Source organism: Pseudomonas sp. MBLB4123 (assembly GCF_051904775.1).
In the GTDB taxonomy this organism is placed as follows: Bacteria; Pseudomonadota; Gammaproteobacteria; order Pseudomonadales; family Pseudomonadaceae; genus Aquipseudomonas; species Aquipseudomonas benzenivorans_B.
Genome location: NZ_CP196711.1, coordinates 550,149 through 768,735 on the forward strand (window position 1 = coordinate 550,149; position 218,587 = coordinate 768,735).

Here is a 218,587-nt window from a genome sequence, read left to right on the forward strand (position 1 = left end):
GGCCCATGGGCCCGGCCTACCTGTCCGACGTGGTCGGCATCGACACCGGCCATCACGGCCGCGACGTGATGGCCGAAGGCTTCCCGGATCGCATGGCGGTCGAAGGCCGTACCGCGGTCGACGTGATGTACGAAGCCAACCGTCTGGGCCAGAAGAACGGCAAGGGCTTCTATGCCTACGAAACCGACAAGCGCGGCAAGCCGAAGAAGGTCGTCGACCCGCAGGCTTACGAGTTGCTCAAGTCCATCGTGCGCGAGCAGCGTGAACTGAGCGACGAGGACATCATCAACTTCATGATGATCCCGCTGTGCATGGAAACTGTCCGCTGCCTGGAAGACGGCATCGTCGAGACCGCCGCCGAGGCCGATATGGGCCTGATCTACGGCATCGGCTTCCCGCCCTTCCGTGGGGGCGCGCTGCGCTACATCGACAGCATCGGTGTGGCCGAGTTCGTCGCCCTGGCCGACAAGTACGCCGATCTGGGCGCGCTGTACCACCCGACCGCCAAGCTTCGCGAAATGGCCGCCAATGGCCAGAAGTTCTTCGGTTAATCGCGGACAGACTAGAGCGAGAGTGAATTTATGAGCCTGAATCCTAGAGATGCAGTGATCGTCGACTTCGGCCGTACCCCCATGGGGCGTTCCAAGGGCGGCATGCACCGCAATACCCGTGCCGAGACCATGTCGGCGCAGTTGATCAGTGGCGTCCTGGCGCGCAACACCAAGCTGGACCCGGCGGAAGTCGAAGACGTGATCTGGGGCTGTGTCAACCAGACCCTGGAGCAGGGCTGGAACATCGCGCGCATGGCGTCGCTGATGACCCAGATCCCCCACACCAGCGCCGGCCAGACCGTCAGCCGCCTGTGCGGTTCCTCCATGAGCGCCCTGCACACCGCCGTGCAGGCGATCCAGACCGGCAACGGCGACGTCTTCGTGGTCGGCGGCGTGGAGCACATGGGCCACGTCGGCATGATGCACGGCGTCGACCCGAACCCGCACCTGTCGCTGTATGCCGCCAAGGCCTCGGGCATGATGGGCCTCACCGCCGAGATGCTGGGCAAGATGCACGGCATCAACCGCGAGCAGCAGGACGCCTTCGGTGAGCGTTCGCATCGTCTGGCGCACAAGGCCACCGTCGAGGGCAAGTTCAAGGATGAGATCATCCCGATGCAGGGCTACGACGAGAACGGTTTCCTGAAGGTCTTCGACTACGACGAAACCATTCGTCCGGAGACCACCCTGGAAAGCCTGGCCGCCCTCAAGCCGGCGTTCAACCCGAAAGGCGGCACCGTGACCGCGGGTACTTCCTCGCAGATCACCGACGGCGCCTCCTGCATGATCGTCATGAGTGCCCAGCGTGCCCAGGACCTGGGTATCCAGCCGATGGCCGTGGTGCGTGCCATGGCCGTGGCCGGTGTCGACCCGGCGATCATGGGTTACGGCCCGGTGCCGTCCACCCAGAAGGCCCTCAAGCGTGCCGGCCTGAGCATGGCCGACATCGATTTCGTCGAGCTCAACGAAGCCTTCGCCGCCCAGGCCCTGCCGGTGCTGAAGGACCTCAAGCTGCTCGACAAGATGGAGGAGAAGGTCAACCTGCATGGCGGTGCCATTGCACTGGGCCACCCCTTCGGTTGTTCCGGCGCCCGTATCTCCGGTACCCTGCTGAACGTGATGAAGCAGAACGGTGGTACCTTCGGCGTGTCCACCATGTGCGTGGGCCTCGGCCAGGGCATCACCACCGTCTTCGAACGCGTCTAAGCGTTGGTGGACACAAGACCGGGGCCCAGTGCCCCGGTTTTTGTTTGTCGGCGCTAAGTTTTTTCAAGGAATTCTGCGATGCAGCTACAGGCGGGTCTTTATCGTCATTACAAGGGGCCCGAGTACCGGGTGTTGGGGGTGGCTCGTCATTCCGAGACCGAGCAGCAGCTGGTGGTCTACCAGGCGCTGTACGGCGATTTCGGCTTGTGGGTGCGGCCGCTTTCGATGTTCTGCGAGGAGGTCGAGGTCGATGGCCGGCGTGTGCCGCGCTTTGCCCTGATTCGGGCGGAAGCACCGGTTTTCAGCGGCCCCTGAGCCGACATCGGGGCATGGCCGCGCTTGACCTCGACTTTAGCGCCACTATATATAGCGGTGCCGCGTGAGGCGCCTCCCGCCTTTCATTCTTTCGAATTCAGGAATTTTCTGATCCATGGGTAAATCGCTGGTCATCGTGGAATCCCCGGCCAAGGCCAAGACCATCAACAAGTATCTGGGCAGCCAGTACGTGGTGAAGTCGAGCATCGGCCATATCCGTGACCTGCCCACCAGTGGCTCGGCGAGCGCGGCGAAGGAGCCGGCCAAGCGCGGCAAGGCCGCGCCAGGCGAAGCGCCGGCGCTGTCACCCAAGGAAAAGGCCAAGCGCCAGCTGTTCGCCCGCATGGGTGTCGACCCGGAACAGGGCTGGAAGGCCAAGTACGAGATCCTGCCCGGCAAGGAGAAGGTGGTCGATGAGCTGCGGCGCCTGGCCAAGGAAGCCGACACCATCTATCTGGCGACCGACTTGGATCGCGAGGGGGAGGCCATCGCCTGGCACCTGCGCGAGTCCATCGGTGGCGACGACAGCCGCTACAAGCGCGTGGTGTTCAACGAGATCACCAAGAAGGCGATCCAGGAGGCCTTCGCCGAGCCGGGCGAGCTGGATATCAACCGGGTCAATGCCCAGCAGGCGCGGCGCTTTCTCGACCGCGTGGTGGGCTATATGGTTTCGCCGCTGCTGTGGGCGAAGATCGCCCGCGGCCTGTCCGCCGGCCGCGTGCAGTCGGTGGCGGTGAAGCTGGTGGTCGAGCGGGAGAAGGAGATCCGCGCCTTCGTCCCGGAAGAGTACTGGGAAGTGCACGCCGACCTGGGCACGGCCAAGGGCGACAGCGTGCGTTTCGAGGTGGCCCGGGAGAACGGCGCCGCCTTCAAGCCGTTGAACGAAGCCCAGGCCATGGCGGCCCTGGCCACGCTTAAGGCATCCAGCTACAGCGTCGCCAAGCGCGAGGACAAGCCGACCAGCAGCAAGCCGTCGGCGCCCTTCATCACCTCGACCCTGCAACAGGCGGCGAGCAATCGCCTGGGCTTCGGCGTGAAGAAGACCATGATGATGGCCCAGCGCCTCTACGAGGCCGGCTACATCACCTATATGCGTACTGACTCGACCAACCTCTCGGCCGATGCCGTGAGCATGGTGCGTGACTTTATCGAGAACGAGTTCGGCAAGCAGTACCTGCCGGCCAAGCCCAACCTCTACAGCAGCAAGGAGGGCGCCCAGGAGGCGCACGAGGCGATTCGCCCGTCCGACGTCAACCTCAAGCCGACCCAGCTGTCCGGTATGGAGCGCGATGCCGAGCGTCTCTACGAGCTGATCTGGCGCCAGTTCGTCGCCTGTCAGATGCCGCCGGCCGAGTACCTGTCGACCACGGTCACCGTGACCGCGGCGCAGTTCGAGCTGCGGGCCAAGGGACGCATCCTCAAGTTCGACGGTTACACCCGGGCCATGCCGCAGCAGAGCAAGCCGGGCGAGGACGGCGTGTTGCCGGAGATGAACCAGGGCGAGTCGCTCGGGCTGCTCAAGCTCGATCCCAGCCAGCACTTCACCAAACCGCCGGCACGTTATTCCGAGGCCAGCCTGGTCAAGGAGATGGAGAAGCGCGGCATCGGCCGGCCTTCGACCTACGCGGCGATCATCTCGACCATCCAGGACCGCGGCTACGTTGCCCTGCACAACCGCCGCTTCTACTCGGAGAAGATGGGCGAGATCGTCACCGAGCGCCTGTCCGAGAGTTTCGCCAACCTGATGGACTACGGCTTCACCGCCGGCATGGAGGAGCACCTGGACGATGTCGCCCAGGGCGAGCGCGAGTGGAAGCATCTGCTCGACGAATTCTATGGCGATTTCAAGGGCAAGCTGGAGGTGGCCGAGGCCAGCGACAGCGGCATGCGCGCCAACCTGCCGACCCCGACCGACATCGCCTGCCGCGAGTGTGGCCGACCGATGATGATTCGCACCGCCTCGACCGGCGTGTTCCTCGGCTGCTCGGGTTACAGCCTGCCGCCGAAGGAGCGTTGCAAGTCGACCATCAACCTGATCCCGGGCGATGAGATCGCCGCGGACGACGAGGGCGAGTCCGAATCCCGGGTGCTGCTCGGCAAGCATCGTTGCCAGAAGTGCGGCACCGCCATGGATGCCTACCTGATCGACGAGACCCGCAAGCTGCATGTCTGCGGCAATAACCCGGACTGCTCGGGCTATGAGATCGAGCAGGGCCAGTACCGCATCAAGGGCTACGAAGGGCCGAGCCTGGAGTGCGACAAGTGCGGCAGCCAGATGCAGCTCAAGACCGGGCGCTTCGGCAAGTTCTTCGGTTGCACCAACAGCGAATGCAAGAACACCCGCAAGCTGCTCAAGAGCGGCGAACCGGCGCCGCCCAAGATGGATGCGGTGAAGATGCCGGAGCTCAAGTGCGAGAAGGTCAACGACACCTACGTGCTGCGGGACGGGGCGTCGGGTTTGTTCCTCGCCGCCAGCCAGTTTCCGAAGAACCGCGAGACCCGCGCGCCGCTGGTGCTGGAGCTGATTCCGCACAAGGACGAGATCGACCCGAAGTACCACTTCCTGCTCGAGGCACCGAAGAAAGACCCGGAAGGTCGCCCCGCGGTGATTCGTTACAGCCGCAAGACCAAGGAGCAGTACGTGCAGTCCGAGGTCGAGGGCAAACCCACGGGCTGGCGTGCCTTCTATGACGGCGGCAAGTGGAAAGTCGAAGACAAGCGCTGATCATTCTGCGCGCGCCGGCGAGCTGCGGGCGCGCGTATAGTGATCGGGTAAGTCGTGGAGGGCGTCTCGATGGCCAATGAACTCTATACCCGTACCAACCAGAAGATCTTTTACGCCGGCCTGTCGCTGGAATCCTGGCGCCAGGCGGAAGAGGGGCGGGCGCTGAACGCTCAGGCACTGATTCAGGCCGAGCGTGAGGCGGCCCTGTTTCACCTGTATGGAGCGCTGCTGGGGCTGTGTCACGAAATCGCCGGCTATTACCGCTTGCCGGAGCGCACCGCGCCGCGTGCCGAGCAGTTGCTCAGCCGCGCGGTACTGGAGGCGGCGCCGAGCCCCGAACTGGCCGAGTTGGTCGAGTTGGCGCAGCAGCCGGAGACCTGGCTGGCGCAGCTGTTGCGGGCCTACGCCGGGCTGTTCCAGCCCCCCCAGGGCGAACAGAAGGCCAAGGTCGATCCGGCTGCGCCGCTGATCGAGGCGGTCAGCCTGGACCGCGAAGAGCCGCCGTTGGCGAGGGAGGCACTCGAGGCCTGGCGTCAGCAGCTCAAGGCGCTGGCACAGCGCTTTCGCGAGTCGCTCACCGAGTGGTGAGGCGGCTCTGGATGGGCGGGCTAGGGTGAAGCCTGGCCGGCTGCTACAATGCCGGCCTTACGTGGAGAGTCGAACCAATGCCTACATCCTTTCTGGAAATTGTCGAATTGCCCGATGGGCGTATAGCCCTGCGTCGAGCGGAGGATGAGGAGGCGCTGGTGGTGCTGGATTTCTCTTCCGATGCCAAGGCCTTTCTACAGGGGCAGCATGTCGAGGTGGCCAAGGCCATGCTGAACGTGGGCGTGCAGATGGCCGGCCGCTTGGCCGAGGGCGACTTCCAGCATGAGCAAGAGGCGCGCGTGCTGCACTGAGGTGTCTCGGGGCGCATTGTTCTCGGCATGGCTGCCGACCATGCTCCCGCATTCAATCGCGTGCTTGCCGCTTCCTGGCCAGGACTGTTCTCTAGCTCGGCTCCGTCGCTTTTCGCTACTTTTCTCTAGCCCAGGCTGATATTCAGGCTCTGTGCCCGGCCTTGCCGAGCGGCCTGTTCGAGCCGCCGCCGGGCCTGCCGCTCCAGCGGATGCAACCAGCTGACCACCGTATGGCTGCGCCCCAGCGCCAAGGCTTCCTCGGCCAGTTGCAGGGCGCTGCGCCTGTCACCCGGCTGCAAAATCAGGATACGTTCGCGGTTCAGGCCCGCATCGCGCAGCCAGCCTTGTGTCAGGGAACGGGGTGGGGCGATCAGCGTCAGCCAGCGTGCATCATGGTTCTCGCTCAGTTCCCGCAGGATGGGGGCGAGCAGGCTCAGGCAGTGTCCGGCGGCGCCGCGCAGCGATAGTTCGCTGAACGCCTCGGGTTCCGTCTCGGCCAGCAGTGCCGAGGCCGGCGCGGCGAGAAAGGCATCGAACAGGGGAAGTTGGCTTCGGTTCAGCGGCTGCGGGGACTGCATAGGTGCTCCTCTAGCGGCGAATGACGCCGACACTCAGGCCTTCGATGACCAGCTCCTGCTCTTCCAGATTCACCTCGATCGGGGCGAATTCGGGATTCTCGGCGAGCAGCCAAACTTTGTTGCCATCGCGCTTGAAGCGCTTGACCGTGACCTCGTCATCGAGGCGGGCCACTACCACTTGGCCGTTTCGGGCCTCGCGGGTGGTGTGCACGGCGAGCAGGTCGCCGTCGAAGATGCCGATGTCCTTCATGCTCATGCCGCGCACGCGCAACAGGTAGTCGGCGCGGGGGTGGAAGAACTCCGGATTGATGCGGCAGGATTCTTCCACATGCTGCTGTGCCAGAATGGGAGCGCCGGCCGCGACCCGGCCGATGACCGGCAGGCCTTCCTCTTCTCCACTCGGTTCGAAGCCGGGTATGCGAATGCCGCGGGAGGCGCCCGGAGTCATTTCGATGGCACCCTTGCGGGCCAGGGCCTTGAGGTGTTCCTCGGCGGCGTTGGGTGATTTGAAACCGAGCGCCTGGGCGATTTCCGCACGGGTCGGCGGATAGCCGTTGTCTTCGAGGCACTGCTTGATGAAGGCGAGAATCTCTGTTTGCCGCGGCGTCAGTTTCAGCATGTCTGGGCTCTGTTTTTTTATACAGTGACTGGGATTATATACAGTGCAGGCGGCTTGGCAATCCACCTTTTTCGCCCCGGTCCGGATTCGGCCTTGCACTTTGTTGAGGACTGCTTGTTACTTGGCTTTCATTCCGTGCGTCTTGTTCTGCTGTCCGGGCTCGCTATCGTGCAGCGTGACTGGTCGGCCGAAAGGCGGCTCGTGCGGCTTGACAAGGAGGCGGGCTGAAACGTATGTTTCAAACAAGTGTTTGTCAGGTGCAAGGTCATGGCTCAGTCGGAAACCGTTGAACGCATTCTCGATGCCGCCGAACAGCTGTTCGCGGAGAAGGGCTTCGCCGAGACCTCGCTGCGGCTGATCACCAGCAAGGCGGGGGTCAACCTGGCGGCCGTCAACTACCATTTCGGCTCGAAGAAGGCCCTTATCCAGGCGGTCTTCTCGCGCTTTCTCGGGCCCTTCTGCGTCAGTCTCGAGCGCGAACTCGATCGACGCCAGGCCAAGCCCGAGGGCAAGGCCAGTCTGGAGGAGCTGCTCGAGCTGCTGGTCGAGCAGGCCCTGGCCGTGAAGCCGCGCAGTGGCAACGACCTGTCGATCTTCATGCGTTTGTTGGGGTTGGCGTTCAGCCAGAGTCAGGGCCATCTGCGCAAGTATCTGGAAGAGGTGTACGGCAAGGTTTTCCGCCGCTACATGCTCCTGGTGCACGAGGCCGCACCGCGTATTCCGCCGCTGGAGCTGTTCTGGCGGGTGCACTTCATGCTCGGCGCGGCGGCATTCAGCATGTCCGGGATCAAGGCCCTGCGGGCCATGGCCGAGACCGATTTCGGGGTGAACACCTCGATCGAGCAGGTGATGCGCCTGATGGTGCCGTTCCTGGCGGCGGGCATGCGCGCTGAAAGTGGGCTGGCCGACGAAGCTCTGGCTACGGCGCAGCACAAACCGCGAGTCAAGGGCACGGCCGCATCCGCCAAGGTTTGATACGCGGCGGGTGGGCGTGGCGGGTGTGATCCGCTAAGCTAGCCGCCCATGCGCGCTCTCGATCTTCTGCATATCTCCCTCGCCGACCAGTGCCTGTACGGCTTTGCCGACGGGCAGCTGTTGCTGCGCCTGCCGGTTTCCACGGCGCTCAACGGTCCCGGCGAGCTCAACGGCTCCGGCTGTACCCCGCGGGGGCTGCACCGGGTCCGAGCGAAGATCGGCGAGGGGCTGCCACTGGGCGCCGTGTTGCGCGGGCGGCGCTGGACGGGGGAGGTCTGGTCGGCCGAGTTGGCCGTGCGCTTCCCCGAGCGCGACTGGATTCTCAGCCGTATCCTCTGGCTCAGTGGCTGCGAGCCGGGGCGCAACAGGCTCGGCGCCGTGGATACCTTCCGCCGCTATATCTACCTGCACGGCACGCCGGACAGCGAGCCGATGGGCGAGCCGCGTTCCCATGGTTGCATACGCCTGCGCAATGCGGACCTGGTCGAACTGTTCCCGCGGGTGCCGTTCGACTGTGCGGTGCGCATCGAGGAGGCGGCTTGTCCGGACTGGGCGGCGGCTCCCCTCAATTAAGGATTTCTAGTGAGTTCAAGCATGCAAGGTTCGCTGATGCTGGATATCGACGGCACCTGGCTGACCGCCGAGGACCGTCACCTGTTGCGCCAGCCCGAGGTGGGCGGGCTGATTCTGTTCGCGCGCAATATCGAACACCCGCGCCAGGTGCGCGAGCTGTGTGCGGCGGTTCGCGCCCTGCGCCCCGATCTGCTGCTGGCGGTGGATCAGGAGGGCGGGCGCGTGCAGCGTCTGCGCCAGGGTTTCGTGCGTCTGCCGGCGATGCGCGCGGTGGCCGACAATCACAATGCCGAGGCGCTGGCCGAGCAGTGCGGCTGGGTCATGGCCACCGAGGTGCTGGCCGCCGGTTTGGATCTGAGCTTCGCCCCGGTGCTGGATCTCGATCACCAGCGTAGCGCGGTGGTCGGCAGCCGCGCCTTCGAGGGCGATGCCCGGCGCGCTGGCATGCTTGCCGGCGCCTTCATCCGTGGCATGGCCGCGGCCGGCATGGCCGCTACCGGCAAGCATTTCCCCGGCCATGGCTGGGCCGAGGCCGACTCCCATGTGGCGATTCCGGTTGACGAGCGCAGCCTGCAGGAAATTCGCGCCAGCGACCTGCAGCCCTTCGCCCGTCTCAGCGGTCAACTGGCCGCGGTAATGCCGGCCCATGTCATCTATTCTCAGGTCGACAGCCAGCCGGCGGGTTTCTCGCGGCGCTGGCTGCAGGACATCCTGCGCGGCGAGCTGAAATTTGCCGGGGTGATCTTCAGCGATGACCTGTCCATGGCCGGCGCCCATGTCGCCGGCGATGCCGCCGGGCGCATCGAGGCGGCGCTGGCGGCGGGCTGCGACATGGGCCTGGTGTGCAATGACCGGGCCTCCGCCGAGCTGGCCCTCGGGGCCCTGCAGCGGCTCAAGGTCAGCGTGCCGGCCGGGCTGGCGGGCATGCGCCGCCGGGCCTTTCCGGGGACCGAGTATCGCCAGGACCCGCGCTGGCTGCAGGCGCTGGCCGCGCTGCGTGCCGCCCAACTTATAGATTGAGAATGATGTGATGACTGTTTACGCCATTATCGGCGGTACCGGCTTGACCCAACTGGAGGGTCTGACCATCAAGTCGGCCCTGAACCTCGATTCGCCCTACGGCCAGCCGTCGGCACCGGTGCTGCGCGGCGAGTACGCCGGGCGCGAGGTGCTGTTCCTGGCCCGCCACGGCCATCCGCATCGCATCCCGCCGCATCAGGTCAACTACCGCGCCAATCTCTGGGCGCTGAAGGAGGCCGGGGCCCAGGCGATCATCGCGGTGAACGCGGTGGGCGGCATCCATCCGGCCATGGGTACCGGGCACTTCTGCGTACCGCACCAGGTCATCGACTACACCAGCGGCCGCGCCCATACCTTCTACGAGGGCGAGCTCGAGCATGTCACCCATGTGGACTTCAGCCACCCCTACGATGCGACCCTGCGCGACAAGCTGTGCGGCGCCCTGGCGGCCGAGGGTTGCGCCTTCAGCGGTCACGGCGTCTACGGCTGCACCCAGGGGCCGCGGCTGGAAACGGTGGCGGAGATCGCCCGCATGGAGCGCGACGGCTGCGATATCGTCGGCATGACCGGGATGCCCGAGGCGGTGCTGGCGCGCGAGTTGTCGCTGCCCTATGCCTGCCTGTCGCTGGTGGTCAACCCGGCGGCCGGCAAGTCCACTGCGCTGATCACCATGGCGGAGATCGAGCGGGCGCTGGACGAGGGGATGGGCCAGGTCAAGGCGGTGCTGGCGCGGGTGCTGGCCGGGTAAACCGGCGACTGGATGAACAAGGGCCGCATCGCGCGGCCCTTTTTCGTGGTGTCGGGCTACAGCGGCTTGACCCGGATCAGCAGGCCGAGGCTGCCGTGGTCCAGGAAGGTCAGCTCGCCGCTCTTCAGGCGGCTGTCCTGCTTGAGGCGCTCGCTGCCGGAAAGCAGCCCGCTGGCGTCGAAGCTGTTGATCCAGAGGTCGGCCTCCACGTCGATGAAGCGGGCCTGCTTGAGGCTCAGGGTGCCTTCCACCGGGAAGTGGCCGAACTGCTCGCTGCCGCTGCTCAGCGCTACCCGGCTGGGGGTGCCGGAGAGGTGCTGCGACCAGGCCCTGTGCAGCAGCACCTGATAGCCGTTGCCGGGGTTGAGTTTGCTGGCCTCGCTGTTCAGCGCGGTGCCGCGTTCGCTGCCGGCGTCGATGGGCTGTGCATCCCGGGCCCAGTCGTCCGGGGCAGGCTGGCTGGCGGGTACCGGCTCGCCGGCCTGACGGAAGACGATGACCTCGACCTGGTACAGGCCTTCGGCGAAGGTCGGGGTGGCGAGCAGCATGAGCAGGGTGAGCGGCAGCAGGGCCAGGGTGCGGAGTGCGCGCATGGTTCAGTCCTTAGGCGGCGGGGATCAGGCGCTCGAAGAGCGCCTCCAGGGTATTGAAACGTTGTTCCGGGCGCTCCATCGGCACCTGGAACCTGAACAGGGTGGCGCCTTCGAACTTGTAGCGGGTCGGCGCGCTCTGGATCAGCTTGATCAGGGTCAGCGGGTCGACGCAGGTGTCCGCAGCGAACTCGACGCGCCCGCCCTGGGGCCCGGCGTCGACCTTCTTGATGCCCAGGGTCTCGGCCCGCAGCTTGAGCAGGGTCAGGCGCACCAGGTTCTTGGTCGGCTCCGGCAGCAGGCCGAAGCGGTCGATCATCTCCACCTGCAGCTCCTTCAGGCCGTCCTCGTCGGCGGCCGAGGCGATGCGCTTGTAGAGGATCAGGCGTGCGTGCACGTCCGGCAGGTAGTCCTCGGGAATCAGCGCCGGCACCCGCAGATTGATCTCCGGGCCACCGCCGAGCGGCTGCTCCAGGTTGGGCTGCTCGCCCTTGCGGATGGCCTTGACGGCTCTTTCCAGCATCTCCATGTAGAGGGTGAAGCCCACCGCCTGGATCTGCCCGCTCTGGCCGTCGCCGAGCAGTTCGCCGGCGCCGCGGATTTCCAGGTCGTGGGTGGCCAGGACGAAGCCGGCGCCCAGGTCCTGGGCATTGGCGATGGCCTCCAGGCGTTTCTGCGCGTCGTCGGTCACCTGCTTGCGCGGCGGGGTGAGCAGGTAGGCGTAGGCCTGGTGGTGGCTGCGGCCGACCCGGCCGCGCAACTGGTGCAGCTGGGCCAGGCCGAACTTGTCGGCGCGCTCGATGATGATGGTGTTGGCGCTGGGCACGTCGATGCCGGTCTCGATGATGGTCGAGGCGATCAGCACGTTGAAGCGCTTGTGGTAGAAGTCGCTCATCACCTGTTCCAGCTCGCGCTCGCGCATCTGTCCGTGGCCGATGCCGATGCGCGCCTCGGGTACCAGCTCGGCCAGGTCGGCGGCGCACTTCTCGATGCTCTTCACGTCGTTGTGCAGGTAGTAGACCTGGCCGCCGCGCAGCAGCTCGCGCAGCAGCGCCTCCTTGATGGTCGGGTTGTTCTGCTCCATGACGAAGGTGCGCACCGACAGGCGGCGCGCCGGCGGGGTGGCGATGATCGACAGGTCGCGCATGCCGGAGACCGCCATGTTCAGCGTTCTCGGAATGGGGGTCGCCGTGAGCGTGAGGATATCCACCTCGCTGCGCAGGGCCTTGAGCTGTTCCTTCTGGCGCACGCCGAAACGGTGCTCCTCGTCGATGATCACCAGGCCCAGGTTGGCGAACTTGACGTCGTCCTGAAGGAGCTTGTGGGTGCCGATGACGATGTCGACCTTACCCTCGGCCAGCTGCGCCATGGCCTCGCCGACTTCCTTGGCGCTCTTGAAGCGGCTCATCACCTCGACCTTCACCGGCCAGTCGGCGAAGCGGTCGCGGAAGCTGTTGTAGTGCTGCTGGGCCAGCAGGGTGGTGGGTACCAGCACCGCGACCTGCTTGCCGCTGTGTACGGCGATAAAGGCGGCGCGCATGGCCACCTCGGTCTTGCCGAAGCCGACGTCGCCGCAGACCAGGCGGTCCATCGGCTTGCCCGCCAGCATGTCTTCGCGCACCGCATCGATGGCGGCCTGCTGGTCCGGGGTTTCCTCGAAGGGGAAGCCGGCGCTGAAGGTGACGTAGTCGAGCTGCGGGTCGCTGAAGGCGAAGCCCTCGCGGGCGGCGCGGCGGGCGTAGATATCCAGCAGCTCGGCGGCGACGTCGCGCACCTGTTCGGCGGCCTTGCGCTTGGCCTTTTGCCAGGTTTCCGAGCCGAGGCGGTGCAGCGGCGCCAGGGCGTCGTCGCTGCCGGTGTAACGGGCGATCAGGTGCAGGCTGGCGACCGGCACGTAGAGCTTGGCCTCCTCGGCGTATTGCAGGGCGAGGAACTCGGCGCTCTGGCCGTCGATTTCCAGGGTGATCAGGCCCTGGTAGCGGCCCACGCCGTGGTCGATATGCACCACCGGCGCGCCTTCGCGCAGCTCGGTGAGGTTCTTGATCACGTTGTCGCCGGCGTCGCGGGTCTTCTCCCGGCGGCGCCGCTGCATCACCCGCTGGCCGAACAGCGGGCTCTCGGCGATCAGCGCCAGGTCGTCGAGCAGCAGGCCCTCGTCCAGCGGGGCGATGCAGATGGCCAGGCGCTCGGCGCTGGCGCCGAACTCGGCCCAGCCCTCGACCGTTCTGGGCTTGAGCTTGAGGCGCGCGAGCAGCTCCAGCAGCACTTCGCGCCGTCCCGCCGATTCCGCGCAGAACAGCACCCGTCCCGGGTGCTCCTCGATGAAGCGGCGCAGCGCCGCCAGGGGTTCGCTGGCCTTGGCCTGGATCGCCAGGTCCGGCAACGGGCGGGCGGCGAAGCGCTGGCGACCGACACCGGGCTCGATGTCGTCCTGGCTGACCACCACCCGCGGCCAGTCCTTGAGGCGGGCGAAGCAGTCCTCCACCGGCAGGAAGATGTCGGCCGGCGGCAGCAGCGGGCGCTCGGGGTCGACCCGGCGCTCCTCGAAGCGGTTGCGGGCATCCTGCCAGAAGTGCTCGGCGGCCTTCTCCACCCCCGGCAGGGAAAACACCTGGGTGTCCTGGGGCAGGTAATCGAACAGGGTCGCGGTCTGCTCGAAGAACAGCGGCAGGTAGTACTCGATGCCGGCCGGGGTGATGCCGGTACTCAGGTCCTGGTAGATCGGGCAGCGGCGGAAGTCGACGTCGAAGCGCTCGCGAAAGCGCCCGCGGAAATCGGTGACGGCCTTCTTCTCCAGGGGGAATTCGCGGGCCGGCAGCAGCTTGATCGACTCGACCTTGTCCACCGAGCGCTGGGTCTCCGGGTCGAAGGTGCGCAGGGTCTCGATCTCGTCGTCGAACAGGTCGATGCGGTAGGGCTGCTCGCTGCCCATGGGGAACAGGTCGAGCAGTGCGCCGCGCACGGCGAACTCGCCGTGCTCGTAGACGGTGTCGACGCAGCGGTAGCCGGCCGCCTCCAGGCGCAGGCGCATCTGCTCGACATCGAGCTTCTGGCCCACATCCAGCACCAGGCTGCTGCCGAGCAGGAAGCCGGTCGGCGCCAGGCGGTGCAGGGCGGTGGTGATGGGCACGACCAGTACGCCGTGCTTGAGCGCCGGCAGGCGGTAGAGCGCGGCGATGCGCTGGGAGATGATGTCCTGGTGCGGCGAGAACAGGTCGTAGGGCAGGGTTTCCCAGTCGGGGAAGTGCAGTACCGGCAGTGTCGGGGCGAAGAAGCTCAGCTCCTGCTCCAGGCGCTCGGCGCTCTGGCTGTCGGCGGTCAGCAGCAGGGTGAAGCGCCGGGCGGCGCTGGCGGCCTCGGCGATGGCCAGGCTCAGGGCGGCGCCGGGCAGGTTGCCCCAATGCTGTTTTCCGGCGGAGGCCGGCAGGGGCGGCAGGCGCAGTACGGACGTGGTCGGTGAAGACACGGGCGGCTCACGGTCGTGGTACAAGGCCGGCGATTGTAGCGGGGCAGGGCGTATCGTGTCAGTCGCGACAGGCGCGCATTGCTCATGCCTGCGTGCGCCGTCATAATGTAGCCCCTTTTTTCAGCCCCTACATGTGGAAGGTACTGCCCGTGACTCAGAAGCCCGACCAGTGTCTTGGTGAGTGGATCGATCGAGAAGCCCTTGCGGAAGCGATGATTCCGATGATTGGCCAGCTCTACCGCAACAACAACGTGGTCACCTCGATCTACGGCCGTAGCCTGATCAATCGTTCCGTCATCCAGATCCTCAAGGCCCACCGTTATGCCCGCCATCGTCTGGATGGCGATGCCGAACTGTCGGTGCATGACACCTTCCCGATGCTCAAGACCATGTGCGAGCTCAAGCTGGGCGCCGCCTCCGTGGACCTGGGCCGGATGATGGCCAAGTACCTGCAGGAAGGTGCCGGTCGCGGCATCGAGCAGTTCGTGCGCGACGAGCTGGGCTCCGTGGCCGGGCAGCAGAATGCCGTGGCGCGCAAGGGCACCGACGTGGTGCTCTATGGTTTCGGTCGCATCGGCCGCCTGCTGGCGCGCATCCTGATCGAGAAGACCGGTGGTGGCGACGGCCTGCGCCTGCGCGCCATCGTCGTGCGCAAGGGTGCCGAGAACGACCTGGTCAAGCGCGCCAGCCTGCTGCGCCGCGACTCGGTGCATGGTCCCTTCGATGGCACCATCACCATCGACGAGGCGAACAACACCCTGACCGCCAACGGCAACCTGATCCAGATCATCTACTCCAACGATCCGGCGTCCATCGACTACACCCAGTACGGCATCCAGGATGCCCTGCTGGTCGACAACACCGGCAAGTGGCGCGATGCCGAGGGCCTGGGCCAGCACCTCAAGTGCCCGGGTATCGACCGCGTGGTGCTGACCGCGCCGGGCAAGGGCGAGCTGAAGAATATCGTGCATGGCATCAACCATGGCGACATCACCGCCGACGACCGCATCGTCTCGGCTGCGTCCTGCACCACCAACGCCATCGTGCCGGTGCTCAAGGCGGTCAACGACAAGTACGGCATCGTCAACGGTCACGTCGAGACCGTGCACTCCTACACCAACGACCAGAACCTGATCGACAACTTCCACAAGGGCAGCCGTCGTGGTCGCAGCGCCGCGCTGAACATGGTGATCACCGAGACCGGTGCGGCCACCGCCGCGGCCAAGGCGCTGCCGGTGCTCAAGGGCAAGCTGACCGGCAACGCGATTCGTGTGCCGACGCCCAATGTGTCCATGGCCATCCTCAACCTCAACCTGGAGAAGGCCGCCAGCCGCGAGGAGATCAACGAGTACCTGCGCTACATGGCGCTGCACTCGGACCTGCACAAGCAGATCGACTTCGTCAATTCCCAGGAGGTGGTGTCGACCGATTTCGTCGGCTCGCGCCATGCCGGTGTGGTGGATGCCGATGCGACCATCGCCAACGACAATCGCGTGGTGTTGTACGTGTGGTACGACAACGAGTTTGGCTACAGCTGCCAGGTCGTGCGCGTGATGGAAGACATGGTGGGCGTTAACCCGCCGGCCTTTCCGGGCTAAGGCTCAGGCCAGCGTGTAAAAAAAAACGGGAGCTTCGGCTCCCGTTTTTCATTTCCGGGCATGGGGTGGTTGCGCAGTGCCTCCGGCGGGGTGTCCGAAGTCGCCCGGGCAGGGGCTGGAGGAGCCTGTGGCGCGCAGTCCGGCTCGTTCCGTGCGGGTGCTCGCTGCCGGTCGGCGGGGCTTCGAGCATGGTTGGAGTGATGCTCCAGTGCGAGCTTGGGCTTCGTTTCTCGGCTGGCTTGCGTCAAGTTGTCGCTGCTGCGCCTACTTGACTGAAAACTCAAAAAAAGCAAGCGCTTGGGTGGTCAGCCAGTGGTCGTCTCTCTATAATTGAGCGGATTTTTTACCCGCGTTCGACACTCCAGTTCTCACCGATTGCTGGCTCGCACTGGTTTTCGATATGAGCCGCTCCAGGTGTCGGTCGTATTCTAAAAAAAGCTTATAAATCAGTGGTTAGGCAAACCTATGATCAAAATTAAACATGGGCTCGACTTGCCCATAACAGGCGCGCCGGCGCAACGCATCGAGGCCGGAAGGCCCGTGCGCAGCGTCGCCGTCATAGGCTTCGATTATCACGGTATGAAGCCTACGATGGAGGTTCAGGTCGGTGATCGGGTCAAGCTCGGTCAGGTGCTGTTTTCCGACAAGAAGACGCCCGGTGTGACCTACACCGCGCCGGGGGCGGGCGTGATCAGCGCCATTCACCGCGGCGAGAAGCGCGTCCTGCAGTCGGTGGTGATCGATCTCGACGGCGACGAGCAGCTGACCTTCGCCCAGTATCCGGCCGCCCAGCTGGACAGTCTGAGCGTCGAGCAGGTGCGTGAGAATCTGCAGCAGTCCGGCCTGTGGACCGCGCTGCGTACCCGTCCGTTCAGCAAGGTGCCGGCCATCGACGCGGTGCCCAGCTCGATCTTCGTCACCGCCATCGACACCCATCCCCTTGCCGCCGACCCGTCCGTGGTGATCGGTGAGTACGCCGGCGACTTCGAGAACGGCCTCAAGGTGCTGAGCCGCCTGGGCAAGGTGTTCCTGTGCAAGGCCGAGGGCGCGAGCCTGCCGGGCGAGCAGCAGGCCAACGTCCAGGCCGAGGCCTTCGCCGGTCCGCACCCGGCCGGTCTGCCCGGTACCCACATCCACTTCCTCGATCCGGTCAGTGCCGGCAAGAGCGTCTGGTCGATCAACTACCAGGACGTGATCGCCGCCGGCAAGCTGTTCACCAGCGGTCAGCTGTGGGTCGAGCGCGTGGTCGCCCTGGCCGGCCCCGTGGTCGAGCAGCCGCGTCTGCTGCGCACCCGTCTGGGCGCCAATCTGGAGGAGCTGACCGCCGGCCAGCTGCAGTCCGGCTACAACCGGGTGATCTCCGGCTCGGTGCTCGGCGGCCGCACGGCCCAGGGCGCCTTCGCCTTCCTCGGCCGCTACCACCTGCAGGTGTCCTGCCTGGCCGAGGGCTCCGAGCGCGAGCTGATGCACTACCTGCGTGCCGGGGTGAACAAGCATTCGGTGTTGAACGTCTTCGTCTCCAAGCTGATGGCGGCGAAGAAGTTCGCCTTCTCCACCACCACCAACGGCAGCCCGCGCGCCATGGTGCCGGTCGGCAACTATGAAGAAATCATGCCGCTGGACATCCTGCCGACCCAGCTGTTGCGCTACCTGATCGTCGGCGACACCGAGATGGCCCAGAAGCTGGGTTGCCTGGAACTCGACGAAGAAGACCTGGCGCTGTGCACCTACGTGTGCGCCGGCAAGTATGAATACGGCCCGATCCTGCGGGACAACCTCGCCCGTATCGAGAAGGAGGGTTAAGCCATGGGGATTCGCGATTTCCTCGACAAGATCGAGCACAACTTCGAGAAGGGCGGCAAGTACGAGAACTGGTATGCCTTGTACGAAGCCATCGACACCTTCTTCTATCGTCCGGGCAGCGTGACCAAGACCACCGCCCACGTGCGCGACGGCATCGACCTCAAGCGCATGATGATCACCGTGTGGCTGTGCACCTTCCCGGCGATGTTCTTCGGCATGTGGAACGCCGGCTATCAGGCCAACCTGATCTTCGCCAACAGCCCCGAGCTGCTGGCGACCCAGGAGGGCTGGCGCTTCGCCCTGATCGGCTCGCTGGCGGGGTTCGACCCGAACAGCCTGTGGGACAACTTCGTCCAGGGCGCCGCCTGGTTCCTGCCGGTCTATGCGGTGACCTTCATCGTCGGCGGTTTCTGGGAAGTGCTGTTCGCTTCGATCCGCAGGCATGAGGTCAACGAAGGCTTCTTCGTCACCTCGGTGCTGTTCGCCCTGATCCTGCCGCCGAGCATTCCGCTGTGGCAGGTGGCCCTGGGCATCAGCTTCGGCGTGGTGATCGGCAAGGAAGTGTTCGGCGGTACCGGCAAGAACTTCCTCAACCCGGCCCTGACCGGTCGCGCCTTCCTGTTCTTCGCCTACCCGGCGCAGATGTCCGGCGATGCGGTGTGGACCACGGTCGACGGCTTCGCCGGCGCCACGGCACTGAGCCTGGCGGCCTCCGGCGGCATCGAGAACGTCATCGGCCAGGGCATCAGCTGGATGGACGCCTTCGTCGGCACCATTCACGGTTCCCTGGGCGAGACCAGCACCCTGGCCATCCTCATCGGCGGCGGCGTGCTGGTGCTGACCAAGATCGCCTCCTGGCGCATCGTCGCCGGCGTAATGCTGGGCATGGTCGGCCTGAGCCTGCTGTTCAACGCCATCGGCTCGGACACCAATCCGATGTTCGCCATGCCCTGGCACTGGCACCTGGTGGTCGGCGGCTTCGCCTTCGGCATGCTGTTCATGGCCACCGACCCGGTGTCGGCGTCCATGACCAATACCGGCAAGTGGATCTTCGGTGCCCTGATCGGTGTGATGGTGGTGCTGATCCGCGTGGTCAACCCGGCCTTCCCGGAAGGCATGATGCTGGCGATTCTGTTCGCCAACCTGTTTGCACCGCTGATCGACCACTTCGTCGTTCAAGCCAATATCAAGCGGAGGCTGGCACGCAATGTCTAGTCAAAAAGAATCCACCGTCCGCACGCTGACGGTGGCCCTGCTGGTGTGCCTGGTGTGCTCGGTGTTCGTCGCCGGCGCGGCCATCGCGCTGAAGCCGACCCAGGTGGACAACCGCCTGCTGGACAAGCAGCGCAGCATCCTGGCGATCGCCGGTCTCGGCGATGCTGCGATGAGCGGCAAGCAGGTTAAGGAACTGTTCGCCAGCACCATCAAGGCCAAGCTGGTCGACCTGGAAACCGGCACCTTCTCCGAGGCCCACGATCCGGTCGTCTTCGACCCGCTCAAGGCCTCCAAGGACCCGCAGCTGTCCAGCGTGCTGCCGGCCAGCGAGGACATCGCCGGCATCAAGCGCCAGGAGCGCTTCAGCACCGTCTACGTGGTGGAGCAGGACGGTCAGGTGCAGACCCTGATCCTGCCGGTGCGCGGCTATGGACTGTGGTCGACCCTGCACGGCTTCATCGCGCTCAAGGGCGACCTGAACACCGTGGTCGGCATGGGCTTCTACCAGCACGGCGAGACGCCGGGTCTGGGCGGCGAAGTCGACAATCCGAAGTGGAAGGGCCAGTGGCCGGGCAAGACCCTGTTCGATGCGAACGGCGAGTTGGCCGTGGCCATCGTCAAGGGCGGCGTCGATCCGCAGAGCCCGCAGGCCGAGCACCAGGTCGACGGCCTGGCCGGCGCCACCCTGACCAGCAACGGGGTGGACAACCTGCTCAAGTTCTGGCTCGGCCAGAACGGCTTCGGTCCGTTTATCGCTAACCTGCGCGCAGGGGAGGCTTGATCATGTCGCAGCCGACTATTAAAGAAGTCCTGCTCAACCCGATCTTCAACAACAACCCCATCGGCCTGCAGATCCTCGGGATCTGTTCGGCCCTGGCGGTGACTTCGAACCTGCAGACCGCCCTGGTGATGTCCGCGGCGCTGACCTTGGTGACCGGGTTCTCCAACCTGTTCATCTCGATGATCCGCAGCCAGATCCCCAGCTCGATCCGCATGATCGTGCAGATGGTGATCATCGCCTCCCTGGTGATCGTGGTGGACCAGGTGCTCAAGGCCTACGCCTTCAGTCTGTCCAAGCAGCTGTCGGTGTTCGTCGGTCTGATCATCACCAACTGCATCGTGATGGGCCGTGCCGAGGCGTTCGCCATGCAGAACCCGCCGGTCCTGTCGTTCTTCGACGGTATCGGTAACGGTCTGGGCTACAGCGCCATGCTGATCGCCCTGGGCATCATTCGCGAGCTGTTCGGCGCGGGCAAGCTGATGGGCTACGAGATCATTCCGGTGGTCAACGACGGCGGCTGGTATCAGCCCAACGGCATGCTGCTGCTGCCGCCTTCGGCCTTCTTCCTGATCGGCCTGTTCATCTGGGCCGTCCGCAGCTGGAAGACCGACCAGGTGGAGAGCAACGCCTACAAGATGGCCCCGCAGGTCTCGAATAAGGAGGCGTACTAATGGAGCACTACATCAGCCTGTTCGTCCGAGCGGTGTTCGTCGAGAACATGGCGCTGGCGTTCTTCCTCGGCATGTGCACCTTCATCGCCATCTCCAAGAAGGTGGAGACGGCGATCGGCCTGGGTATCGCCGTGGTGGTGGTGCTGGGCATCACCATGCCGGTCAACAACCTGATCTACACCAACATCCTCAAGGACGGTGCGCTGGCCTGGGCCGGCCTGCCCGAGGTTGACCTGAGCTTCCTCGGTCTGCTGACCTTCATCGGTGTGATCGCGGCGCTCGTGCAGATCCTCGAGATGACCCTGGATAAGTACGTGCCGGCGCTGTACAACGCCCTCGGCGTGTTCCTGCCGCTGATCACGGTGAACTGCGCCATCATGGGCGGCTCGCTGTTTATGGTCGAGCGCGATTACAACCTGGCCGAGAGCACCGTCTACGGTGTCGGCGCCGGCGTCTCCTGGGCCCTGGCCATCGCCGCGCTGGCGGGTATTCGCGAGAAACTCAAGTACAGCGATGTGCCGGCCGGCCTGCAGGGGCTGGGTATCACCTTCATCACCATCGGCCTGATGTCGCTGGGCTTCATGTCCTTCTCTGGCGTGCAGCTGTAAGGAAAGGATGAGCAGATGATCAATTTCGAGATATTCCTAGCGATCGGCATGTTCACCGCCATTGTGTTGGCGTTGGTGCTGATCATCCTCGCGGCGCGCGCCAAGCTGGTCTCCAGCGGCGACGTGAGCATCGAGATCAACGGCGAGAAGACCATAGTGGTGCCGGCCGGCGGCAAGCTGCTGCAGACCCTGGCCGACAACGACATCTTCCTGTCGTCGGCCTGTGGCGGCGGCGGCACCTGCGCCCAGTGCAAGTGCGTGGTGGAAAGCGGCGGCGGCGAGATGCTGTCGACCGAGGAGTCGCACTTCACCCGGCGCGAAGCCAAGGAAGGCTGGCGTCTGTCCTGCCAGACCGCGGTCAAGCAGGACATGAAGATCGAGGTGCCGGAAGAAGTCTTCGGCGTGAAGAAGTGGGAGTGCACGGTCGAGTCCAACCCGAACGTGGCGACCTTCATCAAGGAGCTGACCCTCAAACTGCCGGAGGGCGAGAACGTCGACTTCCGCGCCGGCGGTTACGTGCAGCTGGAGTGCCCGCCGCACACCGTGTACTACAAGGACTTCGACATCCAGGAGGAGTACCGCGGCGACTGGGACAAGTTCAACCAGTGGAAGTACGTGTCCAAGGTCGACGAGACCGTGATCCGTGCCTATTCCATGGCCAACTACCCGGAAGAGCGCGGTCTGGTGAAGTTCAACATCCGTATCGCCTCGCCGCCACCGGGCAAGGACGATCTGCCGCCGGGCAAGATGTCCTCCTACGTGTTCAGCCTCAAGCCGGGCGACAAGATCACGGTGTACGGACCCTTCGGCGAGTTCTTCGCCAAGGACACCGATGCCGAGATGGTGTTCATCGGTGGCGGTGCCGGCATGGCGCCGATGCGCTCGCACATCTTCGACCAGCTCAAGCGCCTGAAGTCCAAGCGCAAGATCAGCTTCTGGTACGGCGCGCGCTCCATGCGCGAGGCCTTCTACACCGAGGAGTACGATCAGCTGCAGGCGGAGAACGAAAACTTCAAGTGGCATCTGGCGCTGTCCGATCCGCAGCCTGAGGACAACTGGACCGGCCTCAAGGGCTTCATCCACAACGTGCTGTACGAGAACTACCTGAAGGACCACCCGGCGCCGGAGGATTGCGAGTTCTACATGTGCGGTCCACCCATGATGAACGCCGCGGTGATCAAGATGCTGGTCGACCTGGGCGTGGAGCAGGAGAACATTCTGCTCGACGACTTCGGCGGCTAAGAATGGGGCATGCGGTACTCCAGCCCGTTATCGCGGTCGCCTTGGCGGCCGCCTTAACGGGCTGTTGGTTTTCCGAGGGGGTCGAGGAGTTCGGCGGCCCGACCATGGGCAGCACCTACTCGGTCAAGTACGTACGTGCCGAAGGCACGCCGGGCCCCGACCGGCTCAAGGCCGAGACCGAGGCGATCCTCGCCGAGGTCGACCGGCAGATGTCCACCTACCGCGACGACTCGCTGATCTCCCAATTCAACCGCGCCCCGGCCGGCAGTTGCATGGCCATGCCGGATGCGTTGTTGCAGCTGGTGCGCGCCGGGCAGGCGCTGGCGCAGGAGAGCGGCGGGGCCTTCGACCTGACCCTGGAGCCCTTGCTCAACCTCTGGGGCTTCGGCCCCCAGGCACGGGTCGAGCAGGTGCCGACTGCGCAACAGTTGGCCGAGGCGCGCCGGCATACCGGCCATCGGCATCTGCGCATCGAAGGCGCTCAGCTGTGCAAGGATGTCGACCTGCAACTGGATCTCAACAGCATCGCCGCCGGCTACACGGTCGAGCGTATCGTCGCCCGCCTGGGCGAGCTGGGGGTCAGTCGTTACCTGGTGGATGTCACCGGGGAGCTGAAGGCCGCCGGCCGCAAGCCCGGAGGCGAGCCCTGGCGTATCGCCATCGAGGCGCCGCGGGACGATCAGCGGGTGGCCCAGCGCATCCTGCAGCTGGACGGCTACGGCATCTCCACCTCCGGCGACTACCGCAACTATTTCGAGGAGAATGGCACGCGCTATTCCCATACCCTGGACCCGCAAACCGGCGCGCCCATCACTCACAAACTGGCGTCGGTGACCGTGGCCGATCGATCGACCTTAAGGGCCGATGGCTTGTCCACATTGTTGATGGTGCTGGGGCCCGAGCGTGGCCTGGCCTACGCTGAAGGGGCCGGTATCGCGGCCTTTTTCGTGACCCGCGATGGCGAGGGCTTCGTCACACGGACTACCGCGGCATTCGAGCAACTGTTCGCCGCAGGAGAAGAGCAATGATTTTTGTAGTGGTTTTTCTGGCCATGCTGCTGATGGTGGGCCTGATGGCGGTCGGCGTGATCATGGGGCGCAAGCCCATCGCCGGCTCCTGTGGCGGCATCGCCAACCTGGGCATCGAGAAAGAATGCTCGATCTGCGGCGGCAGTCGCGAGAAGTGCGAAGAGGTCAATCGCGCGCCGGAGCAGCCGGCCGCCGACCTGGCATACGACGCGACCAAGCGCTGATGCCCGGCCGCGTTGCGCGGTCAGATTGATTGCCGGCACTCATCCGCAGTGCCGGTCCTGCCGAGGGTGCGCCATAAGCGCTCCGGTGTGATCCGAAGGAGTAAACATGGCGGTCTACAACTACGATGTAGTGGTGCTGGGCTCCGGCCCGGCGGGTGAGGGGGCGGCGATGAATGCCGCGAAGGCCGGGCGCAAGGTGGCGGTGGTCGATACCCGCCGCGAGGTCGGCGGCAACTGCACCCACCTGGGCACCATTCCGTCCAAGGCGCTGCGTCATTCGGTGCGCCAGATCATGCAGTTCAACACCAACCCGATGTTCCGCCAGATCGGCGAACCGCGCTGGTTCTCCTTCCCGGATGTGCTCAAGAGCGCCGAACGGGTGATCGGCAAGCAGGTCACCTCGCGCACCGGCTACTACGCGCGTAACCGCATCGACCTGTTCTACGGCACCGGCAGCTTCGCCGACGAGCAGACCATCGAAGTGGTGTGCCCCAGTGGCGTGGTGGAGACGCTGGTGGCCAAGCAGATCGTCATCGCCACCGGTTCGCGCCCCTATCGTCCGGCCGACGTCGACTTCCGCCACCCGCGGGTCTACGACAGCGACACCATCCTGACTCTGAGCCACACCCCGCGCCGCCTGATCATCTACGGCGCCGGGGTCATCGGCTGCGAGTACGCCTCGATCTTCAGCGGCCTGGGCGTGCTGGTCGACCTGATCGACAACCGCGAGCAGCTGCTCAGCTTCCTCGATGCGGAGATCTCCGACGCCCTCAGCTACCACCTGCGCAACAACAACGTGCTGATCCGGCATAACGAGGAGTACGAGCGTATCGAGGGCCTGGACAACGGGGTGATCCTGCACCTGAAGTCCGGCAAGAAGATCAAGGCCGACGCCCTGCTCTGGTGCAACGGCCGCACCGGCAACACCGACAAGCTGGGCCTGGAGAACATCGGCATCCAGGTCAACAGTCGCGGTCAGGTCGAGGTCGACCAGAACTACCGCACCGAGATATCCACTATCTTCGCCGCGGGCGACGTGATCGGTTGGCCGAGCCTGGCCAGTGCGGCCTACGACCAGGGGCGCTCGGCCTCCGGCAACATAGTCGAGAACGACAGCTGGCGTTTCGTCGACGATGTGCCGACCGGCATCTACACCATTCCTGAGATCAGCTCGATCGGCAAGAACGAGCGCGAGCTGACCCAGGCCAAGATTCCTTACGAAGTCGGCAAGGCCTTCTTCAAGAGCATGGCGCGGGCGCAGATCTCCAGCGAGCCGGTGGGCATGCTGAAGATCCTCTTCCATCGCGAGACCCTGGAGGTGCTCGGCGTGCACTGTTTCGGCTATCAGGCCTCGGAGATCGTGCACATCGGCCAGGCGATCATGAACCAGAAGGGCGAGGCGAACAGCATCAAATACTTCGTCAACACCACCTTCAACTACCCGACCATGGCCGAGGCCTACCGGGTGGCGGCGTTCGATGGGCTCAACCGGCTTTTTTGAGCGGCTCCGACCGGTGGCCTGAGCCGGTCGGGGAGGACCCGTTCAGCGACTCCCCGGCCTGGCGCTGGCCGAATCGGGAGAGTTTCTGACCAGGCGGCATGAAAAAACCGGCGCTGTGGCCGGTTTTTTCATGCCCGGCCGTGGCCGGCCTGGCTGGGTCAGCGCGCCAGGGTTGCCACGGCCAGGCCGGGGAAGTCGGTGATCAGGCTGTTCGCGCCGAAATCGGCGAGGCGGCGCATCAGCGCCGGCTCGTTGACCGTCCACACCGACACATGCAGGCCTGCCTTCTGTGCCCGGACCAGGCGCTCCGGGCTGCACAGCGTCCAGTTCAGGGCCAGCAGTTCACAGCCGTAGTGCCGGGCCACCTTCAAGGGGTCGAGCCAGGCGTGCTCGGCGACCAGGCCGCGGGAGATTTGCGGATGCAGGCGTTGCAGCGCCCGCAGCACTTCCCGCGAGCCGGAGGTCACGGTAATCCGCTCGGTCAGCCCGTGATGCCTGGCCAGCTCGGCAATCGCCTCGACGGTACGTGCAGCCCGGACTCGCGAGGCGCTCTTGACCTCCAGTTGCCAGTGCTCGAAGTCGCACTGCTCGAACAGTTCGCTCAGGCGCGGGATGGGGCAGGGCGTGGGCCATTCCGGTCCGCCCTGGCGCGCGTCATAGCCGGCCAGCTCGGCGGCATCGTGCTCGACCACCTTGCCGCGATGGCCGGTGGTGCGCTTGAGGGTCGGGTCATGGATGACCATCAGCTCGCCGTCGCGCGACAGGTGCAGGTCCAGCTCGCAGCGACGCACGCCGTGGCCAAGACAGGTCTGGAAGCTGGCGAGGGTGTTTTCCGGCGCTTCGCCCTTGGCGCCGCGGTGGCCGTAAATCAGGGTCACGATTGCTCCTTACTCGGGCGTGGCGGTGCGCGGCTGGTGGTGGCGCACGCTGTTGATCACATGGTCGTATTCGAAATACACGCTGAATTCGCGGTAGTCCCAGCGGCTGATGGGCGGCTGGCCGACCGGCGCATGCTCTTCGTCGGCCAGGCCGAAGCGTTCGAGCACCGCGCGTTGCGAGTCGCCGCGCTGCGGCAGCGCAAGGTCTGTGGCGCCTTGCTGGCCGATGGGGATCTGCAGGGTTTCGGCATTGCTCGTCAGTGGCAGAAGCAGGGCGAGCAGTATTGCTAGGTGTGGCATAGGCTTCCCTTCGAGTGGCTCATAGGGCTATTCGCGGGCCTGGCGGCGTTCCCAGGCCTGCTTCTGCAGGATATGCCGAGCGAGCAATTGGCGCTGTGCGTCGGTCAATGCTTCGAACTCGGTGCCGATATCGAACTGGCCGTCGGGGCGCTCGCGGCAGTGCACGACCTTGGCGCGCAGCAGCAGGCCGAGCGCCTGGGGCATGAGCACCATCTTGATCGCCAGATGGCTGTCGACGGCAACGGCCTTGGCGTGATCGAACCTGACCCCGCCCTCGGACAGGCAGACCTGCTTCGGTGCGCCGATATCGCGCAGCAGGCTCTGGGCCACGGCCTGGCCGAGCAGGTCGATGCGCTTGTTGATCACCTTGAGGTAGTTGGCCAGGGTGCGGTCGCGTTCGCTGATATGGCGCAGCAGGTGTTGCGATTCGAAGTCCATCAGGTGCAGGTCGCTGAGCAGGTTGAACAGCGGCGAACTGTCGTGAAGCGCGTCGCTGGCCTGCGCTTCGGCCCCAGACAGCGGGGTGAAATCCAGTGCGATCGTGTCGACGATACGATAGTATTCGCGGCGATCTTCTTCTTGAGACGACATGGCGAACCCATGGCAGCAGTAGTGGTCTGAGTGTAAGGCTGCGCGCCGAGCCCCGCCACAAGGACGTTCCTCTTTCCCCCGAACCAGCCCTCGACATGTTCAGACCCCTGTTCGTATTCATCGGTACGCGCTACACCCGTGCCAAGCGCCGCAATCACTTCGTTTCCTTCATTTCCCTGACCTCTATGCTCGGGCTGGCGCTCGGTGTGCTGGTGATGATCCTGGTGCTGTCGGTGATGAACGGCTTCGATCACGAGATGCGCACCCGGGTCCTGGGCATGGTGCCGCACGCCACGCTCGAGAGCGCCACGCCGCTCGACGATTGGCAGGGCCTGGCCGCCGGTGCGTTGAAGCACCCGCAGGTGCAGGCGGCGGCACCCTTCAGCCAGATGCAGGGGCTGCTCAGCAACGACGGCAAGGTGCAGAAGGTGCTGATCAATGCGATCGACCCGCTGCACGAGGCGCAGGTGTCGATCATCGGCGACTTCTTCCGGCAGGGGCGCCTCGGGGACCTGGCGCCGGGTGAGTTCGGCATGGTCATCGGCGACAAGGCCGCGGCCAAACTGGGCGTTGGGTTGGGCGACAAACTCACCTTCGTCGCCCCCGAGGTCACGGTCACCCCGGCGGGGATGTTCCCGCGTCTCAAGCGTTTCACCGTGGTCGGCATCTTCCATGTCGGCGCCGGCGAAATCGACGGCCACCTGGCCCTGGCCCATGTCCAGGATCTGGCCCGCCTGCAGCGCTGGAAGCCCGGTCAGGTGCAGGGGGTGCGGCTGAAGTTCGCCGACCTGTTCCAGGCGCCGCGCACCGCCTGGGCGCTGGCCCAGACCCTGGGCAAGGGCGATTACCACGCCCGCGACTGGACCCGCACCCACGGCAACCTGTACCAGGCGATCCGCATGGAGAAGGCGATCATCGGCCTGCTGCTGCTGCTCATCGTCGCGGTGGCCGCGTTCAACATCATCTCGACCCTGGTCATGGTGGTCACCGACAAGAAGGGCGATATCGCCATCCTGCGTACCCTGGGCTCGACGCCGCGGCAGATCATGGCGATCTTCATGGTCCAGGGCACGGTGATCGGCGTGTTCGGCACCGCCATAGGCGCGCTGCTGGGGATCTGGGCGGCGTTGAATGTCAGCGCCGGGGTCGCGGCGCTGGAGCGCCTGCTGGGGATCAAGTTCCTCAATGCCGATGTGTACTTCATCGACTACCTGCCATCGCAACTGATGTGGGCGGATGTGCTGCTGGTGTGCGCGGCCGCCCTGGTGCTGAGTTTCCTTGCCACCCTGTACCCGGCCTGGCGCGCGGCGCGTACTCAGCCGGCGGAGGCGCTGCGTTATGAATAATCTATCGATGGGTGATCGCGTCATGCATGATCAGGCCGTGTTGAGCTGCCGCAACCTGGGCAAGCGTTACGAGGAGGGCCCGCAATCGGTGGTGGTGCTCGATGGGCTGGCCCTCGAGCTGCATCCTGGCGAGCGGGTGGCCATCGTCGGCAGCTCGGGCTCCGGTAAGAGCACCCTGCTGAATATGCTCGGCGGCCTGGATACGCCGAGCAGCGGCAGCGTCTGGCTGGCCGGCGAGGAACTGTCGGCACTGGGCGAGAAGGAGCGCGGCCTGCTGCGCAACCGGGCACTGGGCTTCGTCTACCAGTTCCACCACCTATTGCCGGAGTTCACCGCCCTGGAGAACGTGTGCATGCCGCTGCTGATCGGTCGCACGGCCATCGCCGAGGCGCGCCAGCGGGCCACCGCGCTGCTCGAGCGGGTCGGCCTGGGCCATCGCCTGGCGCACAAGCCGGCGGAGCTGTCCGGTGGCGAACGCCAGCGGGTGGCGATCGCCCGCGCCCTGGTCAACCGCCCGGGGCTGGTGTTGCTGGACGAGCCGACCGGCAACCTCGACCATCACACCGCCCAGGGCATCCAGGAGCTGATGAAGGAGCTGAGCAGTTCGTCGCAGACCGCCTTCCTGGTGGTGACCCACGACATGCAGCTGGCCCTGCAGATGGACCGGGTGCTGCGCCTGGAAGACGGCAAGCTGGTGGCCGCCTGATGTTCCGTCCGCTGAGCATCTTCATCGGCAGCCGCTATACCCGGGCCAAGCGGCGCAACCACTTCATCTCCTTCATCTCCCTGACCTCGATGATCGGCCTGGCCCTGGGCGTGCTGGCGATGATAGTGGTGTTGTCGGTGATGAACGGCTTCCAGAAGGAAATGAGCTCGCGCATCCTCGGCATGGTGCCCCACGCCAGCATCGCCAATGAGCAGGCCCTGGACGATTGGCAGGCGGTCGCCGAGGTCGCCGGCCGGCACCCGCAGGTGCTGGCGGCCGCGCCCTTCGCCGAGTTGGAGGGCATGCTGTCGCACCGCGGGGCGATGCAGCCGATTCAGCTGCAGGGCATCGACCCGCGATTCGAGTCGCGGGTCTCCATCCTGCCCCAGCACATGCTCCAGGGCCGTCTGGATGACCTCGAGGCCGGCGAGTTCGGCGTGGTGATCGGCGAGATCACCGCGCGGCGCTTCCAGCTCAAGGTCGGCGACAAGTTGACCCTGATCGTGCCCGAGCTCGGTTCGGTGCCGGGCGGGGTGGTGCCGCGCATGCAGCGGATCAACGTGGTCGGGGTATTCAAGGTCGGCGCCGAGCTGGACAGCTCCCTGGCCTTGATCAACGTGGCCGATGCCGCGCAGATCCAGCGTCTGGCGCCGGGCCAGGTACAGAGCCTGCGGCTGAAGCTGAAGGATCTCTATGAGGCGCCGCAGGTGTCCGCCGAGGTCGCGGCGCAACTGGGCGAGGGCTACCGGGCCAGCGACTGGACCCAGACCCAGGGCAGCCTGTTCAGCGCGATGAAGATGGAGAAGACCATGATCGGCCTGCTGCTGCTGCTGATCGTCGCGGTGGCGGCCTTCAATATCATCGCCACCCTGATCATGGTGGTGGCCGACAAGGGCGCCGATATCGCCATCCTGCGCACCCTCGGCGCGACGCCACGGCAGATCATGGGTATCTTCATGGTGCAGGGCACGGTGATCGGCACCGTGGGTACGCTGATCGGCGGGGTGCTGGGCGTGCTGGCGGCGTTGAACGTCAGCCAGCTGGTCGGCTGGATCGAGCGCATCAGCGGCCAAGAGGTGCTCAGCTCCGATGTCTACTTCATCAGCAACCTGCCGTCGCAGCTGCTGCTGTCCGATGTCGTGTTGATCTGCTCGGCGGCTCTGGTTCTGAGCTTTCTCGCCACCCTGTACCCGTCCTGGCGCGCCGCGCAGGTGCAGCCGGCCGAGGCGTTGCGCTACGAGTGAGCTAAGCTGCGCACAGAAAAAAGCCGTTACCCGGGTAACGGCTTTTTTCGTTTCAGCCCTGGGCTTTGTCCTTGCGCCGTTTCTCCTGGCGCTTGCGCCAGTTATGCCGGACCCACCAGTGCCAGTAGGTGTTGGTGGCCAGATAACCGATCGTGGCGAGCAGCAGGCCCAGCACCAGGGAGCCGAGATACAGCGGCTGCCAATGACTCTGCAGCACCTGGCCGATCCAGCCCAGGGTGACCTCGTCGGGCATGCGCAGGGTCGGGGTGTTGGTCATCCAGGCGCCGAACTTGTAGCTGCAGTAGAACACCGGCGGCATGGTGATCGGGTTGGTCAGCCAGACCAGGCCGAGCGAGATCGGCAGGTTGGCGCGCGCCGGAATCGCCACCACCGCGGCGGCGATCATCTGCATGGGCATCGGGATCATCGCCCAGAACAGGCCGATGGCCATGGCGCGGGAGACCGAGTGGCGGTTGAGGTGCCAGAGGTTGGGGTCGTGGATCAGCGTGCCGAGAAAGCGCAGGGACTTGTTGCCCTTGATGCGATCCGGGTTGGGCATGTAGCGCTTGAAGAAACGACGCGGCATGGAAGCTCTCTGGCGGGCTGAAAAGCGTCGATATTATGCACAGATTCGAAAACGGCTGCTTTTACTCTTTGTGACAGCAAATATGTAGGAGTCCGTCGCCCCGCTGGATTCATGGAAGGATCTGAAGGAGTGCTTGGCTATGCGCCTGGGGATATTCGCGCTGGTCGCGGGATTGCTGGTGCTGCGGTTTCTGCCGTCCCTGCCGGCTGTCTGGCTCTCGGCTCTGCTGGCATTGCTGGGTGTGTCGCTACTGCCGTCCCGCGGCTATCCGCTGGGGTTCTTCCTCATCGGTTTCGCTTGGGCCTGTATCTCGGCCCAGTGGGCACTGGATGACCGCCTGGCGCCTGAGCTGGATGAGCGCACCCTGTGGCTGGAGGGGCGGGTGGCGGGGTTGCCGGAGGTGCGCGAGGGCGTGGTGCGCTTCGAAGTGCACCAGGCGAAGTCGCGGCGCGCCGAGCTGCCGACGCGGATTCGTCTGGCCTGGTACGGCGGGCCGCAGGTGCGAGGTGGCGAGACCTGGCGCCTGGCGGTACGGCTGAAGCGTCCCCATGGCCTGGTCAATCCGCAATCCTTCGACTACGAGGCCTGGCTGCTGGCGCAGCGCATTGGCGCCACCGGCACGGTGAAGAGCGGACGCCGACTGGAGGCGGCCGCGGGAGCGCTGGCCTGGCGCGATGCGCTGCGTCAGCGCTTGCTTGGTAGCGGCGGTCCGCGCACGGGAGCGCTGGCGGCCCTGGTGCTGGGCGACGACTCGGGGCTGACGGCGGCGGATTGGCGGGTGCTGCAGCATACCGGCACCGTGCATCTGCTGGTGATCTCCGGTCAACATATCGCCCTGGTGGCGGGCTTGCTTTACGGCCTGGTGGCAGGGCTGGCGCGCCTGGGGTGGTGGCCGCGGGGCTGGCCCTGGCTGCCCAGTGCCTGCCTCCTGGCCTGCTGCGGGGCACTGGTCTACGGGGTGGCGGCGGGGTTCGAGGTGCCGGTGCGGCGTGCCTGTGTGATGGTTGCGCTGGTGCTGCTCTGGCGTTGGCGCTTTCGCCATCTCGGCGCCTGGTTGCCGTTGCTGGCAGCCCTGGCCCTGGTGCTGTTGATTGAGCCTTTGAGCAGCCTGCAGCCGGGCTTCTGGTTGTCCTTCGGCGCGGTGGCTCTGTTGATTCTGATCTTCGGCGGCCGTCTGGGCGCCTGGTCCTGGTGGCGCAGCCTGGGGCGGGCGCAGTGGGCGATGGCGGTCGGGCTGTTGCCCTTGCTGCTGGCATTGGGGCTGCCGGTCAGTGCCAGCGGCCCGCTGGCCAACCTGGTCGCCGTGCCCTGGGTCGGCATGGCGGTCGTGCCCTTGGCCCTGCTCGGCACCCTGTTGCTGCCGGTGCCGGCAGTAGGTGAGGGATTGCTGTGGCTGGCCGGTGGTGCCCTCGAGTTGCTGTTCCGCCTGTTGGCGTCGATCGCCACCTGGTTGCCGGCCTGGTTGCCCAGTTCCCTGCCGGTCGGCGTCTGGTTGTTGCTGATGCTCGGTGCCTTGTTGCTGTTGTTGCCGTCCGGTATTCCCCTGCGTGGGCTCGGCTGGCTCCTGCTGCTGCCGATGTTCTGCAGTCCGCAGTCGAGGCCGCCCCAGGGGCAGGCCGAGGTCTGGGTGCTGGACGTCGGTCAGGGTCTGGCCGTGCTGCTGCGTACCCGGGAGCATGCGCTGTTGTATGACGCCGGCGCGCGCTTCGGCGAGTTCGATATCGGCGAGCGTGTGGTGCTGCCCTCGCTGCGGGCCCTGGATGTGCGGCGCCTCGATCTGCTGCTGATCAGCCACGCCGACAACGATCATGCCGGTGGCGCCCCGGCCATACGCCAGGGCATGGCGGTCGAGCGGGTGTGGAGCGGCGAGGCCGGCGTCTTGCCGGCGCAGCTGCGGGCCCAGGATTGCCCGTCAGGTCATCGCTGGGAGTGGGACGGGGTGCGTTTCAGCCTCTGGCGTTGGGCTCAGGCGAGCGATGCCAACCAGTCCTCCTGCGTGCTGTTGGTCGAGGCGGCAGGCGAGCGCCTGTGGTTGACCGGCGATATCGACAGTCGCGCCGAGCGGGCCTTGCTCGCCACGGGCCTGGATCTGCGCGCCGACTGGCTGCTGGTGCCCCATCATGGCAGCCGCAGCTCCTCTTCCGCCGCCTTCCTAAAGGCCGTGGCGCCGCGCGCGGCGCTGATCTCCCGGGGTCGCCACAATGGCTTCGGCCACCCCCATCCCACGGTTGTGGCGCGTTATGCGGCGCTGCCCGCGCGGCTCTATGACACGGCCGAGCAGGGCGCCCTGCAGCTGCGCCTGGGCACCTTCGGCGAGGCCCGGGGGCTGCGCACCGAGCGTCGATTCTGGCGAGAAAAATGAGAACGGCGCCGGTCGGCGAGGGGGCGCCCCTATGCTAGAGTGGCGCCACTTTTCCGAAGGGGATTTACCACTGTGTGGGAACTGGTCAAAGCCGGCGGCTGGATGATGCTGCCAATTATCCTGTGTTCCATCGCCGCGGCCGGCATCATCGCCGAGCGCCTGTGGACGTTGCGCGCCAGCCGTATCACCCCGCCCAACCTGCTGGGCGAGGTGTGGCGCTGGATCAAGGACAAGAAGCTGAGCAGCCAGAAACTCAAGGAGCTGCGCGCCAATTCGCCCCTGGGGCAGATTCTCGCGGCCGGCCTGGCCAACTCCAAGCATGGCCGGGAGATCATGAAGGAGTGCATCGAGGAGGCTGCCGCGCGGGTCATCCATGAGCTCGAGCGCTACCTCAACGCCCTCGGCACCATCGCCGGCATCGCCCCTCTGCTCGGCCTGCTCGGCACCGTGCTGGGCATGATCGAGATCTTCAGCTCCTTCATGGGATCGGGCATGGCCAATGCCCCGGTGCTCGCCGGCGGCATCGCCAAGGCGCTGATCACCACGGCGGCCGGCCTGATGGTGGCCATTCCGGCGTTGTTCTTCCACCGCTACCTGCAACGGCGCATCGACGAGCTGGTGGTCGGCATGGAGCAGGAGGCGATCAAGCTGGTGGAGGTGGTGCAGGGCGACCGCGACGTCGACCTGGGTGAGGGCAAGGCGTGAAGTTCCGACGCAAACCGCGGGAGAACGTCGAGATCAACCTGGCCTCGTTGATCGACGTGGTGTTCATCCTGCTGCTGTTCTTCGTGGTCACCACCACCTTCACCCGCGAGACCCAGCTCAAGGTCGACCTGCCCGAGGCCGCCAGCGGCACGCCGCCGGAGCAGACCGAGCTCAAGCAGCTGGAGGTGCTGATCGCCGCCGACGGCAGCTATGCGCTGAACGGTCGGCAGCTGCTCAAGAGCGATCTGGAGGGGCTGAGCGCCGCCCTGATCAAGGAGTCCGAGGGCGACAACAGCCTGCCGCTGACCATCAGCGCCGATGCCAAGACCCCGCACCAGGCGGTGATCACCGCCATGGACGCCGCCGGCAAGCTGGGCTTCGCCCACCTGCGCATCACCACGGTCGAGGCACAGGCCGCACCGTGATGAGCTTCGGTTGATGGGGCTGTCCGATCGCCTGGTCGCCGCCTGGTATGCCGGTCACCCGGCGCTCGGCCTGCTGCGTCCTCTGGAGGCCCTCTATCGTCGGGTGGTGCGGCGCAAGCGCGCCCGTTTCCTCGCGGGCGAGGGCGATATATATCGGGCCCCCGTGCCGGTGCTGGTGGTGGGCAACATCACCGTCGGCGGCACCGGCAAGACCCCGCTGATCCTCTGGCTGATCGAACACTGCCGGGCCCGCGGCCTGCGGGTCGGGGTGGTCAGCCGCGGCTATGGTGCGCAGCCGCCGCAGTTTCCCTGGCGGGTGCGCGCCGAACAGGAGGCCGCCATCGCCGGCGACGAGCCGCTGCTGATCGTCCAGCGCAGCGGGGTGGCGCTGATGATCGACCCCGACCGGGGGCGAGCGGCGCGGGCCCTGCTCGAGCAGGAACGCCTCGACCTGATCCTCAGCGACGACGGCCTGCAGCACTATCGCCTGGCCCGCGACCTGGAACTGGTGCTGATCGATGCGGCGCGGGGGCTGGGCAATCGCCGCTGCCTGCCGGCGGGGCCGCTGCGCGAGCCGGTCGAGCGCCTGCGCAGCGTCGACGCGGTGCTGCACAATGGCGCCGAGGGCGATCCTGCGGGCGGCTACGGCTTCTGTCTGCGTCCACGCGCCCTGGTCAACCTGCGCAGTGGCGAGCGCCGGCCGCTGAGCCACTTTCCACCTGGGCAAGGCGTCCATGCGGTGGCCGGTATCGGCAATCCGCAGCGTTTCTTCGCCACGCTCGAGGCGCTACACTGGCGGCCGATTCCGCATGCCTTCGCCGACCATGCGCAGTACAGCGCCGAGCTGCTGGATTTCAGCCCGCGCCTGCCCGTGCTGATGACCGAGAAGGATGCGGTGAAATGCCGGGCCTTCGCCGTCGATGACTGGTGGTACCTGGCGGTGGATGCCGAGCCCTCGACGGCCTTTGTCACCTGGTTCGACAGCCAACTGGCCCGCTTGCTGCCCTTAGCTCCCTAGTCCTTCGCGGCCGTCTGGGGGCGTCGGCGACCGATGCAGCCCTCTAGCAAGGATTTCCCATGGACCCGAAACTTCTCGATATCTTGGCCTGCCCCCTGTGCAAGGGGCCGTTGCACCTGACCGCCGACAAGGGCGAGTTGATCTGCAAGGCCGACGGCCTGGCCTTTCCGGTGCGCGATGGCATCCCGGTGATGCTGGAAAGCGAAGCCCGTACCCTGAACGTCGACGAGCGCCTGGACAAGTAGATGAGCACAGCCTTCACCGTGGTGATTCCGGCGCGCTACGCCTCCAGCCGCCTGCCAGGCAAGCCGTTGCAGCAGATCGCCGGCAAGCCGATGATCCAGCATGTCTGGGAGCAGGCTTGCAAGAGCGGCGCCCAGCAGGTGGTGGTGGCCACCGACGATGCACGCATCGTCGAGGCCTGCCGGGGGTTCGGCGCGGCGGTGCAGCTGACCCGCCCCGACCACAACTCCGGTACCGACCGCCTGGCCGAGGTCGCCAGCGCTTTGGGGCTGGCTGCCGACGCCATAGTGGTCAACGTGCAGGGTGACGAGCCGCTGATTCCGCCGGCGATCATCGATCAGGTGGCGGCCAACCTGGCGGCCAACCCCCAGGCGGCGATCGCCACCCTGGCCGAGCCGATCGATGAGGTGTCCGCGCTGTTCAATCCCAACGTGGTCAAGGTGGCCAGCGATGCGAGCGGCCTGGCCCTGACCTTCAGCCGCGCGCCACTGCCTTGGGCACGGGATGCCTTTGCCGTCGATCGCCAGCAGCTGCCGGCCGGGGTGCCCTACCGCCGGCATATCGGCATCTACGCCTACCGCGCGCAGTTCCTCCACGACTTCGTCGCCTGGGGCCCCTGCTGGCTGGAAAACACCGAGTGCCTGGAGCAGTTGCGGGCGCTCTGGCACGGCGTGCGCATCCATGTCGCCGACGCCCTGCAGGCCCCGCCGGCCGGGGTCGATACCGCGGACGACCTCGAGCGCGTGCGCCGGCTGCTGGAGGCCTGATGCGCGTCCTGTTCGTTTGCCTGGGCAATATCTGCCGCTCGCCCACCGCCGAGGGGGTGCTGCGCCACAAATTGCGCGAGGCGGGGTTGGCAGCCCGTGTCGAGGTCGATTCGGCCGGCACCGGCGACTGGCATGTCGGCAAGGCACCGGACACGCGGACCGGCCAGGCGGCGTTGCGCCGCGGCTATGACCTGTCGGCTCTGCGGGCGCGCCAGGTGTCTGCCGAGGATTTCGCCCGTTTCGACCTGATCCTGGCCATGGACGCCAGCAATCTGCGCCATCTTGAGCGGTTGCGCCCTTCTGGCGGCGGTGCCGAGCTGGATCTTTTCCTGCGTCGCTACCAGTTGGCGCCGGATGAGGTGCCCGATCCTTACTATGGCGGCGAGGCCGGCTTCGAGCAGGTCCTGGACCTGATCGAGCAGGCCGGCGACGCCCTGGTGCGCGAACTCAGGGAGCGTCTATGACTTTGCAGGTCCGCGAGCATGTCTCGCTCAAGGCCTATAACAGTTTCGCCGTCGAGGCCCGGGCGCGCCGGTTCGCCGAGGCGCACGACGACGGCGAGGTGCGCCAGGCCCTGGCCTACGTTGCCGAGCGAGGGCTGCCGCTGTTGCTGCTCGGTGGCGGCAGCAATCTGCTGCTGACTGCCGATGTCGAGGCTCTGGTGCTGCGCATGGCCAGTCGCGGCATCCGCGTGCTGGACGATGCTGGCGAGCGCGTGCTGATCGAGGCGGAGGCGGGCGAGTCCTGGCATCCCTTCGTGCAATGGACGCTGCAGCAGGGCTACGTCGGCCTGGAGAATCTCAGCCTGATACCCGGCACCGTGGGGGCCGCGCCCATGCAGAACATCGGTGCCTATGGTGTCGAGCTCAAGGACGTGTTTGCCGGCCTGACCGCGCTGGATCGCGAGACGGGTGAGCTGCATGAGTTCGGCCCGGCCGACTGCGCATTCGCCTACCGCGACAGCCGCTTCAAGCGCGAGGCGGGGCGTTGGGTGATATTGCGGGTGCGCTTCGCCCTGAGTCGCTCGGCGGCGCTGCATCTGGACTATGGCCCGGTTCGCCAGCGCCTGGTCGAGCAGGGCATCGAGGTGCCGACGGCGATGGATGTCAGTCGGGCCATCTGCGCCATTCGCAGCGAGAAGTTGCCGGACCCTAAGGTGCTGGGCAATGCCGGCAGCTTCTTCAAGAATCCCCTGGTCACGGCCGAGTTGGCGCAGCGCCTGCGGGCCGAGCATGCCGATCTGGTGGCCTATCCGCAGGCCGATGGCCTGGTGAAGCTGGCGGCCGGCTGGCTGATCGAGCGGGCCGGGTGGAAGGGCTTCCGCGAGGGGGATGCGGGGGTGCATCGCCTGCAGGCGTTGGTGCTGGTCAACTACGGGCAGGCGACCGGGCTGCAGCTGTTGGCCCTGGCGCGGCGCATCCAGGCGGATATCGTCGAGCGCTTCGCGGTGATCCTGGAGATCGAGCCCAACGTGCTCTGACCGTTGTGGCGCCGTGCCAGGATCACGCAAGCCCTTCGTAGGGTCCATAACGCCGCAATAAAAAGGGGATGCCGAAGCATCCCCTTTTTATTGTTGCCGAACAGCGTCAGGCGTGCGGCTTTTCTTTCTCCGCCTGCTCATCTTGCTGCTTTTCGGCGTCTTCAGCCTGATGATCAGGCTGCTCGGCTGCCTTGGCAGGAGCTTCTGCGGCTTCGTCTGCAACCTGTTCGACGGCTTCGACCTTGGTCTCGGCGGTGTCGCTGCTCTCGCTCGTCGGCTCGGCATCGACCGGGGCCGGCTCGGCCTGCGGGGCGGCTGCCGCTTCGGCGGCTTCGCGGGCCAGGCGTTCGGCTTCACGCTGACGACGACGCACTTCGCGCGGATCGTTCGGCGCGCGGCCGCCGGCGCTTGGTGCAGGAGTCGGGGCCGGAGCCGGTTCCGCCTCGGCGGTCGGAGCAGGTTCGGCGACGGGTTCTGCCGCAGCGACCTCCTGGGCGGTTTCGGGCTTCTCCTCGCTCACGCTTGGCGCTTCTTCGGGAGTCGGTGTCGGGGTTTCGGCGGAGGCCGGAGCGGCTTCTTCGATCTGCTCGGCTTCTGCGGCAGGTGCCGGTTGGGTTGCCGGGCGTTCGTCCTGCTCGCTCGGGGTTTCGCTGGCAGCCTGCTCGGCGACTGGCGCTTCACTGCTCGCGGCTTCGCTGGCCACTTCGCTGGCCGCCACTACGGCCGCAGCCGCGCCCGGCGTGGCGGCAGTTTCGTCACCGGTCTCGCTGGCTTCTTCGCCGCCTTCGATCAGGTTGCCGCTGGCATCACGCTGGCGTTCGCGACGATTGCTGCGGCGACGCTGGCCACGGGAGCGACGACGTGGGCGCTCTGCGCCTTCGCTGCCTTCCTGGTCGTCGTCTGCCGTTTGGGCCTCGGTGTTCAGTACTTCCTCTTCGGCCTGGCTCTGCTCTTCGCGGGCTACCCGCTCCTCACGGGGCGGACGTGGCTGGCGCGGTTCGCGTTGCGGGCGCTCGCGCTCGGCGCGGGGCTCTTCGCTGGCGGTGCTTTCCGGTGCGTCGAGAGGGGCGCGCAGTTCACGCGGTTGGCGCTCTTCGCGCGGCTTGCGCTCGCGGCGACCTTCCTGCCCTTCCCGCGGTGGGCGCGACTGCCGCACTTCCTGGGGCTCGCGTACCTCTACGGCGTCACGCGGCTGGCGTTCTTCGCGGGGCTGACGCTCCTCGCGGGGCGCGCGCTCTTCACGGGACTGGCGTTCTTCGCGCGGTGCACGGTCTTCGCGCGGCTTGCGCTCTTCACGCGGTTTGCGCTCCTCGTCGCGACGACCGCCGCGGCTGCGGTTCTGCTGGCGGCCGCTGCGACGCTCTTCGCTGCGGGCCGGGCGTTCGCTGGTCTTCTTCTCGATGATCGCGGGCTTTTCCTCTTCCTTGCCGGCGAACAGGCTGACCAGCGACTTGACCAGGCCCCTGAACAGGCTAGGTTCGCTGGCGGGGGCCGGAGCGGCAACCGGCGCTTCCTCGACCGGAGTCGGGGTCGGTGCGGTGCGGGGCGGGGCGGCCTTGATCGCGGCTTCCTGGCGGACCAGGGTGCGGGTGGCGGCGGCCTGCTTCTCTTCCTCGACTTCCGCCGTGGCCATCTCGTAGCTGGACTGGCTGGTTTGCGCTTCCGGGCTGTCGTCACGCAGGCGCTGCACCTCGAAGTGCGGGGTTTCCAGGTGATCGTTCGGCAGAATGACGATGCGCGCACGGGTGCGCAGCTCGATCTTGGTGATCGAGTTGCGCTTCTCGTTGAGCAGGAAGGCGGCGACCGGGATCGGCACCTGGGCGCGGACCTCGGCGGTGCGGTCCTTCAGGGCCTCTTCCTCGATCAGGCGCAGGATCGCCAGCGACAGCGATTCGACGTCGCGGATGATGCCCTGGCCGTCGCAGCGCGGGCAGACGATGCCGCTGGTCTCGCCGAGCGACGGACGCAGGCGCTGGCGGGACATCTCCAGCAGGCCGAAGCGCGAGATGCGGCCGACCTGGACGCGGGCGCGGTCGGCTTCCAGGCATTCGCGCACCTTCTCCTCGACGGCGCGCTGGTTCTTCGCCGGGGTCATGTCGATGAAGTCGATGACGATCAGGCCGCCGATGTCGCGCAGGCGCAGCTGGCGGGCGATCTCTTCGGCCGCTTCGAGGTTGGTCTGCAGGGCAGTCTCCTCGATGTCGCTGCCCTTGGTGGCGCGTGCCGAGTTGATGTCGATGGACACCAGGGCCTCGGTCGGGTCGATGACGATGGCGCCGCCGGACGGCAGCTTCACTTCGCGCTGGAAGGCGGTCTCGATCTGGCTTTCGATCTGGAAGCGGTTGAACAGCGGGACGCTGTCTTCGTACAGCTTGATCTTGCTGGCGTACTGCGGCATCACCTGGCGGATGAAGGTCAGGGCTTCTTCCTGGGCCTCGACGCTGTCGACCAGCACTTCGCCGATGTCCTGGCGCAGGTAGTCGCGGATGGCGCGGATGATCACGTTGCTCTCCTGGTAGATCAGGAAAGGCGCGGCGCGGTCTAGGGAGGCTTCCTTGATGGCGCTCCACAGCTGCAGCAGGTAGTCGAGGTCCGACTGCATCTCTTCGCTGGAGCGGCCGAGGCCGGCGGTGCGGACGATCAGGCCCATGTCGGCCGGGGCGTTGAGGCCGTTGAGGGCCTCGCGCAGTTCGTTGCGTTCCTCGCCCTCGATGCGTCGGGAGATGCCGCCGGCGCGCGGGTTGTTCGGCATCAGTACCAGGTAGCGGCCGGCCAGGCTGATGAAGGTGGTGAGGGCTGCGCCCTTGTTGCCGCGTTCCTCTTTCTCGACCTGGACTATGACTTCCTGGCCTTCCTTGAGCACGTCCTTGATGTTGACGCGGCCCTCGGGGGCCTTGCTGAAGTATTCGCGGGAGATTTCTTTGAGGGGGAGGAAGCCGTGGCGCTCGGAGCCGAAGTCGACGAAGGCGGCTTCCAGGCTGGGTTCGACGCGGGTGATGCGGCCTTTGTAGATGTTGGCCTTCTTCTGCTGGCGGGCGCCCGATTCGATGTCCAGATCGTACAGGCGTTGGCCGTCGACGAGGGCAACACGCAACTCTTCGGGTTGAGTTGCGTTAATCAGCATTCTTTTCATGTAGTACCGTCGGTTTCCGGTGCTGGCGGAAACGGCGTTCGGCACACACGACTCTCAGGGTCGGTGTCAGGCGCGTCAGAAACGGTCGTAAATCGTTTCATTGTCAAGCGGCAGTCAGCCAGTTGTGCTGGGCCGCGACAGACGTCTCCTGCTTGCTGTTGTGACAGAAAGCACTTGCTCAGGAGGAGGAATCAGCTGCCGGTAGCGGACGAGATGAGGCGTCTTGGTAAAGCTATGTGCTACGCAGGCCGACAGTTGTACATCTCCACCCTACACGTATCGCTGAAAATCGGGTGCCGCTCGCAGAATCTGCAGCGGGTTGGTATTCACCGCAGCCCTCCAAAGGGGAGGGCTGCGCATCTATTACTAAGGCGTTATTTCCGAGTTCTCCGAGGGCCATTGTGGCCTTTCTATCTCTGAAGAACCCGTCGGACGGCCTCGCGTCCTGAATGGGTTGCGTCGGTGTGGGGATGGTAGTTTGGCGCACATCCGCAGACCAGGCCACTTTTGGCGGCGTTCGCGACTATAGCAGCAATGATTAAGTGCTTCAAATCCATGAAAAATTGTTATGATTGCGCGATGACTATTCCTGCCTCTCCAACCTCCGGCGTCCAGCTGCTCGAGGTTGCACCGGAACTCGCCGGCCAGCGTATCGACAACTTCCTGCGCACTCAGCTCAAGGGTGTGCCCAAGACCTTGATTTACCGCATCTTGCGCAAGGGCGAGGTGCGGGTGAACAAGGGGCGGATCAAGCCCGAATACAAGCTGCAGGCCGGCGATGTGGTGCGCGTGCCGCCGCTGCGTCTGGCCGAGCGCGACGAGCCGGTGCCGGTGGCGCAGGGGCTGCTGGAGCGTCTGGAGGCGGCGATCCTCTATGAGGATAAGGGGCTGATCGTGCTGAACAAGCCGGCCGGCATCGCCGTGCACGGTGGCAGCGGCCTGAGCTTCGGGGTGATCGAGGCGTTTCGCCAGTTGCGTCCGGATGCCAAGGAGCTGGAATTGGTGCATCGCCTCGATCGCGATACCTCCGGCCTGCTGATGATCGCCAAGAAGCGCAGCATGTTGCGTCACCTGCACGAGGCCTTGCGCGGCGATGGCGTGGACAAGCGCTATATGGCCCTGGTGCGCGGTCACTGGGCTACGGCGAAGAAGCAGGTCAATGCGCCGCTGCAGAAAAGCAATTTGCGCTCGGGCGAGCGCATGGTCGAGGTCAGCGCGGAGGGCAAGGAGGCGCTGACCCTGTTTCGCGTGCTGCGTCGGTTCGGCGAGTTCGCCACCCTGGTGGAGGCCAAGCCGGTGACCGGTCGTACCCATCAGATTCGTGTGCACGCCCAGCATGCCGGGCACTGCATCGCCGGCGACAGCAAGTATGGCGATGACGATTTCACGCGGGAAATACGCGAGTTGGGCGGCAAGCGCCTGTTCCTGCATGCCTATGCCCTGGTGGTGCCGCTGCCCGATGGCGGCGAGCTGCGCCTCGAGGCGCCGGTCGATGAAATGTGGGCGCATACGCTGGGGCGGCTGAGTGTCTGACTATCGGCTGCTGATCTTCGATTGGGATGGCACTCTGGTCGACTCCATTGGTCGTATCGTCGAGTCGATGCACCGTGCGGCCGATGTCTGTGGGCTGGAGCGCTGCAGCGATCTGCGGGTCAAGGGCATCATCGGTCTTGGGCTGCCCGAGGCGATTCGTTCCCTGTACCCAGAGCTGGACGAGCCAAGCCTCGTTGAGCGTTTCCGGCGTTGTTACAGTGAGCAGTACCTGGCGTTGGAGGCCGAGCCATCGGCGCTGTTCCCGGGGGTGGCCGAGGCGCTTGAGGCGTTTCGTGCCGCAGGCTATGCCCTGGCCGTGGCGACGGGTAAGGGGCGTCATGGCCTGCATCGGGTGCTGGCGCAGCGTGGCTGGCTGAATTATTTCGATACGACGCGCTGCGCGGACGAGGCAGCGAGCAAGCCGGACCCGCTTATGCTGGAGCAGATTCTCGCCCATTGCGGGGTCTCCGCGGCTCGGGCGTTGATGGTCGGGGATTCGGCTTTCGATCTGCTGATGGCGCAGCGCGCCGGCATGGATTCGGTGGCGGTGGGGTATGGTGCGCAGCCTTTATCGGCGTTGCGCCGCTATGCTCCGAAGCTGGCGATTGAGGATTTCACGGCGTTGCGCACCTGGCTCGAGGGTGGTGCAACCGAGCAGAAGGATGAGGTGAGTCATTATGTCGGATGAGTGGAAGGTGTCGGCTGTGGGTGAGGGCGATGCCAAGAGCTGGCAGCTGCTGGAAAAGACCCTGCTGGCTGGTGTGCAGGAGCAGCGTCGGGCCAGGCGTTGGGGGATATTCTTCAAGCTGCTGACCTTCCTTTACCTGTTCGTGGCGTTGGCGTTGTTTGCGCCGCTGCTCGATTGGCAGAAGGGGGCGTCGAAGAGTGGTGCCCATACCGCGCTGATCGAAGTCCGGGGGATGATCGCCGACAAAGAGGTGGCCAGTGCCGACAATATCGTCGGTAGCCTGCGCGCGGCCTTCGAGGATGCCAATACCAAGGGTGTGATACTGCGGATCAATAGTCCGGGCGGCAGTCCGGTGCAGTCCGGTTATATCTATGACGAAATTCGCCGGCTGCGCGCTAAGTATCCGGCGATCAAGCTGTATGCGGTGATCAGTGATCTGGGGGCCTCTGGGGCCTACTACATCGCCAGTGCGGCGGATCAGATCTATGCCGATAAGGCCAGTCTGGTCGGGTCCATCGGTGTGACTGCGGCGGGTTTCGGCTTCGTCGGGGTTATGGAGAAGCTGGGTGTCGATCGTCGGGTGTATGCGTCGGGCGAGCACAAGACCTTTCTCGATCCGTTCCAGCCGCCCAAGGAGGAGGAGGAGCGTTTCTGGCAGGGGGTTCTGGAGACCACTCATCGGCAGTTCATCGACAGCGTCAAGCAGGGGCGGGGTGAGCGCTTGAAGGTGGAGGCTCATCCCGAGCTGTTTTCGGGGTTGGTCTGGTCTGGCGAGCAGGCGCTCGAGCTGGGGTTGGTCGACGCCCTGGGTAATTCCAGCTATGTGGCGCGGGAAGTGGTTGGGGTGGAGGAGGTGGTCGACTTCACTGTTCAGGAAACCCCGTTCGATCGTTTCGCCAAGCGCCTCGGGGCCAGTGTCGCCGAGCATCTGGCCATGTGGATGGGCTTCCAGGGGCCGGTCTTGCGCTAGGTTTTTCGCTGCTGCTGAAGCCCGGCCTTGGCCGGGCTTCTTCGTTCGGCTGTCAGGGAATGTCGATGCCGGCCTCGTGCAGCATGTCCACCAGGCGGATCAGGGGGAGGCCGATCAGGCTGTTGGCGTCGCTGCCTTCGGTGCTGCGAAACAGGCTGATGCCCAGGCCTTCTGCCTTGAAGCTGCCGGCGCAGTCGTAGGGCTGCTCCGCCTCCAGGTAACGCCCTATCTGCTCTTCGTTCAGGGGGCGAAAGTGCACGGTGAAGGGAATGCAGTCGACCTGGCACTGGCCGGTTTCGCTGTTGAGCAAGGCCAGGCCGGTCAGGAAGGTGACGCTGCGGTCGCTGGCGGCGAGTAGCTGGCTGCGCGCGCGCGCGAAGTCATGCGGCTTGCCGAGGATGTCCTGATCCAGGACGGCCGCCTGGTCGGAGCCGATGATCAGGTGGTGTGGGTGGCTGTCGCTCAGGGCGCGGGCTTTCTCCTCGGCCAGGCGGCGAACCAGGCTGCTGGCGTCCTCGTTCGGCAAGCGACTCTCGTCGATGGCCGGTGCGCTCCAGCTGAAGGGCAGGCGCAGGCGGGCCAGTAGTTCGCGGCGGTAGGGGGAGCTGGAAGCGAGCACCAGAGGCAGCATGACGTACTCCTTATATAAGGAGGGCGATTCTAGCGGTCGCTCCGGGTGCTGGACAGGCCGAATTTCCTTTGACAGGGGGTGGGCGCATCCCTAGAATGCGGCGCCTATGTCGAATGGTCCGATTCCACCTCACGTTGATCCGCGCAAATTGGCCGATCGTGGTACCGCTCTCGAGGGAGTGGTGGCGCTGGCCGACTTGCACAGGCTCTGCGACCCGCTTGCCGATAATGCCGGCACGGTAAGCGCGAAGTTTGTCTTCGAGCGCGACGAGCGCAACGCCGTGGTTATGCACAGCGAGCTCGAGGTCGAGGTCAAGATGGTTTGCCAGCGTTGTCTGGAGCTGGTCGCTCTACCGATCCAAAGCGCATGTGATTACGCTGTGGTGAAAGAAGGTGCGAATACCCAGTCTATGCCGAAAGGCTATGACGTGCTGGAGTTGGGTGAAGAGCCATTGGATCTGCTGGCTCTGGTTGAGGATGAGCTGCTGCTCGCCTTGCCCATAGTGCCGGCCCATGATCCTGAAGATTGCCAGCAGCCGGCAGGCCTCGAAGAGCCCTCGCCGAGCGAGGACGAGGTAACGCGGTCCAACCCGTTCAGTGTATTGGCACAGTTAAAGCGTGACCCAAACGTTTAGGAGTTAATTAGTTATGGCTGTTCAGCAGAACAAAAAATCCCGCTCCGCTCGCGACATGCGTCGCTCGCACGATGCCCTCGAGGGCAATGCGCTGTCCGTCGAGAAGAGCACCGGTGAAGTTCACCTGCGTCACCACGTTTCGCCGGAAGGCGTTTACCGTGGTCGCAAAGTGATCGACAAGGGCGCTGACGAGTAATCCTTGTCCGCTCCGATCATCGCGATTGATGCAATGGGTGGGGACTTCGGTCCCCACTGCATTGTTCCAGCCAGCATCGCCTGTCTGGCCGAATACCCCTCGCTGCACCTGGTCCTCGTTGGCCAATCCCCCCTTCTAGAAGAGTTGATCGCCCGGAATCCCAAGGTCGATCGTGCGCGCCTGCGCGTCGAGCATGCCGGCGAAGTGATCGGCATGGATGAGCGGCCGGCCCAGGCTCTGCGCAATAAGCCGGATGCGTCTATGCGCGTCGCCTTGGAGCTGGTGCGCAGCGGCCGTGCCCAGGCCTGCGTCAGTGCCGGCAATACCGGGGCGTTGATGGCCTTGTCGCGTTATGTCTTGAAGACGCTGCCGGGCATCGACCGGCCGGCGATGATGGCGGCCGTGCCGACCCGTGCAGGACATTGTCAGTTGCTCGATCTGGGGGCGAACGTCGATTGCAGTGCCGAGCACCTCTATCAGTTTGCCGTGATGGGTTCGGTGGCTGCCGAGGCGATGGGGATCGTTCGGCCCCGGGTGGCGCTGCTCAATGTCGGCACCGAGGACATCAAGGGGAATCAGCAGGTCAAGCTGGCGGCTAACCTGTTGCAGCAGGCGGCGGGGCTGAACTACAGCGGCTTTGTCGAGGGCGATGGCCTGTATCGCGGCGAGGCCGATGTGGTGGTGTGCGATGGGTTCGTCGGCAATATCCTGCTCAAGTCCAGTGAGGGCTTGGCACAGATGATCTCGGCGCGTATCGAGGCGCTGTTTCGAGAAGGGACGGCGGCGCGCCTGATCGGTGCCCTGGCCATGCCGTTGTTGCGGCGTTTACGCGCCGAGCTGGCTCCCGCTCGGCATAATGGCGCGAGCTTTCTCGGCCTGCAGGGTATCGTGGTCAAGAGCCATGGTGCAGCGGGGCAGGAAGGCTTCAAGAGCGCGATTCGTCGGGCCTTGCAGGAGGTGGAAGAGAACCTGCCGCAGCGCCTGCATGGCCGCCTCGAGGATCTGTTGTTCTAGGATGTGACCGCGGCTGGCGGCCTGTCATCCAACTGTCAGTTTGTTGCGTTTGGCTATGCCTTGTCGCGATTCCCCCGACGCTAAGACCACTAGGGAAACCTATATATGTCTGCATCCCTCGCCTTTGTCTTTCCTGGTCAGGGCTCCCAGTCCCTGGCGATGCTGGCCGAGCATGGCGCTCAGCAGCCGCTGATCATCGACACCTTCGCCGAAGCCTCCGATGCGCTCGGTTACGACCTGTGGGCCTTGACCCAGCAGGGGCCGGAAGAGCAATTGAATCAAACCGACAAGACTCAGCCGGCGATCCTCGCGGCTTCCATCGCCCTGTGGCGTTTGTGGCAGGCGCAGGGCGGTGCACGCCCGGCGTTCGTCGCCGGCCACAGCCTCGGCGAGTATTCGGCTCTGGTGGCTGCCGGCAGCCTGGATTTTGCCGCGGCGGTGAAATTGGTCGAGCACCGTGGCCGGCTGATGCAGCAGGCCGTTCCGGCTGGTCAGGGCGGCATGGCGGCCATCCTCGGCCTGGACGATGCCGACGTGCTGGCGGCGTGCGCCGAAGCGGCGCAGGACGAGGTGGTCAGCGCGGTCAATTTCAATGCGCCGGGCCAGGTGGTGATCGCCGGCGCCGCGCCGGCGGTGGCGCGTGCGGTCGAGGCGTGCAAGGCACGTGGTGCCAAGCGCGCCATGCCCCTGCCGGTCAGCGTGCCGTCGCACTGCGCCTTGATGCGCCCGGCAGCCGAGCGCTTTGCCGAGGCCGTGGCGGCGATCGCCTGGCAGGCGCCGCAGATTCCGTTGGTACAGAACGTCAGTGCGGCTGCAGTGGCCGATCTCGATGCGCTCAAGCGCGACTTGCTGGCCCAGCTCTATAGCCCGGTTCGCTGGGTCGAGTCGATGGTCTGTCTGGCCGATCAGGGCGTGACCGATCTGGTCGAGTGTGGTCCGGGCAAGGTGCTGTCGGGGCTGAACAAGCGCTGTGTCAAAGGCATCAATACCCATAATTTGGATACCCCAGACGCCTTCGCCGCCACCCGCGCGGCCTTGGCCTGATTGAGGAGAGGTTTTATGAGCCTGCAAGGTAAAGTTGCCCTGGTTACCGGCGCGAGCCGTGGTATCGGCCAGGCTGTCGCGCTTGAGCTGGGGCGCCAAGGCGCCGTGGTCATCGGTACCGCGACTTCCGCATCCGGTGCCGAGCGCATCGCCGAAACCCTGAGGGCCAACGGCATCGAAGGGGCCGGCCTGGTGCTGGATGTCAGCAACGATGAGTCGGTGGCCAGCACCCTGGAGCATATTCAGCAGCACCTGGGGCAGCCGTTGATCCTGGTCAACAACGCCGGCATCACGCGCGATAACCTGATGCTGCGCATGAAAGACGACGAGTGGTTCGACGTCATCAATACCAATCTGAACAGCCTCTATCGCCTGTCCAAGGCCGTGTTGCGCGGCATGACCAAGGCGCGTTTCGGTCGCATCATCAATATCGGATCGGTGGTCGGGGCCATGGGCAACGCGGGGCAGGTAAACTACGCCGCTGCCAAGGCTGGGCTGGAGGGTTTCGGTCGTGCGCTGGCCCGGGAAGTCGGCTCGCGGGGAATCACCGTGAATGCGGTGGCGCCCGGTTTCATCGATACCGACATGACCCGAGAGCTGCCGGAAGCGCAGCGTGATGCGCTGCTGACACAGATTCCGCTGGGCCGTCTGGGGCAAGCCGAAGAGATCGCGAAAGTGGTCGCTTTCCTCGCTTCGGATGGCGCAGCCTACGTCACAGGGGCTACTATCCCTGTGAACGGCGGTATGTACATGAGCTGAATGTGACGGATGCCTTCGGAAAACTGTCATAGTCGCTGTCTAGAATCCGGTATAAAGCTGCAACAGGTTTATAGACAGATCGTTGAAGTGTTCCTGGGGGCACCCCGGCATTCAGCTTGAAATGCTAAAAACCCTTTCTATACACTTGGCCGCAGACCAGTGGCCTGGATTTGTCCCATTAGGAGTGAGAACAAGGTATGAGCACCATCGAAGAACGCGTCAAGAAAATCGTTGCCGAGCAACTTGGCGTCAAAGAAGAGGAAGTAACCAACAGCGCTTCCTTCGTCGAAGACCTGGGTGCCGACTCTCTTGATACCGTTGAGCTGGTGATGGCCCTCGAAGAGGAATTCGAGACCGAGATCCCGGACGAGCAAGCTGAGAAGATCACCACCGTTCAGGAAGCCATCGATTACGTGACTGCGCACGCGCAATAAGCGAATCGTCGATTCCCGACTTGGAAAAGCCGCACGCCTTCATCGGGCGTGCGGCTTTTCTTTAAGCGCATCCCAAGCGTTGCAAACCGAAACAAGAGGAGATTGCTGTGTCGCGTAGACGCGTCGTGGTTACCGGTATGGGCATGGTGTCGCCACTGGGTAACGATGTGCCGAGCAGCTGGCAGGGCATTTTGGCCGGGCGCAGCGGCATCGGCCCGATCGAGCACATGGACCTGTCGGCCTATAGCACCCGCTTCGGCGGTTCGGTGAAGGGCTTTGACGTCGAGCAGTACCTGTCGGCCAAGGAGGCGCGCAAGCTCGACCTGTTCATCCAGTACGGCCTGGCGGCGAGTTTCCAGGCGGTGCGTGACTCCGGGCTGGAAGTAACCGATGCCAACCGTGAGCGCATCGGTGTGGCGCTGGGCTCCGGCATCGGCGGCCTGACCAACATCGAGAACAGCTGCAAGTCGCTGCACGAGCAGGGGCCGAGACGCATCTCGCCGTTCTTCGTGCCGGGCTCGATCATCAATATGATTTCCGGCTTCCTGTCGATCCACCTGGGACTGCAGGGGCCTAACTACGCCATCGCCACCGCCTGCACCACCGGCACCCACTGCATCGGCATGGCGGCGCGCAATATCGCCTACGGCGAAGCCGACGTGATGGTCGCCGGTGGCGCCGAGATGGCCGCCTGCGGTCTGGGCATCGGCGGCTTCGCCGCGGCGCGGGCGCTGTCGACCCGCAACGACGAGCCGACCAAGGCCAGCCGTCCGTGGGACAAGGATCGCGACGGTTTCGTCCTGTCCGACGGCGCCGGCACCCTGGTGCTGGAGGAGCTGGAGCATGCCAAGGCCCGCGGCGCGACCATCTACGCCGAGCTGATCGGTTTCGGTATGAGCGGCGATGCCTTCCACATGACCTCGCCGCCGGAAGATGGGGCGGGTGCGGCCCGCTGCATGGCCAATGCCCTGCGCGACGCCGGGCTCGAAGGCAGCCAGGTGCAGTACATCAATGCCCACGGCACCTCGACGTCCGCAGGCGACAAGGCCGAAGTGGCGGCCATCAAGTCGGTGTTCGGCGAGCACGCCTATAAATTGGCTGTCAGCTCGACCAAGTCCATGACCGGCCATCTGCTCGGTGCCGCGGGTGCGGTGGAGGCTATTTTCAGCGTGCTGGCGCTGCGCGAGCAGGTGGCTCCGCCGACCATCAACCTGGATCAGCCGGATGAGGGCTGCGACCTCGACTTCGTGCCGCACCAGGCCAAGGCGATGGACATCGACGTGGTGCTGTCCAACTCCTTCGGTTTCGGCGGCACCAACGGCTCGCTGGTGTTCCGCCGGTTCGCCGGTTGATGCTGAGCTGGGTCGACGGTCGTCCGGCCGAGCTGCTGTCTGTCAGGGATCGCGGCCTGGCCTACGGCGATGGTCTGTTCGAAACCGTCGCCGTGCGTGGCGGCCGGCCAGCGTTGCTGGAGCGCCACCTGGCGCGCCTGGCAGAAGGTTGTGCGCGCCTGGGGTTGCCATACGATGCGATCTTGCTCCGGGACGAACTGCTCGCCTTCAGTCGGCAGATGGGCGAGGGCGTGGCCAAGTTGATCCTCACCCGGGGTGACGGCTTGCGTGGCTATGCGCCGCCGCAGCCGGCGGTAGCGCGACGCCTCTTGCTCGGCGGCGCGAGACCGGCATACCCGGCGGAGCATGCCGAGCAAGGTGTGCGTCTGTTTCCCTGTGCGATGCGCCTGGCGGAGCAGCCACTGCTGGCCGGCTTGAAGCACCTCAATCGCCTGGAGCAGGTGCTGGCGCGCAGCGAGTGGCAGGATGGCGAGCATGCCGAAGGCCTGATGCAGGATGCTTCGGGACGGGTGATCGAGGGGGTCTTCAGCAACCTGTTCCTGCTCAAGGGCGGTGTTTTGCTGACCCCGGACCTTTCGCGTTGCGGCGTGGCCGGTGTGATGCGCGCGGAGTTGCTGGCGCAAGCCGATGCCCTTGGGGTGCCCTGCGAGGTGCGCGACATCGACCTCGCCGAGTTGCTGAGCGCCGACGAGGTCTTTCTGTGCAACAGCCTCTATGGCGTGTGGCCGGTTCGCCGGCTGCAGGGCCGCGACTGGCCGGTAGGCCCGCTCACCCGTAAACTGCAGGCCATAGCCCGCGATCTACTGGACGGCTGATCTGTGATACGCAAGATATTGCTGCTTCTGGAAGCCGGCGTGTTAGTGGCCGGCCTGTTACTGGTTTTCGCCGCCTGGCAGCAACACAAGGCGCTGCACCAGCCTTTGCAACTGACTGAGGAGCGCCTGCTCGAAGTGCCGGCCGGCACGACGCCGGGGGGCGTACTCAACCGCCTGCAGGCCGAAGGGGTTCTGCAGGACGCATTCTGGCTGCGGCTTTACTGGCGCTTCAATCTGCGTGGTCAGCCCCTGCACAGCGGCGAATACCGCCTGGTGCCGGGGCAGACGGTGAACGACATGCTGGTGCAGTGGCGTCGTGGCGAGGTGGTGCAATACAGCCTGACCCTGGTCGAGGGCTGGAACTTCCGTCAGGTGCGCGCGGCGCTGGAGCGTGCCAGCAAGCTCGAGTCGCGCCTGACCGGGCTGAGCGATGCACAGCTGATGGAGAGCCTCGGGCTGCCCGGGGTCAATCCGGAGGGGCGCTTCTTCCCCGATACCTACCGTTACGTGCGCGGCACCACCGACCTGGATCTGCTCAGGCAGGCCTATGCGCGCCTGGAGCGGGTGCTGGCCGAGGAGTGGGCGCAGCGCGCCGAAGGTCTGCCTTACGGCGAGCCCTATGACGCCCTGATCATGGCCTCGATGATCGAGAAGGAGACCGGCGTGCCGGAGGAGCGGGGGGCGATCGCCGGCGTATTCGTCCGTCGCCTGCGCAGCGGCATGCGCCTGCAGACCGACCCGACGGTGATCTACGGCCTGGGCGAGCGCTACAACGGCAAGCTGTCCCGTGCCCACCTGCGCGAACCCACTCCCTACAACACCTATGTCATCGACGGCATGCCGCCGACGCCGATCGCCCTGGTCGGGCGCGAGGCGATCCACGCGGCCTTGCACCCGGTGGCGGGCAAGAGCCTGTATTTCGTGGCCCGGGGCGATGGCAGCCATGCCTTCTCGGACACCCTGGAGGCGCACAATCGGGCGGTGCGTGCCTATCAGCTCAATCGTCGCGCAGGCTACCGCTCCAGTCCCGCCCCACAGTCAAGCCATCAGAAGGACGCCCCGTGAGCGGTCTGTTTATCACCCTGGAAGGCCCGGAAGGGGCCGGCAAGAGCACCAATCGCGAGTACCTGGCCGCGCGCCTGGCGGAACACGGCATCGAGGTGCTGCTGACCCGTGAGCCCGGCGGCACGCCGCTGGCAGAGCGTGTGCGCGAGCTATTGCTGGCGCCGAGCGAGGAGCCGATGGCGGCCGATACCGAGCTGCTGCTGGTGTTCGCGGCGCGGGCCCAGCACTTGGACCGGGTGATTCGCCCGGCCCTGGCGCGCGGTTGTGTGGTGCTCTGCGATCGTTTCACTGATGCCACCTATGCCTACCAGGGCGGCGGTCGCGGTTTGCCGGAGGAGCGCATCGCCGTGCTCGAGGACTATGTGCAGGGCGCTCTGCGTCCGGCGCTGACCCTGGTCTTCGATCTGCCGATCGAGGTCGGCCTGTCTCGCGCCGCGGCCAGGGGACGCCTGGATCGCTTCGAGCAGGAGGGGCGAGCCTTCTTCGATGCCGTGCGTCAGACCTACCTGCGCCGTGCGGCCGCGGAGCCGCAGCGCTATCGGGTCCTGGATGCCTCGCAGTCCCTGAGCGAAGTGCAGCAGGCCCTGGACGCACTGTTGCCGCAGATTCTGGAGCTGTGCCGTGGCTGAGGTCTATCCCTGGCAGGCTGAACTGTGGCGGCAGCTGGCCGGCCGCACTCGGCATGCCCACGCTTACCTGTTGTTGGGGCCTGCCGGCATCGGCAAGCGCGATCTGGCCGAGTCCCTGAGGGCGCTTCTGCTGTGTCAGCAGCCGGCGGGCCTGGAGGCCTGTGGACAGTGCAAGGGCTGTCACCTGCTCGCGGCGGGCAGCCACCCGGACAGTTTCGAACTCAAGCCGAGTGGGGACAAGAAGAGCGTCGGCGTCGACGATGTCCGCGAGCTGATCGGCTTCGTCAACAAGACCGCGCAATTGAGCGGACGCAAGGTCGTGCTGATCGCCGAACCGCCGGCGGAAGACATGACTCTGGCCGCCTCCAATGCCCTGCTCAAGAGCCTGGAGGAGCCCTCCGGCGATACGGTGCTGCTGTTGCTCAGCCATCAGCCGAGCCGGCTGTTGCCGACCATCAAGAGTCGCTGCGTGCAGCAGGCCTGTCCGCTGCCGGACCCGGCGACCAGTCTGGCCTGGCTGACCCGGACCTTGCCGGAGTGCGGCGAAGTGGAGTGCCGGGAGCTGCTGAGCCTGGCGGGCGGCTCGCCGCTGACCGCGCGCAGCCTGCAGCAACAGGGCGTGCGCGAGCAGCGCGCCTTGGTGGTGGACGGGGTGAAGAAGCTGCTCAAGCAGCAGATCGCCGCCAGCCAGCTGGCCGAGGCCTGGAAGAACCTGCCAATGCCTATGCTGTTCGACTGGTTCTGCGACTGGGCGCAGTCGATGCTGCGTTACCAGCTGACCCGCGACGAGCAGGGACTGGGGCTCGAGGACATGCGCAAGGTGGTGCAGTACCTGGCCGACAAGGCGCCGCAGGCCAGGGTGCTGGAGACCCAGGACTGGCTGTTGCAGCAGCGGCAGAAAGTGCTGGGCAAGGCCAACCTGAACAGTGTGTTGCTTCTCGAAGCGCTCTTGGTGCGGTGGGCAAGCCTGCCCGGACCGGGCTAGAATCGGCCATTGAGTAATGACGCTAGGAATGCCGCATGAGCTTGCCACCTAACTTGGGTCCGCGTAATGGAATCTTGTCCCTGACCATCAAGGACAAGTCCGTGCTCTATGCCGCCTACATGCCCTTTATCAAGAATGGCGGGCTGTTCATTCCGACCAACAAGAGCTACAAGCTCGGCGATGAGGTGTTCATGCTGCTCAACCTGATGGATGAGCCGGAGAAGATTCCGGTCGCCGGCAAGGTGGTATGGATCACCCCCAAGGGCGCCCAGGGCAACCGTGCCGCGGGCGTGGGCGTGCAGTTCAACGAGGGCGACAACACCGCCCGCAACAAGATCGAAACCTACCTGGCGGGTGCGCTGAAGTCGGACCGTCCGACCCATACCATGTAGGTCGCTACTTTTTCACCAGGACGTCCGGGCCCGCGATGCCGCTAGCGGCATCGATTCTCAAGTGATTGCTATCCATGCTGGTTGATTCCCACTGCCACCTCGACCGCCTCGATCTGGCCGCGTATCAGGGCTCGCTCGATGCGGCGCTGGATGCCGCGCGCGCACGCGGCGTCGGACACTTTCTCTGCATCGGCGTCAGCGCCGACAACGCCGCGGCGGTCAAGGCGCTGACCGAGCGCTATGCCGACGTCGACTGCTCGGTGGGGGTGCACCCGCTGGATCTTGAGCCCGGCGCGGCGCCTGCCCTGGACTGGTTGCTGGCCGAGTTGAGCCACCCGCACGTGGTGGCCATCGGTGAAACCGGGCTGGACTACCATTACGAGCCGCAAGCTGCACAGGCCCAGCAAGAGGCCTTTCGCCTGCACCTGCACGCCGCCCAGCTCACCGGCAAACCGGTGATCGTGCACACCCGCGAGGCGCGGGCCGACACGCTGGCGCTGCTGCGCGAGGCGGCGTTGCCGCAGGCCGGTGTGCTGCACTGTTTCACCGAGGATTGGGCGATGGCCAGGGCGGCGCTGGATCTGGGGTTCTACATCTCGCTGTCCGGCATCGTCACCTTCCGCAATGCCGAGGCGTTGCGCGAAGTCGCCCGCCAGGTGCCGGCCGATCGGCTGCTGGTGGAGACTGACTCGCCTTATCTGGCGCCGGTACCCTATCGCGGCAAGCCCAACCTGCCGGAATATGTGCGCGAAGTGGCCGAGTACCTGGCGCAGTTGCGCGGGGTGGGTTTCGAAACCCTGGCCGAGCAGACCAGTGCCAACTTCAAGCGCCTGTTCCCGCTGGCGCGGGTCGACTAGGGCGAGGTCGCTCCGATGGCTGCGTTGCGGATCTCGGGGCAAAAAAAACCCGGGTTCTGGGGGATGAATCCGGGTTAAGACCATTAGGAGTAAATCAAGGTACGCGGTCCACGGTACCTTGCCTGGCGGGGCACTTGGGGGGAGATGCCGCGCACCAGTACCCCTAAGTATTGGCGAAGATTCCCGATCGTCCACCACGGTTCGGCGCCTTTTTAAACGGTTTTGGAATACCGCGGCTGCTGTTGAGTCCTCATCCTGCTGCCAGCTGGTGCAGCAAGCGTAGGGTTTCCTCTATTACTCGCCCTTCACTGTAGAAGTGTGGCGACAGGCGGATGCCACCGCCACGCTGGGCGCAGATCACCTGTTCGCTCCTCAGACGCTCGTACAGCAGCCGATTGTCCCAGCCCGCCAGGCTGAAGGTAACGATCCCGGCGCGCCTCGCCGGACTGCGTGGGCTGTGCAGGCTGAGGCCGGGCATCGTACCGAGGTCGTCGAGCAGCCATTGCACGCGTTCCTGCACCGCACGCCCCACCTCTTGCATGCCGACCTCCTCGAGCAGGGACAGGCTGGCCTCCAGGGCCATGGCGCCGAGCAGGTTCGGGCTGCCACATTCGAATCGCCGAGCCGTCTTGGCCACCTGCCACTCCTTGCGCTGGTAGTCGCCGGGGTGCTCGAGCATGTGCCAGCCGTATTCATGCAGCTTCAGTTGTTCGCGCAGCTCGCTGCGGCAATAGAAGGCGCCGAGGCCCTCCGGGCCGAGCATCCATTTGTGCCCGTCGGCCATGGCGAAGTCGCACTGGTTGCTCTGCACGTCGAAGGGCAGGGCGCCGAGCTGCTGAATCGCATCGACGCAGAGCAGCACGCCGCGCTGGCGACAGCCATGGCCGAGGCGCTCCAGGTCCAGGCGCAGGCCGCTGGCATATTGCACCGCGCTGATTGCCAGCAGGCGGGTGCGCGGACCGCAGGCCGTGAGCAGTCTGGCCTCGGGATCGCTACCCTGCAGGGCGATCTGCAGCACTTCCACGCCGAGCGGTTTGAGTGCTTCCCAGACCACGCGATTGGAAGGAAATTCCTCGTCACTGATGATCACCTGATCGCCGGCCTTCCAGTCCAGCCCGAAGGCTACGAAGGACAGCGCCTCGGAGGTGTTCTTGACCAGGGCGATGTCGGCACTGCTCGGTGCGTTGAACAGGCGCGTCAAGCGTTCGCGCAGGGTGTTTTCGACCTGTAGCCAGGCCGGGTAGTCGCGGGCGCCGTGGCGGGCGTTCTGTTCGGCGAAGCGGCTGACGGCCACAACCGCGCGTTGCGGCCAGGGTGAGACTGCCGCGTGGTTCAGGTAGCGCAAGCCGGCGACCTGGGGAAACTCATCGTGAATGCCGTACATGGTCGGATGATCCGTGCAATTTGACGCTAGATAGGCATAATAGCCCGCTTCGATTTTTGACCTCTTAGTCCTTTTATGCAGAAAGAACCCCGTAAGGTCCGTGAGTTTCGCCGCCGCGAACAGGAAATTCTCGATACCGCGTTGAAATTGTTCCTCGAGCAGGGCGAAGACAGCGTGACCGTCGAGATGATTGCCGACGCGGTCGGTATCGGCAAAGGCACCATCTACAAGCACTTCAAGTCCAAGGCGGAGATCTACCTGCGCCTGATGCTCGATTACGAGCGCGATCTGAACGAGCTGTTTCACTCGGCCGACGTGGACCGTGACAAGGAGGCGCTGTCGCGCGCCTACTTCGAGTTCCGCATGCGCGATCCACAGCGCTATCGCCTGTTCGACCGGCTGGAGGAGAAGGTGGTCAAGGGCAATCAGGTGCCCGAGATGGTCGAGCAGCTGCACAAGATCCGCGCCTCCAACTTCGAGCGCCTGACCCAGCTGATCAAGGGGCGCATCGCCGAAGGCAAGCTGGAAGACGTGCCGCCTTACTTCCACTACTGCGCCGCCTGGGCCCTGGTGCATGGCGCGGTGGCGCTGTACCACTCGCCATTCTGGAGCAATGTGCTGGAGGACCAGGAGGGCTTCTTCCAGTTCCTCATGGATATCGGCGTGCGCATGGGCAACAAGCGCAAGCGCGACGGTGAAACACCGACCGGGTGACGTTATTCAGCCGGTCAATAGCGTGCGCGGCGCATGTGCCGCCCTCCCGCCGGCGATATACTCGGGGCTATCAATCGCCGGAGCCCTCCATGATCGTTGATCGCCAAGGCAGACGTTTTCGCAACCTGCGGGTCAGCCTGACCGCGGCCTGCAATTACGCCTGCACCTACTGTGTACCGGACGGCAAGCGCCTGGTGGCGGCCCAGGATGAGTTGTCCGCCGACGCCATGGTGCGTGGCGTGGCCTATCTGATCGAGGCGGCCGGCATCGAGCGATTGCGCGTTACCGGCGGTGAGCCGCTGGTCAGCCCCAAGCTGGAGACCTTCCTGCGTGGCGTCGGCCAGTTGGGGCTGAACGATATCAGCCTGACCAGCAACGGCCAGCTGCTCTCGCGCAAGTTGCCGCTGCTGGTGGAGTGCGGCATCCGCCGCCTCAACCTGTCCCTGGACACCCTCGATGCCGCTGCGTTCCGGACCATCGCCCGCGGTGGGGACCTGGCTACCGTGCTGGCTGGCATGGACGAGGCGCGAGCGGCCGGGCTGAAGATCAAGGTCAACATGGTGCCGCTGCGCGAGCAGAACCTCGATCAGGTCCTGCCGCTGCTGGACTACTGCCTGGAGCGCGGTTTCGAGCTGCGCTTCATCGAGCTGATGCGCATGGGGCACCTGGCCCGTGACGGCAACGGCTTCCTCCGGCAGTTCGTCGGCATGCCCGAGCTGCTGGCGATGATCGGCGAGCGCCATGGCTTCACCCAGGCCGACGCGCCAGTGGATGCCACGGCCCTGCGCTACGAGATTCCCGGCCGGGGCTTCTTCGGGGTGATCGCCAACGAGAGCGTGCCCTTCTGCCGCACCTGCTCGCGTCTGCGCCTGTCGTCCACCGGCTGGCTGCATGGCTGTCTGTCCTCGAGCAACCGCCACTATGTCGGCGATCTGCTGGACAAGCCGCGCCACCAGGCGCTGCCGGCCTTGCAGCGCCTGTTGGTCAAGGCGCTGGGCGATAAGCAGGAGGTGGCCTTCTCCGGCGGGGCGACGGTGATGAAGATCATCGGCGGCTGAGCACTGGCTCGGTCTTCGGTCCGGATTGCCGAACTGCTTGCGAGAGCCGTCGATCCGTGCCGGCTCAGCTGCCGTCTGTCTCGGGCGGCGTTATGGCGCGGAACCTGCATTGCCTCGCCATCTGCCGGTTTTTCGTCGCCGGCGACGGGAGAAGTGCGATGCGATTGTTACTGCTAACCCTGGCCCTGCTGGCCCTAGGGGGCTGCATGAAGGTCAGCGATCTGGCCGACGGTGCCGAGTACCACTTGCGCGATGCGGGCGTGCTCGATCATGGCCGGACCGAGCGCATGGCTTCGCGGCGCCTGCAGCAGGACTCCTTCATCTACATTGCCCAGGGCCATTTCGTGCCGCCTGGACATGGTTATCCGCGGCCCAACGTGGTGGCCGAGGAGGCCTTCAAGGGCTTCGTCGAGTACTTCCCCATGGTCCGTCGCTCCCGTGCACCCCTGGGCCTGGAGGAGGCCATGGGCCAGGCGCGCAAGGCCGGAGCACATTATCTGCTGTACAGTCGCTTCGCCTATAGCGACGATCGTATCGGCACCGCCGATGAGTGGGTCGATCAGGAGGCGCTGGATCGCCTGGGCACCGATCGCAGTGTGATTCAGCTGATGCTGATCGAGACCAATACCCGGTATCTGGTCGATACCGCGCGGATTCGCAGTCGTGGTGGTTTCCTGACGTTCTACGATGCCCGGCCGGAAGACCTGATCGGTCCTCCCTTGCATGACTATGCCCGCAGCCTGCTCGGGGTCGGGCGCTGAGGAGTCTTTATGAGTGATCCAGGCAAGGCCGGCGAGCTGCTGGCGCAGATTCCCAAGGGCGAAGCCAAGGGTTTGCCGCCGGTGCACCTGTGGAACCCGGATTTCTGTGGCGATATCGACATGCGTATCGCCCGGGACGGCAGCTGGTTCTATATGGGTACGCCGATCGGCCGCAAGCCGATGGTCCGGTTGTTCTCCACCATCCTCCGTCGCGACGGCGACGACTATTTCCTGGTCACGCCGGTGGAGAAGGTCGGCATTCGGGTCGATGATGCGCCCTTCGTGGCGGTTACCTTGCGCGTAGAGGGGGAGGGGGAGCGGCAGGCGCTGTATTTCACCAGCAATGTCGAGGATGAGGTTCTGGCCGGGGCCGAGCACCCGCTGCGGGTGGAGCTGGATGACCGGACCCAGGAGCCTGCGCCCTACGTGCATGTGCGCGCGAATCTGGAGGCGCTGGTGCATCGCAATGTGTTTTATCAGCTGGTCGAGCTGGCGGTGCCGCGGGAGATCGACGGCCAGACCTGGCTGGGGGTGTGGAGCGCTGGTTCGTTCTTTCCACTCGGCCCGCAGCCGGATTAGTTGCGGGCTGTTAGCCGATAAAGAAAAAGGCTCCCGAGGGAGCCTTTTTTGAGTCTTACATGTTGGGGTAGTTCGGCCCGCCAGTGCCTTCCGGTGCCACCCAGGTGATGTTCTGGGCGGGGTCCTTGATGTCGCAGGTCTTGCAGTGCACGCAGTTCTGCGCGTTGATCTGGAAGCGCTTCTCGCCGTCTTCCTGAGTCACCACCTCGTACACGCCGGCCGGGCAGTAGCGCTGCGCCGGTTCATCGTAGAGCGGCAGGTTCTGGGCGATCGGGATGCTCGGGTCGCTGAGCTTGAGGTGGCAGGGTTGTTCCTCTTCATGGTTGGTGTTGGAGAGGAATACCGAGCTGAGCTTGTCGAAGCTGAGCTTGCCGTCCGGCTTGGGGTAGTCGATCTTCTGCGCTTCGCTGGCCTTCTTCAGGCAGGCGTGGTCCGGCTTGGTGTCGTGCAGGGTGAAGGGGATCTTGCCGCCGAACAGGTTCTGGTCGACGTAGTTGAATGCGCCGCCGGCGATGGCGCCGAACTTGTGGATCGCCGCGCCGAAGTTGCGGCTGCAGAACAGCTCGTCGTACAGCCAGCTGGCCTTGAAGGCCTCGACATAAGCGGTCAGCTGGTCGCCACCTTCCTTGCCGGCGAACAGCGCATCGGCCACCGCTTCGGCGGCGAGCATGCCGGACTTCATGGCGGTGTGACTGCCCTTGATCTTGGCGAAGTTCAGGGTGCCCAGGTCGCAGCCGATCAGTGCGCCGCCGTTGAACACCATCTTCGGCATGGAGTTGATGCCGCCCTTGCAGATGGCACGGGCGCCGTACGCCACCCGCTTGCCGCCTTCCAGATACTGGGCGATCACCGGGTGGTGTTTGTAGCGCTGGAACTCGTCGAACGGCGACAGGTGCGGGTTGCTGTAGGACAGGTCGACGATCAGGCCGACCACCACCTGGTTGTTCTCCAGGTGGTAGAGGAAGGAGCCACCGGTGTTCTCGGTGCCCATGATGTCCAGGGGCCAGCCGGCGGTGTGCACCACCAGGCCCTGCTCATGCTTAGCCGGGTCGATGTCCCAGATTTCCTTGATGCCGATGCCGTAGTGCTGGGCGTCGGCCTCGCTGTCCAGCCCGAACTTCTGGATCAGCTGCTTGCCGATGTGGCCGCGGCAGCCTTCGGCAAACAGGGTGTACTTGGCGCGCAACTCCATGCCCGGGGTGTAGTAACCCTCTTTCGGGTTGCCTTCGCGGTCGACGCCCAGGTCGCCGGTGACGATGCCGCGCACCACGCCCTGTTCGTCGATCAGCGCGTCCTGGGCGGCGAAGCCCGGGTAGATCTCCACGCCGAGGTTTTCGGCCTGCTGGGCCAGCCAGCGGCACAGATTGCCCAGGGAGATGATGTAGTTGCCCTGGTTGTGCATGGTCTTGGGCACGAACAGGTCGGGAATGCGGCTGGCCTTCTCGGCGTTCCTCAGCAGGTAGATGTCGTCGCGCTTGACCGGGGTATTCAGGGGGGCGCCGAGTTCCTTCCAGTCGGGGAACAGCTCGTTCAACGCGCGGGGTTCGAATACCGCGCCGGAGAGGATGTGCGCGCCGACCTCGGAGCCTTTCTCGACCACGCAGACGCTGATTTCCTGACCCGCTTCGGCGGCTTTCTGCTTCAGACGGCAGGCGGCGGACAGGCCAGCAGGGCCGGCGCCGACGATGACGACGTCGAACTCCATAAATTCGCGTTCCACAGGCTATCTCCTAATCAGGGCTCTCTCGATATTTTATTTGGCAGGCAGGCTCGTTCCCTGAGCGGTGCGCGCGCATTATATCTACACCCGGTGTCTGGTCCAATACAAACGTTTGTTTGAATTTTCTGTAGGGCTGGTAGAATCTTACTACATCGCGGATGACTGACGGGTTCGCCGTATTGACCGGGCTAGGTCGTGCGGTCAAGATACGGGCGGTTTTGCGCTCGCCGTCTGGGCTGAAAGTCGGTTCCGGCCGACTGGCATCACCCGCCATGTTCGCTTTGGCGACATTCCTATTCACCGGAGAGTAACGAGGAATCCATGAAGGTTCTTGTAGCTGTCAAACGAGTGGTCGACTACAACGTCAAGGTTCGCGTCAAGGCGGACAACAGCGGCGTTGATCTTGCCAACGTCAAGATGTCGATGAACCCCTTCTGCGAAATCGCCGTGGAAGAAGCCGTGCGCCTGAAAGAGAAGGGCGTGGCGAGCGAAATCGTCGTCGTGTCGATCGGCCCGACCGCAGCTCAAGAGCAGCTGCGCACCGCCCTGGCTCTGGGTGCAGATCGCGCCATCCTGGTCGAGTCCGGCGACGAGCTGAACTCCCTGGCCGTGGCCAAGCTGCTCAAGGCCGTGGTCGACAAGGAGCAGCCGCAGCTGGTGATCCTGGGCAAGCAGGCCATCGACAGCGACAACAACCAGACCGGCCAGATGCTCGGTGCCCTGACCGGCTATGCCCAGGGCACTTTCGCCTCCAAGGTGGTCGTTGCCGGCGACAAGGTCAACGTCACCCGTGAAATCGACGGCGGGCTGCAGACCGTTGCGTTGAGCCTGCCGGCGATCGTCACCACCGACCTGCGTCTGAACGAGCCGCGCTACGCGTCGCTGCCGAACATCATGAAGGCCAAGAAGAAGCCGCTGGAAACCGTCACCCCGGATGCCCTGGGTGTTTCCACCGCGTCCACCGTCAAGACCCTGAAAGTCGAAGCGCCGGCTGCTCGCAGTGCCGGCATCAAGGTCAAGTCCGTGGCTGAACTGGTCGAGAAACTGAAGAACGAGGCGAAGGTAATCTAAATGGCTATCTTGGTTGTTGCAGAACACACTAACGCTGCCCTGGCTGCTGCCACGCTCAATACCGTAGCGGCTGCCAAAGCCATCGGTGGCGACATCCACATCCTGGTTGCCGGCGCCGGTTGCGGTGCTGCCGCCGAAGCCGCGGCCAAGGTCGAGGGCGTATCCAAGGTCCTGGTGGCCGACAATGCCGCCTTCGCTCATCAGTTGCCGGAAAACGTCGCGCCGTTGATCGCCGAACTGGGCGCCGGCTACAGCCACATCCTGGCGGCCGCCACCACTAACGGTAAGAACTTCCTGCCGCGCGTGGCCGCGCAGCTGGACGTAGACCAGATCTCCGAGATCATCGCGGTCGAGAGTGCCGACACCTTCAAGCGGCCGATCTACGCCGGCAACGCCATCGCCACCGTGCAGTCTTCGGCGGCCATCAAGGTGATCACCGTGCGTGCCACCGGTTTCGATCCGGTTGCCGCCGAAGGCGGTTCGGCCGCCGTCGAAGCCGTGGCTGCTGGCGCCGATGCCGGCACCTCGGCCTTCGTCGGCGAAGAGCTGGCCAAGTCCGATCGCCCTGAGCTGACCGCTGCCAAGATCGTCATCTCCGGCGGCCGCGGCATGCAGAACGGCGACAACTTCAAGCACCTGTACGCCCTGGCCGACAAGCTCGGCGCCGCCGTCGGCGCTTCGCGGGCCGCGGTCGACGCAGGCTTCGTGCCGAACGATATGCAGGTCGGCCAGACCGGCAAGATCGTCGCGCCGCAGCTGTACATCGCGGTCGGCATTTCCGGTGCGATCCAGCACCTGGCCGGCATGAAGGACTCCAAGGTGATCGTGGCGATCAACAAGGACGAGGAGGCGCCGATCTTCCAGGTGGCCGACTACGGCCTGGTCGCCGACCTGTTCGAGGCCATCCCGGAGCTGGAAAAGCTGGTGTAAGCCGCTTTCCCAGGCCAACAAAAAACCCGCTCTCGAGCGGGTTTTTTGTTGGCTGCCTGCTGCGATGCGCTCAGTCCTCCGTATTCTCGATACCGCCGAGGAAGGCCTGGTAGTGAGCGGCAGTTTCCTGCGGCCGTTCGATCATCGGGGCATGGCCGCAATCCTTCATGATGACCACGCTGGGACGCTTGAGCAGAGGGCGCATCACCTCGATGCTGGAGACATCCAGCACGCGGTCGCGTTCTCCCCACAGCAGCAGGGTCGGCGCCTGGATCTTCGGCAGCTCCGGCTCCAGCGGGACATAACGCTCGATCAGCTGGGCGAAAATGCGCTGGTAATGCGCGCTGTTGTCGATGGCGCGCTCGGCCAGGTAGCGCTTGAGGGGGGAGGGCAGTGGCGGCGGCTCGACGAACACGAAGTCCAGCAGGCGCTCGAAGTCCTCGGGCCGCTCCACCACCAGGGGATTGGCCGCGCCGCGTTCCAGGCGCTGGATCAACTCGCTCTTCACCGGCGCGTTGACACCGGCGTTGGCGAACAGGGCCAGGGTGCGTACCTGCTGCGGGTAGCGCGCGGCGTAGAGGGCGGCGATGTGGCCGCCCATGGAGTTGCCGACCAGGTGCAGGCGGTCGATGTTCAGGGCCTGCACGAAGCTGGCGACGCGCTCGGTCTGGGTGCCGACGTCGTAGCTGGCGTTCGGCCTGCTGCTGTCGCCGAAGCCCGGCAGATCCAGGGCGATGACCTGATAGCGCTCGGTCAGGTGGCGGGCGAAACGTAGCCAGTTGTCCTTGTCGGCGCCGAAGCCGTGGATCAGCAGGATGGTTTCGCCGTCGGGCGGGCCGCCACGATAGTAATGGATGCTAAGATCGGCGACCTCCAGGCGCTCATGGGACAGGTCGGCGGCCCACTGTTCCAGCCACTGCATGCTGGTCAGCAGGGTGGCGGGGACGGCATAGAGTACGCCGGCGACGGCCGTGAGGAGCAGCACGAGGGCGAGAAAGAGTTTTTTCATGCCGTGTCCTTATCGCGAATTATTATTGCGCTGCCGCTAAGCTAGCATGGAAGCACGCCCTTGGCCTGTTACCGCCGCGGGCGGCCCAATCGAACGTTGAACCGAGACCCATCGAATGCGCGATAGTCCCATCCTGAAGTCCTGCCTGCTGCTCTTCACCTTGCTGACGATGCCAGTCGTGGCGCTGGCCGCCGGCAAGTGTGAGCGTCTGGTTGCCACGGGGCACCCCGATTATCCGCCGTTCATGTGGCGCGACCCGCAGAAGCCGCAGCAGCTGATTGGCGCCCAGGCGGACTTGCTCGCTCGACTGGGCGAGGAACTGGGGGTGCGCATCGAGGTGTTGCACAGCAAGTCCTGGGACAAGGCGCTGGATGAGGTGCGCAGTGGCCGTATCGATCTGCTGGCCGGGGCGCCGCTGACCCTGGCCGATCTGGAAACCATGGACTATGTGCACCCGGCGCCGTTCAGTCGCGCCGACGTGGTCTGGGTACGCAATATCGCCAGTTTCCCCTATATCGAGTGGGCCGACCTGCGCGAGCGCCGCGGGGCGGCGGTCGGCAAGGGGTTCGGCAAGGCCTTCGACCAGTACGCCAAGGGCAATCTGAACCTGGAGCAGGGCGGTAATCTGACCCAGCAGCTGCAGAAACTGATGCTCGGCGAGGTGGATTACGTGGTGCACGAGCGCGAACCCGCCCTGGCCCTGGCCCACATCCTGGGTCTGCAGGACGACCTGCTGGCTCTGCATCCGCCGATTCGCAGCGAGGGCTTGCACCTTGCGCTGTCGCACAACTCGGCATGCAACGACCCCTGGCTGCGCGGACAGCTGGCGAAAAAAATGACAGAATTGGTCGCCGCCGGCGTGCCGGATGCCTTGCTGCAACGCAATTTGCAGCGTTGGAAGGAGCAGCAGTTGCAGCCCGCCAGCGCCCCGAATCCGTAGGAAAAACCAGTGACCCATCGACTTCTCTGCGCCGTGCTGGCGCTGCTGGCCTTGACGGCCTGCGCCAGTGATCCGCCCCCTCTCGAACAATTGCGCCTGACCGAACAGGCGCTCACCCAGGCCCGGGCCGTGGGCGCCGACGAGCAACTGCCCGAACTGGTTCAGGCCGAGGACAAGTTGCGTCGGGCCCAGGCTGCCATGGCCGAAGAGGCCTTCAAGCAGGCACGGGTGCTGGCCGAGCAGGCCGAACTGGATGCCCGCCTGGCCGAGGCACGGGTGCTGACGGCCAAGAGCCAGGATCAGCTGGCCGTCTTGAGCAAGCAGATCAATCGCCTGCGTCGTCAGTTGGGGGACCTGCAATGAGCCGTCGAGTAACCCTGGGGGCTGGCGCCGTACTGATGCTGGCGTTGGGCGGCTGTGCCGCCCCGCAGACGAACAGCGGCGAAGCACTGGAGGCAGCCCGGAGCAGTTTCCAGAGGGTCAAGGAAGATCCCGGCGTATTGCGCAGCGCGGCCAAGGATGTGATCCGCGCCGGCGAGTCCCTGGCGCGCGCCGATCGCCTGTCCAGCTACTGGGGCAGCGCCGATGACGTCGCCCATTACGCTTACCTGAGCCAACGCTACAGCGATATTGCCGGAGAGAAGAGCCAGATCGTTCTCAATCAGGAGCGCGCGGCCAAGCTCGAACTGGAGCGCCAGCGCCTGCAGCTGGCGCTGCGCGAGGCCAAGCTGCTGAGCATCCAGGAACAGAGCCACTGGCTGGAAGAGCAGATGGTCAGCCTGGCGACCACCGAGACCGAGCGCGGCCTGGTGATGACCCTGGGCGATGTGCTGTTCGATGCCGGGCACGCCGACCTCAACGTTTCGGCCAACCGCACGGTGCTCAAGCTGGTGCAATTCCTTCAGCTCAACCCGCGGCGGGTAGTGCGCATCGAGGGCTACACCGACAGCAGCGGCGACAAGCAGGAGAACCTCGAGTTGTCCCGGGCGCGGGCGCAGACGGTGGCCGACGTGCTGGTCGACCTGGGCATCGATGCCCAGCGCATCGAGGTGCAGGGCCACGGCGAAAGCTTTCCGGTGGCGGAGAACGCCTCGGCCAAGGGCCGGGCACAGAATCGCCGGGTCGAGATCGTGTTCTCCGACGAGCAGGGCCGTCTAGGCGCCAGTCGCTGATTCCCACGGATAGAAGTCGCCCCGGTCGCCGTTAGGCGCCGGGGCTTTTTTACGCGCGGGCAATAGACTAAACAGTTGCGCGTCGGCTTAATTGGTCTAATACAGTTGTTGGCTCATCGCCATTGTATCGGGCAGAATCCGTGGAGCTGTACCGGTGTTTTTTCTGAGAATTGGCATACTGTTACGGTTCAAACAAGCGGGAAGGCGGCCATGACCAATCTGTTGCTCTATCAACGCATCGCTCAGCAGCTGGCGGAGGACATTCGCCGCGGCGTCTATCAACCGGGCGAGCGCGTGCCCTCGGTGCGCAAGATGAGTGCGCAGCTCAGCGTCAGCCATGCCACGGTGTTGCAGGCCTACGCGAACCTGGAAGACCAGGGGCTGATCCGTGCCCGTCCGCAGTCCGGCTTCTATGTGCACCAGACGCCGGCGCTCACCGCACCGACCCCCGACATCGCCCGGGTCGAGCGCCCCAGCCTGGTCACCCGCAGCAGCATCATCAACCAGATACTCACCGAGTCGCGGCGCGAAGGGGTATTCCCCCTCGGCGCGGCCGTGCCCCATGTCGACTACCTGCCGGTGCGCGCCCTGCATCAGCAGCTGGCCAAGGTCACCCGCTTCCAGAGCCCGCGGGCCTTCAGCTACATGTTCAGCCCGGGCTTCGAACCGTTGCGCCGTCAGGTGGCGATCCGCATGCGCGATGCCGGCGTGGTGGTCGATCCCTCGGAGGTGGTGATCACCCATGGCTGCGTCGATGCCCTGCAGATGTCGCTGCGCGTGCTGACCCGGCCCGGCGACCTGATCGCCGCCGAGTCGCCGACCTACTATGGCCTGCTGCAGCTGGCCGACCTGCTGGGCCTCAAGGTCATCGAGATTCCCAGCGACCCGACCACCGGCATCAGCCTGGAAGCCCTGCAGCTGGCTGCCAGCCAGTGGCCGATCAAGGCCCTGGTGCTGACCGCACGGCTGAGCAACCCGCTCGGCGGCACCATCCCCGAGGACCGCCAGAAGCAGCTGCTGCGCCTGGCCGGGGACTTCGACATCCAGATCGTCGAGGACGATATCTACGGCGAACTGATGTTCGAGCAGGGGCCGACCAAGGCGCTCAAGTCCCAGGACCGTGAGGGCCGCGTGCTGTACTGCTCGAGCTTCTCCAAGACCCTGTCGCCGGGGGTGCGCATCGGCTGGATAGTCGCCGGCAAGTACCAGGACGAGATCCAGCGCCTGCAGACCTTCAGTACTCACTCCGCGTGCAGCGTGACGCAGATGGGGGTGGCGGCCTATCTGGAGAACGGCGGCTACGACCGCCACCTGCGCTATATCCGTCAGGAGTACCGCAAGAACCTCAGCGCCTTTCAGTTGGCGGTGCAGCAGTCTTTCCCCGAGGGCACCCAGATCACCCGGCCCAATGGCGGTTTCATCCTCTGGGTCAGCCTGCCGGTGCGGGTCAATACCAAGGAGCTGCACGTGCGCGCCCTGCAGCAGGGCATCAGCATCGCGCCGGGACTGATCTTCAGCAATACCGAGCAGTTCAACCATTGCGTGCGCCTGAACTGCGGCATTCCCTGGAGCCGCGAGGCCGAGCGGGCCCTGATGACCCTGGGCATGCTGGCCAGTCAACTGTGTCAGGAGGGCGGCAGCCGGTGAGGAAAAGCGCCTCGGCTTAACCCGAGGCGACACTGCGTCGCGTCTACTCGGACGAAGAGGTCATTCGTCCCGAGGAGATGGAGCATGTCCAGGCAATTCACCGCTATTGCGCACCCCCTGGTGCAAGGTTTCGGCGCGGCGCTGCTGCTGTTGCTGGCCGCCTGTAACGCCACCCAGCCGGAGTCGCCGCACGCCCAGTCGGCGGATCAACCGGCCAGGACAGTGGCGCCAGGCGTTCGGCCACAGCCTGGCGACAAGAAGGCCGAGCATTCCGATTACGCGTCCCTGGCAGCCGAGCGGGTTGCACTGCCCGCCGCTCCCCTGGCCGACTATCTGCCGCCGGCCTACCGCGAGGAGAATCGCGAACGCTACCAGCGCCTCGCGGGCAACCCGGTGCGGGCGGTGGCCGAGGCGCCGGTGTCGACCTTCAGCATCGACGTGGACACCGGCGGCTATGCCAATGTCCGCCGCTTCCTCAATCAGGGCCAGCTGCCACCGGCCGAGGCGGTGCGTCTGGAGGAACTGGTCAACTACTTCCCCTATGCCTATCCCGCGCCGCGCGGGGACGTCCCGTTCGGCGTGGACAGCGAGCTGGCGCCGACACCCTGGAATCCCCAGAGCCTGCTGTTGCGCATCGCGATCAAGGCCGCCGACCTGAGGGTCGAGGCATTGCCGCCGGCCAACCTGGTGTTCCTGGTGGACGTATCCGGCTCGATGGATCGCCGCGAAGGCCTGCCCCTGGTGCAGGCCACCCTGAAGCTGCTGGTCGACCAGCTGCGCGCCGAGGACAGGGTGGCGCTGGTGGCCTATGCCGGTGAGTCGCGGGTGGTGCTGCCGTCCACGGCCGGTGCGGAGAAGGCGAAGATTCGCGCGGCCATCGAACGGCTGCGGGCCGGCGGTTCGACAGCCGGCGAGTCGGGCATCCAGCTGGCCTACCAGCAGGCGCAGGAGGGTTTTCTCGCCGACGGCATCAATCGCATCCTGCTGGCCACCGATGGCGACTTCAATGTCGGCATCAGCGACTTCGATACGCTCAAGGCGCTGGCCGCCGACAAGCGCAAGACCGGCATCTCCCTGACCACCCTGGGTTTCGGCACGGGCAACTACAACGAGCAGCTGATGGAGCAGCTGGCCGATGCCGGCGACGGCAACTACGCCTATATCGACAACCTGCGCGAGGCACGCAAGGTGCTGGTCGAGCAGCTCAGCTCGACCCTCTCGGTGGTGGCTCGGGACGTGAAACTTCAGCTCGAGTTCAACCCGGCCCGGGTCAGCGAGTATCGCCTGCTGGGCTACGAGAACCGCGCGCTGCGCCGCGAGGATTTCGCCAACGACAAGGTCGATGCCGGCGAGATCGGCGCCGGGCACCGTGTCACCGCGCTCTACGAGATAGTCCCGGTGGGCCGCAAGGGCTGGCTGGAGCCGCTGCGCTATCGGCAGTCCGGCCGGGGCGACGTCGAGACCGCCGCCAAGCCGGGCGAGCTGGCCTGGCTGCGTATCCGCTACAAGGCCCCGCAACAGCACAGCAGTCGCCTGTTGGAGCGGCCGATCCACGCCCCGCGGCAGCTCGGGGACATCGCCGAAGCCAGTGAGGACCTGCGTTTCGCCGCGGCGGTGGCGGCCTTCGCCCAGCAGCTCAGCGGCGGCCGCTACACCGGCGACTTCGACCTGGCGGCTACCGCCGAACTGGCGCGTAGCGCCAGGGGCGAGGACCGCTTCGGTTTGCGCGGCGAGTTCATTCAGCTGGTGGAACTGGCCCAGAGCCTGCAAACTCCAGCGCTTGCATCTGCGCCACCCACTGCCAAGGGCGATTGAGAGTGACTGACAAGCCCACTGTCCCCGCCGATGACGACGCCGCCCTGCTGCGCCGTTATCGGCAGGGCGATGCCGAGGCCTTCGCGCTGCTGTACCAGCGCCATCGCCTCGGCCTGTTCCGCTTTCTCTGCGGGCTGTGCGGCGAGCCGACGCTGGCCGAGGAAATCTTCCAGGAGACCTGGTTGAGTCTGGTGCGCAGCGACTCGTTGCAGCGCGAGCGGGTGCTGTTCAAGACCTGGCTGTACCAGATCGCCCGCAACCGCCTGATCGATCACTGGCGCAAGCATGGCAAGCGCCAGGGCCTGCTGGAGTCCTACGACGAGCGCCTGCACGAGCAGCCCAGCGAGGAGGTCGACCCCGCGCAGCAGCTCGGCCTGAGCCGTGATCGCCAGCGCCTGCAGGCGGCACTGGATGATCTGCCGGCCGAGCAGCGCGAGGTATTCCTGCTGCGCGCCCAGGGCGAGCTGGAGTTGCAGGAGATCGCCGAGCTGACCCGCACCCCGGCGGAGACGGTGAAGAGCCGTCTGCGCTACGCCTTGCAGAAGTTGCGCCGGCTGCTGGCCGACCCCGCCGCGGCCGAAGAGGTATCCGCATGAAAGACCCGCAAGCCAAGCCAGCTGCCACCGACGAGCAGCTGCTGCAGCACTACCGCAGGCATCAGGACCAGGAACCCTCGGCCGCACTGGATGCGCGGATTCTCGATGCCGCCCGAGAGCAGGCCGGCCGGCAGCGCAGCCGCCTGGGCTGGCGTGAGCGCCTGCATGCCTGGCTGTTCGGCCATGTCACCGGGCTGCGCTGGAGCCTGGCCCTGGGCAGTGTCGCGGCCTTGGGCCTGGGTTTGAGCCTGAGCCTGAAGACCTTCGAGCAGGCGCCCGCGCGGTTCGACAGCCCGCTGCCGGCGGCGCCCGCCTTGCAGCGTCAGGCCGCGCCGGCGCAGAAGAAGAGCATGGCCGAGTCCGCCCGGCTCGCGGCGCCCGCGGCCGAGGCCGAGGCCATGGCCGATAGCATCGCAGAACAGCCGCAGAGCATGGCCCCGCCGGCCTCGGGCAAGGGCGAGGCGCCGGACGAAGCCTTGCACGAGGCCGTGCAGGAGATCCTCGTGTTGCGCGCCAGTGGTCGTCGCGCCGAGGCAGACGAGCGAATCGAGGCGCTGCGGCGTGACTATCCGCGGCTGGATATCGATGCGCTGCTCAGGTCGCGACAAGGGATGGACGCGGGCGGGGAGTGAGCGAAAAACCCGCTTGTCAGGCGGCGCGGGGCAGGCCAGCATTGCGCTGTCCACCAGCCCTGTCTAGAGCGATCATGAGTGCCATGCGTTACCTGCTTCTGGCCCTGTCCATCCTCGTGTTGAGCGCATGTGATCCGGAGGTCAAACCGGCCAAGGTCGTACCGCCCGGCAGCGCGACTCCCGCGCAGCAGCATGCCCCTGCACCCGAGCCGCCGCCGGTCGTCGCGCCTGCGCAGGCGGCGCGCGAGGAGCCGGATGGCCTCTCTCAAGCCCAGCCCTCCGCTTCCGCGGCCCAGGCACCCGCCCCACCAGTCGTACCCCCTGTGGCGGCGCCTAAGGTGCAGGCCGCCGTCGAGCCAGAGCAACCGTCACCTAGCCTGGATCTCAGCCTGCCACCCGAACTGCTCGAGCAGGCCAGTGTCCAGGAGGACGGCGGGAGCGGCCGCGCGCCGCTGCTGCCGCCCCTGTTCGAGGAAAAAACGGCGACGGACGGCCCCTTTCAGCTCAGTGGTCGGCTGATCAACGAGGACCGGGGCGCGGACGACTGGAGTTCGGTGGAAGGCGCCGAGCTGCAGTTCGAGTTCAAACGCTAGCCGGTCGCCGCTCCGGGACTCGGGCCGCGCCCGGTTCGGCCACGCTCAATCGAGAAACAGGTCGGGGATCAGCGCACCGCCGTCCGGGTCGTAGCGGTAGTGGTCGAACTCGCACTGGCCCTGTTCGCGCAGGATCTGCTCGTCGATCAGCAGGCGCCCGCTGAGGCTGCGGCCCTGGCTGCTGAGGATGGCGTGGGCGGCGTCGGCCATGATGGCGGGGGTGCGTGCCCGCTTGAACACCTCGCGGCTGCCCACCTCGAACTCGATGGCGGCGGTGGCGATCATGGTCTGCGGCCACAGCGAATTGACGCTGATGCCGTACTTCTTGAACTCCTCGTGCATGCCCAGGGTGAGCATGCTCATGCCGTACTTGGTCACCGTGTAGGGGCCGTGCTGGGCGAACCACTTGCCGTCCAGGCTGAGCGGCGGCGACAGGCTGAGGATATGGCCGTTGGCGCTGTGCTTGAGGTAGGGCAGGGCGGCCTGGCTGCAGACCATCACCGCGCGGGTATTGATCTGGAACATCAGGTCGAAGCGCTTGGGCTCGAGCTTTTCCACTCCCAGCAGCTTGATCGCCCCGGCGTTGTTGACCAGCGCGTCGATGCCGCCGAAATGCTCGGCGGCCTTGGCCATGGCGGCCTGCACCGCGGCCTCGTCGCGCACGTCCAGCTGCAGCGCCAGGGCCTTGCCGCCGGCGTCCTCGACTTCGGCGGCGACGCTGTGGATGGTGCCGGGCAGCTTCGGGTGGGCCTCGGCGCTTTTCGCCGCGATGACCAGGTTGGCGCCGTCGCGGGCCGCGCGCAGGGCGATCTCGCGGCCGATGCCGCGACTGGCGCCGGTGATGAACAGGGTTTTGCCTTGCAGTGACATGAGGGGTCTCCTTGTCGCGTCGTTATGGCCATGAGCCGTCTGGAGCGCCTCGGCGTCATTCGGCCGGGGTCGCGGCCTCGATCTCGATCAACGGCTGGCGGCTCTTCACCTGATCGCCCTGGTTCACCTGCACGTGGCGAACCCTGCCGTCGCAGCCGGCTTTCAACGGGTGCTCCATCTTCATCGCCTCCAGCACCAGCAGCAGCTGGCCCTTGGCGACCGGCTCACCCTCGCTCACCAGCACCTCGACGATGGCGCCATCCATGGGCGCCTTCAGCGTGCCTGAACCCGTGCCCTCGGCGGCGCCGGCGGGTTGCTGGCTGATGTCCAGCAGCTCCAGGTTGCCGCCCTGGCCGTAGAGCCACAGCCTGGCGCCATCCTGATGATAGGCCAGGCGCCGGCGGATGCCGTCCAGCTCCAGGCTGGCCCAGCGGCCGTCGGCGCCGAGCAGGCGCAGCTGCAGCTCCTCGTCGCCGACTCGGGCGGCGAACCCGGGCCGGGTGCCGGACTCCAGCAGGCTCAGCTCCACCGCGAAGCGGCGTTCGCCCTGTTGCAGCAGCAGGCGCCAGGGCGCGCTGCCGGCATTGCGCCAGCCGGCCAGGCCGCCCTGGTGCGCGGCGGCCAGGGCCGAGGCCTGATAGAGCAGGGCGGCGGCGCTGGCCAGTTCGGCACTGCTCGGCGGCTGCGGGCTTAGGCTGGGGTCGGCGGCGAAGTGCCGGTCGATAAAGGCGGTGCTGACGTGGCCGGCGGCGAACTCGGGGTGTTTCAGCAGGTTGGCGAGAAAGCGCTGGTTGCCGCCGACGCCCAGCAGCACGCAGTCCTCGATCGCGCGTAGCAGCTTGCGCCGGGCCTCGTCGCGGGTCGCGCCATGGGCGATGACCTTGGCCAGCATGGGGTCGTAGAAGGGCGAGACGGCCTGGCCTTCGAGCAGACTGTGGTCGATGCGCACGCCGTCCAGCCGGGGCGTTTCCCAGCGCAGCACCCGGCCGGTCTGCGGCAGGAAGCCGGCGGTCGGGTCCTCGGCGTACAGGCGCACCTCCATGGCATGGCCATTCAGGCGGATGTCCTCCTGCCGCAGCGGCAGCGCCTGGCCTTCGGCGATGCGCAGTTGCCAGGCCACCAGGTCCTGGCCGGTAACCAGCTCGGTCACCGGGTGCTCGACCTGCAGGCGAGTGTTCATCTCCAGGAAGAAGAATTCGCCGTTCTGATCCAGCAGGAATTCCACGGTGCCGGCCCCGACGTAGTCGACCGAGGCCGCCGCCCGCACCGCGGCCTCGCCCATGGCCTGGCGCAACTCGGCGTCGAGCACCGGGCAGGGTGCCTCCTCGACCACCTTCTGGTGGCGGCGCTGCACCGAGCAGTCGCGCTCGAACAGGTGGACGATGTTGCCCTGGCTGTCGCCGAACACCTGTACCTCGACATGCCGCGGCTGGCGCAGGGCGCGCTCCAGGATCAGCTCGCCCGAGCCGAAGGCGCCCTGTGCCTCGGAGCGGGCGCTGCGCAGCTGTGCGAGCAGCTCGCTCGGCTCCTCGACCAGGCGCATGCCGCGGCCGCCGCCACCGGCGCTGGCCTTGATCATCAGCGGGTAGCCGATGCGTTCGGCCTCCCGGGCCAGGGTCGTGTCGTCCTGGGCTGCGCCCTGGTAGCCGGGGATGCAGGGCACGCCGGCTTCCTGCATGGCGAGCTTGGCCAGGCGCTTGCTGCCCATCAGGTGGATGGCCTCGACGCTGGGGCCGATGAAGACGATGCCGGCCTGCTCGCAGGCGCGGGCGAATTCGGCGTTCTCCGACAGGAAGCCATAGCCGGGGTGGATGGCGTCGGCAGCGGTCTTGCGCGCCGCGGCGAGGATGCGCTCGCTGTGCAGGTAGGACTGCGCCGCCGGCGCCGGGCCGATGCACAGGGCCTCGTCGGCCAGCTGCACGTGGCGCGCCTCGGCATCGGCCTCGCTGTACACCGCCACCGTGCGGTAGCCGAGGTCGTGGGCGGTGCGCAGCACCCGGCAGGCGATTTCGCCGCGGTTGGCGATCAGGATCTTGTTGAATGCGGGCATGTTGTTCTGTCACTCCTGCCGTTCAAGCCGCTGTGGGCTTGTGTAGGGCGGATCGCGCTGCCTCGATCCACCGGGGTGTTCGGGTGGGGGCATACAGCGCATCCACCTTGCTAGCCGTGCGCCTGTGGCTCACTGCGCCCAGCTGGGCGTGCGTTTCTCTACGAAGGCCAGGGTGCCCTCGATGCCTTCGGCGCCGCTCACCGCGGCGGCGAACTGTTCGGCGGCATCGTCCAGCAGCTGGCCCAGGGGTTCCTGCTCGCTGGCCAGCAGCAAGGCCTTGGTCCGGGCGTTGGCCTGGGGCGCGCAGCGGCGGACCTGCTCCAGGGTCTCGTCCAGCCGCCGCTGCAGGGCCGCGCCGTCGTCCTCGGCGAAATGGACAAGGCCCAGGCGCAGGGCTGCGCCGGCGTCGAAGCGGGCGGCGGTCAGGGCCAGGCGGCGGGCCTGGGTCAGGCCGATGCGCTTCACCACGAAGGGGGCGATCTGCGCCGGTAGCACCCCCAGGCTGGTCTCCGGCAGGCCGAACTGGGCGTCCGGGCCGGCGATGGCCACGTCGCTGACGCAGGCCAGGCCGAGGCCACCGCCGAGCACCGCGCCTTCGAGCACCAGGATCAGCACCTGGGACAGGCACTGCGCCTGTTCCAGCAGGCTGCCGAAGGCACGGTTCAGCTCGCGGTAGGCGTCGCCGCCGGCCGCCCGGGCCGCGGCCATGTCCTTGATATCGCCGCCGGCGCAGAAGTGGCCGCCGGCGCCGCGCAACACCAGGGCGCGCAGCTCGTGGTCGTCGCGCACGGCGAGCAGCACCCGACGCAGTTCCGTGACCATGGCCAGGCTCATGGCGTTGCGGCAGTCCGGGCGGTTGAGGGTGACATGGAGCACGCCCTCGATCCGTTCCAGCTGCAGGGTTTCGCAGTGTGGTAGTTCCATTGTCTTGTCCCCGTGCAGGGTGGTCGGCGCGATGGGGATCGACGCGGCGCGTCTCAACCCATCCTTGGGGCGTAGGTTTCTCAGTCCTTTTTCTTGCCCGGCAGGGTGCCCATCAGCTTGCAGATGATGCCGAGCATGACCTCGTCGGCGCCGCCGCCGATGGACACCAGGCGGGTGTCGCGGTAGGCGCGGGACACCGGGTTGTCCCACATGAAGCCCATGCCGCCCCAGTACTGCAGGCAGGCATCGGTGACCTCGCGGCCCAGGCGTCCGGCCTTGAGCTTGGCCATGGAGGCCAGGCGGGTGACGTCCTGGCCGGCCACGTACAGCTCGGTGGCCTGGTAGACCAGGGCGCGCAGCGCCTCGATCTCGGTTTGCAGCTCGGCCAGGCGGAAGTGGATGACCTGGTTGTCGATCAGCGGGCTGCCGAAGGTCCGGCGCTCCTTGCAATAGTCGATGGTGACCTCGACGCAGTGTTCCAGGCCCTTGATCATGTTGGCCGCGCCGAACAGGCGTTCCTCCTGGAACTGCAGCATCTGCATCATGAACCCGGACCCTTCCGCCCCTATGCGGTAGCGCTGCGGCACCCGCACCTCGTCGAAGAACACCTGGGCGGTCTCCGAGCTGCGCATGCCGAGCTTGTCCAGGTGCGGGCCGAGGCTGATGCCCGGGCTGTTCATCGGCACCACGATCAGCGACTTGTTGGCGTGGGGCTTGCCGTCCGAGGTGTTGGCCAGCAGGCAGATGAAGTCGGCGCTAGGGGCGTTGGTGATCCACATCTTGCTGCCGTCGATCACATAGTCGTCGCCGTCCTTGCGCGCGGTGGTCTTCAGCCCGGCCACGTCGGAGCCGGCGCCGACCTCGGAGACGCCGATGCAGCCGACCATGTCGCCGGCGATGGCCGGACGCAGGAACTCCTCGCGCAGCGCGTCGGAGCCGAAGCGGGCCAGGGCCGGGGTGCACATGTCGGTCTGCACGCCGATGGACATGGGAATGCCGCCGCAGTGGATGGTGCCGAACTCCTCGGCGGCGACTATGGAGTAGCTGTAGTCCAGGCCCATGCCGCCGAACTGCTCCGGCTTGGAGATGCCCAGCAGGCCGAGGCTGCCGGCCTTCTTGAAGATGGCGTGGATGGGGAAGCGGCCCTCCTTCTCCCACGCGTCGACATGGGGATTGATCTCCTTGTCGACGAAATGCCTCACGGTGCGGCGCAGTTCTTCGTGTTCCTGGGTGAAGATCATCGTTCTCGTTCTCCTAAAAGCCGTCTGAAAACCACTGCGCGCCGCATCTGTTGCGGGCACGGTGCTCACTGCCTCGCCGTACTGCTGTACTGCCTCGTCGTTGCGCGCCGGGCGCCTTGTCGCTGCGCCGCGCGCTACATTTTTCAGCGCGGCCCGTCATAGGCGGGCGACGCCGAAGCTGTTGGATCTGAGGGGGCGGATCGCCGCCTCGGCGCAGATATCCAGCAGGTAGCCGAGCAGCTTGCGCGTGTCGCGCGGGTCGACCAGGCCGTCGTCCCACAACTGGGCGGTGCCGTACAGGGCGGTGGACTGGCCCTCGAGCTTCTGCGCGGTGGTCTGCTCGAGCAGGTCGAGCATCTGCGGGTCGGCCGTCTTGCCCTCCTTGGCGTGCTTCTCCTCGGTGACGATGCGCAGCACCTTGCCGGCCTGGGCCCCACCCATCACTGCGGTGCGGCTGTTGGGCCAGGCGAAGATGAAGCGCGGGTCCAGGCCGCGGCCGCACATGGCGTAGTTGCCGGCGCCGTAGGAGCCGCCGACCACCAGGGTCAGCTTGGGCACCGTGGCGTTGGCCACCGCCTGGATCATCTTCGCGCCGTGCTTGATCACCCCCTGTTGTTCCGATTCCGTGCCGACCATAAAGCCGGTGGTGTTGTGCAGGAACAGCAGCGGGGTGTTGCTCTGCTCGCACAGCTGGATGAACTGCGCGGCCTTGGCCGCGCCCTGGGGGGTGATGGGGCCGTTGTTGCCGATCAGGCCGCAGGGCCGGCCCTCGATGCGCAGGTGGCCGCAGACGGTCTGGGCGTCGAACGCCTGCTTGAAGGCGAGGAATTCCGAGCCGTCGGCGATGCGGGCGATGATCTCGCGCACGTCGTAGGGCTTCTTGGCGTCGGCCGGTACCACCCCCAGCAGCTCCTCGGCCGGGTACAGCGGCTCGCGCCAGCTCTGTTGCGGGCGGGCCGGCAGCTGGGCGTTCCACGGCAGCAGGGCGAGTACTTCGCGGGCGATGCGCACGGCATCGGCGTCGCTCTCGGCCAGGTATTCGGCGGTGCCGGCCACCTGGGCGTGCATCTCGGCGCCGCCCAGCTGCTCGTCCGTGGCCACCTCGCCGGTGGCCGCCTTGAGCAGTGGGGGGCCGGCGAGGAACAGCTTGGCCTTGCCGCGCACCACCACCACATAGTCCGACAGGCCCGGCTGGTAGGCGCCGCCGGCGGTGCTGGAGCCGTGCACCAGGGTGATCTGCGGAATGCCGGCGGCGGACAGGCGCGCCTGGTTGGCGAAGCCGCGCGCGCCCTCGACGAAGATCTCCGCCGCGTAGTTGAGGTTGGCGCCGCCACTTTCTGTCAGGGCCACCAGCGGCAGCTTGTTCTCCAGGGCGATCTGCTGCAGGCGCAGGGTCTTCTTCAGCCCGCTGGGGCTGATGGTGCCGCCCTTGATGGCGCTGTTGCTGGCGCTGATCAGGCAGCGTACCCCGCTGACGTAGCCGATGCCGGCGATGATGCCGCCGCCGGCCTGGGTACCGTCCTTGTCGTCGTGCAGCTTGTAGCCGGCCAGCGAGGCCAGTTCGAGGAAGGGGCTGCCGGGGTCGAGCAACAGGTTGAGGCGCTCGCGCGGCAGCAGCTGGCCGCGACGCTCGAACTTGCCCTTGGCATCCAGGGCCTTGTCCAGGCAACGCTGCTCGATCTGCCGGAAGCCGGCGATGGCGGCCAGCATGGCGGCGCTGTTGCTGGCGAACTCCTCGCCATGCGGGTCGATTGCGGACTGAAGCAGCGGCATCTTATTGCTCCTGTTCTCTCAGCACGTCGGGCAAATGGGCCCGGTGGAAGCCGTTGTAGGCGCGGCCCTGTCCCGGGCTGGCCTTGAGCAGCGGGAAGGCGCGGCTGCCCTGGCTGGCGGCGCCGTCGATGCGCACCGTATTGCCGCTGATAAAGGCCGCGCCCGGCGACAGCAGGAAGACGATGGCGGCGGCCACCTCCGACTCGCTGCCGATACGCTTGAGCGGGACGTGCTCGCGCAGGGTCGGGATCACCGCCTTGAACGCGCCCTCGTAGGTGTCCATGCCGCTGGAGGCGATCCAGCCCGGTGCCACCGCATTGACCCGCACCCCGGCATAACCCCACTCGACGGCGGCGGTCTTGGTGAAGTTCTCCATGCCGGCCCGCGCCGCGCCGGAGTGGCCCATGCCGGGCATGCCGCCCCACATGTCGGCGAGCATGTTGACGATCGAACCGCCGGTTCTGCTCATGCTCTGGTTGAACACCTCGCGGGCGACCAGGAAGCCGCCGACCAGGTTGGTGCGCATCACCGTCTCGAAGCCTTTCTGGTTGATCGAGGCGAGCGGGGCGGGGTACTGGCCGCCGGCGTTGTTGACCAGATGGTGGATGGGGCCGTGTTCGGCGACGACCGCGGCGACCAGGGCCTTGACCGACTCCTCGTCGCGGATGTCGCAGACCCTGAAGCTGGCGCTGCCGCCGTCCTCGCGGATCTCGCCGGCGGTCTTCTCCAGCTTGCCCGCCTGGCGCCCGACCAGCACCACATGGGCACCCAGGTGGGCCAGTTCGTGGGCGGTGCAGCGACCGATACCGCTGCCGCCGCCGGTGACCAGGACGCACTGGCCGGCGAACAGGTCGGCCTTGAAGACGGAGTCGTAGGTCATGTCGAATGCTTGTCCTCTGTAGGGCGGGTTAGCCGCGAAGCGGCGTAACCCGCCATGGATCTCGTGCCTCGTTACCGGGGCGGCTGAATTTATTCGGTGGGTTACGCCTGCGCGGCCCGACCCACCCTAGGGCTCACACTCGTTCGGCAATGCTCCTTGGCACCGGTACCGGGAATTCCAGCAGTTGCTGGGCCAGGGCCTTGCCCTGGGGGTCGATGCGCAGGCTGGCCACGCCGCCGCCCCCCAGGGCGTTCTCCAGCAGGAAGTTCAGGCTGTGGCTGCCGGGCAGGTACCAGCGGCTGACGCGACCGAGTTGCGGGTCGAGTACATGGGCCATCCAGTCGACCACCGCCTCGCTGCCCAGGGCCTCGGCGATCCAGGGCAGGAACTCGGGCCGGCGCGCCATGACGCCGATGTTGCTGTGATTGCCCTTGTCGCCGGAGCGCGCCACGGCCAGCTTGACCAGGGGCACGCTGGCATCGGCCAGGCCCTCGGGGCGCGGCGGCTCGGCGGCCTCGGCCAGGTCCCCGGGGGCGAAGGTCGCGCCGCCCGGCAGGGCGACCGGCTGGCGCTGGCCATCAAGCTCGACCTCCAGGCGACAGCTCGACTTGTCCACCAGGAAGCTGAACAGGCGAATCACCGGGTACACCGTGGGGCGGCCGCCGACTATGCCGGTCAGCCCCGGGGCCATGCCGGTGGCGGCCTGGGCGATCTCGCGGGAGAACAGCACCAGCGCCTCCTTCTGCGCATGGCGCACCGCCAGTTTGATCACCACCTCGCGGCTGTCTTGCCGCCGCCCATGGGGGCCGTAGGTGGCCTCGCAGCCCAGCAGTTCGAGGCTCACTTCGCTGTAGGGGCCCCAGCCGCGCTGGGTGAGGATTTCCTCGCTCTTGGCGATGATCGCCCGGGCGACGCGCTCGGCCTTGGCCGCCGCGTCGATGCCTGCGATCAGGCAGCTGGCGGTGCAGCGGAAACCGTCCGGGTAGGTGGCGCTGACCTTGTACTGCCCGGTGGGCGGCAGGCCCCTGGCGCCTTGCAGCTCGACACGGTTATCGCCCAGCTGCCTGAGCTCGACTCGGGTGAAGTCGCAGACCACATCCGGCAGCAGATAGGCACGCGGGTCGCCAATCTCGTAGAGCAGCTGTTCGCCGACGCTCAGGGGGGTGACCAGGCCGCCTGTGCCTCGCGGCTTGGTCACCACGAAGTGGCCGTTCGCCTGCACCTCGACGATGGGAAAGCCGATGTGTGCATAGTCCGGCACGTCTTGCCAGTCGGTGAAGTTGCCGCCGGTGCACTGTGCGCCGCACTCGATGATGTGGCCGGCCAGGGCGGCCTGAGCCAGCCTGTCATAGTCGTCCCAGGCCCAGCCGAACTCATGCACCAGGGCGGCGCTGACCACCGCGCTGTCGACCACCCGGCCGGTGATGACGATATCGGCCCCCAGCCGCAGCGCCTCGACTATGCCCGGCGCACCCAGATAGGCGTTGACCGACAGGCAGGTGGAAGGCAGCGGCGCGCCACTGTGCAATTCCCGGGAGCCGGCCTGGATCAACTCGGCGAGCCTGGGACGCAGGTCGTCGCCATGAACCACGGCGATCTTCAGCGGCACCCCGGCCTTGGCGCAGGCGCTGCTCAGGGCCTCGGCGCAGGCGCCGGGGTTGATGCCGCCGGCGTTGCTGATGACGCGAATGCCCTTGGCGGCGATCTCGCCGAGCAGCGGCCTCAGCACCTCGACGAAATCGCCGGCATAGCCCTGGTCCGGCTGTTTCAGCTTGGCTCCGGCCATGATCGACAGGGTGATCTCGGCCAGATAGTCGAACACCAGATAGTCCAGCTCGGCACCGTGCACCAGCTGAGGGGCGGCGGTGCAGGTGTCGCCCCAGAAGGCGGAGGCGCAGCCGATACGCACGGTCTTGGTCATTGTCGGGTTCCGTTGCACGGGATAATGAGTCGAAGACTACCAAGCAAGCGCTTGGTTTTGAAGTGAGAGAGGAGGGCGATCCGGCCAAAAGTGCGGCCGAGCGCTTGCTTGGGTGGCCTGCCCGGCATAAATTTCAGTAATAACGACAAGCACTTGGCGAAATCTGCCGAGAGTGCTGGGGAATATGCCGGAACGGGTTCGGCTGACCGCAGTCGAGACGATGTATGGGGAGTGACCTGCGTGGACGACCGACAAGCTCAGGCGGTGATGCGTGAATTGGTGGCAGAAGGCCTGATCACCGATCCGGACAGCGCCCGCGGCAAGTTGCTGCAAATGGCTGCACACCTGTTTCGCAGCAAGGGGTACGAGCGCACCACGGTGCGCGATCTGGCCAGCGCGGTGGGCATTCAGTCGGGCAGCATCTTCCACCATTTCAAGAGCAAGGATGAGATCCTCCGGTCGGTGATGGAGGAGACCATCCGCTACAACACGGCCCTGATGCAGGCGGAGCTGGCGACTGCACACAGCCTGCGCGAGCGGGTGTTGGCGCTGATCCGTTGCGAGCTGCAATCGATCATGGGCGGCACCGGCGAGGCCATGGCGGTGTTGGTCTATGAATGGCGTTCACTGTCGCCCGAAGGCCAACGCTTCATTCTCGAGTTGCGCGACAGCTATGAGCGGCTGTGGCTGACGGTGCTGGGCGAGGCCCAGGAGCAGGGCTGCTTCAAGGGCGACCCCTTCATCCTGCGGCGTTTTCTCACCGGTGCGCTGAGCTGGACCACCACCTGGTTCCATCCCGAGGGTTCCATGACCCTGGAACAGCTGGCCGAAGAGGCTTTATCGCTGGTCCTCAAGGAAGTTTGAGCAGGATCGACTAGGCTTAGCCTGAGAGTCGACAGCATCGCTACGGCCAAGGGAAAGGTCGTGTGACACGGACAGGGAGTGGATCAGGTCGTGTGTGCACTATGGAGCGTCCCTTGCGCGCGGTGTTCAGAGTTCTACTGGTCACAATGAGCCTGCTGGCCGCCCTGCCGTTGGCAGCCGAACAGCGGGTGGCTGTCGGCGCCTACCATTTCCCGCCCTATGTGATCAAACCCGAGAGCGCCAGCCCCGGCGGGTTGTTGCCGGAGTTGCTGGCCGCTTTGAATGGGTTGCAGAGCGAGTATCGCTTCGAGTTGGTGCCCACCTCGGTGACCCGCCGCTACCGTGACCTCGAGAGCGGGCGCTTCGACCTGATCCTGTTCGAGTCGCCGAGCTGGGGGTGGCAGGATACCGAACACGATGCCCTGGATCTGCGGGTCGAAGACGCCGAAGTCTATGTCGCCCGGGCCGAACCGGGGCGCGACCAGCGTTATTTCGAGCAACTCAAGGGCAAGCGCCTGGCCCTGTACAGCGGCTATCACTACGGCTTCGCCGACTTCAACGCCGACCAGCAGTTTCTCGTCGAGGAATTCGATGCGGTGCTCACCTATTCCCACGACAGCAATCTGATCATGCTATTACGTGGGCGTGCGGATATTGCCGTGATTACCCGTTCCTATCTGCAGCTCTATCAGGACCGCCATCCCGAGCGGCGCTCGGCGTTGCTGGTGTCGGAGCGGGTCGATCAGGTCTATCAGCACCACGCGTTGTTTCGCCGACAAGGCCCCCTGGGGCCCGAAAGCTTCGCTGCCTTGTTGCAGGTTCTGGATGAGCAAGGGCAGCTGGAGCCCTTGTTGGGGCGTTATCACCTGATGGCTCCGGAGCCCTAGCGGCTCCTCCGACATTGGAATCCGTGCATAGGGAAGGTTGGGGGGATATATGATGCTATCGAAGCGCTGGATGCGGCATGCATGTGCTTGGCTGAGTGTGCTCCTGCTGAGTGGGCCGGTGGCGGCAGAGCAGGTGGTGAACGTCGGCGGCGTGCACTTCCCGCCTTATGTGGTCAAGCCCGAGCAGCCGAATGCTTCGGGGCTGCTGCTGGAGCTGCTCGAGGCACTGAACGCTGCACAGAGCGGCTATCGCTTCGTCATGGTTCCTTCGTCGTTGCCTAGGCGATTTCGCGACTTCCAGCAGGGACGTATCGATCTGGTGTTGTTCGAGAACCCGGCCTGGGACTGGCAAAGCATTCCCCATGAGGCCGTCGACATGGGCCTGGAAGATGCCGAGGTGTTCGTCGCGAGGGTCGAGCCCGGTCGTGAGCAGAGCTACTTCGACTCCCTGCAGGGCAAGCGCCTGGCGCTCTACAGCGGCTATCACTACGCTTTTGCCGACTTCAACGCCGATCAAGAGTTCCTGCAGGACAGCTTCAACGCCACCCTGACCTACTCCCACGACAGCAACCTGCTGATGGTGTTGCGCCGACGGGCCGATATCGCCTTGGTGACGCGCTCCTACATCGGCGACTTTCTCGAGCGCAATCGCCTTTATGCCGGGAAGTTGCTGGTCTCGGACCGGATCGATCAGCGCTACAAGCACTATGCCCTGGTCCGCCCCCAGGGGCCCATCAGTCCCGAGCGTTTCGCCAGTCTGCTCGAGCAACTGAGGCGCGGCGGCCAACTGGCGGAGATCTTCGGGCCCAGCCGGGTCGCGGTCAGGCTCAGCGAGGCGGAGAGCACCGCAGAGGCCGCCGATTGAGCGGTGCGCATCGCCCTCAATGGAAATAGCGTTGCAGCAGGTGCGGGTCGTCGAAATGGGCGCGGCCGATAAAGGCGATGGCGTGGCGCCCCCATTGACGCATGGCCCCGGGAGAGACAACGCCGGAGGGCCACAGCAGCCAGCGTTCGAGACGCTGGCTGCCGGGCACCAGGCCGTCGCGGCCGTAGAGGCTGCGCCGGCCGTTTGGGTGGGGCAGGCGGCGTAGTTGATCGAGATCGACTTGCTGGTAGCGCAGCGCAGGGTAGGGGGAGCGACGCCCGTCGACCCAGGCCAGGTAGTGGCTGCCGGCGCTCAGCCAGAGCGTAGGCGCCTGATCGCCGTCCAGGGGCAGGCGCCGCACCAGGCGGGCCTCCTCGTGCGCGGGCTGGCGAAAGCGCAGGGGGGAATTTCGCGGCAGATAGAAGCTGTGCCAGCAGCCGCAGGGATGGATGCTGTCGTAGAGCAGCGCGTTGCCACGGGCGTCGAGGGTGACGCGCCAGAGCAGTCCGTCCAGTTCGCCGCCGTACAGGTCCAGCGCATGGGGCTTGGGCCGCCGATCGAACCAGAGCTGATAGACCAGTTGCAGGTGCCAGCGGCCGTTGATCCGGCTCCAGCCGCTGTGCCGATAGAGGCGTGCCTGCTGGGTGTTGAAGCGGCGGGCGCCATCGGCGGCGAAATAGGGGCTGCCGATGCGATCGCTGCGACTGCCTTGGGCGATGCGCAGGTGCGGCGCGTGGCGGGCGAACAACGTCTCGAGTTCGTCGGCATCGGCCTGGGGCAGGCCCAAGGCGTCTGTGCTCAGGCTCAGCGCGCGGATCGTCCCGGTCTGTGGCAGGGGGGCGTAGCTCAGCCACCGTGGCCCGTCTTCCGGGGCCCTGGCACGGGTCGCAGCCCGCTGCCAGGCTGCGACCCCCTGACGGAAGACTGGCTTGATCAATGGGTTGAGGCCGAGCAGGCGCGGCCAAGCACGGTAGTCGTCGGGGACTCGGGCGGCGGCGATGGCGCGAGCGAAGGCACGAGGCTCCTCGGCCAGGCGTCGTACCTGGGTAGTGCGGCAGCTGCCGAGCGCCTGCTGACGGGCGCTGTCGCGCCAGAAGCGTCGCTGCGCCGGCGCGAGCTGGTCGATTTCCACCTGACTGGCCTCGGCGTCGCGGGCGGCCAGGCGCCGTGCCCACAGGCGCCGCTGCTCGGCCGTCTGGGCAGCGGCGCCCAGGCTGGCCAGCAGTCGGTCGCTGCGCAGGCCGGGGAAACCCTCCAGACGCCAGTACTGGGCATCCTGGTGAGCCTGGGTGGTCTGGTGCAGTTGGGCGAACAGGGCGGTGCAGTCGGTCGGCCCGCTGCCGCCCGGCGTGATGCCGGTGCAGCCGGCGAGCAGCGCGATCAGCAGGCTAGCGCCGACCCGCGTCCTTGGCATCCTGGGCTTCCATTTCGAGCTTGCGTTCACGGATCTTCTGCAGCTGCTCTTCGCTGAGCGGCAAGGGCTTGGCGGTGCGCAGCAGCACCAGCAGGCCACCGACTATGGAGCCCAGGATGAGGATAAGCAGCAGCCAGGCATACCAAGGCATGATGGAGTCCTCGACGGTTGGACTTGAGCCCTCACCATATCGCGCGACGGGCCGCTTGTCAGGTGGCCGCCCGCTGGCTTGCAGGTGCGGCGGAAAAGCCCGGTGGACTATCCGCCGCGGGTGCGCTTAGCGGCGAACCTGTTTGAGGGTCTCGGCGATCAGGAAGGCCAGCTCCAGGGACTGGTCGGCGTTCATCCGCGGGTCGCAGTGGGTGTGGTAGCGATCCGACAGGCCGTCCTCGGTGATCGGCCGCGCGCCGCCGATGCATTCGGTGACGTTCTGTCCGGTCATCTCGATGTGAATGCCGCCGGCGTAGCTGCCCTCGGCCTGGTGCACGGCGAAGAACTGCTTCACCTCGGCGAGAATCTGCGCGAAGTCGCGGGTCTTGTAGCCGCTGCTGGCCTTGATGGTGTTGCCGTGCATCGGGTCGGAGCTCCACAGCACCTGGCGGCCCTCGCGCTGCACGGTCTGGATCAGCCGTGGCAGACCGGCCTCGACCTTGTCCGCGCCCATGCGCACGATCAGGTTGAGGCGACCGGGGTCGTTGTCCGGGTTGAGCAGGTCGATCAGGCGGATCAGCTCCTCGCTGTTCATGCTCGGGCCGACCTTGACCCCGATGGGGTTGCCGACGCCGCGCAGGAACTCGACGTGGGCGCCGTCCAGCTGGCGGGTGCGGTCGCCGATCCACAGCATGTGCGCCGAACAGTCGTACCAGCCGCCGGTGAGGCTGTCGCGGCGCACGAAGGCTTCCTCGTAGTTGAGCAGCAGTGCCTCGTGGGCGGTGAAGAAGCTGGTCTCGCGCACCTGGGCCGAGCTGTCCATGCCGCAGGCGCGCATGAACGCCAGGGTCTCGTCGATACGGTCGGCCAGGTGGCTGTACTTCTCGGCCAGCGCCGAGTTGGCGATGAAGTCCAGATTCCACTGGTGCACCTGGTGCAAGTCGGCGAAGCCGCCCTGGGCGAAGGCGCGCAGCAGGTTCAGCGTCGCGGTGGCCTGGTGGTAGGACTGCAGCAGGCGCTCCGGGTCGGGCACCCGGCTGGCGCTGTCGAAGCCGATGCCGTTGACGATGTCGCCGCGGTAGGCCGGCAGGGTGGTATCGCCGATGGTTTCATCGTTGGCCGAGCGCGGCTTGGCGAACTGACCGGCCATACGCCCGACCTTGACCACCGGGCAGCCGGCGGCGAAGGTCATGACGATGGCCATCTGCAGCAGCACCTTGAAGGTGTCGCGGATCTTCGCCGCGGAAAACTCGGCGAAGCTCTCGGCGCAGTCGCCGCCCTGCAGCAGGAAGGCGCGGCCCTGGGTCACCTCGGCGAACTGGCGGCGCAGCTCACGGGCCTCGCCGGCGAACACCAGCGGCGGGTAGCCGGCCAGGGTCTGTTCGACTCTTGCCAGGTGGGCGGCGTCGGGGTAGGTCGGCTGCTGCTGGATCGGCTTGGCTCTCCAGCTATCGGGGCTCCAGGGTTGCGACATCGGGGCTTCTCGGTTCAGGCAATTGGGACGGACTGGCATGGTAACCGATAAGCCGCGTGCTTCAAGCCGATGGCCTCGATAGAGCCGTTGCATGCATAGGGCGTCTGGTCGGTGGCGAGCCATCGGGCGTGGCTGTGGGCAATTAGTGCGTGACCCGTGCGCTGTGCTTGCTCGACAATCCTTCTATTGCCCCGCAGCTGCCGGCCGGGGGCCACGATGGAGAACGCTGGATGCCAGGTTTACCCCCGGTGGATGAGATGCAAGACGAGGTGCTGCTGGCCGAGGTAGAGGACGCCTACGGCGTGATCCGCGTGGTGGAGATCGGTGCCTACCGCTTCCTCGAGTTCGGCGAGGCGATCGAGCAGAGCTGCGTATTCACCGCCGACCCCAGCTGGCTGGAGTACGACTACACCCGCGCCATGCTGCTCGGCGCGCTGTGTCACGCGGCGCCGCAGAGTGCGCTGTTCCTCGGTCTGGGGGCCGGCAACCTGACCCAGGCCTGCCTCAGATTCCTGCCGCTGGACGACGTGGAGACCATCGAACTGCGCCCTGAGGTGCCGCGCCTGGCCATGGAGTTCCTCGGCCTGGAGGACGATCCGCGGCTGACCATCCGCATCGGCGACGCCCTGGAGTTGCTGCCCAGCGCCGAGTCGGCCGACCTGATCTTCGTCGACCTCTACACCGACCACGGGCCGGGCGCCGGTCACCTGGCCTGGCGCTTCCTCGAAGACTGCCAGAAGCGTCTCAACCCCGACGGTTGGCTGATCATCAACCAGTGGGCCTGCGACGACGGCAAGCCGCTGGGCGCCGCACTGCTGCGCGGCCTGTTCCACCGGCACTATTGGGAGTGCCCGGTGAAGGAGGGCAACGTGATCCTGCTGGTGCCGGCCGACCTGGAACAGCGCCTCGACCTGGATGGGCTGCGCGCTCGGGTCGAGTCCCTGGCGCCGCGCCTGGGCTACTCCCTGCAGCCCCTGTTCGAGGGGCTGCGTCCGGCCAGTTGAGGCGGAAGTCAGCGGCCCTTGAAGTCGCCGGGCCGGCGCTCGAGCATGGCGCGCAGGCCTTCGCCGGCATCCTCGCTGGCCATCAGGCGGGTCACGGTCGGCTGCAGGCTGGCGGCCGCCGCCGCTTCGCCTTCGCCCAGCGCCTGGCGGGCCGAGGCCAGGGTGGCCCGTACGCCGAGCGGGGCCTGGGCGGCAATGCGCCCGGCCAGCCACAGGGCCCGCGGCAACAGGTCCTCGCTGGCCACCACCTCCTGTACCAGGCCCAGGCGGTAGGCCTCGTGGGCATCGAAGGGGTCGCCGGTGAGCAGCCAGCGCATGGCGTTGCCCCAGCCGGCGCGCTGGTGCAGGCGCAGGGTGGCACCGCCGAAGGGCAACAGGCCGCGCTGCACCTCCATCTGGGCGAAGCGGGTATTGCTGGCGCAGAGATTGATGTCCGCGGCCAGCATCAGCTCGATGCCGACGGTGTAGCAGTAGCCCTGGGCGGCGACTATTACCGGTTTGCCGACCCGCGGGCCGCCGAACACGCCCCAGGGGTCGCAACCGCCCTCGGGTATCTGCCAGCCGGCGGCGAACCGGGTGGCGACATCGGCCAGGTCCAGGCCGGCGGTGAAGTGTTCGCCCCGGGCATGCACCAGGGCCACCCGCGCCTCGTCGTCGCGCTCGAACTCGCCGTAGGCCAGGCACAGGTCCTCGAGCATGGCCAGGTCGAAGGCGTTGCGTTTGGCTACTCGGTCCAGGCCGAGCAGCAGGATGGGGCCGCGCTTCTCGCGGTTGATGCGGCCGCTGGTGTTTCGAGTCATGACAGCGTTCCTCCCATGGGGTGCGGCTGTGGGGGTATAGCCCCGCCGTGCGGGCTTGTCCAAGCCATCAGCCTGACCGCGCCAGGCTACCGGAGGATGACCGCCGAGCGGTGGCCGGGCTTTATTCGGGAAAAACCAGCACAACCGTCAGGATTTCCGGTATAGTGCGCGCCGGTCAATTTTTGGCCACGTTCAGGTAGTGCAACTCGCCCGAGGGCTATCCTCGGCAGCCTGTCCGCAACAGCGGGCAATCCTAGACGATTCATTCATCACGACGTTTTCGCAAATCCCCGCCGACAGGGCTGCCAGGGTGACTTTCGGGTCTTACACGGCATGCGCAGCTTTGGAACATGGGTCTTTGCGGATGCACTTGAGGCAGACCCATGACCCAGGAAATCGGCGGCTTCGCCGCGCTCGGACTTCATCCCAGTATTCTCTCCGCGCTGATCGCAGTCGGCTACGAAGAGCCGTCCCCCATCCAGTCCCAGGCCATTCCGGTGATCCTCGGCGGCCACGACATGATCGGCCAGGCCCAGACCGGCACCGGCAAGACCGCGGCCTTCGCCCTGCCGCTGCTGTCGAAGATCGACCCGAGCAAGCGCGAGCCCCAGGCGCTGATCCTGGCGCCGACCCGCGAGCTGGCCCTGCAGGTGGCCACCGCCTTCGAGACCTATTCCAAGCAGATGCCCGGCCTCAACGTGGTGGCCGTGTACGGCGGTGCGCCCATGGGCCCGCAGCTCAAGGCCATCCGCCAGGGCGCCCAGGTGATAGTCGCCACCCCGGGTCGCCTGGTCGACCACCTGCGTCGCGACGAGAAGGTGCTGTCGACCATTCAATACCTGGTCCTCGACGAAGCGGACGAGATGCTCAAGCTGGGCTTCATGGACGACCTGGAAGTGATCTTCCAGGCCATGCCGGAAAGCCGTCAGAGCGTGCTGTTCTCCGCGACCCTGCCGCACTCGATCCGCGCCATTGCCGAGAAGCACCTGCGTAACCCGCAGCACATCAAGATCGCCGCCAAGACCCAGACCGTCGCGCGCATCGAGCAGGCCCACCTGATGGTGCATGCCGACCAGAAGCACGCCGCGGTGCTGCGCCTGCTGGAGGTCGAGGAGTTCGATGCGCTGATCGCCTTCGTGCGCACCAAGCAGGCCACCCTGGACCTGGCGGCAGCCCTGGAAGCCAAGGGCTACAAGGCCGCCGCGCTGAACGGCGACATCGCCCAGAACCAGCGCGAGCGGGTGATCGATTCGCTCAAGGACGGCCGCCTGGACATCGTCGTCGCCACCGACGTCGCCGCCCGCGGCCTGGACGTGCCGCGCATCACCCATGTGATGAACGTCGACATGCCCTACGATCCGGAGTCCTACGTGCACCGCATCGGCCGTACCGGCCGCGCCGGTCGCGATGGCCGGGCCCTGCTGCTGGTCACCCCGCGCGAGCGCCGCATGCTGCAGGTGATCGAGCGCGTCACCGGGCAGAAGGTCGGCGAGGTCAAGCTGCCCAACTCCCAGCAGGTGCTGGATGCGCGGATCAAGAAGCTCACCGCCAGCCTGGCGCCGCTGGTGGCCGATGCCGAGGCCAGCCACGGCGAGCTGCTCGATCGCCTGACCGCCGAGATCGCCTGCAACCCGCGCGCCCTGGCCGCGGCCCTGCTGCGCAAGGCCACCAATGGCCAGGCGCTGACCCTGGCCGAGGTCGAGCGCGAGCAGCCCCTGGTGCCGAGCGGCGCCCCGCGCGAGCGCTCCGAGCGTGGCGACAGCCGCGAGCGTCGTGCGCCGATGCCGCTGGCCGAGGGCCGTGCCCGTTGCCGTACCGCCCTGGGGGCGCGTGACGGTATCGCGGCGAAGAACCTGCTGGGCGCCATCCTCAACGAAGGCGGCCTGGCCCGCGAAGCCATCGGTCGCATCCAGGTGCGCGAGAGCTTCAGTCTGGTCGAGCTGCCGGAGGAGGGCCTGGAGCGCCTGCTGGGCAAGCTCAAGGACACCCGCGTCGGTGGCAAGCCGCTCAAGCTGCGCCGCTACCGCGAGGACTGATCTTCGCCCGATGAAAAAAGCCCCGCACTGCGGGGCTTTTTTCATTATTGGGCTTGTGGCCGGGCCTTGCTTCGGCCCGTCAGTCCGACCGCCACAGCCGCCAGGGCGATGGCCAGGCTGTAGGCGAACAGCCCCAGGTTTATGCCGAAGATCAGCTTCTCCGAACCGTCGGACAGCAGCATGGAGCCGCCATAGTTGTGACGCAGGCCGTAGGCCAGGAGGAAACCGCCGGTGACGAATAGGGTGAGTAGGCTGCTCAGGCGGATCTCGTTGCGAAGCCAGACCAGCCACAGGCTAAAGGCGCCGATGGCGCAGTTGGTGGCCAGCTGCCAGACCTCGTGCAGGCGGGCGTGGGGTGTCCACTGCGGATTGAAGACATGGCTGGCGTTGATCTCGAAGACGGGGACTACCACGGCGTAGAAGACGATGCCGAGGGTGACGAGTAGCTTGGCAGGCATGGGCACTTTCCTTGTGGTTGGAGGGGCTGGATATCGGACATGGTTGTCCGTTCGCAGCCGTGGGCGCAGCGCCCTGGAACTATGCCCGAAGCCGCGGCGACCGATAAGAACTCAGGGGGGGGGGCAGTCGCTTACTCAAGGCCGCCGCCGCGCCCGGTGTTTCAGGCGAAGCTGTAGATGTCCATGCCCAGGGCGCCATGGGTGAAACCGCTGTGCTCGACGCGGAAGGCGCCGCCGGCGCCGCGGGCGAAGAACAGCGGCAGCAGGTGTTCATCGCTCGGATGGTTGCGCAGCGCCTGGGGCGCCAGCCGGCGGTAGTCGTGCAGCGCCGCGTCGTCACCGGCGGCGAGCCTGTCCACCATCCAGTCGCGGAAGGCCTGGGCCCAGGGCTCGATAGTCTCGGGGCCGGCGTGCCAGTCCAGCTCGCCCAGATTATGGGTGATGCTGCCGGAGCCGATCAGCAGCACGTCCTGCTTGCGCAGGTCGGCCAGGGCGCGGCCGATGCGGCTCTGCAGGGCCGGACCCTGCTCGCTGGGCAGGGACAGCTGCACGACCGGGATGTCGGCCGCCGGATACATCAGCGACAGCGGCACCCAGGCGCCGTGGTCCAGGGGGCGCTCGGCATCGAGGTCGGTGGGCAGGCCGGCGACGTTCAGGCGCTCGGCGATCTGCTCGGCCAGGCGCGGGTCGCCGGGGGCGGGATATTGCACGGCATACAGCTGTGCGGGGAAGCCCCGGAAATCGTGCCAGGTGGCCGGGCGGGCGGCGCCGGTCACGCGCAGGTCGGCGCTTTCCCAGTGGGCGGAGACCACCAGAATGGCGCGTGGGCGGGGCAGCTGGCCGGCCAGGCGGGCCAGGGCCGGGCCGCTGGCTCCCGGCTCCAGGGCCAGCATGGGCGAGCCGTGGGAGATGAATAGGCTGGGCAGCATCTTGCGCGATTCCTGCAGTAGGATGGCACCATGATCGCGGCTGGATATATCGAGTTCCAGTATAAAATTTCGAGCTTTTCTATCGAATTATTGGAGGGAGGCAGTGGACGAGGCGTTCTGGCAGGCCCGTTGGGCCCAGGGGCAGATAGGTTTTCACCAGGGCGAGGTCAATCCCTACCTGCAACGTTACTGGCCCGAGTTGGCGCTGAATGGCGCGGGCAGGGTGCTGGTGCCGCTGTGCGGCAAGAGTCTGGACATGGCCTGGCTGGCGGCCCGGGGCCATCGGGTGCTGGGTGTCGAGCTGGCGCGTCAGGCGGTGGAGGGCTTCTTCGCTGAGCGGGGGCTGGCGCCGCAGATCAGCCAGCACGGAGCCTTCGAGGTCTACCGGGCCGAAAATATCGAGTTGTGGTGCGGCGACTTCTTCGCGCTGCGCGCCGAGCATCTGGCCGATTGCGCCGCGTTCTACGATCGCGCCGCGCTGATCGCCCTGCCGCCGCCGATGCGCCAGCGCTATGCCGCGCACCTGGGCGCTATCCTGGCGCCCGGCAGCCGGGGGCTGCTGGTCAGCCTGGACTACGAACAGGCTCAGATGGAGGGCCCGCCGTTCGCGGTGGGCGACGCCGAGGTGCGGGGTCTGTTCGCCGCGGGCTGGCAGGTCGAGGGGCTCGAGACCTGCGACGTGCTGGCCGAGAACGAAAGGTTTCGCCAGCGGGGGCTGCGGCAGCTGGACGAGCGGGTCTATCGGTTGGCGCGGCGCTGAGCCGCGGACATGAAAAAGGGCGGCCCTAGGGTCGCCCTTTTCGATTGGTGCAGCTTAGCCGCGCTGGCGCAGCGCCTCGATGCGGTCTTCCAGCGGCGGGTGGCTCATCAGCAGGCCGGCCAGGCCGTTCTTCAGGCCGCCGTTGATGCCGAAGGCGGTCAGGCTGTCGGGCATGTGCACCGGCACCCCCTGCTCGGCGCGCAGGCGCTGCAGGGCGGCGATCATCGCGCCGGTACCGGCCAGGCGGGCGCCGGCCTCGTCGGCCTTGAACTCGCGTTTGCGCGAGAACCACATGACGATGATGCTGGCCAGGATGCCCAGTACCAGTTCGGCGAAGATGGTCGCCACGAAATAGCCGATGCCGTGGCCGTCTTCGTTCTTGAGGATGGCCTTGTCGACGAAGTTGCCGAAGATCCGCGCGAAGAACATCACGAAGGTGTTCACCACGCCCTGGATCAGCGCCAGGGTGACCATGTCGCCGTTGGCCACGTGGCCGATCTCGTGGGCCAGCACGGCGCGCACTTCGTCGGGGGAGAAACGCTCCAGCAGGCCCTGGCTGACGGCGACCAGGGCGTCGTTCTTGTTCCAGCCGGTGGCGAAGGCGTTGGATTCGTAGGCCGGGAAGATGCCCACCTCGGGCATCTTGATGCCGGCCTCGCGGGACAGCTCCTCGACGGTCTGCAGCAGCCACTGTTCATGGCGGGTGCGCGGCTGGCTGATGATTTCGGTGCCGGTGCTCATCTTCGCCATCCACTTGGAGATGAACAGCGAGATCAGCGAGCCGGCGAAGCCGAATACCGCACAGAAGACCAGCAGGCTGCCATAGTTCTGGCCAGTGTAGCGGTCGACCCCCAACAGCTTGAGCGTGATGCTGGCGATGATCAGGACCGCCAGGTTGGTGGCCAGGAACAGCAAGATGCGCATCATGGTGTGAAACTACTCCTCAGGAGAAAAGACGGTCCGGTTATGCCGGCTATATAAGGGCGCGCCCCTCGGCTATTCAACCGAGGGACTATTTCAAACTGTGTCGTTTGCCCCGGCCAGAGCGCCCGCGAAGACCAGGCGGGTCAGCCGGGAAATCCGTTCGCCATGTTTCTGCGCCAGCGCCTCGCGCAACTGGAAGGCCAGGCTGGCCTGTACCCGGCGCACGCTCGGCGGCAGGGCCTCGCCCTCGCCGAGGGCGTGGGGTACGCCGCGGCTCAGGCGCAGGAAGCCCTTCTCGCTGAGCACCGCCTGGTCCAGGGCATCGTAGGCGATGGTCGAGTCGAAGCGCAGGTAGCCTTCCTCGGCCAGCCACAGCAGGGCGCCGAGGCAGCTCTGGTGGCGCTTGCTGGGCAGGCCGAACTCGTCCGGCTCCTCGCGGCCGATCAGGTCCTCGACGTACAGCGCCATCTTGCGCGGGAACACCTGATAGAGCAGCAGCAGGCCGCTGGCGGCGTCCTTGTAGAAGTCGTCGATCTGCAGGTCCATGGGTTTACTGGCGGTAGCCGGCGAGGAAGTTGCCGATGCGCCCGATGGCCTGCTCCAGGTCGTCGACCCGCGGCAGGGTGACCACGCGGAAGTGGTCCGGCCAGGGCCAGTTGAAGGCGGTGCCCTGGACGATCAGCAGCTTCTCGGACAGCAGCAGGTCGAGGACGAACTTCTCGTCGTTGTGGATCGGGCAGACCTTGGGGTCGATCCTGGGGAAGGCGTAGAGCGCGCCCATGGGTTTGACGCAGCTGACCCCGGGGATGTCGTTGAGCAGTTCCCAGGTGCGGTTGCGTTGCTCCAGCAGGCGGCCGTTGGGCAGCACCAGGTCGTTGATGCTCTGGTAGCCGCCCAGGGCGGTCTGGATCGCATGTTGGCTCGGCACGTTGGCGCACAGGCGCATGTTGGCGAGGATGTCCAGGCCCTCGATATAGCTCTGGGCGCGGTGCTTGGGGCCGGAGATCGCCACCCAGCCGGAGCGGAAGCCGGCGACCCGGTAGGACTTCGACAGGCCGTTGAAGGTCAGGCACAGCACGTCCGGCGCCAGGGCGGCGGTGGCGATGTGCTGGGCCTCGTCGTAGAGGATCTTGTCGTAGATCTCGTCGGAGAACAGCACCAGGTTGTGCTGGCGCGCCAGTTCCACTATGTCCTCCAGCACCTCCTTGGAGTACACCGCGCCGGTGGGGTTGTTCGGGTTGATCAGCACCAGGGCCTTGGTGTTCGGCGTGATCTTGGCGCGCATGTCGGCGACATCGGGGAACCAGCCGGCCTGCTCGTCGCACAGGTAGTGCACCGGCTTGCCGCCGGACAGGGCGACCGCGGCCGTCCACAGGGGGTAGTCCGGCGCCGGGATCAGCACCTCGTCGCCGTTGTTGAGCAGCGCCTGCATGGCCATGACGATCAGCTCGGACACGCCATTGCCCAGGTAGATGTCCTCGATGCCGATGCCTTCCACCTGCTTCTGCTGGTAGTACTGCATCACCGCCTTGCGCGCGCTGAACAGACCCTTGGAATCGCTATAGCCCTGGGCGGTGGGCAGGTTGCGGATCACGTCCTGGAGGATTTCCTCGGGGGCTTCGAAACCGAACGGCGCCGGGTTGCCGATATTCAGCTTGAGGATGCGGTGGCCTTCCTCTTCCAGGCGTTTGGCGTGCTTGAGCACCGGCCCGCGGATGTCATAACAGACGTTGGCGAGCTTGTTCGATTTGCTGACCTGCATGTGGATGATCCCGAATTGGAAAAACGCCGCGTGAAGCGCGGCAAAAGACTCGAAATGAACGAGCCTTGGCAGCTTGTAACGCGGGTGACAGACTGGGGTCGAATCATACGTGGCGGCCCGATCCGGGCAAAGCGATTGGTCGGCTTTTTTAAGCGAAGGAGACCTGCGGTGGACAAGCTCGAGAAACCCCTGGAAACCTGGCGTGAAGAACTGTCGCAGGAGCAGTACCAAGTCTGCCGGCTCGGCGGTACGGAGCGGGCCTTCACCGGTCAGTATCATGACAGCAAGACTCCGGGGACCTACCACTGCGCCTGCTGCGACGCGGCGCTGTTCGATTCCGATGCCAAGTACGACTCTGGCAGCGGCTGGCCCAGTTATTTCCAGCCGGTGAATAAGGATGCGATCGCCAGCCGGGATGACTTCAGTCATGGCATGCACCGCATCGAGGTCAAGTGTGCCCGCTGCGATGCCCACCTGGGCCATGTGTTCCCCGACGGTCCCAAGCCGACCGGCCTGCGGTATTGCATCAATTCGGTGTCGCTCAAGCTGGTGCCGCGCGGCTGAACGCAGCGGTGTGGATTGGTCACGGCTATGGCGCGATATCGAGGGGATCTATATGTGGCAATTAAATTGTGCGTAATTTAATTGCCTGCTATTTATGGCGTCACTTCATCACAGCCAAGGATCGCCAGCATGAGCAACTCATTGATCGACATTCCCTGCACCACCATCAAGGGCGAGCAGAAGACCCTCGCCGACTTCGGCGGCAAGGCCGTGCTGGTGGTCAATACCGCCAGCAAGTGCGGTTTCACCCCGCAGTACCAGGGCCTGGAAAGCCTGTGGCAGCAGTACAAGGACCGGGGGCTGGTGGTGCTGGGCTTTCCCTGCAACCAGTTCGGCAAGCAGGAGCCGGGCGACGAAGGGGCGATCTCCGAGTTCTGCGAGCTGAATTTCGGCGTGAGTTTCCCGCTGTTCAAGAAGGTGGAGGTCAATGGCGCCGACGCCCATCCGTTGTTCGTGCAGCTGAAGAAGCGCGCACCGGGCCTGCTCGGTAGCCAGGGCATCAAGTGGAACTTCACCAAGTTCCTGCTCAGCGGCGACGGCCGGCTGGTCAAGCGCTTCGCGCCGGCCACCAAGCCGGAGGACCTGAGCGCCGAGATCGAAGCGCTGCTCAAATGACCCCCTCGGCATCGACGCCGGAGGGTTCGCTACGGCTGGACGATCAGTTGTGCTTCAAGCTCTACGCGGCCTCGCGGGCGGTGATTCGCGCCTACAAGCCGATGCTCGAGCGGCTGCAGCTGACCTACCCGCAATACCTGGCGATGCTGGTGCTGTGGGAGTGGCAGGAGCAGCCTCCGGGGCAGCCCACGGTCAAGGCCCTGGGCGAACGCCTGATGCTCGACTCCGGCACCTTGACGCCGCTGCTCAAGCGTCTCGAGCAGTTGGGTTTGCTGGTGCGCCGGCGCTCGGCCGAGGACGAACGCGAGGTGCATCTGGCCCTGACCCCGGCCGGCAGCGCCCTGCGCGATCGAGTCGTGCCGCTGAAGCGGCAGTTGCTCTGCGAGCGGGGCGTCGACCTGGACGAGCTGGCCGAGCTGCGTGAGCAGGTCGGACGCTTGCTCGATCGCTTCATTGGACTGAGCTGACCGGCAGCCACTGGTCGAGCAGCGCGGCCAGTTCCTCGCGGCGGAACGGCTTGGCCAGGTAGTCGTTCATGCCCGCCGCGCGGCAGCGCTCGCGTTCATCGGGCAGGGCGTTGGCGGTCAGGGCGATGATCGGCAGCGCCCTGTTGCTGCCGTCCTGGCGGATTCGCCGACTGGCCTCGTAGCCGTCCATCACCGGCATGTTGCAGTCCATCAGCACCAGGTCGATTGCATGCTGGCCCAGCTGGTTGAGCGCTTCGGCGCCGTGATTGGCCAGCACCACCTCGTAGCCGAGCTTGGTCAGCATGCCTTTGGCGACCAGCTGGTTGACCGGGTTGTCCTCGACCAGCAGCACCCGTGCCTGACGATCGTTCGCCTGGGTGGTCTCGACGGGAGCGGGCGTGCTGGCTGGCATCTGGCCAAGGCAACGAGTCACCGCCTGGAACAGGGCTTGGCGCGACAGTGGGCGTGCCAGTTGCTCGATAGGCGCCAGGGCCAGGGCTTGCTCGCCGGGCAGGAAGTTGCCGTAGGCGGTGACCAGCAGGATCGGTGGAGTGCAGGCCGGGCGGCGACCGAACAGGCACTCGGGGCAATCGCTGATCAGCAGGTCGGCCGCGATACCGGCCAGACTGGCGTCGGTATCCAGGCGCCGGTAGTCGAGCCCCCAGGTGGGCAGCAGGGTGCCGAGCAGCTCGCTCAGGCCGGAGTTGCTGGAGCTGAGGGCGATCACCTGCCCGCGCAGCTGCGTTGGCGCTGGTGCGGGCAGGTGGCTCTGCAGCGGCAGGCTGGCGCAGAAGCGGCTGCCGAGGCCCTCCTGGGACTCCAGCTGCAGCTGGCCCCGCATGGCCTCGCAGAGTCGGCGGGCCAGGGCCAGGCCCAGGCCCGTGCCGCCGAACTGGCGGGTGATACCGGCGCCGGCTTGGGCGAAGGGCTGGAAGATGCGCGCCTGGGCGTCCTCGGCGATGCCGATGCCGGTGTCGCGCACGCTGATCCGTACTCCGTCTGGATGGCTGTCGACGCGCACATCCACGCGGCCCAGGCGGGTGAACTTCAGGGCGTTGGACATCAGGTTGCTGACGATCTGCCGCACCCGCGTCGGATCGCCGAGCACCTGGGCGGGCAGTCGCGGGTCGATCAGGCAGGTCAGTTCGACGTTTGGCGCCGCGTTCTGCGACAGCAGGTTGGCGGTGTCTTCGACCAGGCTGGCGAGATCGAAGGGAATGCTCTCCAGCTCCAGCTGGCCGGCCTCGAATTTAGACAGGTCGAGGATGTCGTTGAGCAGCTCCACCAGCACCTTGCCGGAGTCGTGGGCTATCGACAGCTGTTGCCGCTGTTCGTGGCTCAGCGGGCCGTCGAGGGACAGCCCGAGCATGCCGAGCAGGCCGTTGAGCGGTGTGCGGATCTCGTGGCTCATGTTGGCCAGGAATGCCGAGCGGGCCTGGGCCATGTCCTCTGCGGTGCGTTGCGCCTGTTCCAACTCCCGGTTGGACTCGAGCAGGCGGGCGTTGGCGGCTTTCAACTCCGCGGTGCGGGCCGAGACGATGTTCTCCAGCTCGGCCAGGTACTGGGTCAGGCGATCTTCCGCCGCGCGGCGTTGCTCGATCTCCGAGGCGATGCTGGAAAACTGCTGGTTGGTGACGGCGATCAGGGTGCCGATCTCGTCGCGTTCATGGCCGGGCGGGCAGGGCAGTCGCTTGCGATTGGGGGTGTTCGGATCGCGCTCGCTGAGGGCGTGGCTCACCTCCACCAGCGGCTTGGTCAGGGTGAAATAGAACAGCACCAGGAGAATCAGCGAGAGCAGCAGGCTGCGGGCGAAGCCGGTCAGCAGGGTGAGCATGGAGCGGCGCAGGAAGTGGCTGCCGAAGGAGTAGGTGTCGACCTCCAGGTGCAGCACGCCGAGGGCCTCGTCGGGGGCATGGCTGACGAACAGCGAACTCTCGAACTGACGCCGTGCGCCGAACAGGAAGTCGCTGAGCACGCGGTAGCGACTCTTGCTGGCCGGCTGGCTGACGCTGGCCAGGGTCAGGCCGCTGTTGTCGATGATCCTCGCACCGATCACCGCCGGTGAGCGCAGCAGGCCGAACACCAGCTCCTGGGCCAGCTCGGCGTCTATGTTGTAGGCGATGCGCGCGGCCGGGTTGTGACTGATCTCCATGAGCGCCCGGATCTCGCGGTTGATGGAGGCGTCTTCGCTGGCATAATCGATGCCCACCTGGACCAGGCTGAGAACGGTGCCCAGGATGAACGCCACCAATACGGTCAGGCCGGCCTGCTTGAACGACAAGCGTTGGGTGAGCGGTATGTCCATGGGGCCGGGCAGTCTCGTATCCATTCGCCCGCCAAGCATAGCCCATCTGCTTCGCTCGTCGGCAGGGGTATTGGCTGGTTTACCCTCTACAAGGAGTGCGTCGTGGATTCCCGTTTACAGGCTTTTCTCCAGCGGGCCGAGGCCGTGCTCACCCGTATCGAGCCCTACCTTCCGGCTCAGCGCGCGGCCATCGACTGGCAGCAGAGTCTGGCCGCCCGCTGGCATCGAGAGGGCCGCGGCGGCTACCTGCAGCCGCTGCGGATCAGCCTCGACCTCAGTCTGGGCGACCTGATCGGGGTGGAGGCCCAGCGCGAGCAGTTGGCGCGCAATACCCGCCAGTTCGTCCAGGGCCTGCCGGCCAATCACGCCCTGCTCTGGGGCGCGCGGGGCACCGGCAAGTCGTCCCTGGTCCGTGCGCTGCTGGCCGAGCATGCGGCGGCCGGCCTGCGGCTGATCGAGATCGAGCGCGATCATCTGGCGGACCTGCCACGGGTGGTCGAAGAGCTGGCCAAGTTGCCGCAACGCTTCGTGCTGTTCTGCGACGACCTGTCGTTCGAGGCCGGCGAGGGCGATTACCGGGTGCTCAAGAGCGTGCTGGACGGCTCGCTGGAGCGTGCCCCGGAGAATGTGCTGCTGTACGCCACCTCGAATCGTCGCCATCTGTTGCCGGAGCAGCAGAGCGATAACGAGCACTGGCAGCGGGTCGACGGCGAGCTGCATCCGAATGAGGCGGTGGAGGACAAGATCGCCTTGTCGGACCGCTTCGGCCTGTGGCTGTCCTTCTACCCCTTCACCCAGGAGCACTTCCTGGCGGTGGTGCGCCACTGGATCGAGGTGCAGGCTGCTGAGGCCGGGCTGGAGTGGCAGTGGGGCGAAGAGCTGGAGAAGGCGGCAATCCGTTGGGCGTTGGGGCGCGGCAACCGCAATGGTCGCTGTGCCTACCAGTTCGCCAGGCACTGGGTGGGGCTCGAGCTCCTGGGGGCGCAGACATGATCGAGCTACGGGATGTCGGGGCGGGGCTCGAGGGCTACCCGCTGCTGGAGGCGCAGCTGGCGGCGCTGCTGGCCGGCGAGCGGGACTTCATCGCCAATGCCGCGCAGTTTTCCGCTTTCCTGTTCCAGGAGCTGGCCGACCTCAACTGGGCCGGCTTCTACCTGGCCCGTGGCGAGCAGTTGGTGCTGGGTCCCTTTCAGGGCAAGGTGGCCTGCGTGCGCATCCCCTTCGGCCGTGGCGTCTGCGGTGCGGCGGCGGCCAGCCGGCAAAGCCAGCGGGTGGAGGATGTGCACGCCTTCGTCGGGCACATCGCCTGCGACAGCGCTTCCGCGAGCGAGCTGGTGGTGCCGTTGCTCAAGGATGGGCGGCTGATCGGGGTGCTGGATCTGGACAGCCCGAGCCGCGGGCGTTTCGGTGTGGAGGATCAAGCGGGTATCGAGCGGCTGGTCGAGGTGTTTCTCGGGCTGACCGACTGCTGAAAGCCTGGCGCCGGCCGAGCCGCGGAGTCGGCCGGCCGGCGTCGGCGACGCTCAGGGTTTGCCTCCCATCTTGGCGAGCATCTTCTGCTCGCCGGGCAGTACCGCCTGCACCGACGGGCGCGCCTTGATGCGGGCATAGAGTCCGGCCAGGTTCGGCCAGCGCCGCGCGTCGAGCGGCTCGCCGCCATGTTCCATGTTGATCAACTGGCAGCAGAGTGCGAGGTCTGCCAGGCTCAGACGATCGCCGACGAGGAAGTCGGCGGCGCCGAGATGCTGTTCCAGATAGTCGAAATGGGGCGGCAGTTTGGTTTCCAGCGCCGTCTGCACGGCGGCCTCGTCGCAGGCTTGTCCCATGCTCGGCTTGAGCACCCGGTTACGGAATACGCCGAAAGTGCACAGCGGCGCCAGCTCGTAGTCCGCGTACTTCTCCAGCCAGCGCACCCGTGCGCGTTGCTCGGCGCCGTCGCCCAACAGGCTGACGTGCTCGGGGTGCTTGTCCTCCAGGTACTGGCAGATGACGCTGGAGTCGGCGAGGCTGAAGTCACCATCCCTGAGCGAGGGAATGCGCCCGAGCGGGTTGAGTTCGTAGTACCAGGCCGGCTGGCCGAAGGGCAGGACGATCTCCAACTGGTAGTTCAGGCCCTTCTCCTGCAGATACAGGCGAACCTTGCGTACGAAAGGCGAGAGGGGGGCGCCATATAGCGTCAGGCTCATGGTTTGTCCTTATCCGGTTAGTCGTAGATCGGCTTCTTCTTCCAGTCGTCGTCGCTTTCCAGTTCCTTCAGGCCCTCGGTCAGTTCGCTGCTGTCTTCGCTGACCGGTTGGGATGTTTGCAGAACCATGGCATTGGCGCGGGCGAGGTGCTGTTCCAGCTGCTGCAACTGGGTCTTGTAGCGGCTCGGGTCCGGTTGCTTGCGCAGGTACTGTACACCGCGCTCGAACGCCAGGCGCGCCTGGCCGGGCTGGGCCTGCTGCAGGGCCTGTTGACCGAGGTTGTTGAAGAATTCGACATGCAGTTGCGCCAGCATATGACGGACTTCGCCTAGCCAGTGCTTGCCTTCATTGGCCGTGAGGATGCCCTCTTTGGCGCAGCGAGTGACTTGGCCGTGGAGGTTTTCCAGCTGAAAACGCACGTCCTTGGCCTTGGCCTCGGTGAGAACGGGTTGAGGCGGGTTGCGTACCGCAATCGACTCGCCTTGGGCGACCAGCTGGCGCAGTTCATCGAGGCGGGTCTTGCCGGCAGCGCTCTTGTCCAGCGGCAGCAGGCGCTCGGCGAAGTGCAGTTGCAGCCGGCTGAGCAGGAGTTTGAGCTGGGGCGTCATCAACTGTCCGGGCATGGACTCCGAGAGGTCGGCGCAGCGCTTCAGGCGGTCGTTGAGGTCGGCCTTCAGGCGCGCCTTCTCCAGCTTGTTGTTCTCGACCATGTGATTGACGTAGGCGATGGCGACCAGAGCCATAATGCCGCCGACAATCAGCAAGGTAATCACCAAGGGGGACATCGCTACAACCTCTCGTACGGCGGTTTTCCGCCCGAGTGTAGTGCCTTAGCTTTGAGGCTGATAGATCTTGATCACGTTCTGCCCTGAAGTCTTTGATTTTAAAAAAAAATTATAGAGAGGTTGACGAGCTGTCCAAGGCTCCATAGAATGCGCGCCACTTCAAGCGCAATGCCGATAAGCGAGGCGCATGAAGCCGGAAAGACTATTGAAGTTCCGGGCTGCGTCCCCTTCGTCTAGTGGCCTAGGACACCGCCCTTTCACGGCGGTAACAGGGGTTCGAGTCCCCTAGGGGACGCCAATTTTGTAGTAAAGCGGGAATAGCTCAGTTGGTAGAGCACGACCTTGCCAAGGTCGGGGTCGCGAGTTCGAGTCTCGTTTCCCGCTCCAAGTTTTAAGGCAGCGCTCACGGAGCGGTGCCCAAACCGATACGCTGGCAGCGTATCGGTAAAAGGTTCCAGGTCCCCTTCGTCTAGTGGCCTAGGACACCGCCCTTTCACGGCGGTAACAGGGGTTCGAGTCCCCTAGGGGACGCCAATTTTGTAGTAAAGCGGGAATAGCTCAGTTGGTAGAGCACGACCTTGCCAAGGTCGGGGTCGCGAGTTCGAGTCTCGTTTCCCGCTCCAAATACAGGAAAACGCCGCTCATCGAGCGGCGTTTTCGTTTGCGCTATTCGAAAAGCGCGTAAAAAGCCCGCCGGCGATGCCGAGCGGGCTTTTTTGTTTGGTCGATCAGTGCTTGCTGCTCTGCGGCGGCAGGGCCAGTAGCTGCTTTTCCTGGTTCCAGTCGAAGGGCTCGTCGTTCTGCTCGGCTTCGAAGCGGCGCTCGTCGAGTCGTTGGAACAGCTCGATCTCTTCGTCCGGCATGAAGTGCAGGCAGTCGCCGCCGAAGAACCACAGCAGGTCGCGCGGCACCAGGTGGGCGATCTGCGGGTAGCGGTGGAAGATCTGGCTGATCAGGTCCTGGCCCAGGTAGAGGCTGGCTTCCGGGTCGCCCGGCAGTTCCTTGACCAGTTCATCGAAACGCTCGAGGAACAGCGCGTGGCTGTCATCGAGGATCTGTTCGGCCTCGCCCAGGGCAACCAGGATGCCGCGCAGGTGGGCGAGCAGGGCGAGATGGTGATCGAGGTAGGCGCTGGCCATGGGGTGAATCCTGTAAGTGAAACGGGCGCGGGAGTATAGAGGTCCCGGCGCCCGCTGTCCTCTCAGCGTACCTTGCCGCGGCCGAGCTTCAGCTCGTCCTGGGCGAAGTCGTCGACATCGATCACGGCCCTGTGCGCGGTCCGGGCCTGCTGCAGCAACTGGGCCTCCTCGGCGCTGAGCACGCCGGCCGCCTGAGCCGCTTCCAGCGGGTCCTGTCCCGGGGCGTCCCGCAGTTGTCCGGCCGCCAGGGCCTGTTCCAGCTTTTCCCGGGCGGCGCGGCTGCTTTCCTGCAGATCCCTGGCGCGTTGCAGGGCGGTGACCGGGTCGTCCTCGGCCTGCGGGCGATAGCAGCCGGCGAGCAGCTCTTCCAGCGCCGCATCGCCACTGTTGCGGCCGATGATCGCTGCCACCTGGGCGTCCAGTGCGTCGCTCGGGCCCTTATGGCGGCGGCCGAGGGGGAACACCAGCATGCGCAGGGCATAACCGAGCAGGCGATTGGGGAAATTGTCGAGCAGCCCTTCCAGGGCCCGTTCGGCCTGCGCCAGGCTGTCCTCCAGGGCCCAGCGCAAGAGGGCATGGGCGTGCTCCGGGCAGTCCAGGTCGTGATAGCGCTTGAGCGCCGCCGAGGCCAGGTAGAGGTGGCTGAGCACGTCGCCGAGGCGCGCGGACAGGCGCTCGCGGCGCTTCAGCTCGCCGCCCAGGAGCAACATGCTCAGGTCGGCGAGCAGGGCGAAGGCCGCGGCCAGGCGATTGAGGGCGCGGAAATACGGCTGGCTGAGGTTGTCGCCCGGCACCTGGCCGGTGCTGCCGAGGCTCAGGCTGAGGAGCAGGCTGCTGGCGGCGTTGCCGACGGCGAAGCCGATGTGCTGCAGCAGCAGCTTGTCGAATTCCTCCAGTGCCGCCTGGCTGTCATCGCGGCCGGCCAGCGCCATCTCCTTGAGCACGTAAGGATGGCAGCGGATCGCGCCCTGGCCGAAGATCATCAGGTTGCGCGAGAGGATGTTGGCGCCTTCCACCGTGATGAAGATCGGCGCGGCCTGCCAGGAGCGGGCCAGGTAATTGCTCGGCCCCATGATGATGCCCTTGCCGCCGTGGATGTCCATGGCGTGCTGGATGCATTCGCGGCCGCGCTCGGTCAGATGGTATTTGAGCACCGCGGAGAGTACCGAGGGCTTCTCGCCCAGGTCCACTGCATGGGCGGTGAGGATGCGCGCGCTGTCCATTAGCCAGGCGTTGCCGGCGATACGCGCCAGAGCCTCCTGGATGCCTTCGAAGGCCGCCAGCGGCACGCCGAACTGCTCGCGCACCTGGCTGTACTGGCCGCTGGTGAGGCTGGTGAACTTGGCCGCGCCGGTGCCCACCGCCGGCAGGGAGATGGAGCGGCCCACCGACAGGCAGTTCATCAGCATCATCCAGCCCTTGCCGAGGTACTCGGGGCCGCCGATCAGGTAGTCCAGCGGGATGAACACGTCCTTGCCGGCGTTGGGGCCGTTCATGAACGCGGCGCCGAGGGGCAGGTGGCGCCGGCCGATCTCCACCCCGGGGGTGTCGGTGGGCACCAGGGCCAGGCTGATGCCCAGGTCCTCCTCCTCGCCGAGCAGATGGTCGGGGTCGTAGGCCTTGAACGCCAGACCCAGCAGGGTGGCCACCGGGCCCAGGGTGATATAGCGCTTCTCCCAGTTCAGGCGCAGGCCGATGACCTCCTCGCCGCGCCACTGGCCCTTGCAGACGATGCCGGTGTCCGGCATGGCGCCGGCATCGGAGCCGGCCAGCGGGCCGGTCAGGGCGAAGCAGGGGATGTCCTCCCCGGATGCCAGGCGGGGCAGGTAGTGCTGGCGCTGCTCGTCGGTGCCGTAATGCAGCAGCAGCTCGGCCGGGCCCAGGGAGTTGGGCACCATCACGGTGGAGGCCAGGTCGCCGCTGCGGGTCGCCAGCTTCATCGCCACCTGGGAGTGGGCATAGGCGGAGAAGCCCTTGCCGCCGTATTCCTTGGGAATGATCAGGGCGAAGAAACCGTGCCGCTTGATGTGCTCCCAGGCCTTGGCTGGCAGGTCCAGCTGCTGGCCGATCTGCCAGTCGCTGACCAGGGCGCACAGCTCCTCGGTGGGACCGTCGATAAAGGCCTGTTCCTCCTCGCTGAGGCGCGGTCTGGGGTAGTCGAGCAGCTTGTTCCAGTTCGGCCGGCCGCTGAACAGCTCGCCATCCCACCACACGGTGCCGGCCTCGATGGCTTCCCGTTCGGTATCGGACATCGGCGGCAGGACCTTCTGGAACCAGGCGAACAGTGGTGCGCTCAGCCGCTTGCGGCGCATTTCCGGCAGCGTCAGGGGCAGCGCCACGGCGAGCCACAGCAGCCAGAACAGGGTCAGCAGCCAGCCGGGCGTGCGGCTGAAGGCCGCCATGGCCAACAGGTAGCCGGCCACGATAGCCAGGGCGGGCAGGGGGGCGGTACGACGGTGGGCCAGATAGACCACGCCGAACAGCAGGACCAGTAACCAGGCAACGAGCATGCAGAATCCTCCATGACCAGGAAAAGAGACCGATAGCACGAGCTTAGCCGGCATCGCTGCGCAAGCGCGACAAGTCTGGCGAGTCGGCGCGCACGGTCGCCCCGGGGACGTTCGCTATCACCGATAATGACCATGGCCGGGGCGGCCGAGTTCGCCGGAGGGGGGCGATTCTACTGTCGGCAGCCGCGCCGATAGGAGCTGTTGCGGCGCGGTCCAGTTTTCTCGTCGCTGATTTTCCGCTTGCGGCAACACCTATTGATCGAATCGATAGCTAACATCAGCATTCGCGTCTTTCTTATTGATTTCATGGTGGTAGGGTGCCAGGTGCGGCACTCTGTACGAGGCGTGCCTCTGGGGCGCCTGGATGACGTTTTCGCCGACTCGAAAGCGATAGTTGCAATTGCCTGCGCCAGCCTCCATCTAACCCGTTCTTCTCATTGTGTGCGTGCCCCCTCATGACTAGTGCTCTGTCCATCCGGCAGCTGACCAAGACCTACGGCAACGGCTTTCAGGCCCTGCATGGCATCGACCTGGATGTGGCCGAAGGCGACTTCTTCGCCTTGCTCGGCCCCAATGGCGCCGGCAAGTCCACCACCATCGGCATCCTCTCCACCCTGGTGAACAAGAGCGGCGGCACGGTGAGCGTGTTCGGCCACGACCTGGACAAGCAGCCCTCGGCGCTCAAGCGCTGCCTGGGCGTGGTGCCCCAGGAATTCAACTTCAACCAGTTCGAGAAGGTCTTCGACATAGTCGTCACCCAGGCGGGCTACTACGGCATTCCGGCGAAGATCGCCAAGGCGCGTGCCGAGCAGTACCTCAAGCAGCTGGGCCTGTGGGACAAGCGCAACGTGCCCTCGCGCGAGCTGTCCGGCGGCATGAAGCGCCGTCTGATGATCGCCCGCGCCCTGGTGCACCAGCCGCGCCTGTTGATCCTCGACGAACCGACCGCCGGGGTGGACATCGAGCTGCGCCGCTCGATGTGGAGCTTCCTCACCGAGCTGAACCAGCAGGGCATCACCATCATCCTCACCACTCACTACCTCGAGGAAGCCGAGCAGCTGTGCCGCAACATCGGCATCATCGACCACGGCCGCATCGTCGAGAACACCAGCATGAAGGCGCTGCTGAAGAAGCTGCACGTGGAGACCTTCCTGCTCGACCTCAAGGAGTCGCTGCTGGTGGCGCCGCAGTTGGACGGCTATCCGGCCCAGCTGCTCGACCATCACACCCTGGAGGTGCAGGTGGAGAAGACTCAGGGCATGAGCGAGCTGTTCCGCCAATTGGCCAAGCAGCACATCGAGGTGCTCAGCCTGCGCAACAAGACCAATCGCCTGGAGGAGCTGTTCGTTTCCCTGGTCGAGAAGAATCTGGCCAAGGAGGCGGTGTGAGCACGACCCATCTGAATTCCGAGCTGGCCGCCAACGGGGTGGCGCTGCGCACCATCGTCTACCGCGAGGTGCGCCGCTTCACCCGCATCTGGCCGCAGACCCTGCTGCCGCCGGCCATCACCATGGTCCTGTACTTCGTCATCTTCGGTAACCTGATCGGCTCGCGGATCGGCGAGATGGGCGGCTTCAGCTACATGGAGTACATAGTGCCGGGGCTGATCATGATGTCGGTGATCACCAACTCCTACGGCAACGTGGTCTCGAGCTTCTTCGGCAGCAAGTTCCAGCGCTCGATCGAGGAGCTGATGGTGTCGCCGGTGTCGCCGCATACCATCCTCGTCGGCTTCGTCATCGGCGGCGTGCTGCGTGGCCTGGCGGTAGGGCTGATCGTGACCCTGCTGTCGCTGTTCTTCACCCAGCTGCAGGTGCACCACATCGGGGTGACGGTACTGGTGGTGCTGATGACCGCCACCATCTTCTCCCTCGGCGGCTTCGTCAACGCGGTGTTCGCCCGCAATTTCGACGACATCTCGATCATCCCGACCTTCGTGCTGACGCCCCTGACCTACCTGGGCGGGGTGTTCTATTCGATCGCCCTGTTGCCGCCGTTCTGGCAGGCGGTGTCGCTGGCCAATCCCATCCTGCACATGGTCAACGCCTTCCGCTACGGCATCCTCGGCGTCTCCGACATCCGCATCGGCGTGGCCATCGGCTTCATGGTGCTGGCCACCGCGCTGCTGTACTTCGTCTGCCTGCGCCTGCTGATCGGCGGCCGGGGCATGCGCCAGTAACGGCCGCCGTTTACGACCCAGCGTAAGGCGGCAGGGGGCTAGACTTAGCACGTCAGCCCCGAGGGAGCCGCCATGCCGGCCCGTACCTGTCGTTTCCTTGTCGCCATCGTCCTGTCGCTGGCCGCCGCCGTCGCCTCGGCGGAGAACGGCCAGGGCCCCCTGGTCGAGGTGGTGCGGCCCGAGCGCGGCCTGGTGCGCGACGAGCTGATCACCTTCGGCTCCCTGCGCTCCGCCGAGTCGGTGATGATCCGCCCGGAGATCGATGGGCGCCTGGCCCGCCTGCATTTTCGCGAGGGCCAGGCCGTCAGCAGCGGCGACCTGCTGGTCAGCCTGGACGACGCCATCGCCCGCGCCGAGCAGGCCCTGGCGCAGGCCAACCTGGACCTGGCGGCAAGCAACTTTCGCCGCAGCCAGCTGCTGTTCCAGCGCGGCGCCAGCAATGCCCAGGCGCTGGACGAGGCCCGCGCCGAACTCCAGGCCCGCCGCGCCAGCCTGGCCCTGGCCCGGGCCCGCCTGGACAAGACGCAGATTCGCGCCCCCTACGACGGCCTGCTCGGCCTGCGCCAGGTCAGCCCCGGCGACTACCTCGAGGCGGGTCAGGACATCGTCAACCTGGAGGTGCTCGACCCGCTCAGGCTGGACTTTCGCGTGCCGCAGAAGGCGGTGGGCCAGGTTCGCCCGGGCCAGGTCGTGGAGATCCGCCTGGATGCCTTCGCCGATGAGGTGTTCCGCGGCCGGATCAGTGCCATCAACCCGCAGCTGGACGTGGCCGGACGCAGCCAGGCGATTCGCGCCCAGCTGGGCAACCCCGGGCTGCGCCTCAAGCCGGGGCAGTTCGTGCGGGTCACGGTGATTCTCGCCGAGCGCCCGCAGGCGCTGCTGATTCCCGAGGAGGCGGTGATGCCCCTGGGCGAGCGGCTGCTGGTCAACCTGGTGGTGGACGGCAAGGTCGAGCAGCGCGAGATCCGCCTCGGCCGCCGCCTGGGCGGGCGCGCCGAGGTGCGCGAGGGGTTGAGTGGCGATGAGACGCTGATCAGCGCCGGCTGGCACAAGGTCCGCCCGGGCATGGCGGTGCGTACCCGGCCGTCGGGAGCGGGGGCATGATCCTCGCGGATGTCTGCATCCGCCGCCCGGTGTTCGCCAGTGTGCTGTCCCTGGTGCTGGTGCTTCTCGGCCTGATGGCCTACCAGCGCCTGACGGTGCGCGAGTACCCGAACATCGACGTACCCATCGTCACCGTCAGCGTCGGCTATCCGGGGGCCAGCCCGGAGATCATGGAGTCCCAGGTGGCCCAGCCGATCGAGGATGTGCTGTCGGGCATCGAGGGGCTGGACTTCGTCAGCTCCATCAGCCGCACGGAAAGCACGCAGATCACCGCGCAGTTTCGCCTGGGCAGCGATGCCGACGAGGCGGCCAACAACGTGCGCGACCGCCTCGGCCGGGTGCGCGGCCTGCTGCCGGACGAGATCGACGAACCGCTGGTGCAGAAGGTCGAGGCCGACGCCCAGCCGGTGATGTTCCTGGCCTTCTACAGCGAGCGCCACTCGGCGATGGCCATCACCGACCTGCTCGAGCGCCTGGTCAAGGATCGCCTGCAGGTCATCCCCGGGGTGGCCGAGGTGCAGATCCGCGGCGCGCGCAGCCCGGCCATGCGCATCTGGCTCGACCCGGAGCGCCTGGCCGCCCACGGCCTGACGGTGCAGGACGTGGAGGAGGCCCTGCGCCGGCAGAACGTGGAGATCCCGGCCGGGCGCATCGAGTCGGTGGAGCGCGAGTTCAACCTGCTGTCGGAGACCGACCTGCGTACGGCCGAGGAGTTCGAGCGGCTGATCCTCGACGATTCCCAGGGTTACCTGCTGCGCTTGGCCGACGTCGGCCGCGCCGAGATCGGCCCGGCCAGCGAGCGCAGCCTGGTGCGCTTCAACGGCCAGCAGGCGGTGGTAATCGGCATGGTCAAGCAGGCCACCGCCAACCCCCTGGACATCTCCGACGGGGTCGAGGCGGCCCTGCCGGACGTGCGCGCGCTGCTCCCCGAGGGCATGCAGATGGCGGTGGCCCACGACAGCTCGCTGTTCGTCCGCGAGTCGATCGACAACGTCTACACCACCATCTGGGAGGCGGTGGCGCTGGTCATCCTGATCATCTTCCTGTTCCTCCGCTCGCTGCGCGCCACCCTGATCCCCCTGGTGACCATCCCGGTGTCGCTGATCGGCGCCTTCGCCTTGATGGCCGTGCTGGGCTTCTCCCTCAATACCCTGACCCTGCTGGCCATGGTCCTGGCCATCGGCCTGGTGGTGGACGACGCCATCGTCATGCTGGAGAACATCCACCGCCACCTGGAGGGCGGTCTGGCGCCGCTGCAGGCGGCGCTGGCCGGCAGTCGCGAGATCGCCTTCGCGGTCATCGCCATGACCCTGACCCTGGCCGCGGTCTATGCCCCCATAGGTTTCATGCCCGGCACCACCGGCAAGCTGTTCACCGAGTTCGCCTGGACCCTGGCCGGCGCGGTGCTGGTGTCCGGCTTCGTCGCCCTGACCCTGTCGCCGATGATGTGCGCCAAGCTGCTCAGGCCCCATGGGGCCGCTGAGCGCCATGGCCGCGCCTACCGTCTGATCGAAAACTTCCTGCACGGCCTGACGGAGCGCTACCAGGCGCTGCTGGCCGGGGCGCTGGACCGCTGGTGGCTGATCCTGGCGCTGCTGGCGGCGCTGCTGCTGGCCTGCGCCTGGCTGTTCGCCGGGCTCAAGGCGGAGCTGGCGCCCACCGAGGACACCGGCACCCTCATCGGCGTGTACAGCGCCCCGGACGGCGCCACCCTCGACTACACCAGCCGTTACGCCCGACAGATCGAGGCGGTCTACGCCAGCATTGCCGAGACCAACCGCTACGTGGTGATCACCGGCTTCCCCACCGTGACCCAGGGCATCTCCTTCATGAAGCTGGAAGACTGGGACGAGCGCCAGCGCAGCCAGTTCGAGATCCGTCTGGAGCTGCTGCCCAGGCTGCTGGACATCCCCGGCATCCGCGCCTTTCCGGTCAACCGTCCGCCGCTGGGGCAGAGCGTGCGCAGCCAGCCGGTCAACCTGGTGGTGCGCTCGCCTCTGGCGTACGCCGAGCTGGAGCGCTATGTCGAGGCGCTGCTGGTGCGCCTGGACGATTACCCGGGGCTGGAGAGCCTGGACAGCGACCTCAAGCTCAACACGCCGCAGCTCAAGGTCACCGTCAACCGCGAACAGGCGGTGGCGGTAGGCAGCGATGTGGCGACCATCGGCCGCAGCCTGGAGAGCCTGTTCGGCAGCCGCCAGGTGACCCGCTTCAAGCGCCTCGGCGAGCAGTACGAGGTGCTGGTGCAGCTGGCCGATGTCGACCGCAGCGATCCCGCCGACCTCGACCGCGTCTACGTGCGTGGCCACGAGGGCGCCATGGTGCAGCTGTCCAACCTGATCGAGGTGCGCGAGAGCGTGGCACCGCGCGAGCTCAACCACTTCAACCAGCTGCGCGCGGTCACTCTCAGCGCCAACGTCGGTGCCGGCCATACCCTCGGCGAGGCCCTCGATCACCTGGAGCGCGAGGCCCGCGCGCTCTTCCCCGAGGGCACCCTGTTCGACTACGCCGGCACCTCGCGGGAGTTCAAGGAGTCCAGCGCCGGCATCGCGCTGACCTTCGTCCTGGCCCTGGCCTTCATCTACCTGGTGCTGGCCGCGCAATTCGAGAGCTTCATCGACCCGCTGATCATCCTGTTCAGCGTGCCGTTGTCGATGGCCGGCGCCTTGCTGGCCCTGTGGCTGTTCGGCGGCACCCTGAATATCTACTCCCAGGTCGGCCTGGTGACCCTGATCGGCCTGATCACCAAGCACGGCATCCTCATCGTCGAGTTCGCCAACCAGCTGTTGCGCCGTGGCCTGGCGCTGCGCGAGGCGGTGTTGCAGGCCGCGGCGCAGCGCCTGCGGCCGATCCTGATGACCACCGGGGCCATGGTTCTGGGCTCGCTGCCCCTGGCCCTGGCCAGCGGCGCCGGCGCCGAGAGCCGCCAGCAGATCGGCCTGGTGATAGTCGGCGGCCTGCTGGTCGGCACCTTCTTCACCCTGCTGGTGATTCCCACCCTGTATTGGCTGTTGCGCCGCTGGCGGCCGCTGTCGGTCACCGGGACGGAGCCGGCCGAGGCGTAATCCATGGCCTGGATAAGCGGGCAACCGCTGTCCTGATAGTGCTGCCACGGCGCCCGACTCTCTGACTAGACTCAGGCCCTGACTTTCAGCCCTTGCGAGGACACACAGATGAGCTTGAGTTTTTCCGGTCGGGTGGCCCTGGTCACCGGCGCCGCCGCGGGTATCGGTCGTGCCACCGCCCTGGCCTTCGCCAGCGAGGGCCTCAGGGTGGTGGTTTCCGACGTCGACGTGGCAGGCGGCGAGGCTACCGTCGAGCTGATCCGCGCGGGGGGCGGTGAGGCGATCTTCGTGGGGTGCGACGTGACCCGCGACGCCGAGGTGCAGGGGCTGATGGCGGCCACTCTGGCCGCCTACGGGCGCCTGGACTACTGCTTCAACAACGCCGGCATCGAGATCGAGAAGGGCAGGTTGGCCGAGGGCAGCGAGGCCGAGTTCGACGCCATCATGGGGGTCAACGTCAAGGGCGTGTGGCTGTGCATGAAGCATCAGATTCCGCTGCTGCTGGCCCAGGGCGGTGGCGCCATCGTCAATACCGCCTCGGTCGCCGGTCTCGGCGCGGCGCCGAAGATGAGCATCTACGCTGCCTCCAAGCACGCGGTGATCGGCCTGACCAAGTCGGCGGCCATCGAGTATGCGAAGAAGAAAGTCCGGGTCAACGCGGTGTGTCCGGCGGTGATCGACACCGACATGTTCCGCCGCGCCTACAAGGCCGACCCGAAGAAGGGCGAGTTCGCCGCCGCCATGCACCCGGTCGGGCGCATCGGCACCGTCGAGGAAATCGCCACGGCGGTGCTCTACCTGTGCAGCGATGGCGCGGCCTTCACCACCGGCCATGCCCTGGCGGTGGATGGCGGCGCCACGGCGATCTGACCCGGTTTGCCGGGCGCGGCATGGCTGCCCGCGCTGGCGGCTTTTTCTCGGCGCGGTAGCGGGGCGCCTGTTTGGCCGATAAAGTCACTGCGCAACATGGCGCTGTCTGGCCAGAATCGCCCCCATCGTATTCTCCACTCCAGGGAAGAGTAACCATGACTGCTGATCCTCTACTGACGCTATTTTTGCCCGTGGCCCTGGGCATCATCATGCTGGGCCTGGGCCTGTCGCTCGGCATCGCGGACTTCGCCCGGGTGGTGAAGTTTCCCAGGCCGGTGCTGATCGGCCTGGGCTGCCAGTTGCTGTTGCTGCCGCTGCTGTGTTTCGGCCTGACCAAGGTCTTCGGCCTGGCCCCGGCCCTGGCGGTGGGCCTGATGCTGCTGGCCGCCTCGCCGGGCGGCACCACGGCCAACCTCTACAGCCACCTGGCCCATGGCGACGTGGCGCTGAACATCACCCTGACCGCGGTCAACTCGGTGATCGCCATCCTCACCATGCCGCTGATCGTCAACCTCGCGCTGATGCACTTCATGACCGGCGATCAGGCCATTCCGCTGCAGTTCGGCAAGGTGCTGCAGGTATTCGTCATCGTCCTCGGTCCGGTGGCCGTCGGCATGTGGCTGCGCAGCCGCTTCCCCGGCTTCGCCGAGCGCATGCAGAAGCCGGTGAAGCTGGTCTCGGCCCTGTTCCTGCTGCTGATCATCGTCCTGGCGGTGGTCAAGGACTGGCAGACCTTCGTCGACTATGCCCCGCTGGTCGGCGGTGCCGCGCTGACCTTCAACCTGCTTAGCCTGGCGGTGGGCTACTACGTGCCGCGCCTGCTCAAGCTGAGCTTGCGCCAGGCCATCGCCATCGGCATGGAGATCGGCATCCACAACGGCACCCTGGCCATCGCCCTGGCCCTGAGCCCGGTGCTGCTGAACAACTCGACCATGGCCATTCCGGCTGCGATCTACAGCATCATCATGTTCTTCACCGCGGCGCTGTTCGGCTGGTGGGTCAATCGCGCCCATGGCCGGCAGCTGGCGGCCGAGGCCGCCTGAACGGCGGGCGGAAAAAAGGCGCCGGAAGGCGCCTTTTTCATGCCGGGCGTCGCCGCTCAGGCCTTGCGCCAGTTGAGGATGAACAGGGTGAGCAGGCCGGCGACCAGGCCCCAGAAGGCCGAGCCGACCGACAGCAGGGTCATGCCCGAGGCGGTGACCAGGAAGGTGATCAGCGCCGCCTCGCGTTCCTTGGGCTCGCCCATGGCCTGGGTCAGGCCGCCGATGATCGAGGCGAACAGCGCCAGGGCGGCGACCGACAGGATCAGCGCCTTGGGCAGGGCGGCGAACAGCGCGGCGAGGGTGGCGCCGAAGATCCCGGCGATGCCGTAGAACACCCCGCACCAGACCGCGGCGGTGTAGCGTTTGCTCGGGTCCTCGTGGGCCTCGGGGCCGGCGCAGATCGCCGCGCTGATGGCCGCCATGTGGATGCCATGGGAGCCGAAGGGCGCCAGCAGGATCGAGATCAGGCCGGTGCTGGTGAGCAGCCGGGAGGCCGGCACCTGGTGGTAGCCGTTGGCGCGTAGCACGGCGATGCCTGGCAGGTTCTGCGAGGCCATGGCGACGATGAACAGGGGGATGCCGATACTGATGGCCGCCGCCCAGGAGAAGGCCGGGGTGGTCCATACGGGCGTGGCCAGTTGCAACTCGAATTCGCTGAAATCCAGCAGGCCGAACACGCCGGCCAGCCCGCAGCCGACCAGCAGCGCGGCGAGCACCGCGTAGCGCGGCCACAGGCGCTTGCCCAGCAGGTAGGCGAGCAGCATGGCCACCACCAGCAGCGGTTGCTGTTCGGCGGCGCCGCAGATCTCCAGGCCGATCTTGAACAGCACCCCGGCCAGCAGGGCGGCGGCGATGGAGCCGGGAATCCGCTGCATGAGGCGCTCGAAGCTGCCGGTCAGGCCGATCAGTACGATCAGCGCCGAGGCGAGGATATAGGCGCCGATCGCCTCGCCATAAGGCACCCCCGGCAGGCTGCTGATCAGCAACGCCGCGCCCGGCGTCGACCAGGCGATCATCACCGGCGCCCGGTAGCGCAGCGACAGGGCGATACTGCCGATGGCCATGCCGATAGACAGCGCCCAGATCCACGAGGAAATCTGCCCGCTGGACAGTCCGGCGGCCTGGCCGGCCTGGAACATCAGCACCAGCGAGCTGGTGTAGCCGGTGAGCATGCCGATGAAGCCGGCGACCACCGCCGAGGTCGAGCTGTCGCTCAGCGGGCGTAGCTGGGCCTGGGTCGCTTCGCTCATTACAGGGTTCCTTTGGTGTCGGTGAGAATCGGATACAGCGAGGCCACCAGCAGCAGGGCCATGCCGAGATTGAAGCGGCGCAGCAGGCGCGGGCTGCTCAGCCACCTGCGCAGCAGGCTGCCGGCCACGGTCCAGACGCTCATGGTTGGGCAGTTGACCAGGGCGAACAGGGCCGCGATGCACAGCACGTTGACCACGAAGTCGTCCTGAGGGGTATAGGTGGTAATGGCGCCTATGGCCATGATCCAGGCCTTGGGATTGACCCACTGGAAGGCGGCCGCCTGGAGGAAGCTGAAGGGTTTGCCGCGCTCGCCGGCCTGGCCGTCGGGGGCGCCGGCCCGGGCGATCTTCCAGGCCAGGTACAGCAGGTAGGCGGCGCCGACGTAACGCAGGATGCCGTAGAGCGCGGGCACCTGCTCGAACAGCTGGCCCAGGCCCAGGCCGACCGCCAGCACCAGCAGCATCAGGCCCAGGCTGATGCCGAGCATGTGCGGCAGGGTGCGGCGCAGGCCGAAGTTGGCCCCGGAGGCGAGCAGCATGGTGTTGTTAGGCCCCGGCGTCACCGAGGTGACAAAGGCGAAGAGAACGAAGGCGAGCAGCAGTTCGGCGGTCATGGCGGACACTCGTGGGCAATGACTGCAAGCCTATGCCTCGACTCCCCGGGCGTCGCGGTACAGCAAGCGGTGCGTTGACCGATACAGTTACGGGCTTTCTCGTTCCTGGTCGGAACTGACCTGGCGCTTGCCGCTCAGGGCCAGATTGACCTCCAACCAGCCCCTGACCGCCTCTTCGCCGGCCTCGGCGAAGGCCCGCTGCAGCAGCTTGGCCTGCTCGCGGCGCAGGGCCTGTTCCAGCTTGGCGCCCTCGGCGGTGATGCCGAGCAGGCGCTTGCGCTTGTCCTCCGCGGCGGCGGCGCTGCTGACCAGGTGCATCTCCTGCAGCTGGCGCAGCGGCGTGCTCAGGGCCTGCTTGCTCACACCCAGGTAGCCGAGCAGCTGCTTGACGCTCAGGCCCGGGTACTTGGCGATGAAGAACAGGATGCGTTGGTGCACCCGCGACAGGCCGCGGCGCGCCAGCATCTCGTCGGCCTTGGCGGTGAATGCCTGGTAGCCGAAGAAGAAGGCTTCCATGGCGGCCTGCTGAGTGGTCGGGCTTTTAAGGTCAAGCATATTGACGTATCTGTCCGGGGCGTCGTAGTTTCGGTCAAGCAGTTTGACCCAATATTCTCGACTTAGCACCCCGGTGACTCCCATGGCCTTCTCCGAACGCGTTGCCCGCCTGAAAAGCTCCCTGATCCGTGAAATCCTCGCCGCGGCGCAGCGTCCGGAAGTCATGTCGTTTGCCGGTGGCCTGCCTGCCGAGCCCATGCTGCCCAGGGTCGAGTGGCGCGAGATGCCGGCCAGCATGGGTCAGTACGGCATGAGCGAGGGCGAGCCGGCCCTGCGCGAGATCATCGCCGCCGAGGCCCGCGCCCTGGGCGTGCCCTGCGAGGCCAGCCAGGTGCTGATCGTCAGCGGCTCGCAGCAGACCCTGGACCTGGCCAGCAAGCTGTTTATCGACCCGGGTACGGAAGTTCTTGTGGAGGCGCCCACCTACCTGGCGGCCCTGCAGGCCTTCCAGCTGTTCGGCGCCCATTGTATCGCTGTGCCCCAGGAGGCCGACGGCCCCGAGTTGGAAGCCTTGCGCCAGCGTCTGGAGCGGCACAAGCCGGCCTTCGCCTACCTGATCCCGACCTTCCAGAATCCGTCCGGAACCCGCTACAGCGAGGCCAAGCGCGATGCCGTGGCGGCGCTGCTGGACGAGTTCGGCGTGACCCTGATCGAGGACGAGCCCTATCGCGAACTGGTGTTCGACGAGGCGCTGGCCACCCCCATCGTCAGCCGCCTGCGCAAGGCCAGCTGGATCTATACCGGCACCGTATCCAAGACGCTGCTGCCCGGCCTGCGCGTCGGCTACCTGATCGCCACGCCCGACCTGTTCCCCTACCTGCTGCGCCTGAAGCAGTCGGCGGACCTGCACACCAACCGCATCGGCCAGTGGCAGGCCTTGCAATGGTTGGGCAGCGAGCAGTATCGCGGCCATCTGGTCGAGCTGCGCGACTTCTACCGGCTGCGCCGCGATGCCATGCAGGCGGCGCTGCTGGAGCATTTCGCCGATCTGGCCGAGTGGCAGATTCCCCAGGGCGGGCTGTTCTTCTGGCTGACCCTCAAGCAGCCGCTGGATACCCGGACCCTGCTGACGCCGGCGCTGGAGCAGAACGTCGCATTCATGCCGGGCGAGCCGTTCTTTATCGAGCCGGACCGCCATCCGGGGCACCTGCGCCTGAACTTCAGCCATGTGGCGCCGGAGCGCCTGGGCGAGGGGCTCAAACGCCTGGCCGAGGTGATCCGTCAGGCGCAGTCCGGCCTTTCCGCCTGAGCAACCCGGGTCATGGCGGTGCAACGCAGATAGCAGATAAGAGACCACAGGAAGGGAGGAGAGGAGAATGCTCAAGGTTTACGGCGACGCCCGCTCGGGCAATTGTTACAAGGTCAAGCTGATGCTGCACCTGCTGGAGCAGCCCTACGAGTGGGTGGCGATGGACATCCTCAAGGGCGAGACCCAGAGCGAGACCTTCCTGGCGAAGAACCCCAACGGCAAGATCCCGGTGCTGGAACTGGACGACGGCAGTTGCCTGTGGGAGTCCAATGCCATCCTGCATTTCCTCGCCGAGGGCAGCGAATTCCTGCCGAGCGAACCGCGCCTGCACACCCAGGTGTTGCAGTGGCAGTTCTTCGAGCAGTACAGCCACGAACCCTATGTCGCGGTGGCCCGTTTCATCCAGCTGTACCAGGGGCTGCCCGAGGCGCGGCGCGAGGAATACCTGGCCTGCCACGGGCGCGGCTACAAGGCCCTCAGGGTGATGGAGCAGCAACTGCAGCGCACGCCCTATCTGGTCGGCGAACAGTACTCGATCGCCGATATCGCCCTGTATGCCTATACCCACGTCGCCGACCAGGGCGGCTTCGATCTCGCCGACTATCCGGCGATCAGGGCCTGGCTGGCGCGGGTGGCCAGCCATCCGCGGCATGTGGGCATGCTCGACTGATAGGGTCCGTCGAGTACTCGGCGTGGACGAGGTCGGCTGGTGTTCCGCTGTCCTCGTCGGAGAGATCGGCGATGTCCTCCGAAGGTATGCGCCTGGTCGCGTTCAATCGCGCATAAAGGGCGCGCGTTACTGGCTCCTGGCTACCGAGAAAGCCAGGTAACACGCGGCTTTGTGGCCTTCTGCCATGTACACGGCCGCCCGTCCGGATACGCAAAAGCCGCGTAACAAAACCCGAGGGCGCTCATCCAATTCATGGGGATCGGGGAAAGAAGAGGATGGCACCATGAAACCGACAATCAGTACCCTCGCAGTCGGCGGTACGATGTTCGTACTCGCAGCCGCCATATCCGGGCAAGCAGTGAGCGCGCCCATACCACAGGTCGAAACAGAGTCGGCTCTGTTGCTGGCCGAGGGTGGTAGCGGTCGTCTGCTGCAATACCACAGCCAACGACTCGATGGCTTGCAAGGCATGGACGACGAAAGCGAGCGCTTCGTGCAGATGCTCGAACGTAAGCCGACCGCCGCAGGCCCTGAGTTCGAACGGGAAGACAGTCAGCCGATTCAGAAGCCTGAAAAGCAGTATCTGTCCCCGATACATCGGGAACGAGCTGAGCACGGCTGGCATTGAGTGGAGAAGTGTGCCGTTCCGGGCACTCAGGGCCTGTCCCGGGTACCCGGAAGTCGGCGCAGGGGTTGGGTTCATGTGAGCCAGGAACCCGACCAAGCATCCTTGCTTGAAACTCTCTGAAAACGTTAGTCTGGACGAACGAGTGCTTAGCCTCGTTCGCGATGAAGGGTGCCTGGAGGCACCAGGCGATCGGCGGGAGAGTGGTACGTCTGAACACCACCTGCTCCAGAAAACCGCTGATTGGCTGCGGATACTGAACGCTTCATCCAGCCACTCAACGGAATGATCTACTCGATTGAACTTGGCTGCGGCTCTGTTCACGGAGATCTCACGTGCTGCTCAGACAACTCCTCAAGACCAGATGTACCGGTGCGCTGTGCCGGGCAGTCGCACTCACTACCCTCGGCACCAGCATGCTGCTTGGCGCGGCCGAAGCCAAGGCCAGCTGGAGTTTCGACCAGATCATGCGCAAGGCCGAAAAGCGTTATGGGCGGCAGGGGCCGGCAAAAGATCGCTTGCTGTCGTGGAATCAACTGATCGAGAGCAGCCGCTATCTGTCCGAGCGGGACAAGCTGGAGGCGGTCAACCAGTACTTCAACCGCGAGTTGCATTTCAGGAGCGACGCGGTGCTGTGGAAGCAGAGCGATTACTGGGCGACGCCGATCGAGACCCTGGTGCAGGGAGCAGGGGACTGCGAGGACTTTTCCCTGGCCAAGTACTTCACCCTGCGCAAGTTAGGCGTGCCGGAAGAGCGCTTGCGCATCACCTATGCCCGCGAGATGACGCGCGACCAGGCACATATGGTCCTCAGCTACTATGCCGCGCCAGGTGCGGAGCCTTTGATTCTGGATAATCTGGACAGCGCCATGCTTCCTGCGTCGCAACGGCGGGACCTGGTCCTGCTCTATGCCTTCGACGCCCATGGGCTCTACCAGGTCAAGGATGGCAGGCTGCAACGCACCGGCGATACCGCGCGCCTGCCGGGGTGGCAGGCGTTGATGGTCAGGATGCGCCAGGAAGGTTTTTCTCTGGATCAGGGGTAGGGGGGGCTCCCGGCCAAAGCCGTGGCCTTATCCAGCAGTGTTTGGGTGCCTGGCGCGGAGCCGTGCCGTCTGTCAGGCGTTGGCGAAGCGCTGCTGCAGGTAGGCGATGATCGCCTTCGACTCATACAGCCAGGTGCTCTGGCCGTTTTCCTCGATGCGTAGGCAGGGCACCTTGATCTTGCCCCCTTGTTCCAGCAGCGCTTGGCGGTGCTGGGCGTCGTTCTTGGCGTCGCGCAGGCTGACCGGCACGTTCAGCTTGTGCAGGGTGCGGCGGGTCTTCACGCAGAATGGGCAGGCGTGAAACTGATACAGCGCCAGACCTGCGGCAGCCTGCTCGACCGCGGCTTGCGCCGCCGGCGAGCGCTTGAGCTTGCGCGGGCGGCTGATGAAGTCGAGGAAGACGATCAACTGGCCGAGACCGATGCGCAGTGCTTTGATAACCATCGTGGAAACTCCCAGGGGTGAAAATTAGCCGGCGCGCAGCTTAACCGAGTTCGTCGCTCCTGGCCTGCGTCTGCGCTGAACGGCGAGGGACGATGGCGGTACAGCACGGCGGTTTTGGGCATAATTCGGTCCTTGTCGACAACCGCCCGGCCGTCCCGCCGAGCCAGCCCAAGGTGAGCACCGAATGAAGCCCGAAGACCTGCAGTTGCTGGTGACCCGCGAGATGCCCTTCGGCAAGTACAAGGGGTGGTTGATCGCCGACCTGCCGGGTCGCTATCTCAACTGGTTCGCCCGCGAGGGCTTCCCTGCCGGGGAGATCGGCCGGCTGCTGGCGCTGATGCAGGAGATCGACCATAACGGCCTGTCGCCGCTGCTGGAGCCATTGCGGCAACGGCCTCGGGGCTAGGACTGCGAACCACAAAAAAACCGGCGCAAGGCCGGTTATTTTGTACGGCGCAGCTCGGTCAGTTGCGGATCAGGCTGAGGAACTCGCTGCGGGTGGCGGCGTTCTTGCGGAATTCGCCGAGCATCACCGAGGTGACCATGGAGGAGTTCTGCTTCTCCACGCCGCGCATCATCATGCACATGTGCTGGGCCTCGATCACCACCGCGACGCCCAGGGCGCCGGTGACTTCCTGCACGGCCTCGGCGATCTGCTGGCCGAGGTTTTCCTGGATCTGCAGGCGGCGGGCAAACATGTCGACGATGCGCGCCACCTTGGACAGGCCCAGGACCTTGCCGTTGGGGATATAGGCGACATGGGCCTTGCCGATGAACGGTAGCAGGTGGTGCTCGCACAGCGAGTACAGCTCGACGTTCTTCACCAGCACCATCTCGCTGTTGTCGGAGCTGAACAGGGCGCCGTTGGTGACTTCTTCCAGGGTTTGCTGGTAGCCGCGGCAGAGGTACTGCATGGCTTTGGCGGCGCGCTTGGGCGTGTCGAGCAGGCCTTCGCGGGAGGCGTCCTCGCCGAGTTGGCCGAGAATCGCGGTGTAATGCTGTTCCAGGGACATGGATCTACCTGTGGACCTTACTAAGGGGCAGACGCGCAGGGTAGGGCGCGGCCGCCGTGCTGGCAAGAGTGCGGGATGCGCCGTTATTCGTCGCGGCCATCCATCATGGTGCGCTTGAGCATCACATAGACCGCGCCGGTACCACCGTGCTTGGCCAGGCAGGAGGTGAAGCCGAGCACCTGCGGATGCTGGCGCAGCCAGGTGTTGACGTGGCTCTTGATCATCGGCTTGCGGCCGTCCATGCGCACCGCCTTGCCGTGGGTGACGCGCACGCAGCGCACTTCGAACTTGGCCGCTTCGGCGAGGAATTCCCACAGGGTGTCGCGGGCCTTCTCCACGTTCATGCCGTGCAGGTCGAGACTGCCGTCGAAGGGAATCTGGCCGAGCTTGAGCTTGCGCATCTGGCCTTCCTGGACGCCATTGGCGGCCCAGTGCAGGGGATCCTCGGCGCCGACGTCGATGACGAACTGGTCGGACAGGCCGTCGACCTTGATCGACTCGACGCGCACCGAGGCGGCCTGGCGCAGGGTGGCCAGGCGTGCACGGTCGGGCTTGGCCTTGCCGGTGTCGGCACGGTCATGCTTGAGCGGCTTGACGCCGCGCAGTTCGGCTTGGAACAGGGAAAAATCGTCGTCTTGCATCTGGGCCTCCGCGAAGGCCGCTAGTGTAACCAAGGTGGCGGCCGGGTTGCTCTGCCGATCAGTTGCGCTTCTTCATTAGGTGCGGTGCCAGGCTCAGGTCGCTGGGACGGCGCAGGCGGCGCCGGCACAGGCGCCAGACCCCGATGCCCAGCCACAGTAGTACCAGGCCCGCCGTCAGCAGCACGATGGCGGCGCCGGGCGAATCGTTCAGCGTGCCCAGTGCCGGGGGACGCCCCAGCAGGGTGGCGGCCCCGGCCATGGCCAGCAGTACGCCGAGGGCGGCCAGCAGCGCACCGAGCATGGCTGCCAGGCGCAGGCGCCAGTTGCGATAGCTGCGTGGGCGCAGGCGGCGGGCATCGAAATCATCGGATAGCTTCATTCCGACTTCCTCAGTGGCTATCGGCGGTAAGACCGGGAGGTTACGCCGCGGTTCCGCCGATTGCCGTGCGCCGGTCGGCGTCCTGGTCGCTCCGTGCTGCTCTGCGCTGGTGTCCGATCGGCGCCGGCAGTGCGTCGATCGGGGAGGCTCAGATCAGCGCGCTGGCTTGCGGCACCAGGGCGGCGAAGTTGTCGGCCAGGGCGATCATCTCGATGCGGTGCACCTCGGCGGCGGCAATCACCTGGCCGTCCGGGGTCGGCAGGTCGCGGGTGGCGCAGGCGGCATCGACCAGGGTGCAGCGGTAGCCGTAGTCCTTGGCGGCGCGCACCGTGGTGCTGATGCTCGAGTGGGTCATGAAGCCGCAGACGATCAGGTCCAGGTGGCCCAGCGCCTGCAGGCGCTCGTGCAGTTCGGTGCCGGCGAAGGCATTGGGCAGGCGTTTCTCCACCACGGTCTCGCCGGGCAGCGGCGCGACCTCCGGCAGCGGTCGGCCGCGTGGGCCGCTGGGGTCGAGCAGGCCGCCGGGAATGCCCAGGTGCTTGATATGGACGATGCCGGCACCCGTGTCGCGGGCCGCCGCCAGCAGCTTGGCGATCTCCGCGAGGGCCTCATCCAGGCCGGGCAGCTGCAGTACGCCGCTGCGGTACTCCTCCTGCGCGTCGATGATCACCAGGGTCGCATTGCCCAGGCTGGCGGGCGCGTGGGTACGGCCGGTGAGTTGGAACAGGGTTTGCGGATGTGACATGGGGGAACTTCCTCGCAGGCGCGGACCACAGGCTTCATTGTCCTCTTGTGCGGGGCCGCTGTGAACCTCCCCGTGTGCGGTTGAGGTCGTCCTTACGGGCGCGCGGGGGGCTTCGCACGGTGGCAGGTTGCCTAGGTTCCCGCCCCGGCGGGGGGCTGCCGGGACGGGAAACGACAGGCGGCCGGAGAGCCTGGCCGCCCCGGCTTAGTAGAGGCCGAACACCTGGAACTGCAGGTACCAGACGCCCAGCGAGCCGAAGAAGTTGACCAGGATGGCCGGCAGGAACTTCAGGTGCACGCCGAAGCTGTAGCTCTTGTCCAGGGACATGGCCATCACCCCGGCGGCCGAACCGACCACCGTCAGCGAGCCGCCGATCCCCACCATCAGCGCGTTCAGCGCCCACTGGTCCAGGCCCAGCTGCGGGTTGGACATCAGCGCCGCGGCCTCCACCGGCACGTTGTCCATCACCCCGGAGGCGACGCCGAGGATCATGTTGACGGCCGTCGGGCTCATCAGCTCGAACAACTGCGAGATGTAGGTCAGCCAGCCGACGTGGTTGAGGGCCGAGACCGAGGTGATGATGCCGATGAAGAACAGCAGGGCGTTCCACTCGACCTTCTGCAGCTGATCCTGCCAGGGCAGCTCGATACCGCGGTGCATTAGCAGCCAGGCGTAGAGCGCCACCATGCCCAGAGCGATGCCGATGGCGAACTCGATGCTGACCTTGAGCAGGATGTTGCTCAGCACCGCACCGACAATGGACACCAGGCCGACCACGGCCAGGCCCGCGCCGCCGGGCTTGAGCGCGGTTTCCGATTGCTCGGCCCGGTGGATCAGGCGCTCGCCGTCGAGCTTGCGCAGGTAGAACAGGTGCAGGGTGGCGGCGAACAGCAGCCAGCCGATCAGCGCCGAGGGGATCAGCAGCAAGAGCCCGGCGATGCTGATCTTGCCGGCCAGCACCACCATCAGGCTGGTGGAGGTGCCGAGAAACCACACGCCGGAGTTGGACGCCACGACTATGTTGCACAGCGCCACATGGGTGTAGCGCTGGTGCACGGAGATGCTCTTGACCGTCTTGCCGAAGATCATCGCCGTGGTGATGTTGTTGAGGAAGGGCGAGAGCAGCGCCGACAGCGCCCCGGTGGCCCAGAACATGCCCCTGGCGCCCAGGCCCTTGCGCATCAGGTAGCCGTTCAGTGCGGTGAACACGTTCCGCTCGTTGAGCAGCTCCACCACCATCCACATGAAGGCCATGAAGGCGATCAGGCCGAACAGCTCCTCCTTGGTCTCGCTCTGGGCGTGGAGGAAATACTGAAACCCGTTGGGGTCGGTGAGGGCGTAGTGGGCGCCGATTACGATCAAGCCGGACATCATGAACATGGCCGGCTTGAACTTATCCATCTCTAATTGTGCTTCAAAAACTATAAGCGTCATTCCAATTAGGAATATCGCCAGCACGAGCAAGCCCGTGAGCGAAAAGGGTTCTATGACCATTTGCAGGTAGTCTCGAGGAAGGGGCAGGGAAGGGTTAAGAAATCGTTTCAAATTATATCGGTGCGCCCCGGGCTTGGGCAGCAGTACTTTCGTGCCAGTGCGGCGTTTTCGTGCGGCAATGCGTCGTGCGTGCAGGCTTCGGCTAAACTGGCCGCTATTTTTCCGGAGACCGCCTGTGACCGACCCGATACCCGCCCGCCAAACCCGCCTGCGCACCCTGCGCGATTACATTCGCTGGGCAGTCAGCCGCTTTCATGAGGAAGGGCTGTTTTTCGGTCACGGCACCGACAATGCGTGGGACGAGGCGCGGCAACTGGTGCTCGGCGCCCTGCACCTGCCCTGGGAAATCGCCGACGGCTACCTCGACTGCCGTCTGGAGGACGACGAGCATGAGCGGCTCCAGAGCTTGCTCGAACGGCGCATCGGTGAGCGGGTGCCGACCGCCTACCTGCTCGGCGAAGCCTGGTTCTGCGGTCTGCCGTTCCTGGTCGATGAGCGGGTGCTGATTCCCCGCTCGCCGATTGCCGAACTGATCGACCGGCACTTTCACCCCTGGCTGCCGGCGGAGCCGGCGCGCATCCTCGACCTGTGCACCGGCTCGGGCTGCATCGGCATCGCCTGCGCCTACGAGTTCCCCGAGGCCGAGGTGGTGCTGGGCGACCTGTCGTTCGAGGCGCTGGAGGTGGCCAACCAGAACATCGAACGGCATGGGCTGGAGGAGCGTGTCTACACGGTGCAGGGCGACGGCTTCGCCGGCCTTCCGGGCCAGCGTTTCGACCTGATAGTGTCCAACCCGCCCTATGTCGACGCCGAGGATTTCGCCGACATGCCCGCCGAGTACCAGCACGAGCCGGCTCTGGGCCTGGCCTGCGGCGACGATGGTCTGGACCTGGTGCGCCGCATGCTGGCCGAGGCCGCCGACCACCTCACCGAGAAGGGCCTGCTGATCGTCGAGGTCGGTAACAGCCAGGTGCATGTCGAGGTGCTGTACCCCGAGGTGGATTTCACCTGGCTAGATTTCGAGCGCGGCGGTCATGGCGTGTTCCTGCTGGCGGCCCAGCAGTGTCGCGCGCATCAGGCGCTGTTCCAGTCGCGTCTCAGCTAGCGCGTGGCGATCCAGATCAGCAAGCCGGCCTGGAACAGGCTGAAGGCCACCAGGCAGGCGATGGTGAAACGCAGGGTGCCATCCTCGCGCTTGAGGCTATCGATGCGCTCTTCCAGCTTGCGCACCTTCACCTCCTGCTCGTGCAGGGCTCGATCGGCTCGCTGCAGCATGCTCGCCGCTTCCAGGTTATCGACGGTCTGCACCTTGTCGGCCTGCCAGTCCTCGTGCAGCGCCGCGACTCGGGGAGCGGAGTAGCGGGCCTTGAGTTGCAGCGGGTCGAGGTACTCGAGCACGAAGCCCTGGGCCTGCAGGCAGTGATCGCGGCGGGCGCGGGCCGCCTCGTCGAGGGCGTCCCTGGCCGGCAGAGCAGCGCCCTCCATCTGGTAGTGGGTACCGTGCTGCTTGGCCCAGGCGATGCCCTGGGCCAGCAGGAAGCGCCCCAGGCCGCGGTTGCCGGGCTCGGTGTGCAGGCCCTGGTCTGGGCCGAAGCGCACCTCCTTGGCGCGGTGGTCGATCCACACCTCCAGCAGGTTCTGTTCCGGGCGCAGGCGCTGGTCGGGCAGGCGCAGGCTCAGGCGCAGCAGGCTCTGGGCCTTGTCGTGGCGCTCCACCCGGCCCAGCTCGGCGAAACGCAGCGGCCGTGGGCCGGTATGGCGGTCGACCGGCAGCGGCGCCAGGCGCAGCAGCTGGAACCGCTCGGCCCCCAGGCCTGCCCAGGGGTGAGCCTGTTCGCTGGCGGCTGGGGCCGCGGTGTCGAGGGGGGACTCCTGGGGTTCGGTCATGATCGACAATCCTGTGCGCATGGTCGCTGCTGATTCCCGGCATATCGGCCATTTTGCCCGAGTCTGGAGGCGGGCAGGCAAGTGCTCCCGTCATGCCGGCTCCAGACAGGGGCCGCCACGCCGCCGGAGGCATTAGCATCGAGGGTGAACTGGAGGAGCGCCAGGGGTATACTCGCCGGCCTGATTGAGTGGGGCCTGGCGCGCTGTGGCGGCCGGTCCGGAGTCGATTTTCGCGGAGCCTTTTGCACATGTCCGGCAACACCTACGGCAAGCTGTTCACCGTCACCACCGCCGGCGAAAGCCATGGCCCGGCCCTGGTCGCCATCGTCGACGGCTGCCCGCCGGGGCTGGAGCTGAGCCTGGAGGACCTGCAGCGCGACCTCGACCGGCGCAAGCCGGGCACCAGCCGCCACACCACCCAGCGCCAGGAGGCCGACGAGGTGGAGATACTCTCCGGGGTGTTCGAGGGCAGGACCACCGGCTGCGCCATCGGCCTGCTGATCCGCAACACCGACCAGAAGTCCAAGGACTACTCGGCGATCAAGGACCTGTTCCGCCCGGCCCACGCCGACTACAGCTATCACCACAAGTACGGCATCCGCGACTACCGCGGCGGCGGTCGCAGCTCGGCCCGCGAGACCGCCATGCGCGTGGCAGCCGGCGCCATCGCCAAGAAGTACCTGGCCAGCCAGGGCATCCAGGTGCGCGGCTATATGAGCCAGCTGGGCCCGATCGAGATCCCCTTCAAGGGCTGGGGCAGCGTCGAGCAGAACGCCTTCTTCAGCCCCGACCCGGACAAGGTGGCGGAGCTGGAGGCCTACATGGATCAGCTGCGCCGCGACCAGGATTCGGTCGGGGCCAAGATCACCGTGGTCGCCGAAGGCGTGATGCCCGGCCTCGGCGAGCCGATCTTCGACCGCCTGGACGCCGAACTGGCCCATGCCCTGATGAGCATCAACGCGGTCAAGGGCGTGGAGATCGGCGCCGGCTTCGCCAGCGTGGCCCAGCGCGGCACCGAGCACCGCGACGAGCTGACCCCGGAGGGCTTCCTGTCGAACAACGCCGGCGGCATCCTCGGCGGCATCTCTTCTGGCCAGCCGATCGTCGCCCACCTGGCGCTCAAACCGACCTCCAGCATCACCACCCCGGGGCGTTCGATCGATGTCGACGGCAATCCGGTGGAGATGATCACCAAGGGCCGTCACGACCCCTGCGTGGGCATCCGCGCCACGCCGATCGCCGAGGCGATGATGGCCATCGTGCTGATGGACCACCTGCTGCGTCACCGCGGCCAGAACGCCGGCGTCAGCGTCGCCACACCGGTGCTGCCGCAACTGTGAACGGTCGTGCAGGTTGGGTTTCGCGCGGCGAAACCCAACAATTGCCATCCTGGATATCGCTACGCTTGACCCAGGCTACGCCATGACGCACGCCTTGCCTTACTGGCGCCTGTCCGGTTTCTACTTCTGCTACTTCTCCCTGCTCGGCGCCACGGCGCCGTTTCTGGCGCTGTACTTCGATCACCTGGGCTTCTCCGCGGCGCGCATCGGCGAGCTGGTGGCCATCCCCATGCTGATGCGTTGCCTGGCGCCGAACCTGTGGGGCTGGCTGGGCGACCACACTGGTCGGCGCCTGGCCATCGTGCGCTTCGGCGCGGTCTGCACCCTGCTGTGTTTCGCCGGCATCTTCGTCAGCCAGAGCTACGCCTGGCTGGCGCTGATCATGGCCAGTCACGCCTTCTTCTGGCATGCGGTGCTGCCGCAGTTCGAGGTCATCACCCTGGCCCACCTGCGCGAACGGGCCACCCGTTACAGCGAGATCCGCCTGTGGGGCAGCATCGGCTTCATCGTCGCGGTGGTCGGCCTGGGCGAGCTGTTCGAGCGTATCAGCCTGGATGCCTTCCCCTGGACCCTGGTGCTGGTCATGGCGGCCATAGTGCTCAGCAGCTGCTGGGTGCCCAGCGCCGAGCCGCAGCAACGGCCGAGCGACCCGCAGCTGGGCGGCTTCCTCAGGCAGCTGCGACGCCCCGGCATCCTGGCCTTCTATGCCAGCGTCGGGCTGATGCAGCTGAGCAACGGCCCTTATTACACCTTCCTGAGCCTGCACCTGGAGGCCCTAGGCTACGCCCGCGGCCTGATCGGCCAACTCTGGGCCCTGGGCGTGGTGGCCGAGATCCTGCTGTTTCTGTTCATGGCCCGGCTGCTGGCGCGCTATTCGCTGCGCAGCGTGCTGCTGGCCAGCTTCCTGATCACCGCCGTGCGCTGGCTGCTGCTGGGCAACCTGGCCGATCATCTGTGGGTGTTGCTGCTGGCCCAGTGCATGCACGCGGCCACCTTCGGCAGCTTCCACGCCGCGGCCATCCACTTCGTCCAACGCAGCTTCGCCGACCGCCAGCAGGGCCAGGGCCAGGCCCTCTACGCCACCCTGGCCGGGATAGGCGGCGCCCTCGGCGCACTCTACTCCGGTTACAGTTGGAACAGCCTGGGACCGGCCTGGACCTTCAGTATCGCCAGCCTGGTCGCCCTGGCGGCCGCCGCCATCACCCTGACCCGCCTGCCCGAGGAGAGGCCATGAACCCGACCCGCGAACAACTCGCCCAACAGATCATCGAGGCCGGCCGCTTCCTCTACGGCCGCGGTTGGTCGCCGGCCACCAGCAGCAACTACTCCGCGCGCCTGTCGGCCAGCGAGGCGCTGCTGACCGTGTCCGGCAAGCACAAGGGCGAACTGGGGCCGGACGACGTGCTGGCCACCGACATGCAGGGGCGCAGCCTGGAGCCGGGCAAGAAGCCCTCGGCCGAGACCCTGCTGCATACCCAGCTGTACAGCTGGAAGCCGGAGATCGGTGCGGTGCTGCATACCCACTCGGTCAACGCCACGGTGCTGTCGCGCCTGTGCCTGGCCGATTCGTTGGTGTTCGCCGACTATGAGCTGCAGAAGGCCTTTTCCGGCGTCACCACCCACGAGTCCCAGGTCGAGGTGCCGATCTTCGACAACGACCAGGACATCGCCCGCCTGGCGGCCAAGGTGCAGCCCTGGCTGGAGGCGCACCCGGAGTGCGTCGGCTACCTGATCCGCGGCCACGGCCTGTACACCTGGGGCGCGCGCATGAGCGACGCGCTGCGCCAGATCGAGGCCTTCGAGTTCCTCTTCGAGTGCGAGCTGAAGGTGCGCGCCCTGCACACCCGCTGATACGAACTTCCGTAGGCTGGTGTGGAGCGAAGCGAAACCCGGCGTTGCATAGAACCCGCTGGGTGCCGGCACAATACGCCTCTACCCAGCCTACGACACCTGATGTGAGAGCCCCGAGCATGAGCAGCCTGAGCGTCTACCACGAGTCTTCCCCCGAACAACCGAACAAGGTGCTGACCCACCTCGAGGACATCGCCAGCACCCTGGCCGAGGTCGGCGTGCGCTTCGAGCGCTGGCAGGCGGTGGCGCCCATCGCCCCCGGCGCCAGCCAGGACGAGGTGATCGCCGCCTACCGGCCGCAGATCGACCGGCTGATGAGCGAGCGCGGCTATGTCACGGTCGATGTGGTCAGCCTCAGCGACGATCACCCGCAGAAGGCCGAGCTGCGCGCCAAGTTCCTCGACGAGCACCGCCACGCCGAGGACGAGGTGCGCTTCTTCGTCGCCGGCCGCGGCCTGTTCACCCTGCACATCGACGACCATGTCTATGCCGTGCTGTGCGAGAAGAACGACCTGATCTCGGTGCCGGCCGGCACCCGCCACTGGTTCGACATGGGCGAACACCCGCATTTCGTGGCCATCCGCCTGTTCAACAACCCCGAGGGCTGGGTCGCCCAGTTCACCGGCGAGGACATCGCCAGCCGCTTCCCGCGCCTGGAAGACTGATGGAGCCGCAGATGCCGATCAAAGCCATCCTCACCGATATCGAGGGCACCACCAGCGCGGTGAGCTTCGTCTTCGACGTGCTGTTTCCCTATGCCGCCGAGCATCTGCCGGACTTTGTCCGCCGCCATGCCGAGGAGCCGCCGGTGGCCGAGCAACTGGCCGCGGTGCGCGCCGAGAGCGGCGAGGCGGAGGCCGACGTGCAGCGGATCATCGAGATCCTCCTCGGCTGGATCGCCGCCGACCGCAAGGCCACGCCGCTCAAGGCGCTGCAGGGCATGGTCTGGGCCGAGGGTTATAAGGCCGGTCAGCTCAAGGGGCACGTCTACCCGGACGCGGTGGCGGCGCTCAAGCGCTGGAAGGAGCTGGGCTACGGGCTGTACGTCTATTCCTCCGGCTCGATCCAGGCTCAGCGGCTGATCTTCGGTTGCTCCGAGGCCGGCGACCTGACCCCGCTGTTCTCCGGCTACTTCGACACCACCAGCGGCCCCAAGCGCGAAGCCGACTCCTACCGCCGCATCGCCCAGGCCATCGGCCTCCCGGCCGGGGAGATCCTGTTCCTCTCGGACATAGTCGAGGAGCTGGACGCCGCCCGCCAGGCCGGCCTGCAAACCGTCGGTCTGGCTCGCGAGGGCGGCGAGCTGGCCGGTCACGAGACGGTCGCCAGCTTCGCGGCGATCGATCCGGGCCGGCTGTAAGGCGGCGGGCAAGGCGGGGGCCGGGCACTCGCTGCCGCCCCCGAGCCTCCGCTCGGGGGCGGCTATCCTAGGTGGGCAACCCTTCACACAGGAGTGTCTCCATGGGTACCACCCTCAACGGCCTGCTCGGCCTGGTCATCCTGGCGCTGGATATCTGGGCGATCATCAACGTGGTCAAGAGCGGCACCGACACCGGCAAGAAGGTGCTCTGGGTGCTGCTGATCGTTCTCCTGCCGGTGATCGGCCTGATCGTCTGGGCGCTGGCAGGTCCCCGGGGCAATGTGCGCCTCTGAGCCCATGGGGCGCGCGGCCGCGCTGCTGTTGTTGGCCTGGCTGGCCCTGGCGGACCAGGCCCGGGCCGATGAGGCCGCCTGGGACGCCCTGCGCGAGGGGCGGGCCGTGCTGCTGTTGCGCCATGCCACGGCGCCGGGCATGGGCGACCCGGCGCTTTTCGACCTGGGCGACTGCGCGACCCAGCGCAACCTCGACCAGCGCGGCCGCGAACAGGCGCGGCGCTGGGGGCGACTGCTGCGCGACCAGGGCATAGCCCGGCCGCGCCTGCTCAGCAGCCGCTGGTGCCGCGCCCGGGACACCGCACAGGAGATGGGCCTGGGGCCGGTCGAGCCCCTGCCGGCGCTGGATTCCTTCTTCGCCGAGCGCGCGCGGGCCGCCGCCCAGACAGCCGAGCTGGTGGCGGCCGTGAACGCCCTGATGTCCGGCACAGTCATGGTGCTGGTGTCCCATCAGGTCAACATCACCGCGCTGACCGGTGTCTACCCGGCCTCGGGGGAGGGGCTGATCCTGGCGCGACCGCTGCGGATGCCGGCGCGGGTATTGGCGCGCATCGCGCCGCCCTGAACAGGCTCAGAGCGCCAGCGGCGCCTGCTGCGGCGGCAACGCGCCCTCGAGTTGCAGCAGCAGGGCCTTGCGCGCCAGGCCACCGGCGTAGCCGGTGAGGCTGCCGTCGCGACCGATCACCCGGTGACAGGGGATGACGATGGCGATGGGGTTGGCGCCGTTGGCCGCGCCCACCGCGCGTACCGCCCTGGGCCGGGCGATCTGCGCGGCCAGGGCGCTGTAGCTGCTGGTCCGGCCGTAGGCAATGCGTTGCAGGGCCTGCCAGACCGCCTGCTGGAAGGCCGTGCCGCTGGGCGCCAGGCGCAGCTCGAAGCGCCGGCGCTGGCCGGCGAAATACTCGTCCAATTGTCGGCAAACGTCGTCCAGTTCGTCCCCGGCCGCTTGCCAGTCTGCGCCGATCCGCCAGGGCTCGCCGTCGATCTCCATGGCCAGTTGGCGCAGGCCGCCGGCGTCGCCGGCCAGCAGCAGGCGGCCGATGGGGCTGTGGTGGTAGCGATAGAACATCCTTCAACCTCCCGCATAGTTGTGCCACAGGTGCGCGGCGGCATAGGCGCGCCAGGGCCGCCAGGCCTCGGCGCGGGCCTTGAGTTGCTTGGCAGCGATGCCGCCTGCGCCCCACAACGGCGCCTTGAGCAGTCCCAGGTCGCTGGCGGGGAAGGCGTCCGCCTCGCCGAAGGCGCGCAGGGCGATGTACTCGGCGGTCCAGGGCCCGATGCCGGGCAGGGCGCAGAGGCGTTCGATCAGCGCCTCGCGGCCGTCCTCCAGGTCGAGACGCAGGGCGCCGCTGGCGACCTGGGCGGCGAAGTGCTGCAGCGTCTGCACGCGCTTGCCGGGCATGCCGATGCCGTCCAGGTTGGCCTCGGCCAGCGCCGCGGCGCTGGGAAACAGCCGCGTGATAGCGGCGTCGGGCGCCTGCGCCAGCGGCTCGCCGAGGCGCGCCACCAGGCGGCCGGCGATGGTCACCGCGGCCTTTACCGTCACCTGCTGGCCGACTATGGCCCGCACCGCCTGTTCGAAGGGATCGAAGGCGGTCGGCAGGCGCAGGCCCGGATTGCGCGCCACCAGCGGGCCGAGCTGGGCGTCGGCGGCGAAATGGGCGGCGATGCGCAGCGGCTCGGCATCCAGGTCGAACATGCGCCGCACCCGGATGACCAGGGCCGGCAGGCAGGCGCCTGCCGATGCGCTATGGCGCAGCTGCAAGGCCGGCTCGGCGGGCAGCGGCGACACGGCGAACCAGCCGCAGACCCCGTCCAGGCGGAAACTGCGGCTGTAGCCCTTGGCGTCCAGGCGTTCGACGCCGGGCAGGGCGCGCAGGGCATGATGGTCGTGGAACTGCTGCCAGTGCCAGGGGGGCTGGTAGGGCAAGCGCAGCGGGGCAGGCGTGGTCTCGGTCATGCTCGGACGATAACCGTCCGGCGCCCGGCTGTCAGCGCACAACTGACTTTCAAACGAGCAAGGTTCGACCTGTCATGCGCGGCGACGTAGAATGCGCGCCTTTCTTTTTCTGGACGGCGGCTGCCGACAACGGCGTCCCGGCGTACTCAACCCCATTGCCGAGGGATACCCCATGAGCGACTACCAAGAGACCCTCTACGACGGCTACGGCCAGCGTTTTCGCATGGACCAGCTGCTGCACGAGGTGCGCACCGAGCACCAGCACCTGGTGATCTTCGAGAACGCCCGCATGGGCCGGGTCATGGCCCTGGACGGGGTGATCCAGACCACCGAGGCCGACGAGTTCATCTACCACGAGATGCTCACCCACGTGCCGATCCTGGCCCACGGCCTGGCCAAGCGCGTGCTGATCATCGGCGGCGGCGACGGCGGCATGCTGCGCGAGGTGTGCAAGCACGACAGCGTCGAGCACGTCACCATGGTCGAGATCGACGGCACCGTGGTCGACATGTGCAAGGAATTTTTGCCCAACCACTCCAGTGGCGCCTTTGAGGACCCGCGTCTGAACCTGGTGATCGACGACGGCATGCGCTTCGTCGCCACCTGCGAAGACAAGTTCGACGTGATCATCTCCGACTCCACCGACCCGATCGGCCCGGGCGAGGTGCTGTTCTCCGAGAACTTCTACCAGGCCTGTCGCCGCTGCCTGAACGACGGCGGCATCCTGGTCACCCAGAACGGCACGCCCTTCATGCAGCTGGCCGAGGTGCAGACCACCGCCGGGCGCATGCGCGGGCTGTTCGCCGACTGGCACTTCTACATGGCGGCGGTGCCGACCTATATCGGCGGCAGCATGACCTTCGCCTGGGGCAGCACCGACGCCGGCTACCGCAAGCTGTCGCTGGAGACCCTGCGCCAGCGCTTCGCCGGCAGCGGCATCGTCACCCGCTACTACAACCCGGAGATCCACCAGGGCGCCTTCGCCCTGCCGCAGTATGTGTTGCAGGCGATCAACAAGCCGAGCAACGACTGAGCCGTCAGGCGAATGAAAAAGGACCTTCGGGTCCTTTTTCTTTGTCTGCGCGTAGCCCGCCCGACCGGCGGCATACCCGGCGCCAGCGGCCGTGTTGCTGGCGCCGGCGATTCGGGCATACCCGGGCATCCGCGGTCGCGGCTGGCCGAGGGACGGTGCAGTGCCTATAACTATGCCATGGCCGCTCCGCTGTTCCCGGCGTGCATGGACCCCGGCCCGTGCGGACGCCCCGGGCCACGGCGCACTCACCGCACTGCAGAGGGTCAAGCCCATGCCCAGCAGCCCCATACTCGAGATGATAGGCAACACGCCGATCCTGCCGCTCACCCACCTGGATACCGGCCCCTGCGAGCTGTTCGTCAAGCTGGAGAACCAGAACCCCGGCGGCTCGATCAAGGATCGCATCGCCCTGACCATGATCGAGGCCGCCGAGCGCAGCGGCGAGCTCAAACCCGGCGGCACCATCATCGAGGCCACCGCCGGCAATACGGGCCTGGGGCTGGCCCTGGTGGCGGCGCAGAAGGGCTACCGCATGCTGCTGGTGGTGCCGGACAAGATGAGCCGGGAGAAGGTATTCCACCTCAAGGCGCTCGGCGCCGAGGTCCGCCTGACCCGCTCGGATGTCGGCAAGGGCCACCCCGAGTATTACCAGGACCTGGCCCGCAGCATCGCCGAAGGGATGCCCGATGCCTTCTACATCGACCAGTTCAACAACCCGGCTAACGCCTGGGCCCACGAGAGCGGTACCGGCCCGGAGATCTGGCGCCAGCTCGACGAACGCCTCGACGCGGTGGTGGTGGGCGTCGGCTCAGGCGGCACCCTGGGCGGCCTGACGCGCTTCTTCCAGCGCGTGGCGCCGGAAATGGAGATGATCCTGGCCGACCCCGAGGGCTCGGTGCTGGCCGACTTCGTCGAGACCGGCTGCACCGGTGAGGCGGGCAGCTGGCTGGTGGAGGGCATCGGCGAGGATTTCGTCCCGGGCCTGGCCGATTTCGACCTGGTCAAGCGCGCCTACCGCATCCCCGATGCCGAGAGCCTGCACACCGCGCGCCTGCTGCTCAAGGAGGAGGGTGTGCTGGCTGGCTCCTCCTCCGGCACCCTGCTGGCCGCCGCCCTGCGCTACTGCCGCGAGCAGCGCGAGGCCAAGCGGGTGCTGACCTTCGTCTGCGACAGTGGCAACAAGTACCTGTCGAAGATGTTCAACGACTACTGGATGCTCGACCAGGGGCTGATCGAGCGGCCCAGGGAGGGCAACCTGCGCGACCTGATCGCCCGCCGCTACGACGAGGGGGCGACCGTCACCTGCAAGCCCAACGAATCCCTGGAGGTGGTGTACGGGCGCATGCGCTTCCATGACATCGACCAGGTGCCGGTGATGGACGGCGACCGGGTGGTGGGGCTGATCGACGAATGGGACCTGCTGCGCGCGGTCAAGGACGCCCCGGAGCACTTCCAGTCGCCGGTGCGCGAGGCCATGGTGACCGGGTTGCAGACCCTGGACCCGGACGTGCCGCTGCAGCGCCTGCTGCAGACCTTCGACGAGGGCCATGTGGCGCTGATCGTCGAGAACGGCCGCTTTCTCGGCCTGATCACCAAGAGCGATGTGCTCAACCTCTGGCGCCGCACCCTGCGCTAGGGGCGGTAGCCGTTTCATTCGAGACCGCGTCGGAGCCTTACGTAGGGTGGATTACGCCGCAGCGCGGCTAACCCACCCTACGGGCTATTTACCCCAGGAGGCAGCATGAGCGAGTTCGAAACCCTGACCGTGCACGCCGGCTACGAGCCGGACTGGACCGGCGCGGTGATGCCGCCGATCTATGCCAGCTCGACCTTCCGCCAGCAGTCGCCCGGCGTGCATGCCGGCTACGAGTACGGGCGCAGCCAGAACCCCACGCGCCAGGCCCTGGAGCGGGCCATCGCCGAGCTTGAGGGGGGCGCCCAGGGCTATGCCTTCGCCTCCGGTCTGGCGGCCTGCGCCACGGTGCTGGAGCTGCTGCCGGCGGGCAGCCACATGGTCGCGGTGGACGACCTCTACGGCGGCACCTACCGCCTGTTCGAGCGGGTACGCAAGCCCGGCGCCGGCCTGCAGATCAGCTATGTGCCGGCCGATGCCGATGCCGCCACTCTGGCCGCCGCGCTCAGGCCCGAGACCCGGATGATCTGGGTCGAGACGCCGACCAACCCGACCCTGAAGCTCTGCGACCTGGCCGAGGTCGGCCGGCTCGGGCGCGCGCGCGGCATCCTCACCGTGGCCGACAACACCTTCGCCTCGCCCTACCTGCAGCGGCCGCTGGAGCAGGGTTTCGACATCGTGTTGCACTCGGCCACCAAGTACCTCAACGGCCACTCCGACGTGATCGCCGGGCTGGTGGCGGTGGCCGACCGGCCGGAGCTGGCCGAGCAGCTGGCCTTCCTGCAGAACTCGGTGGGTGCCATCCTCGATCCCTTCTCCAGTTTCCTCTGCCTGCGCGGTATGCGCACCCTGGCGCTGCGCCTGCAACGCCATGTCGACAACGCCGGCGAGCTGGCCGCCTGGCTGGAGCACCAGCCGCAGGTGGCCTCGGTGCTCTACCCCGGTCTCGCCAGCCACCCGCAGCACGAGCTGGCCAAGCGCCAGATGCGTGGCTTCGGCGGCCTGCTGACCCTCTACCTGGCTACCGACGCCGAGGGCACTCGGCGCTTTCTCGAGGCCACGGAGCTGTTCACCCTGGCCGAGAGCCTGGGCGGGGTGGAGAGCCTGATCAGCCAGCCGGCGAGGATGACCCACGCCTCCATCCCGCCCGAGCGCCGCGTGCAGCTCGGCATCACAGACAACCTAGTGCGGCTGTCGGTGGGTATCGAGCATGTCGAGGACCTGCGCCGGGACCTGCAGCGGGCGTTGGCGGCGATAGGGCCATAGGGTCGAGGGGCGCGCCCCTTGGGCGAAGGGTGCAGGGCGGTCTTGCTAGGCGTTTTGCCCGCTGCCGTCTTTCGAGAGGCCCCTGGTCACGATGTATAGCAGCGGTCCCACGGACACGAACACCGCCGTGATGGCGAAGAAGGGCAGCAGATAGCCGATGGTCTTGCCTCGCGACTGGGCATCCCGGTACATCCAGATGCAGGCGAGCCCGGCAAGGATATAGAGATCGATGACCACCTGCGCCGTATCCGGGCGTGACATGAGCTGGATGCCGAACTGGATCAGCGACTGTTCCGCGTTGAGCATGACGTAAAGGGTATAGGCGCAGAAGAGGATCAGGGTGGTGAGCGCGGGGACAACTTTCTTCATCTTTCCTTCCTTGGTGGATGCCTGGGGCCAGAATATGCGGCCTAGGATAACCCTCCCGTCGCAGAGCGACGAGGCTCCAGTGTCAGGCTGGCGCGCCGGGCAGCAGTCCGAGCGTGTGGACCCGGGGCGCCGTCGATCGCCGGTTGCGGCAGAAGTCATGCGCGAGGGCGGCAAATTTTCCGGCCTCGGACTACCCTACAGTGGACGGCTCCGAGTTTTTCGATCTGAATGACTCCACGTCGACCAGCCCTGGCTTCAGGTCTGGCTTATGACACATCAAGCAGCCCTTGCTTGATTCTCGGGCGGCACCGCAACTGGTGTCGCGACACCGCCGCAGTAATGACGGTTGCAATGGGAAAGCGGTTTATCCATCCATCGCCTGAGGAGATCACTTCATGAGCACAGCCTTGCACGATGATGTCAGCAGCGGAGTATTGCGGCGGATGAAGGAGGGCGGATTCGACTTCGCCAGCTTTCACCCCATCGAGTTCTACGCCATTTTTCCCGATGAGGAGCGGGCCCGTCAGGCGACCAGAAATTTTCGTGGTGAATCCTTGCACGCCTTGGTGACCGAGCGGGATGACGGCGCCTGGCACCTGCAAGTCAGCAAGGTGATGTATGCGACCCACGCCGGTATCGGCGATTTCGAGCAAGACCTGGCGTCGGTGGTGCTGCCGCTTGGCGGTACCCTGGATGGCTGGGGCGTGACGCAGGAGGTCAAGGCTTCACGGCCCTAGTCGCCGACTCCACCCGTAGCCGCCCCCAGCGACCGTTGGCCGATGGGGGCGTGTAGTACCTCTGCCTAGTGCTTGCCTCTGCTCGACCCAAGCCTGTGCTTTGCTTCAGACTGGGCGGCGGAGGCCGCTATGACCGATATTCTGATTCTGACTCACATCGACTACTGCCCACCGGGCTATTTGGCCCAGGTGCTGGAGGAGGCGGGGCGCGATTTCAGCGTGCTGCGCGTCGACCGCGGCGAGCTGGACGACTATGACCTGGACCGACCGCTTGCCGTGGCGATCATGGGCGGGCCGATGAGCGTCAACGACGATCTGCCTTGGCTGGCCACGGAAGTCGCCGCCCTGCAGCATTTCATCCGTCGCGACATTCCCATGATCGGCCATTGTCTGGGGGCCCAGCTGCTGGCCAGGGCCCTGGGCGCCGAGGTGCGGCGCATGCCTTACACCGAAAGCGGTTGGCAGCCGCTGCGGCGAACCGGTGGCGGGGCGGACAGCCCCTGGCTGGCCCACTTGCCGGCCGAGTTTGCGATTTTTCAGTGGCATGGCGACAGTTTCGCCTTGCCACCCGGCGCCCAGCCTTTGCTGAGCAGCCGCTGGTGCGAGAACCAGGGCTTCGCCTGGGGAGACAAGGTCCTCGCCGTGCAGGGGCACCCGGAAATGACCGAGGACTTGGTGCGCCTATGGCTCGAGGACTGGGCGCATCTGCTCGACGAGCACCAGCCCAGCCAGCAGAGCGTGGCGCAGATGCTCGATCAGCTGCCGGCCAGGGTGGCGGCACTCAATCAGGTGGCTCGGGGTTTTTACCGGCATTGGCTGGGCCTGGCCTTCCCTTGAACCAAGCCTGAGACGTGCCTGGCGCAACGACCACCGCTGGCCATCATGTTTGTCGGGTATCCGGCGCCGAATGGGGTAGCGCCTATACTGGTAATAAATGATGGGTGATTGCGACCCTCGCTGGAGCGACGTGGGGCGTACTCGACGAAGGCGGCCGCAATGCGCCGCCAGAGGGGGTGCGGGTTGCTTTTTCAGTTGCCTAACAGATTGATCTCATAGGGATTAGCCTGATGGCTCGGGTCGTGTGTGGCTCGAGTGCATCCGGAGGCAAGGAGTAGGCATGGCGCGCGCGCACTACGACGAGATGTATCTGGCGAACGGTGAATGCCGCGCACATTACCGCGAGTTCTCGCGCTGGCTGGCCGAGACGCCGAAGGAGTCGCTGGCCCAGCGAAGACGCGAGGCGGACCTGCTGTTCCACCGCGCCGGCATCACCTTCACCCTCTATGGCGATGACCAGGGCACCGAGCGCCTGATTCCCTTCGACATCATCCCGCGCAGCATTCCGGCCAGCGAGTGGCGCATGGTCGAGCGCGGCTGCATCCAGCGGGTGCAGGCGCTGAACATGTTCCTCGCCGACCTCTACCATGACCAGCGCATCCTCAAGGCCGGCGTCATCCCGGCCGAGCAGGTGCTGGCCAATGAGGCTTATCAGCTGGCGATGCAGGGGCTCGACCTGCATCGCAACCTCTACGCCCATATCGCCGGGGTCGATCTGGTGCGCGATGGCGACGGCAGCTACTACGTGCTGGAGGACAACCTGCGCACGCCGAGCGGCGTCAGTTATATGCTCGAGGACCGCAAGATGATGATGCGCCTGTTCCCCGAGCTGTTCGCCGCCCAGCGGGTGGCGCCGATCAACCACTACCCCAGTCTGCTGCTCGACACCTTGAAGAGCGCCAGCGCACTGGACAACCCCACCGTGGTGGTGCTGACACCCGGGCGCTTCAACAGCGCCTACTTCGAGCACGCCTTCCTGGCCCGCGAGATGGGCGTGGAATTGGTCGAAGGCGCCGACCTGCTGGTGCGTGACGACAAGTTGTACATGCGCACCACCGCCGGGGCCAAGCAGGTGGACGTGGTCTACCGGCGGATCGACGATGCCTTCCTCGACCCCCTGGCCTTCAACCCGGACTCCATGCTCGGCGTGCCCGGGCTGTTGTCGACCTACCGTTCGGGCAACGTGGTGCTGGCCAATGCCATAGGCACGGGGGTGGCGGACGACAAGTCGATCTACCCCTATGTGGGCGAAATGATCCGCTTCTATCTGGACGAGGAGGCCATCCTCAAGAACGTGCCGACCTGGCAGTGCCGCAAGCCCGAGGAGCTGTCCCATGTGCTGGCCAACCTGTCGCAACTGGTGGTCAAGGAAGCCCAGGGCTCCGGCGGCTACGGCATGCTGGTCGGACCGGCGGCGAGCAAGGCGGAAATCGAGAAGTTCCGCGAGCGTCTGATGGCCAAGCCGGAGGCCTATATCGCCCAGCCGACCCTGTCGCTGTCGACCTGTCCCACCTTCGTCGAGAACGGCATCGCGCCACGGCACATCGACTTGCGTCCGTTCGTCCTGTCTGGCCGCGAGACTCGCCTGGTGCCCGGAGGTCTGACCCGTGTGGCGCTGCGCGAAGGCTCGCTGGTGGTCAACTCGTCCCAGGGCGGCGGCACCAAGGACACCTGGATCGTGGAGGATTAACCATGCTCTCGAGAACCGCCTCCGATCTGTACTGGATGTCCCGCTACCTGGAGCGCGCCGAGAACCTGGCGCGCATGCTCGATGTCAGCTATTCGCTGTCGCTGATGCCGCAGGACGGCAGTGGCGATGGTTTGGACGAGCTGGCCATGCCATTGCTGATCACCGGCACCCTGGACGAGTACCTGGAGCGTCATGGGCAGATGCATGCCGAGCGCATGCTGAACTTCTTCGCGCTCGACGCCGATAACCCGGCGAGCATTTACTGCTGCCTGCAGGCCGCCCGCACCAATGCCCATGCGGTGCGCGGACGTATCACCGGAGACGTGTGGGAGAACATCAACGCCACCTGGCTGGAGATTCGCGGGATATCCGAGCAGGGGCTGGGGCGCTTCGGCATCAGCCGCTTCTGCGAGTGGGTCAAGGAACGTTCGCATCTGTTCCGTGGCGCCACCTTCGGCACCATCATGCGCGGCGATCCGTATCACTTCGTGTGCCTGGGCATCTTCATCGAGCGGGCCGACAACACCCTGCGTCTGCTCGATGCGCGTTACGAAATGCTCGGCGAGGACATCGATGAGATCGATGGCCGGCCGGCCCGCAGCTATTACCAGTGGACGGCCTTGCTGCGGGCGCTGTCATCGTTCGAGGCGTTCGCCGAGATCTATCGGGGCTCCCCGGGGGCGCGCAAAGTTTCCGAATTGCTGTTGCTGCGCCCCGAGGTGCCGCGCTCGCTGCGTGCCTGCATGGACGAGCTCAACCGGACGCTCGCCAACCTGCCTGGCGAGAATGCTCGCCCGGCTCAGCGCCTGGCCGCGGAACTGGAGGCCCGCCTGCGCTATACCGGCATCAAGGAAATACTCGATGAGGGGCTGCATGCCTGGCTCACCGAATTCATCCAGCAGGTTCGCCTGCTGGGCCAAGCCATTCAACGGTCATATCTGGAGGTAGCATGAGACTGTCCATTAGCCATGACACCACCTACCACTATGAAGATCAGGTGCGTGCCAGCATCCAGTACTTGCGCGTGACCCCCCACGACAGCGAGCGCCAGCATGTGCTCGACTGGCAGCTGACGCTGCCCCACCCGGCGCGCGCGCAGCTCGACCCCTACGGCAATATCCTCCACGTGCTGACTCTGGACGAGCCCCATGACACCGTGGTGATCGGGGCTCACGGCCAGGTCGAGATCGACGAGCGGCGCGAGGCAGAGCATGAAGAGCAGTCGCCGCTGCCGTTCTTGCGCTTCACTCCCCTGACCGCGGCGGACAGGGCGTTGCGCGAGTTCGCCCGGCAACAGTGTCAGCAACGCCGTGACCGGGCCGCGCTGATCGACCTGATGCACGGGTTGAACGCCCATATCAGCTACCTGCCGGGCAGCACCGAGAACGAGACCAGTGCCGCCGAAGCCTTCGCCGGACGCCAGGGCGTCTGCCAGGACCAGGCCCATGCCTTCCTTGCCTGCACACGCAGCCTGGGCATCCCGGCGCGCTTCGTGTCCGGTTACCTGTTCACCGATGGCTCCGAGCAGTTGGCCAGCCACGCCTGGGCCGAGGCCTGGCTGGATGGGGCCTGGTACAGTTTCGACGTGACCAATTGCCTGGCCATTCCCGAGCGGCACCTGAAGCTCGCCGTCGGCCTGGATTACCTGGATGCCTGCCCGGTGCGGGGTGTGCGCCGAGGGGGCGGGGGCGAGCAGATGCGCGCGAAGCTGGCTCTGTTGCCGCTACTGCGCGTGCAGGCGCAGTAGCGCGGCGGGGGCGGCCACCAAGGCGTGCTCCTGTATGGCGCACGAGTCGGGGCCGCTTTTGCGTCGCCCGCGGGTTAGCTTCGGTCGGGCCTCGTCGGCTAGGGGTTATGCACCTTGCGCCCGGCCATATGCCGCAGGTAGGCGAGCAACTGGGTCAGTTCCTCATCGTTCAATTGCGCGCGGCTGAAGCCTGGCATCCGCCCCTGGGGCCAGTGCCGCAGGCTCTGCGGGTCGCGGATATAGCGGGCAAGAAAGTCGCCGGCAAAGTACTCGGTGGGGTTGTGGGGAATGTTCAGGTCCGGACCGAACCTGGAGTCGCCGGCATCATTGAGGCGGTGACAGGCCATGCAGTGCTTCTGGTACTGGGCAAAGCCGGCGGTGACGCGCGGGGCGGCATCACGGGCCGGCAGCAGCTGCGGGTAGCGTTGCGCGAGTGGCGCCACGCTGCGAATGCGGGCGATACGGAACGGCCATTGTTCCGCACCGATGCGGCTGGCCGCCGGGTTCAGCCAGACCAGGTAGAAGGGCCCCGCACTGGCCTTGTTCGGCGCTAGCGGTGGCCAGGGGTGGGCCGGGTCTTCCACCGCCAGCCAGGCCTGGGCGCCGGCCGGGTTGAGCAGCAGCGTGGCCGGCAACTCGGCGGCGAAGCCGTCGCGGGCCACCGCTTGCAGGAGGTCGCCTGGCCGCAGACCCGGCAACAAGGCGACCAGTGGTACGGCGCGGTAGCTCATGCTGCGCTTGTAGCTGACGTCATCGGCAATCGCTATCCAGCGCGCCTGCGGATGGGCGAGCAGTTCGGTGCTGCTCCAGCTACGGCTGGCCACGCCTATGTCCAGGCGCAGCTCGGCGGCCTGCACCCAGGCACTCAATATCATCAGGGCGAGTATCAAAGCGCGCATGTGTGATGTCGCCGTTGCTGCGAATTCGAGGATTACCGGCAGCCGCATCCGATTGTGGGCGCACGCGTGGGAGTGTGCGCTGGCTGGAGTGTCGGGCAGGCCAACGATTCTAACGCGGCAGGAGGTTGGCCGCGCGGTTGCGCATGCGCGCTCGAAGGGGACGCGCAGCGCCGGGAGGGGAGATCAGCTGACCAGTCGGGTCAGGTTGGGGATGATCAAGATGACCGTAGTGGCGAAAACGATCAGGCCGGCTTGACGAAACTTGGGTTGTCTGAACATGGCCATCTGCCTTTTGTTATTTTCGGCGTGACGTCTATTGCCCGTTATCGAGGCTTGCGGGCTACGGCGTCACACCAGGCGTGGACTGACATACCGCCCCGGCAGCGCCCGGCGACGGTCCCTGGCATCTAGTGTTCATTGCCTTCCTACTTGGGTAACTCTAGGGGGCACATCACGGTTCACTTAGATAACTTGGTTTCAATACGAAGGTTGTTTGGAACTATGAGTTATTGGATGTGCCACAAGTTCCCCAAGCAGGCCCGGAGCCAGACGCCTCTAAGTGCGGCGCGCCGTCATTAGGCCAGTAGTGAGCCGTTCGTCTGAACGCGCCGGTCAATGGCGCTGAGCGCTTCGGTCATTGAGTCAGCCGGCCCCGGGGGTATGGTGGAGAGGAGCACGGCAGGCACGCCCGAGCGCGACAGGCGGCGCCGCCCCCTTATCCATTCCCTCCATGGGAGGTTCGAGGACGTCATGACCGAAGCATTCATTTTCGATGCGCTGCGTACGCCCCGCGGCAAGGGCAAGAAGGACGGCGCCTTGTACAGCGTCAAGCCGGTGAGCCTGGTTGCCGGTCTGCTGCAGGCCCTGGGGCACCGCACGGGCCTGGACACCAGTCAGGTCGACGATATCGTGCTCGGCTGCGTCACCCCGGTGGGCGACCAGGGCGCCGACATCGCCAAGACCGCGGCCATGCTGGCGGACTGGGATGTCAGCGTTTCCGGCGTGCAGCTCAACCGCTTCTGTGCCTCGGGCCTGGAGGCGGTCAATCTCGGCGCGATGAAGGTGCGCTCCGGTTTCGAGGACCTGGTGGTGGTCGGTGGCGTGGAGTCCATGTCGCGGGTGCCCATGGGTTCCGACGGCGGTGCCTGGGTGATGGATCCGGAAACCAATATGCACAGCCATTTCACCCCTCAAGGCATCGGCGCCGACCTGATCGCCACCCTGGAGGGCTTCGGCCGCGCCGATGTCGATGCGTTCGCCCTGCGCTCGCAACAGAAGGCCGCGCGCGCCAGTGCCGCTGGCGCGTTCAGTCGCTCGTTGGTCCCGGTCACCGATCAGAACGGTATCGTCCTGCTCGATCACGATGAGTTCATTCGCGGCGACAGCAGCCTCGAGGGGCTCGGCAAGCTCAAACCGAGCTTCGAGGTGATCGGTCAGATGGGCTTCGACAGCACCGCCTTGCAGGTCTACAGCCACCTCGAGCGCATCGACCATGTGCATACCCCCGGCAACAGCTCGGGCATAGTCGACGGTGCCGCGCTGATGCTGATCGGCTCGGAGGCCAAGGGCCGCGAGCTGGGGCTCAAGCCGCGGGCGCGTATCGTCGCCACCGCCGTGACCGGTACCGACCCGACCATCATGCTCACCGGCCCGGCGCCGGCTACCCGCAAGGCCCTGGCCAAGGCCGGGTTGAGCGTGGAGGACATCGACCTGTTCGAAGTCAACGAAGCCTTCGCCTCGGTGGTGCTGAAGTTCATGAAAGACATGGGCGTGGCCGAGGACAGGGTCAACGTCAACGGTGGCTCGATCGCCATGGGGCATCCCCTCGGCGCCACCGGCTGCGCGATCCTCGGCACCCTGCTCGACGAGCTGGAGAAGCGCCAGCTGCGCTACGGCTTGGCCACCCTCTGCGTGGGCGGCGGCATGGGCATCGCAACGATCATCGAGAGAGTCTGAGGCGGAGAATGAGAACCATGACTGACGCCATCCGTTACGAGAAAGGCCCGGACGATATCGTGGTCCTGACCATGGACATGCCCGGGCAGAGCGCCAACACCATGAACGCGCAGTACCGTGAGGCCATGTCTCGGGTCGTCGAGCGCCTGGAGGCCGAGCGGGACGCGCTGGCCGGGGTGATCATCACCTCGGCGAAGAAGACCTTCTTCGCCGGCGGCGACTTGAATGAGTTGATCCAGGTGAGCAAGGCCGACGCCCGCGACTTCTACCAGATGGTCCTGAAGATCAAGGACCAGCTGCGCCGCCTGGAATGCCTCGGCAAGCCCGTGGTGGCGGCGATCAATGGCGCCGCCCTGGGCGGTGGCTGGGAGATCTGTCTGGCCTGCCACCACCGCATAGCCCTGGACAGTTCCGCTGTGCAGCTCGGCCTGCCGGAAGTGACCCTCGGCCTGCTGCCGGGCGGCGGCGGGGTCGTGCGTATGGTCCGTCTGCTCGGGCTGGAGAAGGCCCTGCCGTACCTGGCCGAAGGCAAGAAGGTGCGCCCGGATGCCGCCCTCAAGGCCGGCCTGATTCATGACCTCGCCAGCGACAGGGATGACCTGCTGGCCAAGGCCCGTGCCTGGATCGCCGCCAACCCGGCACCCAAGCAACCCTGGGACCAGGCCGGCTACAGGATGCCCGGCGGCACGCCGTCGAGTCCCGGCGTGGCGCAGATGCTGGCCATTGCCCCCTCGGTGCTGCGCGACAAGACCAGGGGCTGCTTCCCGGCGCCGGAGAAGATCCTCTGCGCAGCGGTCGAGGGTGCCCAGGTCGACTTCGACACCGCACAGTTGATCGAGGCCCGCTACTTCACCGAGCTGACCACCGGACAGGTGGCCAAGAACATGATCGGCACCTTCTGGTTCCAGCTCAACGAGATCAATGCCGGCGGCTCACGCCCGCAAGGCTACGCCCCCTGTCAGACGAAGAGGGTCGGTGTGATCGGCGCCGGCATGATGGGCGCCGGTATCGCCTATGTCTCGGCGGCGGCGGGGATCGAGGTGGTGCTCAAGGACGTCTCCATCGAAGCGGCGGAGAAGGGCAAGGCCCATTCGGCCAGGCTGCTGGACAAGAAGGTCTCACGCGGCCAGATGAGTGCCGAGAGGCGCGATACCTTCCTCGAGCGCATCAAGACCAGCGACAAGGACGCCGACTTCGTCGGCTGCGACCTGATCATCGAAGCGGTGTTCGAGGACCGCGACCTCAAGGCCAACGTCAGCGCCGCCGCCGAGCGTGCGGCACTGAGCGACGCGGTGATCGCCTCCAATACCTCGACCCTGCCGATCACCGGTCTGGCCACCGCGGTGCAGAAGCAGGAGCGCTTCATCGGCCTGCATTTCTTCAGCCCGGTGGACAAGATGCCGCTGGTGGAAATCATCAAGGGCGAGCGGACCAGCGACGAGACCCTGGCCCGTGCCTTCGACTACGTCATGCAGATCAAGAAGACCCCGATCGTGGTCAACGACAGCCGTGGCTTCTTCACCTCTCGGGTATTCGGTACCTTCACCAACGAAGGCATCGCCATGCTCGGCGAAGGCGTGTCGGCGGCGCTGATCGAGAACGAGGCCCGCAAGGCGGGCATGCCGGTCGGGCCCTTGGCGATCAGCGATGAAGTGTCGCTGAGCCTGATGCAGCACATTCGCCGGCAGACGGCGCAGGACCTGAGCGCCGAGGGCAAGCCCGTTCCCGAACATCCGGCCTTCGCCGTGCTCGAGCTGATGCTGGGCGAGTACAAGCGGCCGGGCAAGGCGGCTGGCGGCGGTTTCTACGAGTACCCGGAGGGCGGCAAGAAGCGCCTGTGGCCAGAGCTCAAGGCGCGCTTCGAGCGGGCCGATCGGCAGATTCCCCAGGCGGATGTGCGTGACCGTATCCTGTTCATCCAGGCCCTGGAAACCGTGAGGTGCATGGAGGAGGGCGTGCTGCGCTCGACCGCCGACGCCAACATCGGCTCGATCTTCGGCATAGGTTTCGCCGCCTGGAGCGGCGGTGCACTGCAGTTCATCAACCAGTACGGCATTCAGGACTTCGTCGCCCGCGCCCAGTACCTGGCCGAGCAGTACGGCGAGCGCTTCCTGCCACCGGCGCTGCTGCTGGAGAAGGCGGCCAGCAACCAGCGCTTCTGAGGAGAAAGCCGACGACCGGCGCTGGGCGGGCCGGTTCGCTCTGACTGCAGCGGTTGCGAGACGGGCGCTCCTGTGCACCAGGGGCATCCGTTCGCCTTGTGCTCATGACGGTGTCAGCGGCTCTTGCCTTGCCTGCCAGCCCCAGGCAGGCTTGGGCACAGTAGACACCACCTCCATGCGTTTTAGGTACCCGCCCCATGCCGCTGCAGATTTGCATTCTGGAAACCGACATTCTTCGTCCCGAACTGATCGATCAGTACCAAGGCTACGGCCGGATGTTCGAGCGGCTGTTCGCGCAACAGCCGATCGCCGCCGAGTTCCAGGTGTACAACGTGATGGAAGGCCACTACCCGCCGGACAGCGAACATTACGATGCCTATCTGGTAACCGGCAGCAAGGCCGACTCCTTCGGTAGCGACCCCTGGATCGAGACCCTCAAGACCTATCTGCTGGATCGCTATGCCAAGGGCGACAAGTTGCTCGGCATCTGCTTCGGCCATCAACTGCTGGCGCTGCTGCTCGGCGGCAAGGCCGAGCGCGCCGAGCAGGGCTGGGGCGTCGGCATTCATCGCTACCGTCTGGCCCATCAGCCGGCCTGGATGGCACCGGTGCTGGAGGAGTTGACCCTGTTGATCAGCCATCAGGACCAGGTCACCAAGCTGCCGGAGAACGCGACCCTGTTGGCATCCAGCGACTTCTGCCCGATCGCCGCTTATTGCATCGACGACCAGGTGCTGTGCTTCCAGGGGCATCCGGAGTTCGTCCACGATTACTCCAAGGAGCTGCTGGAGATTCGTCAGCAGCACATCGGCGAGCAGACCTACCGTAAAGGCCTGGATAGCCTGCAGCACGACCACCAGGGTCATACGGTGGCCGAGTGGATGATGCGCTTCGTCGCCCATGGGCGTTCGGGGCTGGACCTCTGAACCCGACCCGGCGGTAGCCCGGCACTGCGCCAGGCCACCGCCGGCCTATGGCTGGCGCCAGGGGAGGCGGCTTTAGGCGAGGGCCAGTTCCGCGTCCAGGGCGTCGATGCAGGCCTGCATCTGGGCGTGACAGTGATCGATCAGCCCGGGCAGGTCGGCCTGAGTCAGACCCGTTGTGGGAATGGCCGGCAGCGAGCGGATCAGGATCTTGCCGCCGTCCCAGCTGTTCAGGCGAATCTGCCTGATGTAACTGCTGACGCAGACCGGGATGATCGGCACTCCGGCGGCAATAGCCATCTGAAAGGCGCCCTTCTTGAACGGCAACAGCGCTTCGCCCGCGTTGCGCGTGCCTTCGGGGAATACCCAGATCGAGGTGTCCTGGTGTCTGAGCACCTCGGTGGTGGTGAGCATCGCCTCTTTGGCTTTTCTCGCGTTGCCGCGGTCGATCAGCACGTTGCCAGCCAGCCAGTAGAGTTGGCCGAACAGGGGAATCCATTTCAGGCTCTTCTTGCCGATGCTCACGGTGCGTGGCGGCACCACGCCGCCGATCACGTAGAGGTCGTAGTTGGACTGATGGTTGGCGACTATCACGCAGGCCTGCCGCTGTGCCCGCATCGACTCGACCTCTGTGCGCAGCTCGAGACGCAGGATGCACAGGGCCGGCAGTGCGTAGAGGCGCGCGCAGAGTCGGCTGTTGTCGGGATTGAAGGGGCGACAGATGCCGATCAGCAGGCCGAGTATGCCGGCGAGAACGAAGTGCACGGCCATCACCAGCATGCGCAGAAGAAAAAGCATTGGGGGGGGGTACGCCCATCGGAAGAAAGGCGCGCAGTGTAGGGGCGGGCAGGTTATTGGGCAAATGCCGTTGATCGCCGACGGTTAGCGGCTATTTTCGCGGCATTTACCCTATTAGTCGCATCGAGCGAGCGGTCCTGTGGCCACTCGCGCGATGCCCGTTGACTGCCGGTCGGCAGGGCGTTCGGTTCAGACCTTGAAGCGTTCCAGCATGCGGTCCTGTTGGCCGACCTGGTCGACCATCACCGCGCACTGGCGCACCTGTTGCTCGGCGCCCCCGGCCACCTCATGGCTGATGTCGCGGATGTTGGTGGTGTTGCGGTTGATCTCCTCGGTGGTCGCACTCTGCTCTTCCGCCGCGGTGGCGATCTGCAGGTTCATGTCGTTGATGCGGGTGATGGCCTCGCGGATGCGGCCCAGCATGGCGTTGGCGGCGCTGGCGTCTTCCGCCGTCTGGCTAGCGGTGTCGCGGCTCTGCTGCATGCGCGCCTCGGCCTGTTTCACCCCGGACTGCAGCTGGTCGATCATCTGGCGGATTTCCTGGGTGGACTGCTGGGTGCGCGAGGCGAGCGAGCGTACCTCGTCTGCCACCACGGCGAAGCCTCGTCCCGACTCGCCGGCGCGCGCCGCCTCGATCGCGGCGTTGAGGGCGAGCAGGTTGGTCTGGTCGGCAATGCTGGTGATTACCGAAAGGATCGACTCGATGTTGTGACTGAGCTTGGCCAGTTCGTTGATCGAGTGGCTGGTGTCGTTCATCTCGTCGGCCAGGCGCTTGATCGCATCGGTGGATTGCGACACGACGGTGACGCCGTTCTCGGTCTCCTCATTGGCCGCGATGGCTGCCTGGGCCGCGGCCTGGGCATTGCGGGCGACCTCCTCGGCGGTGGAGGCCATTTCCTGCATGGCGGTGGCCAACTGGTCCAGCTCCTGCAGCTGCTCTTGCAGGCGGTTGGCCGCCTGGTTGGCCTCGCTGGAGGTGAGCGAGGTGCTCTCGCGGACCTGGCGGGAACTGCCCATCACGTCGCCGATCAGGCTCTGCAAATTCTGCATCAGGCCGTTGAACTCCCGCTCGACCGAGGCGATTTCATCGTTGCCCTGGGCCGGTAGGCGCCGTGTCAGGTCGCCTTCGCCACTGTTGATATCGCGCAGCGAGCTTTGCAGCTGGCTCAGCGGTTTGAGCAGTCGGGCCACCAGGGCGCCGAGCAGCACCAGGCTAAGGGCGACGCCGAGCAGGGTGCCGGTGGCCGCGCGCCAGCTGAGGGCGTTGGCCTCGGCCATGACCTTGGATTCATCGAGCACCACGCCGATATACCAGTCCATGCCCTTGAGGTTGCTCAGCGGGGTGAAGGACACCAGCAGGTCCTGCCCGTTGCCGGTCATGGCGCTGAGCTCCTGCTTGAGGGCGGGTGTTTGGCCGTCGAACAGGTCGCCGAGCGGCTTGCCGTTCAGCTCGGTGTTCGGGTGCGAGATGATGTTGCCGGCGCGGGTGAGCAGAAAGGCGTAGCCGGCACCGTTGAAGTCCAGGGTATTGATGGTGTCGGAGATGGTCTTGAGGCTGATATCGCCGCCGAAGGCCCCCTTGAACTGCCCGCGGTCGCTGAGCTTGGCGACGGCGGAGATGAGGATTTCGCCAGTGGCGGCATCGGCATAGGGTTCGGTCAGCAGGGCGCTGCTGCCGGACTTGGCCACTGGATACCAGGGGCGTTGCCGCGCATCCCAGCCAGAGGGGTTCCAGCTCGGGTCATTGGTGATGCGCTCACCGTCGCTCTCGAGGCCGCCGAAGATCAGCAGGAACTGCTGCTTGAGGATGGGCTGGTCGAACACGCGTTGAATCTGCGCATCGCCGAACTGGCTATCGATGCTCTGCGCCATCATGTCGATGAGCTGCAACTTGCCGTTCAACCAGTTCTCGATCTGCCGTGCCAGGGCGCCGCTGGAGTCCTTGATGCTGGACTCGGTCTGCTCGTTCAGGCTGGCGCGAACCTGACCGATTTGCACCAATGAAAGTAGGCTAGTGGTGAGAAACAAAACCGTTGCTGCCGCGAGGCCGACTTTATGGGCAATTTTCATAAGCGCTGATTCCTATTCTTATGTTGAGCCGCCGGACTGCTGGCGGCTCGGTATCAGCGCATCGGCAAGTGGCCGATTATCTTGATGACCGATGGTCGTCGGCTCGGCATTTTCTTGTGATCGGATCTTCCTGCCGGGGGCGCCGATTGTTGCCGCTCAGCCTGAGCGTTCGACGCCGGCGCCGTGCCGCACGAATCCTGGCCAGCGACGGCATCGGAGGGCTTCTGCGTGCCCGCCTCGAGCATGCCCCTGGGCCATGGCGGAGAGGGTGGTGGCCGTGGTGACGGTTACGATGGCGATGGCAGCGGCCACGGCCGTGGTCATGGCGGTGATCATGATAATAGAGGCTCAGGCAGCGCCAACTCGGGATGGCGCGATGGCGAGCATGACGATGATGGCCATGAGCATGCCGGCCGCATGCATGGCGCCAATGATCTGGACGAGGACGATGGCCTGCGTCGGAGGGTCAGTAACCGAGGGCGTGTGAGGCAAGAGTCCCGGCTGCAGGTGGCGGGCCACACCAGAAGCCCGGCATTGGAGCCGGGCTTCCGATTTCGCGTCGCCCCATTAGAGCAGCTGCTGGCGGTCCTGCTCGATGGCCTGGTCGAGGGTCTCCAGCAGCGCCTTGCGCACCTTCAGCTTGGTGTTGCGGTGCGCCGTCATGTTGATCTTCTTCAGTTGCTGGGCGGCCGCCAGGGCACTGTTCATCAGCTGTTCGGCCGGCACCACCTTGTCGAGGAAGCCGGCGTCGACGGCGCCCTGCGGGTCGAACATCTCGCCATTGATCACCGAACGGTGGAATGCCGACTTGCGCAGGCGGTCGCGGGCCAGTTCGATGCCCACGTGGTGCATGGTCATGCCGATCTGCACCTCGTTGAGGCCGATATTGAACGCTCCCTCGACGCCGATGCGGTAGTCGGCCGAGAGCAGGATAAAGGCACCCTTGGCCACCGCATGACCGGGGCAGGCGACGATGATCGGGAAGGGGTGAGCCAGCATGCGCCGCGCCAGCGTCGACCCTGCGGCGACCAGAGCGATGGCGTTCTGCGGGCCGGAGGTCATCACTTTAAGGTCGTAGCCGCCGGAGAGGATGCCCGGCTGGCCGGTGATGATGACGATGGCCTTGTCCTGCTCGGCCCGATCCAGCGCGGCGTTGAAGGCTGCGATCACGTCCGGGGAAATGGCGTTCACCTTGCCGTTGCTCAGGGTCAGGGTGGCGATACCCTCTTCGAGTTGATAGCTGATCAGGTCGCTCATAGCGGGGTTCCTTGTGCTGAAGTGGAGCAGACGTTACTCACCCCCAACCCTCAGGTAAAGCGCGGCGGCTGACTGGTCGGTCAGCCTTGCAGGGGAGCGAGTTGCCGGGTGTGCATCGGCTCGAATGAGCTCGATCAGGCATAGACAGTGTTCGAGAACGCCTTGCCCTGGTTGTAAGAGCGGCCGGTGTGCTGCCCGTGGGGCCGAGGGCTTTGACGCGTTAAGGCATCGGGCCGCCTGTCTGCGGCTAGGCGTCGATACCTGCACTGGGTATAAGCACATGAATCTTTTGAAAAAAACTTTTGCCTTTGGCGAGGTGTTCGGCTAGATTAGCGCGCCTCGACAGACGGCAGCGCCTGTCGAGATCCGGTGAAGTGTCCGAGTGGTTGAAGGAGCACGCCTGGAAAGTGTGTATACGGGAAACCGTATCAAGGGTTCGAATCCCTTCTTCACCGCCACTTTCGCAAAGCCCCTGAGAGAGCGATCTTTCAGGGGCTTTTTGCGTTATGCGCCAGTCGAGCCTGGCCAGTAGGGGCTGCCGCGCCCCGCTAAGGGGTTAAACTCAGTGCCATCATTCGGAAGCCCGAACGTGAAGTGGGACATTTTCTGTAGAGTCGTCGACAACTACGGCGATATCGGGGTGACCTGGCGTCTGGCTCGGCAGTTGGTGGCCGAGCATGGCCAGCAGGTGCGCCTGTGGGTCGATGACATGGCGGCGTTCGCGCGCATCTGCCCCGAGGCCGATGCCCAGGCCGGTCGGCAGGAGCAGCAAGGCGTGGAGCTGTGCCGGTGGGGCGAGCCGTGGCAGCCGGTCGAGCCGGCCGACGTGGTCATCGAGGCCTTCGCCTGCGAGCTGCCGGCCGCCTATGTGGCGGCGATGGCGGCGCGGGCCTCCGGGGTGCTGTGGCTCAACCTGGAGTATCTGAGCGCCGAGGACTGGGTCGAGGGTTGTCACGGCCTGCCGTCCTTGCAGCCCAAGGGCTTGCAGAAATTCTTCTTCTTTCCGGGCTTCGCCCCGGGCAGCGGTGGTTTGTTGCGCGAGCGCGAGCTGCTGGCGCAGTGCCGGGCCTTTCAGGCCGATGCGCAGGCGCAAACCGGGTTTCTCGCCGCCCTCGGGGTGCGTCGGCAGCCGGGCGCGCGGCTGATCTCGCTGTTCGCCTACGAGAACCCGGGGCTGGCCGGTTGGCTGGACGTCTTGGCCGCCGACCATGCTCCCACCCAACTGCTGGTGCCCGAGGGGCGCATTCTCGACGACCTGCAGGCCTGGCTCGGAGGTGGGAGGCTGGCGGCCGGGGATGAGCGGCAGTGTGGGCAGTTGCAGATCCGCGTCCTGCCGTTCATGGAGCAGGCGCAATACGACCGACTGCTCTGGTGCTGTGACTTCAATGCGGTGCGCGGTGAGGACTCCTTCCTGCGGGCGCAGTGGGCCGGGCGGCCGCTGCTCTGGCACATCTATCGGCAGGCCGAAGGCGCACATTGGGACAAGCTCGAGGCCTTCCTGGCGCTCTACACGCAGGGGTTGTCGCCCGAGGCGGCACAGGCGCTGATCCGTTTGTGGCGAGGCTGGAATGCCGGTGAGGGGGTGGGCGAAGGTTGGCAGGCGTTGCTGCCGCACTGGCCGGAGCTGCTCGCACATGCACGGAACTGGAGCCAGGAGCAGGGCGCGCGTACCGATCTGGCCACGGCGCTGGTACAGTTTTACCGAAATTGGCTATGATACGCGGCCTAGAAATTCTGTACTCCCGCATACATCGGATATTCGTATGAAAACCGCACAAGAAATGAAGCCCAACAGCGTGGCCCTGATCGACGGCCAGCCGTGGCTGATCCAGAAGGCCGAATTCACCAAGTCCGGCCGCAACAGTGCCATCGTCAAGATGAAGCTGAAGAACCTGCTGAACGGCTCCAAGACCGAGACCGTTTACAAGGCCGACGACAAGATGGAGCCGGTGATCCTGGAGCGTAAGGAAGTGAACCTTTCTTACATCAGCGGTGAGGATTACGTGTTCATGGACCCGGACTACAACTCCTACGAGCTGCGTGCCGAAGATCTGGAAAGCGTACTGCCGTTCATCGAAGAAGGCATGACCGACGTCTGCGAAGCCGTGTTCTTCGAAGGCAAGGTGATTTCCGTCGACCTGCCGACCACCATCGTGCGCCAGGTCGTCTACACCGAGAACGCTGCCCGTGGCGACACGTCCGGCAAGGTGATGAAGCCAGCCAAGCTGCGCAACGGCACCGAGATCAAGGTCGCCGAGTTCGTCGAAATCGACGACTGGATCGAGATCGATACCCGTGACGGCTCCTACAAGGGCCGTACCCAGGCGCCGCAAGCCTGAGTCCAGGGCTGTAGCCTCGAGAAAAACCCGACCTTGGCGTCGGGTTTTTTTTGCCTGGTATTTTCGGTTTACCGCTGTTGCGGCAGGTAGGCCCGCAGCGCCTGGTCCCAGGGCGGCGGGAAGCCGAAGCGCTGCTTGAGGAAGTCGAGCAGCAGCTGGGCGCGCGAGCTCGCCTCACGTTCCAGGCGCAGGGCATAGATGCTGCTCGGTTCGGCGGGCGGCAGGCCGTTTTCGCAGAACAGTGCGACCAGCTCGCCGCGCAGCAGGTGCTCGCTGACCAGCCAGGTCGGCAGGTGGGCGATGCCGAGGCCGGCGAGGGCCCCATACAGCAGGGTTTCCGCATTGTTGGCGGTCAGGCGCCGACGTTCCGGACGATGGAGCTGCAGCCTGCCGTCTTGCTCGAAGCGCCAGGCGTAGGGCGGCATCAGGCCTTCCCAGTCTAGGCCGTCGTGCTCCGGCAGTTCGCCGGGGGCGCGAGGTATGCCGCGCCGTGCCAGGTAGTCCGGGCTGGCGCAGACCACGCGTATCAAGGGCGAAAGCGGCGTCGCGACCAGGCGGGTATCGGCCAGCGGGCCGATGCGCAGGACCAGGTCGACCTCACCGAGGTGCGCGCCTTGCAGGTCCACGAAGCTGTCGATCAGGCGCAATTGCACGTCCAGTCCCGGGTAGGCGGCGAGGAATTCGGCCAGCACCGGCGCCAGGTGGCGGCGACCGAAGGGGGCCGGGGCGTCTATGCGGATCAGCCCCTCAGGTGCGCTGCTCAAGGAGACGGCCTCGGCTCGAGCCAGGTGCAGTTCGTTGAGGATGCGCCTGGCCCGCTCGGCGAAGGCCAGGCCGGATGCCGTGGCGCGCACCGCATGGGTGCTGCGGCTGAACAGCCTGCTGCCCAGCGAGCGCTCCAGGGCGTCGATGCGTCTGGCAACGGCGGAGGGGGTGAGGGGATGGCGACGGGCGGCGGCGGAGAAACTGCCGGTTTCCAGTACGTCGAGAAAAAGGCCCAGCTGGTCGGTGAGGTTGTCGGGATTCATGCAGCCTCGCTTGTGCGGAATACGCATAGCCATTGTGCTCGGCTACGCGTTTCCAGGCCAGCGGACGGTGGCTAGCATGGCCCGTACCCAGATGGAGCCCGCCCGTGAACCTGATCGACTTCGCCCTCAATCTCATCCTCGGCATGCTGCTCGGTGCGCTGGGCGGGCTGTTCGGCATCGGTGGGGGGTTGATCGCGATTCCGGTCCTGGGCGTGCTGTTCGGCCTGGATCAGCAGCTGGCCCAGGGCACCGCCTTGGTCATGGTGGTGCCGAACGTGCTGCTGGCCCTGTGGCGTTACCACCAGCGCAATCGCATCGATCGACGTCACGCCCTGACCCTGGCCGCCAGTGCCCTGCTCTGGGCCTGGCTCGGCTCGGCCTGGGCCGTGACCCTGGATGCCCAGCGCATGCGCCTGGCCTTCGTCGGTTTCCTGTTGGCCCTGGCCCTGTATAACTTTTCGCGGGTCTACTGGCGCACGGTCGCGGGCAGCGCCGGGCTGCGTTATCCCTGGCCCTGGCTGGCGCTGCTCGGCAGTGGTGCGGGGCTGCTCGGTGGTCTGTTCGGGGTGGGTGGGGCGGTGCTGGCCACGCCGGTGCTGACCGCGGTGTTCGGCACGACTCAGGTGGTGGCTCAGGGGCTGTCGCTGGCCCTGGCGGCGCCGAGCACCGGGGTGACGCTTATCACCTATGCCCTGCATGGCCGTGTCGACTGGGCGTTGGCCTTGCCGCTGGCGAGCGGCGGTCTGCTCAGTATCAGTTGGGGCGTGCGGGTGGCCCATGCGCTGCCCGAGCGGCTGTTGCGCGCACTGTTTGCCGGTTTCCTGCTGCTCTGCGCACTGCTGCTCGGGATCAAAGTTTGAAGCCCTCGATGATGTGCTCGGCCAGGGTTTCGGTCACCGGCGACTGGGTGTGGCTGTTGCGTAGCAGCACGATGCTCGCCGACGGCATAGCCGGCAGACCCTCGGCCTCGCCGATGATACGCTGATCCGGCGGAATCAGGCTCTGCAGTTGGGCGGTGATCGCCAGGCCGGCGCTGACCACCGCCATGATCGCCGACAGGCTCGGGCTGGTGTAGGCGATGCGGTACTCGCGCTCCATGGCATCCAGGGCGTTGCAGGCCCAGGAGCGGCAGAAACACTGGGCATTGAACATCGCCAGGGGCAGCGGCTCCTGCTCGTGGGGGCTGAAGCCCTGGGCTTCGGCCCAGACGATGCGTTCCTGGCGCAGCAGTTGGCCGATCTCGGTGCCCGGCTCGCGGGTGACGATGGTCAGGTCGAGATCCTGGCGCTGCAGCAGGCTGAACGAGGGCTCGCAATGCAGCTCCACCTGCACCAGGGGATAGGCCTGGGCGAAGCGCGAGAGGATGCCCGGCATGAAACGCATCACGTAATCGTCCGGCGTGCCGATGCGCACGGCACCGACCATGTGCGGCTCGCGCAGGGTGGTCATCACCTCGCCATGCAGCTTGAGGATGCGTCGGGCATAGCCGAGCAGGACCTGGCCCTCGGCGGTCAGGCTGACCTGGCGTCCGTCGCGCTGGAACAGCGGGCGCTCTAGTACGTCCTCTTCCAGGCGCTTCATCTGCATGCTCACCGCCGACTGGGTGCGATTGACCACCTCCGCGGCGCGGGTGAAACCGCCGTGGTCGGCGATGGCGACGAAGGTGCGCAGCAGCTCGCTGTCGATACTCGGGTAGTTGGCCATCAATCAATCTCAGAGATGTATTGCATAAGAAACATTCGTTGGATTGATCATAAGCCTGGCGTGAGACTGTCGCCAACCCCACAGGAGGGCGATGTGATGAAAGGTCAAAGAGGTTACGCAATAGTTCAGGTAGTGCCCGGGAGTGGTCTGAGTCTGGGCGCCTTGGCCAGGGCCGCCTGGCATCGACTCGAGCGCTGGCAGCAGTTGGCCCGCCAGCGTCGGCAGTTGGCTACCCTTAATGATGAGGCGCTCAAGGATCTGGGCCTCAGTCGGGCGGACGTCCTGCAGGAGAGCGAGCGCCCCTTCTGGGACGACCCCCTGGCGAAATAACCATGCCACTGCAACAGAGGCGCCGATATGCAGGTCGAGGTGCGGATCGTCAGCGCCTTCGTCGATGACGGCCAGGGCGGCAATCCCGCCGGGGTGGTGCTGCAGGCCGATGGCCTGAGCCCCGCGCAGAAACAGGCCATTGCCGTTCAGGTCGGGCTGTCGGAGACCGCCTTCGTGTCCCGTTCGCAGAGTGCGGCGTTCAGGCTGGAGTTCTTCACCCCGATGCGGCAGATCGCCCACTGTGGCCATGCCACCGTGGCCACCTTCGCCCTGCTGCGTCAGCAAGGACAGGTGGGCGAGGGCTGGACCAGCAAGGAAACGATCGACGGCAACCGCGACATCCTGATCCGGGGCGACATGGTCTTCATGGAGCAGCATCGGCCCGAGTCATTAGCGCTTACGGACGATCCGCGCTTGCTCGATGCGCTGATGGCGGCGATGGGCATCGATCCGGGTCAGTTGCTGCCCGGCCTGTGGCCCACGCGGGTAAGCACCGGCGGCGCCTTCGTCCTGCTGCCGCTGGCCGACGAGGCCCGGGTCGCCGCGCTATGCCCGGACCAGGAGGCCCTGGCGCGCCTCAGTCAGCGGCTCGGGCTGATCGGCTTCTATGCGTTCTCCCCGGATACCCGCCGACCTGGGCGAGCAGCCGGTGCACGGATGTTCGCGCCTTATTACGGCATCGCTGAGGAGTCGGCCACCGGCATGGCGGCCGGCCCACTGGCGTGCTTTCTGCACGAGCGAATGGGTATAGCGGGTCCCCGGTTATTGATCGAGCAGGGCTACCTGATGCACCCGCCATCGCCCAGCCTGATCACCGTCGATCTGCAGCTGGCCCAGGGGCGGATAGCGCGGCTGCTGGCCGGCGGTCTGGCGCGGGTGCAGCACGAGGTGGTCCTGGAGCTGTGAACCTGCGCGGGCGTGAAACGGCCCGCGTTCGGGCATGCCGCGTCAGGGCGGCACGGGGGCGATGCTTCCGTTACAATGCGCGGCGAAATCAGCCTGCCAGAGAGCCCGTTCATGTCCGCTTGCCAGACTCCGATCATCGTCGCCTTGGATTTCCCGACCCGTGATGCCGCTCTGGCGTTGGCCGATCGCCTCGATCCCGCCCAGTGCCGGGTCAAGGTCGGCAAGGAGTTGTTCACCCGTTGCGGCCCGGAGATCGTCAAGGCCTTGGGTGACAAGGGTTTCGAGGTGTTTCTCGACCTGAAATTCCACGACATCCCCAATACCACGGCGATGGCGGTCAAGGCCGCCGCCGAGCTCGGTGTATGGATGGTCAATGTGCACTGCTCGGGTGGCCTGCGCATGATGGCGGCCTGTCGCGAGACCCTGGACACGCTCGGCGGTCCGGTGCCGCTGCTGATTGGCGTTACGGTGCTGACCAGCATGGAGCGCGAGGACCTGGCCGGTATCGGCCTGGATCTGGAGCCGCAGCAGCAGGTGCTGCGCCTGGCCGGGCTGGCCGAGCAGGCCGGGCTGGACGGCCTGGTCTGCTCCGCTCAGGAAGCGCAGGTGTTGAAGTCCAGCTATCCGTCGCTGCAGCTGGTGACGCCGGGCATTCGCCCGGCCGGCAGCGCTCAGGACGACCAGCGACGCATCCTCACCCCGCAGCAGGCGTTGCAGGCCGGCTCCGATTACCTGGTGATCGGTCGGCCGATCAGTCAGGCCGCCGATCCGGCTCAGGCCCTGGCGGCGCTGGTGGCCGAACTGGCCTGAGGCGGCTCGCCGGCGAATGAAGCGCTGATTCGATCGAGAGATTTGTATACAATTCGTTGTTCCGTTTAACCAGGTTTTTGCCATGCACCCCGCCGCCGAACATTCGCCCCTGGGCAAGTCCAGCGAGTACATCGCCACCTATACGCCCTCATTGCTGTTCCCCATCCCGCGCGCGCCGAAATGGGCCGAACTGGGACTGACGGCCGAGACCCTGCCCTATCAGGGGGTGGATCTGTGGAACTGCTTCGAACTGTCCTGGCTGTCGCCGTCGGGCAAGCCGGTGGTGGCCATCGGCGAGTTCGCCATTGCGGCGGATTCGCCGAACATCATCGAGTCGAAGTCGTTCAAGCTCTACCTCAACTCGCTCAACCAGACGGTCTTTGCCGATACCGACGAACTGGTCGCCGTGCTGCAGGCCGACTTGTCGGCAGCGGCCGGCAAGCCGGTCGCTGTGCGTGTGCGCAGTCTGGGCGAGGTTGCCGCCGAGGGCGTGGCGACGTTGCCGGGGCCGTGCATCGATGAGTTGGATGTGACCATCAGCAACTACGCGCAACCGCAGCCACAGCTGCTGCGTTGCGAGCCGGGGCGGATCGTCGAGGAGAGCCTGCATAGCCACCTGCTCAAGTCGAACTGCCCGGTCACCGGCCAGCCGGACTGGGGCAGCCTGGTGGTGCAGTACCGCGGCGCGGCGCTGGATCATGCCAGTCTGTTGGCCTATCTGGTGAGCTTCCGCCAGCATGCCGACTTCCATGAGCAATGCGTGGAGCGGATTTTCCTCGACCTGCTGCGCCTGCTCGAGCCCGAACAGCTGACGGTGTATGCGCGCTATGTGCGTCGCGGCGGGTTGGATATCAATCCCTACCGCAGTACTGCGGCGATTCGGCCGGATAATCGCCGTCTGGTCCGTCAGTAACGAAGAACTCCAGCCAAGGCTGGGGTTCTTCGTGTTGGGCGGCGGGCGAGTTCAGATCCCCATATTGGCCAGGCTCTGCAGGATATTGCGCAGGGTACCGGCCAGCGTCGGGTGGCTGACCTCGAAGCGCTCCACGGCCAGGTTGACCCCGTCGATCAGCGTGGCATCCGGTGCCGCCGCGGTCTGACGGGCCAGCTGCAGTTCGATTTCCTGGGTCAGCAGATAGAGCGAGGCCCGTTCCTCCTCATTGAGTGGCGGGTCCTCTTCCAGCTGCTTGCGCAGTGCTTCCAGTTGCTGCTGCAGACGATTTGCAGGCATAGGGCTCTCCCTTTTCAGACAAGTCAAAAGCATTGACTCTGCGCGGAGGCAAAAGGTCTGTGCTCGTCTTCAAGGGTAATCCAAGCGACGCGGCTTTGCCTGCTCTGGATCAAGCCCGGAGCAGACGTTCGAGCCGCGGATGGAAATGTTCCAGCGGTGGCGTCTGCATGACCGAGTCTTTGCCCAGGTCGTCCAGGCGACGCAGCACCAGGGCCTGCTGGGCGAATGGCGCACGCAGGAAGGCGGCGACCTCGCACGGGGCGAATGGGCCTCCCTGCAGTGCCAGGCTGTGTTGTGAGGCCGGTGAGAGTGCGGCGTGGTAGGCCGGGTCGGTGGCGCAGAGGTAGCGCTTGGCCGCCACGTGCAGGTGGATCGGCTGCCAGACTGCTTCGGGCAACAGCGGGCGCAGCAGCTCTGCGGCGCGTTGTTCATGCCGCGAGTCATGGCTCTCGGCCGTCTCCGGCACCTCATGCAGGTGGCCGATGTCGTGCAGCAGGGCGGCGATCACCAGGTTGTCGTCGCAACCGCCGCGCTCGGCCAGGGTCGCGCACTGCAGCGCATGCTGGCACTGGCTGATGGCTTCGCCGTAAGGGTGATGGCCACGCCGGGCGAAGAGCTCGCCGAGTTGGGCGGTGAACTGCGCGCTGTCGAAGGTCATGGCTTCTCTCCTTTCTGCCTGCGCGCACTGAGGTCCGTCAGGCACGGACCCAGTTCGGTCAGTTGGTCGATCACCGAATGCACGCCGAGGCGATACAGGCTCAGGGTCGCCTGGGTGCGCAGCTCGTCTCGTTCGACTGGGGCGAGCGCGTGCCAGTCCGCGGGACCTTTCCCGCAGAGCGGGCCGCAGGCGGCCAGGCCGATGGTCCACAGGCCGGCGTTAAGGCCGGCCTGCAACAGGCGCGGCTCGCCGCTGATCAGCACGCAACCCTCCAGTTGCTCTATCTGCAGGCTCATCAGGGCATGCCAGCAGGCGTCCGGCGCTGGCCAGGGGCGGCCGACATCGTTCGTCGAGGTGCCCGCCAACCAGTCGGGCAAGGAGGCTGCCAGGCGGGCGCTGGCGTCACGTGGCAATTCGTCGAGCCAGGCGCAAGGCAGGTTCTGCTGACGCAGCGTCTCGAGCAATGCGGTCGCTCCCGGCGTGGGTTCGGCAAGCGCGTCGACCACCCCGGCAAGGGCCTGCTCATAAGCGATGTGCTCATGGGGCTGTGGCGTGCGGCCGAGCAGTTGTTCCAGAGTGGTATGGCCGCCGGTGTGATCCGGGCGCAGGCGCTGCAGGCTCAGGGGCAGGGTGCGTGCGCCGAAGTCGACCAGGCAGCCGGACAGGCCGAACAGCAAAGCGGAGAAGGCGGGCGGGGCGGTGGATGTGGGCATGGCTGTCATCCCTGGTAATGGTCTAGTCCAGGCTAGTGACTGAAGATGACGAAGCGATGAACGGGTTGCGACAGGGATTACCAGGCTAGCCGGGCAGGGGACTTGCGAGGCGCTGCTCGGGCGTTCAGCCTCGTGTCGGTCCGCTATGCTGCCAATAGAGTGCGTATAGGCCTTATACTGCGCGGCCTCAATGGCCGCTTGCTGGCCGCCCATTTTTGTACTCAAGGAGCGACTGCGATGTATGTGTTCGGAGTGAACTGGACCGAGCGTCTAGGCCGATTGGTGCTATGTGCCGGCTTGGCGCTGCTGCCGGTTGCGGCGCAGGCTGCCGAGGAGGACCCCTGGGAAGGGTTCAATCGGGCCATCTTCCGTTTCAACGACACCCTCGATACCTATGCACTCAAGCCCCTGGCCCAGGGCTATCAGACGGTCACTCCGGACTTTCTCGAGGACGGCGTACACAACGTCTTCGGCAACCTCGGCGATGTCGGCAACCTGGCCAACGACCTGCTGCAGGGCAAGTTCCACGACGCCGGCGTGGACACCGGCCGGGTGATCTTCAATACCACCTTTGGTCTGCTCGGCTTCTTCGACGTGGCCACCCAGATGGGCCTGCAGCGAAACGACGAGGACTTCGGCCAGACCCTGGGCGTCTGGGGGCTGGGTAACGGGCCCTACATCGTGTTGCCGCTGCTCGGGCCAAGCACCGTACGCGATGCCACCGGCAAGATTCCCGATGCCTACCTCGAGCCTTATCCCTATATGGGGCACGTGCCGACGCGCAACCTGACTCGTGGTGTTGACGTCATCGATACCCGCGCCAGCCTGCTGTCGGCGGAGAAGCTGATCAGTGGCGACAAGTACCTGTTCGTGCGCAATGCCTACCTGCAGAATCGCGAGTTCCGGATGCGCGATGGCGAGGTCGAGGACGACTTCTGAGTGCGCCTCTCGGTGTTCTTCCATGAAAAAGGCGACCCTTGGGTCGCCTTTTTCATGGAGGCTAGTAGCGATCCTTCAGTTCATCGCGATGATCGCCAGGCCGAGCGCTTGGCGACCGCTGTCCAGTTGCGTGACCCGTACCACCTCGGCCTGCGCATCCAGACCTTTGAGTTCGTTGTGCTCCGAGGCGATATGCACCCTGACCTTGTCGCCCATGTTCAGCCTCGACTCGGCCTCGAGTTGCATGCCCGTACTCGATAGGTCGAGACACAGCGCCGGGATCTCCCCGTCGGCGCAATGCAGGGTGACCGGCGCTTCCAGGCGCATACGGATGTAATCGCGTTTTTCGCTGTACGCACGATCACTTTGGCTCATGGGCTTGTCCTCTTGTTATGGATCTCTCCTGGCGCCCTTATAACCTCGGCTGATTTGGGGTGTAAAGTCGCCTGGCGATGATCGGCGCATGCTTGAATCGGGCAGAGGATGGGAGTACCGTCTGCGCCTTAACGCGAACCGAGTATGCGCGGGCAGGTTTCGACCTGACGTTTACGTCCATCCCCGGCGCAGTTTGCCTGGATATCCCATGCACAAAACCAGTGCCACACTGCTGATCATCGATGACGACGAAGTAGTGCGCGCGAGCCTCGCGGCCTATTTGGAAGATAGCGGTTTCAATGTCTTGCAGGCCACCAATGGCCTTCAAGGTCTGGAGGTGTTTCAGCGCGAGCAACCCGATATCGTGGTCTGCGATCTGCGCATGCCCCAGGTCGACGGTCTCGAGCTGATCCGCCGTATCAATGCGCTGGGCGTGGAAACACCGGTCATCGTGGTGTCCGGAGCAGGGGTGATGACCGATGCGGTCGAGGCCTTGCGCCTGGGCGCCGCCGACTACCTGATCAAGCCCCTGGAAGACCTCGCGGTACTCGAACATTCGGTACGCCGTGCGCTGGATCGTGTGTACCTGCGCCAGGAAAACCAGCGCTATCGAGAGAAGCTGGAAGCCGCCAACCGTGAGTTGGAGGCCAGCCTGCATCTGCTGCAGGAAGACCAGAACGCCGGGCGCCAGGTGCAGATCAACATGCTGCCGGTCACCCCTTGGCAGGTCGATGGCCTGCAGTTCGCCCACCAGATCATCCCGTCGCTCTACCTGTCCGGGGACTTCGTCGATTACTTCCGGGTCGATGATCGGCGCGTCGCCTTCTACCTCGCCGACGTTTCCGGTCACGGCGCGTCCTCGGCCTTCGTCACCGTGTTGCTGAAGTTCATGACCACGCGACTGCTCTACGAGTCGCGACGCGGTGGGCGTCTGCGCAAGTTCAAGCCTTCCGAGGTGCTCAGCCATATCAACCGTGGCCTGATCAACTGCAAGCTGGGCAAGCATGTGACCATGCTCGGCGGCGTAATCGACGAGCAGAGCGGGCAGCTGCATTACAGCATCGGTGGCCATCTGCCGCTGCCGGTGCTGTTCAGTGAAGGTCAGGCGCAGTATCTGAGCGGCCGTGGCCTGCCGGTCGGCCTGTTCGAGGAAGCCGAATATACCGACCATGTGCTGGAGTTGCCCGAGTCGTTCAGCCTGACGCTGCTGTCGGACGGCATCCTCGATCTGTTGCCGGGCGACACCCTGCAGGACAAGGAGGCCGCGTTGCCCGAGCTGGTCGTTTCGGCCGGCGGAACCCTGGAAGGGCTGCGCGGGGTACTTGGGCTGGCCAATCTGGCGGATATGCCGGATGATATCGCCTTGCTGGTGTTAAGCAGGAACCTTGCATGAATCCTGGGATGAGCCCCGGTAGAATCCAATTCGCCGAGCAGGACGGTACCTTCGTCCTGAAGTTTGTCGGCGAAGTGCGGTTGACCCTTTGCTCGGCGCTGGACGCCACCATAGAGAGAATCTTCAGCGCGCTGAATTTCTCCGCCATCGTCATCGATCTGACGGAAACCCGCAGCATCGATAGTACTACCCTGGGCCTGCTGGCTAAGTTGTCGATCCTCTCGCGGCAGAAAATCGGCTTGCTGCCGACCGTGGTCACCACCCATGCGGATATCACCCGTCTGCTGCAGTCGATGGGCTTCGATCAGGTGTTCAACATCGTCAACAAGCCGATCCCCTGTCCTGAATGCTTGTCTGACCTGCCGTCGCAGGACCAGTCGGAAGAAGTGGTCCGTTCCAAGGTGCTGGAGGCGCATCGCATTCTTATGGGCTTGAACGAGTCCAACCGCGAAGCCTTCCACGACCTGGTCAGCGCGCTCGAACACCACTGAAGACCGGCTTCTGCAACCCACGGCGGGGCGCTCAGGCGCCCCGCCCTGTATTCAGACTTGGCCGGCAAGCAGCGCTTCCAGTTTTTCCTGGTCACGGGCGAACAGGCGAATGCCCTCGGCGAGCTTCTCCGTGGCCATGGCGTCCTCGTTGAGGGCCCAGCGGAACTGGCCTTCCCCGAGTGTCTGCCGTGCCTCGGCCGGCTTGCCGCCGCTCAGTTTGCACTCCAGCGGGCTCTGGTCATCGGCCAGTTGCTGCAGCAGCTCGGGGCTGATGGTCAGGCGGTCGCAGCCGGCCAGCTGTTCGATCTGGCCGAGGTTGCGGAAGCTGGCGCCCATCACCACGGTGGAGTAGCCGTTGGCCTTGTAGTAGTTGTAGATGCGCGTCACCGAGCGTACGCCGGGGTCCTCGGCGCCGACGAAGTCGCGGCCCTCGGTCTTCTTGTACCAGTCGTAGATGCGCCCCACGAACGGCGAGATCAAAAACACCCCGGCGTCGGCGCAGGCCTGGGCCTGGGCGAAGGCGAACAGCAGGGTGAGGTTGCACTGGATGCCGGTCTTTTCCAGCTGTTCGGCGGCGCGAATACCCTCCCAGGTCGAGGCGATCTTGATCAGCACTCGCTCGCGGCCGATGCCGGCCTGCTCGTACAGCTCGATCAAACGCTCGGCGCGGCGCAGGGTGGCCTGGGTGTCGAACGACAGGCGTGCGTCCACTTCGGTGGAGATGCGCCCGGGTACCACCTTGAGAATCTCCTGGCCGACCGCTACGGCGAAGCGGTCGCAGGCCAGGCCGAGGTCGCCATTGCTGACTGCGACGGCGCCGCGCAGCAACTCGGCGTAGCGCGGCATGGCCGCGGCCTTGAGCAGCAGGGAGGGGTTGGTGGTGGCGTCGACCGGCTTCAGTCGGGCGATGGCATCGAGGTCGCCGGTGTCGGCGACCACGGTGGTGAACTGCTTGAGTTGATCCAGCTTGGAGGTCATGGCGCAGCCTTGTCGTTGCAGATGCCACGACCTTACCCGAGCCGCCGGAGCGGCTCAACGGCGGCTAGTGGCCTTGCAGCAATTGCGCGGCCTGATCGAACAGCGCCAGGGGCTCGGCGGTCTTGTGAATATCCACCGACAACAGCTGGCGAAAGCGCCGGGCGCCCTTGAACCCCTGGGCCAGACCGAGCATATGGCGGGTGACGTGATGCATGCTGCCACCCTCGGCCAGGTGTGCGGCGATATAACCGCGCATCGACTGCATGGCCTCGAAGCGGCTGAGCATGGGGGCGTCGGAGCCGAATAGCTGTCGATCGACCTGCGTCAGCAGATAGGGGTTGTGATAGGCCTCGCGGCCGAGCATCACGCCATCGAAGGTCTGCAGGTGTTGCTGGCACGCTTCCAGGGTCTTGATGCCGCCGTTGAGGATGATCTCCAGGTCCGGGAAGTCGCGCTTGATCTGCGCCGCCACCTCGTAGCGCAGCGGCGGTACCTCGCGATTCTCCTTGGGCGACAGGCCGCTCAGGATGGCGATACGCGCGTGTACGGTGAAGCTCTGGCAGCCGGCCTCGCAGACCTGGCCGACGAAGTCGCGCAGCTCGGCGTAGCTGTCGCGCCCGTCGATGCCGATACGGTGCTTGACCGTTACCGGAATGCTCACCGCCTCGCGCATGGCCCTGACGCACTCGGCAACCAGGGTCGGATGGGCCATCAGGCAGGCGCCGATCATGTTGTTCTGCACCCGGTCGCTGGGGCAGCCGACGTTCAGATTGACCTCGTCGTAACCGGCCGCCTCGGCCAGCTTGGCGCAGGCAGCCAGCTCGGCCGGCACACTGCCGCCCAGTTGCAGGGCCAGGGGGTACTCGGCTTCGTCGTGGCGCAGGAAACGGGCACTGTCGCCGTGCAGCAGCGCCCCGGTGGTGACCATCTCGGTGTAGAGCAGGGTGTGTGCGGACAGTTGGCGTAGGAAGAAACGACAGTGGCGGTCGGTCCAATCCATCATCGGCGCCACGGAGAAGCGGCGGGACAGGGCGGGGCGCGTGGTTGTTGGATTTGAGGCTGATTCTAGAGGCATTTGGCTAGTCGCATTTCCACCGTGATTTCGGGGGTTTCAGGGCGTTTTTCTCAAGGCGGTGGTAAAATGTACCACCTGAAAACTCGCTTGTACCACCAGCTAGGAGGGCGTACCACTGTGGCAACCATTCGAGCCAGAAAGAGCGCGGACGGCTCGCTTCGCTATACCGCGCAGATTCGTATCAAGAAAAACGGCATGCAAGTCTATCAAGAGAGCCAGACTTTCGCCCGCAAGCAGGCCGCGCAGGCGTGGGCCAAGCGTCGTGAGGCTGAACTGGACGAGCCCGGTGCCATCGAGCGGGCGAGTCGTTCTGGCACCACTGTTGCCTCCATGATCGAGACGTATCTCGAAGAGTACGGGAAGGCCAGATCCATCGGTAAGACCAAGAAGGCGACACTCGAGGCCATCGCCAAGACCTATCTGGGCGAGTACGAGGATCGCCAAGTGGGTGCTCAGGTGTTGGTGGACTATGCCCTATGGCGCATGAGTAAGGAGGGCGGCGGGGTTCTGCCGCAGACGGCAGGTAATGATCTTGCTCATCTCGGTGCTGTGCTATCCATTGCCCGTCCAGCTTGGGGGTGTGAGATTGACCCGCATGCTATGGCGGATGCTCGCAAAGTGCTGACCAAGTTGGGTTACAGGTTGAAGAGTCGCGAGCGTGATCGCCGGCCGGCACTGAATGAGCTTAATCTGATTTTTGCAGAGTTTGAGAGGGTTCTAGAGGCCCGGCCAACGTCTATCAATATGTTGAAAGTGTCATGCTTCGCCATCTTCTCCACAAGGCGGCAGGATGAGATCTGCCGTATCCGCTGGGACGATCTTGATGAGTCGCGGCAATCGGTGATGGTTCGGGACATGAAGAATCCAGGCGACAAGATCGGCAACAACGTCTGGTGCCACCTGCCTGATGAGGCCTGGGCAATCGTTCAGAGTATGCCGCGCCTATGCAGCGAAATTTTCCCCTACAACAGTGAGTCGGTGTCTACGGCCTGGAGTCGAGCATGCGAGCGCGCCGGGATTAGGGATCTGCACTTTCACGATCTTCGTCACGACGGCGTCAGTCGTTTATTTCAGATGGGTTGGGATATCCCACGTGTCGCAAGTGTTTCGGGTCATAGGGACTGGAATTCGTTGCGGCGTTACACCCACCTGAATGGACGTGGCGACCCCTATAACGGATGGAGTTGGCTTCCAAGGGTTCTGGCGTCAAGCGTAAAATTCGGTGATCGTACGCTCAACGGTCTCTCCCGACGCGGCGGACGCCACTAAGTTGATCCCGCTCCCTGATCGCTTCCAAGCGTTGGGCGTCGAGGTAAATGGCCAGGTCTTCAAGGTGTACTCCCTTGGCAGACTTCTGGCTTGACTCGATTCGTACAATGGGGATCTTGAGCGTGCCGCTTAGAGCCTTGCGCTGGAACATCTCGGGGCTGAGATGTGAGAAGTAGTCCTGGCATACTCGATCAAGCGGAATAATTGCCTGCCCGTCGTATTGCACCATAAGCAAAAACAGTGTCTTCATTGTTCCGTGCCATCAGCCTATTCCATTGGATTCAGCCTATGGGCAAGGTGTCGAGTGACCAACCAATTGTGTCGCAGGCAGGCGAGGGAAAGAGCAGTTCCGGGGGGTAATGGCGCCGTTTGAAACACGGCGCCATTGGGCCTGTCGGTGCTACTGCAGCCAGCTCTCAACCACGTCTGCGCCAAACTCTTCTTTCCAGGCTTTCAGGACTTTGTGGTTGCCGCCTTTGGTTTCTACAATCTCTCCGGTTTTGGGATTCTTATAGCGTTTCACTTGGCGAGGGCGGCGCGCGCCTGAGTCCTTCTTTGCGAGCTTGGCAACTTTGGTTTGCGGGTCGAGGATGGCAACGATGTCGCGCAGGCTCTTGTCGTATTTCGACATCAGGGCACGGAGCTTGTCTTCAAACTCCATTTCCTTCTTCAGGCCATCGTCTTTCTTCAGCGCTTCCAGTTCAGCTAGCTGAGCGGCCAGCTGCTGTTCAAGAGCGCGAAATTCGGCAAGTTTCGACATGCTGTCTGTTTCCCATTCTGCGTAGTGATTCGGTTTTTGACTATAGCGCCAAACACTATGTGGGGGAATGCAAGTCAACTGTTGTTAACTTGGGGCTAGGCAAGCTGTTTACTCATTTCACCGATCACGATGCTGACGATAGCTCTCAGGCAACGTGTTTCGCCTGCAAGAGTCGCCTGCAGTGCAGGTTTTTCCTGGGACAGTTTCTGATTGTCCAGGATTACCTGTTCAAGCAACTGAGCCGCAGCGATCTGAATCCCCGATGTCATCTTGTCGATTGAGGCCTGTGCCACTCTGGCTTTAAGTCCCATGGCTTCGCCTGCGGCAACTAGGTTCGTGCGATTAAGCCGGGTGATCCGTTCCTCTTCACCAATTGGCCACGCCATCCTGACCTGCTCTGGCCAGCCAGTTTGGTCAAAGGCGCGAGTGGTATATACCGCAGTACTCAGCAGGTCGTAAAAGGGGGAGAGGGTAGCCCCCTTGGCCGTCATCAGGAAACTGAGGTTTTTCAGGTGGGCGTCGCCGTTGCCCACCAGGACGTTGAACACGAGCCAGCGAAATAGCTCCAGGCGAGCCTTTGCCGGAATGCTGCACATCTTGCTGATATCCAGGAGACGTTGCACGCTGCCCTGGTCGTATTTGTAGGCCCGGTCGAGTCCAAGCAACTGGCAGGCATCGATGCAATGCAGCCGTTCCCAGCCTTTTGCTGTTAGCCGCCGATCAAAACGCGAGATGAGGTAGACCGGTTGCGGCATATAACGGCGAGTGACTTCCGGCACTTGAAGCCCCATGCGTTTCGCCAGAGTCATGACAAACCACTCGTTAATCACCGAGTGCGCGTAGCTCATATCCGGGTGGTCGGGCTTGAGGATATGGGTCGATGGCATGTTGCCGGTGGGCTCGAACAGTTGCTCCCCATCGAAGATGATGGCCATCTTGTGTTGGGCACCTGCCAGCGACATACGTTTGGCCGCTTGCTCGGCTAGCGGTACCCGAGGCATCTCGCGAATACGCCGGGACAGCGTTTCATCGGGCAGTGGACGAAGTTCGCCTGGTGCAGGTTGCTGGCCCGGCCGAAGGAGGGTGACAGAACCTGCCGACTCGGCTCCGAAATGGGTAAGTAAGCCAAAGGCATCGGCCACGGATGTGCGTGCGGCGCGGGCGATCAGTTGGCGCTGGCCCTCCTCGGGAAGCAGGTTATCGAAGTACCACTGAACCGGCCGCATCGAGGCGCCATCGCTATGCGGGTCAGCCTGTAGAGGCAGGCCAGGGCAGAGCGGATAGGCGCCGGGTTGGCGCAGCCATTGCTCGGTGTAAACGAAGCTCCACAGGCCGTTGTGCTCGGTTACGGTGCCGATCAGTGTGTGGTTGATCCAGGCATTCAGCTGGCGATCCATTGTGGCCTTCTACTTCTGAGCAGTGTGCTGTTGTTCGGCTTTCTCGAGCAGCTTTTCCAGGTTCTGCCGAGTTTGCTCCGCGACTTCATCCGGGACATCCACGTAGAGGTGAAGTCCCAGTTCCCGCATGACCTGGAACAGCTTTCCCCAATGCACCGACTCACCACCACGTTCCACTTTGCCGAGGAAGTTCTCCGACACGCCGATACTGCCTGCAGCATCGTCTTGGCGCATGTCCATGGCCTTGCGGCTTGCGCGAATCACCATGCCAATCGTCTCTGGCTTGTCGATCTGAATCTGCATATGAAAATCCTCATGATCGAGCGGATTATGTTTGCACAAGCCTATTCTAGTCATTAATCCGCATGTTCGTGAGGATTGCGCCTTGAAAACCTCCGGCCATCTATAAAACCTCACAAACATGAGGATTATCCTCGGACGCATTTCTGCCGCAGGACAATCTACTTGTTGCCTGTTAGCAGGGGCGGTGAGGTCACGAAGCAGCGCATCATGCAGGGCTGTTGGCCTTCTTGAATGCCCGGTCCCGAGCCATGAAGGCCTCCAGCATGTGCGGAATGAGGGTCAGGGCATCGACCTCTTCGCCGTAGGTTTGCGCGTGCAGCGCCGCGTAGCGCTCGAGATCTACTTTCAGGCTGGCCGGGCAGGTGAAGGTCAGCTTCAGGTTCTCGGTTTTCGGCAAGGGGCCGAGGCGCAGCTTGGTCGTGCTCATTGCGGGTTCCTCTGCTGGGTGAAGACGGGCTGATAGGGACGCAGCACCAGGTCGCGGGTGACGATCACCCGCAGGGGCAGACCGGGGCGCTGGGTCAGTGTGGGTTGGATGTCGAGATTGCGGCGGGTGACCTCCTGGCCGATCTGGTTCACTGTGTCCTGCAGGCTGTCGCGCCCGGCGATGATGATGCGGTCGCCGTCGTTGCGATTGGCCGGTGCCGCCAGTTCGGCGCCGATGCCCAGCAGGCTGGTCATCGCAGCGCCGGCGACGAGTCGGTCCCAGTGCCAGTCGACGCCATCCTCCAGGCCGGCGTAGCCAGCGGCGTCGCTGCCGACCAGGTTGTCGAGCCGGAAAGACGAGGTATCAGGCAGGATCACCCGCTGCCACACCACCTGCACACGACTCTGCCCGTAGCTCACCTGGCTGTTGTAGCGCCCGAGCAGGCGCGCGCCCTGGGGGATCAGTACATGCTGGCCGGTGGCGCTGTCGTAGACCGGTTCGGTCACCGTGGCGATGACATCGCCGGGCAGGTCCGACTTGATGCCGGTGACCAGCGCCGCCGCAATGACGGTGCCGGCCATCACCTGGTAGGGCGACTCGGGCATTTGCAGAGATCCTGAATTACGGATTTGTGCATTAACGGATTTACTGAGAAACGCCTCGTTCTGCTCCAGCCGGTTTTGTGTTCCAGACACTCCGTCTACCGCGGCTGGCGACGCCGCACTCAGGATCTCCGGCTCAAATTGGGTGAACCCAGCGGATGCGACGTTCGACTTCCGTGCACTGCCGGTCTGGAAGAACACCGAAGACAACGCCGCCTCCTCGGACTCCTTGAGCCTGGCCAGGCGCTCGGCCTCGGCCGGGTCGGGGCCGGCCTGGCGGTAGTCGTAGCCCTGCGCCTGCTGCTCGGCCCTGAGGATCGGGCCGCCCAGGTCGCCGGGCAGCGGTGGGCCCAGCTGCGGTATCTCGGGAGCAGGTGGCGGCAACTGCGAGTAGTCCGCCGGCAACTGCTCCAGGCCCTCGGAGCGCGCCACGCGGTCGACGTTGTACAGCTCCTGTGGCGCCGTGCCCTGGCGGCGCGGCTGCGGTTGCAGCGACCAGAGCAGGGCGCCCAGCACCGCAGCGGCCAAGCCGCCGGCGAGCAGCGCCAACATGCGCGGATTGAGGCGAGTGACGGGGCGCGGTTGCGCACGCAGCTCCAGCGCCTCCGGTGCCTCCTTGGGCGGTACTGCAGGTGCAGCGCTCTGGATGTCGTCCTTGGCACTCATGCTCAGGGCCTCCGTGCCACGCCGTCGGTGCGCTCGATGCGTACTACATCACCCTTGTCGGCGCCCAGACGCAGTTCGGCCGCACCGAACAGGCGGTCGACGATGTAGTAGGGCGAGCGGAAGCGGTAGTTGACCAGCTGCCCGTCGCCCTGTGGGCCGATCACGAACAGCGGCGGAAGCTCGCCCTGGGCGATGCCGGCGGGGAACTGGATATAGACCTTCTTGCCGTCGTCGAAGGCGCGCAGCGGTTTCCACGGCGGGTTACTGCCATTGATCGCATAGCGAAAGCGCAGTTGTTCTAACGCCAGGCCGGCATCCACCGGCGCGGCCGCCTGGGCTGCGCTGGCGCGACGTTGCAGGGCGAGCATGCGATCCTTCGGATAGTCCCAGGACACCGAGGCCATCCAGGCCTGCTCGGTGGAAGTCAGCTCGATCAGGTAGGTACGGCGCGTGGTGGTGATCACCAGGTTGGTCTTGAGATCGACCCGGGTCGGCTTGACCAGCACGCTGACCCGCAATTCCTCGCCGCTGCCGCTGGAGGTGTCGCCGACGATCCAGCGCACGGTGTCGCCGGCGGCCACGGTGACCAGTTCCTCGCCGGCCTGCAGGTTGATCGCGGTGACCCGGCCGGGGCTGGTGTACAGCTGATAGAGCGCGCCCTCCGAGTAGGGCCAGACCTGGATGGCGTTGACGTAGCCCTCCCGAGTCGGCGCGACCCGCGCGTCGCGGTTGGCCCGGGAGACGCGCACGCGCTCATCGGCCGGCTCCTGGACCGGCTTTCCCGCCTGGGGATCCGGCAGCGGCTTGAGCTGCGCCGGCAGGGCCAGGGGCTTGGGTACGGCCACCACCTCGATGGGCGTGGGCGGCTCCGGCAGGGGCTGTGCCTGAACAGGTTCGTCCAGGGCGATCACCGGCGGCTCGTGGCTGGCGCAGCCGGCCAGCAGGGCCAATAGAAGAGGGCTGGCGTAGCGGTAGGCTGAGGTTTTCATGGCGTTTGCGCTCCTTGCGTAGTGTCCAGCTCACGGCTCCAGGACAAGCCGTTGACGTAGATTCCCAGCGGGTTGCGGCGCAGCTTCTCCTCGGTGCGCGGTGGCTGCAGCACCAGGGCGATCAGCGCCGTCCAGCGCTCCAGGCCGGCGGCCGCACCGTTGACGAAACGGCGCTCGACCCAGCGCACCTGGAAGGAGCTGTCGCTGGCCCGCACCACGCTGGTGACCTCCACCGTCACCGATTCCTCGCCGACCCGGGCGAAAGGATCGTGGGCGCGGGCATAGTCGTTGAGCGTGGCGGCGCCGCGGTCGGTGGTGAAGTGGTAGGCCTCCAGCCAGTTCTGCCGCACCACCACTGGATCAATCGACAGCGAACGTACCCGCTCGATAAAGCGCGCCAGATGGTGGGCGATCTGCGCGTCCTGGGGCTGGTAGGGACTGGCCGCCTCGCCGACGGCGCGCACCTGACCGAGCTGGTCGACCTCCACCACATAGGGCGTGACCGTCGCCTGGGCCGCGCGCCAGAGCAGCCCGCCGGCCATCAGCAGGGCCAGGCCCAGGCAGCCGAAGGCCATCAGCCGCCAGTTGCGCGCCTGCGCCAGGCTGCTGCCCAGGCGTCGATCCCAGGCCTGGGCCGCCGCCTGGTAGGGCGTGGCCGGTTGTGGGCTGTCGCCGTAGCGCACCCGTGGACGTCTGAATCTCATCCTCGTTCTCCTTCACGTGTTCGAGGGGTCGCGCACCTGCGGCCCGGGGGATGAACCACCACCATCGCCACCGCGCAGGCTTTGGGCAACGGTGGTGGCGGCTTGGTTGAGCTGTTGCCTGCGCTGCAGGCGCCTGGCCCACTCGGGCGGCCTGCCAGGAGCCGTCGACGGGCCGGCAGCGGCGCTTGCCTCGCCTGCCGCTACACCCGTTGCCGCAGATCCCGGCGGCATACCAGCGACCAGGGGCTTGGCACCGCCCACGGCCAGGCGCGCCGCAGCGGGGGCCAGGCGGGCGCCGGCCCGCACGGCGCCGCCGACGCCCGCCGCCACCGCGGTGGCGCCCGCGGCCATGCCGGTGGCCGCGAGGGCGGTACCGGCCGCGGCGCCGGCGCCGAGTTGCGGGGCGCCGGAGACCAGGCCGGTGGCGATGCCTGGGCCGAAGATGCCCAGGCCGAGCAACGCCAGGGCGGCGAGCATGACCACCAGGGCGTGGTCGATGGAGGGCTCGTCCGGCAGCGTCTGGAACTCGGCGAACAGCCCGCTGCCGATGCCGGCGATCACCGCCAGCACCAGCACCTTGATGCCGGAGGCCACCACGTTGCCCAGCACCTTCTCGGCAAGAAAGGCGGTCTTGTTCCACAGCGCAAAGGGCACCAGGACGAAGCCGGCGAGGGTGGTCAGCTTGAACTCCACGAGGGTGACGAACAGCTGGATGCCCAGGAAGAAGAAACTGACGATCACCACCAGCCAGGCCAGGAACAGCACCAGGATGCTGTGCAAGTTTTCGAAGACTTCCGGAAATCCGCTGAGCATGCTGATCTGCTCGAGCAGCGGGGCTCCGGCATCGATACCGATAGCGGCCAGCCGTCCTGGTTTCAGGAATTCGGCGGGGCTTAGCGCGGATCCTGCCGCCAGTAACCCTAATCCGGCGAAGGAGTTGAAGAGGATCTTCGCCAGTGCGTTGAAGTTGCCGATGAGGAAGGCGAAGGCGCCGACATAGAGGATCTTGCGGATCAGCTTGGCGCTGACGTCCTCGCCGCCCATGGCCCAGAACAGCCCGGCCAGGGTCATGTCGATCACCACCAGGGTCATGGTGAGAAAGGCCACCTCGCCGCCGAGCAAGCCGAAGCCCGTGTCGATGTACAACCCGAACACTTCGAGGAAACGGTCGATCACGCTGACGTCGCTCATTGCACGTCCTCGTCGAAACTTGGTGGTATGGCGGGTAGGTCAGCAGGACGGAGAAACTCGCCGGGCCGGGCGCAGCCGGAGTAAAAGCGCTCAGTCGCACCGTCTTGCTGAGCCATGACGCCGTTGTCGCCCTGTCCGCAAGCGGCCAGCGCGAGCAGCGGTAGCAGTGCCAGGATTTTCATGGGGCCTCCCTACCGATAGAACTGCACGGGGTAGGGGGTGTAGGGCGTGCCGCTGCCCATAAAGCGCCGGCGCAGTTCGCGCGCCTCCTCGGCGGCGGCGGCCTGGCGGGCCAGCTCCAGAGCGATGGCGCGGTTCTGGGTGATCTGCAGCTGCTGGGCCTGGATCGACTGCTTGGCCTGCAGGGCCAGCAACTGGTTGGTGGCCTGGGCCGCCTGCAGGGCGCCGCCGGCGGCCTGGCTCTGCTGCACCAGCTCGGCCAGCACGCGCTCGTCCTGGGCCAGGTTCTGCGCGACCTGGGCCTGCACGCGCATCGCGGTGTGCAGGCCATCGAGACCCTGCCGCCAGCGTTCGCGTGCCTCCTGGGCCATACGCTGGCCGCTGATGTCGCGCGCATAGTCGGCGGGATAGAGGCGGGCGAACTCCCGGTCCAGGCGCTGCACCTCGAAGGCCAGGCCCTGGGCCTCGGCCAGCAGCCGTTCGGTGCTGGCCAGGGTCACGCGCAGGCGATTGACCACGTTGTAGTCCAGGCGCGCCAGGTGGCGGGCCTGGTTGACCAGCATCTGGCTTTCGTTCTGCAGCTGGCTGACCTGGTTGTTGATCAGCTCCAGGGTGCGCACCGCGGTCAGGGTGTTCTGCACCAGGTTGGTCGGGTCGATCACGGTCACGGCGTTGGCCGGTTGCAACGCCAGCAGGCCCAGGCCCAGCAGCGTGACGACAGGAGAAAGACGGATAGGCAGCTTCATGGCAGGCACTCCTTGCGTTGCGGGATATGGGAAGCGAGCAGGTCGGCGGCCCAGTCCAGGCCGCGGTGACGCAGCCAGGCGGCGGCGAAGCCCGCCGCACCCGACTCCTGCAGGATCCGGTCGATCTCGCGCTGCTCGACCGGGCTGGCGGAGGCGGCAAAGGCCAGTGCGACTGGACCCAGGTCGAGGTCGAACAGGCGGTTGCCCTGGCGCGACTGGTAGTAGTAATCGCGCTTGGGCGTGGCCTGGGCGATGATCTCGAGCTGCCGGTCGTTGAGGCCGAAGCCTTGGTAGATGCCGCGGATCTGCGGCTCGCCGGCCTGGGGGTTGGGCAGGAAGATGCGGCTAGCGCAGCTCTCGATGATCGCCGCGGCGATACTGGAGTCCTGGATGTCGGCCAGCGACTGGGTGGCAAAGATCACGCTGACGTTCTTCTTGCGCAGGGTCTTGAGCCACTGGCGGATGCGCGCGGCGAACAGCGGGTCGTCGAGGAACAGCCAGGCCTCGTCGAGGATCAGCAGGGTCGGCGCGCCGTCGAAGCGTTCCTCGAGGCGGGCGAACAGGTAGCTGAGCACGGCGGCCACCGCCGCCTTGCTGTGCATCAGCTCCTCCATCTCGAAGCACTGCACGTCGGCCGTACCAAGGCGATCAGCATCGGCATCCAGCAGGCGGCCGTGGGCGCCGCCCAGCACATAGGGCTGCAGCGCCTGGCGCAGGGCGTTGTCCTGCAGCAGCACCGACAGGCCGGTCAATGTGCGCTGCGCCACGGGCGCGCCGGCCAGGCTATCCAGGGCTGGCCACAGCGCGGCCTTCTGCTCGGGGCCGACGGCCACGCCCTCCATCAGCAGGCGCGCCTCCAGCCACTCGGCGGCCCAGGCGCGGTAGCCGGGCTGGTCGATGCGCGCCAGGGGCTGGAAGGCCAACTCGCCATCGCCGCCCAGGTCGTAGTGCTCGCCGCCCAGGCCCAGCACGGTCGCGCGCAGCGAGCGACCCATGTCGAACAGGAACAGGCGCGAGCCCGGGTAGCGGCGAAACTGCAGCGCCAGGGTCGCCAGCAGCACCGACTTGCCCATGCCGGTGGGGCCGGCCACCAGGGTGTGGCCGACATCGCCGACGTGGGTCACCAGGCGAAAGGGCGTCGCCCCGTCGGTGCGGGTCACCACCAGCGGCGGGCCGTCCAGGTGTGCGTTGCGCGCCGGCCCGGCCCAGACCGCCGAGACCGGCAGCAGGTGGGCCAGGTTGAGGGTGGAGATCAGCGGCTGGCGCACGTTGGCGTAGGCGTTGCCGGGGATCGACGACAGCCAGGCCTCCACCGCGTTGAGGCTCTCGGCAAGGGTGACGAAGCCGCGGCCCTGGATCACCCGCTCGACCCGGCGCAGCTTCTCCTCGGCGAGCTCGGCGTCAGCGTCGCTCACCGTCACCGTGGCCGTCACATAGCCGAAGGCGACCTGGTCGGTGCCCAGCTCCTGCAGCGCCGCATCGGCGTCGCCGGCCTTGTTCGCCGCGTCGCTGTCGAGCAGCGGGTTTTCCTGCTGGAAGATCGCCTCGCGCAGCAGTGCCAGCACGCCCTTGCGCTTGGCGAACCACTGGCGGCGCAGGCGCACTAGTTCCTTCTCGGCCTCGTCCTTGTCCAGGCAGATGAAGCGAGTCGACCAGCGATAGGCGAAGCCCAGGCGGTTGAGGTCATCCAGCAGGCCCGGCCAGGTCGAGGTGGGAAAGCCGCGTACCGTCAGCACGCGCAGGTGCTGCTCACCCAGGCGCGGCGCCAGGCCGGTGGTCAGCGGGCAGTCGGCCAGCAAACTGTCGAGGTGGAAGGGCACCTCCGGCACGGCGATCCGCTGGCGGTGGGTCGACACCGTGGCGTGCAGGTAGCTCAGCGTCTGGCTGTCGTCGAGCCAGGCGAGTTCCGGCATCACCCCCTCCAGCAGATCGAAGAAGCGCTCGCTCTCGGCGACGAAGGCGGCCAGCCGTTCGCGCCAGTCGACGCCGCGCTGGGGTCGGTGCTCGTAGAGCAGGCCGGCGGCGCGGGCGCGAGATTCCTCCGCTGGCAGGTGGAGCAGCGTCAGGTGATAGCGACTCTCGAAGTGGCTGCCCTGGGCTTCGAAGGTCGCACGACGCTCCTCGTCCACCAGCCAGGACAGCGGTTCGGGAAAGTCGCTGTCCGGGTAGTCGGCGGCGGCCAGGCGTTCGGCTTCGATGAACAACGCCCAGCCGGCGCCGAGCCGGCGCAGGGCGTTGTTCAGGCGTGCCGTGGTGGCCAGCAGCTCGCCCTGGGTGGCGCTGTCCAGGTCCGGCCCGCGAAAGCGCAGGGTGCGCTGAAAGGCGCCGTCCTTGTTCAACACGACGCCGGGTGCGACCAGGCCGGCCCAGGGCAGCCAATCGGCGAGCTGAGCCGGACGGCGTTGGTATTCGTTGAGGTTGAGCATGGCGGCGCTCCTCACACGTCCAGCAGCGCGGGCAGCTTGATGTGCCGGGCGAATACCTGGAGAAACTGCGGGTCCAGACGCGCGCCCCAGACCGCCAGGGAGTGGCCGACCAGCCAGAGCAGCAGCCCCGGAATCCACAGCTGCAGGCCCAGGCCGACCACGGCGGCCAGGGTGCCGTTGAGGATCGCCACGTTGCGCGGCGCGCCGCCGAGCAGAATCGGTTCGGCCAGGGAGCGGTGCAGCGGCACCTCGAAACCGGGGATCAGTTCGCGGGAGTCGTTCATGCGATCAGTGCCCCGCCGGCGAAGCTGAAGAAGCTGAGGAAGAAGGAGGAGGCGGCGAAGGCGATCGACAGGCCGAAGACGATCTGGATCAGCTTGCGGAAACCGCCACTGGTGTCGCCGAAGGCCAGGGTCAGGCCGGTGGTAATGATGATGATCACCGCGACGATGCGCGCCACCGGGCCCTGCACCGAGTCGAGGATCGACTGCAGAGGTCCTTCCCAGGGCATGCCGGAGCCAGCGGCGAAGGCCGGCAGGGCAGTACTCAGCAGCAGGGCGCCCAGCAGCAGGGCGCGGGCGGCGCGTTGGCGTACAGCGACGCGGGAGTGGAGGGGATTCATGGTTGAACTCCTGAGGCAGTGGACAGGGCAGGAAGGTGGTCGAGGGTGTCGATGGGCTGCAGGCGATAGCCGCGGGCATCGTGGCCGACGACCTGGGCGATCTGCTGGACCTGGCGGGCGCGACCACGGCCGGCGAGGAACACCACCAGGTCGACCGCCTCGGCGATCAGCGCCCGCGGCGCGGCCAGGGCGACCTCGAGGATCAGCTGCTCCAGACGCAGCAGGGCGCCCTGGGCGGAGCCGGCATGGATGGTGGCGATGCCACCGGGGTGGCCGGTACCCCAGGCCTTGACCAGGTCCAGGGCCTCGCCGCCGCGCACCTCGCCGACCACCACCCGGTCGGGGCGCAGGCGCAGGGTGGAGCGCACCAGGTCGGCCATGCTCACCACGCCGGGCTTGGTGCGCAGGGCGACGTGGTCGAGGGCCGGGCACTGCAGCTCGACCGTGTCCTCGAGCACCAGCACGCGGTCGCCGCTGCCGGCCACCTCGGCGAGCAGGGCGTTGGCCAGGGTGGTCTTGCCGCTGCTGGTTCCGCCGGCGACCAGGATGTTCCGCCGGTCGCGCACGGCGTCGCGCAGGTACTCGGCTTGTCCGTAGGTGAGGATGCCGTCGGCCACGTACTGCGCCAGAGGAATCACCCCGCCGGCGCGCTTGCGCAGGGCGAAGGTCGGCCCGGCGGCCACCGGCGGCAGCACGCCCTCGAAGCGCTCGCCGCTCGACGGCAGCTCGGCGCTGAGCAGCGGCTGGCCGCGGTGCACCTCCGCACCGATGTGGGCGGCGACCAGGCGGATGATCCGCTCGCCGTCGGCGGCCGGCAGGCTGCCCAGCCTGGATCGGCCGCTGGAGAGGCGGTCGAGCCAGAGCGCACCGTCGGGGTTGAGCAGCACCTCGACCACGTCCGGGTCGTCCAGGGCCGCGGCGATCAGCGGGCCCATGGCCGTGCGCAGCATGCGCGTGCGCCGATCCAGGGAAGCGGCCGCTGCGTTCAGAACGCTGGAAGAGGCGGCAGTCATGGACGCTCTCCCGTGGCCTGAGTCTCCTCGTGCACCTCCCTGACCAGGCTGCGACCGCGCTGCAGGTGACGGCCCAGCTGCTCGACGAACTGGCCGAAGCGCAGCTTGCCCTGGGTCCTGGCCGCCTCCTGATGGGCCTCGGGCACCGGCGTGCTGACCGTGAGGTAGTAGCGCACGTAGAGGGCGAGGGTCTCGATCAGGATGTGCTGGTCGCGCTCCAGCCGCTCGAACTGCCGCGACAGCCGGTCCAGGCGCTTGGCCATGGCCACCTCGCGCCGCTCGCCGGACTCCGGCGACAGCCAGGCCGCCAGCGCCGCGGCGATGATCGAGGACTTCGACACGCCCTTGCTGATCGCCAGTTCGTTCAGGCGCTTGGCATGCTCGGGTTGGATGAACAGGTTCAGGCGGGCTCGGCTCATAGGGCTATTCCGTCGTCAGGGTCGAGGGCGGCCAGTCGCGCCGCGCGTTGCAGGCGCGGATCGGGCTGGCTGGGAAAGGGGGGCGGAACGTCGTCCTCGTCGAGCAGCAGCAGGTCGCCGGCCAGCTCGTCGTGCTCCGGCAACGGCACGCTCTGCGCCAACTCGGGCTGGCGGCGGGGGCCGCCGTCCTCCGCTTGGCATGCTCGGGTTGGATGAACAGGTTCAGGCGGGCTCGGCTCATAGGGCTATTCCGTCGTCAGGGTCGAGGGCGGCCAGTCGCGCCGCGCGTTGCAGGCGCGGATCGGGCTGGCTGGGAAAGGGGGGCGGAACGTCGTCCTCGTCGAGCAGCAGCAGGTCGCCGGCCAGCTCGTCGTGCTCCGGCAACGGCACGCTCTGCGCCAACTCGGGCTGGCGGCGGGGGCCGCCGTCCTCGCCGGACTCGGCGTCGGCCCAGTCAGCCTGCGCGGCGCCAGCGGCCACTGGCACGGCCAAGCCGCTCCAGTCGTCGGCCCGTGGCGCCGGGGCATCGGCATAGCGGCCGGGCTGCAACTGCGGTGCCGGCAGCAGCCGGCGGCGGAAGTTGGTGTCGCTGAAGTAGCGCAGCTTCTTCGCCCGGATCGGCGCATGGCCGGAGAGCATCACCACGGCCTCGTCGCTGGGCAGCTGCATCACCTCGCCCGGGGTCAGCAGCGGCCGCGCCGTCTCCTGGCGCGACACCATCAAATGGCCGAGCCAGGGCGCCAGGCGGTGGCCGGCGTAGTTGCGCTGGGCGCGCAGCTCGGTGGCGGTGCCCAGGGTCTCGGAGATGCGCTTGGCGGTGCGCTCGTCGTTGGTGGCGAAGGTCACCCGCACATGGCAGTTGTCGAGGATCGAGTGGTTCTGGCCGTAGGCCTTGTCGATCTGGTTGAGCGACTGCGAGATCAGGAAGGCGCGCAGCCCGTAGCCGGCCATGAAGGCCAGGGCCGACTCGAAGAAATCCAGGCGCCCCAGCGCCGGGAACTCATCGAGCATCAACAGCAGCTTGTGCTTGCGCGCGATGCCGTCGGCGCCATCCAGGGACTCGGTCAGGCGCCGGCCGATCTGGTTGAGGATCAGGCGAATCAGCGGCTTGGTGCGGCTGATGTCCGAGGGCGGCACCACCAGGTACAGCGACACTGGATGCTCGGCCGAGATCAGGTCGGCGATGCGCCAGTCGCAGCGCGAGGTGACGGTGGCCACCGTCGGGTCGCGGTACAGGCCGAGGAAGGACATGGCCGTGGACAGCACGCCGGAGCGCTCATTCTCGCTCTTGTTGAGCACCTCCCGCGCGGCCGAGGCCACCACCGGATGGGGACAGTCGCCCAGGTGGGGCGTGCTCATCATCCGCTGCAGCGTCAGCTCGAAGGTGCAGGCCGGATCGGAGAGGAAGTTGGCGACGCCGCGCAGGGTCTTGTCCTGGCCGGCGTAGAGCACATGGAGGATGGCGCCGACCAGCAGCGCATGGCTGGTCTTCTCCCAGTGGTTGCGCCGCTCCAGGGCGCCTTCCGGGTCGACTAGGATGTCGGCGATGTTCTGCACGTCGCGGACCTCATGGGTGCCGCGGCGCACCTCGAGCAGCGGGTTGTACGCCGCCGAGCTCGCATCGGTGGGATTGAACAGCAGGCAGTGGGAGAAGCGCGCGCGCCAGCCGGCGGTCAGGCTCCAGTTCTCGCCCTTGATGTCGTGGATCACCGCCGAGGCCGGCCAGGCGAGCAGGGTGGGCACCACCAGACCGACGCCCTTGCCCGAGCGCGTCGGCGCGAAGGCCAGGACATGCTCGGGGCCCTCATGGCGCAGGTACTGCTCATTGAACAGGTCGAGGAACACCCCTGCCGGCCGGGTCAGACCGGCCTGGCGGACCTCATCCGCCTCGGCCCAGCGCGCCGAGCCATAGGTGGTGACCCGCCGCGCCTGGCGGGCGCGCCAAAGGGCCATGCCGATGGCCACTGCCAGCGCCAGCAGGCTGCTGCAGGCGGCGATGCTACCGCCGACGTTGAACACCTCCGGTGCATAGGCATCGAAGACGAACCACCACTCGAACAGGCGCCAGGGGTGATACACAGGCGTGCCCAGCAACTCGAACCAGGGCGCCCCAAGGCGCACTTGATAGCCGAGCGTGGCCGCCGTCCACTGCGTGGCACTCCATACCCCGCACAGGGTGATGGCCAATACCGCCAGCACCTGGCCGTACAGCACCGTCGTTGCTTGCATCCCTGAGCCCAACCTCTCCGACAAAACCAACGGCACGCAGAGGTGCCGCGGGCGAGAGGTTGGGTATTGGCAGGGAAGGGGTCAAAGACCGTTTCGACGCTGATTAAAACTGAGGTGACATCAGTTCCAGATAGGGCTTGGCTGGGAGGAATTCAGCGAGGTATTGCGCAGAGGGGGGATGCTCGCCATGGGCTCGCCCGTCGTGCACGATTGGCTGGAGTCCTGGAGTCCTGGAGTCCTGGAGTCCTGGAGTCCTGGAGTCCTGGAGTCCTGGAGTGAACAGGCAGAAACCGGCCAGTAACGGTCGCTTGGGAGGGCCGGCAAGCGGGATCAAGATCATGTCATACCCTCATCGCCGCAGAGCAGGATACTGTGATCTGGCTCTACCCCGGGCTAAGACTTTGGCTAGTCGGATACGACGCCAAACTCGTGGAGTCTCCTCAAGCGGTGCCATGGTCAGTCGGATCGTCCAATATGCCCATGCTCTTGTCTTGCGCAACAGCAGGCGCTCGCCTCTATCGTGTAACTCCAGCAGCTCCGAGATGAAGCGATAGAACGCCGTATGGCTGAGGAACTGGTCGTTGATCCGCTCAAGGAACGTTTCACCAACCTGCTTGATCCCAATGAGGATCACCGCTCCAGGTAGCATGCAAACGGCGATTGGAAGCACGATAGCGAGCCACAGCTGAACGATTAAACTCCATGTGTCCACCAGCCACTGCTCTAGGTCGGCAAAGAGCACCTCTCTGGAAAGCGTAGAGATAATGATGCCGGCCAATATCGCCACAAGGCCGGTCATGTATGCGGCGAAGTTACCAGGTGACGGTAGCGTGAAGAATCCAGCAGCGCGCTGTAAAAGGGGCTCCTGGGCCCTGACCTTAAGCTCACGCCGCCACTCCCATTCCTCAATGAGGTGCTTGGCCAATACACGAAGGTCACCCTCGTGAGCGAAGATGGCGCGGATATAGGCATGTTTTTCTTTCGCCAAAATCTCATGCGGCGTCCTGAAGTGGATGCGTTTGGCGGTTGGATAAAGCATGCGATACCGGCGCTCAGTGCCATGGAAATGGGCCTGCATCATGCCGAACAGCATGGGCACTTCATACACCATCAACCATGCCTGATCGGTCTTGCCCAAGAGGTACGTGCTTTGGGCGATACGCAGGTACAGGTCGAAAAACAATAGCCCTAGGATGAGCGTTGCCAATCCGATGGACAGCCATAAAGCCAATGAGTCGAGCGCGTAGAAGACTGGCGGGCGAAACGTTTTGCGGTAGTGGCGGATTTTGTCAGCAATCGCTTCCATGTGCTTTTTCCTTCGGTACGGAGAGTTTCTGTCAACTACTGGATGTGCCCCAATGGCGACAACCGGCCAGCCGTCACTGAGTGTCTACGAAAGCCGGGACGATTCATATAACGTGCTTTTGCATGCAAGGGCAGAGGGTTAGCGTCAGTGCGTACATATGAACACCAGTGGGTTTGCTCCGCTTTTTGGCAAGATGTGTAGTATTGGTGCAATCTAGGACAGTTCGTCAGGAGGACATGTGATCCGTCATTTTTTGCGCGGCATCTGTAGTTGTGTCAGGGGTATCTTCCGTTCTGAACAGGGACCTGCCAAGGCGTCGTGGAAGCTGGTCCCGCTTACCCCTGAGTACCTAGAAGAAGAACATGGCGGCTATGTCGCCGCTATCGAAGCTGCTCTCGCGAATGATCAAATCCGCAACATAGCCTTGTCCGGCAATTACGGGGTCGGTAAGAGCAGTATCATGCGGGAGGTCGCTCAGCGGCAGGGCAATCGTATCGTGGAGTTATCGCTCTCGACGCTTGCACCTATCGAGGCTTCCCAGCTTGATGACTCGGTGCCTATCCAGGCCACCACCCCGACTAACCGTATCCAGCAGGAGATCGTCAAGCAGCTGCTCTATCGAGAATATCCGAGCAGAACCCCTGGCTCACGGTTTCGACGTATTGAGCGTTTCCGATGGTTACGGACGATCGGAACTTCGGTACTGCTGGGGTTTATCGTTGGTGTAATCTTCCTGCTGACTGGATGGACGTTAAAGATTGCTTCTGAGCTCACACCATATGTGGATATTGGCAATTGGGCTCACCCTGTCATTTGGGGGGGCGCGTCGCTAATTATCCTGCTGGTGAACTGGTTGTTCTATGGGAAGTTGCATATACAGCAGCTCTCCGCTGGGGCTGCAACCGTCACGCTCAGCGAAAGCTCCGTTTCGTACTTTGATCAATACCTCGACGAAATCGTCTACTTCTTTGAGGTTTCAGGGCGCGACGTCGTTCTATTCGAGGACATCGATCGGTTCAACGACTCTCATATCTTCGAAACGCTTCGGGCGCTGAACACTTTGCTCAACGCTTCGCCCCAGATCGAGAGACCGATCCGATTCATCTATGCCATCAAAGACAGCATCTTTGATCGCATCGGCCTGGAGATTGAGGGGCGAGTGCGCAACATAGAAGTGCTTACGACGGACGATCCTGCACAGGTCGAGGCTATACGTGCCAACCGCACGAAATTCTTCGATCTGGTGATCCCAGTAGTTCCCTTTATTACGCATCGGAGCGCGCGCAACTTGGTTCTGCAGCTGCTTAGTCAAGTCGAGCACAAGGTGGCTCCGGAGCTACTCGACTTGGCGGCGCAGTATGTGCCAGATATGCGGCTGCTAAAGAATGTTCGCAACGAATTCATAGTTTTTCGCGACCGGATCTTCTCCGGGGACGGCAAGCAGCTCAATCTGAATGAGACCGACCTATTTGCGATGATGCTCTACAAGAGCACGCACCTAGCAGACTTCGAGACTATCCGGCTCGGCCATAGCAAGCTGGACACACTTTACAAGGTCGGCCGTGAGCTGGTGACTGAGAACATCAAGCGTTTCGAGGGCGAACGGCGTGTGCTTTTCCAGCAGATTGCACGGATCAACGGGGCTGCCACCCGCAGTGCTCGGTTGGGCGAACGCCTGCTGGCGCACGTGCAGCGAACAGCTCAGGCTGCGGGCTACAGGACCCAGAGAGCAACGTACTTGTATGCGGGCGAAAGTAAGTCTCCGAATGACCTCAAGGGGGCGCAGTTCTGGACAAGTTTCGTCTCGGCAGACGGCGACTCGCCGCTTCAATGGCGCAATGACTTCGGCCAGACGCTGTCGTTCAGTCGTGACAATCTTAAAGATTCGCTTGGTGATCCGTTGGACGCCGAGAGCTGGGGCAACTCGGATCATGACGCTCTCACTGAACAGATCGATGAGAAGACTGAGGACATCAAGTTCCTGCGGAGCGCTGATCTTGGTGACCTCATCAAGCGACCGGAGCTCCTAGTCCAGTACAAGGGGAGCAACCAGTCCCTCGAGGTAATCGCGAAGATGATCTTAACGCCTGGCTTGGCTTACCAAATCGTCCGTGCCGGGTATATCAACCGAAACTTCACGCTCTACACGTCGACCTTCCACGGGGATCGCGTGGGCTCCGCTGCAACAAACTTCATCATCCACCACGTCGAGCGAGACATGATGGACGAGCACTTCGAGCTTACCTCGGATGATGTGGATGCAGTTGTTCGCGAGCGAGGCAAGAACGCGCTGAAGGATCCTGCCCTTTACAACATCGCTATCCTCGACCGCCTTTTGGCCGCCGATCTCGACGCGGCCGACATCATGATCCGCTCCTTAGTTGGTCTCGGGGAGCGTCAGGCGAGCTTTCTGAAGGCGTACCTTACCGCAGGGAACGAGCGCCTACGGTTCATCGAGCGGTTCACGGTCGCATCTCCACGAGTGCTCACTTATCTTGTGGGGGAAGCGGACATAGATGACGCTTCACGGCTAGAGATGGTAGATGTGGCGCTGGCATGCCTTACGTCTTCTAAACAGCGGACAGATTCTGCGGTGTCGTCGTACCTGTCGGCACACTACGCGGAGTTCAAGGCGCTTAAGTCTAACGCGACTGTGCCGCTCCAGGCCGAACGTATAGGTGTGCTCTTCGGGGATGCGGGCATTACCGTGCCTCGTTTGGAGCCGCTAGGCCAGCATACTCGTACTTCGTTTGTGTCACGCAATTTATATGACGTCACGTACCAGAATCTCGCGATTGCCATAGACAACACTGCAACCTTGGCGCTCGACATCATCCGTGCGAGTAACCAGAAGGTGTACGGCTATGTACTCAATCATTTGACCAAGTACTTAGATGCTATAGACGGCACTTCGGCGACAATAGATGCGAACGAGAACTTCCTTGTGGTGATTGAGGATGTGCTCTCGATAGAAGCACCTCGCCTAAAAGATGTGATTGAGCGTGCGGCTTCATGTTGTGAGGTTATAGACCTCACTGAGGTTTCTGAGGGTGCCTGGCCAGCCTTGGCTGAAGATAGGCGTTTCCCCGCAACTTTTAGCAACGTTAGCAATTATGTCGTGGCTCGCGGGGAAGTTGATGAGCATCTAGCTAAAATCTTGACGTCCACTACAAAGATTGCTGACGCTAACAGCGCTGATGAGAAGTCTAAAGCAGCGTTGGCGGTCGCAATCTTGGCGACAGCGAATCACCTTCCATCTGCGGCACTACGTGCGGAGCTAGTCGACAGCTTAGGCCTGGAGGACTATCTCTCTGTTGACAATATCACCGCTGAAGCTGGCGATCTTTTCGCGCAGTTGGTGAAGTACAACCTCATTGCTGATGACGCAGTGTCTTATGGGCACCTAGCCGGCACGGACTGGCCGACGCGCAAAGCGTTTATTCGAGAGTCGCAGAACTTTTCGAGCTACATGACCCCAGCGTTGATAAGGGAGGACCTGGCGGCGCTTCTAGAGAGCAGTGAAATTGTTTCGGCGGTCAAGAACATAGTTATCGAGCAAGCTGCAAATTATGCAGAGGTAGCCGATTCTCGAGGGCTGAACGAATTGGCGCGATTTGCTACCAAGTCCGGGAGCGAGCTCTCTCCTGATGTTATACAGAAGATGGCAGAACAAAATGTCTCAGCGCAGCAGATCATTCTGCTACTAAAGCCACATCTAGATGTGATTAGTCGTGACCAGCTCTTCACTATACTGCAATTACTTGGTGGTGATTACCCTAAGCTCACTGAAGTGGGTCGCAGTAGGCTGCACGTACCGGATACGCTTGCTGACCGTGAACTCCTTAAGCGTCTTCAACGGGAAAGGACTGTAAGTAGCTACGACGTTAGTAAGGGAATGATTGAGGTAAATAGGAAGCGCAAGCAAGGCTGAGCTGTCTAAGTTAACCCGGCGCGAAGATGGCTAGTGCTGTAAATCTTCGAACCAACGGTGTCGGCTTAAAACGGCTAACCTTGCGTGGACGCTGTAGTTCGATCATGGGCGTCCGCTTTGGGCAGCTTTGAGCCTTTCGCATAGGGCAAGAGCCGGCCAAAACGAGCATTTGCTGAAGCTCGATTGGAGGCGTCTACGGAGCCTGGGACGATTCAAATTGGTTGCGTTTTCAACCTTACTACGGTATCACAAAGGCCCGTGTAATCTTGGGCTGTCTCTAGGGAAGCCGTTAGAAAGTCTTAAGGATTTTTATGTTCTCTGCATACCTTGCACCAACTGAGTACGATCAACCTAAGCCCATTGACGGCGAGTATCCCGCAACAGTGTTTGAAACTTATGCTGAGTTTCAATACTTGGGGCGCAAGGTCCTAGCCAGAATTTCTGCCCAAGGCTCCATGAACGCGGATGGAAACCCTGGAAGAGTCCTTGTGAAAGGGGATGACGTGGAAATCACATGGAATGGAAGTGCCCCTTATAAACCCTTTGAGTACGCTCGTAGTGATGAACGAGAAATTCGTTACGAGCTCTCTTTGATCGCCTCGTTAGTGCCCGAAGAATTTGATCAGCCACATCCACTTGCTGACAATCCATATGGCTTCAAATGTCGAACTAGAAGTATCGACATAGAGTTTGGGGTGCTTGAAAAGTATCGCGCCAGATTGGACGGTTACATCCAGTTCCCTGTTATGGATGCCCCATGCGTAGTCAAACCTCTAGAAGGCGAACCTCTAAAATGCTTGGTGGTTTTTGATGAAGAGACCATTTTCCTAGCCAAGAGGTATGGTCGGGGGGTACATGATCGATTAGTGGCGAAGGCAGTTAACGAACTGCAAGCTCTCCTCCCCTAATACGTTAGTGCTAGGCCGTTGTGGCAGGGTGAGTCGGTCCCAGTTTCGTAGATAGCCCAAGAAACTCGGAGTGTCCACTCGTGGGCCGATAGCGGCCTGCCGTGACCGGTAGCTATCAGCCGATTCTGTTGAAAAAGTCTCGCCGCGTTTTTTGCCCACGAAAGAACGTGGTCGACGTTGAAATCTGGTTCGCTCAGAAGGTGGAGTGTCTTCGTTTTACGTAGCAACGCCAAAATTGAGCGTTTTTCGAGCTGCCGAGCAACAGCTCACTCAGCGGTCGACTTTTTCAACAGAATCGGCCATTAGCTGTCGCTCGAGCTTAGCGAGAAGCCGCTGTCTTTCGCGCCGTCGTCATTCATGCCCCCTTTGGTGGCACTCTGCCCACTGAGAGATGTATCGTCTCCTTGCGCCATTCTGCGCAGCCAGGGAGGACAGCCAGTGATTTCTATCGGCGACATCTACAACCAAGACATCAATTTCCTCTTCGGATCAGGAGCATCGTTCGGCCTGCTCCCGACCCTCCAACTGCAGGTCCAGACTGGTGTGGGCAACTCGCGCTATACGCTGGAAGATCTAGCCACCAAATTTGAGCACGAGGGCGACGAGCGCCTAATTCCGCTGTTCATGCATTACTACGCCAGCTGTATCCGTCCGGCCGAGGAGCTTAGCCTGGAACAGGCAGTGGCCGGAGAGGCAGGCGCCACGGTTATCAAGAACTACCGCACCTTCCTAACGACAGCGCTCGAAATGGTAAAACGCCGCAAAGCTCTGGATCGTCGTTGCAATGTGTTCACGACGAACTACGACGGTTGCTTCCCGCTCGTGGCCGACGCGCTTATCAAGGAGGGCCACACTGACTTCGTATTGAATGATGGTGCACGGGGTTTCACGCGGCGCATCCTACAGGCCCGAAATTTCGGGTCTTATCTTTGCCAGGCCGGTGTCTTCGGCCGTCATCAGAGCAGCATCCCTCAAATCAACCTGATCCATTTGCATGGGTCGGTCTACTGGAGCAAGTTGGACGCCGCTATTCAGGTCGGCTACGACCTGTCTAGCCGCGAAGAACTGCTGGACGCTGCCGCTATGGCGTTGCTGCAGCCATTTTCGGCCGCGCTTAATAACCCTGCATCGACACTTGCCGACGTCCCAGTCCCAGATTTCACCAATGATGAACTGGACGCCTTTTGGGACAAATATAAGCGGATTCCAATCGTGAATCCGACCAAGTGGAAGTTCCACGAGACGGTCTACGAGGAGCATTACTATCAAATGCTGCGGCTGCTCAGTTATGAGCTTGAGAAGCCCAACGCCGTGCTCATAACCTTCGGGTTCTCGTTTGCTGATGAGCACATCTTCAACCTCGTCATGCGCTCTCTTTCCAATCCGGGTCTGCAGGTGTTTGTTTGTTGTTACAGCCAGTCCGGGCACGCCGAAATGGAGAACAAATTCAAGGGCAACCGTAACGTCAAGTGCCTGATGCTACAGAGTGGGGTGATGGACTTCACCGCATTCAATGAGCAGGTATTGGCTTGGCCGGAGGCTACAGCTCTTGCAGCTGCTCCCCCCATAGCTCCAGCAGCTCTCCCAGCGGCCGATGCAGGCTTAGAGAGCCTGACATGAGCATTCGCGTTGGCGAGGTCATCGCCGTCCATGGAACAAAATTAGTTCTGAAGATCGACGAACAGTCGAGCAAGGAAACCCTGTTCTATGAAGGGGAGAAATACAAGGGGGTCTCAATCCGTGAATACCTATCCATCCAGCGCGGCTTCCGCGACATCATCTGCATCGTCGAGGGCGAGTATCTGGACGAAAGCCGCACTGAAATGTATGACGGCCGGCAGACGTTTGTGCGGAAGGTAGAGGCTAGGCCGATTGGATACTTCGACCGTTCTGGCTTCACTCAGGGCATCAAGTATCTACCGATGATCCAAGATGCGGCTTACCTGCTTCCCGAGGAGAAAATCAGGTCCATCTTCGACCGCAAGGCGGATAGCGATTTCAGAATCGGGACCATGCTGAAAGAGGAAATCGCGGTTGGGTTGCCATGGAAGCGACTCTTCAATAGCCATATCGGTATCTTCGGCAATACCGGAAGCGGCAAGTCGAATACTCTGGCAAAGCTCTACACGGTTCTTTTCGATCAAAAGCTGCCTCTCATTACAGGTAAGAGCCGTTTCATCATCTTGGATTTTAATGGTGAGTACGGCGGCGAGCAGCTCGCGCCTGTGGAGCACAAAACCGTCTACCAGTTGTCCACGCTTACCCCTCCAGACCTGAACGATCCCGCTTCCCGGTTTCCGCTGGCAACACAGGAGTTCTGGCAGCTCGAGACTATGGCTCTGCTCTTTCAGGCTACCCCGAACACGCAAAGGCCTTTTCTCAACCGCGTCATCGTAGGTTGGGAACGCTATAGAGCCATTCCTGGCTCACTCGCGAATTATGCGAAGCTGATGTTCCAAACGTCGTTCTGCGCCGGAGAGGTCAAGACGGCGACGCTGGATTTGATGCGCACCGTATCGAGGCTCATGGGAAACCAGCAGGTGCAGGACATGCTGGCAGACGTAACCTGGCATCGGGTTGGTGGGCGCTTCACGTACGAAGGGAGGTTCATAGGTACCGATGGCGTACAATACGCGGCGGATATCGCGCCAATCGTAGAAACACTGGACGCTGCAGGTCTCGATGAGTTCGACCAGCTTGTGCTGCGCGTCAACTTGCAGCTGATCTCAGATCTGAACGCCGGATACGTTCAGTTTGAGCATATTCAGCCACTTCTGAAGCGCGTCGAGTCTTCACTCGCCAACCTGCGTAAAGTGTTATCTGTTTCGAATGTGGCACCAGATGAGCGCCTGCTCACGGTAATCTCGATGCGCCATTGCAATAACGAGATTAAAAAGGTTCTGCCTCTACTGTTCGCAAAGCACTACTACAACAGTCACAAGGCCATGGTCACCAATCCGCCCGACCGAACCATCCATCTCATCGTCGACGAAGCGCACAACATCCTGTCTGACCAGTCTGCGAGAGAAAGTGAAACCTGGAAGGATTATCGGCTCGAGCAGTTCGAGGAGATCATCAAGGAGGGGCGCAAGTTTGGGATGTTCATCACCATCGCTAGCCAGCGACCGGCGGATATATCACCCACCATCGTCTCGCAGCTACATAATTTCTTCATTCACCGTTTGGTGAATGACCGCGACCTATATTTGGTCGACAACACTATTTCTACGCTGGACTCTTTATCTCGCAGCCTTATCCCGGGGCTCTCGCAAGGGTGTTGTGTGGTCACTGGTACCGCTTTTGAACTGCCAATTGTGATCCAGGTGGACCGGCTGCTAGATGGTAAGCAGCCTGCCAGCGAGGATGTCGATCTCGACAGACTTTGGAGTGATGCTCTAGCAGTTGGGGCAGAGGAGTAGAGCCAGTCGCAGCACCAATGGTGCTGCACAACCCTCATCTCACGGGCTGAAACAGTCAACCAAGAACAGCTGCTGAGCGACTACTTCTGGCCGAAACCGGCCTTCTGAACACGGGGATTCTTAATCATTTCAGGTCACCTAGGCAGCTCCTTTAGCAAGGGCCATCGATCATGTATCCAGGCGTACTCCTCGGGTGGATCGGTGGTCACCACATACACCCGCTGCTGCTCTCCCTCGCCAATCACCAAGCACTCCAGAGCATAGCCCTCCGGCACGTCGAACCAGTGTGACGGTCGGTTCTTGTCGTCGGGTTGCCCTTCCTTCTCCATAAAGCGCTGCACTATGCCGTAGCCGCGGCGCGGCCGGTGCTTGGCCCAGCCTCCGGCCTCTACAGTGTTGAGACGCGCCCAGCCGCCCTGCGGGCCGATGCCGGGCTCTTCCCTCCTGCGGCCCCAGTGAATCCAATCGAGTTGGCCGGAGTCTTCCAGCAGAACCGGGATGGCCGCCTTGGGGTTCGGGAAATAGATCTTCCAGACCTTCTCCGCTTCCCGGGCTTCTACGCCTCCGCACATAGCAGTTCCTCCACTGTGGACCGTTGCATAAATGGGCTGCTCATCATGTTCTAGACTCTCCGCGCCAGGATGGCATTCCCTTCGAATGGAGTTCGACCATGCCCTACGCCAAGTACTTCGCTGTTGCCCTTGCTTCCGCCTTGCTCTCCGCCTATGCAGCCCTTTGGTTTGCTACACCAGTCACCGCTGAGACTCCACTTTCCGTTGTCCGCCCGCCGCTCACGATTGAGCAGAGCGACGAGACGTTGCTGATCTGGGGTGGGTGGGAGACCCAGCAGGGGTACGAAGCCCCCGGTTCCAACGCCATAGAGATTCGTTGCGAGCGTGCGAGCGGCCGTTGCATCGAGGCTTACGCCTCGATTCTCCATCACACCGAGGGCGAGGACTTGGAGGCTCAGGCATTCCAGTACGCCGTCCAGGATTGGACCGACACCGAGGTTACTGCGGTTGCCGAGCGAGCCAATGACTGCCTGAGCAGACGTCTATTGGTGGACCTGCCTCGCAAGCAGGCCCGGTTAGAGTGGGGCCCCAACTCGAACGCTGACTGCGATGGCGATGGCGATGTGGGTGTTGCCGTGTTGGTGGGCGACCCGATACCACTTGTCTTCGTCGATTGACCGTATTCGACTCTTCGCAAATACTGTTTGTATATACAGTATTTTGTGAGTTAACCGATGTCATCTCTTTCCATACTCGCCCGGGGTAAGCGCTTGCGAGAGCGGCTGCTTACCGACGTGGCAATTGACCTGCGCATTACTGGCTTCCAGTCGCCCGCCGAGGACGAGAAAGAGGAGGGGCTGTCCCTCGACCGGCTCACCGGTCTGGGGGCGCCTCATATCTGGGGCGTGCAGGTGCTGGACGACAGTCTGGTCGGTTTCGGGATTTTTCGGGGCGACCGGCTGATCGTGAACCGGGCGGCCAGCCATTTGGATGACAGATTGGTGGTTGTGGACCTGGGCGACGGGGGCTACCGCGTGCGACTTGTGCAGCGGGATATGTTCGGTGAGCGCTGGCTGAAGGCGGCCGAACCAGTGGTCTCGGATGTGCTGCTGGACGGCGAAGAGAGCGCCGAGGTGTGGGGTGTGGTGTCCTGGGTGATCAGCCGCGTGGCGCCATGAGTAGGCGGCGGTGCGTGTTCGTGCTGATCGACTGCAACTCCTTCTACTGCAGCTGCGAGCGAATTTGTCAGCCCTGGCTCAAGCGCCGGCCGGTGGTGGTGCTGTCGAACAACGACGGCTGCGTCATCGCCCGCAGCGCTGAGGCTAAGGCCCTCGGCATTGGTATGGGTGCCGCTTACTATCAGGTGAGAGAACAGATGCGCCGCCAGGGCGTGGTGGCCTGCTCCAGCAACTACACGCTGTATGCCGATATCAGCAACCGCGTCATGCGCGTGCTGGCCGAGATGCTGCCCGGCATCGAGGTGTACTCGATCGATGAAGCCTGGGGCGATATGACCGGCGTGGACGATCTGGACGGCTTGGGCCGGCGCATTCGAGAACGCCTGGCGCGCGATGTCGGCATGCCGGTGGGAGTTGGCATCAGCACCACCAAAACCTTGGCAAAATTGGCGAACTGGGCGGCGAAGAAGTGGGAGGGCACCGGAGGCGTGCTTGATCTGACCGACCCGGCCCGCCAGGACAAGCTGCTTCGCCTGGCGCCGGTGAGCGAGGTATGGGGCGTGGGCCATCGCTCTGCGGCCAAGTTGGCGGCGCTAAACATTGCTACGGCCTGGGACCTGGCACACTTCGATATCGGTACGCTGCGCAAGACCTTCGGCGTGACCATGGAGCGCACCGCACGCGAGCTGCGCGGCATCAGTTGCATCGGCTTCAATGAGGGACCACCGCCGAAGCAGGCTATCTACTCGAGCAAGATGTTCGGCGTGCGCCAGACAGAGCTGCCGCCGATCCGCGAGGCGCTGGCCGCCTACGTGAGCCTGGCTGCGGAGAAGCTGCGCAGCCAGGCCTCGTTGTGCTGCACTATCCAAGTGGGCCTGCAAACCCAGTTGGCGGACCTAGATGGGCCGCGCTACGCCAATGCCGTTACCCTGGCACTGTCGGCGCCGACAGACGACACTCGTACGATCCTGGCGCTTGCCCAGCAGGGGCTGACGCAGATCTACCGCCCCGGCTACCCATACTCGAAGTGTTCCATCCTGCTAATGGACTTGAGCCAGCGCGGCGAGCTAATTCCGGACCTTTTTGCGCCGGAACCACGCCGTGGCGCTGAGCGGCTGATGGCGGTGATCGACCAGATCAACCAGAAGGAAGGGAGAGGCACCGTGCGCATCGGCAGAGTGCCGGTGGCGCCGGCTTGGGCCATGCGCAGGGAAATGCTCAGCCAGCACTACACGACACGCTGGGCGGAGGTGATTGGGGTGCGTGGGTAGTTGAAAGTAGGCGCCAGCCCTCGGCCAGGTGCGGTCACTTGAGGGCGATAACGCGTACGACTCAAGCGGTCTTTGTATGCCTACAGACATAGGGGCGATTCATATCCTCAGTTCTGCGAGCTATTCGGCCATCAGCGTGGCAATCCGGTTGACGCTAACAATCTGCCCGCTCCAGATCATCTCGAAATGAGCGGCCTGAATGATCGAGGTCACAGACCTCGGGGTCATCAGCGCCCAACAGACGTTGCCCGGTGACCGGACCGAGTTGTAGCGCAGGCCCGTGCATTCCGCGCGTTTGGTTTCGTTTCCCAGTTGATGCGAGTGCGTGTAGTCGTCAGGGGCGTAGATGGGATCTGTCAGCGGCACTAGGGTCGCGTCCCGCATCCCGGCATCGGTGAAGCTGCAGGTCAGCCCGCGGAAGACGAAGCGCTCGTAATTGAGGTCCGGCACCTTCGACCAATAGCGCTCCTGGTGATGGCGCACCTCGGCAATCGCGGTGTCCATCCTGTCGGCCAGGTAGAGCACGCCGAAGCTGCCATTGCTGAAGCGCGAGCCGGCCGGGTTCACGTGGGTGAAGGGCGCGGTGGCATAGGAGCATCCGGGAATGCCGAACGGGATCTGCTCGCGAGGAATCAGCTCCAGGCGGCCAAGCTCGTTCTGCAACCTTGGGTTGGTCAGTGCCTGAAGCTGGTAGAGCACCTCGAAGTCCGCGGCGTCGGCCACGTCATCGAATAGGGCGATGGGGGGAAACTTGGAGTTGACCAGGCGGTAGGCCTGCAGGCTGTCGCCCTCCAGGGCGGCGAGGCTGTCGAGCCTTACCACTGGGCACCGCGCAGGGTATCGATGCGCCGGAACGTCTCGTACAGCGAGATCATGTCGCCCTGGGCCATGACCTCGAGCGGGGCGCGCCCGTTGAAGAACTCGTTGCGGTTCGCCATCGCGGGGAAGCTGTAGACGTTCTCCGGGTTGTCGAACACCAGGCGCAGTGCCGCGTGAATGTTCAGCACGAAGCTGATGCGTTGCATCTGATCGGCGTCCAGGCTGACCGACCACGCCGCGTCTTGTTGCCGGGCGCGGGTGTAGGTGCTGCGCGAGATGCGCAAGATGCGGCAGGCCTGCTCGCAGGACGCCTGCCATTTGTCCAGGATGTTCAGCGCCGCACGCAGGCCCGCCACGCATTGGCTTTTCGAGAAGCTCTGAGCTTGGCTGGCGGTTGTCATGGCAGGTGCCTCAATTTTGACCTGTGGATTCAAATCTAGCATCTCTGCGTCTATGGATCAAAAGGTGGGTGCTTCACGGTTGCCTCAGCGAGGCCCGCCTCCAGTGTCAGGGAGGGGACTTGAGAAGATCTTGACGGGGTAGGGGGTGTAGGGGGTGCCCTTGCCCATAAAGCGTATGCGTTGGGCGTCGCCCACTGCATTGCATTGGGCTTCGCCCAGCTTGGATCGGTCCGCCCGGCACTGCAGACGCAGCTCCTCGAGCCGCTTGGGGTTCTCGGCGAGAAACTCGGCCGACTCGAACGGCATAGGCTTTTCGCACGCGCTCAACAGCAACGCGCTCAGTAGCAACGAAATCTTGTTCATCAAGCGATCTCCTCTCGTGATATCTGTGCGGGTAGCAGTGCCCGTTCCTCGGCCGGGCTCAGCCGCCCGATAAACCGTGCCATTTGCCCGGACGGTTCGCCCTCGCGTCGCACCAGATAGGTGGTCAGCATCGCCGGGCAACCGGCCAGCGGCCGTGCCACCACGTCGGGGTTGTTGAGCCCGGTGATCTTGGCCAGGCTGGAGAAGCCCAGTCCGTAGCCGGCCGCCACCAGCGCCATCATCAGGTCCAGGGTCGGTACGCGATCGGCGATGGTCAGCCGGGCATTCACGCTGCCCAGCACGCGCTGCAGTTGTTGCCAGAAGCCTTCGCAGACCTGGGGATCGCAGAGCACCAGGGGGTAGCGCACCACCTCCTCGAGCGGCACGTGGCGGTGGCTGAGCAGGGGATGGCGGGCTGGTACCGCCACCACCAAGGGATCGAACCAGACCGGCTCGGCTACCAGCCCCTCGCCGACCTCGGCGGCTTGGGCCAGGCCGAGGTCGAACAGGTCGTCGTTCAGCCCTCTGACCAGTTCGCCGAAGCTGACCTCTGCCAGAGATATCTCCACCTCCGGCTCCTCCTCGCGGCACTCGGCGAGCAGGGCGGCTAGGCGTGCCTGGGGAATGCCGTCGGACAGCCCGACCCGGATGCGCCCGCGGTAGCCGGCCGCGGCGCTGCGGGCGCTGGCCTTGGCCTGGTCGACCACGGCCATTATCCGGCGCGCCTCCTTCAGTAGCACCTGGCCGGCCCAGGTCAGGCTGGTACGCCGGGTGGTGCGCTCGAACAACTGCACGCCCAGGCGGTACTCCAGCTCCTTGATGATCCGCGAGAGCGGCGACTGTTCGATATGCAGGCGCGCGGCCGCCCGGGCGAAGTGCAGCTCCTCGGCGACGGCGATGAAACAGCGAAGATGGCGCAACTCCATGCTCACACCTCCTGGCGATGCATCAGCTATAGGGTTCGGCCTGCACGTCGCCGCTCCAGCCCGACTGGCGACGCAGGTTGACGATCTGCAGCAGGGCGCCCAGGGCGGCCACGCCAGCGGCGCTGGCGGCGAGGGTCCAGGTGGGCAGTTGCAACAGCAGGACGAAGCCACCGGCCGCGGCGCCGATGGCGCTGCCCAGGTACAGCGCCGACTCGTTCAGGGCGATGGCCAGGTTGCCGTCGCCCTGGGTTTGGCGCGCCAGGATCAGCTCGTTGTTCTGCGGCACCTGCAGGGCCCAGCCGACCGCGCCCCAGACGGTGATGGGCAGCATCACCAGCCAGGTGCTGAGGGCGGCGGCCAGCGGCAGCACGAACAGCGATACGGCGAGGATCAGCATGATGGCGAAGGTCAGCACCGGGCCCTTGATGCGGTCCACCAGCGGGCCGATCAGAAAGCTACCCAGCACGCCGCCGATGCCCCAGACCCACAGGTAGGGGGTGACCGAGCGCACCGCGCCGTAGTCCGGATCGGCCAGCAACGGGGCGATGAAGGTGTACATGCCGAGGCTGGCGATGGCGGCCAGCAGGGACACCAGCAGGATCACCAGCACATGGCCGTCGCCGAGGATCGCCAGCTTCTGGCCCAGCGTGCTGGCGGTGGCGGCCGGCAGTGCCGGAAGCTTCAGCAACAGGCCGAAGAAGGCCAATAACCCGAGCCCGGTGACCAGCCACAGGGCGGCCTGCCAGCCCAGTTGCTCGGCGATCAGCAGGCTGAGCGGCACGCCCAGCACCACGCCGCTGGCCATGCCGCCCATGATGATGGCGATGGCCTGCCCGCGCTTCTCCGGAGTGGATACGGCCGCCGAGGCGCCAATGCCCATGGCCAGGTAGACGCCGGCGCCGATGCCGGCGATGGCGCGCCAGACCATCAGCGCAGTGAAGCTCTCCGCCAGTGCACTGGCAGCGTTGGCTATGACGAACAGGCCTAAGGCCAGCAGGAGGCCGGCACGTTGGCGATGGGCGGGGGTCAGGGCGACGAAGATCGGCGAACCCAGGCCGTAGGCCAGGGTGAAGGCAGTGACCAGCTGCGCGGCCACCGCGACGGACACCGCGAACGAGGCCTCGATCATCGGGATCAACCCGGCGGTGACATAGGAGGCCATGCCGAGGGCGAAGGCCCCCAGCGCTATCAGGTAGATGGGGGATTGCTTGGGTGTGTGCATGCTCGGACTCGCTTGCGTTGCAAGAACGCGTGGATGGGACAGCGGAGGGATGCAGCCCCGCATCGGGGCCACATCCGGTTGGGGACTAGAGCTCGAGGCTGACGTCGTACTCGCTCAGCCACGTGTTGAGGCCGACCGCCAGCTCCATGCCCATGCGTTCGTACATGGGCGAGACGCTGCCGAGCGGCTTGGCCAGGGTTTGCTGTATACGGCCGCTGTCGAGCAGCGGCGTCACCGGGGCATTGCGATCGGCCTGGATGGCGGCCAGGGCATCACGCAGCGCCTGCTCATAGGCCGGATCCTGGGTCGAGGGGTAGGGGCTCTTGACCCGCTCGCTGATCGACTCCGGCAGCAGGTCGCGTGTCGCCGCGCGCAGGATGCTTTTCTCCCGCCCATCGAAGGCCTTCAGCGCCCAGGGGATGTTGAAGGCGTACTCGACCAGGCGGTGGTCGCAGAAGGGCACCCGCACCTCGAGGCCGACGGCCATGCTCATGCGGTCCTTGCGGTCGAGCAGGGTCTGCACGAAGCGGGTCAGGTTGAGGTAGCTCATCTGCCGCATGCGCCTATCCTGTGCGCTCTCGCCCGGCAGCGCCGGCGCTTCGGCAAGGGCCTGGCTGTAGCTGTCGCGCAGGAAACTGTGCATGTCGAGCTGGGCTAGCAGGCCCGGATCGAACAGGGTCTTGCCGTCGAAGTACTTGCCGGTCACCGAGGTCAACCAGGGAAAGGTGTCGGCTTGGATCGCCTCGGGGTCGTGGAACCAGCGGTAGCCACCGAACACCTCGTCCGCGCTCTCGCCGGACAGCGCCACGGTCGAGTGCTTGCGCACCTCCTGGAACAGCCGGTAGAGCGACGGCCACATGTCGCCCCAGAAGGCCGGCGGCAGGTCGAGGGCGCGCACGATCTGTGCACGCAACGCTGGGTCGGCCAGCTCGCGGCTGTCGAGGACGATCTCCTGGTGGCTGGAGCGGATCTTCTCCACCAGGTCGCGCACGAAGGGCGCGTCCGGCGTGCCGCGCACCGCATCGCCGGTGAAGCCGGCGCCGTGGTCGCTGAAGTCGACGGAGAAGGAGCGGATGTTCTCCTTGCCGGCGGCCAGCAGCTTCTTCGACGCCAGCGCGGTGATGATCGAGGAGTCGAGGCCGCCGGAGAGCAGGCTGCACAGGGGCACGTCGGCGACGATCTGGCGGTCGACGATATCCTCCAGCAGGTCACGGGTATGGCGGATGGTCTCGTCCAGCGAATGGCTGTGCTCGTGCGCCTCCAACTTCCAGTAGTGACGGCGGCCCAGGCCCTGGCGATTGATCCGCACGATCTCGCCCGGCAGCACCTCGCGCATACCGTCGAACACCGCATGGCCCGGTGTCTTCACCATCTCCAGGATCTCGCGCAGGCCGTCGGTGCGCACCTTGCGCGGCACCAGGGGATTGGCCAGCAGTGCCTTGGGCTCGGAGCCGAACACCACGCCGTCCGCGGTGGGGAAGTAATACAGCGGCTTGACGCCCATGCGGTCGCGGATCAGCAGCAGCTCCTGCGAACGCAGGTCCCAGATGGCGAAGGCATACATTCCGTTGAGGCGCTCGACGAAGGCCTCACCCCACTCCACATAGGCGCGCAGCACCACCTCGGTGTCGCTGCGGGTTTTGAACTGATGACCGAGTCGCTGCAACTCGGTACGCAGCTCGCGGAAGTTGTAGACCTCGCCGCTGTAGGTGATGGCGGCGACCTCGCGCGGGCCACCGTGCAGGGCCGTCATCGGTTGGCGGCCACCCTCCAGGTCGATGATCGACAGGCGGCGATGGCCCAGGCCGACCGGCCCGTCGATCCACAGCCCATCGGCATCGGGGCCGCGCAGGGCCATGGTGTCGGTCATGCGCTGCAGGGTGGCGCGCTGTCTTTCCAGGTTCTGGCTGTAGGACAGCCATCCAGTGATTCCACACATAGTCTTCTCCTCTCCTTGTGAATGGGTTACCCGAGGCTTTCCAGGTCGCTGTCCTCGGCCAGCAGCACGCGTGTCTCGCCATGGACGTAGCGCGCCGCTGGTGGGTTTTTCGCGTGGGCGTCGATCTCGTTGAGCAGGCGCTGCAGGGCCATCGCGATATCGAGACCGGCGAAGGCCTGGCGCGGCGGCTCCTTGAGCGCGACCCAGCGGACCACCTGCAGGCACAGCCGCGAGAGCTTGTGCAGGGTGTCCAGCCCTGGCTCGTCGGGGGTGGTGACGAACGCGTGGAGCAGCTCCTCGGCGCCGTTCGCGCCGCGGGTCCAGATGCGCAGCTGGTCGTGGTCCCAACGCGGCGTGTCGAACACCAGGCGCGCATGGATCAGCCGGGCGTCGCGGTCGACGAAGCTGAAGTCCAGGGTGCGCTGGCGGACGATGTTGACGAAGCTGCTGTAGCCGCTGACCGGCGCCTCGCCCAGGCGGGCGGTGAGCAGCACGCTGTCGAGCACCTCGTCGCCGGAGATCGAGAAATCCGAGCGCACGCCGAGCACACCCTGCAGTTGAAGCTGGCCGGCGCGCGGGCAGATCCAGCCGAGCAGGTCCAGGGCGTGGATCACCTCGCTGGTCACGCCACAGGAAGGGCGGTAGTCGTTGATGCGATCTTTGCCCCAGTGGAAGTGGGCGCGTACCAGTTGCCAGTTATGCCGCTCGACCCATTCGCGCAGCTGCCGGCTGGCGTCCGAGTAGCGTTCCACCAGGTCCAGGGCAAAGCCGCCGACCTGACTCAGGGCAGCACTGATTGCGGCCAGCTCATCCTGGGGCGTGACCAACGGTTTCTCGCAGATCACAAAACCCCGGTAGCCGGCCAACTGCTTGAGCACCGGCGCATGGCTGTGATCGTTGACGCTGACTACGACGATGTCCGGTGCGAATACCTCCAGCGCCCGGCCGACGCTGTCGAAGAACGGCAACTCGGTGGTCTTCTGCCGGCGCCCGACATAGGCCAGCGACAACGGCAGCCCGGTGCTCGTGGCGATGTGCTCGAAGGCGCGGCGGTAGCGGCTGCCGGCATAGCCCAGGCCGATGATGAGGATCTTCATGCCGCGGCCTCCTGACGGATCAGCAGACGCTCGTCGCTGGCGGCGAAGCCCAGTGTCTTGTACAGCGTGCCGGCCGCCGCGGTGCTCTGCAGCACCACCGAGCCGACGCCGCGGTTGGCGAACCAGTGCAGCAGTTGCTGCATCAGATGCCGGGCGATGCCGCGGCCCCGCCACTGCGGCGCCACCACCACCGACTGCACCCAGCCGCACAAGCCGTTGAGGCAGTTGGGCGCCGGCGCCCGCTGGTCGATGATGGCGGTCGCGCAACCTATGACCTCGCCGCTGTCGCGACGCTCGGCGGCGAGGATCTGCAGGTTGTCGCTCGCACCCAGGTGGCTGCCCAGCCAGCTGCGGTAGGCCGTACGCCACTGCGCGGCGTCCTCTGGCGACTTGCTCGCGTACGTGGCCGCAGTGCCATCCAGCAGGTGCGCGCGCAGCTCCACCAGGCTGGCCACGTCGGCCAGGGTCGCCGGACGTACGGTGAAGAGGGGCTGATCCATCTCAGGCCACCTCCGCGCCGAACACTTGGGACGCCAGCGGAATGGCGAAGTGCTCGAAGGTCTCGCGTAGCGACAGCGCCAGGTGCTCGATCTGCCCGTCGCTGTGGTTGGGCGTGGCATTGACCCGGAAGCGCTCGGTGCCGATCGGTACCGAGGGGTAGTTGATTGGCTGCAGGTACACGCCATGGCTGTGCAGCAGACGCTCGGCGGCGGCCTTGCAGCGCTTGGCTTCGCCGACCAGCACCGGCAGCACGTGGGTCTGCGAGCAGGGCATGACCGGGATGTCGTGCTGCCGCAGTTGCTCGCGCAGCTTGGCGGTCTGGCGATGCAGGCGCTCGCGCTCGGCACTGCTGGTCTTGAGGTGCTCGACGCTGGCCAGGCAACCGGCAGTGATCGCCGGCGGTAGCGAGGTGGTGAAGATGAACCCGGTGGCGAAGGAGCGCACCGCGTCGACGATCACCTGGGTCGAGGCGATATAACCGCCGATCACCCCGATGGCCTTGGCCATGGTGCCCTGGATGATGTCCACCTGCTCGGCCAGGCCGCGCTCGGCGGCGATACCGGCGCCGCGCGGACCGTACATGCCCACCGCATGCACCTCGTCGAGGTAGGTGAGGGCGTTGTAGCGCTTGGCGACCGCGACGATCTCGGCGATGGGCGCGATGTCGCCGTCCATCGAGTAGACCGACTCGAACACCACCAGCTTGGGCTGGCCGAGGGGGTAACCGGCGAGGAGCTGCTCCAGGTGGGCGACATCGTTGTGGCGGAACACCTTGCGCTCGTTCGGGGTCGAGCGGATGCCGTTGACGATGGAGGCGTGGTTCAGCTCGTCGCTGAGCACTACGCAATCCGGGATCCGCCGCAGCAGGCACTGCAGGGTGGCGTCGTTGGAACCGAAACCGGTGGGAAACACCAGCGTCGCCTCCTTGCCGTGCCAGTCGGCCAAGCTCGCCTCCAGGCGGGCATACACCTCATGGGAGCCACCGATATTGCGCGAGCCGCCGGAGCCGGCGCCGTAGGTCTCCAGCGCGTCGTGCATCTGCTCACGCACGGCTGGATGCTGGGACATGCCCAGGTAGTCGTTGCTGCACCAGACCACCACCGGCTCCTGCTCCCGGCCATCCAGCTTGGCCAGGGGGTATTGGCCACAGATGCGGCTGAGGGTGGTGAAGGTGCGGTACTGGTTGGAGGCCTTCAGGGTCTCCAGTTGTTCACGAAGAAGCGCTTGGTACATCCGTATATCTCCTTAGCGATTGCTGACACGTCGTTGTGTCTTCCTCATTCAGAAAGGGCCCTGGCACGCGCCTTTACGGCCAGGAGGCGCTATTCTTCTTTGGATTTATTGGGGTTACAATTTGACTATTTATACTGTTACTAGAGGTAATCGGATGAGCGCGCCCCGCACCCTCGAACGTACCCGGGCGGAACTGGCAGAGTTCCTGCGCAGCCGCCGCGAACGCATCTCGCCGGAGGAGGTGGGGTTGCCGGCGGGCAGTCGGCGGCGCACGCCGGGGCTGCGCCGCGAGGAAGTGGCGGCCCTGGCCGGGGTGGGGTTGTCCTGGTACACCTGGCTCGAACAGGGGCGGGACATCAGTGTCTCCGCGACCTTCCTCGATAACCTCTCGCGCACGCTCAAGCTCGATGCCACCGAGCGCCGTCACCTGTTCCTCTTGGCCCACCAGCGCCTGCCGCCGGAGCCGGGGCGCACCTGGTGCGTGGTGCCGCCGCTGATCCACCGCCTGATGGGCGATCTGCCGACGCGCCCGGCCTACGTGCTCAACCTGCGTTGGGACGTGCTGGCCTGGAATGGCGCGGCGGACCGGGTGTTCGGCTTCGCCGCGCAGCCGGTGGAGCGGCGCAACCTGCTGTGGCTGCTGTTCACCAGCCCGGCCATGCGCGAGTTGTTCGAACCTTGGGACGAGCAGGCGTTGCAGATCCTTTCCAGCTTCCGCCGCGACTTCGTCCGTGCCACCCAGGACCCGGATATCACTGCGCTGGTGAAGGATCTGGAAAAGGCCTCGCCCGACTTCAAGGCCTGGTGGCGCCAGCAGGAAATCCATGGCCCCTGCCAGGGCGTCCGCCACCTGCACATCGAGGATGTCGGGCACGTCGACTTCGAACACACCACCCTGACCATCGACGAGGACCGCCACCTGCGCCTGGTGTACTACGCGGCGAAGGAGGGCAGGGCGCAGAGCCGCGCCTTCGAGCAGTGGCTGCAGCAGGCGCTCGAGCCGGCTGGAGTACCGGCCGCTTAACCAATCGACGGGCCGCGCTGGCGGCCCAATTGCCAGGACACGCCGTTGCCCTGCACCACGGCAGACAGGCTCTGCCCGAGCTTCTGCTCGATCACCGGCTTCCAGGGCACCAGGCTGAAACCGATGCCGTCATCGAGCAGGGCGAAGCGCCCGCTGGCCAGCTGCAGGCTGCGCCGGTAGACCCCGCTGACCCGTTCGCCCTCGACCGCCGGGCGGTACTGCAGGCCCGTCTGCGCCGCGATCTCGCGTGCCGCCGTCGTCAGCTCGCGAGATCGCAGGGTGGCCAGCAGGTTGCGGGCCAGCACGACGCGCTGGCCCTGGCGCTGGGCCAGGTCCTGTTCCACCAGAAAGTCCGCACGCTGGCGCAGGGCCTCGCGCACCTCGGTGCCGAAGCCGCGGTTGGACAGCTCGCGGCTGCCACCGAGCAACTGCTGGTCCAACCAGGTTGCACCGATGGCCCTGACCTGCCGCTCGATGGGCAGCGGCGTGCGCAGCTCCACGGCGACCTCACCAAGGCGGCGGGCGTCATGCCGCAGTCCCTGCTCCGGCAGATCGGCCGGTACTCGCCAGACCCCCTCGGCCACCCGCTCGACGATGCCGGCCCGGCGCAGGGCTTCCAGGCGCCGTACATGGCGTTCGACTAGCGCCGCGCGATCAGGCTCGTCGGTGGCCTGCGTCCGGGCCTGAGCCAGGTGCTGATCGCTGCAGTAAATGCCATCTGCCGCCAGCGCAGCGATCGAGCGGTCCACCGCGCGCGGTTCGCTCAGTGTTCGCGCCTCCACCACGGCGCCGATGGGGTAGTCGGCCAGCTCAGTGCGGGCCGGCAGGGCCAGGTAGTGGGCCTTGCCATCGAGGCCATCGACCACCAGGTAGCCACGGTCATGCAGTTCATCGGCGAGCCCCTTGGCCACCACCCGGCCGGTCACCGCAGGGCAGCCGTTACCGGAGTCGAATACCGCCAGTTCTCGCTGCGTACCGCCCATGGCGCGCTGTAGCGTGCGCACGATATCGCCGCGCTCGCCCAGGGCTCGCAGGGTCGCCTCGGCCTCACTGCGTATGAGCCACTGACCGGGTCGAGTTTCGGCGGCCAGTTCCAGCCGCTGAAGGTGCTGCAGGCGGCCGATCAGCAGCTGCCGGCGCGGATGGTTGGCGAGGCGCTTCAGGCTCAGCACGCCGGCCTGTCGTTCGCGCAGCAGGGTGCGATCCAGGCTGGTAAAGCGCTGCTGCTCCACCTCGCGCTGCAGGCCCTGCTGGATCTCCAGTTCGGTACGCGGGCCGAGCCATTCGGTGGCCAGTTCGGCGGCGCGGTTGCGCATGCCCTCGGCGATGTAGTCGCGGGCGATCACCAGGTCCTTGCCGGTGTCGTCCTTGCCGCGCAGGACGATATGGGTGTGCGGGTTGTCGGTGTTCCAGTGGTCGACCGCCACCCAGTCGAGTCGCGTGCCGAGATCAGCCTCCATGCTGCTCATCAGGTGGCGGGTGTAGGTGCGCAGATCGTCGAGCTGCTCGGCGTCCTCGGGCGAGACGATGAAGCGGAACTGGTGGCGGTCCTCGCGGCCACGCTCCTCGAAGGCCGCCACGTCGGCCTGGTCGGTCAGCGGGCCGTAGGCCTGGCCCGGATTGCCCTCGCGACTGACGCCATCGCGCTCGATGTAACGCAGGTGGCTCAGGGTCGAACGCTTGCCCGCCTGGCGCAGGTTCACCAGGCGCGTCTTGATGGTGACGCGGCGGGCGTTGGCTGGCAGTTGCTGCGCACTGAACCGCGCGGCGACATGGCCGCGGCCGAGGCGGGCGCCTGGCTGCTGGCCAGCCTTGCGCGCCTTGCCGGTACCGGCCTTGTTGGCCTGGCGCAGCACTTGGTTGATGTAGCTCTGGCCGCGTTGCTTCGGCGCTCCCGGCCGGGGGCGGAAGCCTTGTTCGTCGTTCGGATGGCGCTCCTTGCTCATGCTGATTCCTCTTCCATGTCGATCGTAGTGCGGCGTGCCAGTCACGCGCGTAGGCCAGTGTTGATCCGGGGTGAACACGACCGCGGCACCTGGTGAAGTTGACGCTGTGCCGCCGCCAACCCCCGTGCAGACTGCTTTCCAGGGCTAGCGAAGTGCCGCCCCCTTTTATCTTGCCCTCCGCTTTTCCCGTGCCTTTGTGCTCCTAGGTTGGGTAATCAGGTGAGGTGGGACGTGGACTTCCAAAGTCCCAGACCGGCAGGCGAGGGCAGTTATATCGGCATGACGGTGGTGCTCGACTGCACAAGCCGAGCACACGCATTCGGCAGACGGATTGACTCTGAGAGGGTCTGATCATCGACGCGACTCCAGCCACAAGGGCTGCGCCCGGCCGATCACCGCGTCGACCGACACCGGGCCGAAGTAGCGGCTGTCGAACGACTCCGGATGGCGGCCCAGCAGGAACAGTTCCTTGCCCACCAGGCGTCGACAACCTCGCCAGACCGGTAGCGCGCGACCTTGTCGATCCCAATGCAACCGCCTGGCAACAAGCCTGCCGTCGACCCGCAGCTGAGCGCCGTGTACGCACACGCTCTGCGGCGCGACCGCGGCGACCGTTTTCAGCAGCGGTACGTTCGCCGGTAGAAAACCCCGCTGCGCTGCCAGCGCCATTGCCTCTGCTGGCAAGCGAACCAGCAGCAGATCGCCGGCTGCAACCGTGCGGGTTGCTGTGATGCGATACCAGCCGATCGGCACGCTGTCGGAGGCGTTGTAAACGAGTTGGGGCGGCGACGTCGCGAATGCGGTCCAACCCAGTGCCAGCAAACTGCCGGTGGCCAGCGCCAGTGGCCACTGCGCACGGCGAGTGTCCGGCGTCATGGCGTGGCCTCCGGGTATTCCCGCTCCAGCACCTCGCGCAGCAACTGTGCCACCGTCACGCCGCGGTTGAACGCCGCCAGCTTGATCCGTGTGCGCAGGGCGGGCGTCACGTCCAGGGTCAGTCGCGCGGTGTAGCGCGCAGCCTTGCTGGGGGCGATGGCGGTGCCCTGGCGTATCCAGGCCTCGGCCTTTGGATCGGCCAACGGCCGTGCACCGATGCCGATGCGCTTGCCGCTCATGGCGCCCACCTCAGCAGCTCGTCGACCAGGCTGCTGACCTCGCGTGCTGCGACGCTGTCCGGTGCCAGTTCGCAGGCCAGGCGACCGGCCGCCACGCTCTCGGCAAACACGATGCGTTGGCGCACCTCGGCCTGCAGCGCCGGCAGCGGTTGGTCGGCCAAGGCGCCGCGCGCCTCGCGGCCGATCACCGTGGTGCTGACCCGGCGGTTGATGGCAAACGCTGCTTGCAGCGTGGGACGAAACAACTGCGCCTCGCGGATCAGGTTGACCATCTCCGCGCTGGCCCACAGGTCGTAGGGGCTGGGCTGCACCGGGATCAACACACGCTCGGCGGCCAGCAACGCCGAGCGGGCGAGGGCGGCGATGCGCGGTGGTCCGTCGATGATCAGGTGATCGGCACGCCGAGCCAGCTCCGGTGCCTCCTGGTGCAGCGTCTCGCGCGCCAGGCCGACGGCGCTGAACAGCCTGGGCAAGCCCTGCTGGCTGCGCCGCTGGGTCCAGTCGAGCGCCGAGCCCTGGGGATCGGCATCGAGCAGGATGACGTTGTGGTCGCGCAGGGCCAGTTCGCCGGCGATGTGGGTGGCCAGGGTGGTCTTGCCCACCCCGCCTTTCTGGTTGAGCAGGGCGAGGATCATGGCCGTTTCTCCCCGGCCAAACCGCCCCAATCGGCGCCTGTCCACAGCAGGGGCCTGCCCCAATAACAAGTTAGAGCTTTTAAGTTAGTTAAGTTAAGGGAGGCTGGAGGTCGCGCCAGCCGTGGCCTGCAGAGGAGTTGGTGCGCCTGATGGCACGTGCATCGTGCTCCTGATAGCACGGGCCGGCGTGCGCCCGATAGCACGTCGCGATTCACAGCTTTTCCCGAAGTTATCCCCGTGCCGTCTACGGCACGGCGCGAAAGGCCAGCAGCTCGGTCGACCGCGACAGACGCACCACCTCCAGGCGATAGCCCGGCATCGACTGCCGGGTGACCAGGGCACGCAGGTCGAGGGCGAAGTCCGAGTAACGTGCCGTGCTCCCCGACTTGCGGTACAGATGGCGAAAGTCGAACTGCCAGCCGTCCTCCTGGCGCCCGCCGTGCTTGCGTACCAGGCGGTACAGCCAGCGCTCGATGCCGCCGGAGAGGCGGAAGTAGGCCGGGTCGATGGTCAGCACCAGGGCCTGATCCAGCACCCCGCGGTAGAACCAGTCCGGCAGGATCAGCTCGATGCCCAGCGGCCGGCCATCCGCCTCGGCCAGCTCCTTCCACTCGTTGATCCATGAGAAACGATGCAGGCGCCGGCCGGTGGGTGCGCGAAGCGAGGTGGCCACGCTGGTCGACTGCAACCGATCCAGGGCGGCCTTCAGGCGCTGGTAGTCGCGCAGCGAAGTGCCGCGGCCGATGAAACGCAGGATCTGGTAGGGCGTTGCACGCATCAGCCGCGAAGTGGGGATGCCGGCATCGCGTGCCTCGACGATCTGGCTGGCCGCCCAGATCAGGATGTCGGCATCCCAGATAGTGGCGATGCCATGCTCCAGCGTGCCCTCGACGCGCACCGTCACCTCGCCCGAGCGAAAGTCGATTGGCACGACACGGCGTGACTTGGCCAGGGAGAAGAACGGGTGCGCCATCAGGTCCTGGGCGTCGCGCGGCGCCAGGTCGCCCGGCAGGGCGCGGAACAGGTCTAGTTGCTGGCTTTGCCCGCTCGAGGCCGGCAAGGAGGGCTCGTAGCGACTCATGGGCAAGGGCTTCACTGCTCATCACGCTGCGCTCCCGGGTGGCGGTCGAGGTACTCGGGGTCGAAGGTGGTTTCGAAGCTGCGCTGACCGGCCCAGGCCTCGAGATCGGCCAGGGCGTACATCACCCGCCGACCGAACTTGTGGAAGCGCGGCCCGCCGCCGATCACCCGCTGCTTCTCCAGCGTGCGTGGCGACAGACGCAGGAAGGCCGCTGCTTCGTGGTTGGTGAGGTAGCGCTGGGAAGGGCAGGCCTGAGGCGTTTGCGCTTCACTGGCGCGCTCTACGGGCCTCATGGCGTGGGCCGTAGGGCCGGCCTTGCGGTGCAGCGGGGAGTCGAGATCGATGCGATTTGGGTGACGGGACGGCTCGGGTGAGTGCGACATGGGGGTGTCCTCCGTTGACGTGGGAGGTGCACCGTGCGGCAGTCGGCGCGCTCGATCATGCCAAGTTGGGTCAGGGCGAATGCGCAGGCAAGAGGGGCGGGGATTGTGACACGGAGGGTCTGGATGCTGACCGAGTACGACCCATCCGTGCGAGCGACTGCCAGCGGCAAGCCCCCGCGTCGGGATAGAAGTGCGCAGAGTTACGGATTTGCGGATCTACAGCTTTCTGTAGAACCGCAAAAGCGCATCGGCGGATTTCCGTAAATCCGTAGAAGCGCCGATTCGCTTCTGCACAAATCCGTGGATCCGTAGAAGCGGATCTACGGATTTGGGTAAAGACGTAAGACCCTAACGGTCTGAATCGGTAGGCTCCAGAATGGGGCTGCAGCAGGCCGATTGCCGGGTGCGCTCACCCGGGCATCGGCTTTCGGGTGGGGCGCGCGGGTGGCCGGCAGGACAGGGGCGCAAACAGCCAAGGCACCGGGTTGGCCCCGGTGCCCCGCATTCGTTCTAGCGATTCCAGAACACGTGCACCAGCTCGAAGCCGGTCTCCATGGTGAACGCATCGCCGCTCATCTCCATGTCGCGGGCCATGGCGCGGTAGTCGATGTAGGGGGCCAGGTGCTGGGGAATGTGGCTGGTTTCCTCGGTCAGCTCCTGGGCGTAGTCGGCCAGCGAGGCGTAGCAGCCGCAGTAGTCTTCCTCGGCCGCCTTGCGCGCCTGCTCAAGGTCGTTGCAGTGGGCGAGGAGGGCGCCGCCGAACTCCGGGTACTCCTCGATAAAGCAGGCAACTTCGTGGGCGCTCTGGAGGCCCTCGTACTCACCGAGGCGGTAGCCGTCGAAGCCCTCGAAGTCGTGAATGGCGTATTCCTCCGCTCCCTCGACCGGCGAGGCCGTCAGCATCGCTTCGACCTGCGCCTGGATCTCGTCCAGCTCCAGGGTGGCATCGATCCAGACCCCATGCAGGTGGCCGGCGTTGTAGGCGGCCAGGTCGGCCACATAGATCCTGATTGCTTCGCTCATGGTGTTCGCTCCTTCGTCTTCCGGGTTCTGCGCTTGCGCGGCGCATGAACCCCTGCCGACTAGGGCGACTAAGGCCGTCGTGAAAAAATCAGGAAAAATCGCGGAGGCTCCGCCCAGCGCAGCGGCCGGGTGGAAACCGTCTATTTTTCTTGATTTTGAGGGGGCAAGAACCCCTGCTCTTGGCGCCAGGAGGGCTCGCCTCCGGGACAAGGGATGAGCCGGCGGCAGCGCCGGCTCAGAGTCTGCTTAGAGACGCAGCGCCACCGCCTTGACGGGCTCGCCACCCTGTCGGGGCGAGCACAAGCGCTGATGGATGCGGCTGAGAAAACCCACCTCGAAGGCACGGCGCTCGATGGCGCGGGGCAGGTGGTCGCGCTCGGCGATCATCGCTGCCCAGAGCCAACCACTGCGGGTGTTGTCGAGCCAGGTCTGGGCGAAGTTCACGCCCTGGTTGAAGGCTTGGCGGCAGTCCGCGGCCCAAGTGATCTCCATGCCAGGATGGCCGTCGTGCGGCGGAAGGAGGGTGACGACACCTTTGCTCATGACGCGACACCTCCTCGCGCTTCGGAGAGCGCTCGGCGGTACAGCACGACCATCTCATCCAGCAGATCCAGAGCCGAGTAGGCCGTAACCCTCACACGCAGGTCATCTGGCTGAAAGCCTTCCGGCTCGGCCATCTGATCGAGCAAGTTGCCGAGCATTGTGGCGCGCAACTCGGCGGCGGCCTCGACGGGCAGGGGCGAGCGTTCGGATTCGTGCAGCGGACTCTGCTGCCTCGGGAACGGGATGATGCAGGTGTCGAACTCAGCCATGACGCACCTCCCGGATGGAGGCGGACAACAGGACCTGAGACCCAAGGCGGAGCCCTTGGGTAAAAAGGGGGTAGCGCATTTTCCTTATGCTCCTTGGTTCGATTAAGGAGCCACTACCATCCGTTGTCACGCGGATTGGTGGTGGACCGTACGGGGGTGACGACCGGGAACCAAGGGAACCGGCCAGGCCGAAGCCTGCCCCGCACGGCCCACCATAGAAAAGCGATAGCCGAGCACAAACGTGCTTGCTAGTCACCTAAGGTGCTACCGCGCCCTTGCTTCACAGGTTGTCACGCCCGGCCGTGGGATTGACCACGACGGGCGCACTCTAGCCTGCGAGTTTCGGGATGGCAACATGCTGTGGCGTAGATGTTCTATGACTTGGTGGCCGCTGTGGAGACGCGTGCTTTTGTGCGAGGCAGAGGGCCCCCGATTGCTGCGTTTGACTAACACAGGAGGGCTCAAGGACTAAGTGGGCTTCCCCTGCGCAAATTATGCCGGTCGGCGGCGTATGTGGAGGCGCAGGTCCGGCGTGTGGTTCATATAGTGAAATAGCGGATCTTCAAGCGGGGGCGTAAGCCGCACAAGGATATGCACTGATGCATTCCGACCGATCTCCAGAACCGGAGTAGACCAATCTGGCGAATGCGGGCGAGGTGCGCCTGTAAAACGCAGAAACCCGGGCAAAACCCGGGTTTCTGGATGAATCAGCCGGCTGCGCCAGATCTGGAAGTGCATTGAGCAAGTTACAGCCGGATTGGTGCTGGCTTGTTCGGAGTTTCTTTAGCCAAAGATAAGACTAGGGAGCCACAGAGCGATCTGGTCGTTTTTGATCGACGGCCCGCTTTACAAAATCAGCGAAGGCTGAAGTCGGCCAAAATTACTGGGCTACTTCAGACCATCCTTAGCAGTGCGGTGTAGGCCCACTCTGTCTCAGCAAACATAATCGGAGGTGAGCGAGTGGAAATTATAGGTCGGCCACGAACAAATATGAATGAGTGCAATCTGCTTCAATTCCTAAAAATTGGAGTGGCCTGCCATTACGCTGCTGGTCAAAAGATAAGCGGTCGTGCTCAGGGGGAATGTGTTTAATTAATATCGTCAGAGGTTCGTTGATGACGTAATGATGTTCATTTTAGTGCATTTGCTGGGCTTATCTCTGGCGGGCATAATTAATAGAGCTTTGGTGGGTATATGACTATTCGCATTAAATTGATAGTCGCCTTTATCTGTGTAACCTTGGTCCCCGTGCTGATTATCGCGGCTTTTGTCACCAAACAGGCGGTCGATCGGGAACGTGAGCAGTTTAATAAGAGCAGCGTTGAGCAGATGCGTGAAGTGGACAATGCGTTCTCATTTTTTCTAGATGGTGTTGCAGAGAACGTCACGCTGTTGAGTCGGACAGGGTTGTTGCAGACGGCCGATAGCACCCTCCCAAGCTATATTGAGACATCGCAGGTGACGAAAATGCACACCCCGACCAGTGGGGTGGCGAGCGCCATCTATGAGCTGTTCGAGCAGGTGGGACAATCGCATCCAAGTTACGCATATGTGTATGCAGCGACTAGCCAGGGGCATTATCTGCAATGGCCATTGTCGGAGATTAGGGCCCATTATGATCCGCGCGAACGGCCTTGGTTCAAGGCGGCCCTGACAGACAATGGCAAACCGATTCGCACTCAGGCTTACGAGTTTGCCGAGGATCGCGCCGTCATCATTTCTACCGCGCAGACCTTCACCGATGCCGATGGCGGAATCGGCGTTGTCTCCGTGGACGTTTCGTTGAAAAAACTGACCGAAGTAGCCAAGAAAATCCGCTTTGGCAACGATGGCTATCTGCTGCTGGTGGAAAGTGACGGTAATGTACTGGCCGATCCGCAGTATCCCGATAATAGCTTTAAGGCCTTGGCAAGCCTGGGCGATGGATATGAATTTCTCGCCGGCCAGCCGGCAGGCTTCTATAACGTGCACCTGGATGGCAAGGACTATTACGCCAGTGTGTATAAATCACAGGCCTTGGGCTGGACCTACATTGGCCTTATCGAAAGCAGTGAGATCAGCGCTGGCGCTTGGCATCTGGTGTGGGTGATCACGCTGCTGGCAGTTGTTCTGGTGGTGATTTTTGGGTTGTGCGGCGTAATGCTGTCCAAAGTGCTGATTGCGCCGATCAACAGTACTTCAGCGAGCCTGCGTGATATAGCCAGCGGCGAGGCGGACCTGACGCGCCGCCTAGTGACCAAGGGTAATGATGAAACTGCGCAGATGGCTAAGGGCTTTAACAGCTTTATCGGCAGTATCCAGAAACTGATCAAGGAAATTCGCGCTTCCAGCCTGCAGGTGGAGCAGGGGGCGGTGGCTATTGGTGACCAAGCCAGCCAGCTCGACGATGCAGCACAACGCCAGGCGACGGCCGTGGACATGGTGTCTACTGCCTTCCATGAAATGGTCGCAACGGCCAATGAAGTGGCCATCAGTTGCAATCGGGCCGCGCAAGCCGCTCAGGACGGCCAGGATCAGGCGCATAAGGGGCAGCAGGTCATCGGCCTGATGGTCAAGCAAGTCGGTAGCCTGGGCGAGCGTATTCGTCAGGCCGCCGAATCGATTAGCCAACTGGAGCAGAATACTCAAGGCATCACGGCCATTCTAGATACCATCCGTGGGATTGCCGAGCAGACCAACCTGCTGGCCCTCAATGCCGCCATCGAGGCCGCGCGCGCCGGTGATCAAGGGCGCGGGTTTGCTGTGGTGGCGGACGAGGTGCGCGCCTTGGCCAAACGCACCTCAGACTCGACCGAACAGATCAACGACTTGCTCAGCAGACTGGTCAGTAGTAGCCATATCGTGGCCGTGGAAATGCAGCACAGCCTGCAGCAGTCAAACGAGTCGGTGGCCTTTACCGCTCAGGTTGAGGAGGCATTTGCAGGTGTGCATGAGGCGGTTACCACGATAAAGGACATGAATACCCAAATCGCTACCGCCGCTGAGGAGCAGCATGCGGTGGCCGAGGACATCAACCGTTATGTAGCCGATATTCACCAGGATGCCGCTCGGATCAGCGAAGTTTCCAGTGAGTCCAAGGTCACCACGCGCTCGCTCACTCAGGTATCCAGTCAGCTGAACACATTGGTGGGTCGTTTCCGGACGGACTGAGTAACGCGTCTGAATTGTCGGGATTGCGTAGCGGGTGTCAGCTGTGCAGGAAGCGAGTGAACAGCCGCGCTAGCATCTTTGCCGATGTGCCCAGGGGGACACCTCGCAAGCTGAGAATGCCAAGCGACATAGGTGGGGGCAGGGGGGCGACGGAAAGCTGTTGCAGCCCGGCGCCAAACAAGGAATCGCTGAGCAGGGCCGTTGGGCCGAAGCCTATGTAGTCCGTGCGGCGCATCAATTCGAGCATCAGGGTCAATGAGGCGCAGGGCACCATATTCCTGGGCGCGCCGATGCCCTGCGCCGTCAGCCAGCGCATGAAGTGGTTGCCCATGCTTCCGTCGGTGAGGTTGAGCACCCAACTGGCGTCTTTGAGTTCTGCCCATGTGCGCGCCTTCGCCAGCGGATGATCGACGCGGCCGGTGGGTGCTGCGTGGACCTCGGCCAAGGGTTCGAAATTCACCTCATAGGGCAGGTCTGACGGGTTGGCCAGGGCGACCGCGAAGTCGAGCCGGCCTTCCAGAAGACCCGGTAGGGCCTGTGTTAGCAAGCCTTCTTCGAGAGACAGGACAGCATCCGGCTGAATACGGCGGAACTCGGTCAATACCGGGGGCAGTACTGTAGCCGCCACCAGCGGAGTCAAGGCGATCGTTATGCGCGCGCCGGCGCCGCCCCGCAATAGACGAATTTCTTCTCGCGCCTTATCGAGTGTCGCGTGGGCAAGGCGTGCGCGAACCAGCAACGCGTGGCCAGCTGGCGTGAAATCAATGCCTCGGTAGCTGCGCGTGAGCAACTCCGCACCGACATCTTCCTCGAGCTCCCGCAAGGCCTTCGTGAGCGCGCTCTGGCTCAGGTTCATCGCGCGCGCGGCGGCGCGAATTGAGCCGCACTCGGCGACCTGGATCAGGGCTTTGAGCTGATGGTCCTTCATGGCGAAGGTGATTCCTTATAGTTGTCACCTAGGAAAAAGTACTGCCTTCCATCAGGCACTGCAAATTCTATTATCGAGTCATGAATACATTCGATCTCTACCTACCCAATGAAGCCGCGATGAAGTCATGGCGGCGCACTATTCATCAGCATCCTGAGCTGGGTTTCAGCGAGTTTGCGACCAGCCGACTGGTGGCCGACTGTCTGGAGCAGTGGGGCTACGAGGTGCATTGCGGCATTGCGGTGACCGGTGTCGTGGGGACCTTGCGCTGGGGCGAGGGCGGGCCGCGGCTCGGCCTGCGTGCCGATATGGACGCGCTGCCGATTCAGGAGCTGACCGGCCTGCCATGGGCCAGCCAGACGCCGGGGCAAATGCATGCCTGTGGTCATGATGGTCACACCACGATGCTCCTGGGCGCCGCGCAAGTGTTCGCGCGCATGCACCGGGAAGGGCGCCTGCCGGGCAGTGGTACGTTGAACCTGATCTTTCAGCCGGCCGAAGAGCTGGGCGGCGGCGGTGGAGCGCGGCGCATGCTCGACGAGGGTTTGCTCGAGCGCTTTCCTTGCGACGCGGTTTTCGCGATGCACAACTACCCGGGCGTCCCGACAGGCCATTTCCGTTTTCGCGCGGGGTCTTTTATGGCCTCGTCCGATCGCGTGGTAATCCGTTTCAGCGGCAAGGGCGGGCATGGTGCATTGCCGCACCTCGCCGTGGACCCGATGCTCCCGGCCGCCGCGACCGTACTCGCACTGCAGACCATCATCGGGCGCAACATCGAGCCGAACGACGCTGCGGTCATCAGCGTGGGACGCATCGCCGCGGGAAAAACCTACAACGTGATTCCCGAAACGGCCGAGATGGAGCTGAGCGTGCGCGCCCTGCGACCAGAAGTGCGCGATTTGCTCGAGGCGCGTATTCGCAGCCTGGTCGACGGGCAGGCTGCTGCCTTTGGCGTCAGCTGCGAAATCGATTACGAGCGCGGCTATCCGGTCCTGGTCAACAGCGTGCGGGAAACGCAGCTCGCCGCCGAGGTCGCGCGCGAACTGGTCGGTGAAGCGCAGGTAGTCGATGACGCCTCGCCTTTGAGTGGGAGCGAAGACTTCGCCTTCATCCTGCAGCGGGTCCCGGGTTGCTACCTGCTGATCGGTAACGGCGACAACGGTTTCGGCGGTGGCGAGCACCTCGGCCCCTGCAGCGTGCACAACCCCCATTACGACTTCAACGACGAATGTTTGGTACCTGGCGCGGCCTTCTGGGTGGCGCTAGGCGAGCGATTCTTCGGTGAGTGAATAGCTGTCGTCACTCGCTTTCATAACAACAAGTAAGCTCTATCGTGGAGATGACATCATGAGTAGGCAAAAAGCGGCTCCCCCCAAGCACCAGGTTATCGCAGCCGTGATTGGCAACGCGTTGGAATGGTACGACTTCATCGTCTTCGGTTTCCTCGCCGTGCTGATTTCGCGCCTGTTCTTTCCCAGCGAAAGTGAATACAGCTCGCTGCTCATGGCCACGGCGACATTCGGCGTCGGCTTCTTCATGCGTCCAGTCGGCGGCATCCTGCTCGGTATCTACGCCGACCGCAGGGGGCGCAAGGCCGCGCT

General features: G+C 65.3%; 222 protein-coding genes, 5 tRNA genes and 2 pseudogenes (2 of these 229 only partly in view). 130 read left to right on the top strand and 99 right to left on the bottom strand.

Annotated features, from left to right (window positions below; genetic code table 11):
- From fadB to ACSX1C_RS02765, 6 genes are all read left to right on the top strand, one after another.
- Nucleotides 1-551, top strand: partial view of a fatty acid oxidation complex subunit alpha FadB gene (gene fadB / locus ACSX1C_RS02740; protein WP_439888134.1) — the final stretch only. 1,597 nt of this gene lie to the left of the window's left edge; only the last 551 of its 2,148 coding nucleotides appear in the window; its start codon lies off the left edge, out of view; the stop codon is at nt 549-551.
- Nucleotides 552-581: 30 nt separating this feature from the next.
- Nucleotides 582-1,757 (top strand): acetyl-CoA C-acyltransferase FadA, encoded by a 1,176-nt coding sequence (gene fadA / locus ACSX1C_RS02745; protein WP_439888135.1) that lies wholly within the window; start codon nt 582-584, stop codon nt 1,755-1,757.
- A gap of 78 nt (nt 1,758-1,835) precedes the next feature.
- Nucleotides 1,836-2,072: a DUF1653 domain-containing protein gene (locus ACSX1C_RS02750; RefSeq protein WP_439888136.1), complete on the top strand. Its 237-nt coding sequence runs from the start codon at nt 1,836-1,838 to the stop codon at nt 2,070-2,072.
- Nucleotides 2,073-2,187: 115 nt separating this feature from the next.
- Nucleotides 2,188-4,797 carry a type I DNA topoisomerase gene (gene topA, locus ACSX1C_RS02755; protein ID WP_439888137.1) on the top strand — a complete coding sequence of 870 codons (2,610 nt, stop codon included), beginning with the start codon at nt 2,188-2,190 and terminating at the stop codon, nt 4,795-4,797.
- A 69-nt stretch (nt 4,798-4,866) separates the two neighbouring features.
- Nucleotides 4,867-5,385, top strand: a complete 519-nt coding sequence (locus tag ACSX1C_RS02760) for a DUF6586 family protein (RefSeq protein WP_439888138.1) — start codon at nt 4,867-4,869, stop codon at nt 5,383-5,385.
- Between the two features lie 77 nt (nt 5,386-5,462).
- Nucleotides 5,463-5,696, top strand: a complete 234-nt coding sequence (locus tag ACSX1C_RS02765; RefSeq protein ID WP_439888139.1) for a hypothetical protein — start codon at nt 5,463-5,465, stop codon at nt 5,694-5,696.
- Nucleotides 5,697-5,821: 125 nt separating this feature from the next.
- Here the strand turns inward: ACSX1C_RS02765 and sulA are convergent, their stop codons facing one another.
- Nucleotides 5,822-6,274, bottom strand: coding sequence for an SOS-induced cell division inhibitor SulA (gene sulA, locus ACSX1C_RS02770; protein ID WP_318642173.1), 453 nt, complete (start codon nt 6,272-6,274; stop codon nt 5,822-5,824).
- A 10-nt stretch (nt 6,275-6,284) separates the two neighbouring features.
- On the bottom strand, nt 6,285-6,893 hold the full coding sequence (gene lexA, locus ACSX1C_RS02775; RefSeq protein WP_318642172.1) for a transcriptional repressor LexA: 609 nt from the start codon (nt 6,891-6,893) through the stop codon (nt 6,285-6,287).
- 267 nt (nt 6,894-7,160) lie between these two features.
- Here lexA and ACSX1C_RS02780 point away from each other — a divergent pair, with 267 nt between their 5' ends.
- The 4 genes from ACSX1C_RS02780 to ACSX1C_RS02795 are packed head-to-tail and all read left to right on the top strand — an operon-like array spanning nt 7,161 to nt 10,209.
- Nucleotides 7,161-7,868, top strand: coding sequence for a TetR/AcrR family transcriptional regulator (locus tag ACSX1C_RS02780; RefSeq protein WP_318642171.1), 708 nt, complete (start codon nt 7,161-7,163; stop codon nt 7,866-7,868).
- Nucleotides 7,869-7,916: 48 nt separating this feature from the next.
- On the top strand, nt 7,917-8,441 hold the full coding sequence (locus ACSX1C_RS02785) for a L,D-transpeptidase family protein (RefSeq protein WP_439888140.1): 525 nt from the start codon (nt 7,917-7,919) through the stop codon (nt 8,439-8,441).
- A gap of 21 nt (nt 8,442-8,462) precedes the next feature.
- Entirely contained in the window at nt 8,463-9,461 is a 999-nt protein-coding gene (gene nagZ, locus ACSX1C_RS02790) for a beta-N-acetylhexosaminidase (RefSeq protein WP_439888141.1), read from the top strand.
- 10 nt (nt 9,462-9,471) lie between these two features.
- A complete protein-coding gene (locus ACSX1C_RS02795; protein WP_439888142.1) occupies nt 9,472-10,209 on the top strand; it encodes an S-methyl-5'-thioinosine phosphorylase in 738 nt (245 codons plus the stop codon).
- A 56-nt stretch (nt 10,210-10,265) separates the two neighbouring features.
- On the opposite strand, the gene ACSX1C_RS02800 is transcribed toward ACSX1C_RS02795, so the two are convergent.
- Nucleotides 10,266-10,802 carry a CsiV family protein gene (locus ACSX1C_RS02800; RefSeq protein ID WP_439888143.1) on the bottom strand — a complete coding sequence of 179 codons (537 nt, stop codon included), beginning with the start codon at nt 10,800-10,802 and terminating at the stop codon, nt 10,266-10,268.
- A 10-nt stretch (nt 10,803-10,812) separates the two neighbouring features.
- The gene (gene mfd, locus ACSX1C_RS02805; RefSeq protein ID WP_439888144.1) at nt 10,813-14,265 is read right to left on the bottom strand and encodes a transcription-repair coupling factor; all 3,453 of its coding nucleotides are present in this window, start codon (nt 14,263-14,265) and stop codon (nt 10,813-10,815) included.
- A 131-nt stretch (nt 14,266-14,396) separates the two neighbouring features.
- Here mfd and ACSX1C_RS02810 point away from each other — a divergent pair, with 131 nt between their 5' ends.
- The 10 genes from ACSX1C_RS02810 to sthA all read left to right on the top strand — a co-directional run bounded on the left by ACSX1C_RS02810 (nt 14,397) and on the right by sthA (nt 24,936).
- Nucleotides 14,397-15,863, top strand: a complete 1,467-nt coding sequence (locus ACSX1C_RS02810; RefSeq protein ID WP_318642165.1) for a glyceraldehyde-3-phosphate dehydrogenase — start codon at nt 14,397-14,399, stop codon at nt 15,861-15,863.
- Nucleotides 15,864-16,328: 465 nt separating this feature from the next.
- A complete protein-coding gene (locus ACSX1C_RS02815) occupies nt 16,329-17,666 on the top strand; it encodes a Na(+)-translocating NADH-quinone reductase subunit A (protein WP_439888145.1) in 1,338 nt (445 codons plus the stop codon).
- Nucleotides 17,667-17,669: 3 nt separating this feature from the next.
- On the top strand, nt 17,670-18,881 hold the full coding sequence (locus ACSX1C_RS02820) for an NADH:ubiquinone reductase (Na(+)-transporting) subunit B (protein ID WP_439888146.1): 1,212 nt from the start codon (nt 17,670-17,672) through the stop codon (nt 18,879-18,881).
- Nucleotides 18,874-19,662, top strand: coding sequence for a Na(+)-translocating NADH-quinone reductase subunit C (locus ACSX1C_RS02825; RefSeq protein ID WP_439888147.1), 789 nt, complete (start codon nt 18,874-18,876; stop codon nt 19,660-19,662). The genes ACSX1C_RS02820 and ACSX1C_RS02825 overlap by 8 nt, the downstream gene beginning before the upstream one ends.
- Complete coding sequence (locus ACSX1C_RS02830) at nt 19,659-20,333, top strand: NADH:ubiquinone reductase (Na(+)-transporting) subunit D (RefSeq protein ID WP_439888148.1); 675 nt, start codon at nt 19,659-19,661, stop codon at nt 20,331-20,333. The genes ACSX1C_RS02825 and ACSX1C_RS02830 overlap by 4 nt, the downstream gene beginning before the upstream one ends.
- Entirely contained in the window at nt 20,333-20,941 is a 609-nt protein-coding gene (gene nqrE / locus ACSX1C_RS02835) for an NADH:ubiquinone reductase (Na(+)-transporting) subunit E (protein WP_318642159.1), read from the top strand. The genes ACSX1C_RS02830 and nqrE overlap by 1 nt, the downstream gene beginning before the upstream one ends.
- 15 nt (nt 20,942-20,956) lie before the next feature.
- Nucleotides 20,957-22,183 carry an NADH:ubiquinone reductase (Na(+)-transporting) subunit F gene (gene nqrF / locus ACSX1C_RS02840; protein WP_439888149.1) on the top strand — a complete coding sequence of 409 codons (1,227 nt, stop codon included), beginning with the start codon at nt 20,957-20,959 and terminating at the stop codon, nt 22,181-22,183.
- 2 nt (nt 22,184-22,185) lie between these two features.
- Entirely contained in the window at nt 22,186-23,211 is a 1,026-nt protein-coding gene (locus tag ACSX1C_RS02845; RefSeq protein WP_439888150.1) for an FAD:protein FMN transferase, read from the top strand.
- Entirely contained in the window at nt 23,208-23,435 is a 228-nt protein-coding gene (nqrM, locus tag ACSX1C_RS02850; RefSeq protein WP_318642156.1) for a (Na+)-NQR maturation NqrM, read from the top strand. Before ACSX1C_RS02845 ends, nqrM begins: the two co-directional genes overlap by 4 nt.
- A gap of 106 nt (nt 23,436-23,541) precedes the next feature.
- Nucleotides 23,542-24,936 carry a Si-specific NAD(P)(+) transhydrogenase gene (gene sthA, locus ACSX1C_RS02855; protein ID WP_318642155.1) on the top strand — a complete coding sequence of 465 codons (1,395 nt, stop codon included), beginning with the start codon at nt 23,542-23,544 and terminating at the stop codon, nt 24,934-24,936.
- 158 nt (nt 24,937-25,094) lie between these two features.
- Here sthA and ACSX1C_RS02860 read toward each other — a convergent pair whose 3' ends face one another.
- The 3 genes from ACSX1C_RS02860 to ACSX1C_RS02870 are packed head-to-tail and all read right to left on the bottom strand — an operon-like array spanning nt 25,095 to nt 26,705.
- Nucleotides 25,095-25,814 carry a glycerophosphodiester phosphodiesterase gene (locus ACSX1C_RS02860; RefSeq protein WP_439888151.1) on the bottom strand — a complete coding sequence of 240 codons (720 nt, stop codon included), beginning with the start codon at nt 25,812-25,814 and terminating at the stop codon, nt 25,095-25,097.
- A gap of 9 nt (nt 25,815-25,823) precedes the next feature.
- Nucleotides 25,824-26,114, bottom strand: coding sequence for a phosphodiesterase (locus ACSX1C_RS02865; RefSeq protein WP_318642153.1), 291 nt, complete (start codon nt 26,112-26,114; stop codon nt 25,824-25,826).
- 27 nt (nt 26,115-26,141) lie between these two features.
- Nucleotides 26,142-26,705: a PilZ domain-containing protein gene (locus tag ACSX1C_RS02870; protein WP_318642152.1), complete on the bottom strand. Its 564-nt coding sequence runs from the start codon at nt 26,703-26,705 to the stop codon at nt 26,142-26,144.
- A 95-nt stretch (nt 26,706-26,800) separates the two neighbouring features.
- Between ACSX1C_RS02870 and ACSX1C_RS02875 the strand changes: the two genes are divergently transcribed.
- Genes ACSX1C_RS02875 through ACSX1C_RS02885 form a run of 3 tightly spaced genes read left to right on the top strand, consistent with a single transcriptional unit; the run spans nt 26,801 to nt 30,001 of the window.
- On the top strand, nt 26,801-28,051 hold the full coding sequence (locus tag ACSX1C_RS02875) for a lipoprotein-releasing ABC transporter permease subunit (protein ID WP_439888152.1): 1,251 nt from the start codon (nt 26,801-26,803) through the stop codon (nt 28,049-28,051).
- Nucleotides 28,052-28,073: 22 nt separating this feature from the next.
- Nucleotides 28,074-28,757 carry a lipoprotein-releasing ABC transporter ATP-binding protein LolD gene (gene lolD / locus ACSX1C_RS02880; protein WP_318646337.1) on the top strand — a complete coding sequence of 228 codons (684 nt, stop codon included), beginning with the start codon at nt 28,074-28,076 and terminating at the stop codon, nt 28,755-28,757.
- On the top strand, nt 28,757-30,001 hold the full coding sequence (locus ACSX1C_RS02885; RefSeq protein WP_439888153.1) for a lipoprotein-releasing ABC transporter permease subunit: 1,245 nt from the start codon (nt 28,757-28,759) through the stop codon (nt 29,999-30,001). The genes lolD and ACSX1C_RS02885 overlap by 1 nt, the downstream gene beginning before the upstream one ends.
- A 52-nt stretch (nt 30,002-30,053) precedes the next feature.
- Here the strand turns inward: ACSX1C_RS02885 and ACSX1C_RS02890 are convergent, their stop codons facing one another.
- Nucleotides 30,054-30,587: a DUF2062 domain-containing protein gene (locus tag ACSX1C_RS02890; RefSeq protein WP_439888154.1), complete on the bottom strand. Its 534-nt coding sequence runs from the start codon at nt 30,585-30,587 to the stop codon at nt 30,054-30,056.
- Nucleotides 30,588-30,726: 139 nt separating this feature from the next.
- Here ACSX1C_RS02890 and ACSX1C_RS02895 point away from each other — a divergent pair, with 139 nt between their 5' ends.
- From ACSX1C_RS02895 to murB, 8 genes are all read left to right on the top strand, one after another.
- Entirely contained in the window at nt 30,727-32,949 is a 2,223-nt protein-coding gene (locus tag ACSX1C_RS02895; protein WP_439888155.1) for a DNA internalization-related competence protein ComEC/Rec2, read from the top strand.
- Between the two features lie 72 nt (nt 32,950-33,021).
- Nucleotides 33,022-33,654: a MotA/TolQ/ExbB proton channel family protein gene (locus tag ACSX1C_RS02900; protein WP_318642147.1), complete on the top strand. Its 633-nt coding sequence runs from the start codon at nt 33,022-33,024 to the stop codon at nt 33,652-33,654.
- Nucleotides 33,651-34,079: an ExbD/TolR family protein gene (locus ACSX1C_RS02905; protein WP_318642146.1), complete on the top strand. Its 429-nt coding sequence runs from the start codon at nt 33,651-33,653 to the stop codon at nt 34,077-34,079. The genes ACSX1C_RS02900 and ACSX1C_RS02905 overlap by 4 nt, the downstream gene beginning before the upstream one ends.
- A 13-nt stretch (nt 34,080-34,092) precedes the next feature.
- Nucleotides 34,093-35,097, top strand: a complete 1,005-nt coding sequence (lpxK, locus tag ACSX1C_RS02910; protein ID WP_439888156.1) for a tetraacyldisaccharide 4'-kinase — start codon at nt 34,093-34,095, stop codon at nt 35,095-35,097.
- Between the two features lie 59 nt (nt 35,098-35,156).
- The gene (locus ACSX1C_RS02915; protein ID WP_318642144.1) at nt 35,157-35,342 is read left to right on the top strand and encodes a Trm112 family protein; all 186 of its coding nucleotides are present in this window, start codon (nt 35,157-35,159) and stop codon (nt 35,340-35,342) included.
- Nucleotides 35,343-36,107 (top strand): 3-deoxy-manno-octulosonate cytidylyltransferase, encoded by a 765-nt coding sequence (kdsB, locus tag ACSX1C_RS02920; RefSeq protein ID WP_439888157.1) that lies wholly within the window; start codon nt 35,343-35,345, stop codon nt 36,105-36,107.
- Nucleotides 36,107-36,571, top strand: a complete 465-nt coding sequence (locus tag ACSX1C_RS02925) for a low molecular weight protein-tyrosine-phosphatase (protein WP_439888158.1) — start codon at nt 36,107-36,109, stop codon at nt 36,569-36,571. Before kdsB ends, ACSX1C_RS02925 begins: the two co-directional genes overlap by 1 nt.
- Nucleotides 36,568-37,587, top strand: coding sequence for a UDP-N-acetylmuramate dehydrogenase (gene murB / locus ACSX1C_RS02930; protein WP_439888159.1), 1,020 nt, complete (start codon nt 36,568-36,570; stop codon nt 37,585-37,587). The genes ACSX1C_RS02925 and murB overlap by 4 nt, the downstream gene beginning before the upstream one ends.
- Nucleotides 37,588-37,693: 106 nt before the next feature.
- Here the strand turns inward: murB and rne are convergent, their stop codons facing one another.
- The gene (gene rne / locus ACSX1C_RS02935) at nt 37,694-40,720 is read right to left on the bottom strand and encodes a ribonuclease E (protein WP_439888160.1); all 3,027 of its coding nucleotides are present in this window, start codon (nt 40,718-40,720) and stop codon (nt 37,694-37,696) included.
- A gap of 579 nt (nt 40,721-41,299) precedes the next feature.
- Here rne and rluC point away from each other — a divergent pair.
- Genes rluC through sppA form a run of 3 tightly spaced genes read left to right on the top strand, consistent with a single transcriptional unit; the run spans nt 41,300 to nt 43,911 of the window.
- Nucleotides 41,300-42,253, top strand: coding sequence for a 23S rRNA pseudouridine(955/2504/2580) synthase RluC (gene rluC, locus ACSX1C_RS02940; RefSeq protein ID WP_439888161.1), 954 nt, complete (start codon nt 41,300-41,302; stop codon nt 42,251-42,253).
- The gene (locus ACSX1C_RS02945) at nt 42,246-42,941 is read left to right on the top strand and encodes an HAD-IA family hydrolase (RefSeq protein ID WP_439888162.1); all 696 of its coding nucleotides are present in this window, start codon (nt 42,246-42,248) and stop codon (nt 42,939-42,941) included. The genes rluC and ACSX1C_RS02945 overlap by 8 nt, the downstream gene beginning before the upstream one ends.
- Nucleotides 42,931-43,911 (top strand): signal peptide peptidase SppA, encoded by a 981-nt coding sequence (sppA, locus tag ACSX1C_RS02950; protein WP_439888163.1) that lies wholly within the window; start codon nt 42,931-42,933, stop codon nt 43,909-43,911. The genes ACSX1C_RS02945 and sppA overlap by 11 nt, the downstream gene beginning before the upstream one ends.
- Before the next feature lie 52 nt (nt 43,912-43,963).
- Here sppA and ACSX1C_RS02955 read toward each other — a convergent pair whose 3' ends face one another.
- Nucleotides 43,964-44,542, bottom strand: a complete 579-nt coding sequence (locus tag ACSX1C_RS02955) for a Maf family protein (protein WP_439888164.1) — start codon at nt 44,540-44,542, stop codon at nt 43,964-43,966.
- Between the two features lie 106 nt (nt 44,543-44,648).
- Between ACSX1C_RS02955 and ACSX1C_RS02960 the strand changes: the two genes are divergently transcribed.
- From ACSX1C_RS02960 to ACSX1C_RS03020, 13 genes are all read left to right on the top strand, one after another.
- Nucleotides 44,649-45,176 carry a YceD family protein gene (locus ACSX1C_RS02960; RefSeq protein WP_439888165.1) on the top strand — a complete coding sequence of 176 codons (528 nt, stop codon included), beginning with the start codon at nt 44,649-44,651 and terminating at the stop codon, nt 45,174-45,176.
- A gap of 13 nt (nt 45,177-45,189) precedes the next feature.
- The gene (rpmF, locus tag ACSX1C_RS02965; RefSeq protein ID WP_025167420.1) at nt 45,190-45,372 is read left to right on the top strand and encodes a 50S ribosomal protein L32; all 183 of its coding nucleotides are present in this window, start codon (nt 45,190-45,192) and stop codon (nt 45,370-45,372) included.
- A 3-nt stretch (nt 45,373-45,375) separates the two neighbouring features.
- Complete coding sequence (gene plsX / locus ACSX1C_RS02970; RefSeq protein WP_439888166.1) at nt 45,376-46,386, top strand: phosphate acyltransferase PlsX; 1,011 nt, start codon at nt 45,376-45,378, stop codon at nt 46,384-46,386.
- Between the two features lie 105 nt (nt 46,387-46,491).
- Nucleotides 46,492-47,430, top strand: a complete 939-nt coding sequence (gene fabD, locus ACSX1C_RS02975) for an ACP S-malonyltransferase (protein WP_439888167.1) — start codon at nt 46,492-46,494, stop codon at nt 47,428-47,430.
- A 15-nt stretch (nt 47,431-47,445) separates the two neighbouring features.
- Complete coding sequence (gene fabG / locus ACSX1C_RS02980) at nt 47,446-48,189, top strand: 3-oxoacyl-ACP reductase FabG (RefSeq protein ID WP_439888168.1); 744 nt, start codon at nt 47,446-47,448, stop codon at nt 48,187-48,189.
- Between the two features lie 197 nt (nt 48,190-48,386).
- Nucleotides 48,387-48,623, top strand: a complete 237-nt coding sequence (acpP, locus tag ACSX1C_RS02985) for an acyl carrier protein (RefSeq protein WP_003245177.1) — start codon at nt 48,387-48,389, stop codon at nt 48,621-48,623.
- A gap of 107 nt (nt 48,624-48,730) precedes the next feature.
- Nucleotides 48,731-49,975: a beta-ketoacyl-ACP synthase II gene (fabF, locus tag ACSX1C_RS02990; RefSeq protein WP_439888169.1), complete on the top strand. Its 1,245-nt coding sequence runs from the start codon at nt 48,731-48,733 to the stop codon at nt 49,973-49,975.
- Complete coding sequence (pabC, locus tag ACSX1C_RS02995) at nt 49,975-50,790, top strand: aminodeoxychorismate lyase (protein ID WP_439888170.1); 816 nt, start codon at nt 49,975-49,977, stop codon at nt 50,788-50,790. The genes fabF and pabC overlap by 1 nt, the downstream gene beginning before the upstream one ends.
- 3 nt (nt 50,791-50,793) lie before the next feature.
- Nucleotides 50,794-51,855 (top strand): endolytic transglycosylase MltG, encoded by a 1,062-nt coding sequence (gene mltG / locus ACSX1C_RS03000; protein WP_439888171.1) that lies wholly within the window; start codon nt 50,794-50,796, stop codon nt 51,853-51,855.
- On the top strand, nt 51,852-52,484 hold the full coding sequence (gene tmk, locus ACSX1C_RS03005) for a dTMP kinase (RefSeq protein ID WP_439888172.1): 633 nt from the start codon (nt 51,852-51,854) through the stop codon (nt 52,482-52,484). Before mltG ends, tmk begins: the two co-directional genes overlap by 4 nt.
- On the top strand, nt 52,477-53,469 hold the full coding sequence (locus ACSX1C_RS03010; protein WP_439888173.1) for a DNA polymerase III subunit delta': 993 nt from the start codon (nt 52,477-52,479) through the stop codon (nt 53,467-53,469). Before tmk ends, ACSX1C_RS03010 begins: the two co-directional genes overlap by 8 nt.
- Nucleotides 53,470-53,504: 35 nt before the next feature.
- Complete coding sequence (locus ACSX1C_RS03015) at nt 53,505-53,861, top strand: PilZ domain-containing protein (RefSeq protein ID WP_042556691.1); 357 nt, start codon at nt 53,505-53,507, stop codon at nt 53,859-53,861.
- 74 nt (nt 53,862-53,935) lie between these two features.
- Complete coding sequence (locus ACSX1C_RS03020; protein WP_439888174.1) at nt 53,936-54,718, top strand: TatD family hydrolase; 783 nt, start codon at nt 53,936-53,938, stop codon at nt 54,716-54,718.
- A gap of 250 nt (nt 54,719-54,968) precedes the next feature.
- Here ACSX1C_RS03020 and ACSX1C_RS03025 read toward each other — a convergent pair whose 3' ends face one another.
- On the bottom strand, nt 54,969-56,102 hold the full coding sequence (locus tag ACSX1C_RS03025) for an aminotransferase class V-fold PLP-dependent enzyme (RefSeq protein WP_439888175.1): 1,134 nt from the start codon (nt 56,100-56,102) through the stop codon (nt 54,969-54,971).
- A 75-nt stretch (nt 56,103-56,177) separates the two neighbouring features.
- Between ACSX1C_RS03025 and ACSX1C_RS03030 the strand changes: the two genes are divergently transcribed.
- From ACSX1C_RS03030 to ACSX1C_RS03045, 4 genes are all read left to right on the top strand, one after another.
- Entirely contained in the window at nt 56,178-56,816 is a 639-nt protein-coding gene (locus ACSX1C_RS03030) for a TetR/AcrR family transcriptional regulator (protein ID WP_318642124.1), read from the top strand.
- A gap of 89 nt (nt 56,817-56,905) precedes the next feature.
- Complete coding sequence (locus ACSX1C_RS03035) at nt 56,906-57,874, top strand: GTP 3',8-cyclase MoaA (RefSeq protein WP_439888176.1); 969 nt, start codon at nt 56,906-56,908, stop codon at nt 57,872-57,874.
- A gap of 158 nt (nt 57,875-58,032) precedes the next feature.
- Nucleotides 58,033-58,635: a DUF4823 domain-containing protein gene (locus tag ACSX1C_RS03040; protein ID WP_439888177.1), complete on the top strand. Its 603-nt coding sequence runs from the start codon at nt 58,033-58,035 to the stop codon at nt 58,633-58,635.
- Nucleotides 58,636-58,644: 9 nt separating this feature from the next.
- Entirely contained in the window at nt 58,645-59,214 is a 570-nt protein-coding gene (locus ACSX1C_RS03045) for a DUF1285 domain-containing protein (RefSeq protein WP_439888178.1), read from the top strand.
- Nucleotides 59,215-59,269: 55 nt separating this feature from the next.
- Here the strand turns inward: ACSX1C_RS03045 and ACSX1C_RS03050 are convergent, their stop codons facing one another.
- Nucleotides 59,270-60,934, bottom strand: coding sequence for an electron transfer flavoprotein-ubiquinone oxidoreductase (locus tag ACSX1C_RS03050; RefSeq protein ID WP_439888179.1), 1,665 nt, complete (start codon nt 60,932-60,934; stop codon nt 59,270-59,272).
- Between the two features lie 321 nt (nt 60,935-61,255).
- On the opposite strand from ACSX1C_RS03050, the gene ACSX1C_RS03055 reads away from it, so the two are divergent.
- Together ACSX1C_RS03055 and ACSX1C_RS03060 are read left to right on the top strand one after the other, a co-directional pair.
- Nucleotides 61,256-62,005, top strand: a complete 750-nt coding sequence (locus ACSX1C_RS03055) for an electron transfer flavoprotein subunit beta/FixA family protein (RefSeq protein WP_439888180.1) — start codon at nt 61,256-61,258, stop codon at nt 62,003-62,005.
- Nucleotides 62,006-62,935 carry an electron transfer flavoprotein subunit alpha/FixB family protein gene (locus ACSX1C_RS03060; RefSeq protein ID WP_439888181.1) on the top strand — a complete coding sequence of 310 codons (930 nt, stop codon included), beginning with the start codon at nt 62,006-62,008 and terminating at the stop codon, nt 62,933-62,935.
- A 70-nt stretch (nt 62,936-63,005) separates the two neighbouring features.
- Here ACSX1C_RS03060 and ACSX1C_RS03065 read toward each other — a convergent pair whose 3' ends face one another.
- The gene (locus tag ACSX1C_RS03065) at nt 63,006-63,944 is read right to left on the bottom strand and encodes an alpha/beta fold hydrolase (protein WP_439888182.1); all 939 of its coding nucleotides are present in this window, start codon (nt 63,942-63,944) and stop codon (nt 63,006-63,008) included.
- A gap of 115 nt (nt 63,945-64,059) precedes the next feature.
- Here ACSX1C_RS03065 and ACSX1C_RS03070 point away from each other — a divergent pair, with 115 nt between their 5' ends.
- The 8 genes from ACSX1C_RS03070 (at nt 64,060) to ACSX1C_RS03105 (ending at nt 71,339) form a co-directional block, all read left to right on the top strand.
- Nucleotides 64,060-64,884, top strand: coding sequence for a substrate-binding periplasmic protein (locus ACSX1C_RS03070; protein WP_369959094.1), 825 nt, complete (start codon nt 64,060-64,062; stop codon nt 64,882-64,884).
- Nucleotides 64,885-64,893: 9 nt separating this feature from the next.
- Entirely contained in the window at nt 64,894-65,247 is a 354-nt protein-coding gene (locus ACSX1C_RS03075; protein WP_439888183.1) for a DUF4398 domain-containing protein, read from the top strand.
- Complete coding sequence (locus ACSX1C_RS03080; protein ID WP_439888184.1) at nt 65,244-66,056, top strand: OmpA family protein; 813 nt, start codon at nt 65,244-65,246, stop codon at nt 66,054-66,056. Before ACSX1C_RS03075 ends, ACSX1C_RS03080 begins: the two co-directional genes overlap by 4 nt.
- 210 nt (nt 66,057-66,266) lie before the next feature.
- Nucleotides 66,267-67,703, top strand: coding sequence for a PLP-dependent aminotransferase family protein (locus ACSX1C_RS03085; protein ID WP_439888185.1), 1,437 nt, complete (start codon nt 66,267-66,269; stop codon nt 67,701-67,703).
- Between the two features lie 84 nt (nt 67,704-67,787).
- A complete protein-coding gene (locus tag ACSX1C_RS03090) occupies nt 67,788-69,518 on the top strand; it encodes a vWA domain-containing protein (protein WP_439888186.1) in 1,731 nt (576 codons plus the stop codon).
- A gap of 2 nt (nt 69,519-69,520) precedes the next feature.
- Nucleotides 69,521-70,114, top strand: a complete 594-nt coding sequence (locus ACSX1C_RS03095) for an RNA polymerase sigma factor (RefSeq protein WP_439888187.1) — start codon at nt 69,521-69,523, stop codon at nt 70,112-70,114.
- Nucleotides 70,111-70,746, top strand: coding sequence for a hypothetical protein (locus ACSX1C_RS03100; RefSeq protein ID WP_439888188.1), 636 nt, complete (start codon nt 70,111-70,113; stop codon nt 70,744-70,746). The genes ACSX1C_RS03095 and ACSX1C_RS03100 overlap by 4 nt, the downstream gene beginning before the upstream one ends.
- A gap of 74 nt (nt 70,747-70,820) precedes the next feature.
- The gene (locus ACSX1C_RS03105) at nt 70,821-71,339 is read left to right on the top strand and encodes a hypothetical protein (RefSeq protein WP_439888189.1); all 519 of its coding nucleotides are present in this window, start codon (nt 70,821-70,823) and stop codon (nt 71,337-71,339) included.
- 45 nt (nt 71,340-71,384) lie between these two features.
- Here ACSX1C_RS03105 and ACSX1C_RS03110 read toward each other — a convergent pair whose 3' ends face one another.
- The 7 genes from ACSX1C_RS03110 to ACSX1C_RS03140 form a co-directional block, all read right to left on the bottom strand.
- Nucleotides 71,385-72,209 (bottom strand): SDR family oxidoreductase, encoded by an 825-nt coding sequence (locus ACSX1C_RS03110; RefSeq protein ID WP_439888190.1) that lies wholly within the window; start codon nt 72,207-72,209, stop codon nt 71,385-71,387.
- 55 nt (nt 72,210-72,264) lie between these two features.
- On the bottom strand, nt 72,265-74,259 hold the full coding sequence (locus tag ACSX1C_RS03115) for an acetyl/propionyl/methylcrotonyl-CoA carboxylase subunit alpha (RefSeq protein WP_439888191.1): 1,995 nt from the start codon (nt 74,257-74,259) through the stop codon (nt 72,265-72,267).
- Nucleotides 74,260-74,388: 129 nt separating this feature from the next.
- On the bottom strand, nt 74,389-75,183 hold the full coding sequence (locus tag ACSX1C_RS03120) for an enoyl-CoA hydratase-related protein (RefSeq protein ID WP_439888192.1): 795 nt from the start codon (nt 75,181-75,183) through the stop codon (nt 74,389-74,391).
- A gap of 80 nt (nt 75,184-75,263) precedes the next feature.
- Nucleotides 75,264-76,424, bottom strand: coding sequence for a citronellyl-CoA dehydrogenase (atuD, locus tag ACSX1C_RS03125; protein WP_439888193.1), 1,161 nt, complete (start codon nt 76,422-76,424; stop codon nt 75,264-75,266).
- Nucleotides 76,425-76,580: 156 nt separating this feature from the next.
- On the bottom strand, nt 76,581-78,197 hold the full coding sequence (gene atuC, locus ACSX1C_RS03130; protein ID WP_439888194.1) for a geranyl-CoA carboxylase subunit beta: 1,617 nt from the start codon (nt 78,195-78,197) through the stop codon (nt 76,581-76,583).
- Nucleotide 78,198: 1 nt separating this feature from the next.
- Nucleotides 78,199-79,077, bottom strand: a complete 879-nt coding sequence (locus ACSX1C_RS03135) for an SDR family oxidoreductase (RefSeq protein ID WP_439888195.1) — start codon at nt 79,075-79,077, stop codon at nt 78,199-78,201.
- Between the two features lie 133 nt (nt 79,078-79,210).
- Nucleotides 79,211-80,998, bottom strand: a complete 1,788-nt coding sequence (locus ACSX1C_RS03140) for an acyclic terpene utilization AtuA family protein (RefSeq protein ID WP_439888196.1) — start codon at nt 80,996-80,998, stop codon at nt 79,211-79,213.
- A 240-nt stretch (nt 80,999-81,238) separates the two neighbouring features.
- Between ACSX1C_RS03140 and ACSX1C_RS03145 the strand changes: the two genes are divergently transcribed.
- From ACSX1C_RS03145 to ACSX1C_RS03155, 3 genes are all read left to right on the top strand, one after another.
- Nucleotides 81,239-81,862: a TetR/AcrR family transcriptional regulator gene (locus tag ACSX1C_RS03145; protein WP_439888197.1), complete on the top strand. Its 624-nt coding sequence runs from the start codon at nt 81,239-81,241 to the stop codon at nt 81,860-81,862.
- Between the two features lie 101 nt (nt 81,863-81,963).
- Entirely contained in the window at nt 81,964-82,749 is a 786-nt protein-coding gene (locus tag ACSX1C_RS03150) for a substrate-binding periplasmic protein (protein WP_439888198.1), read from the top strand.
- 70 nt (nt 82,750-82,819) lie between these two features.
- Entirely contained in the window at nt 82,820-83,614 is a 795-nt protein-coding gene (locus ACSX1C_RS03155) for a substrate-binding periplasmic protein (protein WP_439888199.1), read from the top strand.
- A gap of 16 nt (nt 83,615-83,630) precedes the next feature.
- On the opposite strand, the gene ACSX1C_RS03160 is transcribed toward ACSX1C_RS03155, so the two are convergent.
- The 3 genes from ACSX1C_RS03160 to ACSX1C_RS03170 form a co-directional block, all read right to left on the bottom strand.
- Complete coding sequence (locus ACSX1C_RS03160; protein ID WP_439888200.1) at nt 83,631-85,028, bottom strand: hypothetical protein; 1,398 nt, start codon at nt 85,026-85,028, stop codon at nt 83,631-83,633.
- The gene (locus ACSX1C_RS03165; protein WP_318642097.1) at nt 85,003-85,179 is read right to left on the bottom strand and encodes a DUF2897 family protein; all 177 of its coding nucleotides are present in this window, start codon (nt 85,177-85,179) and stop codon (nt 85,003-85,005) included. The genes ACSX1C_RS03160 and ACSX1C_RS03165 overlap by 26 nt, the downstream gene beginning before the upstream one ends.
- A gap of 126 nt (nt 85,180-85,305) precedes the next feature.
- Nucleotides 85,306-86,652 carry a class II 3-deoxy-7-phosphoheptulonate synthase gene (locus ACSX1C_RS03170; protein ID WP_439888201.1) on the bottom strand — a complete coding sequence of 449 codons (1,347 nt, stop codon included), beginning with the start codon at nt 86,650-86,652 and terminating at the stop codon, nt 85,306-85,308.
- A 230-nt stretch (nt 86,653-86,882) separates the two neighbouring features.
- Between ACSX1C_RS03170 and ACSX1C_RS03175 the strand changes: the two genes are divergently transcribed.
- Nucleotides 86,883-87,656 carry a spermidine synthase gene (locus ACSX1C_RS03175; RefSeq protein WP_439888202.1) on the top strand — a complete coding sequence of 258 codons (774 nt, stop codon included), beginning with the start codon at nt 86,883-86,885 and terminating at the stop codon, nt 87,654-87,656.
- Between the two features lie 8 nt (nt 87,657-87,664).
- Here ACSX1C_RS03175 and ACSX1C_RS03180 read toward each other — a convergent pair whose 3' ends face one another.
- Nucleotides 87,665-88,456 carry a crotonase/enoyl-CoA hydratase family protein gene (locus ACSX1C_RS03180; protein WP_439888203.1) on the bottom strand — a complete coding sequence of 264 codons (792 nt, stop codon included), beginning with the start codon at nt 88,454-88,456 and terminating at the stop codon, nt 87,665-87,667.
- 383 nt (nt 88,457-88,839) lie between these two features.
- On the opposite strand from ACSX1C_RS03180, the gene ACSX1C_RS03185 reads away from it, so the two are divergent.
- A complete protein-coding gene (locus tag ACSX1C_RS03185) occupies nt 88,840-90,492 on the top strand; it encodes a DEAD/DEAH box helicase (RefSeq protein WP_318642093.1) in 1,653 nt (550 codons plus the stop codon).
- A 44-nt stretch (nt 90,493-90,536) separates the two neighbouring features.
- Here the strand turns inward: ACSX1C_RS03185 and ACSX1C_RS03190 are convergent, their stop codons facing one another.
- Both ACSX1C_RS03190 and ACSX1C_RS03195 read right to left on the bottom strand, forming a co-directional pair.
- Nucleotides 90,537-90,950: a hypothetical protein gene (locus ACSX1C_RS03190; protein ID WP_439888204.1), complete on the bottom strand. Its 414-nt coding sequence runs from the start codon at nt 90,948-90,950 to the stop codon at nt 90,537-90,539.
- Between the two features lie 161 nt (nt 90,951-91,111).
- Entirely contained in the window at nt 91,112-91,879 is a 768-nt protein-coding gene (locus ACSX1C_RS03195) for a DODA-type extradiol aromatic ring-opening family dioxygenase (protein ID WP_439888205.1), read from the bottom strand.
- A 103-nt stretch (nt 91,880-91,982) separates the two neighbouring features.
- Between ACSX1C_RS03195 and ACSX1C_RS03200 the strand changes: the two genes are divergently transcribed.
- Nucleotides 91,983-92,639, top strand: coding sequence for a thiopurine S-methyltransferase (locus ACSX1C_RS03200; protein ID WP_439888206.1), 657 nt, complete (start codon nt 91,983-91,985; stop codon nt 92,637-92,639).
- A 54-nt stretch (nt 92,640-92,693) separates the two neighbouring features.
- Here the strand turns inward: ACSX1C_RS03200 and htpX are convergent, their stop codons facing one another.
- From htpX to ACSX1C_RS03215, 3 genes are all read right to left on the bottom strand, one after another.
- Nucleotides 92,694-93,566, bottom strand: a complete 873-nt coding sequence (gene htpX, locus ACSX1C_RS03205; protein ID WP_439888207.1) for a protease HtpX — start codon at nt 93,564-93,566, stop codon at nt 92,694-92,696.
- 90 nt (nt 93,567-93,656) lie between these two features.
- Nucleotides 93,657-94,109, bottom strand: a complete 453-nt coding sequence (locus ACSX1C_RS03210) for a hypothetical protein (protein WP_439888208.1) — start codon at nt 94,107-94,109, stop codon at nt 93,657-93,659.
- Between the two features lie 4 nt (nt 94,110-94,113).
- Nucleotides 94,114-95,325, bottom strand: a complete 1,212-nt coding sequence (locus ACSX1C_RS03215) for a pyridoxal phosphate-dependent aminotransferase (protein WP_439888209.1) — start codon at nt 95,323-95,325, stop codon at nt 94,114-94,116.
- Nucleotides 95,326-95,493: 168 nt separating this feature from the next.
- Here ACSX1C_RS03215 and msrB point away from each other — a divergent pair, with 168 nt between their 5' ends.
- From msrB to ACSX1C_RS03230, 3 genes are all read left to right on the top strand, one after another.
- Complete coding sequence (gene msrB / locus ACSX1C_RS03220) at nt 95,494-95,889, top strand: peptide-methionine (R)-S-oxide reductase MsrB (protein ID WP_439888210.1); 396 nt, start codon at nt 95,494-95,496, stop codon at nt 95,887-95,889.
- Nucleotides 95,890-96,018: 129 nt separating this feature from the next.
- Nucleotides 96,019-96,504 carry a glutathione peroxidase gene (locus ACSX1C_RS03225; RefSeq protein ID WP_439888211.1) on the top strand — a complete coding sequence of 162 codons (486 nt, stop codon included), beginning with the start codon at nt 96,019-96,021 and terminating at the stop codon, nt 96,502-96,504.
- The gene (locus tag ACSX1C_RS03230) at nt 96,501-96,971 is read left to right on the top strand and encodes a MarR family winged helix-turn-helix transcriptional regulator (protein WP_439888212.1); all 471 of its coding nucleotides are present in this window, start codon (nt 96,501-96,503) and stop codon (nt 96,969-96,971) included. The genes ACSX1C_RS03225 and ACSX1C_RS03230 overlap by 4 nt, the downstream gene beginning before the upstream one ends.
- On the opposite strand, the gene ACSX1C_RS03235 is transcribed toward ACSX1C_RS03230, so the two are convergent.
- A complete protein-coding gene (locus tag ACSX1C_RS03235) occupies nt 96,955-99,276 on the bottom strand; it encodes an ATP-binding protein (RefSeq protein WP_439888213.1) in 2,322 nt (773 codons plus the stop codon). The two genes, ACSX1C_RS03230 and ACSX1C_RS03235, sit on opposite strands and share 17 nt — an antisense overlap.
- A 102-nt stretch (nt 99,277-99,378) precedes the next feature.
- Between ACSX1C_RS03235 and ACSX1C_RS03240 the strand changes: the two genes are divergently transcribed.
- The gene (locus ACSX1C_RS03240) at nt 99,379-100,269 is read left to right on the top strand and encodes an ATP-binding protein (RefSeq protein WP_439888214.1); all 891 of its coding nucleotides are present in this window, start codon (nt 99,379-99,381) and stop codon (nt 100,267-100,269) included.
- On the top strand, nt 100,266-100,748 hold the full coding sequence (locus tag ACSX1C_RS03245) for a GAF domain-containing protein (RefSeq protein WP_439888215.1): 483 nt from the start codon (nt 100,266-100,268) through the stop codon (nt 100,746-100,748). Before ACSX1C_RS03240 ends, ACSX1C_RS03245 begins: the two co-directional genes overlap by 4 nt.
- 51 nt (nt 100,749-100,799) lie before the next feature.
- Here ACSX1C_RS03245 and ACSX1C_RS03250 read toward each other — a convergent pair whose 3' ends face one another.
- Together ACSX1C_RS03250 and ACSX1C_RS03255 are read right to left on the bottom strand one after the other, a co-directional pair.
- Nucleotides 100,800-101,462 carry a glutathione S-transferase family protein gene (locus tag ACSX1C_RS03250; protein WP_439888216.1) on the bottom strand — a complete coding sequence of 221 codons (663 nt, stop codon included), beginning with the start codon at nt 101,460-101,462 and terminating at the stop codon, nt 100,800-100,802.
- A gap of 17 nt (nt 101,463-101,479) precedes the next feature.
- Nucleotides 101,480-102,247 carry a hypothetical protein gene (locus tag ACSX1C_RS03255; protein WP_439888217.1) on the bottom strand — a complete coding sequence of 256 codons (768 nt, stop codon included), beginning with the start codon at nt 102,245-102,247 and terminating at the stop codon, nt 101,480-101,482.
- 222 nt (nt 102,248-102,469) lie between these two features.
- Here ACSX1C_RS03255 and ACSX1C_RS03260 point away from each other — a divergent pair.
- From ACSX1C_RS03260 to ACSX1C_RS03275, 4 genes are all read left to right on the top strand, one after another.
- Nucleotides 102,470-102,545, top strand: a tRNA-Glu gene (locus ACSX1C_RS03260).
- Nucleotides 102,546-102,558: 13 nt separating this feature from the next.
- Nucleotides 102,559-102,634, top strand: a tRNA-Gly gene (locus tag ACSX1C_RS03265).
- A gap of 71 nt (nt 102,635-102,705) precedes the next feature.
- Nucleotides 102,706-102,781: transfer RNA gene (locus ACSX1C_RS03270), tRNA-Glu, on the top strand.
- 13 nt (nt 102,782-102,794) lie between these two features.
- Nucleotides 102,795-102,870: transfer RNA gene (locus ACSX1C_RS03275), tRNA-Gly, on the top strand.
- Nucleotides 102,871-102,975: 105 nt separating this feature from the next.
- Here ACSX1C_RS03275 and ACSX1C_RS03280 read toward each other — a convergent pair.
- Both ACSX1C_RS03280 and ACSX1C_RS03285 read right to left on the bottom strand, forming a co-directional pair.
- Nucleotides 102,976-103,386: a PA2817 family protein gene (locus tag ACSX1C_RS03280; protein WP_318642078.1), complete on the bottom strand. Its 411-nt coding sequence runs from the start codon at nt 103,384-103,386 to the stop codon at nt 102,976-102,978.
- Nucleotides 103,387-103,448: 62 nt separating this feature from the next.
- Entirely contained in the window at nt 103,449-105,896 is a 2,448-nt protein-coding gene (locus ACSX1C_RS03285; protein ID WP_439888218.1) for an acyl-CoA dehydrogenase, read from the bottom strand.
- Nucleotides 105,897-106,351: 455 nt separating this feature from the next.
- On the opposite strand from ACSX1C_RS03285, the gene ACSX1C_RS03290 reads away from it, so the two are divergent.
- From ACSX1C_RS03290 to ACSX1C_RS03315, 6 genes are all read left to right on the top strand, one after another.
- The gene (locus tag ACSX1C_RS03290; RefSeq protein WP_318642076.1) at nt 106,352-107,284 is read left to right on the top strand and encodes an ABC transporter ATP-binding protein; all 933 of its coding nucleotides are present in this window, start codon (nt 106,352-106,354) and stop codon (nt 107,282-107,284) included.
- An 11-nt stretch (nt 107,285-107,295) separates the two neighbouring features.
- A complete protein-coding gene (locus tag ACSX1C_RS03295) occupies nt 107,296-108,075 on the top strand; it encodes an ABC transporter permease (protein WP_439889358.1) in 780 nt (259 codons plus the stop codon).
- 72 nt (nt 108,076-108,147) lie between these two features.
- Entirely contained in the window at nt 108,148-109,179 is a 1,032-nt protein-coding gene (locus ACSX1C_RS03300) for an efflux RND transporter periplasmic adaptor subunit (protein ID WP_439888219.1), read from the top strand.
- Nucleotides 109,176-112,244 carry an efflux RND transporter permease subunit gene (locus tag ACSX1C_RS03305; protein WP_439888220.1) on the top strand — a complete coding sequence of 1,023 codons (3,069 nt, stop codon included), beginning with the start codon at nt 109,176-109,178 and terminating at the stop codon, nt 112,242-112,244. The genes ACSX1C_RS03300 and ACSX1C_RS03305 overlap by 4 nt, the downstream gene beginning before the upstream one ends.
- A gap of 108 nt (nt 112,245-112,352) precedes the next feature.
- Nucleotides 112,353-113,114 (top strand): SDR family oxidoreductase, encoded by a 762-nt coding sequence (locus ACSX1C_RS03310; RefSeq protein WP_439888221.1) that lies wholly within the window; start codon nt 112,353-112,355, stop codon nt 113,112-113,114.
- Between the two features lie 155 nt (nt 113,115-113,269).
- Complete coding sequence (locus tag ACSX1C_RS03315; RefSeq protein WP_439888222.1) at nt 113,270-114,157, top strand: bile acid:sodium symporter family protein; 888 nt, start codon at nt 113,270-113,272, stop codon at nt 114,155-114,157.
- Nucleotides 114,158-114,213: 56 nt separating this feature from the next.
- On the opposite strand, the gene ACSX1C_RS03320 is transcribed toward ACSX1C_RS03315, so the two are convergent.
- The 3 genes from ACSX1C_RS03320 to ACSX1C_RS03330 form a co-directional block, all read right to left on the bottom strand.
- Nucleotides 114,214-115,407, bottom strand: a complete 1,194-nt coding sequence (locus tag ACSX1C_RS03320; protein ID WP_439888223.1) for a benzoate/H(+) symporter BenE family transporter — start codon at nt 115,405-115,407, stop codon at nt 114,214-114,216.
- The gene (locus ACSX1C_RS03325; RefSeq protein ID WP_439888224.1) at nt 115,407-116,021 is read right to left on the bottom strand and encodes a LysE family translocator; all 615 of its coding nucleotides are present in this window, start codon (nt 116,019-116,021) and stop codon (nt 115,407-115,409) included. Before ACSX1C_RS03325 ends, ACSX1C_RS03320 begins: the two co-directional genes overlap by 1 nt.
- An 87-nt stretch (nt 116,022-116,108) precedes the next feature.
- The gene (locus ACSX1C_RS03330; RefSeq protein WP_439888225.1) at nt 116,109-116,576 is read right to left on the bottom strand and encodes a MarR family winged helix-turn-helix transcriptional regulator; all 468 of its coding nucleotides are present in this window, start codon (nt 116,574-116,576) and stop codon (nt 116,109-116,111) included.
- Between the two features lie 82 nt (nt 116,577-116,658).
- On the opposite strand from ACSX1C_RS03330, the gene ACSX1C_RS03335 reads away from it, so the two are divergent.
- The 4 genes from ACSX1C_RS03335 (at nt 116,659) to ACSX1C_RS03350 (ending at nt 120,166) form a co-directional block, all read left to right on the top strand.
- Nucleotides 116,659-117,825: a PLP-dependent aminotransferase family protein gene (locus ACSX1C_RS03335; protein WP_439888226.1), complete on the top strand. Its 1,167-nt coding sequence runs from the start codon at nt 116,659-116,661 to the stop codon at nt 117,823-117,825.
- Nucleotides 117,826-117,892: 67 nt separating this feature from the next.
- Complete coding sequence (locus ACSX1C_RS03340) at nt 117,893-118,495, top strand: glutathione S-transferase family protein (RefSeq protein ID WP_439888227.1); 603 nt, start codon at nt 117,893-117,895, stop codon at nt 118,493-118,495.
- 283 nt (nt 118,496-118,778) lie between these two features.
- Nucleotides 118,779-119,123, top strand: coding sequence for a hypothetical protein (locus tag ACSX1C_RS03345; RefSeq protein ID WP_439888228.1), 345 nt, complete (start codon nt 118,779-118,781; stop codon nt 119,121-119,123).
- A gap of 332 nt (nt 119,124-119,455) precedes the next feature.
- Nucleotides 119,456-120,166, top strand: coding sequence for a transglutaminase-like cysteine peptidase (locus ACSX1C_RS03350; protein ID WP_439888229.1), 711 nt, complete (start codon nt 119,456-119,458; stop codon nt 120,164-120,166).
- Between the two features lie 72 nt (nt 120,167-120,238).
- On the opposite strand, the gene ACSX1C_RS03355 is transcribed toward ACSX1C_RS03350, so the two are convergent.
- Entirely contained in the window at nt 120,239-120,610 is a 372-nt protein-coding gene (locus tag ACSX1C_RS03355; RefSeq protein WP_439888230.1) for a glutathione S-transferase N-terminal domain-containing protein, read from the bottom strand.
- Nucleotides 120,611-120,794: 184 nt separating this feature from the next.
- On the opposite strand from ACSX1C_RS03355, the gene ACSX1C_RS03360 reads away from it, so the two are divergent.
- Complete coding sequence (locus tag ACSX1C_RS03360; protein ID WP_439888231.1) at nt 120,795-121,016, top strand: DUF3820 family protein; 222 nt, start codon at nt 120,795-120,797, stop codon at nt 121,014-121,016.
- 58 nt (nt 121,017-121,074) lie between these two features.
- Here ACSX1C_RS03360 and folE read toward each other — a convergent pair whose 3' ends face one another.
- The 5 genes from folE to nhaD form a co-directional block, all read right to left on the bottom strand.
- A complete protein-coding gene (gene folE, locus ACSX1C_RS03365) occupies nt 121,075-121,623 on the bottom strand; it encodes a GTP cyclohydrolase I FolE (RefSeq protein ID WP_318642062.1) in 549 nt (182 codons plus the stop codon).
- A gap of 83 nt (nt 121,624-121,706) precedes the next feature.
- The gene (locus ACSX1C_RS03370; protein WP_369959119.1) at nt 121,707-122,264 is read right to left on the bottom strand and encodes a Smr/MutS family protein; all 558 of its coding nucleotides are present in this window, start codon (nt 122,262-122,264) and stop codon (nt 121,707-121,709) included.
- Nucleotides 122,265-122,322: 58 nt separating this feature from the next.
- Nucleotides 122,323-122,643, bottom strand: a complete 321-nt coding sequence (locus tag ACSX1C_RS03375; RefSeq protein WP_439888232.1) for a hypothetical protein — start codon at nt 122,641-122,643, stop codon at nt 122,323-122,325.
- A gap of 148 nt (nt 122,644-122,791) precedes the next feature.
- Complete coding sequence (locus ACSX1C_RS03380) at nt 122,792-123,388, bottom strand: cysteine hydrolase family protein (protein ID WP_318642059.1); 597 nt, start codon at nt 123,386-123,388, stop codon at nt 122,792-122,794.
- 204 nt (nt 123,389-123,592) lie between these two features.
- Nucleotides 123,593-124,882, bottom strand: coding sequence for a sodium:proton antiporter NhaD (gene nhaD, locus ACSX1C_RS03385; RefSeq protein ID WP_439888233.1), 1,290 nt, complete (start codon nt 124,880-124,882; stop codon nt 123,593-123,595).
- Nucleotides 124,883-125,069: 187 nt separating this feature from the next.
- Here nhaD and prmB point away from each other — a divergent pair, with 187 nt between their 5' ends.
- Nucleotides 125,070-125,987 (top strand): 50S ribosomal protein L3 N(5)-glutamine methyltransferase, encoded by a 918-nt coding sequence (prmB, locus tag ACSX1C_RS03390; RefSeq protein ID WP_439889359.1) that lies wholly within the window; start codon nt 125,070-125,072, stop codon nt 125,985-125,987.
- Here the strand turns inward: prmB and ACSX1C_RS03395 are convergent.
- Nucleotides 125,984-126,769 (bottom strand): hypothetical protein, encoded by a 786-nt coding sequence (locus ACSX1C_RS03395; RefSeq protein WP_439888234.1) that lies wholly within the window; start codon nt 126,767-126,769, stop codon nt 125,984-125,986. The genes prmB and ACSX1C_RS03395 overlap by 4 nt on opposite strands.
- A 248-nt stretch (nt 126,770-127,017) precedes the next feature.
- On the opposite strand from ACSX1C_RS03395, the gene aroC reads away from it, so the two are divergent.
- The 7 genes from aroC (at nt 127,018) to ACSX1C_RS03430 (ending at nt 132,178) form a co-directional block, all read left to right on the top strand.
- Nucleotides 127,018-128,109, top strand: a complete 1,092-nt coding sequence (gene aroC / locus ACSX1C_RS03400) for a chorismate synthase (protein ID WP_439888235.1) — start codon at nt 127,018-127,020, stop codon at nt 128,107-128,109.
- An 82-nt stretch (nt 128,110-128,191) separates the two neighbouring features.
- On the top strand, nt 128,192-129,343 hold the full coding sequence (locus tag ACSX1C_RS03405) for an MFS transporter (protein WP_439888236.1): 1,152 nt from the start codon (nt 128,192-128,194) through the stop codon (nt 129,341-129,343).
- Nucleotides 129,340-129,960 (top strand): methylthioribulose 1-phosphate dehydratase, encoded by a 621-nt coding sequence (locus tag ACSX1C_RS03410; protein ID WP_318642054.1) that lies wholly within the window; start codon nt 129,340-129,342, stop codon nt 129,958-129,960. The genes ACSX1C_RS03405 and ACSX1C_RS03410 overlap by 4 nt, the downstream gene beginning before the upstream one ends.
- A 119-nt stretch (nt 129,961-130,079) precedes the next feature.
- Nucleotides 130,080-130,625, top strand: coding sequence for a 1,2-dihydroxy-3-keto-5-methylthiopentene dioxygenase (locus ACSX1C_RS03415; protein ID WP_439888237.1), 546 nt, complete (start codon nt 130,080-130,082; stop codon nt 130,623-130,625).
- An 11-nt stretch (nt 130,626-130,636) separates the two neighbouring features.
- Entirely contained in the window at nt 130,637-131,320 is a 684-nt protein-coding gene (mtnC, locus tag ACSX1C_RS03420; protein ID WP_439888238.1) for an acireductone synthase, read from the top strand.
- A gap of 101 nt (nt 131,321-131,421) precedes the next feature.
- Nucleotides 131,422-131,613 (top strand): PLDc N-terminal domain-containing protein, encoded by a 192-nt coding sequence (locus tag ACSX1C_RS03425; protein ID WP_439888239.1) that lies wholly within the window; start codon nt 131,422-131,424, stop codon nt 131,611-131,613.
- 4 nt (nt 131,614-131,617) lie between these two features.
- Nucleotides 131,618-132,178 (top strand): histidine phosphatase family protein, encoded by a 561-nt coding sequence (locus tag ACSX1C_RS03430; RefSeq protein WP_439888240.1) that lies wholly within the window; start codon nt 131,618-131,620, stop codon nt 132,176-132,178.
- Nucleotides 132,179-132,184: 6 nt separating this feature from the next.
- Here ACSX1C_RS03430 and ACSX1C_RS03435 read toward each other — a convergent pair whose 3' ends face one another.
- The gene (locus ACSX1C_RS03435) at nt 132,185-132,682 is read right to left on the bottom strand and encodes a methylated-DNA--[protein]-cysteine S-methyltransferase (protein WP_439888241.1); all 498 of its coding nucleotides are present in this window, start codon (nt 132,680-132,682) and stop codon (nt 132,185-132,187) included.
- A 3-nt stretch (nt 132,683-132,685) separates the two neighbouring features.
- Nucleotides 132,686-133,573, bottom strand: a complete 888-nt coding sequence (locus tag ACSX1C_RS03440; protein ID WP_439888242.1) for a DNA-3-methyladenine glycosylase family protein — start codon at nt 133,571-133,573, stop codon at nt 132,686-132,688.
- Between the two features lie 172 nt (nt 133,574-133,745).
- On the opposite strand from ACSX1C_RS03440, the gene speE reads away from it, so the two are divergent.
- From speE to ACSX1C_RS03455, 3 genes are all read left to right on the top strand, one after another.
- Nucleotides 133,746-134,606, top strand: a complete 861-nt coding sequence (speE, locus tag ACSX1C_RS03445; protein WP_439888243.1) for a polyamine aminopropyltransferase — start codon at nt 133,746-133,748, stop codon at nt 134,604-134,606.
- Nucleotides 134,607-134,877: 271 nt separating this feature from the next.
- The gene (locus ACSX1C_RS03450; RefSeq protein WP_439888244.1) at nt 134,878-136,242 is read left to right on the top strand and encodes a pyridoxal-phosphate dependent enzyme; all 1,365 of its coding nucleotides are present in this window, start codon (nt 134,878-134,880) and stop codon (nt 136,240-136,242) included.
- Nucleotides 136,243-136,347: 105 nt separating this feature from the next.
- On the top strand, nt 136,348-137,505 hold the full coding sequence (locus tag ACSX1C_RS03455; protein ID WP_439888245.1) for a trans-sulfuration enzyme family protein: 1,158 nt from the start codon (nt 136,348-136,350) through the stop codon (nt 137,503-137,505).
- A gap of 45 nt (nt 137,506-137,550) precedes the next feature.
- On the opposite strand, the gene ACSX1C_RS03460 is transcribed toward ACSX1C_RS03455, so the two are convergent.
- On the bottom strand, nt 137,551-137,874 hold the full coding sequence (locus ACSX1C_RS03460) for a DUF2834 domain-containing protein (RefSeq protein ID WP_439888246.1): 324 nt from the start codon (nt 137,872-137,874) through the stop codon (nt 137,551-137,553).
- A 395-nt stretch (nt 137,875-138,269) separates the two neighbouring features.
- On the opposite strand from ACSX1C_RS03460, the gene ACSX1C_RS03465 reads away from it, so the two are divergent.
- From ACSX1C_RS03465 to ACSX1C_RS03485, 5 genes are all read left to right on the top strand, one after another.
- Entirely contained in the window at nt 138,270-138,611 is a 342-nt protein-coding gene (locus tag ACSX1C_RS03465) for a ribonuclease E inhibitor RraB (protein ID WP_318642041.1), read from the top strand.
- 129 nt (nt 138,612-138,740) lie between these two features.
- Complete coding sequence (locus tag ACSX1C_RS03470) at nt 138,741-139,448, top strand: type 1 glutamine amidotransferase (RefSeq protein ID WP_439888247.1); 708 nt, start codon at nt 138,741-138,743, stop codon at nt 139,446-139,448.
- A gap of 280 nt (nt 139,449-139,728) precedes the next feature.
- Entirely contained in the window at nt 139,729-141,138 is a 1,410-nt protein-coding gene (locus ACSX1C_RS03475; RefSeq protein ID WP_439888248.1) for a circularly permuted type 2 ATP-grasp protein, read from the top strand.
- A 2-nt stretch (nt 141,139-141,140) separates the two neighbouring features.
- Nucleotides 141,141-142,091, top strand: coding sequence for an alpha-E domain-containing protein (locus tag ACSX1C_RS03480; protein WP_439888249.1), 951 nt, complete (start codon nt 141,141-141,143; stop codon nt 142,089-142,091).
- A complete protein-coding gene (locus tag ACSX1C_RS03485) occupies nt 142,088-142,885 on the top strand; it encodes a transglutaminase family protein (RefSeq protein WP_439888250.1) in 798 nt (265 codons plus the stop codon). The genes ACSX1C_RS03480 and ACSX1C_RS03485 overlap by 4 nt, the downstream gene beginning before the upstream one ends.
- 98 nt (nt 142,886-142,983) lie before the next feature.
- On the opposite strand, the gene ACSX1C_RS03490 is transcribed toward ACSX1C_RS03485, so the two are convergent.
- Entirely contained in the window at nt 142,984-143,784 is an 801-nt protein-coding gene (locus ACSX1C_RS03490; RefSeq protein ID WP_439888251.1) for a c-type cytochrome, read from the bottom strand.
- Nucleotides 143,785-144,534: 750 nt separating this feature from the next.
- Between ACSX1C_RS03490 and ACSX1C_RS03495 the strand changes: the two genes are divergently transcribed.
- The 3 genes from ACSX1C_RS03495 (at nt 144,535) to ACSX1C_RS03505 (ending at nt 148,828) form a co-directional block, all read left to right on the top strand.
- The gene (locus tag ACSX1C_RS03495) at nt 144,535-145,740 is read left to right on the top strand and encodes an acetyl-CoA C-acetyltransferase (protein ID WP_439888252.1); all 1,206 of its coding nucleotides are present in this window, start codon (nt 144,535-144,537) and stop codon (nt 145,738-145,740) included.
- Nucleotides 145,741-145,757: 17 nt separating this feature from the next.
- Nucleotides 145,758-147,902 carry a 3-hydroxyacyl-CoA dehydrogenase NAD-binding domain-containing protein gene (locus tag ACSX1C_RS03500; RefSeq protein ID WP_439888253.1) on the top strand — a complete coding sequence of 715 codons (2,145 nt, stop codon included), beginning with the start codon at nt 145,758-145,760 and terminating at the stop codon, nt 147,900-147,902.
- A 197-nt stretch (nt 147,903-148,099) separates the two neighbouring features.
- Entirely contained in the window at nt 148,100-148,828 is a 729-nt protein-coding gene (locus ACSX1C_RS03505) for an amidotransferase (protein WP_318642033.1), read from the top strand.
- A 72-nt stretch (nt 148,829-148,900) separates the two neighbouring features.
- Here the strand turns inward: ACSX1C_RS03505 and ACSX1C_RS03510 are convergent, their stop codons facing one another.
- The 4 genes and pseudogenes from ACSX1C_RS03510 to ACSX1C_RS03525 all read right to left on the bottom strand — a co-directional run bounded on the left by ACSX1C_RS03510 (nt 148,901) and on the right by ACSX1C_RS03525 (nt 152,950).
- Entirely contained in the window at nt 148,901-149,623 is a 723-nt protein-coding gene (locus tag ACSX1C_RS03510; protein WP_439888254.1) for a 1-acylglycerol-3-phosphate O-acyltransferase, read from the bottom strand.
- Between the two features lie 189 nt (nt 149,624-149,812).
- Nucleotides 149,813-150,673, bottom strand: a complete 861-nt coding sequence (locus ACSX1C_RS03515; RefSeq protein ID WP_439889360.1) for a methyl-accepting chemotaxis protein — start codon at nt 150,671-150,673, stop codon at nt 149,813-149,815.
- Nucleotides 150,671-151,693, bottom strand: a pseudogene (locus ACSX1C_RS03520) (cache domain-containing protein); the annotation flags it as partial. The gene ACSX1C_RS03515 and the pseudogene ACSX1C_RS03520, both read right to left, overlap by 3 nt.
- A gap of 567 nt (nt 151,694-152,260) precedes the next feature.
- Nucleotides 152,261-152,950: a crotonase/enoyl-CoA hydratase family protein gene (locus ACSX1C_RS03525; RefSeq protein WP_439888255.1), complete on the bottom strand. Its 690-nt coding sequence runs from the start codon at nt 152,948-152,950 to the stop codon at nt 152,261-152,263.
- Between the two features lie 368 nt (nt 152,951-153,318).
- Here ACSX1C_RS03525 and ACSX1C_RS03530 point away from each other — a divergent pair.
- The 3 genes from ACSX1C_RS03530 to efp all read left to right on the top strand — a co-directional run bounded on the left by ACSX1C_RS03530 (nt 153,319) and on the right by efp (nt 155,289).
- Nucleotides 153,319-153,408 (top strand) — tRNA-Ser (locus ACSX1C_RS03530).
- 131 nt (nt 153,409-153,539) lie between these two features.
- Complete coding sequence (gene earP / locus ACSX1C_RS03535) at nt 153,540-154,667, top strand: elongation factor P maturation arginine rhamnosyltransferase EarP (protein ID WP_439888256.1); 1,128 nt, start codon at nt 153,540-153,542, stop codon at nt 154,665-154,667.
- A 46-nt stretch (nt 154,668-154,713) separates the two neighbouring features.
- Entirely contained in the window at nt 154,714-155,289 is a 576-nt protein-coding gene (gene efp / locus ACSX1C_RS03540; RefSeq protein ID WP_318642028.1) for an elongation factor P, read from the top strand.
- 68 nt (nt 155,290-155,357) lie between these two features.
- Here the strand turns inward: efp and ACSX1C_RS03545 are convergent, their stop codons facing one another.
- On the bottom strand, nt 155,358-156,317 hold the full coding sequence (locus ACSX1C_RS03545; RefSeq protein ID WP_439888257.1) for a LysR family transcriptional regulator: 960 nt from the start codon (nt 156,315-156,317) through the stop codon (nt 155,358-155,360).
- 110 nt (nt 156,318-156,427) lie between these two features.
- Between ACSX1C_RS03545 and ACSX1C_RS03550 the strand changes: the two genes are divergently transcribed.
- Nucleotides 156,428-157,177, top strand: a complete 750-nt coding sequence (locus tag ACSX1C_RS03550; RefSeq protein ID WP_439889361.1) for a sulfite exporter TauE/SafE family protein — start codon at nt 156,428-156,430, stop codon at nt 157,175-157,177.
- Here ACSX1C_RS03550 and ACSX1C_RS03555 read toward each other — a convergent pair.
- On the bottom strand, nt 157,167-158,021 hold the full coding sequence (locus tag ACSX1C_RS03555; RefSeq protein WP_439888258.1) for a LysR family transcriptional regulator: 855 nt from the start codon (nt 158,019-158,021) through the stop codon (nt 157,167-157,169). The genes ACSX1C_RS03550 and ACSX1C_RS03555 overlap by 11 nt on opposite strands.
- Nucleotides 158,022-158,117: 96 nt before the next feature.
- On the opposite strand from ACSX1C_RS03555, the gene ACSX1C_RS03560 reads away from it, so the two are divergent.
- The 4 genes from ACSX1C_RS03560 (at nt 158,118) to queF (ending at nt 160,980) form a co-directional block, all read left to right on the top strand.
- Nucleotides 158,118-158,351, top strand: coding sequence for a DUF1127 domain-containing protein (locus ACSX1C_RS03560; RefSeq protein ID WP_439888259.1), 234 nt, complete (start codon nt 158,118-158,120; stop codon nt 158,349-158,351).
- 27 nt (nt 158,352-158,378) lie between these two features.
- Complete coding sequence (locus tag ACSX1C_RS03565; protein ID WP_439888260.1) at nt 158,379-159,257, top strand: PhzF family phenazine biosynthesis protein; 879 nt, start codon at nt 158,379-158,381, stop codon at nt 159,255-159,257.
- Between the two features lie 111 nt (nt 159,258-159,368).
- Nucleotides 159,369-160,067: an orotidine-5'-phosphate decarboxylase gene (gene pyrF, locus ACSX1C_RS03570; protein ID WP_439888261.1), complete on the top strand. Its 699-nt coding sequence runs from the start codon at nt 159,369-159,371 to the stop codon at nt 160,065-160,067.
- An 82-nt stretch (nt 160,068-160,149) separates the two neighbouring features.
- Nucleotides 160,150-160,980 carry an NADPH-dependent 7-cyano-7-deazaguanine reductase QueF gene (gene queF / locus ACSX1C_RS03575; RefSeq protein ID WP_439888262.1) on the top strand — a complete coding sequence of 277 codons (831 nt, stop codon included), beginning with the start codon at nt 160,150-160,152 and terminating at the stop codon, nt 160,978-160,980.
- A gap of 51 nt (nt 160,981-161,031) precedes the next feature.
- Here queF and ACSX1C_RS03580 read toward each other — a convergent pair whose 3' ends face one another.
- From ACSX1C_RS03580 to ACSX1C_RS03590, 3 genes are all read right to left on the bottom strand, one after another.
- Complete coding sequence (locus ACSX1C_RS03580) at nt 161,032-161,298, bottom strand: DUF4404 family protein (RefSeq protein ID WP_439888263.1); 267 nt, start codon at nt 161,296-161,298, stop codon at nt 161,032-161,034.
- 109 nt (nt 161,299-161,407) lie between these two features.
- Nucleotides 161,408-161,956 (bottom strand): phosphonate degradation HD-domain oxygenase, encoded by a 549-nt coding sequence (locus ACSX1C_RS03585; RefSeq protein ID WP_439888264.1) that lies wholly within the window; start codon nt 161,954-161,956, stop codon nt 161,408-161,410.
- Nucleotides 161,953-162,669 carry an HAD family phosphatase gene (locus ACSX1C_RS03590; protein ID WP_439888265.1) on the bottom strand — a complete coding sequence of 239 codons (717 nt, stop codon included), beginning with the start codon at nt 162,667-162,669 and terminating at the stop codon, nt 161,953-161,955. The genes ACSX1C_RS03585 and ACSX1C_RS03590 overlap by 4 nt, the downstream gene beginning before the upstream one ends.
- 237 nt (nt 162,670-162,906) lie before the next feature.
- On the opposite strand from ACSX1C_RS03590, the gene ACSX1C_RS03595 reads away from it, so the two are divergent.
- The gene (locus tag ACSX1C_RS03595; protein ID WP_439888266.1) at nt 162,907-163,608 is read left to right on the top strand and encodes an MlaA family lipoprotein; all 702 of its coding nucleotides are present in this window, start codon (nt 162,907-162,909) and stop codon (nt 163,606-163,608) included.
- Between the two features lie 75 nt (nt 163,609-163,683).
- Here ACSX1C_RS03595 and ACSX1C_RS03600 read toward each other — a convergent pair whose 3' ends face one another.
- Nucleotides 163,684-163,983: a PilZ domain-containing protein gene (locus ACSX1C_RS03600; protein ID WP_439888267.1), complete on the bottom strand. Its 300-nt coding sequence runs from the start codon at nt 163,981-163,983 to the stop codon at nt 163,684-163,686.
- A gap of 208 nt (nt 163,984-164,191) precedes the next feature.
- Between ACSX1C_RS03600 and rssB the strand changes: the two genes are divergently transcribed.
- Both rssB and rssC read left to right on the top strand, forming a co-directional pair.
- Entirely contained in the window at nt 164,192-165,376 is a 1,185-nt protein-coding gene (gene rssB / locus ACSX1C_RS03605) for a two-component system response regulator RssB (protein ID WP_439888268.1), read from the top strand.
- Nucleotides 165,377-165,384: 8 nt separating this feature from the next.
- The gene (rssC, locus tag ACSX1C_RS03610) at nt 165,385-165,867 is read left to right on the top strand and encodes an anti-sigma factor antagonist RssC (protein WP_318642015.1); all 483 of its coding nucleotides are present in this window, start codon (nt 165,385-165,387) and stop codon (nt 165,865-165,867) included.
- 51 nt (nt 165,868-165,918) lie between these two features.
- Here the strand turns inward: rssC and tal are convergent, their stop codons facing one another.
- Nucleotides 165,919-166,845: a transaldolase gene (tal, locus tag ACSX1C_RS03615; protein ID WP_439888269.1), complete on the bottom strand. Its 927-nt coding sequence runs from the start codon at nt 166,843-166,845 to the stop codon at nt 165,919-165,921.
- Between the two features lie 64 nt (nt 166,846-166,909).
- Nucleotides 166,910-167,920 (bottom strand): tRNA dihydrouridine(20/20a) synthase DusA, encoded by a 1,011-nt coding sequence (dusA, locus tag ACSX1C_RS03620; protein WP_439888270.1) that lies wholly within the window; start codon nt 167,918-167,920, stop codon nt 166,910-166,912.
- Between the two features lie 117 nt (nt 167,921-168,037).
- Between dusA and ACSX1C_RS03625 the strand changes: the two genes are divergently transcribed.
- Complete coding sequence (locus ACSX1C_RS03625; RefSeq protein ID WP_439889362.1) at nt 168,038-169,189, top strand: tyrosine-type recombinase/integrase; 1,152 nt, start codon at nt 168,038-168,040, stop codon at nt 169,187-169,189.
- Here the strand turns inward: ACSX1C_RS03625 and ACSX1C_RS03630 are convergent.
- The 19 genes from ACSX1C_RS03630 to ACSX1C_RS03720 all read right to left on the bottom strand — a co-directional run bounded on the left by ACSX1C_RS03630 (nt 169,155) and on the right by ACSX1C_RS03720 (nt 185,169).
- Nucleotides 169,155-169,439, bottom strand: coding sequence for a pyocin activator PrtN family protein (locus ACSX1C_RS03630; RefSeq protein WP_439888271.1), 285 nt, complete (start codon nt 169,437-169,439; stop codon nt 169,155-169,157). The genes ACSX1C_RS03625 and ACSX1C_RS03630 overlap by 35 nt on opposite strands.
- 150 nt (nt 169,440-169,589) lie before the next feature.
- The gene (locus ACSX1C_RS03635) at nt 169,590-169,949 is read right to left on the bottom strand and encodes a histone-like nucleoid-structuring protein, MvaT/MvaU family (protein ID WP_439888272.1); all 360 of its coding nucleotides are present in this window, start codon (nt 169,947-169,949) and stop codon (nt 169,590-169,592) included.
- A 95-nt stretch (nt 169,950-170,044) separates the two neighbouring features.
- Nucleotides 170,045-171,346 (bottom strand): HipA domain-containing protein, encoded by a 1,302-nt coding sequence (locus ACSX1C_RS03640; RefSeq protein WP_439888273.1) that lies wholly within the window; start codon nt 171,344-171,346, stop codon nt 170,045-170,047.
- A 9-nt stretch (nt 171,347-171,355) separates the two neighbouring features.
- A complete protein-coding gene (locus ACSX1C_RS03645; RefSeq protein ID WP_439888274.1) occupies nt 171,356-171,649 on the bottom strand; it encodes a helix-turn-helix domain-containing protein in 294 nt (97 codons plus the stop codon).
- Nucleotides 171,650-171,854: 205 nt separating this feature from the next.
- Nucleotides 171,855-172,076, bottom strand: a complete 222-nt coding sequence (locus ACSX1C_RS03650; RefSeq protein WP_439888275.1) for a DUF2274 domain-containing protein — start codon at nt 172,074-172,076, stop codon at nt 171,855-171,857.
- Nucleotides 172,073-173,344, bottom strand: coding sequence for a TrbI/VirB10 family protein (locus ACSX1C_RS03655; RefSeq protein WP_439888276.1), 1,272 nt, complete (start codon nt 173,342-173,344; stop codon nt 172,073-172,075). Before ACSX1C_RS03655 ends, ACSX1C_RS03650 begins: the two co-directional genes overlap by 4 nt.
- 2 nt (nt 173,345-173,346) lie before the next feature.
- Nucleotides 173,347-174,333 (bottom strand): P-type conjugative transfer protein TrbG, encoded by a 987-nt coding sequence (gene trbG / locus ACSX1C_RS03660; RefSeq protein WP_439888277.1) that lies wholly within the window; start codon nt 174,331-174,333, stop codon nt 173,347-173,349.
- Nucleotides 174,330-175,037, bottom strand: a complete 708-nt coding sequence (trbF, locus tag ACSX1C_RS03665; RefSeq protein ID WP_439888278.1) for a conjugal transfer protein TrbF — start codon at nt 175,035-175,037, stop codon at nt 174,330-174,332. The genes trbG and trbF overlap by 4 nt, the downstream gene beginning before the upstream one ends.
- 12 nt (nt 175,038-175,049) lie before the next feature.
- Complete coding sequence (gene trbL, locus ACSX1C_RS03670) at nt 175,050-176,228, bottom strand: P-type conjugative transfer protein TrbL (protein ID WP_439888279.1); 1,179 nt, start codon at nt 176,226-176,228, stop codon at nt 175,050-175,052.
- Entirely contained in the window at nt 176,225-176,410 is a 186-nt protein-coding gene (locus tag ACSX1C_RS03675) for a hypothetical protein (protein ID WP_439888280.1), read from the bottom strand. Before ACSX1C_RS03675 ends, trbL begins: the two co-directional genes overlap by 4 nt.
- A gap of 9 nt (nt 176,411-176,419) precedes the next feature.
- Complete coding sequence (trbJ, locus tag ACSX1C_RS03680) at nt 176,420-177,154, bottom strand: P-type conjugative transfer protein TrbJ (RefSeq protein WP_439888281.1); 735 nt, start codon at nt 177,152-177,154, stop codon at nt 176,420-176,422.
- Nucleotides 177,151-179,580, bottom strand: coding sequence for a conjugal transfer protein TrbE (trbE, locus tag ACSX1C_RS03685; protein WP_439888282.1), 2,430 nt, complete (start codon nt 179,578-179,580; stop codon nt 177,151-177,153). Before trbE ends, trbJ begins: the two co-directional genes overlap by 4 nt.
- Before the next feature lie 11 nt (nt 179,581-179,591).
- Entirely contained in the window at nt 179,592-179,864 is a 273-nt protein-coding gene (locus ACSX1C_RS03690) for a VirB3 family type IV secretion system protein (RefSeq protein WP_439888283.1), read from the bottom strand.
- Entirely contained in the window at nt 179,861-180,202 is a 342-nt protein-coding gene (locus ACSX1C_RS03695; protein ID WP_439888284.1) for a TrbC/VirB2 family protein, read from the bottom strand. The genes ACSX1C_RS03690 and ACSX1C_RS03695 overlap by 4 nt, the downstream gene beginning before the upstream one ends.
- Complete coding sequence (gene trbB, locus ACSX1C_RS03700; protein WP_439888285.1) at nt 180,199-181,215, bottom strand: P-type conjugative transfer ATPase TrbB; 1,017 nt, start codon at nt 181,213-181,215, stop codon at nt 180,199-180,201. Before trbB ends, ACSX1C_RS03695 begins: the two co-directional genes overlap by 4 nt.
- Nucleotides 181,212-181,634, bottom strand: a complete 423-nt coding sequence (locus tag ACSX1C_RS03705; RefSeq protein ID WP_439888286.1) for a CopG family transcriptional regulator — start codon at nt 181,632-181,634, stop codon at nt 181,212-181,214. The genes trbB and ACSX1C_RS03705 overlap by 4 nt, the downstream gene beginning before the upstream one ends.
- Entirely contained in the window at nt 181,631-181,783 is a 153-nt protein-coding gene (locus ACSX1C_RS03710; protein ID WP_439888287.1) for a hypothetical protein, read from the bottom strand. Before ACSX1C_RS03710 ends, ACSX1C_RS03705 begins: the two co-directional genes overlap by 4 nt.
- Nucleotides 181,784-181,871: 88 nt before the next feature.
- A complete protein-coding gene (locus tag ACSX1C_RS03715; RefSeq protein ID WP_439888288.1) occupies nt 181,872-183,863 on the bottom strand; it encodes a conjugal transfer protein TraG in 1,992 nt (663 codons plus the stop codon).
- 349 nt (nt 183,864-184,212) lie between these two features.
- Nucleotides 184,213-185,169, bottom strand: a complete 957-nt coding sequence (locus ACSX1C_RS03720) for a hypothetical protein (RefSeq protein ID WP_439888289.1) — start codon at nt 185,167-185,169, stop codon at nt 184,213-184,215.
- A gap of 238 nt (nt 185,170-185,407) precedes the next feature.
- Here ACSX1C_RS03720 and ACSX1C_RS03725 point away from each other — a divergent pair, with 238 nt between their 5' ends.
- From ACSX1C_RS03725 to ACSX1C_RS03740, 4 genes are all read left to right on the top strand, one after another.
- Nucleotides 185,408-189,100 carry a YobI family P-loop NTPase gene (locus ACSX1C_RS03725; RefSeq protein ID WP_439888290.1) on the top strand — a complete coding sequence of 1,231 codons (3,693 nt, stop codon included), beginning with the start codon at nt 185,408-185,410 and terminating at the stop codon, nt 189,098-189,100.
- A 311-nt stretch (nt 189,101-189,411) separates the two neighbouring features.
- The gene (locus ACSX1C_RS03730; protein WP_439888291.1) at nt 189,412-190,008 is read left to right on the top strand and encodes a hypothetical protein; all 597 of its coding nucleotides are present in this window, start codon (nt 189,412-189,414) and stop codon (nt 190,006-190,008) included.
- Nucleotides 190,009-190,446: 438 nt separating this feature from the next.
- Nucleotides 190,447-191,628, top strand: coding sequence for a hypothetical protein (locus ACSX1C_RS03735; RefSeq protein WP_439888292.1), 1,182 nt, complete (start codon nt 190,447-190,449; stop codon nt 191,626-191,628).
- Nucleotides 191,625-193,427, top strand: coding sequence for an ATP-binding protein (locus tag ACSX1C_RS03740; protein WP_439888293.1), 1,803 nt, complete (start codon nt 191,625-191,627; stop codon nt 193,425-193,427). Before ACSX1C_RS03735 ends, ACSX1C_RS03740 begins: the two co-directional genes overlap by 4 nt.
- A 134-nt stretch (nt 193,428-193,561) precedes the next feature.
- Here ACSX1C_RS03740 and ACSX1C_RS03745 read toward each other — a convergent pair whose 3' ends face one another.
- Nucleotides 193,562-193,999 (bottom strand): hypothetical protein, encoded by a 438-nt coding sequence (locus tag ACSX1C_RS03745; protein WP_439888294.1) that lies wholly within the window; start codon nt 193,997-193,999, stop codon nt 193,562-193,564.
- A gap of 98 nt (nt 194,000-194,097) precedes the next feature.
- Here ACSX1C_RS03745 and ACSX1C_RS03750 point away from each other — a divergent pair, with 98 nt between their 5' ends.
- The 3 genes from ACSX1C_RS03750 to umuC are packed head-to-tail and all read left to right on the top strand — an operon-like array spanning nt 194,098 to nt 196,388.
- Nucleotides 194,098-194,616, top strand: a complete 519-nt coding sequence (locus ACSX1C_RS03750) for a hypothetical protein (protein ID WP_439888295.1) — start codon at nt 194,098-194,100, stop codon at nt 194,614-194,616.
- Between the two features lie 57 nt (nt 194,617-194,673).
- A complete protein-coding gene (locus ACSX1C_RS03755) occupies nt 194,674-195,117 on the top strand; it encodes a LexA family protein (protein WP_439888296.1) in 444 nt (147 codons plus the stop codon).
- Nucleotides 195,114-196,388 carry a translesion error-prone DNA polymerase V subunit UmuC gene (gene umuC / locus ACSX1C_RS03760; protein WP_439888297.1) on the top strand — a complete coding sequence of 425 codons (1,275 nt, stop codon included), beginning with the start codon at nt 195,114-195,116 and terminating at the stop codon, nt 196,386-196,388. Before ACSX1C_RS03755 ends, umuC begins: the two co-directional genes overlap by 4 nt.
- 120 nt (nt 196,389-196,508) lie before the next feature.
- Here the strand turns inward: umuC and ACSX1C_RS03765 are convergent, their stop codons facing one another.
- From ACSX1C_RS03765 to hemA, 9 genes are all read right to left on the bottom strand, one after another.
- Nucleotides 196,509-197,210, bottom strand: coding sequence for an RES family NAD+ phosphorylase (locus tag ACSX1C_RS03765; protein ID WP_439888298.1), 702 nt, complete (start codon nt 197,208-197,210; stop codon nt 196,509-196,511).
- Complete coding sequence (locus ACSX1C_RS03770) at nt 197,204-197,608, bottom strand: antitoxin Xre-like helix-turn-helix domain-containing protein (RefSeq protein WP_439888299.1); 405 nt, start codon at nt 197,606-197,608, stop codon at nt 197,204-197,206. Before ACSX1C_RS03770 ends, ACSX1C_RS03765 begins: the two co-directional genes overlap by 7 nt.
- A gap of 84 nt (nt 197,609-197,692) precedes the next feature.
- On the bottom strand, nt 197,693-197,971 hold the full coding sequence (locus ACSX1C_RS03775) for an EexN family lipoprotein (protein ID WP_318645392.1): 279 nt from the start codon (nt 197,969-197,971) through the stop codon (nt 197,693-197,695).
- A complete protein-coding gene (locus ACSX1C_RS03780; RefSeq protein ID WP_439888300.1) occupies nt 197,971-198,897 on the bottom strand; it encodes a LysR family transcriptional regulator in 927 nt (308 codons plus the stop codon). Before ACSX1C_RS03780 ends, ACSX1C_RS03775 begins: the two co-directional genes overlap by 1 nt.
- A gap of 22 nt (nt 198,898-198,919) precedes the next feature.
- Nucleotides 198,920-200,119 carry an MFS transporter gene (locus tag ACSX1C_RS03785; protein WP_439888301.1) on the bottom strand — a complete coding sequence of 400 codons (1,200 nt, stop codon included), beginning with the start codon at nt 200,117-200,119 and terminating at the stop codon, nt 198,920-198,922.
- Nucleotides 200,120-200,204: 85 nt separating this feature from the next.
- Entirely contained in the window at nt 200,205-202,058 is a 1,854-nt protein-coding gene (asnB, locus tag ACSX1C_RS03790; RefSeq protein WP_439888302.1) for an asparagine synthase (glutamine-hydrolyzing), read from the bottom strand.
- A gap of 26 nt (nt 202,059-202,084) precedes the next feature.
- Nucleotides 202,085-203,155 carry a Gfo/Idh/MocA family oxidoreductase gene (locus ACSX1C_RS03795; RefSeq protein WP_439888303.1) on the bottom strand — a complete coding sequence of 357 codons (1,071 nt, stop codon included), beginning with the start codon at nt 203,153-203,155 and terminating at the stop codon, nt 202,085-202,087.
- Complete coding sequence (locus ACSX1C_RS03800; RefSeq protein WP_439888304.1) at nt 203,152-203,655, bottom strand: GNAT family N-acetyltransferase; 504 nt, start codon at nt 203,653-203,655, stop codon at nt 203,152-203,154. Before ACSX1C_RS03800 ends, ACSX1C_RS03795 begins: the two co-directional genes overlap by 4 nt.
- Nucleotide 203,656: 1 nt before the next feature.
- A complete protein-coding gene (gene hemA / locus ACSX1C_RS03805) occupies nt 203,657-204,889 on the bottom strand; it encodes a 5-aminolevulinate synthase (RefSeq protein WP_439888305.1) in 1,233 nt (410 codons plus the stop codon).
- 154 nt (nt 204,890-205,043) lie between these two features.
- Here hemA and ACSX1C_RS03810 point away from each other — a divergent pair, with 154 nt between their 5' ends.
- On the top strand, nt 205,044-205,913 hold the full coding sequence (locus ACSX1C_RS03810) for a helix-turn-helix transcriptional regulator (protein ID WP_439888306.1): 870 nt from the start codon (nt 205,044-205,046) through the stop codon (nt 205,911-205,913).
- On the opposite strand, the gene ACSX1C_RS03815 is transcribed toward ACSX1C_RS03810, so the two are convergent.
- From ACSX1C_RS03815 to ACSX1C_RS03855, 9 genes are all read right to left on the bottom strand, one after another.
- Nucleotides 205,910-207,859, bottom strand: a complete 1,950-nt coding sequence (locus ACSX1C_RS03815; protein ID WP_439888307.1) for a DUF3363 domain-containing protein — start codon at nt 207,857-207,859, stop codon at nt 205,910-205,912. The genes ACSX1C_RS03810 and ACSX1C_RS03815 overlap by 4 nt on opposite strands.
- A gap of 351 nt (nt 207,860-208,210) precedes the next feature.
- A complete protein-coding gene (locus ACSX1C_RS03820) occupies nt 208,211-208,735 on the bottom strand; it encodes a S26 family signal peptidase (protein WP_439888308.1) in 525 nt (174 codons plus the stop codon).
- Nucleotides 208,732-208,974 carry a hypothetical protein gene (locus ACSX1C_RS03825; protein WP_439888309.1) on the bottom strand — a complete coding sequence of 81 codons (243 nt, stop codon included), beginning with the start codon at nt 208,972-208,974 and terminating at the stop codon, nt 208,732-208,734. Before ACSX1C_RS03825 ends, ACSX1C_RS03820 begins: the two co-directional genes overlap by 4 nt.
- Nucleotides 208,971-209,609, bottom strand: a complete 639-nt coding sequence (gene parA / locus ACSX1C_RS03830) for a ParA family partition ATPase (protein WP_439888310.1) — start codon at nt 209,607-209,609, stop codon at nt 208,971-208,973. Before parA ends, ACSX1C_RS03825 begins: the two co-directional genes overlap by 4 nt.
- A gap of 244 nt (nt 209,610-209,853) precedes the next feature.
- On the bottom strand, nt 209,854-210,690 hold the full coding sequence (locus ACSX1C_RS03835; protein ID WP_439888311.1) for a replication initiator protein A: 837 nt from the start codon (nt 210,688-210,690) through the stop codon (nt 209,854-209,856).
- A gap of 11 nt (nt 210,691-210,701) precedes the next feature.
- A complete protein-coding gene (locus ACSX1C_RS03840; protein ID WP_439889363.1) occupies nt 210,702-210,983 on the bottom strand; it encodes a helix-turn-helix transcriptional regulator in 282 nt (93 codons plus the stop codon).
- A 600-nt stretch (nt 210,984-211,583) separates the two neighbouring features.
- On the bottom strand, nt 211,584-212,096 hold the full coding sequence (locus tag ACSX1C_RS03845; protein ID WP_439888312.1) for an antirestriction protein ArdA: 513 nt from the start codon (nt 212,094-212,096) through the stop codon (nt 211,584-211,586).
- A gap of 246 nt (nt 212,097-212,342) precedes the next feature.
- Nucleotides 212,343-212,639: a LasR-specific antiactivator QslA gene (locus tag ACSX1C_RS03850; RefSeq protein WP_439888313.1), complete on the bottom strand. Its 297-nt coding sequence runs from the start codon at nt 212,637-212,639 to the stop codon at nt 212,343-212,345.
- Complete coding sequence (locus ACSX1C_RS03855) at nt 212,636-212,908, bottom strand: hypothetical protein (protein WP_439888314.1); 273 nt, start codon at nt 212,906-212,908, stop codon at nt 212,636-212,638. Before ACSX1C_RS03855 ends, ACSX1C_RS03850 begins: the two co-directional genes overlap by 4 nt.
- A 1,194-nt stretch (nt 212,909-214,102) precedes the next feature.
- Between ACSX1C_RS03855 and ACSX1C_RS03860 the strand changes: the two are divergent.
- Together ACSX1C_RS03860 and ACSX1C_RS03865 are read left to right on the top strand one after the other, a co-directional pair.
- A pseudogene (locus ACSX1C_RS03860) lies at nt 214,103-215,197 on the top strand (cache domain-containing sensor histidine kinase); the annotation flags it as partial.
- A gap of 129 nt (nt 215,198-215,326) precedes the next feature.
- Entirely contained in the window at nt 215,327-216,058 is a 732-nt protein-coding gene (locus ACSX1C_RS03865; protein WP_439889364.1) for a methyl-accepting chemotaxis protein, read from the top strand.
- Nucleotides 216,059-216,095: 37 nt separating this feature from the next.
- Here the strand turns inward: ACSX1C_RS03865 and ACSX1C_RS03870 are convergent, their stop codons facing one another.
- Complete coding sequence (locus tag ACSX1C_RS03870) at nt 216,096-216,986, bottom strand: LysR substrate-binding domain-containing protein (RefSeq protein WP_439888315.1); 891 nt, start codon at nt 216,984-216,986, stop codon at nt 216,096-216,098.
- Between the two features lie 80 nt (nt 216,987-217,066).
- Between ACSX1C_RS03870 and ACSX1C_RS03875 the strand changes: the two genes are divergently transcribed.
- A complete protein-coding gene (locus ACSX1C_RS03875; protein ID WP_439888316.1) occupies nt 217,067-218,275 on the top strand; it encodes a M20 aminoacylase family protein in 1,209 nt (402 codons plus the stop codon).
- Between the two features lie 58 nt (nt 218,276-218,333).
- A protein-coding gene (locus tag ACSX1C_RS03880) for an MFS transporter (protein ID WP_439888317.1) crosses the window boundary here: on the top strand, nt 218,334-218,587 show its 5' portion. The gene runs 1,114 nt beyond the window's last position; only the first 254 of its 1,368 coding nucleotides appear in the window; it begins with the start codon at nt 218,334-218,336; its stop codon lies beyond the right edge, outside the window.

Bases quoted from the DNA above. Each gene is read 5' to 3' on its own strand.
- fadA (WP_439888135.1), top strand. From the start codon at position 582: ATGAGCCTGAATCCTAGAGATGCAGTGATCGTCGACTTCGGCCGTACC.
- ACSX1C_RS02750 (WP_439888136.1), top strand. From the start codon at position 1,836: ATGCAGCTACAGGCGGGTCTTTATCGTCATTACAAGGGGCCCGAGTAC.
- topA (WP_439888137.1), top strand. From the start codon at position 2,188: ATGGGTAAATCGCTGGTCATCGTGGAATCCCCGGCCAAGGCCAAGACC.
- ACSX1C_RS02760 (WP_439888138.1), top strand. From the start codon at position 4,867: ATGGCCAATGAACTCTATACCCGTACCAACCAGAAGATCTTTTACGCC.
- ACSX1C_RS02765 (WP_439888139.1), top strand. From the start codon at position 5,463: ATGCCTACATCCTTTCTGGAAATTGTCGAATTGCCCGATGGGCGTATA.
- sulA (WP_318642173.1), bottom strand. From the start codon at position 6,274: ATGCAGTCCCCGCAGCCGCTGAACCGAAGCCAACTTCCCCTGTTCGAT.
- lexA (WP_318642172.1), bottom strand. From the start codon at position 6,893: ATGCTGAAACTGACGCCGCGGCAAACAGAGATTCTCGCCTTCATCAAG.
- ACSX1C_RS02780 (WP_318642171.1), top strand. From the start codon at position 7,161: ATGGCTCAGTCGGAAACCGTTGAACGCATTCTCGATGCCGCCGAACAG.
- ACSX1C_RS02785 (WP_439888140.1), top strand. From the start codon at position 7,917: ATGCGCGCTCTCGATCTTCTGCATATCTCCCTCGCCGACCAGTGCCTG.
- nagZ (WP_439888141.1), top strand. From the start codon at position 8,463: ATGCAAGGTTCGCTGATGCTGGATATCGACGGCACCTGGCTGACCGCC.
- ACSX1C_RS02795 (WP_439888142.1), top strand. From the start codon at position 9,472: ATGACTGTTTACGCCATTATCGGCGGTACCGGCTTGACCCAACTGGAG.
- ACSX1C_RS02800 (WP_439888143.1), bottom strand. From the start codon at position 10,802: ATGCGCGCACTCCGCACCCTGGCCCTGCTGCCGCTCACCCTGCTCATG.
- ACSX1C_RS02810 (WP_318642165.1), top strand. From the start codon at position 14,397: ATGTGGAAGGTACTGCCCGTGACTCAGAAGCCCGACCAGTGTCTTGGT.
- ACSX1C_RS02815 (WP_439888145.1), top strand. From the start codon at position 16,329: ATGATCAAAATTAAACATGGGCTCGACTTGCCCATAACAGGCGCGCCG.
- ACSX1C_RS02820 (WP_439888146.1), top strand. From the start codon at position 17,670: ATGGGGATTCGCGATTTCCTCGACAAGATCGAGCACAACTTCGAGAAG.
- ACSX1C_RS02825 (WP_439888147.1), top strand. From the start codon at position 18,874: ATGTCTAGTCAAAAAGAATCCACCGTCCGCACGCTGACGGTGGCCCTG.
- nqrE (WP_318642159.1), top strand. From the start codon at position 20,333: ATGGAGCACTACATCAGCCTGTTCGTCCGAGCGGTGTTCGTCGAGAAC.
- nqrF (WP_439888149.1), top strand. From the start codon at position 20,957: ATGATCAATTTCGAGATATTCCTAGCGATCGGCATGTTCACCGCCATT.
- ACSX1C_RS02845 (WP_439888150.1), top strand. From the start codon at position 22,186: ATGGGGCATGCGGTACTCCAGCCCGTTATCGCGGTCGCCTTGGCGGCC.
- nqrM (WP_318642156.1), top strand. From the start codon at position 23,208: ATGATTTTTGTAGTGGTTTTTCTGGCCATGCTGCTGATGGTGGGCCTG.
- sthA (WP_318642155.1), top strand. From the start codon at position 23,542: ATGGCGGTCTACAACTACGATGTAGTGGTGCTGGGCTCCGGCCCGGCG.
- ACSX1C_RS02865 (WP_318642153.1), bottom strand. From the start codon at position 26,114: ATGCCACACCTAGCAATACTGCTCGCCCTGCTTCTGCCACTGACGAGC.
- ACSX1C_RS02870 (WP_318642152.1), bottom strand. From the start codon at position 26,705: ATGTCGTCTCAAGAAGAAGATCGCCGCGAATACTATCGTATCGTCGAC.
- ACSX1C_RS02875 (WP_439888152.1), top strand. From the start codon at position 26,801: ATGTTCAGACCCCTGTTCGTATTCATCGGTACGCGCTACACCCGTGCC.
- lolD (WP_318646337.1), top strand. From the start codon at position 28,074: ATGCATGATCAGGCCGTGTTGAGCTGCCGCAACCTGGGCAAGCGTTAC.
- ACSX1C_RS02885 (WP_439888153.1), top strand. From the start codon at position 28,757: ATGTTCCGTCCGCTGAGCATCTTCATCGGCAGCCGCTATACCCGGGCC.
- ACSX1C_RS02890 (WP_439888154.1), bottom strand. From the start codon at position 30,587: ATGCCGCGTCGTTTCTTCAAGCGCTACATGCCCAACCCGGATCGCATC.
- ACSX1C_RS02895 (WP_439888155.1), top strand. From the start codon at position 30,727: ATGCGCCTGGGGATATTCGCGCTGGTCGCGGGATTGCTGGTGCTGCGG.
- lpxK (WP_439888156.1), top strand. From the start codon at position 34,093: ATGGGGCTGTCCGATCGCCTGGTCGCCGCCTGGTATGCCGGTCACCCG.
- ACSX1C_RS02915 (WP_318642144.1), top strand. From the start codon at position 35,157: ATGGACCCGAAACTTCTCGATATCTTGGCCTGCCCCCTGTGCAAGGGG.
- kdsB (WP_439888157.1), top strand. From the start codon at position 35,343: ATGAGCACAGCCTTCACCGTGGTGATTCCGGCGCGCTACGCCTCCAGC.
- ACSX1C_RS02925 (WP_439888158.1), top strand. From the start codon at position 36,107: ATGCGCGTCCTGTTCGTTTGCCTGGGCAATATCTGCCGCTCGCCCACC.
- murB (WP_439888159.1), top strand. From the start codon at position 36,568: ATGACTTTGCAGGTCCGCGAGCATGTCTCGCTCAAGGCCTATAACAGT.
- rne (WP_439888160.1), bottom strand. From the start codon at position 40,720: ATGAAAAGAATGCTGATTAACGCAACTCAACCCGAAGAGTTGCGTGTT.
- rluC (WP_439888161.1), top strand. From the start codon at position 41,300: ATGACTATTCCTGCCTCTCCAACCTCCGGCGTCCAGCTGCTCGAGGTT.
- sppA (WP_439888163.1), top strand. From the start codon at position 42,931: ATGTCGGATGAGTGGAAGGTGTCGGCTGTGGGTGAGGGCGATGCCAAG.
- ACSX1C_RS02955 (WP_439888164.1), bottom strand. From the start codon at position 44,542: ATGCTGCCTCTGGTGCTCGCTTCCAGCTCCCCCTACCGCCGCGAACTA.
- ACSX1C_RS02960 (WP_439888165.1), top strand. From the start codon at position 44,649: ATGTCGAATGGTCCGATTCCACCTCACGTTGATCCGCGCAAATTGGCC.
- rpmF (WP_025167420.1), top strand. From the start codon at position 45,190: ATGGCTGTTCAGCAGAACAAAAAATCCCGCTCCGCTCGCGACATGCGT.
- fabD (WP_439888167.1), top strand. From the start codon at position 46,492: ATGTCTGCATCCCTCGCCTTTGTCTTTCCTGGTCAGGGCTCCCAGTCC.
- fabG (WP_439888168.1), top strand. From the start codon at position 47,446: ATGAGCCTGCAAGGTAAAGTTGCCCTGGTTACCGGCGCGAGCCGTGGT.
- acpP (WP_003245177.1), top strand. From the start codon at position 48,387: ATGAGCACCATCGAAGAACGCGTCAAGAAAATCGTTGCCGAGCAACTT.
- pabC (WP_439888170.1), top strand. From the start codon at position 49,975: ATGCTGAGCTGGGTCGACGGTCGTCCGGCCGAGCTGCTGTCTGTCAGG.
- ACSX1C_RS03015 (WP_042556691.1), top strand. From the start codon at position 53,505: ATGAGCTTGCCACCTAACTTGGGTCCGCGTAATGGAATCTTGTCCCTG.
- ACSX1C_RS03020 (WP_439888174.1), top strand. From the start codon at position 53,936: ATGCTGGTTGATTCCCACTGCCACCTCGACCGCCTCGATCTGGCCGCG.
- ACSX1C_RS03025 (WP_439888175.1), bottom strand. From the start codon at position 56,102: ATGTACGGCATTCACGATGAGTTTCCCCAGGTCGCCGGCTTGCGCTAC.
- ACSX1C_RS03030 (WP_318642124.1), top strand. From the start codon at position 56,178: ATGCAGAAAGAACCCCGTAAGGTCCGTGAGTTTCGCCGCCGCGAACAG.
- ACSX1C_RS03035 (WP_439888176.1), top strand. From the start codon at position 56,906: ATGATCGTTGATCGCCAAGGCAGACGTTTTCGCAACCTGCGGGTCAGC.
- ACSX1C_RS03040 (WP_439888177.1), top strand. From the start codon at position 58,033: ATGCGATTGTTACTGCTAACCCTGGCCCTGCTGGCCCTAGGGGGCTGC.
- ACSX1C_RS03045 (WP_439888178.1), top strand. From the start codon at position 58,645: ATGAGTGATCCAGGCAAGGCCGGCGAGCTGCTGGCGCAGATTCCCAAG.
- ACSX1C_RS03055 (WP_439888180.1), top strand. From the start codon at position 61,256: ATGAAGGTTCTTGTAGCTGTCAAACGAGTGGTCGACTACAACGTCAAG.
- ACSX1C_RS03060 (WP_439888181.1), top strand. From the start codon at position 62,006: ATGGCTATCTTGGTTGTTGCAGAACACACTAACGCTGCCCTGGCTGCT.
- ACSX1C_RS03065 (WP_439888182.1), bottom strand. From the start codon at position 63,944: ATGAAAAAACTCTTTCTCGCCCTCGTGCTGCTCCTCACGGCCGTCGCC.
- ACSX1C_RS03070 (WP_369959094.1), top strand. From the start codon at position 64,060: ATGCGCGATAGTCCCATCCTGAAGTCCTGCCTGCTGCTCTTCACCTTG.
- ACSX1C_RS03080 (WP_439888184.1), top strand. From the start codon at position 65,244: ATGAGCCGTCGAGTAACCCTGGGGGCTGGCGCCGTACTGATGCTGGCG.
- ACSX1C_RS03085 (WP_439888185.1), top strand. From the start codon at position 66,267: ATGACCAATCTGTTGCTCTATCAACGCATCGCTCAGCAGCTGGCGGAG.
- ACSX1C_RS03090 (WP_439888186.1), top strand. From the start codon at position 67,788: ATGTCCAGGCAATTCACCGCTATTGCGCACCCCCTGGTGCAAGGTTTC.
- ACSX1C_RS03100 (WP_439888188.1), top strand. From the start codon at position 70,111: ATGAAAGACCCGCAAGCCAAGCCAGCTGCCACCGACGAGCAGCTGCTG.
- ACSX1C_RS03105 (WP_439888189.1), top strand. From the start codon at position 70,821: ATGAGTGCCATGCGTTACCTGCTTCTGGCCCTGTCCATCCTCGTGTTG.
- ACSX1C_RS03110 (WP_439888190.1), bottom strand. From the start codon at position 72,209: ATGTCACTGCAAGGCAAAACCCTGTTCATCACCGGCGCCAGTCGCGGC.
- ACSX1C_RS03115 (WP_439888191.1), bottom strand. From the start codon at position 74,259: ATGCCCGCATTCAACAAGATCCTGATCGCCAACCGCGGCGAAATCGCC.
- ACSX1C_RS03120 (WP_439888192.1), bottom strand. From the start codon at position 75,183: ATGGAACTACCACACTGCGAAACCCTGCAGCTGGAACGGATCGAGGGC.
- atuD (WP_439888193.1), bottom strand. From the start codon at position 76,424: ATGATCTTCACCCAGGAACACGAAGAACTGCGCCGCACCGTGAGGCAT.
- atuC (WP_439888194.1), bottom strand. From the start codon at position 78,197: ATGCCGCTGCTTCAGTCCGCAATCGACCCGCATGGCGAGGAGTTCGCC.
- ACSX1C_RS03135 (WP_439888195.1), bottom strand. From the start codon at position 79,077: ATGACCTACGACTCCGTCTTCAAGGCCGACCTGTTCGCCGGCCAGTGC.
- ACSX1C_RS03140 (WP_439888196.1), bottom strand. From the start codon at position 80,998: ATGACCAAGACCGTGCGTATCGGCTGCGCCTCCGCCTTCTGGGGCGAC.
- ACSX1C_RS03150 (WP_439888198.1), top strand. From the start codon at position 81,964: ATGGAGCGTCCCTTGCGCGCGGTGTTCAGAGTTCTACTGGTCACAATG.
- ACSX1C_RS03155 (WP_439888199.1), top strand. From the start codon at position 82,820: ATGCGGCATGCATGTGCTTGGCTGAGTGTGCTCCTGCTGAGTGGGCCG.
- ACSX1C_RS03160 (WP_439888200.1), bottom strand. From the start codon at position 85,028: ATGCCAAGGACGCGGGTCGGCGCTAGCCTGCTGATCGCGCTGCTCGCC.
- ACSX1C_RS03165 (WP_318642097.1), bottom strand. From the start codon at position 85,179: ATGCCTTGGTATGCCTGGCTGCTGCTTATCCTCATCCTGGGCTCCATA.
- ACSX1C_RS03170 (WP_439888201.1), bottom strand. From the start codon at position 86,652: ATGTCGCAACCCTGGAGCCCCGATAGCTGGAGAGCCAAGCCGATCCAG.
- ACSX1C_RS03175 (WP_439888202.1), top strand. From the start codon at position 86,883: ATGCCAGGTTTACCCCCGGTGGATGAGATGCAAGACGAGGTGCTGCTG.
- ACSX1C_RS03180 (WP_439888203.1), bottom strand. From the start codon at position 88,456: ATGACTCGAAACACCAGCGGCCGCATCAACCGCGAGAAGCGCGGCCCC.
- ACSX1C_RS03185 (WP_318642093.1), top strand. From the start codon at position 88,840: ATGACCCAGGAAATCGGCGGCTTCGCCGCGCTCGGACTTCATCCCAGT.
- ACSX1C_RS03190 (WP_439888204.1), bottom strand. From the start codon at position 90,950: ATGCCTGCCAAGCTACTCGTCACCCTCGGCATCGTCTTCTACGCCGTG.
- ACSX1C_RS03195 (WP_439888205.1), bottom strand. From the start codon at position 91,879: ATGCTGCCCAGCCTATTCATCTCCCACGGCTCGCCCATGCTGGCCCTG.
- htpX (WP_439888207.1), bottom strand. From the start codon at position 93,566: ATGATGCGCATCTTGCTGTTCCTGGCCACCAACCTGGCGGTCCTGATC.
- ACSX1C_RS03210 (WP_439888208.1), bottom strand. From the start codon at position 94,109: ATGGACCTGCAGATCGACGACTTCTACAAGGACGCCGCCAGCGGCCTG.
- ACSX1C_RS03215 (WP_439888209.1), bottom strand. From the start codon at position 95,325: ATGCAGGTCAGCAAATCGAACAAGCTCGCCAACGTCTGTTATGACATC.
- ACSX1C_RS03225 (WP_439888211.1), top strand. From the start codon at position 96,019: ATGAGCAACTCATTGATCGACATTCCCTGCACCACCATCAAGGGCGAG.
- ACSX1C_RS03230 (WP_439888212.1), top strand. From the start codon at position 96,501: ATGACCCCCTCGGCATCGACGCCGGAGGGTTCGCTACGGCTGGACGAT.
- ACSX1C_RS03235 (WP_439888213.1), bottom strand. From the start codon at position 99,276: ATGGACATACCGCTCACCCAACGCTTGTCGTTCAAGCAGGCCGGCCTG.
- ACSX1C_RS03245 (WP_439888215.1), top strand. From the start codon at position 100,266: ATGATCGAGCTACGGGATGTCGGGGCGGGGCTCGAGGGCTACCCGCTG.
- ACSX1C_RS03250 (WP_439888216.1), bottom strand. From the start codon at position 101,462: ATGAGCCTGACGCTATATGGCGCCCCCCTCTCGCCTTTCGTACGCAAG.
- ACSX1C_RS03255 (WP_439888217.1), bottom strand. From the start codon at position 102,247: ATGTCCCCCTTGGTGATTACCTTGCTGATTGTCGGCGGCATTATGGCT.
- ACSX1C_RS03280 (WP_318642078.1), bottom strand. From the start codon at position 103,386: ATGGCCAGCGCCTACCTCGATCACCATCTCGCCCTGCTCGCCCACCTG.
- ACSX1C_RS03285 (WP_439888218.1), bottom strand. From the start codon at position 105,896: ATGCTCGTTGCCTGGTTACTGGTCCTGCTGTTCGGCGTGGTCTATCTG.
- ACSX1C_RS03290 (WP_318642076.1), top strand. From the start codon at position 106,352: ATGACTAGTGCTCTGTCCATCCGGCAGCTGACCAAGACCTACGGCAAC.
- ACSX1C_RS03300 (WP_439888219.1), top strand. From the start codon at position 108,148: ATGCCGGCCCGTACCTGTCGTTTCCTTGTCGCCATCGTCCTGTCGCTG.
- ACSX1C_RS03305 (WP_439888220.1), top strand. From the start codon at position 109,176: ATGATCCTCGCGGATGTCTGCATCCGCCGCCCGGTGTTCGCCAGTGTG.
- ACSX1C_RS03310 (WP_439888221.1), top strand. From the start codon at position 112,353: ATGAGCTTGAGTTTTTCCGGTCGGGTGGCCCTGGTCACCGGCGCCGCC.
- ACSX1C_RS03315 (WP_439888222.1), top strand. From the start codon at position 113,270: ATGACTGCTGATCCTCTACTGACGCTATTTTTGCCCGTGGCCCTGGGC.
- ACSX1C_RS03320 (WP_439888223.1), bottom strand. From the start codon at position 115,407: ATGAGCGAAGCGACCCAGGCCCAGCTACGCCCGCTGAGCGACAGCTCG.
- ACSX1C_RS03325 (WP_439888224.1), bottom strand. From the start codon at position 116,021: ATGACCGCCGAACTGCTGCTCGCCTTCGTTCTCTTCGCCTTTGTCACC.
- ACSX1C_RS03330 (WP_439888225.1), bottom strand. From the start codon at position 116,576: ATGCTTGACCTTAAAAGCCCGACCACTCAGCAGGCCGCCATGGAAGCC.
- ACSX1C_RS03335 (WP_439888226.1), top strand. From the start codon at position 116,659: ATGGCCTTCTCCGAACGCGTTGCCCGCCTGAAAAGCTCCCTGATCCGT.
- ACSX1C_RS03340 (WP_439888227.1), top strand. From the start codon at position 117,893: ATGCTCAAGGTTTACGGCGACGCCCGCTCGGGCAATTGTTACAAGGTC.
- ACSX1C_RS03345 (WP_439888228.1), top strand. From the start codon at position 118,779: ATGAAACCGACAATCAGTACCCTCGCAGTCGGCGGTACGATGTTCGTA.
- ACSX1C_RS03355 (WP_439888230.1), bottom strand. From the start codon at position 120,610: ATGGTTATCAAAGCACTGCGCATCGGTCTCGGCCAGTTGATCGTCTTC.
- ACSX1C_RS03360 (WP_439888231.1), top strand. From the start codon at position 120,795: ATGAAGCCCGAAGACCTGCAGTTGCTGGTGACCCGCGAGATGCCCTTC.
- folE (WP_318642062.1), bottom strand. From the start codon at position 121,623: ATGTCCCTGGAACAGCATTACACCGCGATTCTCGGCCAACTCGGCGAG.
- ACSX1C_RS03370 (WP_369959119.1), bottom strand. From the start codon at position 122,264: ATGCAAGACGACGATTTTTCCCTGTTCCAAGCCGAACTGCGCGGCGTC.
- ACSX1C_RS03375 (WP_439888232.1), bottom strand. From the start codon at position 122,643: ATGAAGCTATCCGATGATTTCGATGCCCGCCGCCTGCGCCCACGCAGC.
- ACSX1C_RS03380 (WP_318642059.1), bottom strand. From the start codon at position 123,388: ATGTCACATCCGCAAACCCTGTTCCAACTCACCGGCCGTACCCACGCG.
- nhaD (WP_439888233.1), bottom strand. From the start codon at position 124,882: ATGGTCATAGAACCCTTTTCGCTCACGGGCTTGCTCGTGCTGGCGATA.
- ACSX1C_RS03395 (WP_439888234.1), bottom strand. From the start codon at position 126,769: ATGACCGAACCCCAGGAGTCCCCCCTCGACACCGCGGCCCCAGCCGCC.
- aroC (WP_439888235.1), top strand. From the start codon at position 127,018: ATGTCCGGCAACACCTACGGCAAGCTGTTCACCGTCACCACCGCCGGC.
- ACSX1C_RS03405 (WP_439888236.1), top strand. From the start codon at position 128,192: ATGACGCACGCCTTGCCTTACTGGCGCCTGTCCGGTTTCTACTTCTGC.
- ACSX1C_RS03410 (WP_318642054.1), top strand. From the start codon at position 129,340: ATGAACCCGACCCGCGAACAACTCGCCCAACAGATCATCGAGGCCGGC.
- ACSX1C_RS03415 (WP_439888237.1), top strand. From the start codon at position 130,080: ATGAGCAGCCTGAGCGTCTACCACGAGTCTTCCCCCGAACAACCGAAC.
- mtnC (WP_439888238.1), top strand. From the start codon at position 130,637: ATGCCGATCAAAGCCATCCTCACCGATATCGAGGGCACCACCAGCGCG.
- ACSX1C_RS03425 (WP_439888239.1), top strand. From the start codon at position 131,422: ATGGGTACCACCCTCAACGGCCTGCTCGGCCTGGTCATCCTGGCGCTG.
- ACSX1C_RS03430 (WP_439888240.1), top strand. From the start codon at position 131,618: ATGGGGCGCGCGGCCGCGCTGCTGTTGTTGGCCTGGCTGGCCCTGGCG.
- ACSX1C_RS03435 (WP_439888241.1), bottom strand. From the start codon at position 132,682: ATGTTCTATCGCTACCACCACAGCCCCATCGGCCGCCTGCTGCTGGCC.
- ACSX1C_RS03440 (WP_439888242.1), bottom strand. From the start codon at position 133,573: ATGACCGAGACCACGCCTGCCCCGCTGCGCTTGCCCTACCAGCCCCCC.
- speE (WP_439888243.1), top strand. From the start codon at position 133,746: ATGAGCGACTACCAAGAGACCCTCTACGACGGCTACGGCCAGCGTTTT.
- ACSX1C_RS03450 (WP_439888244.1), top strand. From the start codon at position 134,878: ATGCCCAGCAGCCCCATACTCGAGATGATAGGCAACACGCCGATCCTG.
- ACSX1C_RS03455 (WP_439888245.1), top strand. From the start codon at position 136,348: ATGAGCGAGTTCGAAACCCTGACCGTGCACGCCGGCTACGAGCCGGAC.
- ACSX1C_RS03460 (WP_439888246.1), bottom strand. From the start codon at position 137,874: ATGAAGAAAGTTGTCCCCGCGCTCACCACCCTGATCCTCTTCTGCGCC.
- ACSX1C_RS03465 (WP_318642041.1), top strand. From the start codon at position 138,270: ATGAGCACAGCCTTGCACGATGATGTCAGCAGCGGAGTATTGCGGCGG.
- ACSX1C_RS03470 (WP_439888247.1), top strand. From the start codon at position 138,741: ATGACCGATATTCTGATTCTGACTCACATCGACTACTGCCCACCGGGC.
- ACSX1C_RS03475 (WP_439888248.1), top strand. From the start codon at position 139,729: ATGGCGCGCGCGCACTACGACGAGATGTATCTGGCGAACGGTGAATGC.
- ACSX1C_RS03480 (WP_439888249.1), top strand. From the start codon at position 141,141: ATGCTCTCGAGAACCGCCTCCGATCTGTACTGGATGTCCCGCTACCTG.
- ACSX1C_RS03485 (WP_439888250.1), top strand. From the start codon at position 142,088: ATGAGACTGTCCATTAGCCATGACACCACCTACCACTATGAAGATCAG.
- ACSX1C_RS03490 (WP_439888251.1), bottom strand. From the start codon at position 143,784: ATGCGCGCTTTGATACTCGCCCTGATGATATTGAGTGCCTGGGTGCAG.
- ACSX1C_RS03495 (WP_439888252.1), top strand. From the start codon at position 144,535: ATGACCGAAGCATTCATTTTCGATGCGCTGCGTACGCCCCGCGGCAAG.
- ACSX1C_RS03500 (WP_439888253.1), top strand. From the start codon at position 145,758: ATGACTGACGCCATCCGTTACGAGAAAGGCCCGGACGATATCGTGGTC.
- ACSX1C_RS03505 (WP_318642033.1), top strand. From the start codon at position 148,100: ATGCCGCTGCAGATTTGCATTCTGGAAACCGACATTCTTCGTCCCGAA.
- ACSX1C_RS03510 (WP_439888254.1), bottom strand. From the start codon at position 149,623: ATGCTTTTTCTTCTGCGCATGCTGGTGATGGCCGTGCACTTCGTTCTC.
- ACSX1C_RS03515 (WP_439889360.1), bottom strand. From the start codon at position 150,673: ATGCAGAATTTGCAGAGCCTGATCGGCGACGTGATGGGCAGTTCCCGC.
- ACSX1C_RS03525 (WP_439888255.1), bottom strand. From the start codon at position 152,950: ATGAGCGACCTGATCAGCTATCAACTCGAAGAGGGTATCGCCACCCTG.
- efp (WP_318642028.1), top strand. From the start codon at position 154,714: ATGAAAACCGCACAAGAAATGAAGCCCAACAGCGTGGCCCTGATCGAC.
- ACSX1C_RS03545 (WP_439888257.1), bottom strand. From the start codon at position 156,317: ATGAATCCCGACAACCTCACCGACCAGCTGGGCCTTTTTCTCGACGTA.
- ACSX1C_RS03555 (WP_439888258.1), bottom strand. From the start codon at position 158,021: ATGGCCAACTACCCGAGTATCGACAGCGAGCTGCTGCGCACCTTCGTC.
- ACSX1C_RS03560 (WP_439888259.1), top strand. From the start codon at position 158,118: ATGAAAGGTCAAAGAGGTTACGCAATAGTTCAGGTAGTGCCCGGGAGT.
- ACSX1C_RS03565 (WP_439888260.1), top strand. From the start codon at position 158,379: ATGCAGGTCGAGGTGCGGATCGTCAGCGCCTTCGTCGATGACGGCCAG.
- pyrF (WP_439888261.1), top strand. From the start codon at position 159,369: ATGTCCGCTTGCCAGACTCCGATCATCGTCGCCTTGGATTTCCCGACC.
- queF (WP_439888262.1), top strand. From the start codon at position 160,150: ATGCACCCCGCCGCCGAACATTCGCCCCTGGGCAAGTCCAGCGAGTAC.
- ACSX1C_RS03580 (WP_439888263.1), bottom strand. From the start codon at position 161,298: ATGCCTGCAAATCGTCTGCAGCAGCAACTGGAAGCACTGCGCAAGCAG.
- ACSX1C_RS03585 (WP_439888264.1), bottom strand. From the start codon at position 161,956: ATGACCTTCGACAGCGCGCAGTTCACCGCCCAACTCGGCGAGCTCTTC.
- ACSX1C_RS03590 (WP_439888265.1), bottom strand. From the start codon at position 162,669: ATGCCCACATCCACCGCCCCGCCCGCCTTCTCCGCTTTGCTGTTCGGC.
- ACSX1C_RS03595 (WP_439888266.1), top strand. From the start codon at position 162,907: ATGTATGTGTTCGGAGTGAACTGGACCGAGCGTCTAGGCCGATTGGTG.
- ACSX1C_RS03600 (WP_439888267.1), bottom strand. From the start codon at position 163,983: ATGAGCCAAAGTGATCGTGCGTACAGCGAAAAACGCGATTACATCCGT.
- rssB (WP_439888268.1), top strand. From the start codon at position 164,192: ATGCACAAAACCAGTGCCACACTGCTGATCATCGATGACGACGAAGTA.
- rssC (WP_318642015.1), top strand. From the start codon at position 165,385: ATGAGCCCCGGTAGAATCCAATTCGCCGAGCAGGACGGTACCTTCGTC.
- tal (WP_439888269.1), bottom strand. From the start codon at position 166,845: ATGACCTCCAAGCTGGATCAACTCAAGCAGTTCACCACCGTGGTCGCC.
- dusA (WP_439888270.1), bottom strand. From the start codon at position 167,920: ATGCCTCTAGAATCAGCCTCAAATCCAACAACCACGCGCCCCGCCCTG.
- ACSX1C_RS03630 (WP_439888271.1), bottom strand. From the start codon at position 169,439: ATGAAGACACTGTTTTTGCTTATGGTGCAATACGACGGGCAGGCAATT.
- ACSX1C_RS03635 (WP_439888272.1), bottom strand. From the start codon at position 169,949: ATGTCGAAACTTGCCGAATTTCGCGCTCTTGAACAGCAGCTGGCCGCT.
- ACSX1C_RS03640 (WP_439888273.1), bottom strand. From the start codon at position 171,346: ATGGATCGCCAGCTGAATGCCTGGATCAACCACACACTGATCGGCACC.
- ACSX1C_RS03645 (WP_439888274.1), bottom strand. From the start codon at position 171,649: ATGCAGATTCAGATCGACAAGCCAGAGACGATTGGCATGGTGATTCGC.
- ACSX1C_RS03650 (WP_439888275.1), bottom strand. From the start codon at position 172,076: ATGAGCACGACCAAGCTGCGCCTCGGCCCCTTGCCGAAAACCGAGAAC.
- ACSX1C_RS03655 (WP_439888276.1), bottom strand. From the start codon at position 173,344: ATGAGTGCCAAGGACGACATCCAGAGCGCTGCACCTGCAGTACCGCCC.
- trbG (WP_439888277.1), bottom strand. From the start codon at position 174,333: ATGAAAACCTCAGCCTACCGCTACGCCAGCCCTCTTCTATTGGCCCTG.
- trbF (WP_439888278.1), bottom strand. From the start codon at position 175,037: ATGAGATTCAGACGTCCACGGGTGCGCTACGGCGACAGCCCACAACCG.
- trbL (WP_439888279.1), bottom strand. From the start codon at position 176,228: ATGAGCGACGTCAGCGTGATCGACCGTTTCCTCGAAGTGTTCGGGTTG.
- ACSX1C_RS03675 (WP_439888280.1), bottom strand. From the start codon at position 176,410: ATGAAAATCCTGGCACTGCTACCGCTGCTCGCGCTGGCCGCTTGCGGA.
- trbJ (WP_439888281.1), bottom strand. From the start codon at position 177,154: ATGAAGCTGCCTATCCGTCTTTCTCCTGTCGTCACGCTGCTGGGCCTG.
- trbE (WP_439888282.1), bottom strand. From the start codon at position 179,580: ATGCTCAACCTCAACGAATACCAACGCCGTCCGGCTCAGCTCGCCGAT.
- ACSX1C_RS03690 (WP_439888283.1), bottom strand. From the start codon at position 179,864: ATGAACGACTCCCGCGAACTGATCCCCGGTTTCGAGGTGCCGCTGCAC.
- ACSX1C_RS03695 (WP_439888284.1), bottom strand. From the start codon at position 180,202: ATGAATCCCCTCCACTCCCGCGTCGCTGTACGCCAACGCGCCGCCCGC.
- trbB (WP_439888285.1), bottom strand. From the start codon at position 181,215: ATGACTGCCGCCTCTTCCAGCGTTCTGAACGCAGCGGCCGCTTCCCTG.
- ACSX1C_RS03705 (WP_439888286.1), bottom strand. From the start codon at position 181,634: ATGAGCCGAGCCCGCCTGAACCTGTTCATCCAACCCGAGCATGCCAAG.
- ACSX1C_RS03715 (WP_439888288.1), bottom strand. From the start codon at position 183,863: ATGCAAGCAACGACGGTGCTGTACGGCCAGGTGCTGGCGGTATTGGCC.
- ACSX1C_RS03720 (WP_439888289.1), bottom strand. From the start codon at position 185,169: ATGGAAGCGATTGCTGACAAAATCCGCCACTACCGCAAAACGTTTCGC.
- ACSX1C_RS03730 (WP_439888291.1), top strand. From the start codon at position 189,412: ATGTTCTCTGCATACCTTGCACCAACTGAGTACGATCAACCTAAGCCC.
- ACSX1C_RS03740 (WP_439888293.1), top strand. From the start codon at position 191,625: ATGAGCATTCGCGTTGGCGAGGTCATCGCCGTCCATGGAACAAAATTA.
- ACSX1C_RS03745 (WP_439888294.1), bottom strand. From the start codon at position 193,999: ATGTGCGGAGGCGTAGAAGCCCGGGAAGCGGAGAAGGTCTGGAAGATC.
- ACSX1C_RS03750 (WP_439888295.1), top strand. From the start codon at position 194,098: ATGCCCTACGCCAAGTACTTCGCTGTTGCCCTTGCTTCCGCCTTGCTC.
- ACSX1C_RS03755 (WP_439888296.1), top strand. From the start codon at position 194,674: ATGTCATCTCTTTCCATACTCGCCCGGGGTAAGCGCTTGCGAGAGCGG.
- umuC (WP_439888297.1), top strand. From the start codon at position 195,114: ATGAGTAGGCGGCGGTGCGTGTTCGTGCTGATCGACTGCAACTCCTTC.
- ACSX1C_RS03770 (WP_439888299.1), bottom strand. From the start codon at position 197,608: ATGACAACCGCCAGCCAAGCTCAGAGCTTCTCGAAAAGCCAATGCGTG.
- ACSX1C_RS03775 (WP_318645392.1), bottom strand. From the start codon at position 197,971: ATGAACAAGATTTCGTTGCTACTGAGCGCGTTGCTGTTGAGCGCGTGC.
- ACSX1C_RS03780 (WP_439888300.1), bottom strand. From the start codon at position 198,897: ATGGAGTTGCGCCATCTTCGCTGTTTCATCGCCGTCGCCGAGGAGCTG.
- ACSX1C_RS03785 (WP_439888301.1), bottom strand. From the start codon at position 200,119: ATGCACACACCCAAGCAATCCCCCATCTACCTGATAGCGCTGGGGGCC.
- asnB (WP_439888302.1), bottom strand. From the start codon at position 202,058: ATGTGTGGAATCACTGGATGGCTGTCCTACAGCCAGAACCTGGAAAGA.
- ACSX1C_RS03795 (WP_439888303.1), bottom strand. From the start codon at position 203,155: ATGAAGATCCTCATCATCGGCCTGGGCTATGCCGGCAGCCGCTACCGC.
- ACSX1C_RS03800 (WP_439888304.1), bottom strand. From the start codon at position 203,655: ATGGATCAGCCCCTCTTCACCGTACGTCCGGCGACCCTGGCCGACGTG.
- hemA (WP_439888305.1), bottom strand. From the start codon at position 204,889: ATGTACCAAGCGCTTCTTCGTGAACAACTGGAGACCCTGAAGGCCTCC.
- ACSX1C_RS03810 (WP_439888306.1), top strand. From the start codon at position 205,044: ATGAGCGCGCCCCGCACCCTCGAACGTACCCGGGCGGAACTGGCAGAG.
- ACSX1C_RS03815 (WP_439888307.1), bottom strand. From the start codon at position 207,859: ATGAGCAAGGAGCGCCATCCGAACGACGAACAAGGCTTCCGCCCCCGG.
- ACSX1C_RS03820 (WP_439888308.1), bottom strand. From the start codon at position 208,735: ATGACGCCGGACACTCGCCGTGCGCAGTGGCCACTGGCGCTGGCCACC.
- ACSX1C_RS03825 (WP_439888309.1), bottom strand. From the start codon at position 208,974: ATGAGCGGCAAGCGCATCGGCATCGGTGCACGGCCGTTGGCCGATCCA.
- parA (WP_439888310.1), bottom strand. From the start codon at position 209,609: ATGATCCTCGCCCTGCTCAACCAGAAAGGCGGGGTGGGCAAGACCACC.
- ACSX1C_RS03835 (WP_439888311.1), bottom strand. From the start codon at position 210,690: ATGAGTCGCTACGAGCCCTCCTTGCCGGCCTCGAGCGGGCAAAGCCAG.
- ACSX1C_RS03840 (WP_439889363.1), bottom strand. From the start codon at position 210,983: ATGAGGCCCGTAGAGCGCGCCAGTGAAGCGCAAACGCCTCAGGCCTGC.
- ACSX1C_RS03845 (WP_439888312.1), bottom strand. From the start codon at position 212,096: ATGAGCGAAGCAATCAGGATCTATGTGGCCGACCTGGCCGCCTACAAC.
- ACSX1C_RS03850 (WP_439888313.1), bottom strand. From the start codon at position 212,639: ATGAGCAAAGGTGTCGTCACCCTCCTTCCGCCGCACGACGGCCATCCT.
- ACSX1C_RS03855 (WP_439888314.1), bottom strand. From the start codon at position 212,908: ATGGCTGAGTTCGACACCTGCATCATCCCGTTCCCGAGGCAGCAGAGT.
- ACSX1C_RS03865 (WP_439889364.1), top strand. From the start codon at position 215,327: ATGGTGTCTACTGCCTTCCATGAAATGGTCGCAACGGCCAATGAAGTG.
- ACSX1C_RS03870 (WP_439888315.1), bottom strand. From the start codon at position 216,986: ATGAAGGACCATCAGCTCAAAGCCCTGATCCAGGTCGCCGAGTGCGGC.
- ACSX1C_RS03875 (WP_439888316.1), top strand. From the start codon at position 217,067: ATGAATACATTCGATCTCTACCTACCCAATGAAGCCGCGATGAAGTCA.